Here is a 225,688-nt window from a genome sequence, read left to right on the forward strand (position 1 = left end):
GCGTCACCAGGGGCGTCAAGGTGGAGGAACTCTACAGGGAGATCAGGGCGCTGCGCATCTACGAGGGTGCGAGCGAGGTCCAGAAGGTCGTGATCGCGCGCGACCTCTTGAAAGCACATGCCGCAAAGGCAGGGGAACGCCATGACAGCAACCGGGTTCGCGAGATCGGGACATGAGGACAGCTTCGCGCGGGACAACCTGCCGCCGCGCGAAAGCTGGCCCGATCTGAGACTGGAAGAGGCAGGGCTCGCCTATCCCGAGCGGTTGAACTGCGTCGCGGAGCTGCTCGACCGGCACATTGCCGAAGATCGCGGCGGGCGCACCGCCGTGATCGCCAATGATCTGCACTGGAGCTATGCCGACCTCGCCGACAAGGTGAACCGCATCGCCAATGTGCTGACGCGCGATCTGGGCATGGTGAGCGGCAACCGGGTTCTGCTGCGCGCCGGCAACACGCCGATGATGGTCGCCGCCTATCTCGCCGTCATCAAGGCCGGTGGCGTCGCGGTCGCAACCATGCCGATGCTGCGAGCGGGCGAGCTTGCGTATCCCCTGCGAAAGGCCCGGATCGCCCTCGCGTTCTGCGACCACCGTCTCACCGTGGAGCTGGAAAACGCCAGGGCGCAAGTGCCCGAGCTTGCCCGCATCGTCGCGTTCGGCAGCGCCGACAGCGAGCTGGAGACCCTGATGGCGCAACCGGGCTACGCGCGGTTCGAGGCCGCCGACACCGCCCGCGACGATGTCTGCCTGATCGCCTTCACCTCCGGCACCACCGGCGAGCCCAAAGGCACCATGCATTTCCACCAGGATATGCTGGCGATCTGCGACTGCTACGGCGCGCGCGTGCTGAAGGCCTCGCCGGATGATCGCTTCACCGGCTCGCCGCCGCTCGCCTTCACCTTCGGGCTCGGCGGCCTCGTGCTGTTCCCGATGCGGATCGGCGCGGCGATGGTGCTGCCCGAGAAGGCCGGCCCGGCCGAGCTCATCGAAGCGGTCGAACGACACAAGGTCAGCGTCGTCTTCACCGCGCCGACGGCCTATCGCGCCATGCTCGACAAGCTCGACGGCCGGGATATCGCCTCGCTCCGCATCTGCGTCTCGGCCGGAGAAGCCTTGCCCAAGGCGACCTTCGACGCCTGGCAGGCGCGGACCGGCATGGCACTGCTCGACGGCATCGGTGCGACCGAGATGCTGCATATCTTCATCGGCGCACCGCGCGAGGCGATCCGGCCGGGCGCGACCGGAATTCCGGTGCCGGGCTACGAGGCGAAGATCGTCGACGCAGACGGCAAGGTCGTACCGGACGGCACGCCCGGGCGGCTCGCCGTGCGCGGCCCGACCGGCTGCCGCTATCTCGCCGACGAGCGGCAGACGCGCTATGTGCTGAACGGCTGGAACATCACCGGCGACACCTATCTGCGCGATGCAGACGGCTACTTCTGGTATCAGGCCCGTTCCGACGACATGATCGTCTCGGCCGGCTACAATATCGCCGGCCCCGAGGTCGAAGCCTGCCTGCTGACCCATGAGGCGGTGGCGGAATGCGGCGTGGTCGGCGCGCCCTGCCCCGAGCGCGGGCAGATCGTGAAGGCCTATGTCGTGCTGCGCGCGGGGCTCACCGGCGATGCGGCGCTGGCCAAGGTGCTGCAGGAGCATGTGAAGGCCGGCATCGCGCCCTATAAGTATCCGCGCGCCATCGCATTCGTCGAAGCCCTGCCGAAAACGGCGACCGGCAAGCTGCAACGCTTCGCCCTGCGCCAAATGGCGCAGGGCGAGACCTGACCTTTCTTCCAACAGAGCCTGAACGGCTGAATCGAGGCGATACGCCATGTCCGACCACCCGCAATCCCGCGCCATTCTACCCGAAGGCTGGCCGCAGCCGCGCGGTTATGCCAACGGCATGGTGGCGGAAGGCCGCGTGCTGGTCACTGGCGGGCTCGTCGGCTGGGACGCGCAGGGCGTCTTCGCCAAGGACTTCATCGGACAGTTGCGCCAGACCTTCCTCAACATCAGGGCGGTGGTCGAGGCTGGCGGCGGGCGTGTCGAGGATATCGTGCGCCTGACCTGGTACGTCACGGATATCGCGACCTATCGCGCCAGCCTCAAGGATATGGGGCCGGCCTATCGCGAGGCCTTCGGCCGGCATTTCCCGGCCATGGCGGTTGTCGCGGTCACCGCGCTGGTCGAGCCGGAAGCCCTGCTGGAGATCGAGGCGACGGCGGTGGTCGGGACTTAGTCCTCCACCGTCAGATCCCCGCGCCGTGCTGCAAAAACCCGGCCGGAGCCTTGCGCCAGAGGCGCATATGCAGCGCCCGCAAGCCCGGCCGCAGCAGGATGTCGCCGAAGGCCAGCGCCAAAGATGCTGCCGCATTGGCTGTCAGCGCGAAAGCTGCCGCGAACAGCCCAGCCGTGCTCAGGACGCGCCAGCTCACGCCGGCCAACCAGGCCCTGCGATCCGGCGTACCCGAGCGGCCGACGATACGGATGACGCCGCGCTGCGCACGCGCCAGCGCCCCGCCTTCGCCCACCGCCTGCTGGACAGCCCCCTCGCCCGACTCGACGAAGCCGAAGGCCACCGTCTCGTTGCTGATGCGATCGATCAGGATAAAGCCGCCGAGCTCGTGGCTGCGGGCGTAAGGCAGCGAGACCAGCGGGCGATCGAGGCGCAGAGTCACGAGGCCTATGCCGTTCATGCCCAGGCTCTGCGCCGGCAGCGGCTGGAAGCCCTCGATATCGATGCTGTGATGCAGCATCTCGACCGTGGCATTTGCGCTCTGCGTCGCGAGCTTCAACAGGAACTGGCCGCCTTCGAGCATGGCGCGCTCGCCGGTCCAGAGCAGGCGTGCCCTGAGGCCACGGCTGACCGGGAGCGCCGTCCCGGCCGCGGCAATGACATCGCCGCGCGAGATGTCGGTATCGTCTTCCAGCGTCACCGTCGCAGCCTGGCCGGCAGTGAGTTGGCTGACATCGCCCGCCGCACCGATCAGGCGCGCGATCCGACTGGTGCGGCCCGAAGGCAACGCCACGACGGGATCGCCGACGCGGGCGCGGCCCGTGACGGGGGTTCCGGCATAGCCGCGGAAGTTGAGATCAGGCCGATTGACCCATTGCACCGGCAGGACGAAGCCCTCCTCGGCCGGCGCAGCGCGCGCGATCGCGACGCTTTCGAGATAAGGCAGTAGCGCCGGACCGTCATACCAAGGCATCAGCGCTGACGGGCGCATAACGTTCTCGCCGTCGCGGGCCGAAACCGGGATGAAGCGGATCGAGGCGAAGCCGAGGTTCCGCACCGCCGCGCGATAGTCCTCCGCGATCCGCTCGAAGACGGCCGCGTCATAGCCGACGAGGTCCATCTTGTTGATGGCGACCACGACACGGCGGACGCCGACCAGCGAGACGATGAAGGAGTGGCGCCGCGTCTGCGGCAGCAGGCCCTTGCGGGCATCGACCAGGATGATCGCGAGATCGGCGGTCGAGGCGCCGGTCGCCATGTTGCGGGTGTACTGCTCGTGGCCGGGCGTGTCGGCGACGATGAAGCTGCGGTTCTGCGTCGCGAAATAGCGATAGGCGACATCGATGGTGATGCCCTGCTCGCGCTCGGCCGAGAGGCCGTCGACCAGCAGCGCGAAATCGGGCTCCGCTCCTTGAGTACCGAACTTGCGGGAATCGCTGTCGAGGGCGCTGAGCTGGTCGTCGAAGACCGCGCCCGCCTCGTAGAGCATGCGGCCGATCAAGGTCGACTTGCCGTCATCGACCGAGCCGCAGGTGATGAAACGCAAGAGCGAGTGCTGGCCGGTTTCGCTGATGCCGGGCGCATCATTGGCCGGAAGCGGGGCCTGCGCCAGCCTCAGTGCCTTCTTCTTGGCGAGCGCGAAGCCCATCAGAAATAGCCTTCCTGCTTCTTCTGCTCCATCGAACCGGAGCCGTCATGGTCGATGACGCGGCCCTGCCGTTCGGAGGAGCGGGAGGAGCGCATCTCGGCGATGATATCGGTGAGGTTTGCCGCTTCGCTCTCGACCGCGCCGGTCAGCGGATAGCAGCCCAGCGTGCGGAAGCGGACCATGCGGGTCTCGACGGTCTCGCCGGGGCGCAGGTCCATGCGCTCGTCATCGCGCATGATCCAGGCGCCGTCGCGCCGAACGACCGGACGCGGAGCGGCGAAATAGAGCGGCACGACCGGGATATTCTCTAGGGCGATGTAGTCCCAGACGTCGCGCTCGGTCCAATTGGACAGCGGAAACACGCGAAAACTCTCGCCGCGATGCTTGCGGGTGTTGAAGAGCTGCCAGGGCTCGGGGCGCTGGTTCTTCGGGTCCCAACGATGCTCCGGCGAGCGCAGTGAAAAGACGCGCTCCTTGGCCCGGCTCTTCTCCTCGTCGCGGCGGGCGCCACCGAAGGCGGCATCGAATTTGTGGAGATCGAGCGCCTGCTTCAACCCTTGCGTCTTCATCACATCGGTATGGACGCGCGAGCCGGAGGCGAAGGGGTTGATCCCGGCCTCGACGCCCTCGCGATTGATATGGACGATCAGGTCGAGCCCGAGCCGCTGTGCCGTCTCGTCGCGGAAGGCGACCATCTCGCGGAACTTCCAGGTCGTATCGACATGGAGCAGCGGGAAAGGCGGCCTGGCCGGATAGAAGGCTCTCATCACGAGATGCAGCAGGACGGCCGAGTCCTTGCCGATCGAATAGAGCAGCACCGGCTTGTCACAGGTCGCCACGACCTCGCGAATAATGAAGATCGCCTCGGCCTCGAGCTTCTGCAGATGGCTGAGCTGGATCACTGGCGCAGCTCCACAGCCGAGAGCGTGGCGCGCGCCAGCTTTCCGTCCTGTCCCACATGCAGGCCGCACTCCTTGGCCGCATCATCCTCCCACCACCAGCGCCCGGCCCGCTCGGGCTCGCCGGGGCGGATGGCGCGGGTGCAGGGCTGGCAGCCGATCGAGACAAAGCCCTGCGCGTGCAGCGGGTTGATCGGCACGCCGTTCTCCTGCGCGAAGGCGAGCGCGCGCTCGCGCGTCCAGTCGATCAGCGGGCTCGCCTTGACGAGGCCGCGCGTTGCATCGGCCTCCGCCAGCTTGACGCCGCCGCGCGCTGCCGACTGATCAGCGCGCAGGCCGGTCAGCCAGATGGAAGCGCCGGCCAGCGCCCGGCCGAGCGGCTCGACCTTGCGGATGTCGCAGCAGGATTTGCGTGCCTCGCGCGAGCCATAGAAGCCGTTGATGCCATTCTGGCGGACATGAAGCTCAAGCATGTCATGGCGCGGATAGTACGGGCGGATCACGATGCCGTAGCGCTCCTCGGTCCCCTGCCAGAGCGCGTAGACCTCCGGGAAGAGCCGGCCGGTATCGAGCGTTGCGAAGGTCACCGGCAGCTTCGCCGCTGCAATGAAATGGGTGAGGACCTGATCCTCAAGGCCGAAGGAGGTGGTAAAGACCACCCGCCCCTGCGCTTCTCCGACGATGCCGGCGAGACGCCCGGCAACGTCCTCATTGCCGAACGCCGTATCGAGCGCGGCCGCACGATGCGCCAGCAATGCCTCTGCCGGCGTGGTCGCGGTGGGTTCGTCCGAGCCGAAGCCGTTCGCCATGATCGCTGCCGCCTGTTCGATAAATCGAACAAACACTTATATCCATGGCGGCAAAGGTTCAATTTACGGCAGATAGCGCGTTTTTTCTTATTTAACTCCCATTATAGAAGTTTGTTTTGGCGGACGGATCGCACCTTCCCACGCATCGCCTCCCTCAATGGAAATCCCGCGATTTCGGGAGGATACGAACATTGCGCGGGTGGCGATGGCGCGGCAGCGGCGGGTTCTTCAGTTCGTCCACGGGCATCGGAACCTCGGCGCGATGCGTATCCGAGAGCGACAGCAGGTCGATCGAGCGATCGGCGATGCGCTGCGCCATGAGGTGGGTGACGCCCTCGACGCTCTTCTGGACCCGGCCCTCGACCAGCATCAACCGTGCCCCCATGACCTCGCGGCGGAAGCGTTCGAACAATCTCGCCCAGATCACGACATTGGTGATGCCGGTCTCATCTTCCAGCGTGATGAAAATGGCGTTGCCCTTGCCCGGCCGCTGCCGCACCAGCACGATTCCAGCCGTACGGACAAAGGCGGCATCGGGCTTCGCCTCCGTCTCGGCACAGCTCAGCACCCCCTCACGGCGGAAGCGCGGGCGCAAGAGCTGCATCGGGTGGCCCTTCAGCGAGAGGCGCACCGTCTGGTAATCGGCGACGATATGCTCGGCGAGCGGCATGACCGGGAGTGCCACGCTCCGCTCCGAGCCCAGTTCGCGCGCCTGCGCGGCCTGGAAGAGCGGCAGAACGGGATCGTCCGGCAGGCGGCGCACGGCCCAGAGTGCCTCTCGGCGGTCGAGCCCCATCGAGCGGAAGGCATCGGCATCGGCGAGCAGGCGCATGGCGCGGGCGGGAAGGTCGGCGCGGCGCATCAGTTCCTCGACATCGCGGTAGGGGCCACCCGCTTCACGCTCCTGTGCAATGGCCTTGCCCCAGTCCTCCTTGAAGCCGTCGATCTGGCGGAAGCCAAGACGCAAGGCGAAGGGATCCCTTTTGCTCTCCTGACCCGGCCGATCGCGGTAAGAACTTGATTCCGAAACGGCCTCCAAGCTGTTGTCCAAAAAGCTGGAATTGACATCGGCCGGGCGCGGCTCGACGCCGCCGTTCTCCTCCGCCTCCCGCACGATCTGGGCCGGCGCGTAGAAACCCATCGGCTGGGAATTCAGCAATGCGGCAGCGAAGGCGGCCGGATACCATCGCTTCAGATAAGAGGAGATGTAGACCAGCTTGGCGAAGGAGGCGGCGTGGCTCTCCGGGAAACCGTAGCTGCCGAAGCCCTTGATCTGCTCGAAACAGCGCTGGGCGAAATCGCGTTCATAACCACGTTCCACCATGCGCTCGACCATCATCGTCTCGTAATTGCCGATGGTGCCGGCATTACGGAAGGTCGCCATCGCCTTGCGCAGGCCATTGGCTTCGATGTCCGAGAATTTGGCGGCGACCATGGCGAGCCGCATGGCCTGCTCCTGAAAGAGCGGGACGCCTTCGGTCTTGTTCAAGACCTCGAAGAGCTCGTCCGGCTGCCCATGCTCCGGTGAAGGAGCTGGATAGGTCACTTCCTCAATCTTCGCCCGCCGCTTCAGATAGGGATGGACCATGTTGCCCTGAATCGGGCCGGGGCGGACGATCGCAACCTGGATGACGAGATCGTAGAACTTCCGCGGCTTCAGCCGCGGCAGCATGTTCATCTGGGCGCGGCTCTCGACCTGGAAGACGCCGAGCGACTTGCCCTCACAGAGCATGTCGTAGGTCGCTTTGTCGCCATCCTTGAGGTCGGCGAGCGCGTAATCCTGTCCTCCATTCTCCCTGATCAGATCGAACGCCTTGCGGATGCAGGTCAGCATGCCCAGCGCCAGCACATCGACCTTCATCAGTCCGAGTTCGTCGATGTCGTCGCGGTCCCATTCGATGAAGGTGCGGTCCTCCATCGCGGCATTGCCGATCGGTACGGTCTCGTCGAGGCGTCCGCGCGACAGGACGAAGCCGCCGACATGCTGCGAGAGGTGGCGGGGATAGCCGAGCAGCCGGGTGGCGAAGTCGACGGCGCGGCGGATCGTCGGATTGGTCGGATCGAGCCCGGCCTGGCGGACGCGCGCATCGCCGATCTCGCTGCCCCAGCTCCCCCAATTCGTATCGGCGATGCGGGCGGTGACGTCCTCGGTCAGGCCCAGCACCTTGCCGGCCTCGCGGATAGCGCTGCGCGGCCGATAATGGATCACGGTGGCGGCGATGCCGGCGCGCTCACGGCCATAGAATTCATAGATCCACTGGATCACCTCCTCGCGCCGCTCATGCTCGAAATCGACGTCGATATCGGGCGGTTCCTTGCGCTCGGTCGAGATGAAGCGCTCGAACAGCACGTCGTTCTCGTCCGGGTCGACAGCGGTGATGCCGAGCACGTAGCAGACGGCGGAATTGGCGGCCGAGCCACGGCCCTGGCAGAGGATACCCCGGCTCTCGGCGAACTCGACGATCTGGCGGATCGTCAGGAAGTAACGGGCGTATTCGAGCTTCTCAATGAGGGCGAGCTCCTTCGCCAGCAAGCCTTGAACCTTGTCCGAAACGCCGTCGGGATAGCGGATCAGGCAGCAGCGCCGGACCAGCTCCACCAGCCAGTCCTGATCCTTCCAGCCGGGCGGGATCGGCTCATCGGGGTATTCGTATTTGAGCTGGCCGAGATCGAATTCGATGCGGGAGAACAGGGCTTGCGTCTCGGCGATGGCCTCGGGCGCATCGCGGAAGAGGCGAGCCATCTCCTGCGGCAGCTTGAGATGGCGCTCGGCATTGGATTCGAGCAGACGCCCGGCCCGCTCGATGGTGGTGCCCTCACGGATGCAGGTCAGCACGTCCTGCAGGTCGCGCTGCGCGATGGAATCGTAGAGCGCGTCATTAGTCGCGATCAGCGGCGTGCGGGTCGCTGCGGCGATGGCCTTGAGCCGCGCGAGGCGACGGCGATCGTCGCCGCGCCGGTGCATGCTGGCGGCAAGCCAGACCGCGCCGGGGGCGGCATCGTCGAGCCGGGCCAGCAAATCGGGCAGGCCATCGAGGCTGCGCGCGGGCATCAGGATCAGCAGCAGGTCGCGGGCATCGTTCAGGAGATCGTCGAGGACGAGCCGGCATTCGCCCTTCTTCACCCCCTCCTTCAGGTTACCATGGCTGAGCAGGCGGCAAAGCCGGCCCCAGCCGGCGCGATTGGCGGGGTAGGCGACAATGTCGGGCGTGCCGTCGGCGAAGACGAGGCGCGTGCCGGTCGCGAGCTTGAAGCACTCCGCCTTTGCCTTCATCTCTGCGGGAGTGAAAGGCAGGGCGGCGCATTCGGGGTTCTCGGCCCAGTAATATTCGCCGGGGCTGCCGCCTTCCCTGACCTTGTCGGGCGCCGGCAGGCCGTCCTCGCGCAACTGCTTCAGCGCCGCCCAGGCGCGCACGACGCCCGCCACCGTGTTGCGGTCGGCGATGCCGATGCCGGAATAGCCGAGCAGCAGCGCCGTCAGCACCATATGTGGCCCCGGCGAAGCGCCACGCAGGAAGGAAAAATGCGAGGCGGCAACGGGTTCAGCGAAGGGGCTCCCAATCTGATTCATGCGAAGAGCCCGTGCAGGAACCAGCGCGGCGGAGCGCTGTCAGCCTCGTAGAAGCCAATGCGGTAGAGCCAGAAGCGGCGCCCTTGCACATCCTCGACGCGGTAATAGTCGCGCATCGGCTCGTCCGAACCGTCGCGCCACCATTCGGGAGCGATGCGCTCCGGCCCCTCGGCGCGGGCGACGTCATGGATAAGATGCCGCCAGCGGAAGCGGATCGGCGGACCGTCCGGCACCTCCGCGATCGCTTCGATCGGTTGAGGCGGCTCGAAAAGCTGGAGCGGGCGGGCCGGCGGCTCCTGCGGCTCGGGCGCGGGCCAGGCTGCTTCGGGCAATGGCGCAGCGGCGGAGAGCACCTTGGCGGCACGGACGGGATGATGCGTCTCCTGTGCCACGAAACGCAGCACCCGGTCGCGGCCGAAGCGGGTGACGAGCCGGTCGACCAGATCGGCCACCGCCTCCTCCTCGACCGCCCGGCCATCGAGGCTTTGCTGGGGCGTGTCGAGCGGCTCGCAAAGGGGCACGGCAAGCTTGATCGCATCGAAACCGAAGCCGGGGTCGAGCGGGTCGGCCAGCGTCTCGACGCGCTCGCGATAGAGCCGGAGCAGCGCCTTGGCGTCGCGCGACGGGCGGCCGGTCTCGATGGCGAGGCGGCGGAGAGTGCCGTCACTGCGGAAGAAACCGAGTTCGAAGATGCGCCCGCCCTCGCCGCGGGCTTCCAGCACCCGCGCCGCCTCCCCGATCAGCCTGACGACCACGGCTTCGAGGTTCGCCGCATCGGTGAAAGGCTCGGCGAAATGACGCTCGACCACGCAATCTGGCGGCGGTCGAAGCGGCGTGATGCGGCGGTCTTCATGACCGAGGATGCGCCGGAGCTTGACCGCCAAGGCCTCGCCGAAACGAGCGGAGAGCGTCTCCGAGGGGCGCTCCGCGAGATGGGCGAGCGTCTTGAGGCCGGCGCGGGAGAGCGCGATCACGGTTTCCACGTCGGTATCCAGCGCCGCGGTCGGCAGCGAGCGCAGCAGCGCCTCCTCCTGGCCCGGCAGGACGAGGCCCCCATGGCCATGGCGGGCGCAGGCGCGGGCGGCGTCGGGCGTGCCGGCGATGGCGGCCTTCACCTTGAGGCCCCCGCGCTGCATGGAGCGCCCGGCCAAATTGCCGAGCCCGGCTTCGCCGCCGAAGAGATGGGCGCAGCCGGTGATGTCGAGCATGAGGCCGTGCGGTTCGTCCAACGCGACCAGCGGGGTGAAACGGTCGCAGAAACCGGCGAGCGCTTCGAGGAACTCGCGATCGACCTGCGGCTGCGTCTCCAGCGCGACGAGGTCGGGTATGCGGGCGCGGGCATCAGCCAGCGTCATATCCCGCGTCAGGCCGAGATCGACGGCGCGTTTATCACAATCGACGATGCGCAGGGCATTGCCCTGCATCTCGGTCAACACATGCGGCTTCTCAGCCGGCGCGCCGGAATTCGGAATCGCGCCCGTCCGCCGCAACCTGTCCGTCGCCAGATAGGGGAACCAGAGGGCGAGATAGCGGCGCGACATGGTCTGTCCGGGCAGAGCGATCGAAAAGGTTGCGTTCCGCAAAGCAATGTCGGTCACGGTCCCACTCCACACGCCACTCACGTTCGGCCGCGCCGCCGCGCTGGCGCTGCAATCTCAGGGCGAAGGCCGGGGTGCCCGGCGCATTCGCCTCCAGCGCCCGCGAGGCGAGCGCCCTCACCTGCCAGCGCGTGCGCGCCGCGCTCGGCACCTCGGCGGCAGCGACGCGCAGCAGCAGCACCGGCACGCCCGAGGCTTCCGCCGCCAAAGCGAGACGCCGGCTCGCCGTCAGGTCGAAAGGGCGCGGCTCGCCCCAGGGCTCGATCAGCACGGCGCCCAGTGCCGGACAGCGCGCCGCCTCGGCTCCGGCCCGCAATACGCCCTCACCGTCCCGCGCCCGCACCAGCAGCAGACGCGCCGGATCGAGGCCGAATTCGTTCAGTCCCGGCGCATGCAGGCGCCCAGACTCGGCATCGACGAAATCCTGCCGCGCCCAGAAGATGGTGCGATCGCCGGTCTTCTCCTCGACCTGCCCTGCCCGCAACGCGAGGCCGAGCGCGAAACCGGTCGCAGCAGCGAGATCCGCGACCTCGGCGGCATAGACCTCGTGCAGCGCCGCCCGCACGAGCCCGCCGTTCAGGATTTCGTCCAGACCGGGCACGCCCAGGCCGATCCGGTCGGCCGCAGCCGTGCCACTCCGCCGGGCGGCTTCGGCAAGGCTACGACGCAGATCGGACAAGGTCGGTGCGGTTTCCGGCATGGGAGCACGATAATTGTTCTCTATTTGTTCCTATACAAGGGTGCCCGCCGGAAGGCGAGTCGAGTCTTCCGGCCGTCCCCATGCCCCTGCCAGAGCTTGACGCGGACCGGGTCTCGCCGCTGCCGGCATCCCACTCGACCAGATCGGCTATCTCTCGGGTCTCTCGTCGACGGCGGCGGAGCTCGCGGGCCCGGCCATCCGCCCTGGTCGCGACGATCGAGATGCCCTCACAGGCGAAGATCGTGCAGCCCTCAGGTGCGGGAGCGGCCAAAGCCGGTTGAGCATGACGGATCGCGCCGCCACAGACGGGACTGGGTTCGTGATTCAAAAATCGCGTGCGCAATCCCGCTTTTTTCTCCGATCGCATTTTCTTCACGCGAACCGGTGCCCACTTCGCTCGAAAATGCTCTAGCCTCGGTCCCATGTGGGGGATTCTCCAAGACTACTGGCCGCATATCCTCGCCGTCATCACCATCATGACGTCGACCGTCGCAGGCGCGCATGCGGTGATGACGAAAGACGAGGTGCGCGCCGCCATCGGCTGGGTCGGCGTCATCATCCTCTCGCCGATCGTCGGGCCGCTGCTCTACGCCATCGCCGGGGTCAACCGCATCCGGCGCGCCTCGATCATGGCCCAACGGCCGGGCCATGGCATGGCGGCGGCCGATTTTCATGTCGAGGACGAGGCGGTCGCCACGAATTTCGGCCGGCGCTTTCTTGCGCTCAAGACGCTCGGCGACCGCGTCGCCCGCCATCCGCTGACGACCGGAAACCGCATCGAAACGCTGGAAACCGGCGACGAGGCCTATGGCGCGATGCTCGCTGCGATCGCGGCTGCCGAACGCAGCATCATCCTGGAAAGCTACATCTTCGACCGCGACCCGATCGGCCTGCGCATCGCCGATGCGCTGATCGACGCACATCGGCGCGGCGTCACGGTCCGGGTGCTGATCGATGCGGTCGGCGCGCGCTATTCGGTGCCGAGCATCGCCGGGCATCTGCAGGAGGGCGGCGTCGCGGTCGACGTCTTCAACGGCAACATCATCATGGGGCTGAGGCTGCCCTATGCCAATCTCCGGACGCACAGGAAGATCATCGTCGTCGACGGGGTCGTCGGCTTCATGGGCGGCATGAACATCCGCGAGGGCTTCACCCGCGAATTCGCCGGCGATGCCTTCGCCCATGACACGCATTTCCGCATCGAAGGGCCGGTGGTCGCCGACCTCTTCGCGGTGGCGGCCGAGGACTGGTGCTTCGCCACCGGCGAAGCGCTCACCGCTTCCGCCTGGGAGATTCCCGCGCTGGAACGAGGCGGCATGCCCGTGCTGGCGCGCGCGGTGCCGTCCGGACCGGACGCCTATCTGGAGACCAATCACAAGCTGTTGATCGGCGCGCTGTCGGTGGCGCGCCATTCGGTCAAGATCATGTCTCCCTATTTCCTGCCGGACCAGGAGCTGATCAGCGCGCTCGTCACCGCGGCGCGACGCGGGGTGGACATCGATATCGTCGTGCCGTCGGTCAACAATCTCGTGCTGGTCGACCGCGCCATGACCGCGCAATTCGATCAAATCCTGAAGAATTACTGCCGGATCTGGCGCTCGACCGGTGCCTTCGACCATTCCAAGCTCCTCGCCATCGACGGAAGCTGGGCCTATATCGGCTCCTCCAATCTCGATCCCCGCTCGCTGCGTCTGAATTTCGAGATCGATCTCGAAGTCCTCGACCACGGCTTCACTCGCGCGATCGAGCGCCGGATCGAGACGGTGATGGCGAGCGCGACACCGGTCACGCTTGCCGGCCTGCGCGCCCGGCCCTATGTCATGCGTCTGATCGACAGGCTGATCTGGCTCGGCTCACCCTATCTCTGAACCGGCCCGGTCATCTCCCTGACGCCATGAATGCCTAAGCCTTCACCCGTTCGACCAGGCGGGTCCGGAGCACGAGCCGGCGGAGCGATGCAGAAGAAGAACCAGAGCCTCCCCGCCAGCATCATCGCCTCGCTGCGCCAGCGCAAGAACCGTCCCGGCACCGTGGCGGCGGACGGTAATGGTCGCACAGGCGGCACGTTGGTCGCGTCCTACAACGTCCATAAATGCGTCGGCGTCGACGGCCGCTTCGATCCCGGCCGGATCGGGCAGGTGATCCGCGAGATCGCCCCGGACGTGATCGCCCTGCAGGAGGCCGACAAGCGCTTCGGCGCCCGCCACGGCCTGCTCGACCTCGCCCGGCTGAAGGAAGAGACGGGGCTCGTCCCGGTTCCGGTGGAAAGTGCCAATGCCGCGGCCCATGGCTGGCACGGTAATGTCGTGCTGTTCCGGCAGGGGCTGGTGCGCGATGTCCATCAGGTCTCGCTGCCGGGCCTCGAGCCGCGCGGGGCCTTGGTCGTCGATATCGACCTGGAGAGCGGCGCGGCGCTTCGGATCGTCGCCGCGCATCTCGGGCTGCTCAGGCGTTCGCGCTCGCAACAGGCGCATATGATCATCGACCTGATGCGCAGCCGGGACGAGCGCCCAACCCTGCTGCTCGGCGACCTCAACGAATGGCGGCTCGGCGGCCGCTCGGCGCTCAGTGCGCTCGATGCCGCCTTCGGCGCGATGCCCGTGCCGGTGCCGAGCTTCCCGGCAGGGCTGCCCCTGCTGGCGCTGGACCGGATCATCGCCAACCGCCCGGAGATCCTGTCCGAGGTCGCGGTCCACGACACGCCATTGGCGCGCATCGCCTCCGACCACCTGCCGATCAAGGCCTTCATCGACCCGGCCATGGCGGCGCCGCCGGTCAGCGCACCCGAACTCATGCTCGTGGCGGCGGAGGCGGCGCCCGCTGCAAGGATGACGGCACAGCACAGGGAGGCGCCCTTGCCGTTCCCGGCGTTATCGTCCGGCAAAGGGCATCGCGGCAGCAACCGGGAGCTCGTGCGCAAGGCCGGCGACCAGTTGAAGCGCGCCGTCAAGCGCACCCTACGCCGGCCGGGCGCTCCAACCCGCTGAGGCTTCCTCCGCCTCATCAGGCCCGCAGAGCCCGGCCTCATGCCGGCAATGCAGTTCGACGCTGGCCAATTCCGACGAAGCCTGCTTTCTGGATTCGTCAGCCGTCTCAGGACGCAGAATCAGATGCCGGATGCCTTGGCCGAGCGCCCGAACGCGCTGCAACTCTTCCTGATCTTCGCACGGATCGGGCTGACCAGCTTCGGCGGCGGACTGAGCGGCTGGATGCTCAGGGAATTCGTGCAGCGTCGCCGCCTGATGAGCGAGGAGGATTTCCTCAACGGACTTTCGGTCGCGCAGGCCCTGCCCGGCGTCAATGTCACCAACATGGCGATCTGGATCGGCTACAAGCTCGGCGGGCGCAACGGCGCCATCGCCTCCTGGCTCGGCATCGTCGTGCCGGCCGCCTTCGTCATCGTTCTGATCGGCAGCGCCTTCGCCTGGCTCGCGGGCTATGAGCTCAGCCATGTCGCACTCAGCGGCGCGGCGTCGGCAGCAATCGGCCTGTCACTGGCGATGGGGCTGACAGCCGCGCGCCGGGTACCGCGCCGCGTGTTTCCGCTCGCGATCATGGCCGCGACCTTCGTCGCCGTCGCGATCCTGAAATGGCCGCTGCTCTGGACAGTGCTGGGCTTCGGCTCGATCAGCGTTGCCGTGGCCTACAGGAACGGCTGAGCTTCATCCGATGCCGTCCCTCCCCTTCAGCATCCTTCTTGTCTTCCTGCCGCTGTCCCTGGTGACGATCGGCGGCGGCCAGAGCGCCATTGCCGACATGCATCGGCAGATCGTCGAGGTGCACCACTGGATGACCGCCTCACAATTCGTCGACGCCTTCGCGATCGCACGGCTGGCACCGGGACCTGGCTCGCTGCTGGCAACACTGATCGGCTGGCAGATCGCCGGGTTCTGGGGGGCAGTCGCAGCGACCGCCGGCATCTTCGGACCGACCGCCTTCCTGATCTACGGCGTCGCCCATATCTGGTCGCGCTACGAAGGCGCTCGCCTGCTGCGCGCGCTTGAAAAGGGCTTACGGCCGGTCGCGGCCGGGATGATCCTGGCGGCGAGCTATGTGCTGATCCTGTCCCTCGACACCGGCTGGCTCGGCCGGGCCATCGCGCTCGTCTCGACAGCCCTGCTGATGCTGACGCCGGTCAACCCGCTGCTGCTGATCGCAGGCGGTGCGGGCTGTTTCGCCGGACTGCATCTGCTGGCGCTGATCTAGCTGGCCAGAGCTCCCGCCTCGGTCAGGCTAGACAGGTCCTAGCGCCCGCGGATCAGGTCGGCGGCCTGATAGCTCCAGTAGGTCAACTGGACCGCGGCGGTGCCGAACGGGCCGCCGTTCCAGACCAGGCCGAAGGGCGCGAACAGCTTGTAGCGGTCGCTGGCACCCTGGATCGCCTCGGCGATGACAGTGCCGCCGATCGCGGTGGTGTTCATGCCATGGCCGCCGAAGGCCGTGCAGTACCAGACGCCTGGCCGGTACTGGCCGATCTGCGGCATGAGATGGCGCGCATAGGACATCAGGCCGGACCAGGCGGCCTCGATCTTGAGCCCGGCAAGTTGCGGATAGGTCGTGACCATCTCGTGGCGCAGGATCGCGGCGACGTCGCTGGGCTCGGTCGTGCGGGTGGTGATCCGCCCGCCCCAGAGGATGCGAGAGCCGCCCTCGACCGTGCGGTAATAGTCGCCCGCGCGCCGGTCGTCGCCGACGCCGGCACCGATGCGGATCGCCTGCCGGATCAGGTCCGGTGCGGCCTCGGTCAGCAGCACATAGGTCGCGATCGGGATGTAGGCGCGCCGCAAGGCCGGCAGGACGCTTCCAGTATAGCCGCCGGTCGTGAACAGCACCTGCTCGGCCGCGATCGTGGCCTTGGCCGTCTTCAACCGCTTCACGGCGCCGTCGAGCTCGCAGGAGATAACCGGCGAGCCTTCGTGGATCTTGCCACCGAGCCGGACGATCTCGCGGGCGAGCGCACGGGCATAGTTCAGCGGATGGAAATGGAAGGAATCGTCGGCCGTCAGCGAGGCGTGATATTTCGGCGAATTCAAAAGCGCGCGGGTCTCGTCGCGGCCGAGATAGCGGAGCTTCCGTCCGAAGCGCTTCTCCTGCGTATCGCGCGCCGCCTGAAGCCCGGCACCGCCATCATAGCGCACGACCTTCATGATGCCGGGCGACGGCGCGGCTTCCGTGATCGCGAGGCTCTCGATATTGCCGCGGACGATTTCGACGCCCTCCATCGTCAGGCGATAGAGTTCGTCGGCCTGCTCGCGCCCGGTCTGGCGCTCGATCGCGGCAAGCGAAGTCGCATAGCCCGGGCTGACAAAGCCGCCATTGCGGCCCGATGCGCCCCAGGCGACGCGCTCAGCCTCCAGCAGCAGGACGGAGCGACCGGCGCGGGCAAGTTCCAGCGCCGCCGTCAGGCCGGCAAGGCCGCCACCAACGATGCAGATTTCCGTCTTCAGCGCGCCTTCGGCCGGCGGATAGCTTTCCTCGGTCGCGAGCGTGCGGCGGTAATAGGTGTCGATATAGGAGGAAGACATGCGGTCTCGCGGAGAGCAGGCAGCGGGCTGTTTTCGTCGTCAGCTATGGCGCGATCCGTCGTCGGTTTCCAGAGCGGCGGATCGTGGATTCTCAGGCTTATTCAGCAGCCTCGGCCGCGCGCGAGCCCGGCGGATCGAAGGCCTGGATCGGCGGCAGGTTGCCGTCGAAACGCGCGACCTGAACCGTGGTGAGCTGGCCGGTGCAGCCCTGCGCCAGCGCCGAGGTGCCGATGTCGCGGGTCAGCACGTTCGGATTGCCGTGGACGCAGAGCGGCTTGTCCTCGGTGGGGTCGGCGGGGTCGTACCACGCGCCGGTCGGCAGTTGGATCACGCCCTTGCGGATCCCGTCGGTGACATGGACGGCAGCAAGGCAGGCACCGCGCTCGTTCGAGAGCCGGATGATGTCGCCATCGGCGATGCCGCGCAGCGCCGCGTCGTCCGGATGCATATGCGCGACCTCGCGGCCGCGATGCTTGGCGTCGCTGCTATGGCCACCGAAATCGAACTGGCTGTGCAGCCGGGTCCGGGGCTGGTTGGCGACGAGCACATAAGGATTGGCCTCGTCCGGCACATTGGTCGCGCCGAGCCAGGCCGGATGGCCGGGGCAATCGGCCTCGCCGAAACCGGCGATCGTCTCCGAGAAGATTTCGAACTTGCCTGATGGCGTCGGCAGCGGCGCGGCATCGGGATCGTTGCGAAAGGCGCGAAGATTGCCGCCATCGTCGGGCTGCTGCGGCAGATCGAAGCCCTCCCCCGCCCAGAACTCGGCGAAGCTCGGCGCCGGCAGGCCCTTCGTCGCTAGCGCCGTGCGGGTCGGCTCGTAGAGATGCTCGAGCCATTGCCGGGCGGTGCGGCCCTCGGTGAAGGCCTCCCCCGTGCCGAGGCGCTCGGCCAGATCGGCGAAGATCGCGTAATCGTCACGCGCCTCGCCATAAGGTGCGATCACCGGATGCATCGGCACCAGCAGCGGGTCGTTGGGATTGCCGCCGATATCCTCGCGCTCCAGCGTCATCGTGCAGGGCAGCACGATATCGGCGTGGCGGGCGGTCGCGGTCCAGGCGAGCTCGTGCACGACCAGCGTGTCGATGCGGGCGAAGGCCTGACGCAGGCGGTTCAGGTCCTGATGATGGTGGAACGGGTTGCCACCGGCCCAGTAGACCAGCTTGATCTCGGGATAGGTCCGGGTCTGACCGTTATAGCGATAGGTCGCGCCAGGATTGAGCAGCATGTCGGAGATGCGCGCGACCGGGATGTAATCGCTGATGGGGTTCTTGCCTTGCGAGAAAGTCGGCATCGGCACGGCATTGTAGCGCCGGCCATAATACGCGATGGCGCCAAGCCCGTAGCCATAGCCGCCGCCAGGCAAACCGATCTGGCCGAGGGCGGCCGCGAGCACCATGCCCATCCAGACAGGCTGCTCGCCATGGGCGGCGCGCTGCAGGGCATGGGCCACAACGATGAGCGCGCGCTTGCCGTGGAGACGCCTGGCCAGCGCGACGATCTCGTCGGCCGGCAGGCCGGCGATCGGCGCGGCCCAGGCCGCGTCCTTCGGCTGACCGTCGGTCTCGCCGACCAGATAGCGTTCGAAGACCGGCCAGCCGACCGTGTAGCGGTCGAGGAAGGCGCGGTCATGCAGGCCATTGACGACCAGCGTGTGGACCAGCGCCAGCATCAGCGCCGTGTCGCTGCCTGGCCTGTTCGCGATCCAGTCGGCATGGGCTCCGGCCGGCAGGTCGCTGCGCAGCGGGCTGACCAGCACGAACTCGCAGCCGCGCTCCTGCGCCCGCTCCATCGCGCCGCGCTCGACATGGCGGCTGGTGCCGCCGCCAGCGACCATGCTGTTCTTCAGCGCCATGCCGCCGAAGGCGAGCACGATCTCGCTGTGATCGGCGATCTGCTCCCAGGAGACGTTGCGCTTCACCAGATCCTCGTAGTCGCCGATGATATGCGGCACGAGGACGGACGAGGCACCTGAGGAATAGCTGTTGACCGACTTCACATAGCCGCCGGTCGAAGTATTCAGAAAGCGGTGGATCTGGCTCTGCGCATGGTGGAAACGGCCGGCGCTGGCCCAGCCATAGGAGCCGCCGAAGATCGCGCCGGGGCCATGATCGTCGCGCACGCGGCGCAGCTCGGCGGCGAGCCTGTCGAGCACGGCCGGCCACGACATCGGCACATACTCGTCACGACCGCGGCGATCATCGGGGCCGGGACCGTTCTCCAGCCAGCCGCGGCGAACCATCGGCTGGGCGATGCGGGCACGGTGACGCAAGGCCGCGGGGAAGTTCTGGATGATCTCGTTGGGGTCGGGATCGACCGGATGCGGACGGACTTCCAGTTCCCCGCCCTGCATCCGGGCCGAGAACACGCCCCAATGCGAGGTATGCGGGCGGAAGGCCTCGCTTTCGGCCACAGCTTCGTTTGCCGGAACGATCGGAGCCGCCATTGCCTTCACCCTCCTCTTTCGGGCTGGAACAGCCACTCCCTCATTCCGCCTCCCCGCTGCGGATCGCAAGGGGTTTTGGCGGATTGCCGACAGACGTAACGCGCGGGACGGAACGCAGAAGGGCCCGGCTGCGTCTCGCTGCCGGGCCCTTCCTCATGTCAGTCGACGGATCGCGCCGCGCTTAGCGGATCGGCGCGGCGTATTGCAGGCCGCCATTGGTCCACAGCGCGTTCTGACCGCGCGCGATCTTGAGCAGCGACTTCTCGCCGAGATTGCGCTCGAACATCTCGCCGTAATTGCCCGTGGCCTTGATGGCGTTATAGGCCCAGTCGTTCTTGAGGCCGAGCGCCTCGCCGAAGGTGCCTTCCTTGCCCAGCAGACGCTTGATCTCCGGATTGTCCGACTTCTCGCGCATCTCGTCGACATTCGCCTGGGTCACGCCGAGTTCCTCGGCCGTGATCTGGGCGAAATGAACCCAGGTGACGATGTCGAACCACTGGTCGTCGCCGTGGCGGGTGACATAGCCCAGGGGCTCCTTCGAGATCGTCTCGGGCAGCACGATGTGGTCGGCCGGCGCCTTGAAGCGCATACGCTCGGAATAGAGACCCGACGCGTCCGTGGTGAAGGCGTCACAGCGGCCGCTTTCATAGGCCGCGGTCGCCTCGTTGTTGGTGGCGAAGGTCACCGGCTCGAACTTCATGTTGTTCTTGCGGAAATAGTCCGCCGTGTTGAGCTCGGTCGTGGTGCCCTGCTGGATGCAGATCGAGGCGCCGCTGAGCTCCTTCGCCGATTTGATGCCGAGCGACTTCTTCACCATGAAGCCCTGACCATCATAATAATAGGTCGCGCGGAAGTTCTGGCCGAGCGTGGTGTCGCGGCTCATGGTCCAGGTCGTGGTGGCGGCGATGAGGTCGGTCTCGCCCGACTGAAGCGCCGTGATCCGATCCTTCGAGAGAAGCTGGATGAACTTCACTTTGGTCTGATCGCCGAAGATGGCCGCGGACAGTGCCCGGCAATAATCGGCATTGATGCCGGTCAGGACGCCATTCGCATCCGGAACCGCGAAGCCGGCGAGATTCGCGCCGGTGCCGCAATGCAGGATCCCGCGCGACTGAATGGTCTTCAGGGTCTGCGCTTCCGCAGACACCGAAACGGCGCAAACGACGGCGGCGGCGAGCGCCAGGGTAAGCTTCATCATTCCATCCCCAGATAAGAGTAGTATCTACGATGTTCCACGCGACCCGGCTCCCGTCAATCGGCCGCGCGGCTTTGTCCCGTTCGGGACCTGCCCCCGCTATTGCAGATCTGCGAAGGCGAGCTTCAGGCGCTCTACCGCTTCCGCCACCACGTCACGCGGGGTCGCGAGGTTGAAGCGCAGGAAGCTCTCGCCGCCCTTGCCGAAGCTCGGTCCGTGATTGACGGCGATCCTGGCCTGTTTTTCGATACGGGCGGTGAATTCGGCCGGCGCCATACCCGTCCCCGAGAAATCCGCCCAGGCAAGATAGGTCGATTCAAGCGGCATCGAGCGCACGCCCGGAATCGCATCGATACCGGCATCGAACAGACGGCGGTTGCCATCGAGATAGAGATTCAGCGCATCGACCCAGGCCGCGCCTTCCGGGCTGTAGGCTGCCGTGGCCATCGCCATGCCGAAGGAATTCGGAGAGATGCCGAGCGCCTCCATTCGCGCGCGGAACCGCGTCCGCAGCCGCTCGTCGGGAATGATGACATTGCCGATATGAGCGCCGGCGATGTTGAAGGTCTTGGTCGCCGCCGTCATCATGACCAGCCGGTCCATCACTTCGGGCGCCGCGACCGGCATCACCGTATGCTTCTGGCCGGGCATGACGAGGTCGTGGTGTATCTCGTCCGAGACCAGGATGAGGTCGTGGCGCTTGCAGAAATCGGCGATCGCGCGCAATTCGTCGCGCGTCCAGACCCTGCCGCCTGGATTATGCGGCGAGCAGAGGATGAACATGCGTTCGTTGCCGGTCATTGCGGCATCCCAGGCAGGAATGTCGAGGAGATAGCGCTCTTCCTCCAGCGTGAGCGGACATTCGACGACCTGCCGGCCCGACGCCGCGACGATGCGGGCGAAAGCGTGGTAGACCGGCGTCATCAGGACAACGCCATCGCCAGGCTTGGTATAGGCTTCGACGCAGAGCGCGGTGCCGTTGACCAGACCGTGCGTGGTGAAGATCGAGTCGGGCGAGACATCCCAGCCGTGCCGGTTCGACATCCACCAGCGGATCGCCGCGAGATAGGCCCGGTCGTCGCCGAAATAGCCGTAGATGCCATGTGCGGTCATGCCGTCGAGGGCGGCCTGCACGCAGGAAGGCGGACGGAAATCCATATCCGCGACCCACATCGCGATGCCGCCATCGGCCGGCACGCCATAGACGGCTTCCATCTTGTCCCATTTGGCAGAATGGGTGCCGCGGCGATCGATCCGCTCGTCGAAATTCGGAGAAAGCTGCATGAGGCCCTGCCGGCTAACACGGAGAATATTCTTCTCCTAGCAGGTCTCTCGGGAGAAGACAGCCGCTGCCGGACGCAATGCTGGAGCACGAACAATGCATTCGTCGCCAACCGCCGGGGGGCAGCACAACCCGCGTAACGTGTGCCTGATCGACTTATTCGGCGAAGTAGCGCATGCGCCTGCCGCCGCCGGCGGGCAGAAGCCGGCCGCCGAGCACGGTGGCTGCCGCGACGAGCAGCCGTTCCCCGGTGCGCTGCTTCCCATAGCTGTCGGTGAAGATGAAGCGGCCTTCGAGCTGCTCCAACACGCTGACATCGGCGCGCGCGCCCACCCTGAGCGTGCCAATCTCGCCTTCGAGGCCGAGCACGCGGGCGGGGCGGGTCGTCGACATCTCGACCACCCTTTCTATTGGAACACCGAGCATCAGGAACTTGCTCATCGTCGTCGGCATGTCGAATACCGGTCCGTGGAGATTATCCCTGTGAACGTCGGTGCTGATCGTCGTCGGCTCCAGCCCGTCTGCAAGCGCGGCGTCGGCGATCTCCCAGTTGAAGCTTCCCTGCCCATGGCCGACATCGAAGACGACGCCGCGCTCGCTTGCCGCGCGCACCCCTTCGAAAATGCGGTTGCGGTCGTCGGTGATCCGCGTCGAGCCACCCTTCAGGCAATGGGTCAGCACATCGCCGGGGGCCAGTTCCGCGACGATCTCGGGAATCGACATCGGGCATTCACCGATATGGACCATCAGCCAGGTGTTCGACGCGCGCGCGGCCGCGATGGCGTCGCGAAGATTGGCCCAACCATCCGCGCCCTTGCCGATGATATGCGCCCCGGCGCGGATCTTCACGCCCACCGCCACGCCGGGGTGGCGCGCGATCGTGCGGACCACGCCTTCGGGATCGGCATAGCGCCTGTCCATCAATTCGCCGAGCTCGGCGGCAACCAAGCCCGCGCGCGACAGGTTGACCAACGCGAGCACGCGGCATTGCGCCCTGTCGATGCAGTCCCGCCGGAAGGCGTCGAAATTGTTCGATCCGGCCGAGCCGGTGTCCAGCATCGTGGTCACGCCGCCGCCGAGGCAAAGCTGGTCGGCATCCAGCCCGAGCGGAACATGCGTGTAGACATGCACATGCAGGTCGATCAGCCCGGGCGTGACGAGGCTGCCACGCGCATCGATCGTTATGGCACCGCCCGCCCCTGCTCCGGGCTCCAGCAGCGCCGCGATCCGGCCGTTCCCGATCGCCACGTCGAGAGGTCTCGCGATTCCCTGCGACGGGTCGATGACCTGGCCGCCCCGGATCAGGATGTCGTACATACCCCACCATGATTTGACAGGTTGTCTTACAAAGATAACATGCCTCCCCGCTCGGGCCAAGGGAGGCGTGCCGGCTCATGACGCAGATCGTCGCCACGGTGGATTTTGCGAAGGAAGGCAAACAGGTCGGCTGGCTCAGGGTGCCCCACTCTGTCACCCGCAGCGCCTATGGCATCGTGCCGGTGCCGATCGCCGTGCTGCGCAACGGCCCCGGGCCGGCGATCCTGCTGACGGCCGGCACCCATGGCGACGAGTATGAAGGACAGGTGGTTCTGACCCGGCTGATCCAGCAGCTTCAGCCTGAGGAGATGCGCGGCCTCCTGATCGTCATGCCAGCGCTCAATGCGCCGGCCGCGATCGCCGGCAGTCGCGTCAGCCCGCTCGACGAAGGCAATCTCAACCGCGCCTTTCCGGGCGACCCGGATGGCGGACCGACCTGGAAGATCGCGGATTATGTTGGCAACCATCTGGTGCCGATGGTCGATGTCGTCGGCGACTTCCACGGCGGCGGCGCGAGCCTTGCCTATCGCCCGCATGCCAGCACGCATTTTTCACCGGATAGCGGCACGGAACTGCGCGAGCGCAGCCTGGCCGCGGTCAAAGCGCTCGGCATCCCGCATGTGATGATCTTCGAGAGCCGGAGCGCCGCCGGCGGCATGTCGGCCGCAACCCGCAAGCATGGCAAGATCTATCTCAACGGCGAATATGGCGGCACGGCTTCCGTTTCGCGCGAAAGCGTGGCGCTGGTCGACCAGGCGGTCCGGCGGCTGCTGGCTTTCTTCGGCACGAGGAACGACCGTTTCGAGCCGCTGCCGGAGCCAGAGGTGCTCTCAGTTTTCGGCACCGAAGCCTATGTGTATGCGAGCGATCCGGGCGTATTCGTCCCGGCCGTCCGCCTTGGCGACACCGTCAGGAAGGGCGATCTCTGCGGTCATCTCTATTTCCCTGAGACGCCCGAGCGAGCGGCGGTCGAGATGGTCTTCGAGGGCTCGGGCGACGTGGTCTGCCAGCGCCATCCGGCACGCGTCGAGCGCGGCGATTGCCTTGCGCATCTGGCACGGCCCGTAATGTCGCCGGCGCGGTGAAGCTCCGACGAGAAGCCGGGGTCCGCGAAGGACCCCGGCTCAGAATTGCCTATTGCCGGCGATTTCGCGTCAGGTCGGCTGGCCGACGCGCTTGAAGATATCGACCATGGTCTTGTGGGCGTCGGCGACGGCCTTCTCGGCCTCCTTGCCCTTGATCAGCATGTTCTGCACTTCTTCCACGATGATGCTGCGCGTGACCACCTCGCTCAGCGCCGGGGTGAGAAGGCCCGGAAAGAAGGGCGATACGCCGGTCTTGGCCGCCGCCAAGAGGCCGGTGAAGGCCGGCTTGCTGCTCCAGAACGGATCGTTGAGCAGTTCCGGGTAGACGGGCAGATAGCGGCCGCCGGCCTCGGCGATGAAGCGGTTATAGTTCTCAGGCTTCATGAAATGGGCGATCAGGCCCATCGCCAGTTCCTTGTCAGGCGCTTTGTCGAAGGCACAATAATGGTCGATCTCGACCGTGCTGAAGCGCCCGGCGGGCCCGCCGGGCGGAATGTCGAGCACCGTATTGTCCAGGAACGGGCTCTTGTCGGTGATGAGGCTGGAATAGATGCTGGTCGGATTCAGCACATAGGCCACCTGGCCGGACTGGAAAGCCTTGTTGTTGCCGGAATTGTCCCAGCTCACCGCGCCGCGCGGAATGATCTTGTCCTCGTTGTACATCCGGTTGATGAGCTTGAAGCCCGCGACGGCGGCGTCGCTCTGGAAGGCCGGCCTATTCTGCTTGTCGATCAACGTGCCGCCATAGGCGTTTACGACCGACATCACGTCGAGCAAACTGTCATAAGGGGCAAGGCCGAGCGCCATTCCAAAAGAATAGAACGGCGGCTTCGTGATTTTCCTGGAGGCCTCGATGAAACCTTCCCAAGTATTTGGAAGAGAATTATAGCCAGCCTCCTTGAACTTGTCGATTCTCACATGGGCTGCATTGGCCACGATGCCCATCGGCGCACCACGGATTCCGCCATTAATCGTAGCGAGCGGCATCGAATTCTCGTTGATTCCGCCCTTCTGAGCCTTCATGCCGTCTATGACCGGTTTGAGATCGAGCAGGTGCCCGTCCGTTCCCCATTTGACGATGTTGGATTCGTTGCCGCGCGTAACGTCAGGCGGCGCACCGACCTCGAGCGCCGCCGCGATGCGCTTGGCGACCTCGCCGCCCGGCACCTTCTCGATGCGCACGTCGCTGTCCTTCAGCCCTTTGGAGCGGGCATACTCCATGGTCTGCTCGACGAGCAGATCATCGGCGGTCTTGTTGAAGTTGGGCTGCAACCAGAAGACCAGCTTCGCCTCCCGGGCGCTGGCCCGGCGCGTCGTCATGAAACTCGCCGAAAGGCCGGCCACGGCTGCAGCACCAAACTTCGTGACCTGGCGACGCGAATATTTCTTCTCAGTCATCCCCTTGTCCTTTCCGTCGTGGTTATGGTGATAGACCGTCATCCCTTCACCGCCCCGAGCGTCAGGCCGGTGATCAGGAATCGTTGGAACAGGAAGTAGACGACGAGCGGCGGGATGGCGCTGATCAGCGTCGACGCCATCATCGGCCCCCAGAAGAAGACATCCTCCACGATGAAGTTCGGAATGCCCGTCGGGATCGTGCGCACGTCCACGTCTGCGACCAACACCGAGGCGTAGATGAACTCGTTCCACGAGAGCGTGAAGGAGAAGAAGGCCACCGCCGCGAGCGCCGGCAAGGTCAGCGGCAGAACGATGCGGAACAGGACGCCGAGGCGGCTGCAGCCATCGATCATCGCACTTTCCTCGAGCTCGATCGGGATCGACATGAAATAGCCCATCAAGAGCCAGGTGCAGAAGGGAACCGAAAAGCCGAGATAGGAGAAAACCAGCCCTTCCAGCGTGTTTTCCAGCCCGATGGAGCGGATGATCACCAGGAGCGGAATGAACAGCAGCGAGCTCGGCATCAGGTAGGTGTAGACGAGGCCCTGCGCGAACAGCTTGCGCCCCGGAAACTTGAGCCGCGTCAGGGCATAAGCGCCGAGCGAGGCGATGACCAGCGACAGAAGCGTGGTCGCGGTCGCAACGATCAGGCTGTTGCGGAAATAGGTCGGGAAGTTGGTTTCCCTGAGCAGGACGACGTAGTTCTCCAGCGTCGGCTGCACAGGCAGCAGCCCCGCCTTGGGTCCGAAGATCTCGGACTGGTGCTTCAGCGAGGTCGAGACCATCCAGAACAACGGCGCCAGCGTCCACAGGATCAGAACGACGAGCAGCCCGCCTCCGATCGCTCGCGACAACCGTCTTGAAGCTTCCTGCGAGAGCTGCATCGCGTCAGCCTCCGTCCTTGCGCAGCAACCTGCGGGTCAGGATGACGATGAAGACCACCAGGAACGGGAAAAGCACCATGTTGACGGCCGATCCCAGCCCCATCCGGCTGGCCTGGATCGCCACGTTGAAGCTCTCGTTCGGGATGATCTGCGTCAGATTGGCCGGCGCGCCGTTGGTCATGATGTTCACGACGACGATGCTGGTCGAGGTAAAGACGGTCGACAGCATCACGGTGATCGTAAAGACCGTGCTCATCGAGGGCACGGTGATGTGCCAGAACTTGCGGATCTGGCCAGCGCCGTCGATCTCGGCGGCCTCGTAGAGTTCCTTCGGTATCGCCTGCAACCCGGCAAGGAAATGCATGGTGTAGAAGGGAGTGCCATTCCACACCACCACGGCGATCACCGCCCACATCGCGTATTTCGGCTCCGCCAGCCAGGCGACGCCATGGTCCAGCAGGCCGAGCCGGATCAGCAGGATGTTCAGCAGGCCGTTGAACTCGTCATAGACCCACAGCCAGACCAGCGAGGCAATAACTGTCGGCACCGCCCAGGGGATGAAGAGGATGGTGCGGTAGATATTGTTGAAACGGCGCGGCTGGTTGAGCACCAGCGCCGAGGCCAGCCCGATGATGAATTTGATCAGGACGCCGAAGCCCGTGTAGTAAACGGTATTGTACAGGATCTGCAGGAAATCGGCGCTGGAAAACAGCTCGATGTAATTGTTGAGCCCGATGAAGCGGGCCGGAATGCCCGGTCTTTTGTCCTGGAAGCTCAGCACCAGCGCATAGATGAACGGATAAAGCACCACGCTGACCAGCACGACGATGGTCGGCAGCAGGAACAGCACGGCCAGCGTCCGCACATCATTCGAGATGTATTCCCACCGACTCGGCGGGCGAGGCGGAATGTGGAAATCGTCACTGGCGGCGGCCTCTGTCACCTCTGCTCCTCCATCCCGCTGTCGGGCCAGCGAGCCAGCGCGCTGCCGCGCTCGGCCTTCCATTCCTGGACGGTGGTTCGCGGGCCGTTTGCGGCGCGCGCTGCCGCCGCCCTGAGGCAATCGCCGACAATCGGCAGCTCGCCGTCGCGCATCGAACGGATGTCGATCACGAAGCTGCCATGCTCGATCTGATGAGTCCGCACCCTGACGGGCGGCGTGCCGTTTTCGAGTGCCCGCACCATGTCGACCGCCTGGAAGCCGGCCTCAGGTCCGACGCTGAGGCGCAGCCGGTCGAACGGGTTCCCCGTCGGGTCAGGGTCGATCTCCGCCACGATCCCGCGCATTCCCGCAAGCTGGTCGCGCAGTCGCAGCAGCGTTGCGCGCAAGCCCGCCTGCACCGTCTTCCGGTCCTCGGCCATATAGAGACTGAGAGCAGCCAGCGCTGCGGCGATGCCTTCCTTGCCGACCTTCATCGGCCGCGCGATGCCCTGGCTCTGGAGGAAGGCTGCGCGCACCAGCGCCTTGCGCCCCGCCACGATGCCGGCCGTTGCCCCGCCGAGAAATTTGTGGGCGCTGTGGATGGTGATGTCCGCGCCGGCGGCGAGATAGCCATGGATGTCGTATTCGGCCGCGAGATCGACGATCACCGGCACGTCACGCGCATGGCAGATGCGCACGAAATCCGCGAACGGGAGCTGCCCGTCCGGCGCGCAATGATGGCTGACGACGTAGAGGGCGGCTGCAGTATCCGGGCCGATCGCCGCGGCAAGCTGCCCCGCCGAGACCTGATTGACCGCGCCGACCGTGACCGCCCTGGCGCCGGTGAGCCGGATATCCTGCTCGACGGGGTGTCCGTAGTCGACGAGATGGCCGGTCTGGATGACGACCTCGTTTTTCAACCCTTGCGTGTCGGGCAGGCGGCCAATGACGGCAGGCTGGTCGCCGGTCATCGCGCCGGCGATCGCCATGCAGATACCGGCGGCGCTGCAGGCCGAGACGAAGCCGGCTTCCGCACCCGTTGCCGCGGCGATCGCCCGGCTGGCGGCCGCCTGCAACTCGACCATGTCGACGCCGAAGCCGAGGATTTCGGCAGCAGCCACGATCGCCTCCGGCCGCGCATTGATGCCGCCGAGGGTGGTGAGCGTGCCGGTGAGGTTGATCACCGGCTCGACGCCCAGCCTTTCGCGGATGTCGCCGCCCTGTTGTTCCGGGGCGCGTGCCATCGCCGTCATGCCGTTCTCCTTGCCAATGCGCCCTTCTCCCCTCGGCCCGCGAGGTCCGCGCCATGGGTGAAGATCGCCGGCCCGCCACCGGTGTTGACATAGACGACGGTGGCGCCGCGCTGGATCGCCCCGCTCGCAGCCTGATCGCAGATCGCCAGCGCCACGTTGGCGTTGTAGACCGGGTCGACCGTCATCCCGTGCAGCCGGGCGAAGTGCCGCACGGCTTCGGCGCCGCGCGGCGTGAGCTGGCCGTAGCCGGCCGCGATGTAGTCATCCACGATCGTCAGATCGTCCCGGGCGAGCCGTGTCGACAGGCCGAGCCGCTTCGCCGCGCGCTCCGCCTGCCACTCGATCGCCATGAGCAGCGGGGCCGCAGCAGAGGCGGAGCTGACGCCGACCACGCGCCCTGGCACTCCCAGATGCTTGAGGCCGAGCGCGAGCCCCGCGACTGTCATGCCCGCGCCAGCGGCAATGAACACCGCATCGGGCGTCTCGCCGATCGCACGCAACTGGCTGTCGAGCTCCTCGGCCGCCTCGACATAGGCGATCGTCGCGTCGACGCCGTAGTCGAGATGCCGGTCCAGGATGGCAGCGCGGCGGCCGGCCCGCTCCAGCTCGCCGCGCACCTCTTCCTGCACGGCGAGGATCGCCTCGGCGGTGAGGCCCGGCTCGATCTCGCGCACATCGGCTCCCAGAATGTCGAAAAGCAGGCGATTGCCTTGCGGCACGGCCTCAGGGTCCTGTTGTGCCGGGATCATGAGCACCGCTTCCATGCCGCAACGCGCGGCGGCTGCGGCGATGTCGCGCAACTTGTTCGACTGTGCGGCCGCATGGGCGATCAGCGTATCCACACCCTTGTCGCGCAGCGAGCCCAGCGCGAATTCGAGCAATCTCGTCTTGTTGCCGCCCACGCAAAGGCCGCTGAAATCCTCGCGCTTGACGAGAAGGTTGATACCGAGGGCTTCCGACAACAGCGGCGCCTTTTCGAGCGGCGTCGGCAGATGGGCGAAATGAACGCGCGGTTGCCCCTGGCAAATCATGCGGCCGCCCCTTTCCAACGGGCGAAGACCTCCACCCGGGGCTCGAACCGCACGTCGGGATCGAGCGGGAACATCGGTCGGGGGCAGATCGTGTGACCGAGCCTTTTCAGGTTCGCCGAGGTCGCACCGGGAATGTCGGGCACGTAGTTCTTGCGGGTGAAGGTGAAGTAACGCCACACCGCACCGGGCGATTTCACCACCGTGATATGGGCCTCCTTCGGATCGAGGCCGTGGGCGAGGAACACCGCGCGATCCATCAGGAAGACCGCGCGCGAAAGAACGACGATACGGATGTTCCGATGCCGCAGCACGGCCGTCGGCCCGGCATGAGCCGGCATGCCGGAGACCTCATAGATGAACTCGCCGTCGCCCAGCCGCTCGACCTCCACCTCGATCGTGATGGGCGGGAAGCGCGCGGGGTCGATGGTGCCGCCAATGGCGAGGGTGAGCCGGGCGCCGGGACCCGCCTGATGCGCCTGCCCGGCGGCCGGCGCATCGACGATCGGGATCAGCGCCTCGCCCGCGTAGCCGGCCGCGACCAACTTGGCGAGAATGGAATTGCTGTCGCCCGAGGCGCCGCTGCTCGGCGCGTCGGCAGCATCGGTAAAGGTCAGCGGGCCGGGCCGCGCCATGGCGTCGGCAATCGCGGCGTCCGGCTCGTCGAGCTCGGCCACCATCGCCTCATGATGTCGCCAGAACATCGCGGCGAGTTCGTCGGCCAGCTTTCGCGCCCCCTCCTCGTCACCGTCGGTGACGACCAGCGCCTGCGAGCCGAGCTCGGGCGCATCGGTGAACGGGTTGCCGATCAGCACCGCCGCGGACAGCGCCTCGCCGCTCTCTTCCATGGCCTTGGCCCGGTCGATGATCCGGCCGTAGAGACCAGTGGCGGTGAAGAGTTCCGGCCCGCGCACCAGCGCCGGCATGAAGATCCTGGCCATCACCGGGCGCGCGCCGTCGTCGAGGATGCGGGCGAGCAGCCGTGCCGCCCTGCGGCCGGTGCCGGTGAAGTCGTTATGCGGATATGTATGGAAGACGGCGGCCGCGTCGCAATTGCGCAGCATGCGCGCTGTAACGACCCCATGCAGATCCAGCGAGATCACGATAGGGACATCAGGCCCGACGATGCCGCGCACGCCCTCCAGCAGCGCCCCTTCCGGATCGGCTTCGTTCAGCGCACCCATGGCGCCATGGAGCGAGACATAGACTGCCGACAGATCCTGGGCATTCTCCCTGACGGCTTCGAGCAGCTCGTGCCGGATACGATCGAATCCGTCTGCCGAGAGCGGTCCGGCGCTGCACGCCGAAGCGGCATAGGCCGGCACCAGCTCCAGATCGGGCCTGCGCCCGAGCACGTCGAGAAAGCCATGGATGCAACTGTCGGCCCCGGCATGGGCCTTGAAGACGTCCGGGCCGCGCAGGATCGTGAAATCCGCATACTGGCTCGCAAGCGGATTGAACGAGGAAATCTCCTGTTCACACCCCGTGACGAGCACCCTGCGCATCGCCCGCTTCCTCCCGTCAGACATATTGTTTGACAACTTTACATAAAACCACGTCAAGCCCTCGTCAATAGCTTCGGGCGGGCTGCCCGAAGGACAGGCCTCCGGCAGAGATCAACCTTCCGCATCACGGACGACCCAGTAGAGCACGTCCCCCGCCGCGACGCCGCTGCGGGCCGCCCGGCCCGCAATCAGGCCCGAAGCGGGAAAATGCAGCGTCCGGGGCGCCTCGAAAGGCTGGTCGCGCGGAATGATCTGCCCAGCGGGCTCTCCTTCCTCCACCTCGTCCCAGAGCCCGCGGAAAGGGATGAAGATGCCGTCGCTGTCGGACAACATCTCGGCCTGGTGCCCCCATTTGCGCGTGAAGCGAGTGGCGTGACGAGGCCGCCCCGGCGCCGGCGGGGCTGGCAACATCTCGAGATGCGCGAGCGTGTTGCGGATGCCGAAATAGCAGTTGGCCAGCGAGGCCGGGGAAACCGGATGTCCGCCGCCCGACTCGCTACCGATCACGAGCAGCCCACGCTCATGGGCGCAGCCGGCAGCGGTGGCGCGGTTCGCCCCCAGCCGAAGCTCGACGCAAAGCGGCGCGTTGAAGGAAAGGTGCGCCGCCGTGATGCGCGCGCGCTCGGCCGCGTCGTCGGTGTGGTGGGACATCGACATCGGGATCAGTTCCAGCGCGTCACCTCCCGTATGGCAGTCCATCAGCACGTCGCTGGCCGGGAGCACAGAGTCGGCAAGCCAGGCCACGATGCGCTCGGTGATGGTGCCTTGCCGATCACCCGGCCAGACCCGGTTCATGTTCTTGCCGTCGATAGGGCTCGTCCGCGAGCGGTTCTGAAGGGCTGGCGGGTTGATGGCCGGCAGGATGAGCAACCGCCCTTCGACCGCCGCAGGATCGAGCTCGCGCGCGAGTTGCCCCATCACGGTCGGACCTTCGTATTCATCGCCGTGGTTGCCGCCCCACAAACTAACGGCGGGGCCCTTTCCATTCGCGATCACGCAGACCGGCAGCGCGATCTCGCTGCGGCCTTGAAATGGCTCATCGAGCGGGAAGACGACGCGACCGACCTGCTTACCTGCCCCGGCAAGGTCGATTTCCACCCTTGGCTCGTACCCCATATTCCCCTCCGCCGGTCATGCGGCCCCTCATGGCGCGAAGTAGCGCTGGCGCCTGAAGCGGCTCTGGACATAGACGTGCTCGTCCCAACTGCCCGGCTCATAAGCGCCGTCATCTGGGTGCCCCGGCACGGAGACATTGCCGAGGCTGGGGTGCCGCGCGACGATGGCCTCGTCGATCTCGACGCCGAGCCCCGGCCGGTCCGGAACCTCGATATGCCCGTCCACGACCTTCGGCACCGGCCAAATCACCTGATCGCGCACGGCGACATCGTCCTCGATCCGCTCGAGGATGAGCGCGTTCGGGATAGCTGCCAGAAGGTGCAGCGCCGCATACTCGCCCACGGGGCCGAGCGAACCCGAATGAGGCGCCATCGAGATGAAATGCGCTTCGGCCATGGCTGCGATCTTGCGCATCTGGGTGATGCCGCCGGCACGGCCCGTATCGGGCTGGATGACGTCCACCAGCTCCTGCTCGATCAACTCGCGTTCGCCCCAGATCGTGGCGAGCCTCTCGCCGGCCGCGATCGGGATCGCCACCGCGTCCTGGACCCGCTTCAACCCATTGCGATTCTCGGGCGCCACCGGGTCCTCGAAGAAGAGCAGCTTGAAGGGCTCGAGCGCCCGGCCAAGCAGGATCGCGTCCTTCGTCGTGAGCCAGGGCGGCCCATGCATGTCGACCATCAGGTCGACGTCGTCGCCAACGGCCTCGCGGATCGCCGCCACCCGCTCCACCGGATTGGAAAGCCCGCCGGTCTTGATGGCGGTGAAGCCGCGCCCCACCAGTTCCCGCGCGCGCTCCGGCGTTCCGGCATGGCCATAGACCCGGATGCGCTCCCGCACCTTGCCGCCGAGCAGGTTCCAGACCGGCGTGCCCAGCGCCTTGCCCTTGATGTCCCACAGCGCCATGTCGATGCCGGTCATGGCGCCCGCGCCCACGGTGCCGAGCATGCCATGGCCCATCATCGCGCCCATCATGCGCCCCCACAGGCGCTCGATATGGGTCGGGTCCTGCCCGACCAGCAGCGGCGCGAGATCCCGGACCGCCGTCTCCACGATGCGCGGCCAGCCGCTGCATTCGCCGATTCCGACGATGCCGGCATCGGTATGGACTTTCACGAACAGCCAGTTGCGCGCGGCCCACACGCTCCCGCTCTGGGCAGTCGGGTTGGTGGCGATGCTGGTGGTAGGCGGTCCGCCCGCATGCATCAGCAGCGTTTCAATCGCAGTGATCTTCATGGCGCCGGTCCCTGCACGCCTGCCGCTCGGCCCCAACGCTCAGACAATGTCGTCGGTCCGCGGGTCGATCAGGTGCATGTTCGACATGTCTGCGGTGAACGCCATCCTGTCGCCGGGCGGACGGACGGATTGCGGCGCCGCGCGAGCCGAAATCTCCGCGCCGCCGATCTCTAGATAGACCATGGTGTCGATGCCCATCGGTTCCAGCACCTGCACCGTCTCATCGAAATCGATCTGCTCGCCGTGCACATGCGCGCGCCTCTCGGTGATGTGCTCGGGCCTGATTCCGAACAGCATCGGCCTGTCGGCGAACTCCGCATAGCGCTTCGTCCGGCTGACCGGGATGTCGAGAACGAGCGTGTCCGACAACCGAACACCGAGATGGCCGCCGCGCCTCTCGATGGTGCAGGGCACGATGTTCATCGCTGGCGAGCCGATGAAGCCGGCGACGAACCTCGTCTTCGGCCGGTCGTACATCTCCTGCGGCGTGCCCACCTGCTCGATCCTGCCAGCATTCATGACCACGATACGGTCGGCCAACGTCATCGCCTCGACCTGATCGTGCGTGACGTAGATCACGGTGGTCTTGATGCGCTGATGCAGCCGCTTGATCTGGGTGCGCATCTGCACGCGCAGCTTGGCATCGAGGTTGGAAAGCGGCTCGTCGAAGAGAAAAGCCTGCGGGTTGCGCACGATCGAGCGCCCCATGGCGACGCGCTGGCGCTGCCCGCCCGACAACTGCTTGGGCCGCCGCTGCAGCAGCTCGGTGATGTTGAGGATTTCCGCCGCCTGCGTGACGCGCTCGTGAATGACCTCCTTCGGCAGCCGCTTGAGGCGCAGGCCGAAGGACATGTTCTGATAGACGGTCATATGCGGGTAGAGCGCATAGTTCTGGAAGACCATGGCGATGTCGCGGTCTTTCGGCTGGTCCTTGTTGACCAGCCTGTCGCCGATCACGACCTCGCCCGAAGTGATGTCCTCGAGCCCGGCGATCATGCGCAAGGTTGTGCTTTTGCCGCATCCCGAGGGCCCGACGAGCGCGACGAACTCGTTATGGGCGATCTCCAGATTGATGCCGCAGACGACCTCGTTGTCGTCGAAGATCTTCCTGAGATCCTTCAGCAATATCCTCGCCATGCGGCCGCCCCTCTGCCTGTTCGCCCCTCTGCCCACCCGCAAGTGGCACCGGCCGCGCTAGGGCCGAGAGTCGGCAAATAGATGTTGTAAGTCAAGATGACGTATTCTAACTTGGCGGCCGAGTACCTACCTGTCAATGGGCTGGAAGGCGCCTGCTGGAAAGCCCGCTCGCCGGCTCCCTCCGCTGCGCATGAAGACGCGCACGCGCAGCGGCGGATTTTGAGGAGGATGGAATGCGAGAGACGCTTAGCGGGCCGGCCGACTGGCAGAAATCCGTCATTGCCGTGCCGCCCATGGCGCGCACGCCGGATCTGGATTTCGCGCCCGAAGCGAACCGGAACCTGATCCGCCACCTCGAGCAGGCGGGCATCTCGATCATAATGTGCGGCGGCAACGCCAATTTTTACAACATTGCCATTTCCGAGTATGAAGGCATCCTCGATTTCCTGGCCGAGACCGTCGCCGCCGACACTTGGGTGATTCCCGCGATCGGTCCTGCCTTCGGAGCGATCCGCGACCAGGTGACGATCCTTGGGCGCAAGCGGTTCCCAACCGCCATGGTGCTTCCGGCCACAGCGAACATGTCTTCCGTGGGGATCGAGCGTTCGATCCGCTATGCGGCGGACAAGCTGGGTCAGCCGCTGGTCGTCTACGCCAAGGCCGAGAACTATCTCAGTGTCGAACAAATCGCGGCGCTGTACCGCGACGGCTGCATCCTCTTCGTCAAATATGCCATCGTCAGGAACGATCCCGAGACCGACGATTTCCTGACACGGCTGATCGGGGCGATCGGCGCGGAGCGGATCGTGAGCGGCATCGGCGAACGGCCGGCACTGGCGCATTTCCGCAAATTCGGACTCAAGGCGTTCACGACGGGATCGGGATCGGTCGCACCCGCATCCTCGATGCGCCTTCTGCGCAAGCTCAAGGCGAAGGACTACGCGGCGGCCGAGGAAATCCGGCAGGGCTTCCTCCCTCTCGAGAACCTGCGTGACGGATATGGGCCGGCCGAGATCCTCCATGCAGCGGTGACCCTTGCGGGCGTGGCCGACATGGGACCCGTCATGCCGCTGGTGAGCGAGATTCCGGCCATGCTGGTGCCAGAGGTCTCGGCGGCGGCCAGGAAGCTGCTCACAGGAGAAGCGAATGCGGCCCATGCCTGATGCCGGCGCCGCGGCCTTGGGTCACAGCCCCGTTGCTCCGACCCGCCAGCGGTTCCACCCGGCTCACGAAATATGCCATTGAATGACCGCAGGACACCACAGATCGCCAAGAGGCAGCAAAAGGGAGGTGAGGTCTGGCGATGAGCAAGCCGATGGAGCCACCCGCGCAAGGCGGCCGCCCGGTGATGCGGCAGCAGGCGAAGCTGAGCGATCAGGTCTACGAGGTCGTCCTGACCGATATCGTCAAGGGGCGCTATCCGGAAGGCTCGAAGCTCCCTACCGAGACGATGCTAGCCAATGAATTCTCCGTCTCCCGGCCGGTAGTGCGCGAGGCGCTGGCGCGGCTGCGCGACGATGGGCTGATCCAGCCCCGCCAGGGCGCCGGAAGCTTCGTCATCAAGCGGCCCGGCAGCGCCTTGCTCCGTTTCGCGCCGATCGGCAGCATCGCCGACATTCAGCGCTGCTTCGAATTCCGCATCGCGCTCGAGCCGATGGCTGCGAGCCTGGCCGCCACGCGCCGCGACAAGGCAATGCTGCACGTGATCCGCGACATCGTGAAGGTGCAGGATGAGGCTGCCGCCGGCGGCGTGGTCGACGTCGATTCTGATTTCCTGTTCCACAAGGCCGTGGCCGACGCCTCCGGCAACAGCTATTTTTCGACGACGCTTCAGTCGCTGGAAGAATCGATGAAGACGGCCATGCTGCTCAACCGCCAGCTCTCGCTGCAAAGTCCCAGGCAGAAGCTCCATCTCCGCCAGGCCGAGCACAAGATGATCCTCGAGGCGATCGCGGCGAGCGATGCCGATGCGGCCTATGAGGCCATGCGCAATCACATCGACGTCGCCCGACGGCGCGTCTTTGACGGGGAAGTGGCGATCTGACACGCCGCAATTGGTCGCGCCGCAGCTGGCCCGGAAACGCGACGCGCCATTCAAGGTAAAATTGCGACCACTCGTTGAAGTGCGCCGCCTGAGGCGGACCTGGTGATGGCGGGCAATTGACCGGGGAGCCGAGCTTTCGAAGGTTGAAAGCCCGAGTTCGACATCGTTGCCGCCGCACCGAGTGCAAGCGCCAGGTACCGCAGGATTCACGCTTCATCGGCCAAGTCTGCAAAACTGGCCGACTACGCTTCGCGATCGGCCAGCAGCCCGGCAAATCGAAGGGCCTCCTGGCGACGATCGCCGGGGCCCAACCTTAGGTTATCGTTCGATTTTCAAACGCTTGGCTCACCCTGGAAAAGGTGGCGCGGTCTACGAGAATCGAACCCGTCTTCCCAGCGTGAAAGGCTGGTGTCCTAACCGATAGACGAAGACCGCTTTGCCGCGAACCGCTGAGGTTCGTGCCGAAGCGGGGCGAGGTATAGTGGCAGGCCCGCCGCTCCGCAAGCTCCTGTTCACAAGAAAATAGCCGGCAGCGCCTCAGGCCGGCCGGGCGAGGTCGAGGATGCGCAATTCCACCGTTTCCCGGCCGCCCCAGCGATTAAGCGAGAGCGTCGCGGCGAGGTGCACCATCTCCCCGCGCGCGGCGAACAAGGCCTGGCCGAGCGGCTCCTGCGCTGCCCGGAAAGCGATTCCCCCGATGCTGGCCCCGTCGCCCGAACGAAGCTTGATGCGGACATGACCACCCGTGCCGATCTCGACGGCGTCGGTCAGGCGATGCGCCGGAAAGACGAAGACCGGTTCCGGGCTGCCCGAACCGAATGGGCCGGCCTTCTCGATCTCGGCGAGGAGGCGGGGGCTGGCACCGCCGGCGCTCAGCGCGGCATCGACCAGTAGTGCTTCGGCCTCGCCGACGGCGGCGACCTCGCGCAGCAGATAGTCGTTGAGGAAGCCGTGGAAGCCGCTGGCCTGGCCGGCCGCCAGCGTCACGCCCGCCGCCATGGCGTGACCGCCGCCCTTGACCGCATGGCCGGCCTCGACGGCGGCGCGCACGGCGCGGCCGAGATCGACGCTCGCAACCGAACGGCCAGAGCCCGTCGCTCCGCCCTCCCCGTTCAGCGCCAGCGCAAAGGCGGGACGGCGAAAGCGCTCCTTGAGCCGGGCCGCGACCAAGCCGACGATGCCAGGATGCCAATCGGGGCTGCCGGCGAGCAGAACCGGCATCTCGGCCATGCCGGCAAGCTCGTGTTCTGCCTGCGAGACCGCCTCCAGCACGGCAAGGCGTTCGATCTCCTGGCGCTCCTGATTGAAGCGATTGAGCTCTGTCGCGACGGTCCGGGCCTCGACCTCGTCCTCGGTCAGGAGCAGGCGCGCACCCAGCGCGGCATCGCCGATGCGCCCGCCGGCATTGATGCGCGGCCCCAGCAGGAAGCCGAGATGCCAGGGCTGGATCGGCCCATCGAGGCCGGAAACATCCATCAGCGCGGCCAGGCCCGGTCGCGTGCGGCTGCGCATCATCGCCAGCCCCTGCCGCACGAAGGCGCGGTTGAGCCCCTGCAAGGGCACGACATCGGCAACGGTTGCCAGCGCGACGAGGTCGAGCGCCGCCAGCAGATCGGGCTCGCCGTCGCGCGCTGCCCAATGCCCCCCCCGACGCAGCGCCCGGCTGGTCGCAACCAGCGCCAGGAAGACGACACCGGCTGCACAGAGATGGCCGAGGCCGGAGAGGTCGTCCTGCCGGTTCGGATTGACCAGCGCCTCGACGGCCGGCAGCCGCTCCGGTGCCTGATGGTGGTCGAGCACGACGACATCGAGGCCGAGCCGGCGCGCTTCGGCGAGCGGTTCCTCACTGGTCGTCCCGCAATCGACCGTGACGAGCAAGGTCGCTCCCTCGCCCGCCAGCATGCGGATGGCTTCGCTATTGGGGCCATAGCCCTCGATCAGGCGGTCGGGAATATGGATGCGCGGGCGAGCACCAGCCTGAGTCAGGAAGCCCGCCAGCAGAGCCGAGGAGCAGGCGCCGTCGACGTCATAATCGCCGAAGATCGCGACGCGCTCGCCCCTTGCACCCGCCTGTGCCAGCCGCGCGGCGGCGGCTTCCATGTCGGTAAGGACGTCGGGATCAGGCAGGACGTCCCGCAATTTCGGTTCGAGGAAGCGGGTCGCGTCCGCGGGCTCGACGCCGCGCGCAGCGAGCAGGCGAGCGAGGATGTCGGGCAGACCCTGCTGCTGGCTCAGCGCCTCGGCCCGCCCGAGGCCGGCGATGTCGAGCCGGTCGCGCCAGGGGCGGCCGAGCGCCGAACGGGTCACGCCGAGAAAGGCACGGGGCAGGATCAGACTCATGATGCAACCGACGTCGCGCAAGCGGCCGGCGAGGTCAACCGATGCCGAGTGCGCAAGGTCGAGACCGATCGCCATAGGCGCCGCTGTGCAGCGCCGTCGTACCCGACCTGCCCCGGGCCTCTCTCCGCGCAGCAGGCTCCCGAACCTGGCCCGCTGTTCCCCGGGCGGTCCCGAGAATGACACCTGTAGGCGCATCCGGGCGCAGGCTTCCCCGCGCCCGCAATGCTGTCCAGCTCAGTCGAGCTGGAACTTCGAGAACTCGCGATGCTCGCCATAGATGCGGCGGACCGTGCCGGTGATCGAGCGATAGACCAGCGTCTCGGTCTCGATCACGTCCCTGCCGAAGCGCACGCCCGAAAGCATGCCGCCATCGGTGACGCCGGTGGCGCAGACGATGACGTCGCCCGAGGCCATTTCCGACATGTCGTATTTCTTGTTCGGGTCCTTGACGCCCATGCCGGCCGCACGCACGCGCTTCTCCTCGGTGTCGAGGATGAGGCGGCCCTGCATCTGACCGCCAACGCAGCGCAAAGCCGCGGCAGCGAGCACGCCTTCCGGCGCACCGCCGATGCCGAGATAGAGGTCGATGCCGGTCTTCTCGGGCTGGGTGCAGAAGATTACGCCGGCGACGTCGCCGTCGGTGATCAGACGAATCGAGCAGCCGGTCTTGCGGACTTCCTCGATCAGCTTGGCGTGGCGAGGGCGGTCCATGATCAGCGTCGAGATCTCGCTCGGCTTCACGCCCTTGGCCTTGGCCAGCGCGTTGATGTTGTCGGCCGGCGAGGCATCGAGATCGATGACGCCCTGCGGATAGCCGGGGCCGATCGCGATCTTGTCCATGTAGACGTCGGGGGCGTAGAGCAGGCTGCCGGCGCCGGCCATCGCCATCACGGCGATAGAGCCAGGCATATCCTTGGCGCAGAGCGTGGTGCCCTCGAGCGGATCGACCGCGATATGCACCTTCGGGCCCTGCTTGTTGCCGACCTTCTCGCCGATGAAGAGCATCGGCGCCTCGTCGCGCTCGCCCTCGCCGATGACGATCTCGCCATCGATCGGCAGGCGGTTCAGCTCGCGGCGCATCGCATCGACCGCGGCCTGGTCGGCCGCCTTCTCGTTGCCGTGGCCACGCAGGCGGGCCGCTGCGACGGCGGCGCGCTCGGTGACGCGCACGAGCTCCATCGAAAGATAGCGCTCGATGATCTGGTCGGGGGAGATGCGGAGATCGACGGACATGAAATTTTAGTCCCCTTGCAATGAGATTGGCAGGTATGGCCGCCAGAGCCGGATGGTGTCAGAGCGGGATTGGCGCAAAAAACCGGTTCCCACTTTTTCGCATCCTGCCCTATGCCTGTTCCCGCTCTATGCGGATAACTTGCGGCGGTTCCGCGACATGACCGTCGGCGGTGACCTTTTCCAGCGCCGCGCGGATCGCGGTCTCGCTGGTGGCATAGGTGATGAGCACGACCGGAACCGGAGCGCCGGAGCGCCCTTCGGGGTCACGCGTCACGGCCTCGGGCGAGCGACGCTGGACAATGCTTTCCAGGGAGATTTCGGCTTCGGCCATGCGGGTGGCGATGGCGGCGGCGGCGCCGGGGCGGTCGGCGACGGCTAGGCGGACATAATAGCCGCCTTCATGACGCTGCATCGGCGCACGCTTCGGCTCTTCAAGGCGTCCGACCGGCACACCGAAGGGCAAGCCGGCGGTGCCGCGCGCGACGTCGGCGATATCGGCGACGACAGCAGAGGCGGTGGGATCGCCGCCGGCCCCGGGACCGACGAGCGTGATCTCGCGCACTGCGTCGGCATCGACCGAGACCGCATTGAGCACGCCCATCACCTGCGCGATGGCCGAGGATTTCGGCACCATCGTCGGATGCACGCGCTGCTCGATCCCGGTCTTGGTGCGCTCGGCGACGCCGAGCAGCTTGATGCGGTAGCCGAGATCGTCGGCCATCTTGAGGTCGAGCGGCGTGATCGCGGAAATGCCTTCGACATGAATCGCTTCGGCGTCGATCTTCGTACCGAAGGCGAGACTCGTCAGGATCGCGAGCTTATGGGCGGTGTCGAAGCCCTCGACGTCGAAGGTCGGGTCTGCTTCCGCATAGCCGAGACGCTGGGCGTCCTTCAGGCAGGCCTCGAAGGTCAACCCCTCCTTCTCCATCCGGGAAAGGATATAATTGCAGGTGCCGTTGAGGATGCCGGAGATGCGAGTGACATTGTTGCCGGCCAACGCCTCGCGCAGCGTCTTCACGACCGGGATGCCGCCGGCCGAGGAGGCCTCGAAGGCCAGGGCCACGCCCTTGGTCTCGGCAAGGTCGGCAAGCGCAACGCCATGTGCCGCGAGCAACGCCTTGTTCGCGGTGACGACATGCTTGCCGGCGGACAGAGCCGCCTCGACCGCCGCCTTGGCCGAACCGTTGGAACCACCGATCAATTCGACGAAGCAGTCGATCTCATCCGATTTCGCCAGCGCGACCGGATCGTCGAACCAGGCAAGCCCGCCGAGATCGATGCCGCGGTCGCGGTTGCGGTCGCGTGCCGAGACCGCTGTGACCCTGATCGCGCGGCCGCAGCGTGCCGCCAACGCATTCTCCTGCCGACGCAGGATGCGCAGCGTGGAAGCGCCGACCGTGCCGAGGCCGGCAAGTCCGATGCGCAGGGGCTGGGAGGCAGGCGAAAGAGGCATGCTGGTCATGCGCGCGGCGTCGCATGAGGCGAGTTTCGTGTCAACGGAGAGCCACGCTCCGGCACTCCCGAAATCGCCTCAAGCCCCAGTCTTGCGGGCCGAAACCACGAAGGCGGAAAGAGCTCCGTCGAGCACGCCTGAACCGAAACGCTGCTCCAGCGCTTTCGTCACCGCCTCGGTGACGGCGCCGAGTTCCGGCGTGCCACGCGCTTCGATCTCGCCGCGCATCGGCGTGCCCTGACAGAGACCGATCGCGACATCGGCCGCAGAATCAGCGCGGGAACGCTTCTCGACCCGCTCTATCTCCGGCCGCGGAAAGCCGGCCGCCATGATGTCGAGCTCGATCGTGCCGGCGTCGTGATAGCCATGCGGCGTGCGTGCGAGGAAGCGGGGCGGATCGGCGGGAAAAAGTCTGGTCAACGCATCCAGCATCACCGCGGTGAAGTCGTTGCTCTCGACCGTGTCCCAGACATTGAACAGAAAGAGGCCGCCCGGCTTCAGAACGCGGCGCGCCTCGGCATAGCCCTTCGGCTTGTCCGGGAAGAACATCGCCCCGAACTGGCAGGCGACGACGTCGAAGCTCTCGGCCGCGAAGGGCAGGTCAAGCGCATCCGCCTGCCGGAAGACGAGCCTGTCGTCACCCGAGAAGCGCGCGGCGGCGATATCCAGCATCGCCGGGTTGAGATCGGTCGCGACGATGCTTTCGCCGTCGAGCCGCGCCACCATTTCCCGCGTCAGAGCTCCCGTTCCCGCCGCGATCTCGAGAATGCGCCTGGGCCTCCCGGCCATGACGCGAACAGCCAGGTCTTCGGCATAGGGTTTGAAGATCAGGGGTACGAGCAGCCGATCGTAGATCTGCGGAACGGCACCGGCGAAGACCTTGTCCGTCGCTTCCATGGCAGCACCTGTCGTTGCAGCCCCGTTCAGGATAGCCCAGCGGCTGACCCAACGAAACGACTTGTGCGAACCGGCGACGCCTCAGCCGAAATGGCAGACGACCTCGGCTGCGACGCGCTTCACCTTGCCGTCCTCGAAACCGAGATAGATGCGCAGCAGATTGGTGCCGAACGCGGTCGCCTTGATGGTGTGCAGCGCCTCGATCGTCGCGCCCTCGGAAACGGTGCTGTTTTCGACAGCGGGCGTCCAGAACCAGGGCTTTGGCGGGTCAATCGTGATTTCGGAGAGAGCCCGCTCGGCCTCCGCCCGGCCGGTACCGACCGGAATATAGCGGGTAACGATATCCGTCGCGTCGCGTGCACATTCGCGGCCATTGGTGACAGCCAGCACGTCCGAAACCAGGGCCGAGCGTGTCTGCGGGATACGGCCACGGGAATAGTCATAGGTCGCGACGAGGCTGATCAGCGCGAAGACGGCGAAAAAGACGCCGAGCAGACGGCCTTTGCGTGACATGGAAGCGAGCCTCGGGCGCAATGCGGAGCAATCCGTCCGCGTTGCATCGGTTCCCATGTTTTCGACGCGGGGTCCAGAGCCAGCGATGTCGCTGCCCGTGACGACCTCGAGCCGCTATCCCTGACAAGCGGCGAGACCGCGTCAATCCGGGTTCCATGCCAGAGCGCTTCCAACCAGGGTTCAGGAATGAACCCCGGGTCCGCGCTGTGCTCAGCCCGGGATGACCACCGTTCTGTCCCTGGAAGCGAGCGGGGCCCTACCCCGCCTTCGGCATCTGGATGACGTTGTGCAGCGTCGTGTCGGCGCCCTTGAGGAAGCGGCCGATATTGCGCGCGGCCTGACGGATGCGCTGCTCGTTCTCGACGATGGCGATGCGGACGAAGTCGTCGCCATGCTCGCCGAAGCCGATGCCCGGCGCGACCGCGACCTCGGCCTTCTCGATCAGCAGCTTCGAGAATTCCAGCGAGCCGAGATGGCGGAATTTTTCGGGGATCGCGACCCAGGCGAACATCGAGGCCTCCGGCGCCGGAAACTCCCAGCCGGCCTTGCCGAAGCTCTCGACCAGCGCGTCGCGGCGCTTGCGATAGGTCTCGCGCATCTCGCGGATGCAGTCGTCAGGGCCATTCAGCGCAGCCGCTGCCGCGACCTGGATCGGCGTATAGGCGCCGTAGTCGAGATAGGATTTCACCCGCGCCAGCGCCGCGAGCAGGCGCTCGTTGCCGACAGCGAAACCCATGCGCCAGCCAGCCATGGAGAAGGTCTTCGACATCGAGGTGAACTCGACCGCGACATCGATGGCGCCCGGCACCTGCAGCATCGAGGGCGGCGGATTGTTCTCGTCGAAATAGACCTCGGCATAGGCGAGGTCGGAAAGCAGGATCAGTTCGTGCTTCTTCGCGAAGGCGACGAGGTCGCGGTAGAAATCGAGCGAGGCGACATAGGCCGTCGGGTTGGCCGGGTAGCAGGTGACGAGCGCGATCGGCTTGGGCACCGAATGCATCATCGCCCGCTCCAGCGCCGGGAACATCGCCGGCGTCGGCTCGGCCGGAACGGAGCGAATCACGCCGCCCGCCATCAGGAAGCCGAAGGCGTGGATCGGGTAGCTCGGATTCGGCACCAGCACGACGTCGCCCGGCCCGGTGATGGCCTGCGCCATGTTGGCGAAGCCTTCCTTGGAGCCCAGGGTCGCGACGACCTGCGTCTCGGGATTGAGCTTCACGCCGAAGCGGCGCTCGTAGTAGTTCGCCTGGGCGCGGCGCAGGCCGCCGATGCCCTTCGAGGCGGAATAGCGATCGGTGCGCGGCTTGCCGGCGGTCTCGACCAGTTTCTCGATAACGTGCTTCGGCGCCGGCAGATCGGGATTGCCCATGCCGAGATCGATGATGTCGACGCCCTTGGCGCGCTCGGCTGCCTTGATCTTGTTGACCTGTTCGAAAACGTAGGGCGGCAGGCGCTTGATACGGTGGAAATCGGTCATATCGAACAGGTCCTCGGCCGCCCAGGGGCGGTGTCATGATTTCGCAGGGACTACATCCTTGCGCCGAGGGTGCTTAGCATCGCATCTTTCGCCACGACAGGCCTCATCACGCAATATTTTGCGATTTATGGGGCGAGCCGATCAGATCGCAGCCATCCTTGGGTTGACTGAAGGGCCTCGCGCTCAGTTCTGAGGAATCTTCGCGGGCTGCGGCGCCGGCGTGGCGCCGAGCGCCTTGGCGGTATTGCCGGCGGCCTCATTGGCCTTCTGCTTGGCCTCGAGCGCAGCCTCGATCTTCTTGTAGTCCTCGACCGGCTTGCGCGGGGCGGTCCGGGTCACCTTCGACCCGATGGGGACGTATTCGAGATCGGCCGGGCGGGTTTCCCTGACGAAAGCCTTCGATTCCTGCGGGGTCGTCGCGAGACCGGCCGCCTCGGCGACTCCCTTGAAGCCCTCGTCGCTGCCACAGCCGGCCAGCGCCGCGCCGACCACGACCAAGGCCGCCGGAATCAGAAGCAGCTTTTTGGCGAAGATTTCAGTCGGCATCGGGACATCCAGCGGTTGGCGATTTTGCTTGGTAAAGCACAGCGGCTGCGTCCTTAATAGGACCAAAATGGAGCGTCATGCGCTATCCTGCGACGACGGGGGGAAAGGGCGAGACATGAGCGGAAAAAGCGACAGGGCGAAGGACACCACCGGCCCGGCCGAGGCCACCGCTCCGGACTTCGACCAGTTCGCGCAGAATATGGGCCGGCTCGTCGAGGAATACGGCAAGATTACCGCCGCCTATCTGAAACCGCTCGAGCGTGGCGAGGCCAAGACCGGCCAGGCCGACGAAGCCAGCGACATGGTCAAGACGCTCGGACGCGTCGCCGAGCGCTGGGTCAACGACCCCTCCAAGATCATCGAGGCGCAGGCTTCACTGACCGGCGATTTCATGAACCTGTGGAGCACGGCGCTGAAGCGCGCCGGCGGCGAGGAAGTCGCCCCCGTGGCCGAGCCGGACAAGCGGGACGGCCGCTTCAAGGATCCCGACTGGACCAACCATCCGACCTTCGACTTCATCAAGCAGGCCTATCTGATCGGCTCGCGCTGGGCCGAGACGATGGTCGACAAGGCCGACGACCTCGACCCGCATACGCGCGAGAAGGCCCGCTTCTACATCAAGCAAATCGCCGGGGCCCTCTCGCCCACCAATTTCGTCGCCACCAACCCCGAATTGCTGCGCGAGACGCTGCAGCAGAACGGCGAGAATCTCGTGCGCGGCATGAAGATGTATGCCGAGGACGTCGAGGCCGGCGGCGGGGAGCTCAAGATCCGCCAGTCCGACGCGGGTTCCTTCGAGGTCGGCGTCAATATCGCGACGACGCCAGGCAAGGTCGTCTTCCGCAACGAGATCATCGAACTGATCCAGTACGCGCCTTCGACGCCGCAGGTGCTGAAGCGGCCGCTGCTGATCGTGCCGCCCTGGATCAACAAGTTCTACATCCTCGACCTCAACCCGGAGAAAAGCTTCATCCGGTGGTGCGTGGAACAGGGGCTGACGGTCTTCTGCATTTCCTGGGTCAATCCGGATGCGCGCCATGCCGCCAAGGATTTCGAGAGCTATATGCGCGAAGGCATCTTCGCCGCGCTCGACACGATCGAGGAAGCGACGGGAGAGAAGAAGGTCTCGGCGATCGGCTATTGCGTCGGCGGCACGCTGCTCGGCGTGACGCTCGCCTATATGGCGGCGATGCGCGACAAGCGCATCGAAAGCGCGACGTTCTTCACCACCCAGGTTGATTTTTCCGAGGCCGGCGAGCTCTCGGTCTTCGTCGACGAGGAGCAGATCCGCGCCATCGAGGAGCAGATGGCCCGGACCGGCTATCTCGATGGCGCTCGCATGGCGGGTGCCTTCAACATGCTCCGGCCGAACGATCTGATCTGGTCCTACGCGGTCAACAATTACCTGAAGGGCAAGGCGCCGACGCCCTTCGACCTGCTCTACTGGAATTCGGATTCGACGCGGATGCCGGCGGCGAACCACTCCTTCTATCTGCGCAACTGCTATCTCGACAACAAGCTTTCCAAAGGCGAGATGCGGATCGGCGGCAAGACGCTCGACCTCAAGCAGGTGACGATCCCGATCTACAACCTCGCGGCCCGCGAAGACCATATCGCGCCCGCGCAATCGGTCTTCAACGGCTCGCAATGCTTCGGCGGGCCGGTCGAGCATGTCGTCGCCGGATCGGGCCATATCGCCGGCGTCGTCAACCCGCCGGCCAAGCTGAAGTACCAGTATTGGACCGGTGCTCCGGCCAAGGGCCGCTACGGCGACTGGCTGGCGAAAGCCGAAGAGCATCCGGGCTCATGGTGGCCGCACTGGTTCGGCTGGCTGGAGGCCCAGGCGCCGAAGAAGGTCCCTGCCCGCGAACCGGGCGGCGGCAAACTCAAGGCGCTGGCCGACGCACCCGGGACCTATGTGAAGATGAAGGCCTGAGCCTTCGGCTTCCCGTTTCTCGCCCAGGCCGCCGCCGACGCGGTGCGGAGGCCTGCCCTGCAGGAACGCCACCGAGATACCAGCAATAAAAAAGCCGGCCCCGCTGGGCCGGCTTCCATCGTGCGGGCGATACGGCTCAGTTCTTGCGAACGACCGGTCGGACCGGGACCGTCTCGGCCGGATTGTCCCAGCGATAGGTGAGGCCGGCCGAAACGATGTGAATATAAGGCTTGGCCTCGGCGCTGAAGATGACTGGCCCCTGCTGCGGATGAGCGCCGCCGTAGTTCACCGACGCCTTGTTCACATGAATGTAGGTGTACCCGAGGTCGAGCTTCAGCTTGTCCGTAACCTGATAGCTCGCGCCGGCCGACAGCCAGAGACGATCGTTGTCGGAAATGAAAACCGTCCGGTTCGTATCGTTGACTGCCGAGAGTTCGTAAGCCACGCCGGCTCGCAGGGTCAGATCCCGATTGTACTTGTACTCGACGGCCCCGCTGAAGAACCAGCTATCGTCATACACGAAATTCAGGCCCGAAACCGGGCGGCCGGAGATCTGGCTGACGATCGGAATCCGGCGGAAGCGGCTCCAGTTCGTCCACTCCACGCCCAGATGAGCCTGCCACTGCTCGTTGATGACCTGAGAGACGCCGAAGACGACCGAATCGGGCAGATTCAGGTTGGCCTTGATCGGAATGGTTCCGGCCGGCGTGCCCAGATCGCCCTCCAGAGTCTGCCGGATCGACGAGCGGTAAGCGATGCCGATCGTGGTGCCCTGGAACGGGGTCAATGTCGCACCGACCCGGAAACCGTAATCAACCGTGTCGCCGTCCAGGATCTGGTTGGGTGCCTGCGGACCGATGGCCTGATTGAGCGTCGCACCGGTTGCAGTCTTCAGATTGGCCTTCAGGTACTGGATCTGGAAAGCGGCGCCGACCGAAAGCCAGTCATTGACCTGGTAGCCGATGGTCGGCGAGACGTTGATCGAGCGGACCTTGGCAGACCGGCCATAGACCTGCCCCGCATAAACCTGATCATCCGCCTTGGAGCGCAGGCCGTAGGGCGCGCCGGTGGTCAGGCCGATCCAGAACCGATCCGTCAACTGCCAGGCCGAATAGGACGCGGGGATGAAGGCACCGTCCCCCCCGATATTGCCAGAACCGTTCTGAATCGGGCTGGCGGGGCCAAGCGGCGAGCCGAGACGCGTCACCGAATTCGGCTGGTAGTCGCCATTCGCATAGAGATAGGTGAAGTTCCACTGGCTGTTGCGACCTGGGAACATGGTGATGGTCGCCGGGTTCCAGGCCATCGAGCCCAGACCGATGCCGCCGGCGGCAGCGCCCGCATAGGCCATGCCGAGGCCTTCGGCGCTCTGGCCGCTGCGGATGGCGAAGGAACTCGCAGAAGCCGCACCAGCCGCAACGAGAGCGGCGAGCGAGACGGTGGCGGCAGCGGTTGTACGAACAAGGCCCTTCATCGAATCCATCCCGGTTTAGGTTCTTCGAGGCGAGATATCCCGCTTGATTCGAAGCATGCCGTGAGCCGTTTCGCGCCGCAATCCTGCCTCAGGCGCCCCGAAATCGCCATGCAGCCTCCCCATTCGAGACCTGCATCGCCAAAAACCGATCAAAACCGATGATTTTCGACGGAGCACCAGCGGGATTGTTCAGAAAGATATAGTTTACATAGAAACTATTGCCCGTTTCGAGCATTTCGAGGCCGCCCCCTCTACACCGCTCGCCTGAGAGCAAACGTCGCTTTGGGAAGCCCCGTTGCATTAGCGCAACAATCCAGCAGCCTGCTGATCGCGGATGCCCCATGCGCGATGACGGGCTTGTGTTTCCGGCCGGCATCCGATCAGAATCGGCCACCCATTTAGATCGTTTGAAAAACGGGGGAAACACCTTGAAACTGCTCCGCTATGGTGCACCGGGCCAGGAAAAGCCGGCCCTTCTCGATGCCAAGGGCGGGTTGCGCGACCTGTCCGGCGTCATTCCCGACCTCGCCGGCAAGGCGCTGACCTCGGCCTCGCTCGCCAAGATCAAGGCACTCTCGCCGGAATCGCTGCCGCTGGTGGCCGGCTCGCCGCGCATCGGCGCCTGCGTCGCGGATGTGCGCAACTTCATCGCGGTCGGCCTCAACTTCGCCGATCACGCGGCCGAGACCGGCGCCGAGATCCCGAAGGAGCCGATCCTGTTCAACAAGGCCCCGAACTGCATCGTCGGCCCCAATGACGACGTGATCATCCCGAAGGGCTCGCAGAAGACCGACTGGGAGGTCGAGCTCGCCATCGTGATCGGCGACGGCGGCTCCTATATCGAAGAAAAGGACGCGATGGCAGCCATCGCCGGCTTCTGCGTCTGCAACGACGTCTCCGAGCGCGCCTTCCAGCAGGAGCGCGGCGGCCAGTGGGCCAAGGGTAAGGGCTGCCCGACCTTCGGGCCACTCGGCCCCTGGCTCGTCACCACCGACGAGATCAAGGATATCCAGAATCTCGGCATGTGGCTGGAGGTCGATGGCGAGCGCGTCCAGAACGGCTCGACCAAGACGATGATCTTCGGCGCCGCCTATCTGGTCCACTATATCAGCCAGTTCATGCGCCTCGATCCGGGCGACGTCATCACGACCGGCACGCCACCCGGCGTCGGCCTGGGCTTCAAGCCTCCGCGCTTCCTGAAGGGTGGCGAGGTCGTCACGCTCGGCATCGAGGGGCTCGGCGAGCAGAAGCAGAACTTCGTCCCCTACAAGGGCTGATTCGGAAGGGGCGCTCCGGCGCCCCTTTTCATGTTGCGGGATGATTCCGGCTGCGCCCCGAGCCTCGCCCGGTCGCGGGACAGGGGGCCGGGTTCACGACATCTCGACGCGAAAAGGCACTGCCGAAGCTGCTTGACCCAGCTTCGGCAGTGCAAGCGGATACTCACCTGTAGCCTCGCGGCCCTCTCGATGACCGCACGATGCCCTCGCCGGAACAATCTGCCATCCCCCAAATGGGAGTTTCCGGGCAATCAATCCCGGCTGCCGACGCAAGGAAAAGCCGGCCCCAACCAAATCCTCGATGCTGCACGATGCGAACGGACTGCCCGATCCGTCAGTCCCAGTCTCAACGTGGCCCGGCGGCGGTCTTCAGCAGGCCGACCAGATCGGCCTGCCGGCGCGTGCCGGTCTTGGCGAGGATGCGTTTCAGGGTCGTTCGCGCCGTGGCCTCGGTGACGCCGAGACGCAGCGCTGCGTCGCGAGGCGGATGCCCACCGGCGATGACCGCGGCCAGGCGTGCCTCGGCCGGGGTGAGGTCGAACAGGCCAGCGATCAGCCCGGCATCCGGCCCCGCCCCCGCAACGACCGGCGTGGCGACGATGATGGCGCCGGCGAAGGAAAAGATATCACGCGCCCGGCCGCGCACCGGCGCGAGGTGCACGACCATCGGATTCGCCCCGCGCCAGGCCGGAATCGGCACGGACCGGACAGGCTGGGGCAGATCCGTCCGCGAGAAACCTGCGATCACATTGGCCAGCATGTCGTCTGCTGGAGCATAGGCGAGAGCGAGGCGCGCCGCACGATCGAGAAAGACGCCCGGAATCAGGTCCTGAAACAGGGCATTGGCGTCGAGCACATGGCCGCGCAGACCGAGAACCGCCGCGGGCAGACCCATCATTTCGAGGGCTTGCGACGCCGCGCGCGCGCGCTCCATCGCCAGGCGCCGTCCCAGCAGCCCGGCCCGCGCGAAATGCGGCCGCAACCGATCGAGCGCGGCGATGGCCTGCGCATCGACGGTTCCCTCAGCAAACGGGCGTTCGCAATGGACGATCGTGGTGTCGCCGGTCGGCGCCGTGACCACCGTCGCGACCCCGGAACCATACCCCGCCGGAATCAGAATATCCTGATAGACCGGCTCATGCGCGATCTCCTCACGGCTGAAGACATCGTCGTCGGTGATGAAGCCGAGCCGGCCATGCACAAGCAAGCGCTGCGCCCGTTCATTCACGGCGAACGGAATGCGGCGGAGGACCTCCTCGTAGCCCTCGGCGAATTCCGGCGAAGACGCCAGCAGGCGCGCCTCGTCGTGCAGAACGGTCCCGAGCAATGCCTCCCGACAACTGGCGATCCGGGCCGTATCGCGAAGCACTGCCGGCCAGCTCTCGGGTACAATCGCGGCCTCGTAGATGCCGTCGATCAACGCATTCTCGAACTCGCTGCCCGTCACGTTTTTCCCTCTTGAGAGGGTATCAATCTACTCGGTTCGGCGCGAAAAAGCCTCCCCCAATCGGGGGAGGCCCGAACGCAATTCCCAGGCACGCCCAACCGGCGGTTGCAGGCTCAACCCTCCGGTAATCCCAGCATCAGGCGAATGTTCTGCACGGCGGCACCGGACGCTCCCTTGCCGAGATTGTCGAGCCGCGCGACCAGCACCGCCTGGCCCAGATCGTCCTGCCCGAACACCGTCAGCTCAAGCTTGTTGGTGTCGTTCAGCGCCTCCGGCTCGATCTTGCCGTTCCTGCCATCCTGCGGGAGGACGCTGACATAGGTCGAGCCGGCATAACGCTCGGCCAGCGCATGGTGGAGATCGGCGATGCCCGGCCGCCCCGGCAACGTGTCGAGATGCAGCGGCACCGAGACCAGCATGCCCTGCCGATAATTACCGACGGAGGGCACGAAGATCGGCCGCCGGGTCAACCGGGCATAGGCCTGCAGCTCCGGCAGGTGCTTGTGACGCAGGCCTAGGCCGTAAAGCTCGAAGGCCGGCGCGACGCCGGTCTCGAAATCCTCGATCATCGACTTGCCGCCGCCGGAGTAGCCGGAGACGGCGTTGACGGTGACCGGATGGTCCTGCGCCATCAGCCCGGCATCAACGAGCGGGCGCAGCAGCGCGATGGCGCCGGTCGGGTAGCAGCCGGGATTGGCGACGCGGTCCGCCTTGGCGATCTTTTCGGCATGGCCCGGCTCCAGTTCGGCGAAGCCGTAGACCCAGCCCGGCGCCACGCGATGGGCGGTCGCGGCATCGACGATCTTGGGCGCGTGGGCGCCGAGACCGTCGGCAAGCGCCACCGATTCCTTCGCGGCATCATCCGGCAGGCAGAGCACGACGAGATCGACGCTCGCCATCATATCCTTGCGGGCTGCGGGGTCCTTGCGCTTGTCTGGATCGATGCTCTTGACCGCAACTTCGGGCACCACAGCGAGGCGCTCGCGGATACCGAGGCCGGTCGTGCCGGCCTCGCCGTCGATGAAGATGGTTTTCAGGTTCTGGCTCATCGGGACCCCCGGTGGCTGGGCAGGCACGGCAATGGATGGGCTTCAGGCATAAAAAAACCGCGCTTCGGGCGCGGTCGCGGGCGTTCGGACGTCAGCCGAGCGTCATCGCGGGCGCGCCGGGGCGGCCTGGTCAGGGCGACGTCGGATGAAGCTCGTCATCATAGCCTCGTATATGTTCGCGCTTGGACCGGGTGTCAATCAAAGCTTTGGAGCAGGCGTCATTCCCGGACAGAGCGAAGCGCAGATCCGAGCATCTCCTGCAGAAGGAGCGGCCCGCACCTCCCTGTCATGAGATACTCGGCCCTAGCCCGGGCATGACAGTGTGCGAAGACAAAATCGCGAGTCGCCGGAATCGCTTCGCTGCCTTTCTTCGTAAACCGATTCAGTCGTCCCGCTTCAGCGCCAGCGCCTGAATGTGATGCTGGACGATGGTCGAGGCCAGGATCGCGGTGATATCGGCATGGTCATAGGGCGGCGAGACCTCGACCACATCCATGCCGCGGATGTCGAGGTCGCGGAGCGCCCAGAGGATACGCAGCGCCTGATCTCCGGTGAAGCCTCCTGAGACCGGCGTACCCGTGCCCGGCGCGAAGGCGGGATCGAGCGCATCGATATCGAAGGTGAGATAGGCAGCGCCCTCCCCGATCCGCTCGCGGATACGCCGCACCGTTCCGGCCACGCCAAGCTCCTGCGCCTCATAGGCGTCGAGGATGGCGATGCCGCAATCACGCGGCGCGACGGTGCGGATGCCGACCTGGATCGAGCGCCCCACATCGATCAGCCCCTCGCGCACCGCCTCCAGCACGAAGCTGCCATGCCCAATGCCACCCGGCCCGTCGTCCCACGTATCCTGATGGGCGTCGAACTGGAGCAGCGCCAGCCTGCCATGGCGGGCGACATGGGCCCGCAGCAGCGGCAGCGTGACGAAATGGTCGCCTCCGAGCGTGACGAGATGGGCGCCCGTGGCGAGGATCCCCGCGGCCTCTGCCTCGATCGCGCGAGCGCAGCCCTGAAGATCGCCGCGCGGCAGGGCGCAGTCGCCGTAATCGACGGCTGAAAGCCGAGCGAAGGGATCGATCCCCGACGGGTATTGCGGGTCACCGTCGAAGATCGCGCTGGCGCGACGGATCGCCTGCGGACCGAAGCGGGCCCCCGGCCGGTTGGTCACGGAGAGATCGAACGGTACGCCCCAGATCGCGAGGTCGCAGCCCGCGACATCCTTGTCATAGCGCCGGCGCATGAAGGAGAGCGCGCCGGCATAGGTCGGGTCGGCAGCGCCGCCGCGCCGGTCGCTGGTGAAAGCGTGGTCGATCGGCGGCTTGTCGAAGGCTTCGGTCATGAGCGTCTCAGGCCATCAGCGGCGCGCGGTGAACCAGACATAAAGGCACCAGGGCAGAATCAGGGCGAGTGCGGTCAGGATGAGCCGCAGCATCGTCCAGGCATTCGGGTTGTTGAGCGCGCGCCCGTCAAGCTCGGGCACGCCATGGATCAGGCCAAGCGCCACGGCCGGCGCCAGGAACACGACCAGCGTCCGGCCGATACGCCGTCCGCGCGGGAGTTCTTCGCGCGCCAGCATCAGCAAAGCCGGCACCGCGATCATGCCGAAGGCAATCAGGACGAGAAGGACGCGCATGGGTTTCCGGGCGGGTTTCGACTGGGATGACTATATGTCCTGTCCTGTTCGCGCCGTCATCCCGGGCGCCCCGGGAGCCATCTTGGAGCGGCCGAAATCTCCGATGATTTCCGGACCGGTATGGCTGCGCCGCCTGACCGGAGCGACGGCGGCTGGAAATCGCATGGCCGATACGAAAAAAGGGCGGCTCCTGCGAGCCGCCCTTCCGCATACCGGGAATCCCGGAAACGATCAGCGCTTCGAGAACTGGAAGCTGCGGCGAGCCTTGGCCCGGCCGAACTTCTTACGCTCGACGACACGCGAGTCGCGGGTCAGGAAGCCTTCCTTCTTGAGCGGGCCGCGCAGCTCGGGCTCATAATGCGTGAGAGCCTTGGAGATGCCGTGGCGCACCGCGCCGGCCTGGCCGGAGAGACCGCCGCCCTTGACCGAGACGACGACGTCGTACTGGGTCAGGCGATCGACGAGCTGCAGCGGCTGCTTGAGCACGAGGCGCAGCACCGGGCGGGCAAAGTAGACCTCCTGGTCGCGACCGTTGACGGTGACCTTGCCGGAACCCGGCTTGATCCAGACGCGGGCGATCGCGTTCTTGCGCTTGCCGGTGGCATAGGCGCGGCCCTGCGCATCGACCTTCTTGACGTGGACCGGAGCTTCCGGCTGAGCGGGCTTGGCGACGTCGCCAAGCTGGGAGAGAGACTGCAGAACTTCAGCCACGGTCAGACCCTCTTGTTCTTGCTGTTGAGCGCGGCGACGTCGAGCGCCTCCGGCGACTGGGCAGCGTGCGGATGCTCCGCGCCCTTGTAGACGCGCAGGTTGCCGAGGATCTGGCGGAAGAGCGGGCCGCGCGGCAGCATGCGCTCGACGGCCTTCTCGACGACGCGCTCAGGGAAGCGGCCTTCCAGGATGAACTTGGCCGAACGCTCCTTGATGCCACCCGGGAAACCCGTGTGGTGGTAGTAGTTCTTCTGCTCGCGCTTGCGGCCGGTGAAGGAAACCTTCTCGGCGTTGATCACGATGACATTGTCGCCGCAGTCGACATGCGGGGTGTAGGCGGCCTTGTGCTTGCCGCGCAGACGCATCGCCACAACAGAGGCGAGACGGCCGACGACGAGCCCGGAGGCATCGATCACAACCCACTTCTTTTCGACATCGGCGGGCTTGAGCGAGACGGTGGTCTTCATCGCGGTACCCTCTGTTGCGTAAAAAAGGACAAGCCGCCGGAGAGCCCGGCGGCGGTGTAGCGTCGGGATAGGGGCAAGAAAGCCAGCTGTCAAGCGCTACAATCGGCACTCAAAAGCAGAAAGCGTCGATTTTTCAAGCGACTGAGAAAAACGGTATCAGAATACCGCATGTTTTTTCGCACCGCGTTCCTGGGCGCGGCTCACCGCTCCACCGGAATCGAATAGGTCCCCGTCGCGTGGCAGACCATCTCTGCCTCCCCTTGCGAATAGAGGCAGACTTCGCCGACCGCGAGCCGCTTGCCAAGCTTGAGCAGCTTTGCCTCGCCGATCAGCGCGGCCGGGCCGGGCTTGCGCAGGAAATTGAAATTGAGGCTCGTCGTCACCGCGAGGCCCACCGGCCCGATCTGCGCCAGGATCGCCGCATAGAGCGCGAGATCGGCCAGCGCCATCATGGTCGGCCCCGAGATCGTGCCGCCCGGGCGCAGATGCTTCTCATGGTAGTCGCAGCGCATGCGGGCCGTCATGAGCCCGACTTCCTCGATGAAATAAGTACGCCCGCCATGATGGAGCTGCGGGAAGACCTCATCGAGATAGGCATCGATCTCGGAGGCGCTCATGCGGGTCGTCATGCGGAAAACCACAGGCTGGAACGGGGCTTATCCCCTTGCAGCATGGCCGACCGGCTCCGACAATAGGCCGAAATGCGGAAGGGAAGCGCGATGAACGCCCATCAGACACCGGAAGCCGCGCCCATCCTGCTGCGTCAGGATAACGGCGGCATCGCGACGCTGACGCTGAACCGCCCGCAGGCGCGCAATCCGCTGAGCGAGGCGATGCTGGCGGCGTTGAGCGAGACCTTCAGCGCCATTGCAGTGGACCGCTCGGTCAAGGTCGTCATCCTGACTGCGGCCGGGCCGGTGTTCAGTGCCGGGCACGACCTCAAGGAAATGACCGCCCATCGCGCCGATGCCGATCGGGGCCGGGGCTATTTCACGGATATTCTCGGGCGCTGCTCGACCATGATGCAGCAGATCACCGCCCTGCCCCAGCCAGTGATCGCAGCCGTCGAAGGCACGGCGACGGCGGCCGGTTGCCAGCTCGTGGCGAGCTGCGACCTTGCGGTCGCGGGCGAGGCCGCACGCTTCTGCACGCCAGGCGTCCATATCGGGCTGTTCTGCTCGACGCCGATGGTCGCGCTTTCACGCAATCTCTCCGCCAAGCACGCGCTGGAAATGTTACTTCTCGGCGAGATGGTGCCGGCAGACGAAGCAGCCCGGATGGGCCTCGTCAACCGCGTCGTGCCGACCGGCGACGCGCTGGCGGAGGCGCAGCGGCTCGCGGCGGTCATCGCTTCGAAATCACCCTCGACGGTCAAGATCGGCAAGCGCGCCTTCTACGAACAACGCGAGATGGGGCTGAAGACAGCCTATGACCACGCCTCGGCCGTCATGGTCGAGAACATGCTCGCGCACGATGCAGAGGAAGGTATCGGCGCCTTCGTGGAAAAGCGCGCGCCGGTATGGGATGGGCAATGACAACCTCCATGTCATCCCGGGCGACCGAAGCGGAGATCCGGGTGACGGCGCAGTTCGCGCATCCTATATCCGTCCTGTGCCTTCCCTGCCGCTGAGCCTCAGCTTCATGAACCACGACGCCTATCCCGACAGCCTGATCCGCGACATCCTGAAATCCGTGAAGCGGATCGCGCTGGTCGGCGCCTCCGCCAACGAGGCGCGGCCGAGCTGGATCGTGACCAAGTACCTCATCGACCGCGGCTATGACGTCATTCCCGTCAATCCCGGCCTCGCGGGCCAGACGATTCTCGGCAGGGCGGTCTATGCCACGCTCAAGGATATCCCCGGCCCGATCGACATGGTCGAGATCTTCCGCAATTCGGAAGCGGCCGGCCCGATTACCGACGAGGCGCTGGCGCTCGATCCGCTGCCCAAGGTGATCTGGATGCAGCTTTCCGTCCGCAATGACGAAGCCGCGGCCCGGGCCGAGGCAAAAGGCGTCATCGTGATCATGAACCGCTGCCCGAAGATCGAATATGGCCGCCTCTCCGGCGAGATCGGCTGGCAGGGCATCAATTCGCGCATCCTCTCGGCCAAGAAGCCGGTGCTCGCCGGCAAGGGCTTCCAGAAGCTGACGATCAACCGACCGGGAACCTGAGTTTGCCGGCCCTGAATTGACGCTTCGCGAACCGTTCGTTAAATCGAACGATCCGTTTTCGACGTCATACCATCAGGGAGCAGCCATGACCGACCGCGCACCGGGTTTTCATACTCTTGCCATTCATGCCGGAGCCGCCCCTGACGCGGCTACGGGCGCGCGCGCCACGCCTATCTACCAGACGACCTCCTTCGTCTTCGACGATGTCGACCACGCCGCCTCACTGTTCGGGCTGCAGGCGTTCGGCAACATCTATTCCCGCCTGGGCAATCCGACGAACGCGGTGCTGGAAGAGCGTATCGCGGCGCTCGAGGGCGGCACCGCGGCGCTCGCCGTCGCCTCGGGCCACGCCGCGGAGTTCCTGTGCTTCCATGCGCTGCTTCAGCCCGGCGACGAGTTCGTCGCCTCGCGCAAACTCTATGGCGGCTCGATCAACCAGTTCAACCATTCCTACAAGAATTTCGGCTGGAACGTGATCTGGGCCGACCCGGACGATCTCGACGGTTTCGCCAGGGCGGTGACGCCGAAGACCAAGGCGATCTTCATCGAGTCCGTCGCCAATCCGGGCGGCGTCATCGTCGATATCGCCGCAATCAGCGCCATCGCCAAGCAGCACAACATCCCGCTCATCGTCGACAACACGATGGCTACACCCTATCTGCTGCGCCCCTTCGAGCATGGTGCCGACATCGTCGTGCATTCGGCCACAAAGTTCCTCGGCGGCCACGGCAACTCGATCGGCGGCCTGCTGGTCGACGGCGGCTCGTTCAACTGGGTGGGTGACGACCGCTACCCGATGCTCTCCAAGCCCCGGCCGGAATATAACGGCATGGTGCTGGGCGAGACCTTCGGCAATTTCGCCTTCGCCATCGCGACGCGTGTGCTCGGCCTGCGCGACCTCGGCCCTGCGCTGTCGCCCTTCAACGCCTTCATGCTGCTGACCGGTATCGAGACTTTGCCGCTGCGCATGCAGCGCCATTGCGAGAGCACGCAGAAGGTCGCCGAACACCTCGCCAGGCATCCGGCCGTCGAGTGGGTCAGCTATCCCGGCCTGCCCGGCGACAAGTACCACGCACTCGCCAAGCGCTATGCGCCGAAGGGCGCCGGCGCAGTGTTCACCTTCGGGCTCAAGGGCGGCTACGATGCCGGCGTCAAGCTGGTCTCGAACCTCAAGCTGTTCTCTCATCTCGCCAATATCGGCGACACGCGCTCGCTGGTGATCCACCCGGCCTCGACCACCCATCGCCAGCTCACCGACGAGCAGAAGATCGCATCTGGCGCCGGGCCACAGGTCGTGCGCCTCTCGATCGGGCTCGAGGATGTCGAGGATCTGATCGCGGATCTGGATCAGGCGCTGGCCTGATCGGGATCGGCATTCCCCGGAAATAGCAAAGGCGCCGGAAGCGGCGCCTTTTTATTTGATGGCAATCGGATCAAGCCCGAGCATGACGCTCCGCTATCCTCGCGCCGCCTGCTCCGTGCGGGTGACATGGACCACGCCCATCGCCAGCACGGCGAAGCCGAGCGCCTGATGGGACAGACCGGCCCAGAGCGGCACCACCAGCAGCAGCGTCACGATGCCGAGCACCGATTGCGCCAGCACCAGCCCGGCGATGGCGGTCGAACGCTTGGCGCCGCCCGATCCTAGCGCCACACGGCGCATTCCCAGCACATTCCAGAGCGCGACGGCGAAAAGGATGTAGGCGCCGATGCGATGGTTGAACTGCACCAGCGCGACATTATCGACGAAGTTCTCCCAGAACGGCGTCTGGGCGAAGAGCTGCGAGCCCGGCGGCACCAGCACGCCGTCCATCAGCGGCCAGGTGTTGAAGGTGAAGCCCGCCTTGGAGCCAGCGACGAGCCCGCCGAGCGCGACCTGCACGAAGAGCAGCAGCAGGAGCAGCCAAGCGGTCGCCCTGCCCCGCGCCGGCTCGACCCGGCGCAGCGGCGTCAGCGCGGTCGCGAAAGCCACGACCGAGGCGAAGAACAGGCCGGCGAAAGTCAGATGCAGCGTCAGCTTCACCGGCGCGACCGCGATCATGCCGGGCTGCAAGCCTGACGCGACCATGATCCAGCCGATCGCGCCCTGCAGGCCGAGCAGCAGGCCCATGCCGAAAAGCGTCGCGGTCTGTCGAATGGGCAGCAGGCGACGCAAGGCGACGATGAGGAAGCCGGCGAGGTAGATCAGACCGATGAAACGGCCGAGCTGGCGATGGCCCCATTCCCACCAGTAGATGAACTGGAACTGGCCCAGGCTCATGCCTTCGTTGAGAAGCTGGTATTGCGGGCTAGCGCGGTATTTGCCGAACTCCTCGGCCCAGGCTTCGGCGGAGAGCGGCGGCATCGCCCCGGTAATCGGCTTCCATTCGGTGATCGAGAGACCCGAGCCGGTGAGCCGGGTCGCGCCGCCAACCACGATCATCAGGAAGACGAGGCCCGCAACCGTCCAGAGCCAGCGGCGGATGCCGGCACGATCGGCCTTGGGGTCGGCGCGTGTCTGGTCGAGGGCGAGGGTCACGGGCGGGCTTTCGGTCGCAGGCGGGGATCTTTCGGCGCGCATCGCTTCACAAGCGCGCTCGCCGGTGACATAGACCCGTCGCTCCGGCGCGACAACGCCCGCATTGCCGCAGCAGCCGAGCCCGCGCGGTGGAGAGCCCGATGAAACAACGCAACCGCAAGCTGATCGGGACCGTGCTGATCCTCGTCTTCGTCTGCGTCTACGCGCTCGTCGCCATGGCTCTGGCGCAGGGGCGGATCACCGAGGCGCCGAAGCTGGTGCAGACTATCGCCTATATCGCGCTCGGTCTCGCCTGGGTGCTGCCGCTGCTGCCGCTGATCAAGTGGATGGAACGCAAGGACGACGCCTGAAAGCGTCGCTAGCCGACGTCCAGTCTGCGCGCCCGGCTCCGCAGCCAGAACGGCAGTCCCGACAGCAGCGCCCGGAGCGCAGCCTCGTTCTGATGAAGACCGTTGAGCGAGACGCGCGGCAGAGCGTGGAGATGACCGGCGTGCTCGGGGAAGAGATGGCCTGCTCTCGTGGTGACCGCGCTTTCGAAACCCGCCTGGGCCGCCAAGGCGAAATCGCGCGGCCCGGCCGAGCCGGGATCGCCGACCGGATAGGCGAAATGGCGGATCGGGATACCCAGTTCGTCTTCCAGACGCTGCCTGCTCTCAGCAATTTCACGGCGGGCGACATCGGCGTCGTGCTTTGCCAGCATCGGATGCGTCAGGGTATGGGCACCTATCGTCACACCCGGCGCGCCGGACAAGGCTCGCAGCGTCTCCCAGGGCAAGCATTCGCGCTCGACGAGGGTGGCGGAGTCGACGCCGGCCTCGGCCGCCAGCGCGGAAATCGCTGAGAGCAGAGTCGCTTCCGGCCCGCGGCGCAGACGCCAGTAGAGCCTGGCGAAGACGCGCGTCTTCTCGTCCTCCGTTCCAGTCCGTGCGGTGAAGCGGCCGTCGGGCAGGACGAGATCGAGCCGTGGCAGCGCCCGGATCGCCTCCTCCAGCTCCAACCACCAGAGCCGCGCCGTACGATCGGCAAAGCCCGGCGTCACATACAACGTCCAGGGCGCCTCATGCTTCGCCAGCACCGGCCACGCTTCCTCGACATTGTCGCGATACCCATCGTCAAAGGTCAATGCGACGAAGAAGCGGCCGGGCTGGGGATTGCGCAGGCGCGCCAGCGCCTCCTGCAAAGAGACGATGTCATAACCTTCGCTTCGGATGAGGCGAAGCGCGTGATCGAGAAAGCCTGGCGTGACGTCGAGCAGGGCGTTCGGCGCGAAACCGCGCGGCCCGGCCCCCCGGACATGGTGCAGCGTCAGGATCACGCCTGCACCTTGCGCGAAGCCGCGGCTCCAGCGGTCGGCGCCCATCGCCGCCATCATCCGGAAAGCGGCCGCGATGGCCATGTGACGTCCGTTCATCGCCGCCAAATGCAACCGTCCCCTTGCAACCGCCGTCCTCGATTTGCCGCATCGTCCTCACGCGCAGCGGTATCCACTCCGCTCGACAATGCTTTAACGCTATCGCGCGATCACGCGGCCGGGCCGGACGATTGTGGCCGATCCGTTCACAATGACGGGTTAAGGAAACGCCATCTGTCCTGCTCGCCTGGGCGAGGAAACATGTCCGCCATCGCCGCCTCGACGCCGGCCGTATCCGACGCGCCCCTTGCCGGGCGCGTCGCGTCGCGCCCCTGGGTCTCGATCGCGATCGAGACCGACATCGCGGCACTCGCCGAGAGATGGCGTCTTTTCGAGGCGACAGCGCTGGTGACGCCCTACCAGAGCTACGACTGGGTCAGGCCCTTCATAGAGACGATCGGAGCCACCCATGGCATGGCCCTGCGCTACGCCCTGGTGCATGGCGCCGACGGCAAACTTGGCGCGCTGCTGCCACTCGTCATCACCCGCCGCAGCGGCTTCCGCTTCGCCGAGTTCATCGGCGGCAAGCACGCGAATTATCATATGGGCATCTATGCCCCGGCCTTCGCAGCCCAACTCGACGCACGCCTCACAGAGCAATTACTGACCGAGATCGGCACCGCGATCGGCGGACTTGACGCACTCGCCTTCGTCAACCAGCCAGTGATATGGCAGGGCGTCGCCAATCCCGCGGCACGGCTTGCCGCCGGTCCAAGCCCGAGCCGCGCCTACAAGCTCGCGCTGATCGCCGGCGACGGCGACGCGACGCTCAAGCGCTCGATGAGCAGCCACGCTCGCAAGAAACTCAAGAACAAGCATCGTCGCTTCCAGGATTTCGGCCCGTCAGTGCTGACGCGGGCGACGACACCCGGCGAGGCGGCCCGCATCATCGACGCCTTGCTGACACAAAAGGCACAGCGGTTCCGCGCCATGGGCCTGCCCGACCCCTTCGCCGAGCCGGCGATGCGTGCTTTTCTGGAGCGGGCGACCATGGATGACGGCTCAGGTCGCTCCGCGATCGAGCTCTATGCCCTCGATCTCGACGGCCGAGCGGTGGCGACCTATGTCGGCGCGAGGCAGGGCGAACGCTTCTCTGGCATGGCGACCTCGTTCGACATGGCGAGCGAAACCGTCAAGACCAGTCCGGGCGAGCTGCTGCTGGCCGAGCTGATCCGCCTGAAAGCCCGCGAGGGCGTCGCGGTCTTCGATCTCGGCGTCGGCGAGGCCCGTTACAAAACGACCTTCTGCGACGACCAGGACGATCTCGTCGACAGCTTCCTGCCATTGACCTTCAAGGGCCGCGTCTTCGCGCGCATCGCCCGGACGAAACGCGACCTGAAACGGCGGATCAAGCGCTCCCCTGCCGCCCTGAAGCTCGCTTACCGGGTCTCGGGCTGGCTGCGGGGCAAGCGCCCCGAAGATGACTAGGACGCCCTCGCCTCACCGCATCAGGCGCCGACGGTCATCTCCGGCCGCGAAACCGGAGGCGTCGGCCCGCCACCCTCGGCATCGAGGATCAGCGTGACCGGAGCCTCGGTCAGCTCGCTCAGACGATAGGCGGTCTCAAGAGCATGGCCGTTGCCGACCCGGCCGCTCATAACAAGTCCGGCCTGCGCCCGGCGCGCGATCGGCGCCAGCACCATGCCGTCGTCGTTCGAGGCTGCCGCGACCAGCACCCAGTCATAGGTCTCACACAGCGCGTCGAGCGCGACATCGACGAGATCGGGCGCGGCGAGCACCGCGTCGCGGCCGGCGCGGCCGGCGCCGATGCGATGCAGACGCGAACCCGGCGCCCGCATGATGATGTCAGAGAACAGCGCCTCACCGGCGAGCAGTTCCGAGAATCCGGCCTCCCCGCCAGCATGGTCGGAGGAGAGATCGACGAGCACGCAGCGGCAGCGCTGAGCCAGCAGCTCGGCGAGGTCGCGCGGCCTTGCAGCCTCGTCACCGGCACCATCCAGCACCAGCGCCAGCGGCGCCATGCCACGCACCGGCTCGCGAGTCCGTTCGGCGATCTCGGCCAATGTCAGCTCGGGACGATCGAGGTCGAGCCGGGTCTGACCGAGCTTCCCGGCATGGGTCAGCAAGCCGGCGACGCACGCATGACGCGGCGCGTCGGGCACCGGATCCGGCGCCTCCGTCTCGTCCTCGGTCGCGCCGGCGGAAACCCAGCGCGGCCCGCGCGGAGCGCCCGGCAGCGAGCGGCTCTGACCGTTGAGCAATTCGCGTGTCACGATGGTTGCCAGCGCGATCAGGAAGGTCGCGAGCGTCGAGACCAGCACAACAGGCAACTTCTTCGGAAAGGAGGCCTCCGTCGGCTCGACGGCGCGCGAGATGATACGGGCATCGGCCGGCGCGGCATTCATCGTGTCGCGCGCCACCGCTTCGCGATAGCGCTGCATATACTGCTCCAGTTGCTCGCGCAGCGTGCGGGCTTCGCGCTCCAGCGCGCGCAACTGGACTTCGCTGTCATTGGCGCTGGAGACGTTCTTCTTCTGCCCGTCGAGCGCGGCCTGGAAGCTCTCGACGCGCTGGCCGGCGATCTTGGCCTCGTTCTCGAGCGTGCGGACCGTGCGTTCGGCGGCGGCGCGGAGCTGGCCTTCCAGGTCGAAAAGCTGGGCGTTGAGCTCCTTGATCCGCGGATGCTCCGGCAGGAGGCTACGTGATTCCGCCGCGATCTGGGCGCGCAGGTTGACGCGCTGCTCGATCAGACGGCGGACGAGGTCGTTGTTGGCGACGTCCGGGATCTCGAACGTACGGCCCTGCTTGATGGCGTCGCGGATCAACCCGGCCTTGGCCTGCGCTTCGGCCTGCTGGCTGCGGGCGCCGGAGAGCTGCGTCGAGAGATCGGTGAGCTGCTGCGAAGTGATGGTGGTGTTGTTGGGACCGGCGAACAGGCCGTTCCTCGAGCGGAAATCCTCGACCCTGGCCTCCGCTTCGGCCACGCGCTTGCGCAGGGGCTCGATCGTGGTCGAAAGCCAGTTCGAGGCACTGCGGGCGTTTTCCTGCTTCGCCGCCTCCTGGAACTCCAGATAGGTTTCGGCAATCGTGTTGGCCGCCTTGGCAGCGAGCGCCGCGTCCCGCGAGGTGAATTCGATGGAGACGATGCGCGACCGCGCAACGGGGAAGACAAGCAGCCGGTCGTAGTATTTCTCGAGAACGCGCTCCTCGGGGGAGCGGTCGGCCGGATGCCCTCCGAGCCCGATCATGACCGCGAGCTTGCGCACCGCGCTCACTGCACCGACGCCGGAATCGAACTCGGCATTGCCGACGAGTCCGATCCGCTTCACCGCCTCGCGCGCCAGGTCGCGGGACATGATGATCTGGACCTGGCTCTGTACCGCTTCGGAATCGAACTGGCCGCTATCCCCCGAGGCCTGCCCCGGCAGCGTATAGAAGCCACCGCGGCTTTCGAGCAGCAGCTTGGCTTCGCCTGTGTAGCGCGGCGTCACGATATTCACTGCGACGAAGGACAGGCCGAGAGCAGCGACCGTCGGCGCGATGATCCAGAACTTGCGGCGCTTGATCGCCGCCCAGAGGGCGGAGAGATCGAGCATGTCGCTCCGGGCTTCGCCGGCGCCGCGCGCATCAATCCCAGCTTGAGCGGTCATGGGCCCACCTATCGACGCAAAACTCTCGCCCCCGGAAGGGACGCGGGCGATATTGAACACTCGGTAAGCCTAATGAACCCCTAACAATCTCATCATCTTAGTTAACATCACCAGCGGCATAGATACCCACTGCAGCGCCGCTTCTCGCCACTATCCGCCATACAAAGGGTGATGGGTTCAGAGCGCCTCGAAGTCGTGGTAGACAGCCCCCGCAAGAATTGCCTACGACCTTTGGACGACCCTTCCGAGCCTAAAGTTACAAAAATTGAACGACACCGAAGCTAAATCGCCCCGCAAACCTGACCGCCGAAAACACGCCTTAAGAACAGTCGCCAAATTCGCAGGCGCAGCGGCTGCAATGACAGCGCTTCTTGTCGCCGCAGCACAGCTCTCAGAAGACGGCGACGGCAATTCGCTCAACCTAGATCGGATCGCAATCGGGCTTGCAGGCTCATTGCTTATACTCGCCGCGCTCTGGGCGTTCGATTATTTCTTTCCCGAGCGTTCGGGCTCCGCGGAGGACTAGGAGCCAGCAGCGATCCATCTGGATTGCTTTAGCCGAGCACGGCTAACGTTTTCATGATGGACGGTGAGGCACTCCCGTTTTCGCAGGCCCGGCCGGTCGAGGACGCCGCATTTCCCGCCCCGAATGCCGGGCCATTCGTAAACGATGAACAACCGGACTGCGCGAGATGAGCCTGCTCGACGACGCGAAAGCAGCGATATAGATGAGAGCCCCCCGACGCGCGGTAAGGAAGATTAACGACCTGTTACCGCCATTCCGAACACCGACTTCATCCGCCCTTCAGCGAGAGCCGCGAGTTTTGAGTCGCTCGACCAAACGTGTCGCCGTGATCGAGCCGCTGCCGACTGCAGCTACCCCCACAGCCTAGCAGTCGGCAGCGTTTTCGCGCGCCTTCTCCATCGAAAACGCCCCTAAACGAGACCTGCGTCCGCCGCCCGGTGCTCGCGGGAAGTGTTTGTTAACCATGCCGAGCCTAAAGATCGGCCAGTTCTGCATGGGTAAGCCAGTGATGGGTCGACGCTTCGCCTCTCTCGCCTTGGCCGCCGCCATGACCGCGGGAGCCTGCGCACCCCGCTATCCGGCGGCGGACTATGCGCTCACCGAGCCGGCAGGCCCTTACAGGCTCGCCAGCGGCGACCGGCTGCGCGTCATCGTCTTCGGACAGGACAATCTTTCCAATATCTACGCCGTCGACGGCGCCGGGCGCATCGCCATGCCGCTGATCGGCTCGGTCGAAGCGCAGGGACGCACGACACAGCAACTCGCCCAGGCGATCGAAGCCAGGCTGCGCGGCGGCTATCTGCGCGAACCCAAGGTCTCGGTCGAGGTCGACACCTACCGGCCCTTCTTCGTCCTCGGTGAGGTCACCCAATCCGGCCAGTTCCCGTATGTGAACGGCATGACGGTGCAGACCGCGGTCGCCATCGCCGGTGGTTTCACGCCGCGCGGCCAGCGCAACTCCGCCGAGGTAACGCGCCAGATCGAGGGCCAGCCCGTGACTGCGACCGTGCCGATCACCTATCCGGTGCAGCCCGGCGACACCATCGTCATCAAGGAACGCTGGTTCTGAGCTCGCAGCGCGCGCCATGACGGAGAGCATCGCCGCCCGCCCCCTGAAGATCCTGCATGTCTTCCGTGCACCGATCGGCGGGCTGTTCAGACATGTCCTCGACGTGGCGCGCGGCCAGGCCGAGCGCGGGCACGATGTCGGCATCTTCTGTGATTCCAGCACCGGCGGGGCGCGGGCCGACGAAGTCTTTCGCGAACTCGCCGGCCGGTTGGCGCTTGGCGTGACGCGGGTGCCGATGTCGCGTTACCCGAGCGGCACCGATCTCAGGGCGCAGCTCTCGGAGATATCGCTACGCCGGCGCCTCGCCCCGGACGTGGTGCATTGCCACGGCTCCAAAGGCGGAGTCTATGGCCGCATCCCCGCACTGTTTTCGCCCCGTCGAGGCTATGTCACCGCCTATACGCCGCATGGCGGCAGCTTCAATTACAAGCCCGGCAGCGCGGAGCATAAAGTCTACATGAGCGTCGAACGCCTGCTCGAAGGCGCGACCGACATGTTCCTGTTCGAGAGCGGTTTCATCGCCGGCCGCTTCGAGGCCCATATCGGCCACATGCCGCGCACGGACCATCGGATCGTGCTCAACGGCGTCTCCGATGCCGAGTTCGAGCCCGTCGACCATGGGGCCTCGGAGTTCGATCTGCTCTATCTGGGGGAACTGCGCTCGGCCAAGGGCGTGGACACCCTGATCGATGCGCTGGCGCTGCTGCGCCGCCGGAACGGCCTGACGCCGCGGATTCTCGTCATCGGCTCGGGGCCGGACGAAGACGAATTGAAACAGTTGACGCACGAGCGCGGCATTGCCGGCCAATGCGTCTTCGAGCCGCCGGCGCCGATCCGCAAGGCGTTGGCGCGCGCACGCGCGATGGTCATCCCGTCACGCGCCGAATCCCTGCCCTATGTCATCCTGGAAGCGGCGGCAGCCGCGCAGCCCTTGATCTCGACCGATGTCGGCGGCATCGGCGAAATCTACGGCCCCAACCACCGCGATCGCCTGATCCCCGCGAACGATCCGACGATTCTGGCCGGGGCGATCCAGGCCATGCTGGAGATGTCTCAGGCCGAGCGCCTCGCTCAGGCAGCGGATCTCGCCGGTCACGTCCGGCAGAATTTCCGCCTGGGCGACATGATCGACGGCGTCATCGCCGGCTATCGCGTCGCGTTGACGGCGCGCGGCATTTCCTGAAGCCCGTGGCTCAAACCATCTTCAGCGCGACAACGCCGACAACCACGAGCAGGATGCCGAGCCAGCCCGCCGGCCTGATCCGCTGACCGAAGACCAGCGCGCCGATGATCGCCGTGATCACCAGTCCCGCTCCGCCCCAGACCGCATAGGCAACCGAAAGGTCCATGCCCTCGATCGCCTGGGCAAGCGCCGCGAAGGCGCCCATGACGAGGGCAATACCGCCACCACCCATCACCCGGTGGGTCATGCCGTCAGAGAGCTTGAGCAGATAGGTGCCGCCGATTTCGAGCGTGACGGCAAGCAGGAGCCAGAGAAACGGTGCAGCCTGCACGAAGGAGGCATTCACGCGAGCCTCCCGTGATCCTCGCTGCGTTCATGCACCACCCCATTCTCGATGAGGAGGATACCGGCCAGAATCGCGGCCAGGCCAGCCGCACGGGCAGCCGTCAGATGCTCGCCGAAGAGCATATGCCCGATCAGCGCGATGCCGATGATGCCGAGACCTTCCCAGACGGCATAAGCGACCGCCATCGGGATGACGCGCAGCGCGATGCTGAGCAGGATGAAAGAGAAGCCGATCAGGACCAGCGGCAATGTGCCGACGAGCCATGAGGTGGAGACGGCCGACTTCAGCGCCGCCGTCGCGACGATCTCGACGGCGATGGCCGCGAGCAGAACCAACCAATGAAAAGACATGTTGCACACGGGCGAAGCCGGCGCTGAACGTCACAGGTGCGACGCAGGGACAGCCAAGCAATCGTTAGAGTTTTAAATCGACAGATCCGAAAAGAAGACTGAGCCGGAGCTTTGCTCCAGCAACCGACGCCACAGGAAAAATACCTGTCGAGGCGCGGCGCCCTTCTTGAGCGTTATATGCTTCTCAGACACTCATCGAAAGCCAATATGCCCGGACCAGCCCAATCTGTCAACTCGCGATCACTTGCAATAACAACCACTTGCGGGAAATCGAAGCTTTTCAGGCCAAGGCGGACCTGTGCCAAATCACTGGCCGACCAAGATAAAATCAACTTTTTCGCTATCGCGTTTTCGCGGAGCATAACGGGGGTCGGCAGGAGCCGCCGCCATGCCTTGAAGGCTTGCGAATCCACCGAAACAGCGAGGGGTCCGATTAAGCGTTCCGTGAGCAATTTCGGATAGAGCCGAACCGGGAGCGCCGCCCCCCGGCGCGGCGCTCCGAGTTGAGGGTGGAGGGCCATGGGGACTTTCGACGTCCGCGATATGATGAAGGCGGACGCGGCCGCCTCGGCAACGCCAGCCATGTTCGGCGGGACCGAGAAGGAGCAGACACGGCGCTTCCACCCGCTGGCCGAGCGGATCGCGGCCATCCCCGTCAAGCCGACACTCTCCCCGGTGATGATCGAAGGCGTGGCCCGGCTGCTCGACCTGATCGCCGTGCTCGGCACGGGTGGACTGATCTACTGGCTCTATGCCGCCGGCAAGGTCGAATACACGCTGCCCTATCAGGTTACGGTCGGCGCGCTGGCTCTCGGCTCGCTGACGCTCTTCCAGACGTTGCAGCTCTATCCGATCGGCGCGCTGCGCCATTTCATCGGGAGTGCCGTCAGGCTGGTCGCCGGCTGGACCATGCTTTTCCTGGTGGCGCTTGCGACCTTCTTCTTCCTGAAGATCGGCGACCAGGTTTCACGCGTCTGGCTGGTGGGGTTCTACTTCTCCGGTGCCGGCGCCCTGCTCGCCGGCCGCCTGATCATGACGACGGGCGTGCGCCATCTCACCCGCACCGGCCGGCTGGAGCGGCGCACGGCGATCGTCGGCGGCGGCGAAGCGGGCGAGGCCCTGATCCGCGCCCTGGAAAGCCAGAAGGATACGGGCCTGCGCATCTGCGGCGTGTTCGACGACCGCAACGACGAGCGCTCGCCCGATCTCGTCGCCGGCTACCCCAAACTCGGCACGATCGACGATCTTGTCGAATTCGCGCGCCGCACCAAGCTCGACCTCGTCATCTTCACCTTGCCGATCTCGGCCGAGGCGCGGCTTCTGACCATGCTGCGCAAGCTCTGGGTGCTGCCGATCGACATCCGCCTATCCGCCCATATGTCGAAACTGCGCCTGCGGCCGCGCTCCTATTCCTACTTCGGCGCCGTCCCGGTCCTCGATGTCTTCGACCGTCCGATCGCCGACTGGGACATCGTCGTCAAATGGGTGTTCGACAAGGTCGCCGGAACGCTCGCGCTGATCGCCCTCTCGCCGGTGATGCTGGCGACGGCGATCGCGATCAAGCTCGATTCCAGCGGGCCGGTCTTTTTCCGCCAGAAACGCTACGGCTTCAACAACGAGACCGTCGGCGTTCTGAAGTTCCGCTCGCTGCGCAACGACATGGCCGACCATGCCGCGGCCAAGCAGGTCACCAAGGACGATCCGCGCGTGACCCGCGTCGGCCGCTTCATCCGCAAGACCTCGATCGACGAGCTGCCGCAACTCCTGAACGTGGTTTTCAAGGGCGACCTCTCTCTGGTCGGCCCACGTCCGCATGCCATCCATGCCAAGACGTCTAACCGCGCCTACGAGCAGGTGGTGGACGGCTATTTCGCGCGCCACAAGGTCAAGCCTGGCATCACCGGCTGGGCCCAGATCAACGGTTGGCGCGGCGAGACCGATACCGACGAGAAGATCCAGCGGCGCGTCGAGCACGACCTCTACTATATCGAGAACTGGTCCGTGCTACTGGACCTCTACATCCTGCTGAAGACGCCATTCTCGCTGCTGACCAAGAACGAGAACGCCTATTGAGCACGCTGGCGCACGATACGCCGCAGGAAAGGCCGGCACAGCGCCTGGCTGTTTCCTATGCCGCGATCAAACGCGGCGCGCTCTGGCTGCTGGCCGCCTCGAGCGGGATCGCGCTGATCGAGCCCTCGCCCTATGAGGTCGTCTTCCTGCTGGTGGTGTTCGTTTTTGCGCTCACCGGCATCCGCTTCTCACAAAAGCTCCTGCCGCTCGCTCTGCTGCTGCTCGGCTACAATATCGGCGGTATCGTCTCGCTCATTCCCTGGATGGACGAAAGCGCCTCGGTGCGCTTCACCGCCGTCTCGGTCTATCTGATGATCACAGCGATCTTCGTCGCCGGCATCATGTCGCAGGACGCCGGCGGACGGCTCGAAACTTTGCGCCAGGGCTATCTGTTCGCCGCATGGATCGCGGGCTTCGCGGGTCTGCTCGGCTATTTCGACATCGCCGGGCTCGGCGAAATCTTCACGCTTTACGGCCGCGCCGCGGGCACGTTCAAGGATCCGAACGTGCTCGGCCCCTACCTGGCCCTGCCGATCGTCTATGTGCTCCAACGCATTCTGACCGGGCAGATCGGCATCATCCGGGGACTGCTCACGCTCAGCATCCCGCTTGTCGCGCTGTTCTTCACCTTCTCCCGCGGCGCCTGGGGCGTTCTCGTCGCCTCTACCGCCGTGATGATCGCCCTCACTTTCCTGACGGCGCCCAACACGGCCGCGCGGGCGCGGATCGTCGCGATGTCGGCGGCCGCACTCGCCGCCGTGATCGCGGCGCTGCTGGTTGCACTGTCCTTCGAGGAGGTCCGTGCCGTCTTCGAAATGCGCGCCAGCCTGGTGCAGGACTACGACGAGGGCGTCACTGGCCGCTTCGGTAACCAGTGGCGTGCCATTCCGATGCTGCTGGAGGCGCCGAACGGCTTCGGGCCGCTGCGCTTTCGCTGGCATTTCAACCAGGCCGACCCGCACAACGTCTACATCAATGCCTTCGCCTCCTATGGCTGGCTCGGCGGGGTATCCTGGCTCTGCCTGATGGTCGCGACCTGCTATGTCGGCTGGCGGCTGGTCTTCCGGCGGGAACCGACCCAACTGCACGCCATCGCGATCTGGTCCGTTCTCTTCGTCACCATCCTGCAGGGCCTCCAGATCGACAGCGATCATTGGCGCCATCTCTATCTGATGATGGGCCTTGTCTGGGGGCTCGCGGCTCTTGGACCGGAGAGCAAGGCGGCAGGCGCATCGCTTCAGCCCCTGCCCTTGCGCACCACGACATAGGCGTGGGTCGTCACGAAATTCCAGCCGATCCGCGCCGCCAAAGCGTTGAAGAGGTGATCCATCTGCTTCAGGCCGGGCATCCGATCGAAATAGCCATGTCCCCAGAAACGCTGCACATGCGTCTCGGCGAAGCCTGCCCGCTTCAACATCGGCTCCAGCACGGCCGGATCGCCCCGACACCAGTCATACAGAGCGGGAAATTTCGGATCGCCGCCACCATCGCGCCGCGCCGGGAACAACGCGTGCACGATGGCATGCGAAACCCTCTCCGGCAGGACATGATTCAGTGCGAAGACGGGGGCCCATAGCGTCGGGAAAAAGGCCAGCGCCACGCCGCCGGGCGCCAGCAACTCATGGGTGTTGCGCCAGGCCCGCTCGACTCCGTCGACATGTTCGAAGACCATGCGCGACACCATCATGTCGTAGCCGCCGCGCCGGACATCGGGCTCAGAAAGGTCGCCCGCGATATCGAAGCGCGCGGTCTCGAGCCCGCGCGCGGCCAGAGCCAGTTCGCCGGCATCGATGTCGTTGACGATGAGATCGATGCCGTTACGGACAGCCTGCTCCGGGGTGAACAGCGGATCGCGTCCGCCGCCGATCTCGCAGACGCAGCGCAGGCCGAACCGATGCGCCAGCCCGAGGATGGTCGCCTCGTAGTGGTCCCAGGCCCATTGCGAATGCCAGTCGGGCTTGATCTCCCCAAAGAAGCCGGCGAGCGATCCGGCCGGCTGCGCCATTGCCCGGCGCTCCGGCTCCGCCCCCCCGATCGCGAGACCCGGCATTGCCATGATCGCCTCCACCGCTGCGCCCAGCACGCCCCGCCGACAGTGGCTGCGGGAGCGCAGGGCCGCAACGGCAAGGTTTAACGACAGTTAATCACGCTCTCCCACCGGAACGTCGACAAGGCAGGCTCGGCAGCGCCGCCGGAAACCCGGCGGCGAATCTATCCTCAACCTTTCCAGCTTCGCGGAACGGCGCCGAGCACGTTCCAGCCCATCATCGTTGATGGCGGGCGGGTTTCCCAAGCATTTGATTTTTTAGGATTTATGGTCGGAGCGAGAGGATTCGAACCTCCGACCCCTTGTCCCCCAGACAAGTGCGCTAACCGGGCTGCGCTACGCTCCGACGGCTCGGCTTATAGTGGCGGGGCGGCGCAGATGCAATGCGCTTCAAGATGGTCATGAACAATCTCCTCGCATGGCAACGGCTATCCGGTTCGCGCCGGAAGCGCTGAGCCAGCCCTTGTTCCGGTGATGGGGAGCCGTCCGCACGGTTTCTCCGAGTTTCACCCAAATGGGGGATGCGCCAACGCCTGAACTGCGCTCTCGTCCGAAGATCGGGTGAGGGGCTCATGCTCGATCAGGACGAACATTCCGCGACCGTGATCGGCACCACCGTGCCGCATTGGCTGCTGTCCGCAATCAACGGGGCAGCGGTACTGATCCTCCTGCTCGCGATCTGATCCGGGCGACCGGTCGGCCTTTGGACGCAGATACCCCAAATGGGGGCTGCACGAACACTTGCCTCGATACGATGATGAAAGTGCGGCTCCGGATAACTCCATCATGAAACACAAGCATCAGATGTCGCTCATTGCGCGGCGGGCCCAGATTCGTCGTGCCGCAGCCAGCCAGAAGAATATTGCTTCAGTGCGGCCGGACGGCCGCCCCGCCTTACGCTTGGTCTCGATCAATCACGAGGCCGAGAGAGCCGCAGGGACCGACCGCCGCGACCTGGTCCCGGCCGTCGAGTAGCCATTTTTCCGGATTCTGCCGCCCATATTCAGCTTGTGGTCATCTGCGATGCCCCTTCATGGCCGCGCGGCACGGAAGTTGCCGCAGCGTCAACCATGAGCACGGACGGTATCGCGTTGAAGCAGGACTGGTTCCATTGCGAGGATTGCGGCTCGCCGGGCGTCTCGATTCCGCACACGCTCAGCGATGCCAGCATCGTCGCCTGCGCCAATTGCGGATTGAGCCTGGGCTCCTGGGCCGAATATCGCCACAGGGTCGACGAGGCCCTGATGGCCGAGCAGGCCAGCAAGGCGCGCCGCGTCATCGTGGCGGACCCGGTCGGGAGCGTCCTGACCAAGGCTTAGCGGAAAGAGGCCGCTGCTCTCGTCGACCCCGTTCGTGCGCACGGATCGGAAACAACAGAAGTTGTCCACTGCCCGGCATCTCGGCCCGGCTTGCCAGACGTTACGTCAGCCTTCACGATCCCCTGACGTAGCGTCGAGCGGGAGGTCGAGGATGCGTGCCGTGTCGCGGTCGGTGGACATGCCGGTTCCGAGCCAGCGGGCGATTCTGCTGCGCGTGCTCATGCTTCTGGCCGTGACGATGGCCGTGCTGATGCCTCTCATCGACCAGTAGCGCAAGCGGCACCGCGGCGTTTTTCTCCGCGATGCCACTGCGGTCAGTGGCGGGCCAGCCAATCGCCGAGCAGGCCGATATCCGCCTGTCCCAGCCCATGCCCCGCCGGCAGCACACGGTGTTCCACGACAGCCCCGTTCTCGCCGAGTTGCCACGCCAGCCTCTCGGCACTGGCTTTCGGCACGATCGGATCGAACGCACCCGACAGGATCAGCACGGGCTTGCCGGCGAGATCGGCGCGGGGTGGCTCGGCAAAGGGCACCATCGCGCGCAAGAGTGCGGCGCCGGCAAGGATGTCGGGGCGCTGCAGCAGCAGGGCTGCCGCGATGTTCGCGCCGTTGGAGAAGCCGAGCGCGATCGGCGCCGGCAGGCCATAGCGCTCCTGCGCCCACAGCACGAACTCCGCCAGCTCGTCCGTGCGCCGCTTGAGATCAGCCTCGTCGAAGACGCCTTCGGCGAGGCGACGGAAGAAGCGTGACGCCGAGCCTTCCAGAATCTTGCCGCGCGGCGAGAGCAGGCTCGCCCCGGGCGCGACGGTATGGCCGAGCGAGAGGAGATCGCGCTCGTCGCCGCCGGTCCCGTGCAGCAGCAGCAACGGACGGCGAGCCGGCTCACTGCCAGGCTCGAAGACATGGATGAAGTCGGCAGCGACGGTCGTGGCGGTCATAATCATCTCCCTTCATCAAGCAGAACCGCCCCGCCCCTTTCGACAAGCAGGCAAGGCGTTGCGGTGTCACCCCTGCCGCTCGCCTGGACGGCGGGCGGCAGGGTTCATCAGCCGAGATCGGGCAGTACCGCCTCGATCTCCTTGCGATGCGCCTCGTACTGCGGCGGCAGCTTCAGAGCGCGGCCGAGTTCGGCGGCGGGTTCGTCGATCGCGAAGCCGGGGATGTCGGTCGCGATTTCGAACAGGACATGGCCGGGCTCACGGAAATAGACCGAACGGAAATAGTTCCGGTCACGCTGTTCCGTGGTGCGAAGGCCATGGTTCTCGACGAGACGGCGCACCATTTCCTCCTGCGCAGCGTCGTTCGCTGCCCGGAAAGCGATATGGTGGACCGAGCCCGCGCCCTGCCGGGGCGGCAGGAAACCGCCGGCGACGCGCAGGTCGATCACCCCGCCGATCGCCGTGCCCTTCGCGGCATAGCGGATCAGCGTGCCCTCACGCCCGATCTCCGTGAAACCGAAGACGTCGCTCAGGATCGCCCCCGTCGGCGCGGCCTCGGCCAGCAGCAGGCTGACGCTGTGGAAGCCACGCAGCCCGTGCTCGGCCGGAATGCCGCCCTCGGTCCAGGCCGGCTCCTTCTCGACGCCGGGCAGGCCGACGAGCGCGAGCCTCATGCCGTCCGGATCTCGGAAGCTCAGCACGGTCTCGCCGAAGCGCTTGACCGGGACCTCGTGCGGCACGCCCTGCTCGACGAAACGATGCGCCCAGAAGCCAATCGAACCTTCCGGAACCCGGAAGACCGTCTCCTGCGTCTCGCCGACGCCGAGGCGGCCGGGAGCGGCATGCTCCCACGGAAAGAAGGTCAGGATCGAGCCGGGCGCGGCAGCCGCATCACCGAAATAGAGGTGATAGGTGCCGGGATCGTCAAAATTGACGGTCTTCTTGACGAGACGCAGGCCGAGCACCCGGCTGTAGAAGTCGAGATTGCGGCGCGCCGGGCCGGAGATGGCGGTGACGTGGTGAAGGCCGTTGATCTGCATGGCTGGGTCCTCCGTGACCTGATCGTGATGGGCACTCATTCGCCCCGTTGGCCGGAAGATCGGCATGAAGGCCGCCGAGCGCCAGAGGCATTTCATTGCATTGATGCAATGTATCGAACGCCAATTGACAATTTGATTTGCGGAACAATCTCCCCGACCTTCTGGGCCGAGGCCAACCGGTCCCGTTTCAGGAGACATCGCCATGATCGACAATCGCTTCGCGCCTTACGGCGCTCTCGGCCTGCGCATCGCGCTCGGCCTGATGTTCATCGCCCATGCCTATCTCAAGCTCGTGATCTTCACGCCGGCCGGCTTCACCGGCTTCCTCGGACAGGTCGGGCTGCCCGGCTTCCTCGCCTGGCCGATCATGCTGGCCGAACTCATCGGCGGCATCGCCATCCTCGTGGGCTTCCACGGCCGCCTGGTCTCGCTGGCGCTGATCCCGATCCTGCTCGGTGCGCTCTCCGTCCACGCCGGCAACGGCTGGGTGTTCAATGCGCCGAACGGCGGCTGGGAATATCCGGCCTTCCTCGCTTTGACCGCCTTCGCGCATGTCCTGATCGGCGACGGCGCGCTTGCCGTCATCGGCTCGCGCTCCCCGGCCGCCACCAAGCCGGCCCTGGCGTGACGCGAACCCGCCTTGAAGGGGCACGCGCCTTGGCCGAGAGTGAGCGGATGAATCAAGCCGCGAAGCCATTGGCCTGGGACGATTTCCGCCTGATCAAGGCGATCGCCGACAAACGAGCGCTGCCGGCGGCAGCGGCGGCGCTCGGCGTCAATCACTCCACGGTTTTCCGGCGCCTCGGCCAGATCGAGGAGACGCTCGGCACCCGCCTGTTCGAGCGCCATCGCAGCGGCTATGTCGCGACGCCGGCCGGCGAGGAGATGATCCAGCTCGCCGCCCGCGTCGACGACGACATCACTGCCTTCGCCCGCAAGCTCGCCGGACAGGAGATCAAGCCAGCCGGTGAGTTGCGGGTGGCCACAAACGACTCCCTGCTGGTCGACCTGCTGACGCCGCTCTTCGCCCGCTTCCTCGGGCAATGTCCCGATATCCGGCTCGATGTCCTGATCGGCAACCAGGCCGCCAACCTTTCAAAGCGCGATGCCGATGTCGCGATCCGGGCCACCGACAATCCGCCGGAGACGCTGGTCGGCCGCAAGGCCGCCCGGATCGCCTGGGCGCTCTACGGGCGCGCCGACGATTTTCCGGAAGCGGAGCTGCCTTCGCACGAGAGCCTGTGGGAGCATCGCTGGGTCTCGCTCGGCGACCAATTCACCATGCTGAGCGCGGTGCGTTATCTCGCGCGCCATGTCGCCCCGGAGCGTGTCATCTACCGGCTCAACACCGTTCTCGGCCTCGCCGAAGCCGTCGAGGCCGGGATCGGCGTCGGTTTCCTGCCCTGCTTCATCGGAGACACGCGGCCGGCCCTGCGACGTCTGGCCGAGCCGAACCCCGACCTTGCCGCCGATCTCTGGCTGCTGACCCATCCGGACATGCGCCATACGCCGCGGGTCCGGCTTTTCCTCGATTTCCTGGCGGTCGAGCTCGGGCGGTTGAAGCCGCTGGTCGAAGGTGATCGACCGCTCGGCGGCGATTTGAGGCCGCGGGGCCCATCGTCGGAAACGCTCCGGCCGTGACTCCCGACGGGCCGCCATCTCCGGAGAGCCTCGCGAGCCCGGCCGGCGATTGCAGCGCAACCCGAGTGCAGGCTAGGTTCGCGTCATGGAGATCGTCATCCCCCTGATCATCGGCCTCAGCCTGATCTGGCTCATCGGCCGCGGCGTACCCTGGAACGCCAAACTCAGGACCATACTGGTCACGCTCGCCGTCGTCGTGCTGATCGTGCTGCTGGAGCGCGGTGGCTATTGGCCCGAATCCTGGCGGCGCAGCTAAAGTCGAACCGTCAGGCTGAGGCCAGTTCGAGCCCGACGATGCCGACGACGAACAGATAGAGCCAAGCCATGCCGGCGCCCCGGAATGCGACGTGGCAGTACGCGCCGGAAACAGGACGTGTTGCCCTGGTCTGTAAAGCCAGGGCTGGGGCGCGCGAGCAACCGACGCCGCGCCTGCACGGGAGCAAGCCGGGGTCAGGCGGCGTCAGGAGTCGGCTGCAAAGCCTGTTCGAGGATGCGCCGGCATTCACCGAGCTCCTTCATCACCGCCGTCAGGATCGAGATGTCGTCGAGGCCTTCGGGAACGGGCTGCCGGGAAGGCTGCGGCCGCCCGGCCGCGCCTTCGGCGAAATCGTCCGATACCGCCGCGGGGATGCCCGGCCCAGCCGCCGGAGCGGCAGCACCGCTCATGGCGCCGATCGGCGCGCCGCGGCCGATCGCCTGGACATGGCGCGGCCCCTGCTCTTTCAGGATGCGCTGGAGACCCTTGATCGTATAGCCTTCGCCGTAGAGCAGGCGCCGGATGCCCTTGAGCAGGGCGACGTCGTCAGGCCGGTAGTAGCGGCGTCCGCCACCGCGCTTCAGCGGCTTGATCTGGTTGAAGCGGGTTTCCCAGAAGCGCAGCACGTGCTGGGGTATGTCGAGGTCTTCGGCGACCTCGCTGATGGTCCGGAAGGCATCTGGGCTCTTGGTGTCCAATTCGGCCTCGCTATCGCCGGCGTGGAACTCCAGATTCACTCAGTCTCACCCTCATCCGTCTGCCCGTTGATGCGGGCCTTCATCACGTTCGAAGGCTTGAACACCATCACGCGACGCGGCTCGATGGGCACCTCAACGCCAGTTTTCGGATTACGCCCGATTCGCTCGCCCTTGTCTCGCACGACGAATGAGCCGAACGAGGAGAGCTTCACATTCTCGCCGCGTGCGACCGCATCGCAGATCTCGTCGAGCACTGCTTCGACGAGCTTCGACGACTCCGTCCGCGACAAGCCGATTTTCTGGTAGACAGCCTCGCACAGGTCCGCACGAGTGACCGTTTGCCCCGCCATTCATATCCTCCAAGGCGTATTGCGGGCAGCGGCGGCAACCGCCGGCCCTTCGCCATTACGGACGGCGGACGCTAGGCGCCCCCGTCGCGCGGGTCAATCCTCAAGCACCGCGATTGTGCCGGCTTAAGCCAGATTCGACCCGAAATGGCGATGATTCATGACAATTTTCGCGAATTACCTGCCGCGACGTCACCAGCGGATCAAGGCCGAACCCCAGGTGAAGCCGCCGCCCATCGCCTCGACCAGGACGAGCTGCCCGGGCTTGATACGACCATCGGCATGAGCCTCGGCCAGGGCGAGCGGGATGGAAGCCGCGGAAGTGTTGCCGTGACGATCGACCGTGACGACGACGCGATCATGGCTGATGCCGAGCTTATCGGCGGTGGCGTCGATGATGCGCCGATTGGCCTGATGCGGCACGAACCAGTCGATATCGGAGCCGGACAGGCCGGTCTGCTCGAAGGTGTGGCGCACCGTATCGGCAAGGTTGGTGACGGCATGGCGGAAGACCTCCTTGCCCTCCATGCGCAGGAACCCGACCGTCTTGGTCGAGCCGGCGCCGCCATCGACATAGAGCTTGTCCTTGTAGCGGCCATCCGAGCGGATATGCGTGGTGAGGATGCCGCGATCGGCCAGCGTCCCCTCGCCCGGCACGGCCTTCAGCACCACGGCGCCGGCGCCGTCGCCGAACAGCACGCAGGTGGCGCGGTCCTCCCAATCGAGAATGCGCGAGAAAGTTTCGGCGCCGATCACCAGGGCGGCACGGGCGCTTCCGGTGGTCAGGAACTTGTCGGCCGTCGCCAGCGCGAAGACGAAGCCGGAGCAGACCGCCTGCACGTCGAAGGCCGCGCCGCCAGTGATGCCGAGCGCCGCCTGGATCTGCGTCGCGGTCGCTGGAAAGGTGTGATCCGGCGTCGCCGTCGCGACGATGATCAGATCGATCTCCGATGGGTCGATGCCGGCATCCGTGATCGCCGCCTGCGCCGCCTTGAGCCCGACGATGGATGTCGGTTCGTCATCGGCCGCGACATGGCGCTGGCGGATGCCCGTGCGCTGGACGATCCACTCGTCACTGGTATCCACGCGCGCCGCCAGCTCGGCATTGGTGACGATGCGCGCGGGCAGATAGGAGCCGCAGCCGACGACTTGAGAGCGCAGGATGGACAAGGAGCTTGTTCCTTACTCGGTCTCGGCGGGCTGCGCGGCCGTCAGCTCCGGGCGCGTGCTCGCGGCGACCATCTCGCGGACCTTCGCCATCAGGTCCTCGCGTGCCATTTCATAGCCGAGTTCGGCGGCGCTGGCGAAGCCGATCGCATCCGTGCCGCCATGGCTCTTGACGACGATGCCCTCCAGACCGAGGAACACGCCGCCATTCGACTTGCGCGGATCGAGCTTGTCCTTCAGCGCCGCGAAGGCACCGCGGGCAAAGAGATAGCCGATTTTCGACATCAGCGAACGGCCCATCGCGGCGCGCAGATATTCGGCGATCTGCTTGGCGGTGCCTTCGGCGGTTTTGAGCGCGATATTGCCGGTGAAGCCCTCGGTCACCACGACGTCGACCGTGCCCTTGCCGAGATCATCGCCCTCGACGAAGCCGTGATAGGCCAGATGCGGCAGGTTGCTCTCGCGCAGAATGCGGCCGGCTTCCTTGACTGCCTCGACGCCCTTGATCTCCTCGACGCCGACATTGAGCAGGCCGACCGTCGGCCGGTCGAGATCGAGCACGACGCGGGCCATGGCGGCGCCCATCACCGCGAGATCGACGAGATGGCGCGCATCCGCGCCGATGGTGGCACCGAGATCGAGCACGATGCTCTCGCCGCGGGCCGTCGGCCACAGGCCGGCGAGCGCCGGCCGGTCGACCTGCGGCATCGATTTCAGGCAGAATTTCGACATCGCCATCAGCGCGCCGGTATTGCCGGCCGAGACGGTGACATCCGCTTCCCCGGTCTTGGTCGCGTCGATGGCGCGCCACATCGAGGATTTGTAGCGGCCGTAGCGCAAGGCTTGGCTCGGCTTGTCGTCCATCTTCACCGAGACTTCGGTGTGGTGAAAGGTGGTGACGGCCTTGAGCTTCGGGTGCTGGTCGATCAGCGGCAGCACCTGCTTCTCGTCGCCGAAGATCACGAAGCGGGCGTCCGGGCGACGCTCGAGCATCAGGGCTGCGCCGGGAATGACGACGGAAGGGCCGTGGTCCCCGCCCATCGCATCGAGCGCGATTGTAACCGGTCTTGTCATGGAGTTCTGGCGTATCCCGGAAATGGCCGACCTTCGATCCGGGACGGCTTGGTGCCGGCCGGACAATAGCGGTTTGAGCCTTCGCCGCAAGCTGCGCAAGGGCCGGAATGCGGTTCAGTCACCGCGTTTCAATTTTGCTAGGGCCGCGAAGGGCGATTCCATGCCGGTGTCACCCGCCGACGACTCGAAACTGGCGCCGGGCTTGCGCGGATAGGGATCGAGCGCCAAAGCCAGGAACTCCAGTGTGACGCCGCCGAGATCGATCACCCCGTCGATGACGGGCTCGGGCGGGTCGTCCTCGTTCAGCCGCACCTCGATATCGATCTCGACATCGTCCCGGTCGTTGCGCCGCGCGAAGGCAGCGACCTCATCCTCGGGGGCGAAGTCGAGCTGGACGGGTACGTCGAGCCGCACCGGGAACGGATCGAGCGTCACGATGCAGGCCTGGTGAAGCCGCGCTGCGATTCTGCCGTCGAGCTTCACGCGCTCGCCATTGCGCGTCAGCGTGTAACGCGCTTCCAGCGCTTCGATGGAGACGAGGCCGAGCAGCGCGGCGATGGCGGGCAACTGCTCCGTGCCGGCCACGACCACGACCTCGGTGCCGCGCGGGCGGATCGCCTCGACGCGGATCGGGTGCCTCAGCGGCGGAGCCGGCAGGTGATCATGCGTCATGAGCGGCCTCCGGGACCGAGAGGGCCGGGAAGAGGCCTTCCCGGTTCAAGATGCCGTCGAGATCGGCAGAGGCGAGTCGCTCCTGCGCAGCTCGCATATAGGCAGCGAGCGACGGCGCGGCCGCAGGCGCGCAGGCATTGCGCCCCAGAGCCTCGGCGAGAGCCTCCAGGCCGGGAGCCGCCAATGCGGCTTCATAGGCCTGCACGCGGCCGTAGAACATCTGGCCGATCTTCTTCATCTTCTTGGGTACGGCGATATCGCTGACACCACCGTTGCGGAAACCGAGTTCGAGATAGGCGAAACAGGCATCGATGAATTCCTGCGCCAGTTCGGCCGCGGGCGACGGCAAGTCGCGCAAGCGCCGCAGCACCAGGAAAACATGCAATGTCAGCGATTCGAAGCGGCCCTCGAAGCTGTCGGGAATGCCGCCCTCGATGTAGAGCGCTGGCAGGCGCGAGGCTTCGGCGACCCGCGCGAACAGCGTGTCCACAGGGGAGCGCTGATTGGCGCGCTTGCCGAACAACCCGAAAATCACCTGTCTGCTCCCGCCCGCTGTCGCCCCGGGGCGTCCTCGCCTTGCCAAAGCCATCCTCGGGCGTTACGCCAACCCTTACCCTTTTGACAAGCGGCTTGGGATCGTCCCGACCGTGCTCGCCTTTCGGATCGTGCCCGCATGACCCAGATCACCCGCCGCACGGCTCTGCTCGGAGCCCTTGCGACCACCTCCCTTGCGCTGGCCGGCTGCGGCCCCGATGCAGGGGGCTTCGTCCTGCCGACCTCCACCGGCATCAACGAGGAATTCAAGCGCGGCTTCGTGATGGACGACGCGCTGATCGCGCAGGTCAGGGTCGGCATGGACGTACAGGCGGTGCTGACGACACTCGGCACGCCCTCGACAACCTCGACGGTCGGCAACCGCACCTTCTACTATATCAGCCAGACGATGCGCCGCCGGTTCCAGTTCCAGGATCCAACGATCATCGACCAGCAGGTGCTGGTGATTTATTTCAACAAGAGCTTCAAGGTCGAGCGCATCGCCCATTACGGCCTGCAGGACGGCGTGATCTTCGACTTCATCAGCCGCACGACCCCGACGGGCGGCGAAGAACAGAGCTTCCTGCGCAACCTGTTCAAGGGCGTCACCAAGTTCAACCCGCTTGGCTCCTGAGCGGAACGCCTTTCAAACGATCGCTGAAAGGCCCGCGGCACCCGCCGCGGGCTTTTTTCTGTTCGACACTGTCGCTTATGGTCGGGCCGTCGCTCCCCGCGCGCGCAGCGGCAATGTCATGGCCATGACCCCGGCGAGCACGAGGCCCAGCCCGGCCCACGCGGTCGGCGCCAGCGCCTCCCCCAGAAAGGTCATACCGATCAGCACGCCTGTCGGAACACGCAGATACGCGACCGAGGTCGTCGCGACCGGGCCCAGCCGCGCGATCAGCCGGAAATAGATCACAAAGGCCAGCGCGGTCGAGACAAGCGACAAGGCGATCAGCGCCTGGATCGACTGGACCGAGGGTGACAGGGCCCACGGCCGGTCCAGCAACAGGCTGAGCGGCAGCAGGACGAACGCCCCGCAGAGCAGCGAACCCACTGCCGGCATGATCGGATCGAACCCTTTGAAGCTGCGCCCGAACAGCGCCGCCCCGCCATAGCAGACGCTGGCCGCGACCAGCGCAAGCTGCGCCCAGAGCTGCTCGCCGAAGCCCGCCATCGCCTGCGTTCCAACGATCAGGATGGTCCCGGCAATGCCTGCCGCGATGCCGGCGAGGCGCAGGCCCGGCAGGCGCTCGACGGAAGCCGAAAGGCAGGACAGCAGGACGACGAAGATCGGGCTGGTCGAGCTCAGGATCGTCGCCAGCCCGGCATCGACGCTGCGCTCGGCCCAGGCGATCAGGGTGAAGGGCACGACGCTGTTGAGGCAGGCCTGGATCAGGAACTGCCGCCATGTCGCGAGATCGCGTGGCAGGCGCAGGCCGCGCCAGCGGATAACGACGAGCAGGACAAGGCCGGCGATCAGCGTTCGCGCGGCGATCAGGGTCAGCGGCGGGATCGTCTCCACGCCGATTTTGATGAAGGTGTAGGAGCCGCCCCAGAGCCCAGCCAGTACCAGCAGGAGCGTGAGTTCCACGGCGCGGTTGGGCGTGGCGGTGGATTGATCGAACGTTCGGGTGGACATGATTCCTCCAGAGATTGGCGGGACCATGCCAGCGCGGCATCACCGGCGCATGCGGGAACGCTACGGACCCGGCCGTAGCTTCCCAGTTTGATTCAACGACTTGCCTGATCGATTCAAGCGAGGCTCGGAAGCCTTTGTCACCAAGGCCCTTTCACCCGGCTCCCTCCCATTGAAAAGACCCGCGGCTTTCGCCGCGGGTCCGGAATACACTGTCGATATCTGCGATCAGGAATGCGCCAGGATCGCCAGGAGCAACAGGGCGATGATGTTGGTGATCTTGATCGCGGGGTTCACGGCGGGACCCGCCGTGTCCTTGTAGGGGTCGCCGACGGTATCGCCGGTCACCGAGGCCTTGTGCGCCTCGGAGCCCTTGAGGTGACGCACGCCGTCCTTGTCGACGAAGCCGTCCTCGAAGCTCTTCTTGGCGTTGTCCCAGGCGCCGCCGCCCGAGGTCATCGAGATCGCGACGAAGATGCCCGTGACGATCACACCCATCAGCATGGCGCCGACGGCCGCGAAGGCGTTGTTCTTGCCGGCGATCCAGTAGATCACGAAATAGGTCACGATCGGCGCCAGCACCGGCAGGAGCGAAGGCACGACCATTTCCTTGATCGCGGCACGAGTCAGCATGTCGACGGCACGGCCGTAATCGGGCCGGTCCTTGCCTTCCATGATGCCGGGCTTCTCGCGGAACTGCCGGCGCACTTCCTCGACGACGGAGCCCGCCGCGCGCCCGACCGCCGTCATGCCCATGCCGCCGAAGAGGAAGGGGATGAGGCCGCCGAGCAGCAGGCCGACGACGACATAGGGGTTGGACAGCGAGAAATCGACCGTCACGCCCTTGAAGTACTGGAAAGCCGTCGAACCGGCTTTGTTGGCTTCGGAGATGAAGAAGTTCAGGTCCGAAGTATAGGCAGCGAAGAGCACCAGCGCGCCGAGACCGGCCGAGCCGATCGCGTAGCCCTTGGTCACCGCCTTGGTGGTGTTGCCGACGGCGTCGAGCGCATCGGTGGAGTGGCGGACTTCCTTGGGCAGGCCCGCCATTTCGGCGATGCCGCCGGCATTGTCAGTGACCGGACCGAAGGCATCGAGCGCCACGACGACGCCGGCCAGCGCCAGCATGGCCGTGGTGGCAATGGCGATGCCGAAGAGGCCGGCGAGGCTGTAGGTGACGATGATGCCGGCAATGATGACGATGGTCGGCAGCGCCGTCGATTCCAGCGATACCGCGAGGCCCTGGATGACGTTGGTGCCGTGGCCGGTCACCGAGGCCTGGGCGATCGAGACCACCGGGCGCTTGCCCGTGCCAGTGTAGTACTCGGTGATGATGACGATGCAGAGCGTGACGGCAAGGCCGACCAGCGCGCAGCCGAAGAGCGCGCCCGAGGTGAAGCTGACGCCCTGTGCCGTCTTGAAGGCGGCCGAGAAGCCGCCGAACATCACGTAGTTCACGGCGGCGATCGCGCCGACCGAGAGAACGCCGGCCGCGATGAAGCCCTTGTAGAGCGCGCCCATGATCGACTGGTTGGCGCCGAGCTTCACGAAGAAGGTGCCGATGATCGAGGTCACGATACAGGCCGCGCCGATCGCCATCGGGTAGAGCATCATCGTCCCGAGCACCGGCTGGCCGGCGAAGAAGATCGCCGCGAGCACCATGGTCGCGACCAGCGTCACCGCATAGGTCTCGAACAGGTCGGCGGCCATGCCGGCGCAGTCGCCCACGTTGTCGCCCACGTTGTCGGCGATGGTCGCCGGGTTGCGCGGATCGTCCTCGGGAATGCCGGCCTCGACCTTGCCGACGAGGTCAGCGCCGACATCGGCGCCCTTGGTGAAGATGCCGCCGCCGAGACGGGCGAAAATCGAGATCAGCGAAGCGCCGAAGCCGAGCGCCACCAGCGAATCGATCACCGTGCGGCTGGAAGCCTCGAAGCCGAGGAAGGAGGTCAGGACGCCGTAATAAACGGCGACGCCGAGCAGCGCGAGGCCGGCGACGAGCATGCCGGTGACGGCGCCCGCCTTGAAGGCGACGTCGAGCCCCTCGCCCAGCGACTGCATCGCGGCCTGGGCGGTGCGAACATTGGCGCGCACAGAGACGTTCATGCCGATGAAGCCGGCGACGCCCGAGAGCACCGCGCCAATCAGGAAGCCGATCGCCACCCATTTGCCGAGCAGCCAGGCGAGCGCGACGAAAAGCACGACGCCGACCATCGAAATGGTCATGTACTGGCGCTTGAGATAGGCCTGCGCGCCTTCGGCGACCGCACCGGAAATCTCCTGCATGCGCTGGTTGCCGGCATCGCGCTTCATCACATCGCCATAGGCCCAGACGCCGTAGGCTATGGAAAGCGCACTCAATATGATGATGAGAAGCAGAGCTGACATTCGATTTCCTGACCCTAGAGCTTGCAGTCGGCGGGAGCGCTGTCGCTCCTCATTTTTGCAGCATTGGACGTCAGGCAGCGAAAAAACGGGCCCTAAGACTAAAAGGCCCGCCTCGCGTCGCCAGTGTCAGGCGAATTTGTGGCAAGTTTCCGCGAGGAGCGCAAACGCCCCGGCTTACAAATTTCGTCGAATGTCAGGCGGATCGGCGAAAGCTCACAGAGCAAGGTCGCGATTGACGTTCTTGTAGAGCAGGTAACAGGCGTCGCCGTAGCCCGTCGGATAGAACTGCTGCGGGCAAAAACCGCCCATCCAGATGAAATCCCGCTCCCAGATCTCGTGCCAGTCGGCACCGAGCAGATAGAGCCCCTGCCCTTCCAGCATGTAGAGGCCGTGCTCCATCACATGAGTCTCGACCGCCGGGAAGCAGACGCCCGGCTTGAACCACATCAGGTTCATCTCGAAATCGAAGCGCATGTCGCCATAGGGCAGCAGGAACTGGAAGCCCCGTCCTTCCATGCCCGTGTGATTCGTGATCGGCACCGCGTCCTGATGGGAGACGATCGGCTCCGGCATGGCGAGCCCCGGTGCGGCCTCGTAGCGCTTGCGCAAGGCGAGCACGCGAATGCCCTCCACCGATTCGTTGTGCAAGGTGAAGGCGGTCGCCGGCGGCAGATAGGCGAAGCCGCCGGGCGTGAGCGTTTGCGCCGCGCCGCCCGCGACCGCGATCCGCGCCTCCCCAGAGAGGACGTAGAAGAAATGCTGGATGCCGTCCTCGCTGAAGGCGGCTGGCGTGCCGCCGCCGGGGGCGATCTCGAGGATATATTGGGCGAAGGCCGCGCCCATGACCGGCCCGGTGAGGACGCGCACGATCGTATCGCGGTATTGCGGCAGGCGGCTGACCAGCACGCCCTCCGGTGGCATGAAGGCATAGTTGGATTTGATGACACCGCGGTTATGCCCGATGGCGCCGGGCGGAACATGGCCGGTCGCGGGCGGGAAGGCGCGGTTGTTCATGCGTTTGCTCCAATCAGGGGGCGACCAATGGATCAGACGGTAGCCGGGCGCTGGTAGCGCTGCCATGCCACGAGCATGAGGGCAACGGCGACCGGCGGGAAGACCAGCCAGTTCACGGCATCCCAGCCACCATGGCTGAGCAGGCCACCGGACGAGAAGGAGGCGATGGCGACCGAGCCGAAGACGAGGAAATCGTTGGCAGCCTGAACCTTCACGCGCTCTTCCGGCCGGTAGCAATCCGTCACGAGAGCGGTCGCGCCGATGAAGCCGAAATTCCAGCCGACCCCGAGCAGGATCAGAGCCAGCCAGAAATGGCCGACGCTCAGGCCAGTGAGGCCCACGACGGCGGCCAACGCGGTCAGGCCGAGCCCGGCGGCGGTCACCGTGCCCTTGCCGAAGCGGGCGATCAGGCGGCCTGTGAAGAAGCTCGGCCCGAACATCGCGAGCACATGCCACTGGATGCCGAGCGTCGCGTCACCGACCGAATGGCCGCAGGCAACCATCGCCATCGGCGCGGCGGTCATCACGAAGCTCATCAGGCCGTAGGCGACGAGCGAGGCCGTAACCGACGCAATGAATTTGGGCTGGCGCATGATCTGGCCGAGCGGGCGCCCACCGCCCGGTCGGACAGCCGCGACCGGCGGCGCCCGCAGGCGTGACACGATCAGGATCGCGATCAGTGCGAGCATACCCTGGGCGATGAAGCTCGCCGCGAAGGGCGCCGACGGCGTCAGGTCGCGCGTCCAGTAGACCGATTGCGGGCCGATGACGCCGGCGGCGAGGCCACCGATCATCACCCAGGAAATCGCGCGCGGCCTGAAGGCGTCGGTTGCGGTATCAGCCGCGGCGAAGCGATAGCTCTGAACGAAGGAACCGTAGAGTCCACAGACGAAGGTACCCAGGCAGAACAGCCAGAACAGGCGCAGCGAAACGCCGCCGGCCGCAATGCTAGCGCCGGCCGCGCCGACAAGCGCGCCGATCAGGTAGCCGCTGCGCCGCCCCAGCCGGCGCATGACCATGGCGGCCGGAATGACACCTGCTGCGATGCCGAGCTGGAGCAGGCTGACCGGCACGGTCGCGAAAGCCTGGTCCGAGACGAGCTGGGCGCCGACAATTCCTCCGAGCGAGACGACGATCGCCGGATTGGCACCGCCGAGCGCCTGCGCGCCGGCAAGGACCAGCGCATTGCGCTTGGCGAGCCTGTCGCCGTCGAGAGCCGAGAAATGCTGGTTCATCACAACGCGCCTCGCGGCTGCCATGATGCGCCGCTGTCAGAAATGAGAGAAGGAGCCCTGCGCAAAGCTGCGCGCCTCACCCTTCCCGCGATAGGTCACCATGCCGGCCTCGTCCGAGATCCGCCCGATCGGCGTCAGAAGGAGCATTGTTCCCTCTGCCGCCGCAATCAGAGCAGGACATTCCCTTTCCGGGGCCGTGCAGAGAATTTCGTAGTCGTCTCCACCGGTCCAGGCCAGTTCCGTCAGTGCGGGAGCAGCCATGATCGCGGCGCGTGCCGCACCCGAAAGCGGGATGGCGTCGAGATCGATCTCCGCCCCGACGCCCGAGGCCTTCAGCAGCTTGGCGAGGTCGCCGACAAGCCCGTCGGAGACGTCCATGGCCGCCGAGGCGTGACGCTGCAACGCTTCGGCAAGCGCATGGCGCGGCCGGGGATGCAGATAACGGTCGGTGAGGAAGGCGCAATCCCCGGCGTTGAGTGCGGCGACCCAGTCCGGCTTGTCGGGTCCGTGGACCTTCAGGCCCAGCGCGCCGTCGCCTATGCTGCCGGAGACGAGCACGACATCGCCCGGCTTTGCGCCGGAACGGCGGACCATCCGTCCCGCCGGAACCGTGCCGAAGGCCGTAATCGAGAGCGTGAGCGGCCCCGAGGTCGAGACGGTGTCGCCGCCAATCAGCGGGCAACCGGCCGCCTCGGCTATGCGGGCGAGGCCGTTTGCGAAGCTGGCGAGCCAGCCCTCGGTCCAGCCGCGCGGCAAAGCGAGCGTCAGGACGAAGCCCTCGGGCTTCGCGCCCTTGGCGGCGAGGTCGGAGAGATTGACGGCCAGCGCCTTCCAGCCGATCGCGTCGGGCGGATCGTCGGGGAAGAAATGCACCCCGGCGACGAGCGCGTCGGCCGTGACCACGACCTCATAGCCACGGCCCGGCCGCAGCAGGCCGGCGTCGTCGAGAAGGCCGAGCCCGCCCGACCCGGCGATCGGCGCGAAATAGCGGGCGATCAGCTCGAATTCGCCGGGGCGGGACGGTTCGGTCATCAGGCGCCGGCTGGACCAAACTCGTCAGCGCGGAAGTCGCGAGCCATGCGGTCGAGCACGGCATTGACCATGCCGATCTCGTCGCCCTCGTAGAAGGCGCGCGCGACTGCGACATATTCGGAGATCACGGCGCGGGCCGGCACGTCCTTGCGAAAGGCGAGCTCATAGGCGCCGGCCCGCAGGATTGCGCGGACGACGGCCTCGACCCGCTTCAGCGGCCAGTCCTTGGCGAGAAGCTCGTCGACGGTGCGGTCGACGAGACGCTGCTCGCGGACGACACCGCCGAGAATGTCGCGGAAGAAGGCGATCTCCGCCTCCGGCAATTCGATCTCCTCGACTTCCTTGCCGATCCAGAAATGCTCGAACTCGGCCATCGCCTCGACGACGCCACGGCCGCCGATTTCCATCTCGTAGAGCGCCTGCACGACCGAGAGCCGCGCCCCGCGCCGCTTCTCGGCGCGGCTCATTGGGACGGCTCCGCCAGGGAGCGCTTGTAGCGCAGCACCGCGAGCGCGGCTTCGGCTGCGCCGCCACCCTTGTTCATGTCCTCGCGATTGGCGCGGGCCCAGGCCTGCGCCTCGTTCTCGACGGTCAGGATGCCGTTGCCGAGCGGCAGCGCAAAGGCGACCGAGAGATCCATCAGCGCGCGCGAGCTCTCGCCGGCGACGATGTCGTAATGGCCGGTCTCGCCGCGGATGACAGTGCCAAGCGCGACGACCGCCTCATAGGGGTCGACGGCCTCGTCGGCGGCGCGCAGGCCGATGACGATCGCCGAGGGGATTTCAAGCGCGCCGGGAACGGTGACGACATCGACGCGGCAGCCGGCTTCTTCCAGCGCGGCAAGCGCACCCGCCAGCAGTTCGTCGGCGTACTTGTCGTAGAAGCGTGCCTCGACCACGAGGACGCGGGCGCCGTCGATCTCGACGGCAGGAGTTGCGGCCTTGTCGGCCGAGGTCTGCCGGGGTCCGGCCATTTCTTCTATCCTTCTTGGAATGTGATCGGGCTCGTTACCCTTGCGGGCGCGCCTCCGCAAGCCGCGCGGCATACCGTGCCATCAGATCGACCTCGACATGAACGGAGTCCCCCTCCTTGCGCTCCCCCCAGGTGGTGACCGTCAGGGAGTGCGGAATCAGCAGCACGGTGAAGACATCGTCCTCGACCGTATTGATGGTGAGCGAGGTGCCGTCGAGGCAGATCGAGCCCTTGGTCGCAATGAAACGCTCCAGCCCCTGCGGCGCGCGAATGTGGAAGCGCGCGGTCGCACCCCATGGCTCGTCCGGATCAGGCTCGATCGCATCGATCTTCAGGATGCGACCGGGGCCGTCGACATGGCCGACAACGAGATGGCCGCCGAGTTCGTCGCCAACCTTGAGCGAGCGCTCCAGATTGACCCGCGTGCCGGGCTGCCAATCACCGACCAGCGTCTTCGCCAGCGTCTCGGCGGCAGCCTCAACCTGGAAGATGCAGCCGGGCGCGCCATCCGTGCGTGGACGCAGCGCCGTCACGGTGAGGCAAACGCCGGCGCAGGCGATCGAGGCGCCGATGGCGATGCCATCGGCCTCATAGGGGCAAGCGATGGCGAGGCGCTTGAGGCTCGGCCCCTTGCGCTCGGCCTCCACGACCTCGCCGATGGCGGTGACGATGCCGGTGAACATCAGCCTCTCCTCGTGAAATGCTCGAAACGGTCCTGGCCGATCTGACCGGCCTCGACAAGGGCGTATAGATCGGGGTCCGTCAGTTGCGCGGCAAGCCCCGGGCGCACGGCAACGATGCCGGGCTGCCCCAGCGTTTTCGGGGAGGTCGAGACGATGACCTCGTCGGCGAGGCCAGCGAGCGCGAGCTTCTCGCCGATACGCGGCCCACCTTCCGAGAAGACGCGGTTGATACCGCGCGTGCCGAGCAAAGTCAGCGCCTCGCGAAGGTCGAGATGACCGTCCGGTCCCAGCGAGACCCGCATGACCTCGACGCCGGCAGCGACCAGCGCCTGCTCCGGCTCGATCGGCGCGGTCTCGGCGGCAATCACCCAGACGGGGACCTCGTGGGCCGTGCGGACGAGCTTAGAGGTCAGGGGCAGGCGCAGATGCGTGTCGAGGATGACGCGGATCGGCGAGCGATCCGCCAGTCCGGGCAGGCGCACGGTGAGCTGCGGATCGTCCGCAAGCACCGAGCCGATGCCGAGCATGATCACGTCGTGATGCGCGCGCTGGAGATGGACCCAGCCACCGGCGACGGGGCTCGAAACGGCGAGCGGGACGCCCCCTGCCCCGCCGGCATAACCATCGGCGGTGCGGGCGATCTTGAAGGTCACCATCGGGCGACCTTGCGTGATGCGCGTGAGATAGCCGCGATGGGCCCGGCGCGCCTCGTCCTCGAGCACGCCGATCGTGACCTCGATGCCGGCGGTGCGCAGCAGAGCATGGCCGAGCCCGGCGATGAAGGGGTTGGGGTCGGACATCGCCGAAACCACGCGCTTGACGCCCGAGAGAATGGTGTACTCGACGCAAGGGATGCCACCGCGCACCGAGCGATGCGAGCACGGTTCGAGCGTGACATAGAGCGTGCCGCCCATCGAGGCCGCGCCGGCCTGCGAGAAGGCATGGGCCTCGCCATGCGGCCGGCCGCCGGGCTGAGTATGGCCACGCGCGACGACCACGGGACCGTCCGGCGTGTCACGGGTTACGATGGCGCCGACTGAGGGATTGGTCGCGGTCGTACCGAGGCCGCGCGCGCCAAAACTGAGTGCCTGGCGCATGAAGATGCGGTCGATATCCCGCTTTCGGCCGGACGCGCTTTCGTCGCCCGAAAGCGCCCTGGGATCAGTCATCGGCGCGACGCGGCGGGGCGGAGACGCCCTCCTCCTCGATCGTACCGAGCTGGCCGAGCAGTTCCTCGAAATCCTTGGCCTCGCGGAAATTCTTGTAGACCGAGGCGAAGCGGACATAGGCGACATCGTCGAGACCTTTGAGCCCCTCCATCACCAGTTCGCCGATGGCCGAGCTCTGGATTTCCGCCTCGCCCGAGCTTTCGAGCTGGCGCACGATGCCATTGACCATGCGCTCGGTCCGCTCCGGCGCGACCGGGCGCTTACGCAGGGCATGAGCTATCGAGGTCTCCAGCTTGTCGCGATCGAAGGGCGCACGCCGACCCGAGCGCTTGACGACGGTCAATTCCCGCAACTGCACGCGCTCGAAGGTGGTGAAACGGCCGCCGCAATCCGGGCAGACCCGGCGGCGCCTGATCGAGGCATGATCGTCGGTGGGACGGGAATCCTTCACCTGCGTATCGAGGGAGCTGCAATAAGGGCAGCGCATGCACGAATCCTTCGGAATGCCCAGTGGGCGAGACGGCCGACGCTTCTTTGCTCCGGCGCCGGTTCCCGCGCCAGACGTCAAGGCGCCGCTGCTGCTATGATGCGGCCGCGATGAACCTCGGAGCATGCCGGGACGACCAAACTTCGATCCTCACAGCACACGCGGCGGAGCTTCTAACATGGCAGGAAACGATGGCAACATGAGCGAAGCGTTCGGCGGCCTGGTGCTGCTGGCCTTCGACCTTCTCGATTCCGAGATCGCCCGGTCTCCGGAACGCCTCATCCAGACCTTCAAGAATCCCGCCCTGCTCAAAGCGGCCGAGAATGCCGTCCTGAGCTTCGCAAAATCCCGCAGCCCGAACACCAGCTCCCAGTTGACCCCCGAGGAGATCGGCAAGCTGCAATCCTCCGTCATGGACGGCGTGCGCACTGCCGCGACCGAGGCCTATCTCAAGCAGATCAAGGAATCGTCGAAGTTCAAGGCTCTGGAAAAGCAGCTCAAGAATTTCGAGGACGCGGCGAAATCATCGGCGCTCGGCGTCTGGGTCGATCACAACAAGGGTGTTCTCTATGTCGTCGGCGCGGTGCTCGCGGTCGGCGCCGGCGTCGCGCTCTATGTCACCAAGCCCTCCGGCTCGGTCTACGGCATGGGCATCCGGGAGCTGGAAAAGCTCAAGTTCGAGGTGCTGAAGGTCGGCGCGCTGAAGCTCGGCGTCAGCGGCCTGATCTTCGATCCGACGGCCGAACGCTATGGCGGGAAAGTGACCGGCAAGCTGGCATGGGAGCAGCTCAAGGTCGATCTGTCGCTGCAGATCGTCACCGCCAACGCGAAGGCGCCCGAGATCACCAGCGAAGTCGGCCTCAAATACGGCGTGATCAGCCTGACCGCGGCCAACAAGCTGGACCTGACGAAGCCGAAGGTCGATCTGACCTTGCGGCTCAGCGCCAACAAGGATCGCTTCGGCCTGTCGGTTGCCGCTCATCTCAAGGACGACAACGTCACCGGCAGCGCCGAGGCCTCCTACAAGGTGGCCGAGAGCCTGAAGCTGGGCGTGGATCTCAGCCGCAGGAACCGCCCAGACATGGGAAACCAGACCGAGAACCTGATCATGTTCGAGCTCAAGGGCACGTTCCCCTGAGCTCGAATCCGGATGGTTGTCTGCCCCGGCCTCAGTAGATCGGGAAGCGCGCCGTCAGTGCCTTGACCTTGGCGGTGACGGCCTGCTCGATCGCGGTGTTACCCTCTTCGCCATGGGCCGCGAGCCCGTCCAGCACCTCGGCGATCAACTCGCCGACCTGCTTGAACTCGGCGATGCCGAAGCCGCGCGAGGTCGCCGCCGGGGTGCCGAGGCGGATGCCCGAGGTCGTCATGGGCTTCTCGGGGTCGAAGGGAATGCCGTTCTTGTTGCAAGTGATGTGGGCGCGGCCGAGCGCGGCTTCCGCCGCCTTGCCGGTCAGCTTCTTCGAGCGCAGGTCGACCAGCATCAGGTGGTTGTCGGTGCCGCCGGTGACGAGGTCGAAGCCCTTCGACTTCAAGGTCTCTGCCAGCGCCTTTGCATTGGCGACGACGGCGTGGGCGTAGGTCTTGAACTCCGGCTGCAGCGCCTCGTGGAACGAGACCGCCTTGGCGGCGATGACATGCATCAGCGGGCCGCCCTGGATGCCCGGGAAGATCGCCGAATTGACCTTCTTCGCGATCGCCTCGTCATTGGTCAGGATCATGCCGCCGCGCGGGCCGCGCAGCGTCTTGTGCGTCGTGGTGGTGACGACATGGGCATGCGGGAACGGCGAGGGATGCGCGCCACCGGCGACGAGACCGGCGAAATGGGCGATGTCGACCATGAAATAGGCGCCGACCTTGTCGGCGATCTCGCGGAAGCGGGCGAAGTCCCAGTGGCGGGCATAGGCCGAGCCGCCGGCGACGATGACCTTCGGCTTGTGCTCGACGGCGAGGCGCTCCATCGCGTCATAGTCGATCATCTGATCGACGACGCAGACACCATAGGAGACGACGTTGAACCATTTGCCGGACTGGTTGACCGGCGCGCCATGGGTCAGGTGACCGCCGGCAGCGAGGTCGAGGCCCATGAAGGTGTCGCCGGGCTGCATCAGGGCCATGAAGACGCCCTGGTTGGCCTGCGAGCCGGAGTTCGGCTGAACGTTGGCATAGGTGCAGCCGAAGAGGCGCGTGGCGCGCTCGATCGCGAGTTTTTCGGCGATGTCGACGAACTGGCAACCGCCATAGTAGCGCCGGCCCGGATAACCCTCGGCATATTTGTTGGTCATCACCGAACCCTGCGCTTCGAGCACGGCGCGGGAGACGATGTTTTCGGAGGCGATCAGTTCGATCTCGTCGCGCTGGCGACCAAGCTCCAGGTCGATCGCGCGGGCGATCTCGGGATCGGCATCGTGCAGCGAAGCCCCGAAGAAGGAGTTCGAGAGGTGCTTGTCCAGCGCGGCGTCGGTCATGTCCGGCTCCTGAAGTTCAACGGCCGGTGGGCGCCCGGCTTCGTCGCGGCTCCCCTATCATGGGGCGGGGGGCTGTCCAAGCGATAGATGCCGCGGCGGAAAAGCTGCATCGCCGCAGCCGCCAATTCTCCGGCTCCCGGGGTTTCGAACGCCGGTTTTCCAGGACCTCCGACGAGGGCAACCGAGGACGAACGGCCGGCGCAAAGCCCCCTCGGCAATACCCGGAAGCTCTGGCATCCAGATGAGTCGCGTAGCGACACCAAGTTCCTGCCCCACGTTGCGCGAAGCCGAAAGCGAGCAGCTGCGGCAGCGGACATCAAGCGCCCATCTTTATGGTTAACGAATTATGGCTTGCGGTTTGCTGCGGGTGACCCAGCGCAACACTGGATGCCTCTCGATGACACAGAACGCCCCAAAACAGAACGCGAGCCGCGTTCCGGATTCGGCTGTGCCGATCTCAACGCAGCTCAAGAAGGTCCTTCTCGGGGGCGCGAGTGCCTTCGTCCTGTCGATACCGTTGATGGGCCAGGAAGCGGCAGCCGAAACCTGGACGGTAACCAGGCAATATTATCCTGGCGGCTCCACGAGCGTCTATCGCTGGTCTGCAGACGGCTACAGCAACGTCTCTCGCCTCAACAACCCCGCACCGGGAAACAACTGCCCCGTTTCGGCCTTCGAAGTCATGAACCCAGGCCCCGGGGAAGCGCGCTGCGTCGGCTATGTCGCGCCGTCCTGGCTGACACGCTGACGCCGGCAATCCATGAAAAAGCCCGCCGCAAGGCGGCGGGCTTTTCCTGAGCGCGCGAGACTGGAACGTCAGATATCCTGATCGCCCTGCAACGCCGCGACGGGGGCCGGGCCGAGGCCATCCTTGTTGTAGATGTCGTCGCGGAACTGCACGCCGCCATCGGGCGTGGCCCAGGCCGTGACATAGACCCAGTAGCAGGCTACCGGATCGGCGATGCGGGCGTTGACGCGCTGGCCGGACTGGATGGTTTCGTCGATCTTGGCGCGATCCCAACCGGGCGTGTTCTTCAGAAGCCAGGCGACATAGTCGCGCACATTCTGGACGCGCATGCAGCCCGAGGAGACGAAGCGATAATCGTCGCCGAAGATGCCCTTCGACGGCGTGTCGTGCATGTAGACGCCATGCGGGCTCGGGATGTTGATGCGCACGAAGCCGAGCGAGTTGAACTCGCCGCCCGGGTCCTGGCGGAAGGTGTAGCGCGTCGCCTCGTCGGAATTCCAGTTGACGCTGGCGGGCGAGATCTCGCCACCGCTGGGCGAGATAATGCGGATCTTGTTCTCCGTCAGGTAGTTCGGCTGCTTGCGCATGGTCGGGATCAGATCCTTGCGGATGATCGAGGCCGGAACCGTCCAGGTCGGGTTGAAATTGACTTCGGGAATCCGGGTCTGGAGCAAGGGCGACTGACGGTCGATCTTGCCGACGCCGGCGGCGTGGCGGGTCGCGACATGGCCGTTCTCGACGGTCTCGACCATCGCGGCCGGGATATTGGCGACGACATAGCGTCCGCCGAGATTGCCGGACCAGCTCCGCAGCCGGACGACATTGGTCTCAAGCTGCCGGATGCGGCGGTCGATCGGGACGTTGAGGGCGGCAATGGTGGCGCGATTGATCGAGCCGGTCGTCGAGAGACCCATCCGGGACTGGAAGCGGCGCACGCCCGCCTCGACATAGGAATCATAGACGTTGCTGTCGCCTGCGGCTTCGTCGAGATCGCCGGTGACGATCAGGCGGCGGCGCAGAGCCACCACGCCCTGCCCCTTGGCGCCCACGCTCATGCGCTCAGGCAACTGAACCTGTGGCCAGCCACCGCGCGCAGCGAGGTCGCGATAGGCCACGATCGCCTGCTCGGTAGCCTGCAGCGCCTCGGGCGACAGCATCGGCGTCGAGGAGCGCGCCACCGCGTTGCGCGCGCCGGCATCGTAGCTCTGGCGCCACTCTGCCTGCTGGGCGAACGCCGGAACCGCGGCCGCCGTGGCAGCGCCCGACAGCAGGGCCAGCACGGTTTCGCGGCGGGTCAGGCTCAATTGCGACATCTCTTCCCTCTTCAAGACTTTACGCAAGCACGCTCGCCACAAGAAAACGTCGCCGGAACGGGCGACGCTGGCGAGGCGATGGCGCGACGGACAAGCTTTCAACCGTCGACCGTGTCCTAGCACAGTTAACGAGGCGTGATGACAGAGGCGAATTTAGGGCATGGCCCTCTTTTGCCGCATGCATGGCGGCAAAACCACAGCGGGACCCCGACCCAAACCGAAAAGCGCGCCGGCACGGCCGGGACGTCGTCCCAGCCGTGCTCCGGCAGGCGGGCATACGGCAATCGCCGGAAAGCAGCCGATATCTCAGAGCTTGTAGCGGATTTGGTCGGTCCAGAAGCGCTCCAGGCGCAGCAGGGCGTTATTCATCCGCTCGAAGTCATCGGCCGCGATGCCGCCGATCTGCTCGACCGTGCGGACATGCTTGTCGTAGACGCCCTTCACGATATCGTGCACCGCAGCGCCCTTGTCCGTCAGGCTGATGCGGACCGAACGGCGGTCGATGCGCGACCGGGCATGGTGGAGATAACCGAGCTCGACCAGCTTCTTGACGTTGTACGAGACGTTCGAGCCGAGATAGTAGCCGCGGGTACGAAGCTCGCTAGCGGAGAGTTCGGCATCGCCGATATTGTAGAGCAGCAGGGCCTGCACGCTGTTGACGTCGTCACGGCCGCGGCGCTCGAACTCATCCTTGATGACATCGAGCAGACGGCGATGCAGGCGCTCCACCAGCGTGAGGGACTCAAGATAAAGAGGCTTCACGTTGAGATCTGCATCGCCAGTCTTGGCAACCTCGGAAGTCTTGACGCTCGCTTTCATGGTATATCCCGCCTGTTGTGTGTCGGCCAGGATTTGCCTCCCGGTCCGCTTCTGAAAAACACCATAAGCTGGAGCGGATGAAAACGAGTTTAAATATCAGGATGAATCAGGGATTTACCCCTTTGGGTGAATCCTAAGTGAAGCCAGAAACGCTTAAGCTAAAGCGATTCTTACCATGACTCGGGGCAATCGAGAGGTCGAACGAGCGAAGCGGCCGCCACGGAAACCTGCTATTCGGCCTCGTTCTCGGCCGCCCACGTTGCCAGAAAATAGACGGCGATCAGCCCGATATAGAGGCCGACCAGCCAGGCCGTCATCGGCACGAAGCGCGGGAAGAAGAATCCGAGCAGCATCTGGCTGATCGCGGCCAGCAGCCAGAGCACGCCACCCCAGGTCGAGGTCAGCCAGAGGCCGACGGCGGCGACGAGATCGATCACCGCGAAATAGACGATGATCGCCTGATAGCTCAGCAGGCGGTTTTCGAAGGGTGGCTGCGGATTGCCGGGCAGTCCGAAGATCACCATCCAGGCCGTCAGTCCCTTGGCGAGCCAGAAAGCCGAGAGCAGGCGCAGGAACCAGACGAGCACAACGCGCCAGCGGTTCGCCCGCTTGCCTTCGGCTTCACCCATCCCGGCACCGCGCAGGGCCTCGCCGTCTCCGCCCAGACCCAAGCTCAGCCCTCCAGGTTCAGTTCGTCGGCGCCGAGCGGCGCAAAATAGGCATCGATATCCGCCTGCCTGATCTCATCGAGTGTCGCCGGCAGCCAGCGCGGCGCCTGGTCCTTGTCGATCACCACCGCACGCACCCCCTCGTAGAAATCATGGCCGCGGGCGATGCGCGAGACGATGCGGTATTCGGTGCGCATCGCCTCGGCGAAATCGAGCCCGGCGCCGCGCCGCATCTGCTCGAAGGCGATGGCGACGCTGGTCGGCGACTTCACCGCGATGGTCTGCAGCAGCTTGCCGGCTAAGGCGCTGCCCTTGTCGGCAGCCTGATGCAGGCGCGCGATCACCTCCGGCAGGCTGCCGGCGGTGAAGGCCAAGGCCATCATCGCCTTCTCTGCATTCAGGGGGCCGGGTCCGCGCTGCAGCGTGAAGCCGGCGAGAATGTCGTCGACAGAGCCCGGCCGGGTCAGCGCGTCAGCGAGTTCCGCCATGCGCTCGCTCGGGACGCCATGGGTCGCAAGCCCGGCCGCCAGCGCATCGGCCGCGCCGACCCGCTCGCCGGTGAGCGCAAGGAAGCTGCCGAAACCGCCTTCAAGACGCGGCAAGGCATAGGTCGCGCCGACATCGGGGAAGAAGCCGATGCCGACTTCCGGCATGGCGAAGAGATAGCGGTCGCCGGCAATGCGGTAGCTGCCATGCAGGGAGATGCCGACGCCGCCGCCCATGACGATGCCGTCAATCAACGCGACATAGGGCTTGGAATAGGTCTTGATGCGGTGATTCAGGATGTATTCCTCGCCCCAGAAGGCGAGCATCTCGTCATGGCGGCCGGCCTTGCCGCAATCATGCAGCCAGCGGATGTCGCCGCCGGCCGAAAAGGCCTTCTCGCTCGCGCTGACGACGACGACGCGCGTGACCTGCGGATTGTTCTCCCAGGCGTCGAGGGCGCGGGCGAGTTCGCGGACCATGCCGAGACTCAATGCGTTCAGCGCCTTCGGGCGGTTGAGCACCACGACGCCGGCGGCGCCGCGAATCTCGCAGATGATCTCGCGATCTTCAGTCATGGTCCGATCCCGCTTCCGTGGGCAGCGGTTCTGGAAGGCGGGGCATGGCTTGTCAACGCGAGCGGGCCAGAGGCGAGGGACCAGGTCAGATTTCCCAGAACGGCATGCAAGCCCCCTGGGCCAACCGCCCTCCAGCCACAGGCTTCCATCCTTCATCCGCTACGTCACACCGCCGTGACGGTTGCGAAAACTCGAGATCTGCGCTCATCTTCCCCAGACTTGGGAGACGATGACGTGCTAAGGTATACTCGCCTGCTCCTCACCGCCACGCTGCTCTTTTGTACCGCCTTCAGCGGATTCGCACAGACAGCAGGCATGACTCCTCAAGCGGGCGCCAAGCTTCAAGATATCGAAGCCATCGTGACCGAGTTCATTGATAACTTGTCCGCCCAGAAATTTGAGAAAGCAGTTCGCTCCTTAAGCATTCTTGGAAACCCATATGATGGCGATCAATTCAAAAGAACGATACTCGGCCTGGATGTTATCGGAAAAGCTTATTATTATGATAAAATCGTCGATAGATTTTATGGAAAGACAGGAAAAGACATAATTTATAAAATTACCACCGAGAACAACATCTATTTCATACGTTTTATCGTCCACAGAAGAACAGAAGACATCTGGATTATCACAAATCTCGCCATCCAAACCGAGACACAAGCTCCCCTTCCGAAAATTTGGGGACCTATCACCCCTTGAGCGAAGTCAAGAATTCCGCTTCCCGGCAAAGGACCTGAAATCCAGGACATTTTGCAGTAACGACCTGCACCCAGACCAGACTGTCAAAGCGCAGGGCTTCAGGAAGGCACTCCGCGAACTTGCGACCATGCGCCCTGTTTTGGAATCGTTCCGATGTGTTATGGAAAGCGATGGCCGGTTTCGCCCGCATGACGAAAGCCGCGCCCGTACAGTTCACCGCTTGAGGCAATCGCCATGGAATCCCCGGTCGTGCGGCCTTTCCCGACCCCGAAATCCCGCCATGACGACGTGCCGTCGCTCGGCCTGACGCGCCGCATGCGGCGCAACCGCAAGGCGGACTGGTCGCGCCGGCTGGTGCGTGAATCGGCGCTGACGACCGACGACCTGATCTGGCCGATCTTCCTGATGGATTCCAGCGAGGCCAGTTCGCCCGTGGAATGGATGCCCGGCGTCGACCGCCTCAATATCGACGAAGCCGTGCGCCGGGCCGCCGAGGCCGCTGCGCTCGGCATCCCCGCGATCGCGCCCTTCCCCTATGTGGACAAGGCTCTGCGCGACCCAACCGGGTCGGAGGCACTCAATACCGGCAACCTGATGTGCCGCGCCGTGCGGGCGATCAAGCGCGAGGTGCCGGAGATCGGCATCATCTGCGACGCCGCGCTCGACCCCTATACCTCGCACGGCCATGACGGCGTGATGGAAGGCGAGCGCGTCCTCAACGACGCCAGCGTCCAGATCCTCGTCGGGCAGGCGCTCGCGCTGGCCGATGCTGGAGCCGACGTCATCGCCCCCTCCGACATGATGGACGGGCGCATCGGCGCGATCCGGACGGCGCTCGACGGCGAGGGCCATGAGGACGTGCAGATCATGGCGTACGCGGCCAAATACGCATCGGCCTTCTACGGCCCGTTCCGCGACGCGATCGGCACCAACGCGACGCTCGTCGGCGACAAGCGCACCTACCAGATGGACCCGGCCAATTCCGACGAGGCGATCGCGGAGGTGATGCTCGACCTCGAAGAGGGTGCCGACATGGTGATGATCAAGCCCGGCCTGCCCTATCTCGACGTGGTGGCGCGAGTGAAGGACCATTTCCGCGTGCCGACCCTCGCCTATCAGGTGTCGGGCGAATACGCGATGATCATGGCCGCCGCGAATAATGGCTGGCTCGACGGCGACAAGGCGATGCTGGAGAGCCTGCTCGCCTTCAAGCGCGCCGGTGCCGACGGCGTGCTGACCTATTTCGCGCCGCGCGTTGCGAAGAAGCTGAAGGCCGGCGCGTAAGCAGAAGAGCGCAGCAGCGGAGGATATCATCCCGCACACACTGCGGCATGCAATGCCGCTGTGCAGATGCCGGATCGTGCCCCCGAAAGGGCGCCTTCTCGTCACATGGTCCCCTGTCTCCGGCGCATCGCTGCGCGCTGCACCGCGCACGGGATGACACCATGGCCCGGCAGGCGCTACCGTCGCGCCTGCATGCGCCCCCTCCTCCTGCCGATTCTGGCCTTCGCCACGCTCGCCCTCGCGGGCTGTGGCGTCGATTTCGATACCGATCAGATGCGGCTCTGCCGGCAGGCGATCCCGCCGCTCAACCCGCCGAATGCCCGGATCGAGATCGAACGGACCGGCAAAGGGCCCGCGCCGCGGACCCTCCGCCTGCTCTATCGGGTCCAGCTCGGAGACGGCTTGTCGCGCCACCGCAGCATCGATTGCCTGTTTGCAAGCGAAGGAACCGGGCCGAGCCGCGGCGCCATGATCGGCATCGCCTCGGACGGACGGCCCATGGCCGATGCGAGCTTCTACCTGCTGCGCCGCTTCTATCTGGAGGACCGGGCCTCGCCGCCGCCAGACCCGGCAGAACCGGAGGCAGACAGTCTGCCGGCCATCCCCGCCGGACTCGCCTATGGCTTGCAGCAGGGCCTGAGCTCCCTGCCTTCTGCGGCGATCTACGGCATGCTCGCGGCAGCCTATGCGCTCGTCTACGGGCTGACCGGGCGGATCATCCTGAGCTTTGGCGAATTCGCGGCGCTGGGGGCGCTCGCTTCCGTCGTGGGTGTCGCTCTGCTGCTCTCGCTTTCGATCTCGACACCACTTTCGGGATTGGCGGTAGCCTTCACCGTCGCGATCGCCGTCTGTGCCCTGCACGGCTTCGCCATGGGCCGCTTCGTGCTGCGCCATCTCGAACGCGCCACCGGCCAGCAGATGCTGATCGCCACGATCGGACTTGCCATCGCGATGTCGGAATATCTCCGGCTGGCACAGGGGCCGGAACTGCGCTGGCTGCCACCCGTCTTCAACACACCGATCGCGCTGGCCCATGCCGGTGATTTCATCGTTACGCTGAATCCGCTCGCGTTGGCACTCGCCGCGATCGGGCTTGCTGCCACGCTCGGCGTCGTCCTACTGATCCGGCGCACAGCCTTTGGGCGAGCCTGGCGGGCCGTCTCGGACGATGCGAAGACCGCCGCGCTGTTCGGCGTCGATGCGCGCGCGGTCCATGACGTCGCGGTGATCATCGCCTGTGCCTGCTGCGGCATCGCCGGCGTCATCGTCACCGCGATCTATGGCGGAATGGGTTTCGCCGGCGGCTTCTCGCTCGGCCTGAAGGCGCTCGTCGCGGCGATCCTCGGCGGCATCGGCTCGGTCAGCGGGGCGGCGCTCGGCGGGCTCTGCATCGCTGCCTTCGAGGCGATCTGGTCGGCGACGCTGCCAATCGAACAGCGCGACCTCGCCGTCTACTCGCTCTTGGCGATCGTGCTGATCTGGCGCCCCGGCGGCTTTTTCGGCGATGGCGAATTGACGCCGCGACGGGTGTGAGGCCCTGTTCTCCGTCAGCGTCGACCGGAATCGAGACCCGAGCATGAGCGAAAACTTCGCGATCACCCCCGAGGACATCGACGCCGCGGCCGGGCGGATCACGGGGCATGTGCTGCGCACGCCGCTGGTGCCGGCACCGCGCCTGTCGGAGCTCACCGGCGCGACCGTGCTGGTGAAACACGAGAACATGCAGGCGACCGCCTCCTTCAAGGAGCGCGGGGCGGTCAACAAGCTGCTTTCGCTGAGCGAGGCCGAGCGGGCGCGCGGCGTCATCGCGATGTCGGCCGGCAACCATGCGCAGGCGGTCGCCTATCACGCCAAGCGCTTCGGCATCCCGGCGACGATCGTGATGCCCGAGACGACGCCGCTGGTGAAGGTCGAGAACACGCGTGCCCATGGCGCGCGCGTCGTGCTGCATGGCGAGACGCTCTACGAATGCGCCTACAAGGCGCATGAACTGGCAGGCAGCGAACAGCTCACTTTCGTCCATCCCTATGACGACGCCGCCGTGATGGCGGGGCAAGGCACGATCGCCCGCGAGATGCTCGCAGACGCACCCGATCTCGACGTGCTGGTCATCCCGCTCGGCGGCGGAGGCCTGATGGCCGGCAACGCCGTCGCAGCCAAGGCGATCAAGCCCGGCATCGAGCTGATCGGCGTCGAAGCCACGCTCTACCCCTCCTTCTTCAATGCCGTGCAGGCACAGGACCAGCCGATCGGTGGCCCGACACTTGCCGAAGGCATCGCGGTCAAGACCGTCGGTCAATTGACGCTTCCGGTGATCTCGGCGCTCGTCAGCGACATCGTCCTCGTCGGCGAGGATCTGATCGAGCGCGCGGTCAACGCCTATGCCAGCCTTCAGCACAGCCTCGCGGAAGGAGCCGGCGCAGCCGGCCTCGCCGCGATGCTGAAGGAGCCGGAGCGCTATGCCGGCCGCAAGATCGGACTCGTGCTCACCGGCGGCAATATCGACACGCGCCTGCTCGCCGCGATCATGGTGCGCGAACTGGAGCGCGACGACCGCATCGTCGCCTTCCGCCTGACAACCAGCGACCGGCCCGGCCTGCTCGGCAAGATCGCGAGCCTGCTCGGCGAGGAAGGGGCCAATATCCTCGAGGTCAGCCATGGCCGGCTCTTCCTCGACGTACCCGCCAAGGGCGTCACGCTCGACGTTACCGTGGAGACGCGCGGGGCTGCGCATTCGCGCGCGATCGAGGATGCCTTGGCCAAGAACGGCTTCGCGCCGCGGCGGATTCTGCCGCGTGGTCTTGCAGAACCGGCCCGCTAAACAAACATTATCTCCCGGGCACGCATTCCGCGCGCCGATGGAGGGTCGAAGTCCCGATGAGCGATACCCGTTATGGCCAGCCGCCGGTCACGGCGCTGGAGCCGCGTCCCTACCAGAACGTCAGCGGCGTTCTCGGCTCGCGACTGTTCGCCTGGCTCGTCGACATCGTCGTGCTGTTCTTCCTCGGCTGGCTGGTCTTCCTCCTGCTGTTCGTGCTCGGCGTAGTCACCTTCGGCGCGACCTGGCTGCTGATCCCGATTGCGACGGTCGCGACCGCACTCGGCTATGCCGCACTGACGATCGGCGGCCGCAAGCAGTCGACCTGGGGCATGCGCATAGCGGGCCTCAGGGTCGAGACCGCTACCGGCGGCCGTCCCGACGGGTTGGCGGCGGCCGTGCATGCGCTGCTGTTCTATGTCGCCGCCGGCACCTTTCTGCTCTGGCTCGTCGATGTCGCCTGCGGCTTCGCCCGCGAGGACCGGCGCATGGGCCATGACCTGCTGACCGGACTCGTCATCGTCCGCGCCTGACCGTTTGAGCCAGGTCAAAAGACCGCGAAACCACTCCTGATCGGCCGCGCCGCGCTTGTTGCCGGTGCGGCCGATGTTACATTGAGAGTCGGAAGCTTCCGGGGAGCCAGCCGACGTGACGCGCCCATTGCGGGATGCCCCGCAATTCTACCTGACCTCGCCGACCGCGTGTCCCTATCTGCCGGGGCGCGAGGAGCGGAAGGTGTTCACGCATCTCGTGGGATCGCGGGCGCGCGAGCTCAACGACGTGCTCTCGCAGGGCGGCTTCCGGCGCTCGCAGAGCATCGCCTATCGCCCGGCCTGCGAGATTTGTCGCTCCTGCGTCTCAGTCAGGGTCTGCGTCGACGATTTCCGGATATCGCGCAGCTTCCGGCGGGTGCTCGCCCGCAACAGCGACCTGATCGGCGAGGCGTTGCCGCCGCGGCCGCGCTCCGAGCATTATTCCCTGTTCCGCTCCTATCTCGACGAGCGCCACCCCGACGGCGGCATGGCGACGATGTCGGCGCTCGATTTCGCGATGATGGTCGAGGACACCCATGTCGAGACCAGCCTGATCGAGTATCGCCGCCGCGGCCCCGATTCCGGATTCACCGGGCGAGGCGAAGGCGATCTCTTCGCGATGGCTCTGACCGATACACTGCGCGACGGACTCTCGATGGTCTATTCGGTCTACGATCCCGGTCTGGAATTGCGCTCTCTGGGCACCTTCATGGTGCTCGACCATATCGCCCGGGCGCGCCGCCTGGGCCTGCCTTACGTCTATCTCGGCTACTGGGTGGAGGGTTCCCCGAAGATGGCCTACAAGGCGCGCTTCCTGCCGCAGGAGCGCCTGATGCCGCAGGGCTGGGAACGGGTGAACCGCGGCGATTCAACCGATTGAAACGCATCAGCGACGCGCGGAAAACGCGCTTGCCGTGTCTGCTTCCTCCCGACACTCTAGCGGCAACGGCCCGGCGGCAGATCCGCATGACAGTGGCCTGACCGGAGGAACGATGAGCCAGGAACTGACCGACAGGCTGGAGCGCTGCTATACCGGCATCATCCACGACACGATGCGGGCGATGGGCCTGACGGATTTTGTCCTGCCCCCGGAACTGCGCCCGCTTCTGCCCGGCCAGAAGCTGGCGGGGCCGGCCTTCACGGTCGAAGGCAAGTTCGGCGAATTCGACGCGCATGAGACGCTGCTTAGCTGGACCGGCCTGCTTTCCGCCGCCAAGCCCGGCCATGTCTGGGTCTGCCAGCCGAACACCGAAGAAGTCGCTCTGATGGGCGAGCTCTCGGCCGAGACGCTGAAGAACAAGGGCGTGCGTGGCTGCGTCATCGACGGGCTCTCGCGCGACACCGAATTCATGGTCGAGATGGGCTTCCAGGCCTATTTCAAGGCCTATACGCCGCGCGATATCGTCGGCGCCTGGCTGCCCAAGGCGGTCGACGAGCCGATCAAGATCGGCGAGGTCTGGATTCGGCCGGGCGATTACATCCTCGCCGATCGCGACGGCGTCGTCCGCATCCCCACCGAGATCATCGAGGAAGTCCTGGACAAGTCGGAGGCCGCGATCTCGGCCGAAAACAAGGTCCGCACCGCGATCCTCGCCGGCACCGATCCGCAGAAGGCCTATCTCCAGTACGGCAAGTTCTGACGCGTTCCCTCCTTTCGAAGGGCGGCTCACCATGACCCACGATCCGCGCCTCATCCTGCTCGATCCGCGCGACAATGTCCTCGTCGCGCGGGTTCGCCTCAAGGCCGGCGAGACGATCGAGACCGACTCCGGCCCGGCCGCGCTCGATCGCGACATTGCGCTCGCCCACAAGGTCGCCCGTCGTGCGATTGCAGCCGGCGAGAAGATCCTGAAATACGGTGCGCCGATCGGCGTCGCGACCGAGACGATCGCGCCGGCCGCGCATGTCCATGTCCACAACATGCGCAGCGACTATACGCCGACCTATCATCTAGAAGACGAACGCAAGGCGGGAGCCTCGGCATGAGCACGATGCGCGGCTATCTGCGTTCCGACGGACGCAAAGGCATCCGCAACACGATCGCCGTCGCCTATCTCGTCGAATGCGCTCACCATGTCGCACGCGAGATCGCTCTGCCCTGGCGCGAGGAAGGCGTCCACGCCATCGGCTTCCCCGGCTGCTACCCGAACCCCTATGCCGAGCGGATGATGGAGCAACTCTGCACCCATCCCAATGTCGGCGCGGTGCTGCTGGTCTCGCTCGGCTGCGAGAGTTTCAACAAATACGCCCTGGAGCGAGCGGTGCGCGCCAGCGGCCGGCCGGTGAAGACGATCATCATCCAGGGCACGGGCGGCACCCGCGCCTCGATCCGCGAGGGCCGGGCCTGGGTCGAAGAACAGCGTGCCCAGCTCGACGCGCAGGAGACGGTGCCGATGGCGGTCTCCGAGCTCGTGATCGGCACGGTCTGCGGCGGCTCGGACGGGACCTCCGGGATTACCGGCAATCCGGCGGCGGGCCGCGCCTTCGACCAGCTCATCGCGGAAGGCGCGGCCTGCATCTTCGAGGAAACCGGCGAACTGATCGGCTGCGAGCACATCATGGCGGCGCGCGCGATCACGCACGAGCTCGGCCTGGAGCTGGAGAAATCCGTGGCCAAGGCCGCCCGCTACTATGCCACGCTGGGCTACGGATCCTTCGCGGCCGGCAATGCCGAAGGCGGGCTCTCGACCATCGAGGAGAAGTCGATGGGCGCCTATGCCAAATCCGGCGCCTCGCCGATCTCCGGCCTGATCAAGCCCGGCGACGTGCCGCCGCATGGCGGACTCTACCTGCTCGACGTCGTGCCGGATGGCGAGGTTCGCTTCGGTTTCCCCAATATCAACGACAATGCCGAGATCGCCGAATTGATCGCCTGCGGCGCGCATTGCGTGCTGTTCGTGACGGGCAGAGGCTCGGTCGTCGGCTCGGCGATCTCGCCGGTGGTGAAGATCTGCGCCAACCCCGAGACCTATCGCCGGATGGCGGAGGATATGGATGTCGATGCGGGGCGCATCCTCGAAGGCCGTGCGGGGCTCGACGAGGTCGGCACCGAGATCCGCAACCTCGTGGTCTCGCTCGGCCAGGGCGGCCGGACAAAATCGGAAGAGCTCGGCCACCAGGAATTCGTCCTGACCTACAAGAGTTTCGAGCCGCTCGGTCCGGCCTGCCTGCCTGCGTGAACAGGCGCGTCACGACGCCCGCTTCCGCTGGCCGTGCAGATTGGCTAAGCCTGACTTCATGACGAAAGCTGCGGGACGGATGAGCTGGCGAAGGAGCGCGATCGCGCTCGTCGCCGTCTATGTCCTCGTCCTGCAGACGACGCTGGTCGCGCTCGCGGCCGGATTGTCGGCGCAGCCTTCGCCCGATCTCGTCCATCCACTTTGTGCGCCCGGCCAGACGGCTCCGGCCGATCCTGCGCCGGATAGAGACAGCGCGAGACTGCCCGATTGCTGCGCGACGCTGTGCCTGTCCGCGGCGATCGCGTTGCCTCCGGTCGCACCCGCATCGGTCTTCGTCGCACGCGAGCCTGCCCGCTCATTTGCCCGCAAACTGCCGGCCGAACAGGTCTCGTCTCCGTCCGTGCCGGGCTATCCGCTCGGCGCCCGCGCTCCGCCTGCCCTGGTCTGAAGCTCCTCCTCACTTCAGCTCAGACCAGGATTTGTCCATGTTAACCGTCACAACGGCAGCGGCCGCGCCCGAACGCGCGGGCCGGCCCACCGCATCCCTCTATCGCGCCGTCTGGCGCTGGCATTTCTATGCCGGACTGATCACCCTGCCCTTCCTCATCCTGCTGGCCGTGACCGGCGGTCTCTACCTTTTCCGGGCCGAAATCGACGGTCTGATCCATCGCGACGTCAAACGGGTCGAGGCCCGCACGGCCAGCGAGCGGCCTCCCCTCGAGATCGTCGCGCAGGCGCTGAAAGCCTTCCCCGGCCAGGCGGTGAAATACATCCCTCCAGAAACGGCAACCGCTTCCGCCGAGGTCACGATCCGCGATCCGAGCGGGACGCGGATGGTGGTCTATGTCGACCCATACGATGCTCGCGTGCTCGGTCAGATTCCGGACAAGGGCACGGTGATGTGGGTGGTCCGGCAGATCCACAGCCTCGCCTATTTCGGGCCGATCGCGAATGGCGTGATCGAGATTGCCGGCGGCTGGGCGATCCTGCTGGTGCTGACCGGGGTTTATCTGTGGTGGCCGCGCAAGCAGAGCGGCGGCGTGATCACGGTCAGGGGCAAGCCGCGCCAGCGCATCTTCTGGCGCGATCTCCATGCCGTGACCGGTCTCGTCGCCGGCGGCTTCATCCTGTTCCTGGCGATCACCGGCATGCCCTGGTCGGTGCTATGGGGCGCCAAGGTCAATCAATGGGCCAACGGCCATAATTTCGGCTATCCCGCCGGGGTTCGCGTCGCCCTGCCGATGTCGGACGAACATCTCGCCCATGTCGCGCCGACGACATGGTCCCTCGAACAGGCAAAGCTGCCGGTATCCCAGGCGGCGGGCGGCGAGCCGATCGGCCTCGACGCCGCCGTCGCGGCCTTCGATCGACTGGGCCTGACGCGCGGCTATGCCGTCAACCTTCCCGGTGGACCGAGCGGGGTCTATAGCGGCTCGGTCTATCCGAAGGACATGGCGCTGCAGCGCGTCATCCATCTTGATCAGTATAGCGGCAAGCCACTGATCGACATGAGCTATGCCGATTACGGCCCGCTCGGCAAAGCGCTCGAATGGGGCATCAACGTTCATATGGGGCAGGAATTCGGGCTGGCGAACCAGTTCGTGATGCTTGCCGCCTGCCTGGCCATCGTCCTGCTCTGCGTCTCGGCTCTGGCGATGTGGTGGAAACGGCGCCCGCAGGGCTCGCTCGGCGTGCCACCGCTGCCGAATGAGAAAGCGACGCTGCGGGTGGTGATCGCCCTGCTCGCCATCGGGGGGCTCGTCTTTCCGCTGGTCGGGCTGTCGCTCATCGCCATGGTGGTGGTCGACAGTGTTCTGGCAAGGCGAGCACAACCCGCTTGCGCATAGCCCGAGCTGGCTGTCTCTTCCGGGCAGCAGGGCTGATCAGTGACGAGACAACGGGGCGTCACCGCCCCGTTGTCCGGAAAAGAGCGTGATCGCCTTAAGAGTAAATCAAGCCGGATCTGCGCAGAGTGACGCCACTACTTTGTCGCGGGGGCCCTCATGCTGCGTAACCTGACCCGAATGCCGGCGGATATGTCGTCGGATTCGCGCCGGCAGCTTCTCCACGCCGTCACCGACCTCTTCCTGCTCGACCACGACCCGAACGAGACCGTGAAGGAGCATTACGGCGAGATCGCAGCCGGCTCGCTCAGCCATCTCGGCGACGAGGACCGCAAGGGCTATGCCGATCGCGTCGCCGCCATACCGACCCTGCCGCATAATGTCGCGGTCACGCTCGGCGGCGACGGCAATGCCGAGGTCGCGCGGCTGGTACTGTCGCTTTCTCCCGTTCTGACCGATACCGACCTCGCCGCCATCGCTGTCAGCCAGTCGCAGCAGCATCTCGTCGCCATCGCCGAGCGCGCGCGCCTGTCGGAGGGCGTCACCGACATCCTCGTCGAACGTGGCGATCAGAAGGTGCTCCACACCGTCAGCGCCAATGAAGGCGCGACATTCTCGGACCGCGGCTTCGACCGGCTGCTGGAGCGCGGCGAAGGCGATGCCGCCATCACCGGCGCGCTCGCCCGTCGCTCCGACCTCGCACCGAACCGCGCCCAGCGCGTGCTGCGGATCGTCGAACAGTTTTCCGACGGCGGCAGTGCCGCGCCCGTCACGGAAGGAGGCGTCTCGCTCGCCCGCCAGGCACGTCAACAACGCCTCGAGGTCAAGCTGCTGCTTTCCGACCTTGCCGCCAAAGTGCGCGAAGTCGACGACGTGCTCGTCATGCTGGCCGACGAGGATCGCGCCTATCACCTCTCACAGGTGCTGTCCGAGATCGCCGGCATCTCGATCGAACAGGCGCTGCGCGTGCTGATGCAACGCGATTCCAGCGGCATTGCCGTCGCCTGTCGCTCGCTCGGCATCGGCGCCACCGCCTTCCGCGCCATCCTGCAATTGCGCGCACGACGGCTCTATTTCTCCTCGCGCGACGTCGACGACGATGTCGATGCCTATGACAAGCTCGATCTCGCGACGGCGGAACGGACCCTGCGCTTCCTCAAGCTCAGGACCAAGATCGCCTGAGGCCCCGCCGCCAGGCCACAAAACCGCGACATTCGCCTCGCTCCATGCTAGCGTTCGGACGGGGTACGCTGTCGCGAGGATGCTTTCGACGTGAGATTTCCGCTTCTTTCCGCCGCGACGCTCGCCGCTCTGGTCGGTGCGGGCGCATCGGCGCAGGCGCAGGCCTTCCTGCCCCTCTCCGGCTTTGCGCCGCTGCCCTCCTTCGCCTGGGATCAGCCCAGCCTGTCGCCGAAATGGGAGGGGTCCTATGCCCTTATCTCCTCGGGCTTCCAGGTCACCAGCAGCAAGCATATGAGGACCAGCGCCGGCCCGACAATCGGGATCGAGGCCGGAACGATGCGGCGCGAAGGCGATTTCGTCTACGGTGTCGCTGGCACGATCGACTACATGCCGGCCATCGGCGGCTACGGCTATCCGAGCTTCGGCAATGTCGCCTATACGCGCGACCTCGCCGGCGCCTTCAAGGTGAAGGCCGGCGTGCTGGTGACGCCGGACGTGCTGCTCTACACGACGGTGGGATTGAGCGCGGCCAACGAGACCTGGCGCTTCGGTGCGACCGACTTCTCCTCGCCCTTCAGCCGCAGCAGCATCGCGGTGCGCCCCGAAGCCCGGGCCGGCGTCCAGTGGGCCGTCACCGACAAGATCACGATCGGCCTCGAAGCCGGCGTCATCGGGCGAGAAATTCGCTGAAGATCTGCTTCAGGCGGTTGCGAAGTTGATTCCGTTTTCTACGGCAAGCCGTTGATCGGACGCGATTCTCGGGCTTGACCCGAGAAGCTCACGCCGAGAGGGCGCAGGTCACGAGATGCTCGGGTCAAGCCCGAGCGTGACGCCAGCCCTTGCCTCACCCTCCGAACGTGTTGCTCTTCGGGAAGCCCTTGGGCGGCAGACGGCCGGCCTCGGCGCGGTGGCCGAGCCACTCCAGCAGATCGGCCTGCGTGACCGTCCAGGTCCGGCCTGAGGTGTCGAGCCAGGTCAGACCGTCGGCGAGGTTGAAGGTCTTGGCGTCGGAGAGGCCACCATCCTTGTAGCGCTGCAAGCGCACGCCCTTGCCGCGCCCCATCTCCGCCACTTCCGAGATCGGGAAGCAGAGTAGTTTGCGGTTCTGGCCGATGATCGCGACATGGTCGCCATCGGCCGGCGCCGCCAGCATCGCGACATGGGAGCCGTCGACATTGAGCACCTGGCGGCCCTTGCGGGTGTTGGCAACGACATCGTCGGTCGGGGCAACGAAACCCCTGCCCTCGCTCGTCACCATCAGGAGCTTGGAGCCCGGCTTGTAGGGGAAGGCGGAGACGATCTCCGCCGTCTCCTCCAGCTCGATCATCAGCCGGATCGGATCGCCGAAGCCGCGGCCGCCCGGCAGCTTCGAAGCATCCAGCGTGAAGACCTTGCCGTTCGAGGCGAGCACCAGCACCTTCGCCGTGGTCTCGGTGAAGAAGGCCGTCTGGAGCGCATCGTCGCCCTTGAAGGAAAAGCTCGACTTGTCCTGGACATGGCCCTTCAGCGCCCTGATCCAGCCCTTCTTGGAGATGACGACCGTGATCGGCTCGCGCTCGACCATCGCCTGGGTCAGGTCGATATCGGCGGTCTCCGGCATATCCGCGAAATCGGTGCGGCGCTTGCCGATCGCGGTTTCCGGTCCGAAGGTCTTCTTCACCTGCCGGATGTCCCAAGCAATCGTCTTCCACTGCGTCGCCTCGGAGCCGAGCAGCGTCTCGATCTGCTCTTTCTCCTTGGTCAATTCGTCGAGCTCGGTCTTGAGCTGCATCTCCTCGAGCTTGCGCAAGGCGCGCAAGCGCGTGTCGAGGATCGCGTTGGCCTGGACCTCGGTGAGGTCGAAGACCTTCATCAGCTCGATCTTCGGCTCGTCCTCCTCCCGGATGATTTTGATCACCCGGTCGAGATCGAGATAAACGATGAGCAGGCCGCGCAGGATTTCGAGGCGCTTGTCGATCTGGCCGAGCCGGAAGCGCGAACGCCGCTGCAAAACCTCGCGGCGATGGTCGAGCCAGGCGCGGAGCGCCTCGGCCAACCCGAGCACGCGCGGCACCAGCCCGCCGGTCAGCACGTTCATGTTCATGGAGATGCGCGCTTCGAGCTCGGAGAGCCGGAAGAGCGATTCCATCATCAGGTTGGGATCGACATTGCGGGCGCGCGGCTCGATGACGATGCGGATGTCCTCGGCCGACTCGTCGCGCAGGTCGGCGACCAGCGGCAATTTCTTGTCGTTGAGGAGTTCGGCGATCTTCTCGATCAGCCGGCCCTTGGAGACCATATAGGGGATCTCGGTGACGACCGCGAACCAGGTGCCGCGGCCCTGATCCTCGGCATGCCAGCGCGCACGGGTGCGGAAGGCGCCGCGCCCGGTGCGGTAGGTCTCAGCCATCGAGGCACGACTCTCGACGATGATGCCGCCGGTCGGGAAGTCCGGGCCGGGCACGAAGGTCATGAGCTGCTCGGAGGTCGTCTCCGGGTGCTGGATCAGGTAGAGCGCGGCGTCGCAGAGCTCGGCGGCGTTGTGCGGCGGGATCGACGTCGCCATGCCGACCGCGATGCCCTGCGAGCCGTTGGCCAGCAGGTTCGGGAAGGCGGCCGGGAGCACCACCGGCTCCTCGTCCTCGCCGTTATAGGTCTCGCGAAAATCGACCGCGTCCTCGTCGATTCCGTCGAGGAGCAGGCGCGCGACCTCGGTCATGCGCGCTTCGGTATAACGGTAGGCGGCGGCGTTATCGCCGTCGATATTGCCAAAATTGCCCTGACCGTCGACGAGCGGGTAGCGCTGGGCGAAATCCTGCGCGAGGCGCACCAGCGCGTCATAGACCGACTGGTCGCCATGCGGATGGAACTTACCGATGACGTCGCCGACGATGCGGGCGCATTTCTTGTGGACCTGGCCGGGATCGAGCCGCAGCAGCCGCATGGCGTGCAGGATGCGGCGGTGGACCGGCTTCAGGCCGTCTCGCGCGTCCGGCAGGGCGCGGTGCATGATGGTGGAGAGCGCATAGGCGAGATAGCGCTCTTCGAGCGCCGATTTCAGATCGATGCGCTCGGACTCGTCTTCCGGCGGCGGATCGACCGGTTTGCCCATGCTGCGTCAGCCCTCGTCTTGTCCAAAATTCGCGCGGCTTCTATGGCACAGCGCGAATCAGCCCGCCAGAACAATGCAGGTACGAAGCCCCCGGCGCAAACGTGGGGACCGCCATTTCATGCTTAGCCGGTGGATGATTCGGCGGGCGGCGCATTCGCCGCAGCGCGCGTCGCCATTTCGACCAATCGCGCCCGCTCCGGCGGCTCGCGCAGGCCGCGCGGATCGAGGATATGGCGGCGCAGGAAGAAGCCCGTCAGGGCGAAACCCGACAGGATATCGGCCGGGGATGGCCTGCGCCCACCCTGCCCTTCGACGAGGAAGGATGGCAGCTTCAGCAGGCGGTCGAGATAGGGTTCAGCGACCCGCCGGCTGACCGCCTTGCCGGATTTCGGCGAGACATGGCTGAGATCGTCGGGCGAGCCCGTGACGGCGCAGCGCGCCAGATCGAGCCCGAAGCCCAGCTCCGTGAGCATGGCGAGCTCGAAGCGGATGATCAGCGCCGGCGCCATCTCGGCCTCGTCGAGATGGGTGACGAGGACGGAGAGCCCCTCATAGAGCCCCGGATGCGGATCGCGCTCCGGCAGGAGGCGCAGCAGGCAGGCAACGGTCCCGAGCCCGTAGAGCGCCACCGGGGCCGCGATAAGACGGGCAGCGTGGGAGGTGAGCAGTTCGACCTTGTACTCGCCGAGATGCTCGTCCAGCCGGGCGCGCCAGGTCAGCGAGACATGGTTGCCTGGCTGGAGCGAGGCCTGCGCCTTGGCCGAACGCCCGCCCCTGACGAGACCGAGATGGCGGCCGTGCTCATGCGTCATCGCCTCGAGGATCACGGCGCTTTCGCCATGAGCCTTGAGACCGATGATCGTGCCTTCGTCGGTCCATTCCATGAGGAGAGGGTTTAGGGCGAGAGCAGCGCCGCCGCAATTTCATGCGCGCGTTGATCGCGGTCGAAGTCTAGCGAAGAGCCCGGAGCAGACCTGCCTGGTAGATGGACAGGAACAGTCGGACGCCTTCATTTTCGCGGACATCGTTTCGACAGCCGGGCTCAGGCCTGGTTCGGCGCATGATCGGTATCGCCAGAAGGACACCAACTCATGCGACGAACGAGCGAGCACGAGCGTTAGACAACAGCGTCCCCTACCCCACCACGCGTTCGACCCGGCTGATCACCCGCTTCTCGCGCAATTCGCTGATGATAGCCGAGAGGTGCTTGAGGTCCCAGACGGTGAGGTCGATGGTGACGTCGGTGAAATCCTGGTTCGGCCGGTTCATCGCGACGGAATCGATATTGCCGTCATGCTCCGCGATCGTCGTGGTGATCTGGGCAAGCGAGCCGGGCTCGTTGATCGATTTCAGGGCGATGCGCGCCGGAAAGCGCTGTGGCGCCTTGTCGTCGAGGTCCCAGCGGACATCGAGCCAGCGATCAGGCTCGTTGTCGAAGGCGGCGAGCGCCGGCGACTGGATCGGGTAGATCGTCACCCCCTCGCCCGGCGTCAGGATGCCGACGATGCGATCGCCTGGCACGGCGCCGCCATGCGGCGCGAAGCGCACCGGCAAATCACCGCCGAGGCCACGGATCGGAATGGCGTTGTCCGGCGCCTCGCCCGGCAGCTTGAACTTGAGATTCTCGCCCTGGCGCAGTTCAAACCAGCCCTTGCCGCTGACGGCCGCGCCCGGTTTTCCGTCGGCCGAACCGCGCTTCTCCGGTTCGAGATCCGGATAAACCGCCTTGACCACGTCGCCGGAATACATCTCGCCGCGCCCGACCGCCGCGAGCACGTCGTCCACGGTGTTGCGGGCGAGGCGTTTCAGCGCCGCCTTGAGCTTCTCGTCGGAGAAGGCGCGCTCGGCCCGCGAGAAAGCTCGCTCGAGAATCTGGCGGCCGAGGCCGGCATATTGGCGGCGCACCGCGACGCGGGTGGCGCGGCGGATCGCGGCGCGGGCCTTGCCGGTGACGACCAGCGATTCCCAGGCGGCGGGCGGGGCCTGCCCGTCGGCACGGGTGATCTCGACCTCGTCGCCGTTCTGCAATTCGGTCAGGAGCGGAGCGATCCGCCCGTTGATCTTGGCGCCGACAGCGCTGTTGCCGACATCGGTATGGACCGCATAGGCGAAGTCGATCGGCGTCGCGCCGCGCGGCAGGGCGATGAGCCGGCCCTTCGGCGTGAAGCAGAAGACCTGATCGTGGAACAGCTCGAGCTTGGTATGCTCGAGGAATTCCTCGGGACTGTCGCCCTCGGCCAGCAGGTCGACGGTGCGGCGCAGCCATTGATAGGCGCGGCTCTCGTCAGCCAAGCTGATCGGTTCGCCGGCCCTGCCGTCCTTGTAATGGGCGTGGGCGGCGATGCCGTATTCGGCGATACGATCCATGTTGTCGGTGCGGATCTGCAGTTCGACGCGGCTATGACCCGGACCGACGACAGTCGTGTGGATCGAGCGGTAATCGTTCTGCTTCGGCGTCGAGATGTAGTCCTTGTAGCGGCCCGGCACCATCGGCCAGGTCATGTGGACGATGCCGAGCACGCGGTAGCAATCTTCGGGCTTCTCGACGATGACGCGGAAGCCGAAAATGTCGGAGAGCTGCTCGAAGGAAACGGATTTCCGCTCCATCTTCTTCCAGATCGAATAGGGACGCTTGCGCCGTCCGAAAACCTCGGCCTGGATACCGCTGGCGGCAAGCTTGTCCTTCAGATCGTCCTCGATCTCGCCGATGACCTTGCCCTCGCGCTCGGTCACCTCTTCCAGCCGCTTGGTCACGGTGGCATGGGCCTCGGGCTTGATATGGCGGAAGGAGAGCTCCTCCAGCTCCTCGCGCAATTCCTGCATGCCCATGCGGCCGGCGAGCGGCGCGTAGATCTCGATCGTCTCCTCGGCGATGCGCAGGCGCTTCTCGGGGGGGACGAAATGCAGGGTGCGCATGTTGTGCAGCCGGTCGGCGAGCTTGACCAGCAGCACGCGGATATCGTCGACGATGGCGAGCAGCAGCTTGCGGAAATTCTCGCCCTGCGCCGCCTTTTTCGAGACGAGGTCGAGCTTCTTGATCTTGGTGAGGCCATCGACGAGCCGGCGGATGTCCGGTCCGAACATGGTCTCGATCTCTTCCAGCGTCGCGGCCGTGTCCTCGACCGTATCGTGCAGGACGGCGGCGACGATGGTCGCATCGTCGAGCTTGAGATCGGTCAGGATCGCCGCGACTTCGAGCGGGTGCGCGAAGAAGGGATCGCCGGAGGCGCGCTTCTGCGTGCCGTGTGCACGCATGGCATAGACATAGGCCCGGTTGAGCAGGTCCTCGTCGGTATTCGGATTATAGCTCCTGACCCGGTCAACGAGCTCGTATTGCCGCATCATGCCCATGCGGGCCCCAACCTCATCCTGGGATCATTGCAACATATTATTATTTGCACAGGCATTGGCGGCAGCAAGGCGTTTTCCGGAGGAGGGCCATGAAAAAAGCCCGGCACAGCCGGGCTTTAGTGGGAAACGATGAACAATCGATTCACAGGACGAAAATCAGTCCTCGTCGTCGGCGCTCTCGGTCGGCGGCACGAGGCCGTCGAGGCCACGCAGCAGGTCTTCTTCGCTCATCCGGTCGAACTGGACTTCACTGTCCGGCGTCGCGGCGCTGGTCGGGCTGGCGAGCAGCGGAACGGTCTCCTGCTCCGGCTCGTCGACCTCGACATGCTTCTGCAGCGAGTGGATCAGGTCTTCCTTGAGATCCTCGGGCTTGAGCTTCTCGTCGGCGATCTCGCGGAGCGCAACGACGGGGTTCTTGTCGTTGTCGCGGGGAACGAGAATCGACGAGCCCGACTGGATCATCCGCGCGCGGTGGCTGGCGAGCAGCACCAGCTCGAAGCGGTTCTCGACCTTGTCGATGCAGTCTTCAACGGTAACGCGAGCCATGGCCGGCTTCTTCCGATCTCAGCGATGCAGGGAAATGGATTGAGCACGGCCTTACAGGCAAAGCCGCCGCGATGCAAGAAATTCGCACGTCCGGCGTGGCCTCAGGCCCCCATGCGACGCACCATGTCATCCAGCGTCGGCTCGTGCCGGCCCAGCACCTCGCCGCCGCGTGCGCCCATCGCCGGCAACTCGTGCGGTTTGAGCTCGGCGAAGCGCATCCGCATCGTGGTGGCGACGCCCTCGCCGAAAGCGATCGCCTCCCGATTGCCGATCGAGGACAGGAAATTGATCGTGCTGGCAGAGGCGTCGGAGATCGCCGAGCGGATGATCTGCTGGTCGCGCTCGTTAGCCAGCCGCATCGCGAAAATCGTCGAGCATTGCGACAGGATGGTCGGGTCCAGCTCGCCGGGGCGTTGCGTCACGATGCCGAGATAGGCACCGTATTTGCGACCTTCCTTGGCGATCCGGGCCAGGGCCTGCCGGGTCGGCGCAAAGCCGAGCGCGGGATCGGAAGGGACATAACGATGGGCCTCCTCGCAGAGCACCAGAATCTCGCAGGCGCCCTGGCTCGCGCTGGCAATGTCGAAGGCCAGACGCGACAGAACCGAAGCTACTGCGTTCACGACCTCGGACGGCAAGCCGCCGAGCTGGAAGGCCGTGATCGGCCGGCCATGCATCGGGATGCGGAAAACCTGGGAGAGGATCGGCGCCACGGTTTCGTACATGTTGGCCCGGCCGAACATGAAGCGATAACGCGGATCGGCATGGAGCGATTCCAGCCGCACCTTGAGCGAGCGAAGGGCAACACGTGGCCAGCGCTGCTCGTGCAGACCAATCAGCTCGTCGATGACCGCGAAGACGTCCTTGATGCGATAAGGCGTGGCGGCATCGCCCCCTCCGGCATGCTGTGCATCGGAAGGCTGGCGCGAGACGCCGAGGTCGAGCGGGCGCTTCAACAGGCTCGAACCGAGGTCACGCGCCAGATCCTGCCCGCTGGGCATGCGATAACGCGCCCGCGCCGTGGAGACGACCTCACGCAGGATGTCCGGTTCGTCGTCCAGAGCGGCACGCCCCCGGAACACGACATCGGCCAGTTCGTCCTGCTTGAACATCCAAAAGGGCAGATCGAGGCTCTCACCGTCGATGGTCAGGGCGAGATCGGGAAAGGCACTGGAATATTCGTTGTGCGGATCGAGAATGAGCACGCGCAGGCGCGGCCGAACACAGACGGCGCGGCGCAGCAGCAACGTGACCGCGCTCGACTTGCCGACACCGGTCGTCCCGACCAGGGCGAAATGGCGCGAAAGCATATCCTGGACGCTGACCGTCGCGGGAATACTGGCATCCTGCGTGATATGGCCGACCTCGACGCCGGAACGATCGCCGAGATCATGGACGAGCGCCAGATCCCCGGAGCGGATGCGGTGGGCGATCGCGCCGATCGGCGGAAAAGTGCTGATGCCGCTCTGGAAACGCAACCGGCCTTCGGCACTTTCCAGCACTTCGCCGAGGAATTCGACTTCAACCCGGATCGGGTTCTCCTCGGATTCGCTCCAGGCGGCGGCGACGGCGTGCAGCTTGTAGACCAGCGCGACGATACGGCTCGAACCCAGATTGATCGATACCATCCGGCCAATGGCCCAGGCATCGCTCGCCAGCCAGTTTCCGGTCGAGACCGCGCTCAGGATCGTTGCGCGTGACCCGTCGCAGGCGATGACGCGGCCGAGCGCCCGCTCGGGAGGCTGGTGGCTGTCACGCCTGTCCGGCTGGACGTCGGTGTGGAAAGCCGCGTTCTTCAGTGGGAGTTGCATCGGCCCGCGTGAATTCTGCTATGTCAAATGTCGATACTACCGGGTTTCGGTTACGATTACCTTCACGCGGAGCGGTTATTTCGCTTCATCGAATGGTAGTGATTTGGCGCGCCCGTACCGATCACATTTCGTGAGCCGGGCATCACAATCCCTGCATTGAGCCGATACGCCGCTTTCGTCTAAGCAGGACACGACAACAAAGGGGGATGCATGATGGCCGAAGGCTTGCGTCTGGGCGTCAATATCGACCACGTCGCCACTGTGCGAAACGCACGCGGCGGAACCCTGCCCGATCCGGTCCGTGCCGCGCATCTCGCCATCGCAGCCGGTGCCGACGGCATCACCGCCCATCTGCGAGAGGATCGGCGCCATATCCGCGACGCCGATATGGAGCGCCTCGCCACCGAACTGACCAAACCACTCAATTTCGAGATGGGCGCGACCGAGGAGATGATCACACTGGCCGAGCGGCTGAAGCCGCACGCGGCCTGCCTTGTGCCGGAAAAGCGCGAGGAGCGCACGACGGAGGGCGGGCTCGACGTCGTCGGGCAGGAATCTCATCTGACACCCGCGATCGCCCGCCTGAAGGCGGCCGGCTGCCGTGTCTCGTTGTTCATCGAGCCGGACGAGGCACCGATCGCGATGGCCGCCAAGCTCGGGGCGCCGGTCATCGAACTGCATACCGGAAGCTGGTGCCATGCCGTCCTCGACGGCGAGGCGGCCAAGGCGGAAGCCGAATTCCAGCGGCTCGCGAATGGCGCGACGCTCGGAGCGAAGCTTGGCCTCGAGGTCCATGCCGGACACGGGCTCGACTACGACACGGCCCGCACGCTTGCCCGCGTACCGGCCTTCATCGAGTTCAATATCGGCCATTTCCTGATCGGCGAGGCCATCTTCATCGGGCTCGAAGAGGCGATCCGCCGGATGCGGCAGGCGATGGACGAAGGCCGCGCGCGGCGCTGAGCGGCCCTGAATTCCCCGCGGCCCTCATCCTTCGAGACGCTGCTCAAGCGGCTCCCTTCGATGAGGGTTGAATTTTTCAACCGCTCCCTCCTCGCCCGGAGGCAGTTCCTGTCGGGCGCAAAGCGCGCTACATCGCGGGCATGATCCTCGGCATCGGCTCCGACCTCTGCGACATCCGCCGCATCGAGCGCTCGCTCGAACGCTTCGGCGAGCGTTTCACCGAGCGCATCTTCACCGAGGGCGAGCGGGCGAAATCGGATCGCCGCGCGACCCGGGCCGCCTCCTACGCCCGCCGCTTCGCCGCCAAGGAGGCCTGCTCGAAAGCGCTGGGCACCGGTATGCGTGCCGGCGTGTTCTGGCGCGACATGGAAGTGGTCAATCTGCCGGGCGGGCGCCCGACCATGCGCCTTACCGGCGGCGCGGCCGAACAGTTGAAAGCCATGACCCCAGCCGGCCATGAGGCCTTCGTCCATGTCTCGCTGACGGACGATCCGCCTTTGGCGCAAGCCTTCGTGGTGATCGAGGCCCGGCCTGTCGCCTGAATCGGCTTTCCGTCAAGCGAAAGCCGCCGTCATTCCGGTGCTATCGCCTGGCGGCGCACCGGAATGACGGCGATCTTTGAGACGCTGACGTCCTGTCCGGCCAATCAGCGGCCGGTGACTTCGCCCGCCGGCTCGTCGCTCAGCCAGCGATAGATCACGCCGCCGAGCACCCCGCCGATCAGCGGCGCCAGCCAGAACAGCCAGAGCTGCTGGAGCGCCCAGCCACCGACGAAGAGCGCCGGGCCGGTGCTGCGAGCCGGGTTCACCGAGGTATTGGTGACCGGGATGCTGACGAGGTGGATCAGGCAGAGACCAAGGCCGATCGCGAGCGGTGCGAAACCGGCCGGCGCCTTGCCATGGGTCGACCCCATGATGATGAAGAGGAACATCATGGTCATCACGACTTCCATGAGGAAAGCCGAGACGAGATTGTACTTGCCGGGCGAATGCTCGGCATAGCCGTTGGACGCGAATCCGCCGGCGAGATCGAAGCCCGGCGCGCCTTTGGCAATCTGATAGAGAACGGCCGCCGCCACGACGGCGCCGATCACCTGCGCAATGATATAAGGAACGACCTGCCCCGCCGGAAAGCGGCCGCCCGCAGCAAGGCCGACCGTCACGGCCGGATTGAGATGGCAGCCGGAAATGTGGCCGATGGCATAGGCCATCGTCACGACCGTCAGGCCGAATGCCAGCGAAACGCCGAGTAACCCGATACCGACATTCGGAAATCCCGCGGCGATGACCGCGCTGCCGCAACCTGCAAAGGTCAACCAGAACGTGCCGATGGCCTCGGCGACAAGCTTCTTCGTGCTCATGAGTGATTCCCCCAAGTGTCGCGCGACCGTGATGCTGTTTGGGAAAATGGGGGCAGTCAATCTGCTCCCGGTGCGAAGATCGCCATCCTGTCGCCATTTTCGCGGCCGGAACTCATGCGCGACCCTTCTTCACTATTTCTTGGCGCCCCTTCCCTTCGCCGCTCTTGCGCGTTGTCGCAGGCGCGATAGTCGGCTAGACCGCGCGCTGGATCGCAGTCTCAGGAGCGCCCGCGTGGCCAACGACGTCGACAGCAAAAGCAAGGCGGCCAAGGATGAAGGCGGCATCCTCGAGACGATCAAGGTCGTCGTGCAGGCGCTGCTCATCGCGCTCGTCATCCGCACCCTGCTATTCCAGCCCTTCAACATCCCCTCGGGCTCGCTGATCCCGACGCTGCTGATCGGCGATTACCTGTTCGTGTCGAAATATACCTACGGCTACTCCAAGCACTCGGTCCCGTTCAGCCCGCCGCTGTTCTCTGGGAGGGTCTGGGCGGCCGAACCGAAGCGCGGCGACATCGCCGTCTTCAAGCTGCCGAGCGACAATTCGACCGACTACATCAAGCGCGTCATCGGCCTGCCGGGCGACCGCATCCAGATGATCGACGGCATCCTGCACATCAACAACCAGCCGGTGAAGCGCGAGCGCATCGCCGATTACGTCACGACGGACAACTGGGGCCGCAGCACGCCGGTGATCCAGTATCGCGAGACATTGCCCAACGGCGTCAGCCATCAGATCATCGAGCGCGAAGGCGATACCGGCACCTTCGACAACACGCAGGTCTTCATCGTACCGCCCGGCCATTTCTTCATGATGGGCGACAACCGCGACAATTCGCTCGACTCGCGCGACCGCAGCGTCGGACCCGTGCCGTTCGAGAATTTCGTAGGCCGCGCCGAGATCATCTTCTTCTCGATCGAGGACGGCGCCTCGGCCTGGAAGATCTGGGAATGGCCCTATACGGTTCGCTGGAACCGTCTGTTCAGCACCATCAAGTGAGCAAGGCTAACGACGGCGGGCGCAAGGCCCCGGATACGGCGCGGCTCGAAGCCGCGCTCGGACATCGCTTCGCGGACCCGAGCCTGCTCGCCACGGCACTGACCCATATGAGCGCCGAGGAATCGCGCCTCGCCAGCTATCAGCGCCTCGAATTCCTCGGGGACCGCGTGCTCGGCCTCTCGGTCGCCGACCTGCTGTTCCGGCAGTTCCCGCAGTCGGAGGAAGGCAATCTCTCGCGCCGGCTCGCCGATCTCGTCCGCAAGGAGACCTGCGCCGAAGTCGCCCAGAGCTGGAATCTCGGCCAGTTCATGCGCCTTGGCGAAGGCGAGATCCTGGGCGGGGCCCGCAAGAACAAGGCGATCCTGGCCGATGCCTGCGAGGCGATCATCGGCGCGGTCTTCATCGATGGCGGCTACGAGGCCGCCCGCGCGCTGGTCGAGCGCGCCTTCGGCGAGCGTATGCTGAAGCCCGCCCGCCCCTTACGCGACGCCAAGACCGCATTGCAGGAATGGGCGCAGGGCAAGGGCTACCCGACGCCGACCTATAGCGAACGCGGGCGCTCCGGCCCCGATCATGCGCCGGTCTTCGTCGTTGCGGCCAAGATCACAGGGCTCGCCGACGCCGAGGCGCGCGGCCCCTCCAAGCGGCTGGCCGAGCAGGCCGCAGCCGAAGCCTTTCTCAGGCGAGAGGGCCTGTGGAACGACAACCCGGAAAGTGAGAATGTCTGAATCCGATCAAGCCACGCGCTGCGGCTTCGTCGCGCTGATCGGCGCGCCGAATGCCGGCAAGTCGACGCTGCTCAACCAGCTCGTCGGCGCCAAGATCTCGATCGTCTCGCGCAAAGTGCAGACGACGCGCACGCAGGTGCGCGGTATCGCGCTCTCCGGCACGGCGCAGATCATCTTCGTCGACACGCCCGGCATCTTCGCGCCCAAGCGCCGGCTCGACCGCGCGATGGTGACGAGCGCCTGGGGCGGCGCCACCGATGCCGACCTGATCGGCGTGCTGGTCGATGTCGCGCGCTTCGACCATGAGGAGAACACGGCGCTGTTCGAGAAGCTCGCCGAGCTGAAGCAGCCGAAGTTCCTGATCCTCAACAAGATCGATACGGTGCCGAAGGAGAAGCTCCTCGCCATCACCGCGGCGGTGAACGAGCGCGGCAGCTTCGAAGCGACCTTCATGGTCGCGGCGCTGACCGGCTACGGCGTCAAGGATATCCTGACCTGGCTGGAGAAGCGCCTGCCGCTCGGTCCCTGGCTCTATCCGGAGGACCAGATCTCGGATGCGCCCTTGCGCTTCCTCGCCGCCGAGATCACCCGCGAGAAGATGTTCGAGCGGCTGCATGACGAGCTGCCCTATCGCTCGACGGTCGAGACCGAGAGCTGGCAGCAGAAGCCGGACGGCTCCGTCCGTATCGAGCAGACGATCTATGTCGAGCGCGAGGGCCAGCGGAAGATCGTGCTCGGCGAAGGCGGCCAGACGATCAAGGCGATCGGCCAGAAGGCACGCGTCGAGATCGCGGAAGCCGCCGAAGCCAAGGTCCACCTCTTCCTGTTCGTGAAGGTGCGCGAGAACTGGAGCGACGACCCGGAGCGCTATCGCGAGATGGGGCTGGAATTCCCCAAGGGCAAAGCCTGAGCGACACGGCCCCCGCGATGCGCAGCGAAAAGGACAAGATGCTGGCCGGCGAGTTCTATCGCGCCGACAGCCCCGAGCTCATCGCCGACAACCGCCGCATCAGCGCCTGGATGGAGCGTTTCAACGCGACCGGCGCGGCAGCCGAAGCGCACATGCCGCTCATGCGGGAAGCCTTCGGCCATGTCGGGCGCAGCGTCGTCATCCGTCCGCCCTTCCATTGCGATTACGGCTACAACATCAGTCTGGGCGACCGCGTCTTCCTCAATTTCAACTGCATCATCCTCGATGTCGTCGCGGTCACGATCGGCGACGGCACGCAGATCGGCCCCGGCGTGCAGATCCTGACCGCCGACCATCCGCGCGACCCAGAACAGCGCCGGCAGATGCTGGAGTTCGGACGCCCGGTCTCGATCGGCCGCAATGTCTGGATCGGCGGCGGCGCGATCATTCTGCCGGGCGTCACGATCGGTGACGATGCCATCATCGGCGCGGGCAGCGTGGTCACGCGCGACGTGCCGACCGGCGCCACGGCCGTCGGCAATCCGGCACGCCTACGGCCCTGACGTAACGTGGAATTGAGCTGCGTCAGTGTGCCACGGCCGCCCTTGCAACTTGTCAAAGTTCAGTCATGAAACGACATTGTTAGAACGCGTTTTGCGTCCATTTTTTGCCCAAAGATATTTCAGCAGGAGTAATTGCCATGAGCGCCGCACCGCGCATCGCGCTGTTCATCGATGGCGCCAATCTCTACGCCACATCGAAGCAGCTCGGCTTCGACATGGACTACCGGCGCCTGCTGCGGGAGTTTCAGGGCCGCGGTAACCTGATCCGCGCCTTCTATTTCACCACATTGGTGGAAAGCGAAGAGTACTCCTCGATCAGACCGCTGGTCGACTGGCTCGACTATAACGGCTACCGGGTCATCACCAAGGCGGCCAAAGAATTCACCGATGCCACCGGCCGGCGCCGGATCAAAGGCAACATGGATATCGAGCTGGCGATCGAGATGCTGGAACTCGCACCGCATCTCGACCAGATCTACCTGTTCTCCGGCGACGGCGATTTCCGCCCGCTGGTCGAGGCGGTGCAGCGCAAGGGCGTCAAGGTTTCGGTGGTCTCGACGATCTCGACCAATCCGCCGATGGTCTCGGACGAGTTGCGCCGGCAATGCGACGAATTCGTCGATCTCGCCCAGCTCATGCAGAAGATCGGGCGCGACCCGGGCGAACGTGCGGGCCGCAGCGCCGGCCCGGCGGGCGGAGCGCCGGTCACGCCTGGTAACCCGTCACTGGAGCGCCGCTACGGTATTCGCCAGGGCGACGAGCCGGCCGAGGGGTAGCCGTCAGCCCTACCCGCCCGTCTTCAAGAGCCGCTGCTTGTCGCGGTTCCAGTCACGGGTCTTCTCGGTCTCGCGCTTGTCGTGGAGCTTCTTGCCGCGACCGAGGCCGAGTTCGATCTTCGCCCGGCCCTTCTCGTTGAAATAGACCTTCAGCGGGATCACGGTGTAGCCCTCGCGCTGGATCGCGCCCATCAGCTTGTGAATCTGGCGGCGGTGCAGCAGCAGCTTCCGCGGCCGGCGGACCTCGTGGTTGAAGCGGTTCGCCTCGAGATATTCGGGAATGTAGGAGTTGAAGAGCCAGAGTTCGTCCCCCATCGGGCCGGCATAGCTCTCGCCGATCGTCGCGCGGCCACCGCGCAAAGACTTGACCTCCGTGCCCTGCAGGGCAAGGCCGGCCTCGATCGTCTCCTTGATCTCGTAATTGAAGCGCGCCTTGCGGTTATCCGCCGCCAGACGATAGCGCTCCGGATCGGGTTTCTTCATGCCGTTCCGCTGAATCCATCTTGTCTGACCGGCACTGCCAGCACCTGAGAATCCGATTCGGGATCGGCCCCCAAGCCTCTGAAAAGGCCGGTCTTGTCATTCTCCCGCTCGCCACGATCGGCCAAGCGAATGACCGCGCCTGCCGGCGCGGCCACCTACCCTATCTAGGCATTCAACAGCCCGGCGAAAACCATCGCCTCCCGGATCACCTTGCCCGTCGCCGGGGTTACCGGCATGAGCGGCAGGCGAACCTCCTCCTCGATGCGGCCGAGCAACGCAAGGCCGTGCTTGGCGCCGGCGAGGCCGGGTTCCTTGAAGATCGCATCATGAAGCGGCACCAGCCGGTCCTGCACCTTGAGCGCGCCGGCATAGTCGCCCTTCTGGACAGCCTCCATCAGGTCGGCGCAAAGGCGCGGCGCGACATTGGCGACGACCGAGATGCAGCCATGGCCGCCGGCCGCCATATAGGAGAGCGCGGTCATGTCCTCGCCGGAGAGCTGGATGAAATCCGGCCCCATGGCGTGGCGCTGCTGCGAGACCCGCGCAAGGTTGGCGGTGGCGTCCTTGACGCCGGCGATGTTCTTCAGCTCATAGAGCCGCGTCATCGTCTCGACCGACATGTCCACGACCGAGCGCGGCGGGATGTTGTAGATGATGATCGGAATGCCGATCGCATCGTTCACCGCCTTGAAGTGCTGGTACATGCCCTCCTGGGTCGGCTTGTTGTAATAGGGAGTGACCACGAGCACGGCGTCGGCGCCAGCCTTCTCGGCATGGACGGCGAGGTCGATCGCCTCGATCGTGCTGTTCGAGCCGGCACCGGCGATGACCGGGACGCGGCCGTTGTTCTGGTCGATGACGATCTCGACGACGCGCTTGTGCTCGTCATGCGACAGGGTCGGGCTCTCGCCGGTGGTGCCGACGGGCACGAGCCCGGTCGAGCCATTCTCGATCTGCCATTCGATCAGCGCGCGTAGTGCCTCCTCGTCGACCTCGCCGGATTTGAACGGCGTGACCAGAGCGGGCATCGAGCCGGTAAAGGCAATGTGCTTGGTCATGAGCGGCGATCCTGAAGGCGAAAACGCAGGTTGCAAGGCCGCCACACATAAACCGTCGTTCCGCCAAGGCAAAGCCGGCAAGCCATGAAAATCCGTGGCCGCATAGTTAAGCGTTCATAAACCGCCTTACCCGACCATCGACAGACATCCGCACCAGCCCGGAGCCGTGCCATGGCCTCGCCTGCCGCCGCGAGGAGACTGATCTGCCTGCTGCTGCCCGCCCTGCTCTCGACGTCCTCGACGCGAGCGGGCGATGACGGCATGCTCGCGACCCAACGCAAGCTCGCGATGCTTGGCGATATCGAAGCCACCGGCGCATTGCCCTATCCGGCCCAGGGGTTGCGGGGCGACGACGCCGTCAATGTCGAGGCAGTGAAGACTGCCGTCGCCGCCTATCGTCGCGGCGCGCTCGCCGAAGGCGACGATCTCGCGGCGCGGATCGACGATCGTTCGACACGCTCGCTGCTCGAATGGGTGGCTATCCATGCCAATGCCGGCGCGGTGCCGTTCCTGCGGATCGACGCCTTCCTGCGCGAGCATCCGAACTATCCGGCCACAACCCGCTTTCGACGCCGTGCCGAGGAAATGCTGATCGCCGAAAAGAAGAACCCGGCCATCGTGCGCGCCTTCTTTCATGGTCAGCAGCCGCTCTCGGCGGCCGGGCGGATCGCGCTGGCCATCGCGCTGAAGGATGAAGGCAAGGCCGAAGAGGCCGATGCCCTCATCCGCCGGAGCTGGCGCAAGGACGCTTTCGGGCAGGCGCTGGAAAAGATCGCCCTCAAGACGTTCGAGACAACGCTCACCAAGGATGATCATCGCCTGCGCACCGAGCGCCTCCTGTTCCGCGCGAATGGCGAGGCGGCCCTGCGTAACGCGGCCCGCGTCTCTGCGGATTACGTCGCGCTGGCCAAGGCGCGGCTCGCAAGCGCCAAAGCGCGCCGGCCGATCTCCGAAAAGCTGATTGCCGCGGTGCCGGCTTCTCTGCGTGGCGATATCTCCTTCGCCTTCCTGCAGGCTCAGCAGGCGCGCCGCGGCGACAAGCTCGACGATGCCGTGAAGGCGCTGACGGCGATCCCGCGCGATCCGGCTCTGCTCGGCGACGGCGACGGCTGGTGGGAGGAGCGGCGCATCATCGCGCGCAAGCTGCTCGACGCCGGCCAGCCGCAGAAAGCCTATGAGGTCTCGTCCGGCCATGGCGCAGAGGATGCGGCCGAGCGGATCGAAGCAGAGTGGCATGCCGGCTTCCTCGCGCTGCGCTTCCTCAAGAAGCCGGATGTGGCGCTCAAGCATTTCGATGCGGCCGCCGGCATCGCCGAGACGCCGATCTCGGTGGCGCGCGCGGCCTACTGGCAGGGCCGTGCCTATGAGGAACTCGGCAAGGCCGAAGAAGCCAAAGCCGCCTTCGGCAAGGCATCGGAACAGCCGATCGCCTATTATGGGCAACTGGCGCGGGCCAGACTCGGCCTCCCCGATCTGCCGCTGCGGCGCACGGTGGCGGCGGGACTCGAGACCTTGCCGGGTCACCAGGCCGTGCGCCTGCTCTACCGCATCGGCCAGCGCGATCTCGCGACACTGATGCTGAACGACCTGGCGCAGCGCCTGCACACCACTGAGGCGCTGGAGGCAATCGCGGCCATCGCCCGGCGCGAGACCGATGCGCGCGCGCAGGTCGGCATCGGCAAGGCGGCGCTGCAACGCGGCTTCCCGCTCGACATGGCGGCCTATCCGGTCAACGGCATTCCGGAATTCGACGTGCTCGGCGACCCGATGGAGCGGGCCATCGTCCACGCCATCGCCCGGCAGGAGAGCGCCTTCGACCCGACCGCGATGTCCCATGCCGGCGCGCGTGGCCTGATGCAGATGATGCCGGCGACGGCCCGCGAGACGGCAAGGCGCGCGAGCCTGCCCTTCGACTGGGAGAAGCTCGGAAAAGACCCGCTCTATGCGGCTCGGATGGGCGCGGCGCATCTCAACGACCTGCTCAAGGAATGGCGCGGCTCCTATATCCTGACCTTCGCCGCCTATAATGCCGGCTCGCCCAATGTGAAAAAATGGACCGTCGCCTATGGCGATCCGCGCGATCCCGAAGTCGATGCGATCGACTGGGTCGAGCGCATCCCCTTCTCCGAAACGCGCAACTACGTCCAGCGTGTGATGGAGAACCTGCAGGTCTATCGCGAGCGCCTGAACCAGCGCACCGCCTATCTGATCGACTACGACCTGAAGCGCGGCGGCAAGCGGGACTGAAAAGCCGCCGGCTGGGCACCGTTCGACAGCGCCGGCTTCCGCACGCACCGTCGCCATGGTTAGGTTCGCTCCCGCCGTTTCCGCCTTTCCCGAGTCCGCCATGACGTCCGAAACCGGTTTCACTTCCCGCTTCATCAGCGCCAGCGACGGACTCAAGCTGCACGTTCGCGATTACGGACCACCAGCCGCAACCACGCTGCCGGTCATCTGTCTGCCCGGTTTCGCCCGCACCGCCGCCGATTTCCACGAACTGGCACTCGCCCTCGCCGAGGACGAGGCCAGGCCGCGCCGCGTGCTGGCACTGGACTATCGCGGGCGCGGACTCTCCGAATACGACAAGAACTGGAAGAACTACGACATCCGCATCGAGCTCGACGACCTCGTCCAGGTGCTGATCGCCGGCGGCATCGAGCAGGCCGTGTTCGTCGGCACCTCGCGTGGCGGGCTGTTGACGATGGCGCTGGCGGCGGCACGGCCCGCCACGATCCGGGGCGTCATCTTCAACGATGTCGGTCCGGTGATCGATGCGCGCGGCCTGCTGCGCATTCGCGGCTATGTCGGCAAGCTGCCGGCCCCGCGCAGCTTTCAGGAAGGAGCGGAAATCCTGAAGCGGCTTTCCGACCAGCAATTCCCGCTTCTCCGCGAAGAAGAATGGGAGATGATGGCGCGCCGCACCTGGACGGATCGCGACGGCACCCTGAAGCCCGACTACGACGTCCGGCTGATGAAGGTGCTGGAGGAGCTTGACCTGGAAGCGCCACTGCCGGTGCTCTGGGCCTATTTCGACGCGCTCAAAACCGTGCCGATGCTGGCGATCCGCGGGGCCAATTCCGACCTTCTGGCGGAGAAGACCCTGGAGGATATGGCCGAGCGCCATCCCGACTGCGAAATTTACACCGCCCCGGGCCAGGGCCATGCCCCGCTGCTCGGCAGCAAGGACATGATCCGGCGAATCGCCAAGCTGGTCACCCGGGCCGAGCGCCGCACCGGCTGATCCGGTTCAGGGCTTCGGGTTCTTGGCCTCGGCGATCTCGGCGACATTACCCTGTCCAGCCGTGCCGTCGTCACGCGAGCTTTCAACCTCCCCCGCCTTGGCCCGTTTGGCGAACTCCGTCTCGGTTCCCGCCGCCAGCAGCCTGGCTTGGCCGACCCAGTCCTCGCGCTCGATGCGGCCGGGAAAGGCGAGATAGCCGCCGATCCACTCGACATTCTCTGGCATCCAGCTCGCGATCTGCTCGAAATGCCAGATGCCGAGACCATGCAGGCGGCCCTCGTTCTGGCGGCCGATCCCCTTGATCAGCTTGAGATCGTCGGGTGTGCCGCCACGGGCAGAGGCGAGTCCAGCGGGACGCTGGCCGGGCAGCTCCGCTTCATTTTCGACGGGCTGCAATCGGGGCGGCTGTCCCGCGATCGGTGCTGTCGGCACAGGGCTAGCCGCAGCAACCGGTTGCGGAGCTGTGGCGGGTACGACACGCGGCTGCGCCGCAGCCGGCTTCCGGACTAGGCCGGCACAGACGCACCCCACCCAATAGGCGGCTGTGAACAGCAATGCAGTCTCGACCCAGGTTGCCGGCATGCCGTTCAGCAGCTGGAGCCAGGATGCGGCGGCGCCGGCAATCCACAGCACGGCCAGAATGCTCCAGGCACCGCTCCAGAAGCGGGCCTTGCCGCCGTCATGGCTGATCCAGCCCATGGCAAAGCCAAGGCCGAAGGCGGCGAGCAGGAACCAGACGAACTGGCTGGCGAGATAGAGCATGACAGCCTCCTACTTCGCCACGGTGAACTGCACGCGGCGGTTCATCGCACGTGCTTCCGGGGCCTCGTGCGGCACGAGCGGACGGGTGCTGCCATAGCCTTTCACCGCGAGCTGCCCCGCTTCGATGCCGCGCCGCGCCAACTCCTCCCGTACGCGCAAGGCCCGGCGCAGCGACAGGTCCATGTTGTCGAAACCACGCCGCTCGCCATCGCGATTGGCATGGCCTTCGATCACGACCGGGGAGCCCGGGCATTTCTTCAGGATGGCGGCAGCCTCGCTGATGACACGCTCGGTCGTGGCATCGAGTTCGACGACCGAAGTTCCCTGGCCGAACAGGACGGTATTGCGCTTGGTCAACCCATCGAGATCATTCTGGCAGCTCACGGGCGGATCCACCACACAGCCGGTCTGCCGCAGGCTGATCGCCGCATCCGCCTTGAAGCCCGGAGGCAGACCAGTCGCGGCACTGGTCTCGATCTCGCTCTTGATCAGGTCGCGGCAGGTCAGCCCGCGCAGCGTCACCCGATCGTCGACCACCGACGCCGAACCGAGATCGAGCCGCAGCAGATCGGCGAGCACGGCACGAGCTGCCTCGGCGAAGCCGGCGGGGCTGCCGGGCACCACGATCGTCTCGTCCTCGAACCGGTCCTTCAGCGGGGAATCGCCAGCCAGCGCCCGCAACGCCAGTTGGGTCGCCTGATCGGGCAGGTAACCGGTGAGCCGCAGGCCCGTCCGGTCCGCCGAAAGCGCCAGCCCGTAGGGCCGCACGACGATGCCATCCGCAAGGGTGGCCACAGCCAGGCCGGCAGGAGCGTTGCGCGCGAGGAGATCGCGCAACGCGGCCAGGCTCGCAGCGTCCGCAACTTCGCCCGCAATCGCGAAAACCTTGCCGCGGATCGTCACGGAGCCGGATTTCAGCTTGGACAGCGCCTCCAGCGCGAAGGCGGTCGAAGCGCTCAGGTCGAGCTCAGATGTGAGTGCCGGTTCGATCGCGGTCTGATCATCGACGGCCATCGTATCGAAAAAGCCGCGGACAGCGCCGAGAACGCTCGCGCGAGCCGCCTCGTCCGGCAGCTTTCCGTTGAGGCGAAGGCCGCTTTCGCTGCGAACGGCGCCCCAGTCCAGCGGCACAGACACCACACGGCGGGGCGCGGCCATCGGCGCGTCTGCCGCCGGTGCGGGGACCGCGTTTTGCGGCGGCTGGGGCACCGGCGCAGGCTCCGGAGACATTGTGCTGCCTTCCGGCTTCGGAATAGCAGGCAGAACATCGTGCAGTATCAACCCCGGCACCTCGGGAAGCGGCACGACGACCGGCACCGGCGGAGGAGCGGGCGGACATTCGATCGCTGCCTGGGCCACCGAATCCGGACCATCCATCTGGGCAATCTGTAGACGCAAGGCCTGGCAGGCCTCGTAGGTCTCCGGTCCCTTCCCGGTCAGGCTGTAGGCGTCGCCGTTGATCTCGACCTTACCTTGCCGCAGGCGCGCCAGATCCCCGACCGCCCGCACAACCTTCGCAAGAAAGGCCGATGGAGCACCGAGCGCCGGCTTCAGCTCGTCGCGAAGATCAGTGCCAGGGCCGAACGCCTGCCGCGCCGCGGCAAGCATCTGCCGGTACATCTCCTGGTCAGGATAGAAGCCGCGCAACGCAATACCGCCACCGGCCTCATGCTCTGCGCTCCAGCGATAGGGTGTCACCGCGGGCGGATCGAGATCACATTTGACAGCGCGGAAACCCGGTCGCTCGGCCTGCGCCATCGCCGCTTCGAGGGCTAGGAATGAATCCGAACTGAACGCCTTGCCCTCGATGCAGAAGCGGCCGTCGTCGAGGGTGACACGTCCCGAGGCGAGTTTCGGCAGTTCGGCAAGCATCGCGACCGCCATCGCAGCGAAGCCCTCCGGTGCGCCGAATGCGACGGCCTGGCGGTCGTCGATCCGTAAACCGGGCAAGGCCGCCGATGCCACAGCCACATTGGCGGCTGCGGTGTCCAGATCCGGCACGAAGCCACCGAGGGTTACGCTGTCCGCCTGACGGGCAGCGAACCAGGAATAGGGCTTCTGTGCAACGACCTGCGACAATCCGCCGAGCGTCCGGCGCACGCCGAATTCGCCATGCAGCCGGGCCATCGCCTTGCTTGCGCCATCGGAAGACAGAACCTCGCCGCCGATGGTGACATCGCGACCATCGACCTGGGCAACGACCGGGCGGGCACCCGGCGTCGTACCGGCCACGGCCGCCACGGCCTGCTCGGCGCGCAGGCCGACATCGCGCTCGATCGCGGAATCGAGGGCGAGATTTCCGGCTCCCCACAACAAGCCCAGTGGGATCAGCCCCCAGAGCCAACGCGCCGGTTGAGACATGCACCGCCCCCTGCCCCGCACCGATATCGGTCCGGTACCCCTTTCGCGATCGCTCTCGTTTTCTCAAGGACTTGTCGAGCGATCCGCAGATATCGATTCAACGAGCGTTCGAAGCCGTCACCCCTCGGGATGGCGGCCGGAGCGCCCATGCCAGATCAGGCCGGGTGAGTGGGCTCCGTCAACAGCGAAGCCGGGCAACCCACATAAAAAAGAAGCCCCGGGTTTCCCCGGGGCTTCCAGACCAAAGATCGGAAACCGATCAGAAGTCGCGCTGGACGCGGAGACGGCCGCTCCAGGAATCGTCCGACTTGATGTAGCGAGGCGTCATGCCAGCAACGGTCTTCGGGTCGATGACACGACCACCGAACTCGGTGCGGGCGTACAGGACCTCGACACCGATGTCGAGGCCGGAGACCGGCGACCACACCAGGTTGGCGCTGGCAACCAGCTCCTTCGGGTCAAACGTCGTGACCGACTGCACACCGTTGATGTTCGGGGTCAGGTTGGCAGTCTTGAGCGCCGAGTACGAGACCAGGAAGTCCGAACGGACCGACGGGGTCCAGTAGTGACGCATGGCGGCGAGCAGGGTGTAGCCGGTGGTCGACTTCACGCGGCCGAAGCCGTCGGTGGTGAAGTTGCCAACTGCATAGGCCGGAACGCGGCCGTGACCGGCGTTGGAGCCCCAACCGATGTACTCGAGAGCGCCGTCGGCGTAAGCAGCCTGCACGAACAGAGCGTCGCCAGCGGCGAGCATCGGCAGGTTGATCTTCACGCCACCCTGGATGGCCCAGCCCATCTCGTCCTTCTTGGCACCGGTGCCGAAGTTAGGAGCAAGCGCCGTACCGTAGTTGACATACGGCGAGCTGTAGGTGCTGCGGTCACCGAAGGCACCCGACAGCGAGGCCGAGCCCCAGCCCTGATCGACGCGGATCTGAGCGACGACGTCAGGATAGGTCATGCCAGCGTAGCCGCCGGTCGGACGCACGACGCCGTTGAGATCGGTATAGTTGGCAGACGTGCCGAGACGGCCGGTCGTACGCGGATCTTCCAGCGAGACCGTGGCGGTGAAGCCACCACCGAAGGACGCGGTGTAAGCCAGCAGGTTGACCTGACGGTCAGAGGTGCGGGCGCCGTGGAAGGTATAGTCGTTGGCGTAGAACTGGAACATCGAAGCCGTACGACCAGCGGTCAACGGACCGAGCTGGACGACCGCGTCGGTCAGGCCCATCGAGTCGTCCTGGTTGACGCCGTTGATCGACGAGAACCGGTTGGCAGCCGAGTTGGAGCCGCTGTAACGATACACGCCCGTGGTGGTCGTGACGTCATAACGGATGAACGTGCGCAGCGTGCCGTAGGCGGTCTGGTTGCGAGCGTCCAAGAAGACACGGCCGCGAGCGCGGGTGCCGAACGCATCCTGGCCAGAGCTCCAACGCTCGCCGAACGAATACTCAGCGCGGACACGACCACCGATGCGGAGGCAGGTGTCGGTGCCGGGCAGATAGAAGAAGTTCGCACCGAAGGCGGAGCAAACGCGAACGTATTCGACCGGAGCGGCCTTCCGCGAGGGAAGGTCGGCGGCCTGAGCCCCGGCGACCGCGGCGATGCCGGCGGCGGAACCGAGGAGGAGGCTCTTGACGAGCTTCATTTGGTAACCTCCAAAAGAGTTTCGAGACCCTCGGGCTTCAGCCTGCCCCCCGCCCCAAGCTTTCAGCCTGATCGCAGAACCTGCCTATTCCCGGTCTTTCGCCTGCGTCACCGACCTATTTCGGAGGCGAAGGCGAAAAACAGCGACCGGGAACGTCCCGACGCATGTCCACCATACGAAAGCCGCCTCGCCGATCAACCTCGATCCGCCTCGCGAGCCTGTGAACGGGGTGCTTTGGAAACTGGTGTTGCAGGCGAGCCACGCTTTGACCACCGAAATTCACGAAGCATTAACTACAACGGCACCGCACAAGAGTTTTTCGGCTCGCGGCAGCCGTGAATCGTTCCGTCGAAACCGGAATCGGGGCGAATCTCCTCGCGTTGCGTCTCGCAGGACGCCGAAGCCGATTCAGTACTCCCACTCGGCCCCGATTCCGACAGCGGCGCTGCCATCCGCGCCGGTCTCCGCCTGGAGCTTCAGGCGCTTGGTCACGTCGATGCCGACCGAGACGCCGCTATCCTCCGGCTTGGAGCCGACCTTCACGCCCACCGAGATATTGTCGCTGATATAGCGCGAGGCCCCGACGGTCGGCCCGCCCGCTCCCATCTGGATGTCGAGATTGTCGACGCCCAGCGATTTGCGCAGCCGTTCGAAGGTGTCGTCTCCACCGCCGCCGGCGAACTGCGCCGCCGCCTGAGCGAGTTGCAGGGCCTGGAATGGCGAGAGCGAGCCTGAGGCGCGGGCGAAGAGCAGTCGCGACAGCACCTCATCCGGCGGCAATTCGGGTTGCGAGGTGAAGGCGAAGACCGGCTGGTCGGCCGGGCCGCTGATGATGATCCGTGCGGTGACGTCGCCGGCGCTGGTCTGGGCGATGAAATCCAGATCAGGAATCAGCCCGCCCGCGAAAGTGAGCCGGCCGCGGCTGAAATCGAGCCGCTGGGTCAGGACGCTGAGCCGGCCGCGGCGCAATTCGAAGCCGCCGTCGAGCGCGGGCGCCGACGAGGTGCCGCCGACGCGAATCTCGCCGCCGAGTTCGGCATCGATGCCGCGGCCGCGGATGAAGACCTTGCTGGGGGCGGAAACCGTCAACGCGAGCGTCGCATCGAAGGCCGGTGCCGGGCGGCCGCCGCGTCCCTTCGCCTTCTGTGCCTTACGGGCGGCAGCGAGCCGTGCGGCTGCCGCGCCCTTCGCATTCAGATGCTTGATGCCATCGACCGGTCGCAGCGTGGCGGGCAGGCGATCCGGCACGGAAACCTCGAGGGATGCGATATCGATCCGGCCGCCGAGGCGCGGACGCTGCGCCAGCGGGCCTGCGATTTCGAGGTCGAGCCCGGCGACGGCCGTGACCAGCCCACTGGAGACGATCTGCGCGCGATCGCCGCGAATGCGGATATTGCCGGGGAAGCCCGCGCCCGGGTCGACCCTGATCTCACCGCTCGCGGAAATCGTCCCGCCGTTCGGCGCACGGGCGGAGGCCCGCTCGATCGTCAGGTTTTCGCCATTTGCGGCGATCCGCGCCTCGATACCGTTGAAGCGGATGCCTTGCACGGCATCGGTGAAGCTCCCACCCGTCAGGGTCGCGTTACCGCTGAGGCGCGGGGCAGAAGCGGTTCCTCCGGCACGCATGTCGAGCGCGACCGCGCCGGTGACGCGCTGGCCGCTCGCGCCCAGCATGGTATTGGCGAGCGCTGCGTCGACCCTGCCCTGCGCGGTCAGGTCGAGCGGGCCGGTGGCGTTGAGCGGCGCGGTGCCGCGCAGGGTCAGGCTCGCGCCCTTCCCGGCATTGACGGTCGCGGAAATGCCGGCGGCATCGCCCTTGAGGGCGCCCTCGCCCTGGATCTCGACCGGCGGCAGGCCGGCCTGGCGGGTTTCAGGGGTGACAAGCTGCGCGATCCGGAGCTTCCACGGCCCCGAGAGGTCACCGGGCTTGCCCTTGACCTGCGCCTCGGCATTCAGCGTACCGCCGAGCTTCAGGCTGGGGACCGCGATGTTCGCGGCGGAAAGCGGCACGTCGCGGGCCGCGAAGCGCAGATCGAGCGTCTCGCCGGCGCGGCCGTCCAGCGTCACCCGCCCCTTGTCGATCAGCAAGGCGAGATTGGCGATCTCGACGCCGGAGGCCGGGAAGCTGAACGCGGCGGGATTGGCGAGCGTGATCGCGCGGCCATCGCGGCGCGCGTCGAAGGAGGCGAGCTCCAGCTTCAAGGGCTCACCCGGAACGAGGCGGCCGGCGCCCTTCAATGCGAAGCCGCGGGCACTGGCGCTCAACGTGAAAGCGCTGGCATCGGGCGCGCCCTTCGAATCGAAGCGGATGCCGCTGATCGCCTCGCCGGCCGCGACGGCGCGGTCGATGGCGATCGCTGCATCGAGCATCGGCCGGCCGTAGATGTCGCGGGCACGGGCATGGGCATCGAGCTTGTCGATCGTCAGCGAGGGGCCGGCAAGCCGCGAGCCGCGGGCGGTCAGATCGATATCCTGCCGGCCTGCCGGTGCCGCGAACACGATATCGGCATCGAGCTGGCCGCCGAGCTTGGTCAACGCCAAGGCCGAGAGATCGTCGAGATTGCGCGCGGCCAGCGTCAGGCGGCCGGCGGCCCTACTCGCGGTGTCGAGGGTGAGGCCGCCATTCAGGCGGACGGAGCCGAGCGCGAAGTCGAGCGTCGAGAGGTTCCAGCTGTCGTCCGGCTGGCGAGCGAGGCGCAGCGAACCGGTTGCCGGCTTGGAATCGACGTCGCCGGCGAGCGTGACGCTGGCGTCGAGGGCACCCTGTAGATCCTTGGCCACGGCATCGATCGTCAGGCGCGGAATCGGCCGGGCGAGCGCGGTTGCGTTGGCGACGGCGATACGGGCCGTGGCGTCGAGCTTGTTCTGCGGGCCGGTGATCCGGGCGGTTATGTCACCGCGGCCGGACAAGCGCGGATCGGCCCGCTTGAGATCGGGCAGGTTCAGCGCGAGCTTCAGATCGGATTGCTGCTGACCGATCGAGCCGTCCGCCGTGAAGGCGGCGTGCTGGCCGGCGACGCGCAGGCCGGTCATCGTGTAGTCGCCGGCGAGAGCATTGACGCGGCCGGCAAGAGTCAGGTTGCCAGCGAGCAGGCGATCGAGCGCGGCTTCGCCCGTGGCAAGACGCTCGGCCTTGCCCGAGAGCACCGCCGTATAATTGTTGAGGCGCGGGGTCGCGTCGAGATCGGCGGTGATATCCGCCCTGCCCCCGAGCGGGCGGCCCGCCAGACCGCTCAAACGGGCGAGATCGGGCAGTACGGCCTTGAGCTGACCGAGCATGCGTGCCTGGCCGAGCTTGCCCTTGTAATCGAGCTCGACGCCGGAGAGCGCGAGCTTCAGCGCCTCGAAATCGGCGGTGGCGTCGTCATTGCCGGTGCCGCGCAAGGTGAAGGTGACCTTGTCGCCGACCGCGCGCATCAGCGCCTTGTCTGCCAGGACGATTCCGCTGGCCTCGCCATCGGAGGTCAGCGCGATGCGGGTGCCGGGTTCGCCGATGGCTCCGGTCGGCGTCGCGTTGAAGGTGAGCGCGACCTTGCCGAACTGGCCGGCTGGCAATTTGGCGTCGTTGGCGTCCAGCTTCGCGACGACGGTCGGTCCGGCCACCGGCCCGCGGATCGTCGCATCGAAGGCGAGCTTGCCGATCTCGGTGCCGGAGGCGACCGTGCGCCCGCCCTCGTTGGGGCGTGAGGCCGCGGTGACGCGCAGATCGAGCGTCTTGTCGGCATTGTAGCGGCCGAGCACGTCGAGACGGGCCAGCGCCGAAACAAGCGCGAGATTGCGGATATCGACGCCGCTATCGTCCCGGAAGCCGATCGAGCCATCGAGCCGGGTCGAGCCGGCGAAAACCGGCGCGACCGGGGCCGGCATCAGGCCTTCGATGCGGGCATCGAGGGCGAGCGCGAGCGCGCGCTCGGTTCCGGCGCGGGTCAACGTGGCCGAGCCTTCGGCGCCAATCGTGGGGCCTGCAGTGAAAACGAGGCTGGAACGGAAGGAATCGAGCGGACCATCTCCGTTGAGATCGAGCTTCACCGGCGGCTCGCCCGGCAGGCCGGCGACCTTCGAGATCAGGCCTCCGGCCGGCTCCTCGAGCTTGGCCGCGAACTGCAGGCGCGTGCTTTCCGGCACGAAGGACAGGGTGACGCCGAAGAGGCCGCCCATGTCGAGCCGCTTCGCCTCGAGCTTGAGGTCGAGCCCTTCATTGGGCGGCCCCAGCCGCGCGGCACCGCTGGCGCTCAACCGGGCAGCGACGCCGAGCACGGGCTCGCCCAGCACCAGTTCGTTGAGCTGAAGTGCACGGATAATGACCTTGAGCGGCAACTCGGGCAGGATCGGCTCGTTGCCCGGCGGCGCCGTACCGGCCGGCTGCGGCGCGGGCTTGCGCAGGATTTCGAGCCTGCCGATCTCCAGCCGGTCGACATCGAGCCTTCGCAGCAGCAAGGCACTGCGCGTCCAGATCAGGCGAACGCGGTCGAGCCTGAGCCAGGCGCCATCGCGATCCGACAGTACGATGTCGCGAATCTCGACATCGGAGGAAAGCGCACCGTTGACCTCACCGATCGAGACCTGGCTGGTATCGCTCGACAGAGCCTTGGAGATCAGGTCGGCGACGACGCCGCGATCGGTCTGGGCGTTCTGGGCGAAACCGCCGAAATGGGCCGAGAACAGGAAGCCCGCCGTCAGCAGCAGCGCGAACAGGGCGAGGCGCGGAAGGGTGAGGAGCCGCCGCATCAGAAGGCCTGCCCGATGCTGACATAGAGCGCGACGGGCTTGTCACCCTTGCGCGGATTGAGCGGCGCGGCGACGTCGACCCGGATCGGCCCGATACCGGTGTAGTAACGGAAGCCGAGGCCAGCGGCCATCTGCAGCTTCTGCTTGCTGTCCGGCAGGCTCGATTCGAAGGCGGTGCCAGCGTCGAAAAAGGGCACGATGCCGATGGTGTCCGTGATCTTGATCCGGGCTTCGACCGAGGCTTCGAGCAAGCTGCGGCCCCCGATGATGCGGTTGTAGGGCCCGAGCGGCGACAGGCTGCGATAGGCATAGCCTCGCACGGAGCCGCCGCCGCCGGCATAGAAACGCCGGGTCGCCGGGATGTCCTCGAGGCTGGCGCCGGAGATCGAGCCGAATCCGATGCGCCCTGCAAGGATGTAACGGGCGTCCTCGTCCAGCGCGTAATAGGCGGAGACGGCCGCCTTGGTCTGGTAGATTCCGACCGTAGAGCCAAGGAAGGTCGGATAGGGCGTGAAGGACGCCGTCGCGCGGTAGCCACGCGTCGGGTCGAGCAGGCTGTCGGTGGAATCGTATTTTACCGAGAGGGGAATGCCGACCAGCGTGTAGTCGACCTGCCCCAGCACGTCGCTGGTCTGGCCGCGCTCGACCTCGATGCCGCCCTGGATCGAGAAGGTATCGCTGAAGCGATGGCGGATCGCGGTGGTGACGTTGCCGTAGCGGGCGGTGTAGCCGCCATAGCGGTTGAGGCCGACGCGCTCGCGCGTCGCGACGCCGTCGAGCAGCCAGTCGTTGCGGCTGCCGCCGAGGGCCGGCTTCATGAAGCTGAAGGCGAAGCGGCCGCCGAGATCGGATTCCTTGAAGTCACCGAAGCGCTGGAGCTTGGTGCCGTCAATGCGTGGGGCGAAGAAGACGCTGGCTTCCAGCCGCAGGCGCTCGGCGCCGCCGAACAGATTGCGGTGCTCCCAATAGGTCTTCACCGCCGGGCCATCGATCGTCGAATAGCGCGCCGAGAAGCCGAGCAGGCGCTTGGGCCGCTCGGTCACCTCGACGAAGATCGGCAGGTTGCCCGCGCCGTCCAGCTTGTCGCTCTCGCGGATGCGGACGGAACCCACGGCGGGGATCGTCGCGATCGAGCGGCGCGTGTCGGCCAGCGCCTTCGGCGAATAGGGATTACCGGGCTCCAGATAAATGAAGGAGCGAACCACCTCCGGCGGGATCTCGTCGGTCTGGCCAACCGTGATGTCACCGAAACCGGCGAGCGGGCCGGGCGCGAGGACATAGGTCACGTCCATGATGCCGGTGGCATGGTCGACGACGGGACGCAGTTCGACGACTTTGGCGAGCGGACGCGACTGCGCCCGCATATGGTCGACCAGCGCTGCCTGCGCCGCCCGCAGGGCCGCCGCCGTGGCGGGATCGCCGGCCTTCAGCCTGGAAACCTTCAGGGGATCGGCGATCGCCGGCGAGCCGGCTTCGTCGCGCTCGACAATATCGATCCTGCGCAGGCCGAATACCTTGCCGGGCCTTGCCCTGACCGTGATCGGCACAGCATCGCGGTTGCGGTGGGCTTCCAGCGCCCGCACCAGCGTCGCATCGGGCTCCGCCCCGACCTTGAGTGGAACGCCATCGACGATCAGCGTGACATCGGCGTTGAAATAGCCCTGCGACCAGAGCGCATCGAGCATCGGATTGAGATCGGTCGCCATCCGGCGCGACAGGCTCTCGCCGTCAGGCGGTGCATCCTGGCGCAGACGATAGAGAAGCGAAGCGTCCTGCAGCGAGCGCGTCAGGGCCTTGGCATCGTCGGCCTCGCCGAGATCGAATTCGAGCTTGTAGGGCAAGGCAGACGGGCTCGGCGCCGGCGGCTCATCCTTCTTGGTGAAGAGGCCGAACACGTCGAGCGACGAAAGATCAAAAGCCCGGGCAGGTTCAGCCTGCAGGCTCAGCAGTGTGGCAAACGCACAGCCGCCGCTCAGCGCGACCGCATGCCTTGCCCTACGCCAGAACCGCATCCACCCTCCAAGCAACCCCCCGCCACACGCAAAATCATGCCCATGCCCGCCGCCATCATAGGGAGCCGACGGGCATGCGCAATGCTCAAGGACTCGAACGTTCCTGCTAACGAAGGGTTAAGGTCACAGTGCCGAGCGGCGAAAGCCGCGTCACGACCTCGCCCTTTCCGGGCGAGAGCACGCCGCCGCAGAGACTGCCCGTGGTCACGATCTGCCCCGCCTTCAAGCCGCCGAGATCGTCGCTCCTCCGGTTGGCCCATGCGACGAACGGCACCATCGGATCGCCGTTTCCATGCACGGCCGGCTGATCATAGATCGTCACGCCATTGAGCGAGATGAAGCAGCCGAGACCGGCGAGATTGTCGAGCGTGGCGATGTCGAGTTCAGGACCGATCACATAGCCGCCATGGCCCATCGCATCGGCGAGCCAGAGCGGGAAGGCGACATTGCCCGACCAGTTGGCGAGGCGGCTCTCAACGATCTCGATGCCGAGATAGGCCTTGTCGCAGCAGGCGAGCAATTCGGAGCGCGACCAGGGCTGGCCCGGACGGAACGGCACGTCGCGGGCGAGCCGGAGCGCGATCTCGATCTCGATGCGCAGTTCGGCGCCGATCGCACCGTCATACACATCACCAGGTGCCAGAAACGGTCCGGGCATCAGGCCGGCGACAGCCGTGCCGTCTTCGGCGACGCCGACCTTCCAGCCGGCGTCGGCCAGACCAAGCGCCTCGCCGACCGCAGCCTGCGCCTGAAGTCCGTCGGACACAGTTGCCGGGACCGGCAGGCCGGCAATCGTGGCCAGCGAACGCTCGCGGCGGGCCTTCACCAGCGCATCGCGCACGGTCTCGACGGTGGTCGGCATGGGATTTCCTCTGCATCCGGACGGCAAGAACGCCCTGACCCAGCTATCGCAGCCAACCGGGTGCGACAAGGCGAGGCGGCGCGCCGGTGCCCGGCATCGGGCACATGGAACCTCCCGGTGGCTTGCCGGTTCCCCGACCATGACCCTGATATTTCATCGCACCCGGCGGACGCTCCTGCATGGGATCGTCGGCATCACCCTGCTGGGTTCTGCCGCTATGGCGCAATCACCCGTGCCAGCCGCCGAATTCGTGCGCCAGATCGCCATCGCCCAGATGTTCGGCATGGAATCCGCGACCTTGGCGCTGCACAAGAGCGGCTCGCCCGCCATCAAGGATTTTGCGCATGAACTCGCCAGCGAACAGGGTGCCGTGACCGGCGGCCTACGCCGCATCGTCGCGAAGCGCTCGGACATCGCCCTGCCGGATCGGCCGGATAGGCGCCATCTGGACCTCCTGCGCGACCTTACTGACAAACAGGGCGCCGCTTTCGACAAGGCCTATATCGAAGCCCAGCGCAGCACTCATCATGAGGCCGCCCTGTTGCTGGAGCGCTATGCCGGCGAGGGCGACGATGCCGAACTGAAGAGCTTCGCCGCGCAGACACTGCCGGTATTCCGCGAGCTTGATCGGAAATCGCGGGAATTGGTGGTCGGACCGTGAGGTCGATGCTGGCATCTCGCCCGTCATTCCGGGGCAGACCATAGTCCTGAGCCCGGACTTCAGAAACGATGCCTTCTTCGTTTTACGACCACCCCCATCACGCTCCTTTGGAGGAGCGTATCGGTTCCGGGTTCCGGGCTCTGCGCTGGCGCGAAGCCCCCGGAATGGCGGCAGTGGTTCCCGCGGTCATCGTCAGCCCTTCGCCTGCCCTTCCGCCTCACGCTCGTAGACGGCGAGGAAAGCCTTGCCCATCAGCGAGGATTCGCCGTCGATCAGCTTGCGAAGCGTCGCAGCGCGGATCGCCTGAAGCTGCGGATCGTGAGGCATGGCGGCGGCCGCGAGCTCGGCCAGCGCCACGGCTAGACGCCCCTGGCCCTGGCTCGCCAGAGCCTCCGCGCGCTCCGCCAGTTTGCGGGCGCCGCCGGCAAGCGCGGCGAGTTCAGCGGCCAGTTCGGCAGTTCGCGCGGGCTTCAGATGGGCCGGATTGCCGTCGAACCAGCCGGCATAGAAATGATAGGTGCTGCGGACGAGGAATTCCGGATCGTCGTATTTCGGCAGCAGATAGGGCTTGGCGAGATAGCTCGCCGGCACCCTGACCTTGTTCAGGACGTCTTCGAGCGTCGCCCCCGCGTTCATCAGCGCGAGCGTGTCGCGGACGAGGTGCTCCAGCGCCTCTGCGCCGTCGCGCAGCATCCGGGACACCCGCTCCGTCCCGAAGACGACAGGGCCGTGGCCAGGGATCAGGATATCCGGACTGAACCCCTCCATCCGCCGGAGCGCCAGCGCCCATTCCGCCGCGTAGCGCTGAACCTTGCGGGGATTGCCGGCATTGGGGAATACCCAGATCACGAAATCGCCGCTCGCCAGCACGCGCCGCTCCGGCAACCAGATGAAGGTCGCATCATCCGTCTCGCCGCGGCCATGGAAGAGCTCGAACCGCTCCCCGCCGACCGCGAGCGACAGGGTATCGTCGTAAACCTCGTCGGGGTGGCGTTGGCCGACCGGATAGACATAGCCGGGCATGTTGAACTGCTGGCTTTGGACGAGGCTGTTGAAACCCTGCGAGTCGACATAGCGCTGCATGCGTCGCGCAACATTGCGATGGGCGACGATCCGCGGACGCGGAATGCCTCGGCTGTCGGCCTCATCGTCGATCACCTTGATGCCGCTGGTATGGTCGATATGGCCATGCGTGAAGATCACCGTATGGATCGGGCCATCGTCCCAGGAGCGGATGACGTCGAGCGTCTGCCGGGCCGTGTCGGGCTTTGCGGTGTCGATCAGGACGAGGCCTTCCGCCGTGCGAATCGCCGTGACGCTGCCGCAGAAATAGGTGGTGTGGACGGTGATGATATTGTCGTGCACCTGGGTGATCGCGCCATGCGAGACCGAAGCGGTCCATTCCTCCATCGCGGCGGAACCGTCCCAGAGACGCTCGAACAACGGGTCCTGTTTCATGCGGGTTCCTCCGGCAAAGCCCATGCCTGTTTAGCATCATCGATCGGCAGCGACAGATCGATCCGTCCCCATGCTGACATCCGGCGTCAGCGCCGGATTTCGCCGCTCCGCTTTGACAGCAGCGCCCTCTGCTGTCGGGATGGAAATCTGATTGTATGACCGGAGCATGCGTCCATGAAGATTCGCGCCGCAGTCCTGAACGCAAGCCCGGTCGCCGCCCCCTATGCGCGGAGCCGTCCGCTGCGGATCGAGAGACTCGACCTTGCCCCGCCCGGCCGCGACGAGGTGCTGGTGCGCATCCGCGCGGCGGGCCTGTGCCATTCCGATCTCTCGGTGATCGACGGCAACCGTCCGCGGCCAGTGCCGATGGTGCTCGGCCATGAAGCCGCCGGCGAGGTCGTCGAGACCGGCGAAGGCGTCGACGATCTCAGGCCCGGCGACCGGGTGGTGATGGTGTTCGTGCCGTCGTGCGGGCATTGCGCGCCCTGCGCCGAGGGGCGCCCTGCCCTGTGCGAACCCGGCAACGCCGCCAATGGGCGCGGCGAGATGCTGGGCGGCGGGCGCAGGCTCTCCGTCGAGGGTCAGCCGGTGCATCACCATATCGGCGTCTCCGCCTTTGCCGAGCATGCGGTGATCTCGCGCCGCTCGCTGGTCAGGATCGAGGCGGATATTCCGCACGAGATCGCGGCCCTGTTCGGCTGCGCGGTGCTCACCGGCGTCGGCGCGGCCGTGAACACCGCGCGAATCAAGGCCGGCGAGACGGTCGCGGTCGTCGGCCTCGGCGGCGTCGGGCTTTCGGCGCTGCTCGGCGCCCTCGCCTGCGGCGCCTCGCGGATCATTGCCGTCGATCTCGCGCAGGACAAGCTCGATCTGGCGCTGGCGCTCGGAGCGACCGACGCCTTCAAGGCCGATACACCGGATGCGGTCGAAGCGATCAGGCAGGCGACCAAGGGCGGTGTCGATCACGGGCTGGAAATGGCCGGCTCGGTCAAGGCGCTCGACCTCGCCTACCAGATCACAAGACGCGGCGGCACGACGACGACCGCCGGTCTTGCCAACCCCGCCCATACGCTGTCGCTCTCGCCAGTGCGGCTTGTCGCGGAAGAGCGGACGCTCAAGGGGTCCTACGTGGGCTCCTGCGTGCCCTCCCGTGACATCCCGCGCTTCGTCGAACTCTACCAGCGCGGCCGGCTGGCCGTCGACAAGCTCTGGACCAGCTCCGGCAGCCTCGACGAGATCAACGAGGGCTTCGACGCCCTCAACGAGGGCCGCACGATCCGGCACATCGTCAGAATGTGAGTCCAGGCCGACGATGGTTTCACCCATCCGGCCAATTACATCGCGACGATCGATGACATCCTGAATCAGGCTGTTCGCATATCCCGGGCGCGATATCCCGTCCCGTCCCGAGGCGATCTGGAGTTGCCCGGCGAGCCGGCATGCGTGCATTGCCGGGGCTGGATTTGACCAGGCCGAGGCGGGCCGCTCTTGCTCGCCCGACTGCTGTGGAGAATACCGATGTCGAAAGCGCTGGAGGGTACCGTCGAGGGCGCGCTGGAGCAGGCGGTGGCCGCGCTCGATCGTCAGGCGAGCGCCTACGGCACGACCTCGACCGTCGGCGCCCTGACGGACCATCCGGCGGCGACCGCTCTGCCAGTCTCCACCCCGAGCGGTCCGGTCGAGGTACTGGCCCCCGCGTCGTCGGCGATGGACAATGCGTCGCGACGCGGCCCGTGCCGGCGCCCGGCCAGCACGAGGCGGCGCTCCGTGCTGAATTTACCCGCCAGACCGAGGAAAACCCCTCATGAGCATCGACATCGCCCGGCTCACACGCTGGACCGGCAGGACCGAAGAAGCACAAGATGTGATCACCCCGCGGCTCATGCATAGTTTCGCCGCCACGTTCGGCCGCCATCTGGCGCCTCACGGGGCAGACGAAGCGCCCTTGGCACTGCATTGGTGCCTGGCACCGCCGATCTCGAATATCGACGCCTGCGGACCCGATGGCCATGCCGCCAAGGGCGAGTTCCTGCCGCCAGTGCCGCTGCCGCGGCGGATGTGGGCCGGCGGGCGAATCGAGACGCTGGCGCCGCTACGCGAGGGCGACCTTGTCACGCGGCGCTCGCGGATCGGGGACATCGCCTATAAGGAGGGACGCAGCGGCCCGCTCTGCTTCGTCGCCGTCCACCACGACTATCTGACCGAGCGCGGGGTGGCGCTGCGCGAGCGGCACGACATCGTCTATCGCGAGGCGGCGCAACCGGGAACGGCTGCGGCGGGAGCGCCCGTTACGGCAACCGATGGCGAGCCCGCCGATCTCACCTGGGAGATGGAAGGCAGCCCGCTGCTGCTGTTCCGCTACTCGGCTCTGACCTTCAACGGGCACCGCATCCATTACGACTTCCCCTATGCGACGGGGACGGAAGGCTATGCCGGGCTCGTCGTGCACGGTCCGATCCAGGCGACGCTGATCGCCAACATCATCGCGACATTGACGGAGGGCGCGCCGATCCGGCTGGACTATCGGGGCCTGAGCCCACTCATCGCCGGCGACATCTTCCGCGTGAAGGCGAAGCGGCTGGCCGATGGCGGCGTGCGTGGCTGGACCGAGGGCGTGGACGGACAGGTGCGTATGGAAGGGTTTCACCGTCCGGCGTAACGACGTTCAGGCAGGCGCGACAAAGGGCTGGGATATCTCGCTGAAGACGGGAAGTGCTTCCAACCCCGCTGCATGGCTGGCTAGCGCCGGGATTGCGGCAAGGTCGACCAACCCCGGATGCGCCTCGGTGATGAAGCGCAGCGCCACGGCCAGGGCAATATCGGCATGGCCCGGCCTCTCCCCGAACCAATAGGGTCCGGCGCGGCCGGCGCGATCGCGGTCGAGCGCAGCGAGCGCCGAGAATATCTGGCCGTGGCAGCGCTCTGCCCAGACCGCCGAGACCTGCTCGTGCAGCCGCAGCTCATAGAACAGACTCACCGCCTTCTCGGCCGCCCCCATGGCAAGCGCTACGGCGGAAAGCGCCCGCCGCCGCAACGGGCCGTTGCGTGGGCAGAGCGCGCGCTCCGGCCCGACAAGATCGTCGAGCGCGTCGATCATGCAGGCGCTGTCGAACAGCACCTCGCCATCGTCGAACACCAGGGTCGGCACCCGCATCAGTGGATTGAAGGCGCGCACCTTCTCGCCATCGGCGAAGACGGACCAGGGACGGTGCTCGAATGGCAAGTCATAAAGCGCAAGCGTGATGCCGACGCGGCAGACGAAGGGCGAATCGTACTGGCCGATCAGGATCACCGCACTCTCCCCGTTCACCGCCTTCCGAATGGGCGGCCAGCCAGGCATCTTCCCGATGTCACGGCCGCGCCGGAATGCTAACGTCCTGCCCCGGCAAGGATAGTGGGAGCCGGGCATGGCACAGGATCGTCGTCTCAATCGCCGCGAGACGCTCAAGGCCGGAGCCGCGATCGCCGCCTGCGCCGCGCTGCCGCGGACAGCCGCCGCGCAAGCTCCCGCGAGGCTCAGGCTGCGCGTGCTGGAGACCACCGATCTCCACGTCAATGTCGTGCCCTACGACTATTTCCGAGACGCTCCCGACGACACGGTCGGCCTCGCCAAGACGGCGAACCTGATCAAGGCGGCACAGGCCGACGTGAAGAACAGCCTGCTCTTCGACAATGGTGATTTCCTGCAGGGCTCCTCGCTCGGCGACTACATCGCCTACAAGAAGGGGCTGAAGGCCGGCGAAACCCACCCGATGTTCGCGGCGATGAACGCCCTGCCCTATCTCTGCGGTACGCTCGGCAACCACGAGTTCAACTACGGGCTGGACTTCCTCGATCATGGCCTCGCCAAGGCGGAATTCCCGATGGTCTGCGCCAATGTCGAGCGCGTCGGCGGAGGTTCCCTCGTCGATGCCTGGCGGCTGTTCGAGCAGAGCTTCGAGGACGAGGCCGGCAACCGGCATGTGCTGCAGATCGGCGTGATCGGCTTCGTGCCGCCGCAGATCATGCAGTGGGACAAGGGCAATCTCGACGGCAAGATCGTCGCGACCGACATCGTCGATGCGGCCGAGAAACACATGCCGGAGCTGCGCGATGCCCAACCCGATCTCGTCATCGCGCTCTGCCATTCCGGCATCGCCGGGGGCACGCGGCGCGGCATGGAGGAGAACGCGGCGCTGCATCTCTCGAAGATCGAGGGCATCGACGTCATCCTGACCGGGCATCAGCATCTGGTCTTTCCCGGCGGAAAATCCTTCGACGGCATAGATGGCGTCGACAACGTCAAGGGCTCGCTCAACGGCAAGCCGGCCTGCCAGCCCGGCTTCTGGGGCTCGCATCTCGGCATCGTCGACCTCGAGCTGGAAAAGCGCGGCGAGCGCTGGGCGATTGCCGATTTCAAGGTCGAGGCGAAGCCGATCTACGAGCGCACGCCCGATCGCAAGATCGTGCCCAAGGCCACGGCCGAGCCGGCGATCCTGGCCGCGGTCAAGGCCGACCACGAGGCGACGCTGGCCTATATGCGCGAGCCGGTGGGCAACACGGCCGCGCCGATCAATTCCTATTTCGCGCTGGTGGCGGACGATCCTTCCATCCAGATCGTCGCCGAGGCGCAGATCGCCTATGCCAAACCCCTGATGGCGCAGACCCGCTGGAAGAACCTGCCGATCCTCTCGGCAGCGGCACCGTTCAAGTCGGGCGGGCGCTCCGGACCGTCCTTCTACACCGAGATCCCCGCCGGGCCGCTGGCCCTGAAGAACATCGCCGACATCTATCTCTACCCGAATACAGTCCAGATCGTAAAAATCAGCGGATCTGACGTAAGGGAATGGCTGGAGCGCGCGGCCGGCATCTTCAACCGCATCGACCCCGCCAAGAGCGGCGAGCAGCCGTTGATCAACCCCGCTTTCCCCGCCTTCAATTTCGACATTATCGACGGCGTAACCTACCGGATCGACGTCACGCAGGCCTCGCGCTACGACAGTGACGGCAAGCTCGTCGCAGCCGAAGCGCACCGTATCCTCGACCTCGCCTTCGCCGGAGCGCCGATCGACGAGAAGGCTGAATTCCTTATCGTCACCAACAACTACCGTGCTGGCGGCGGCGGCAATTTTCCCGGTACGAAGACGACCGTTGTGCTGGAAGCGCCCGATCTGAACCGCGACGTCGTCGTACGTTATATCCTGAACAGGAAGACCATCGACCCGAAGGCCGACGGCAACTGGTCGCTCACCCCGCTGCCGGCCACCGTCAATGCCACATTTCTGACCTCGCCCGCGGCGGCGGGCAAAGTGCCGGCGGGGCTGAAGGCAGAGCCTGTCGGAGACGGACCGGAAGGTTTCGTCAAGTACCGATTGCGGAGCTGACCACACGACATAAGCTGCGATTTATAATTTGTCGGCGAAACCTCCGAAGCGACATACAGTTCTTTAATAGATTTTTAGCGAGAATAGCGGCTACGCCGGACAGAAAGCAGATATAGCGACGGGACGCCTGATGATCGTCGACGTTCACGAGAGCGACATCGCGATGAAGTCGGAGCTGGTGGCAGCGCTCTATGCCACGCCCGGAACGATCTTCATCGGCACCGTCACCGTCGCGGCGGTGATGGCGGCGAGCGCGCTGCTGACGGGCGGCGACATCGCCTTCCACGCCATGGCGGCGATCATGGTCGCGATCGGCGTCTTTCGCTATCTGTCGCACCGCTACTACAAGGGTATCCAGCTCGCCACAGCCACGGAAGGCCAGATCGCCAGGCTGGAGAACCTCGCGATGGCCGGCGCCTGGTCGACCGCCGCGCTGATCTCGAGCTTCGGCACCTATTCAATCCTGCGCTATACTCACGAACCTGTCGCTGTGCTGGCGATCGCCCAGACGATCGGCTATCTCGCCGGCATTTCAGGGCGCAACAGCTCGCGGCCGGTAATCACCCGCGTTCAGGTTCTGGCTGCGGCAATGCCGTTTACGTTCGCGCTGCTCTGGACGGGCGACCTCGCCTATCTGGTGATCGGCCTTTCGGTCCTGCTCACCACCATTCTCACCTTCTCCAGTGCCCAGGTCATCCACCAGATCTTCCTCGCCCGGCTGCGCACGATGCGGGAACTCGAGCATCTTGCCGTCAACGACACGATCACCAGCCTCTACAATCGACGCGGCTTCATGCGCGAGATCCGGCAGATGGCGGCCTCCGGCCGTCCGGTCACCCTGATCTCGATCGACATCGACCGCTTCAAGAGCATCAATGACAGCCTCGGCCACGATATCGGCGATGCACTACTGCAAGGCTTCAGCGAGACGCTGATCGCGGAACTCGGCGTTGGGGACATTGCCGCGCGCACCGGCGGCGACGAATTCATGGTCGCGACATCGCGCAATGCCGAGGCCGCGAACGCGCTTGCAGCCCGTCTGGTGATGATGCTCGCCAGCCAGCGCGTCATCGGCGGACGCCATATCACCGCGACCGCCAGCATGGGCATCGCACCGGCCGGCTGCGCCAGCTCGATCGACGAAGCCCTGAAATGCGTCGACATCGCGCTCTATCGGGCCAAACTCGATGGACGGAACCGCGTCGTGATGTACACCGACGCTATCCGAAACGAGCATGAAGACGGGCTTGCGCTCGAGACCGAGCTGCGTGACGCCATTCGTCGCGGCGAATTCGAGCTGCATTTCCAGCCCATCTACAACCCGCGCTCCGGCACCGCGACCATGGCGGAGGCGCTGCTGCGCTGGCGGCACCCGCGCCGCGGCATGATTAGCCCCGAGATTTTCATCCCGCTCGCCGAACGGACCGGGCTCATCACCGTGCTCGGCTCATGGGTGCTCGGCGAGGCCATCCGAACGGCGCTGTCCTGGCCGCGCAGCGTCGGCGTCAGCGTCAACGTCTCCGCCCGGCAGTTCGACCATGGCCATGACATCGTCGGCGTCGTCGAGGCGCTGCTCAGGATGAGCGGCATCGAGCCCCAGCGCCTGACGATCGAGATCACCGAGAGCTCGCTGATCGACGACCCCGATCATGTCGTCTCCCGTCTCGTGGCCCTGCGCGCGCTCGGGGTGCGGATCGCGCTCGACGATTTCGGCACCGGCTATTCCTCGCTTAGCTATCTCGCGCATCTGCCGATCGACACGATCAAGATCGATCAGGCCTTCACCCAGGAGATCGGCACTTCACGCAAGGCGGGTTCGCTGATGAACGCGATCGCCCAGCTCGCCCATGATCTCAAGCTGCGTCTGATCATCGAAGGCGTGGAGACGCAGGAGCAGCTCACCGTCATCGAAAAGCACGCCGTCCACGGCATTCAAGGCTATATTTTCGCCCGCCCGATGACAGCGGCCGAATTGCTGCCCATGATCGGCAACCGCGTTCCCACCGAGCGGACGGGGTCGGCGCGGTCGCGCTCCTCCGGCTCGCGCAAGCCGGGACGCTTCAGTCAGGTTGCCTGACACGCTCCTGATGCAGACGAGCGCACCAGCCGGAGGCCCAGAGGCTGCGAAGAACCGTGGGGGGCGATGTGATGAGGTCAAAACCGCAGGGATGGGATGCGCATCGCGCCGCCGATACCCCTGTATCGGCAAGCGGCACGACGCTGCAGCTCCAGCGCTTTCGCCTCTACCGCAAGGCGCGGCGCTTTTGCAGGGCTGCCGTCTCGTTCTTCGCAGCGGGGCGGAAGGCCTGCGTCCGCGAGTTCCTCGCGGTCGCGCAAAATCGCCGGCGTCGAATCCCGTCCACGGTTCTTCACAGCCTCTAGGATGCAGCGCCCGAACTATCCGAGCGGGAAGGATCTGCTGAGCGCCGATGCGGTCTCGCGTTTCGACCTCGATGACATCATCGAGCGCGCCGAGCGGCATCTGCGCGAGGAGGAGCTGGAAAAGGCGGGCCTGCCCCTGCCCGAGCAGCCGCCGGCTCCGCGCCGCCGGCCGAAGGTGGTCGCCACCCTGTTCGACCAGCGCAGCACGCGGACCCGCCTGGGCTTCCAGACTGCTGCCGCGCGGCTCGGTCATCAGTCGATCGATGCCTATGACACCGACCGCAGTCGCATGGGCACCGCGACGGGCGAGTCGATCGAGGACCATATCCATACGGTTGAACTCTACAGCGACCTGCTCATCGTACGCTCGCATATGGAGGATATGCCCTATCGCGTTGGCCGCCTGAGCTACCTGCCGGTGATCAATGCCGGCAACGGCGCGGACGAGCATCCGACCCAGGCCCTCGTCGACATCTTCGCGATCCGGCAGATGCGCGGCGCGATCGAGAATCTCAGCATCGCGCTGTCGAGCGATTCGCGGGCGCGCTTCGCGATCTCCTTCGTGAAGATGCTGCGCCTCTCCCCGCCGAAACGCTTCACGCTGTGCTGCCTGCCGGATACGCCGATCAACCCGGCGATGCGCGAGGCGATGACCGTGCTCGCCGATCTCGGCACCCAGGTCGGCCTCGTCCACGACATCCGCCACACGCTCGATCACGACGTGCTCAGCATCCAGATGCAGGACATGAGCAAATTCGCCCATGCCTCCCTCGGCAACGAGGCCGTGGACAAGGAAAAAGAGAGCGAACCCTTCACCCTGACTGCCCGCAAGGTCCTCGACGCCCGTTCAGACACGTTGATCCTCAACCCTCTTCCGCGCTTCTCGGAGCTCGACACCTCATGCGACAGCCTCCCGAACGCAGGCTATTTCCGCCAGGTCCAGCTGTCCGTGCCGATGCGGATGGCCATCCTGGAGCGCATGTTGCTGGGAATCCCCTGGACGGGGCAGGTCGAGGGTTTCCGGTCTTCCTCGGGTGGATGAGCGCCTATCTCGCCTCCTATCTCGCGATCGCCCTCTCCATTCGCCTTCTGGCCGGCTATCTCACGGTCATCGAGATCGGGCTTCTGCGCTCGGTCGGCAGCTTCGCCATCGCCGGCGCCGCCGTCTGGGCGGGCGAGGCCGAACAGCGCCGCAACGTCCTGCCACCGAAGCTGGGCGAGGATGTCGCCCGCAGCGTCCTGCATCTCGGCGGCTCGCTCGCCCTGATCTGGAGCGTGGCGCATCTGCCGCTCGTACTCGTCACCACCATCGAATTCACCGGCCCGCTCTTTGCGGCCGTGCTGCTCTTCCTGGCCCTGCGTCGCCGGCCGGGCATCGGTGCGATGGTCGGCCTCGCAGTGCTCGCGACCGGCATCGGGCTGCTGGGTTTCAGACTGGACGCCGTCCCCAATCGTGATCTCGCGATTGCCATCGGCGCCGTCGCTATCCTGACCACCACCAATCTCATGCTGGCGCGGCTCGCGGCTCAGCGCAGCACGTTGTCCATCGTACTGCTGATGCATGCAATCCAGTTGCCGCTCTATCTGCTGCTCTGGTTTTTCGTACCGGAGCAGTGGTCGCCTCCGCCGCAACCCTACCGGCTGGCTTTCACGCTACCCGAATTTGCCGTCATCGGTGGCGCCGTGCTTGCACTGATCGTCGGCGGCTTCGTCTCGCAGGCTGCGCTCGCCAATGCCTCGCGCCACGGCACCGCCCTGCAGCTCTGCAGCGCCGATACGCTGCGCGTGCCGCTGATCACACTCGCGGCCTATCTGCTGCTGGCGGAAGTGCCGCCGGCAGAGCTTCTGCTGCCGGGGTTCTGGGTGCTGTGCGGCGTCATCATCACCAGCCTGCCGGTTTCGGCGGCTGCCAAGCTGCGCCCGGAGCAGGCCGGGCGCGCTTGAATTCGGCCCTCAGCGTGCGATCTCGAAGATCACATTGACCTGCGTCCGGTAGGTGTTCTCGCCAGCGGCCAGGGGCACGGCAGCGTCGCTGGCAGCCATGCGCAGGCCCCCGCCATAGGGCACCGGCCGCGGCATGATCGACTGCTCCTCGATCGAGAGGATCTTGCCGAGCTTGACCTCGGCTGCCTCGGCCAGGGTTCTGGCGCGCGCCATCGCATCGGCGACCGCGCGCTTGCGAGCTTCGGTCAGCGTCGGCTTCATGTCGTCCTTGATGAAGGCGATGCCGCCGCCCTGATTGACGCCGAGCCCGACCGCCTTGTCGAGAATGCCGCCGGCGTCGGCGAGGTTGCGGACCCGGACGGTCAGCGCATTGCTCACGCTGTAGCCGGCGATCTTCGGCTCGCCGCTGCGGTCCTTGCCCGGCTGGGCGTAACGAGGCTGGATGCTGAGGCCGGAGGTCTGGAGATCGCGCTCGGCGACGCCGGCTTCCTTCAGCGCGGCCAGCACCTGCTTCATCGCATCATTATTGGCGCTGAGCGCCGCGCGCGCCGTCTCGGCCTCGCGCAGCACGGTGAGGTTGAGGATCGCCATGTCCGGAGCGACGTTCACCTCGCCCTCCCCGACCACGCTGATGCGCGGCGTGGGTTGCCGGGCGGCATCCTCCTGGGCCGTGGCGGAGGCGATCGGCAGCATCGCGGCGGCGATCAGAGCGGCTCCGGCCAGGGCGGGGGCGAAACGGTGGGACATCATGACTCCTGCAGATTCGGCGGCAAACGGCCGCCACGATGCCAAAGCGCCTGATGATGTCGAAATTGTCACGACCGCGCAGCGACAGAGCGGCGTATGGCTTGCTCCTCGCATGCCGGCAGACCATCATCGCTGCCAAGAGGGGGCCATGTCGAAGATCGCATCTGCCGTCGCGGCGCTTCTTATCGGACTGGCCGGGCCGGCATCTGCACTGGCGGCAGGGTCCGAATTGCTCGGCTGCCACGGCCCTTTCGCGAAGGACGCCAGCGAGGCGACGCTCATCGCGGCCTTCGGGGCTGCCAATATCGCGAACGAGGCCCTCGATGTCGGCGAAGGTTTCACCGAGCCGGGCACGGTGATCTTCAAGAACGACGACAAGAGGCGCATCGAGGTGTTCTGGTACGATGGCGAGAAGCGTCGCCGGCCGAGCAGCATCATCGTGCGCGCGCCCTCGCGCTGGCGGATTGCCGTACCCGGCGACAGCGCCGCGACACTGGGGAACGGCACGGAGTTGGCGACCGCCGAGGCCGTCAACCGCAAGCCTTTCACGCTCAACGGCTTCGGCTGGGACGGGGCCGGCTATGTCGGCGAGTGGAACGGCGGCCGGCTCGCAAAGCTGGCGGGCGGGTGCAGCCTCTCGCTGCGCTTCGGCCCCTCCCCGCAAGCGAAGCCCGCCGCCGTGTCGAAGGTCTCAGGCGACAAGCCCTTCGCTTCGAACGCCGCCGGGATGCGGGCGGTGAAGCCGCGCATCGAGCAAATATCGCTCGGTTGGCCGCAATAGCGGCGCGCTATTCCTCGACCAGCCGCCGCGCGATGACCTGCGCCTGAATCTCGGCCGCACCTTCGAAGATGTTGAGGATGCGGGCGTCGCAGAGCACGCGGCTCACCGGATATTCCAGCGCGAAGCCGTTGCCGCCGTGGACCTGCAGGGCGTTGTCGGCCGCAGCCCAGGCGACGCGGGCGCCGAGCAGCTTGGCCATGCCGGCCTCGAGGTCGCAGCGCCGGTCGGCATCCTTCTCGCGGGCAGCGAAATAGGTGAGCTGGCGGGCGATCAGGATTTCGGCCGCCATCATCGCGAGCTTGTCGGCGACGCGCGGGAAGGCAATCAGCGGCTTGCCGAACTGGATGCGCTCCTGCGCATAGCGCAGCCCGAGATCGAAGGCCGATTGCGCCACGCCGATGGCGCGGGCCGCCGTCTGGATACGCGCCGCCTCGAAAGTCTGCATGAGCTGCTTGAAGCCCTGACCGGGCACACCGCCGAGCAGGTTCTCAGCTTTAACCTCGAAACCGTCGAAGGCGAGCTCGTATTCCTTCATGCCGCGATAGCCGAGCACCTCGATCTCGCCGCCGGTCAGGCCCTCGACCGGGAATGGATCGGCATCGCTGCCGCGCGGCTTCTCAGCGATCAGCATCGAGAGGCCCTTGTAGCCGGGCTCCGTGGGATCGGTACGCACCAGCAGCGTCATGATGTCGGCGCGGACGGGGTGAGTGATCCAGGTCTTGTTGCCGCTGACCTTCCAGACTGCTTCAGCCCCCTCGCCTTCCTTCACCGCCTTGGTGCGCAGCGAGGCGAGGTCGGAGCCGATATTGGGCTCGGTGAAGACCGCCGTCGGCAGAACCTCGCCGGAAGCGATCTTCGGCAGCCACTTCTCCTTCTGCTCGGCCGTGCCGCCGCAAAGAATGAGCTCGGCCGCGATCTCGGAACGGGTGCCGAGCGAACCGACGCCGATATAGCCGCGCGACAGCTCCTCCGAGACGACGCACATCGAGACCTTCGACAAACCCATGCCGCCGAATTCCTCGGGAATGGTCAGACCGAAGACGCCGAGCTCGGCCATCTTCTCGACGACCGGCATCGGGATGTATTCGTTCTCCAGATGCCATTCATGGGCGTGCGGCGTCACCTCGGCGGCGCAGAAGCGGCGCATCTCCGAGCGGATCGCTTCAAGTGTCTCATCGAGGCCGGTATCGCCGATGCTGGCCGCCCCCTGGTCCTGGCTGAAGAGCGCGACGAAGCGGGCGCGGTTCTGCGGGGTATTGCCGTCGGCGATCAGGGCATCAACAGCATCCGAGCAGGCGGCCGCAACCGCCTTCTGCGACAAGCCGAGCGCAGGAAGGCGAAGAATCTCGCCTTGGCTCATCGGGATGCCACCGAATATCTGGGCGGCATATTCGCCGGCGCCGATGCGCAGCGCGTAGTCCTCGATGGCACCGTAGCGGCCTTCGGCCTCGAGGCGCTCGCCATAGGCCTTCAGCTCGCGCAGGGCCGTGACATAGGTCGCAAGCCAGGACAGGCCATGGGCGGCATGCTGCTCGGCCTCCAGCCGGGCAGACGAGATACGACCGTCGACCAGAACCTTCTGCCGCACTGCGGCAACAGCCTGCTTGAACAGCGTCTCGAAGCCCGGCAGCGCCGCCGCGATCAATTCGATCGCATTGGCGCGTTTCTCAGCCTTCGCGGCCGTATTGGCGTTCATGGTCTTCGATCCTCCCTTTGTTGCGACGCAGCATAAGGGGAGATCGCGCGAAACCGAAACCCTCCTTTTTGGGGAGAGACCTACTTCCGGCTGGCGAGGACGACGCCGAGGATCGTCACGACCATGCCGCCGATCTGGAGCGGCGCCAGCGTCTCGCCGAAGAGTAGCCAGGCCTCGACCGCAACGAGGGCCGGCACGAGATAGAGGAAGGCGGCGATGCGCGAGACCTCGCCCCGCCGGAGCATGAACAGATAAAGCCAGATGCTGCCGATCGAGAGCACGATCACCGACCAGGCCAGCACCAGCAGCATGGTCAGGTTCCACTCGATCCGCATCGGCTCGAAAGCCACGGCGAAAGGCAGCACAACGAGTCCGGCGGCGACATACTGGATCGCGGTGATCGTGCGCAGGTCGCCGGAGACGACGCGGGCCTTCTGGTAGAAGGAGCCTGCAGTCACCGCGAACATGCCGCCGATATTGATCAGCATCGGCACGGCGATGCCCCAGAGTGCCGCCGGTTCGACGCCGGCCAGTTGCGGCTCCAGCACCAGCGCGATGCCGAGGAAACCGCAGATGATGCCGAGCCAGCGCCGGCCCGAAATCCGCTCGCCGACCAGGGCCGGCGCGAGGAGCGCGGTCAGGATCGGTTGCAGCCCTGCAATCAGCCCCGAAATGCCGGCGGGCAGGCCATGGCGCACCGCCCACCAGACACCAGCGAGATAGATGCCGTGCAACAGGATGCCGGTGATGGCCACGTCGGCAATGGCCCGGCGGCTACGCGGCCAGGGTGCACCCGTCGCGAGCGCGATCAGCGTCAGCAGTGCGGCGGCGATCGAAAAGCGCACGACGAGGAAGGTGAGCGCATCGGCATGGCGGGCGGAGTAGCCGGCAACCACCCAGCCCGTGGACCAGAGAAAGGTGAAGAGCAGCGGGATCGCGCGCAGAACGAAAGACGAGGACATTGGCACCTGAAACCGCCGGAACTCTCCGTGTCTAGCGCCGATCGGCAGCGCCTGACAGAGCGCCGACGCCCCTACCCCATGCTGTCATGGAGGCCGTGCGGGTCAATCGCGATCTGGCGCCCCCGGCGGGAAGAGCTTGCGGAAGGGCCTCGCCTCCTGGACGGCACGCGCGAAAGACGGCCGCGCCAGCAGGCGAGCGCGATAGGCGCGGAGATTACCCAGCGCAGCGTCGATCTCATGAACCCAGTCGGCATAGAAAAGCGACGGTGCCGCTGCGCAATCGGCCAGACTGAAGTCATCGCCACTGGACCAATGCCGCCCGGCGAGTGCGCCATCCAGCCAGCGATAGGCGTCCTCCAGCTTGTCACGCGCCCTGGCGACGCCAGAGGGGTCGCGGTCATCGGCCGGTCGCAGGTGGTCGAAGACGATCGCCTGCATCGGCGTCATCACGTAGTTGTCGAAGAAGCGATCCATCATGCGCACGCCGAGCGCCTGCTGCGCATCGGCAGGCAGAAACCGGACCGTACCAGGATGAAACAGGCCGAGATGCTCGATGATGACGCTCGACTCGAAGACGGGCGTCTCGCCATCGACGAGCACCGGCATTTTCCTCATCGGCCATAGCCTGGCCCACTCGGCACCGGCCTCCGGGTCTTCCGGTCCGAGCTTGCGATAGGCGAACGGCGTCTCGTTCTCATAGAGCGCCACCAGCACCTTCTGGCAATACGACGAGAACGGATGAGCGTAAAGCGTGAGCGACACGGGCTGCATCCTGCAGGAGCCTGGACTGCTCGCCGGCATAAGATAACCGATTGCGATTTGCAATCAGATATCGAGCCAACTGGCTGACCGTGGACAGACGACCGCGTGACGTGCCGCCACAATCCCTAACGAAAAATGACGCGCGCCTTTCCGCATCGTCAACCAATCCTCAACGCACGGCGCGCAATGTCAGGTTCGATCGAAAACCAGCCCGATGCCGCATCCTCCTCATCCTTCCTCCGCCCCGAACGAAGAGCTGGTGAACAGCGAGCACGAAGGCTTCGTCACCTTCGCACGCAACGCACTGGCCTCAGCGATCCTGAACTTCGCCGCCGTGGTCGCCGTGGCGGCCATGCTGTGGCAGCCAGATCGCATGGCCGCGCTTGTCGGCTGGGTTGCGGCCACGCTGGCCTATTCGCTCTCGATGGGGCTCGATATCGCCGCCTGGCGCAGCCGCCTCCACGAGCGTTCTCCCTGGCCGATGCGCATCGTGCACCTGCGCGCGCCGGTGCTCGGACTGATCTGGGGGGCGCTGCCCTGGGTCGCGGGCGCGACCGTCGACCCACGTGAGAACATCGCGATCGGCTTCGTCATCGCGGGCATGATCGCGAGCGGCATGACGCGCTTCGTCGTGGTGCCGCGCGCTGCGCTGATCTACGGCGTCACGCTGGGCGCGACCGCGGTCCTGGCCTTTGCTCAGTTTTCCACCGGCACGGCCATCACTGTGGCGATGCTGCTCGCGCTCTATCTCGTATTCATGACCCGCCATGTCACGTCGTACGGCGCGACGCTGGCGGAAGCCGTGCGCGGTCGCAATGCCGCCATCGAAAGCAGCCGCGAGCGTGCCCAGCTCCAGCACAGCGCCCTCGCCGAGCGCGACGAGACGAGCCGCCGACATCGCGAATTGATGGAGGTCGTCGCGGCTTTTCGTCAGTCGATGGCCGGCTTCCAGAATGTCGTCCGGCGCGAGACTTGCGGCATCGCCGCCAGCGCGGCATCGCTCTCCGGCACAGCGGAAACGACCGCCAATCAGGCCGGGGCCGCACGCAGTGCCGCAGCAAGCGCCACCGGTGAGATCGATGCCATCGCCGCCAGCACCGGCCATCTCAACGATGCGATCGCCCGGATCGGGGAGCGAACCTACCGCGCTGGTGCGGTGATCAGCGACACCGTCTCGGTCAGCGCGACGGCGATGAACGACATCGCCCATCTGTCCACGCTGATGCAGGGCATCACCGGCATCGTCGAGATGATCCAGGCGATCGCCGGACGGACCAACCTGCTTGCCCTGAACGCCACCATCGAGGCTGCCCGTGCCGGCGAGGCCGGGCGCGGCTTCTCCGTGGTCGCCGCCGAGGTCAAGGGCCTGGCGGCGCAGACGACCGAGGCCGGCAACGAGATCATCACCAGGATCGGCGCGATCGGCGCCTCGGCCGCCCATGTGACGCGCTCGATCGAAGCTATTCGCCAGGCCGTACTCGACGTTCACGACGTCACGCATGCCATCGTCTCCGCCGTCGAGGAGCAGCGGGCAGCGACCGCCGCCATGTCGAGCAATATCGATTCCGCCGCGGACCACAGCCGACAGGCGACCGAGCGCGTCGAACAGGCCTATAGCGCCGTCGGAGAGACGAAGGCCGAGATCGAGAAAGCGCGGCAGGCAGCCGAGGTCATGGCCGAGGTTGCGGGCTCCCTGACCACCTCGGTCGAGGCCTTCCTGCACCGTATGGAAGCCGTGAACGCCAGCGACCAGGCTGCCTGAAGCGCCTCAGTCGGTCAGGGCCTCAGCCACGTCCTCATAGGTCCGCAGGCCGGTTCGCGGCGCATAGACGAGCACGGACATGTTGCCCGGCGCATGCTCGTTCTTCCACATCTTGTGATGGGCGAGCGGAATCTTGTCCCAGGGGAAGACCTCGGACATGCAGGGGTCGATGCGCCGGTCGATCACGAACTGGTTGGCTGCGCTCGCCTGCTTGAGATGGGCGAAATGCGAGCCCTGCACGCGCTTCTGCCGCATCCAGACATAGCGCGCGTCGAAGGTGATGTTGAAGCCGGAGGTGCCGGCGCAGAACACCACCATGCCGCCGCGCTTGGCGACGAGGCAGGAGACCGGGAAGGTCGCCTCGCCCGGATGCTCGAAGACGATGTCGACATCCTTCTTGCCGGTAATGTCCCAGATCGCCTTGCCGAACTTGCGGGCCTCCCTTGTCCACTCGGTATATTCGGGCGAGTTGACCTTGGGCATCTGGCCCCAGCAGTTGAAATCCTTGCGGTTGATCACGCCCTTGGCGCCGAGGCCGAGCACGTAGTCGCGCTTGGTCTCGTCCGAGATCACGCCGATCGCGTTGGCGCCGGACGCCGCGCAGAGCTGGACGCCGAAGACGCCGAGGCCGCCGGAAGCACCCCAGACTAGGACATTGTCGCCGGGCTTGATGGTGTGCGGGGCATGGCCGAAAAGCATGCGGTAGGCAGTGGCCAGCGTCAGCGTGTAGCAGGCGGCCTCCTCCCAGGCGAGGTGCTTCGGCTTGTGCATGAGCTGGCGCGACTGGACGCGGCAGAACTGAGCGAAGGAGCCGTCCGGCGTCTCGTAGCCCCAGATGCGCTGGGTCGACGAGAACATCGGATCGCCGCCATTGCACTCCTCGTCGTCGCCGTCGTCCTGGTTGCAATGGACGATGACCTCGTCACCGACCTTCCAGCGCTTCACCTTGGAGCCGACGGCCCAGACGATACCTGCGCAATCGGAGCCGGCGACATGGAACGGGGCCTTGTGGACGTCGAAGGGCGAGATCGGCTGGCCGAGGCCGGCCCAGATGCCGTTGTAGTTGACGCCCCCGGCCATCACGAGGAGCAGGACCTCTTCCTCGCCGATCGACCAGGTCGGCACGACCTCGATCTGGAACGAATCCTGCGGCGCCCCATGGCGCTCGCGCCGGATCGCCCAGGCGTACATCTTCTCGGGGACATGGCCGAGCGGGGGCAGTTCATCGAGCTCGTAGAGATCCTTGAGCGGCTTCACGGCGGCCTGCGACTTCGACATGCTCGTCTCCCTGCTCTCTTCCGTCGTTGCCCAGCCCGGAGCGTGTCGGCGGTATGGGATGCCGATCATGCATCATATGCTGCGCTGCGCCATTACTCTAAGGAATCACATTGCAGCGCAAAACCCTTTCTTTCGGGCGCTTGCGCTTTCTTCATCGTTTGCGACGATGCTGACGGCCTGCGCGGCACAGGCGCATCGGACCGAATGCCGTATCCGGTCCGAGGCGCCAGGCTTCTGATCTTGCATCGGCTTTTTCCGAGAACCGCTCCCCGGTTTTCGGGCCGATGCTCTAGGGAGACACGATGCGCGGTCTGCTGATGATGGTCGGCCTGCCCGACCTGCCGTTGCTGTCCTTGATCCTCGTCGTCACGATGATCGTGCTCGGCGCCATGCTCCTCGGCTGGTTCGCCGACCTGCTGCTCGACAACAGCGCGTTCGGCGTAATGATCAATACCGGCATCATGCTGGTCGGCGCCTTTGCCGGTGCCTGGCTATGGCACCGGTATGGCGTTCCGACGCGCTTCCCGGCCGAGGCCCTGCGTGCCGCAATCGCGACGGGGTCCGGGTTGCTGCTGCTGATAACCTTGGCGGTATTCCGGCCGTGAGCGTCAGCCTCAGAGCTTTGCTGCGAAACTGTTCAGGTATTTCATCCCGGTATCGCACATCAGCGTGACGATGGTCGCGCCGGCGCCGAGCCGCTCCGCGAGGCGCATGGCGGCCGCGACATTGCCGCCGGTCGAGGTCCCCGCGAAAAGCCCCTCCTCGCGCGCAAGCCGCAAGGCCGTCGCCGTCGCCTCGGCCGTCGAGACGGGCTCGATCGCATCGACGAGATCGGCCCGCCAGAGAGGCACGATATAGCCTGCGCCGACCCCATCGATCTTGTGCGCGCCGGTTGGACCACCCGACAGCACGGCGGATTCAGCCGGCTCGACCGCGATCAGCGCGATCCTCGGATCGCGCCGTAGCAGCGCCTCGCCGGTTCCGCGCAGGGAGGCGGCCGTACCGACGCTCTGGACAAAGGCGTCGATGCGCCCGCCGGTCTGCTCCCAGATCTCGTCCGCGAGCCGATCATAGGCCGCGAGCTGGTCGGTGTTGCGCATCTGATCGGTCCAGAACGCACCCGTCTCGGCCGCGATGACGCGGGCGGCCTCGATCATGTCCTTCGTCAATTTCTCGGTCATGCGGCCCGATTCGCTGGGAATCACCGTCAATTCGGCCCCGAGCAAGCGCATATGGGTGAGCTTCTCGCGCGCGAAGGCATCGGACGTGACGATATGCAGGCGGTAGCCCTTCACTGCGCAGACCTGCGCGAGCGAAACGCCAGTGCTGCCGCCGGTGTATTCGACGACGCTGCCGCCCTGCTTCAGCCGCCCGTCCCGCTCAGCCGCCTCGATCATCGCCAGCGCCATCCGGTCCTTCATGCTGCCGGTCGGATTCTCGCTCTCGATCTTGAGGAGGATGCGCGTACCGTTGGCCGGCACGATCCGGCGCAGCGGCAGAAGCGAGGTGCCGCCGACGCGGCTCAGGATGTCGATGGGCATGACGGATCCTCGGCGGAAATTTAGATGTATATGCAATTATTGCATCTACATGTAAACTCGGATTCGCCATGATGAAAACAAGCGGATTGCGGGACGACGTGCGCAGGCTCGCAACCAGTTGCGTGGGCTTGACCGTCCGGCAAGCGGCGCGACGGGTGACGCAGATCTATGACGAGGCGTTGCAGGAGAGCAGGCTGAGTGTCGCGCAACTCGGCCTTCTGGCGGTGATCGCGACGAACGAGGACGACCGCATGGCCGCGATTGCCGGGCGGGCCGGACTAGACCCCTCGACGCTTTCCCGGAATTTGCGGGCGCTCGAACGCGACGGGCTGATCGAGATCGCCACCGTCGAGAAGGACCTGCGCCGTCGCACCGTCTGGCTCACCGAGAGCGGGATCAGACGGTTGCAGGCGGCTCTGCCTGCCTGGCAGGAGGCGCAAAACAGGGTGGCGAAGGTATTGCCCGCCGACCTTCTGCAACAACTTCTTGCGGCGAGTTCATCGCTGAACGCGCAGAAAAGCGGGAGCTAGGACCGGCCACCCCGGCTGGCGGCGAGCATGTAATTCACGTCCATGTCGCGCGATGCGCTCCAGCGGCCTGTCAGCGGGTTGAAGACCACGCCCGTCTGCGTCCCTATCGTAAATCCATTGCCTTCGATCGCACCGCGCAGTTCGTCCGGCGTCACGAATTTCTCCCAGTCATGCGTGCCCTTGGGCAGCCAGCGCAGGACATATTCGGCGCCGACAACGGCAAGAGCGTAGGATTTCAGCGTGCGGTTGAGCGTCGCCATCACCAGCAGGCCGTCCGGCTTCACCGCCGCGCAGCAGGCCGCGACGAAGGCCTCGACATCGGCGACATGCTCGACCACTTCCATCGCGAGCACGATGTCGAAGCGCTTGCCGGCTTCTACCACCGCCTCGATCGTCTCCTCGCGATAGTCGATCGAAAGCCCGTTCTTTTCGGCGTGGGCGCGCGCGACGGCAATGTTGGTCGGTGCCGGATCAAGGCCTGCGACCTGCGCACCCAGCCTTGCGAGCGGCTCCGAGAGCACGCCGCCGCCACAGCCGATATCGACCAGACTGAGGCCATCCAGCGCCCTCATCCGCTTCGGATCGCGGGCGAAATGGGCGCAAGCCTCGTCGCGGACGAAGGCGAGCCTGACCGGATTGAACTTGTGCAGGACCGCCATGGGGCCCTTGGGGTCCCACCAGTCACGAGCGATCGCATCGAAGCGGGCGACCTCGGCCGGGTCGATCGTCGAGCCTGTGCGCTGGGTCGCAGCCGCCATGAACCGGTCCTTCCTGGATGCGATGCCGCATTGACACGGCGCCTGACGCCCGTCATCTACACCCGCCTCGCTGCAAGTGCGAGGGCGACCTTTCGACCCGGCCTTGGCTGGGTCACCTTTCGAAAAGACCGTCATGGCCCGTCTGGTGATGAAATTCGGCGGCACCTCAGTCGCCACTGTCGAGCGCATCAAGAACGCAGCGCGGCACGTCAAACGCGAGTTCGACGCCGGCAACGAAGTCGCGATCGTGGTTTCGGCGATGTCCGGCAAGACCAACGAACTCGTCGGCTGGTGCAAGGAAGCGGCGTCGGCCTTCGACCAGGCCGAGTACGACACCGTCGTCGCCTCGGGCGAGCAGGTCACCTCCGGGCTGATGGCGATCGTCCTGCAGGAAATGGGCCTGCCCGCACGCTCCTGGCAGGGCTGGCAAATTCCGCTCTACGGCTCGGACCAACATGGCGCGGCCCGGATCGAAAGCGTGGACGGCGCCGGGATTCTCGCGGGCTTCGACCGCAACCGCGAGATCGCGGTCTGCTCCGGCTTCCAGGGCGTGAACCCGCGCACGCACCGCATCGTCACGCTCGGCCGCGGCGGCTCCGACACCAGCGCGGTCGCGCTCGCCGCCGGCCTCAAGGCCGATCGCTGCGACATCTATACCGATGTCGATGGCGTCTACACCACCGACCCGCGCGTGGTGCCGAAGGCCCGGCGCATGGACAAGGTCTCCTTCGAGGAAATGCTCGAGATGGCCTCACTCGGCTCCAAGGTGCTGCAGGTACGCTCGGTCGAGATCGCCATGACGCAGCGCGTGCCGACCTATGTGCGCTCCTCCTTCGACGACCCCGAAAACCCCAATCCTGGCACCCTCATCTGCGACGAGGACGACATCGTGGAACAGCAGATCGTCACCGGCATCGCCTTCTCCCGGGACGAAGCCCAGATCACCCTTCGCCGCGTGGCCGACAAGCCCGGCGTCGCTGCGGCGATCTTCGGCCCGCTCGCCGACGCCAACATCAATGTCGACATGATCATCCAGGTCGTCTCCGACGATCAGGCGACGACAGACATCACCTTCACCGTGCCGACCGCCGATTACGAGCGCGCCAAGAAGCTGCTCGAGAGCAAGCATGACGCGATCTCCTATCAGGAGATCCAGGGTGCAACGGACGTGGTGAAGATCTCGGCGATCGGCGTCGGCATGCGCTCGCATGCAGGCGTCGCGGCGCGCGCCTTCCGGGCGCTGGCCGAGAAGGGCATCAACATCCGTGCGATCACGACCTCCGAGATCAAGTTCTCGGTGCTGATCGACGCCGCCTATACCGAGCTCGCGGTGCGCACGCTGCACTCGCTCTACGGACTCGACGCGGCCTGAGGCGCGAGCCTCGGCGTCATCCAGAAGCGTCAATGCTCGCCCTGGTGGCGAGACTCCACGTCTCAAACACGCATTTGCATCGATGAGGACCGTCATGGTCGGGCCTGTCCCGACTATGACGGTTTCCTGGCGCGCTCGCGGCCGCTCACTCCGCCGGATGCGTGACAGCCGGAGGCGCATGCTTCGTGCCGCGCACGTAGCCGCCGAACTTCACGAGCCCTTCCGAAAGCCTGTCCATGTAGAGGAACAGGACGGGCGTGATGAACAGCGTCAGCACCTGAGAAATCATCAGGCCGCCAACCACTGCGATGCCGAGGGGCTGACGCAGCTCGGCGCTCGCACCGGCACCAAGGGCGATCGGCAAGGTGCCCATCAGCGCCGCCAGCGTCGTCATCAGGATCGGCCGGAACCGCATGAGGCAGGCCTGGTGGATCGCCTCCTGTGCGCTCCGGCCTTCGCGCCTGAGCACCAGCGCCACGTCGATCATCATGATCGCGTTCTTCTTGACGATGCCGATCAGCATCAGAAGCCCGATGATGGCGATGACCGAGAGCTCGAGGTCGAAAAGCCTGAGCGCACCCAGCGCACCGACCGCCGCCGACGGCAGGCCGGTCAGGATGGTCAGCGGATGGATGAAGCTCTCGTAGAGGATGCCGAGCACGATATAGATCGTCAGGATCGCACCGGCGATCAGCAGGCCCTGATTGGCGAGCGAATCCTGGAAGGTCTTGGCCGTTCCGGCGAGCGTGGTCGAAATCGACTTCGGCAGGCCCAACTGCTCCTTGATCGCCTCGATGCGGTTGACGCTGTCCCCGAGCGCGACGCCGGACGGCAGATTATAGGAGATCGTCACCGCCGGAAGCTGGCCGAGCTGGTTGACCGTGAGCTGGCCGGCCGTGCGTTCGATCCGCGCGATGGCGCCAAGCGGCACCAGCGTGCCGGACTTGGTGCGCACGCGGATCGCGTTCAGCCGCTCGGGCGTCCAATGCTCATTCGGATTGAACTCGACGACGACATTGTAGCTGTCACCAGCCGTATAGATCGTCGAGACCTGGCGGACGCCGAAGCCGGAATAGAGCGTGGAGCGCAGGATGTCCGAGCCGACGCCCAGCGCATTCGCCTTGTCGCGATCGACCACGACCGTCGCCTGCAGGGCGTTGTTCTGGAGATCGGTCGTGACGTCGGCAAAGACGGCGCGGTCCCGGCTCATCGCATCGGCCAGACGCAGCGACCAGTCGTTCATCGACGCCTGGTCAAGCCCCTGTACGACGAGCTGGTACTGGCTCTTCGAGGAACGCGCGCCGATATTCAGGTTCTGGACGGGAACCATATAGGTGTTGATGCCCGCCACCTGGCCGAGGTCGCGACGCAGCGAACCGAGGACCTGCTGCAGCTTGGGGCGCTCGTCCAGCGGCTTCAGCTCGACGAAGAGGCGCCCCGAATTGAGCGCGCTGCCGCCTCCGCCATTGCCGCCAACCGACGAGGCGACATGTGCGACATAGGGAGACTTCCGGAAGATGCCGGCGACCTCGGCCTGCAGCTTCTGCATTGCCTCGAAGGAGATATCCTGCCGCGCCTCCGTCGAGACCTGAAGCTGGCCGATATCCTCCTGCGGGAAAAAGCCCTTCGGTGTCGTCTGCAGCAGCCATACGGTGCCGGCCATGGTGAGGAAGAAGGCGAGCAGCATCAGGGGCTGGAAGCGCAGGCAGAACTTCAGGCCGGCATCGTAGCCCGCGAGCAGCGTGTCGAAGCCCTTCTCCAGCCAGCGGCCGAGCGCGTTCTCCTGATGATACTCGGAATAACCCGAGAGCAGCCGCGAGCAGAGCATCGGCGTCAGTGTCAGCGAGACGAAGGCGGAAGCCAGGATCGAAACCGTGACCACCACCGCGAACTCGTTGAAGATGCGGCCGATGACACCGCCCATCAGCAGCACCGGGATGAAAACCGCGACCAGCGAAAGCGAGATCGAGATGATGGTAAAGCCAATCTCGCCAGCACCCTTCAGCGAGGCCTCGTAGGCGGAGAGGCCGTCCTCCTCCATGTGGCGGACGATGTTCTCGAGCATGACGATGGCGTCGTCGACGACGAGGCCGACCGAGAGCGTGAGTCCCAGCAGCGAGATGTTGTCGATGGAGAAATTGAGCAGATACATCGCGGCGAGAGTGGCGATGATCGAAATCGGTACCGCGACGGCCGGTATGAAGGTCGCCGCGATGCGACGCAGGAACACGAAGATCACCATGACGACCAGCACGATGGTGAGCAGCAGCGTGAACTGCACATCGTCCACCGCGTGGCGGATCGAGGTCGAGCGGTCGTTGAGCAGCGACAGGGAGGCCGCAGCCGGCAACTGGGCCTCGAAGGCGGGAATCATCGCCTTGACGCGATCGACGACCTCGACGGTGTTGGCATCCGGCTGGCGCTGCACCGCGAGCACGATCGCCGGAGTGCCGTCATAGGTGCTGCGGGTCTGGGTGTTCTCGACGGAATCGATCACTTTGGCGACATCGCCCAGTCTCACCGGCTTTCCCGAGCGCGTGGTGATGATGACATTGGCGAACTGCGCGGCGTCGGCGAGCTGTGTCTTCGCCTGGATGGTGAGTTGTTGGGCGGTGTTCTGGAGGGTACCGACCGGCGTGTTGGCATTGGTCGCGGTGATCGCCGCCTGCAACTCGTCGAGGCCGATGCCGCGCGCGGCGAGCGCCGTCGGGTCGATCTGAATGCGCACCGCATATTTCTGGCTGCCCCAGATCAACACCTGCGCGACGCCGTCGACGGTGGAAAGGGCCGGCGAAATCACCTGCTGGGCGAAGGCGTCGAGCTGCGAGAGCGGCACCACATCGCTCTTCAGCGCCATCAGGATGATCGGCGCATCGGCCGGGTTCACCTTGCGATAGCTCGGCGGGGTCGTCATCTCGATCGGCAATTGCCGCTGGGTGCGGGTGATCGCGGCCTGAACGTCGGCGGCGGCCGCATCGATATTGCGGTTGAGGACGAACTGGATCGCAATCGAGGTCGAGCCCTGCGAATTCGTGGTCGAGATCGAATCGATCCCGGCGATGGTGCCGAACTGCTTGATCAGCGGCGTCGCGACCGACGTCGCCATCGTGTCAGGCGAGGCGCCGGGTAATTGCGCGGAGACGTTGACCACCGGGAACTCCGCGCGTGGCAGGGCCGCAACCGGCAGGAAGCGCCAGGCGAAAAGCCCCGCCAGAACCAGCGAGACCGACATCAGGATGGTCGCAACCGGGTGTCGAATGCAGAAAGAGGAGACGTTCATGAGCGTGCCCCCTCAGCAACCGGCGTGGCCTGCGGCGGCTTCTCGCCCGTCGCCGCACGCTCGCGCACCTGCGCGCCTTGCTTGAGGCGCATCTGGCCGTCGATGACGACGCGCTCACCGGGCATGATGCCCTCCGTCACTGCCGTACGGTCGCCTTCGCTGAGCGCCACCTTGATCTGTCGGATATCGACGGTCGAATCAGGCTTGATGACGAAGGCATAGGGCCCCTTCTGGCCCGTCTGCACAGCAACGGTCGGGATCACCGTGACGCCCGTGAGCGTCTCGGGGATGATCTCGACATCGACATACTGCCCGGGCCACAGGCTCAGATCGTCATTGGCGAAGGCGGCCTTGGCCGTGATCGTGCCAGAGGTGATGTCAACGGTGGAATCGACGAAATTGAGCTTGCCTTCGGTCCCCGGACGACCGGAATTCGGCACGCGGGCGGTGACGGGCACCGGTTTCGCCGCGGCGAGCGCGCCCTGCAAGGTCGGCAGTTCGCTCTCCGGCATGGCGAAGGAGACGCGCAGCGGCTTCATCTGGGTGATGGTCAGGAGGCCGGTGCCGCTGCTGTTGCCGCTGGCATTGACGAGATTGCCCGGCGTGACCTGAACCGTGCCGATGCGCCCGTCGATCGGCGCGGTGATGCGGGTATAGCTCAGCTTGAGCCGGTCTGCGTCGAGCGTCGCGTGGTCGGCCTGGATGCTGGCGGCGGAACTCTTCTCGTCGGCCGTCGCCTGGTCGACCTGGGCCTGCGTGCCGGCATTTCGGGCAAAGAGTTGCTTGTAGCGATCGAGATCGGCGAGGTTGCGGGTATGGGTGGCCTCGTCGCGCGCCAGCATCGCCTCGTCCTTGGCGATCTGGGCCCTGATGTCGCGATCGTCGAGGGTGAAGAGCAGGTCGCCGGCCTTGACGAACTGTCCGTCCGTGACGTGCTGGGCCATGATCTGGCTGTCGATGCGGGAGCGAACGAGCACGCTCGCCGGCGTCTCGACGAAGCCGATGGCGTGCTTGCGCACCGGGAAATCGGCCTGAATCGCGGCGGCGGACACCACGGCAACCGGAGCGCCCTCGCCCCGCCCGCCGCGGGCCGTGCGCGCCGCCTCGGTTGAGCGCGAATGCAGATACCAGGCTCCGCCGGCCGCAAGGCCGACAGCGACGACACCGATGATCAATCCCGAACGCTTCATATTCTGTCACTCGCTCAGGCTGCGTTGCCGGCAGAAGCCGACGCCTTGTCTTCGGATCGGTTGCGGGTCTGCTCGCGGATTGCCGACAGGGTTTCGAGCGCCGAAAAGATCGCAGCCTCATCGACTCCACCGAGCACCTCGTGGGCGATCTCGGTTCGTACCGCGTCGAGATCGTCGACCAGCTCCCGTCCCTCCGGAGTGAGGAAGAGACGATAGGCGCGCCGGTCGGCAGGATCCTCGCGGCGCTCGATCAGGTCCTGGCTCTGCAAGCGATCGAGCAGGCGGGCGAGCGAGATCGGCTGCAAATCCATCTGCTCGGCGAGAGCGGCCTGGTTCAACCCCTCCTGTCGCCGCAAACGCGACATCACTCCCCATTGCGCCCGGGTCGTACCGTGTTGGCGGGCGCGCTGCTCGACATAGGTCCTGAGCAAGCGCGAGGTTTCGACGAGCTGGAACATCAGTTCCCGCCGCAGGGGTCGTTTCATCCACAGGCCTCCCAACCATAAGCCTGCTTATCATATGTGAGATTACGGCATTTTCAGGTGCGATTTCCGGCAAGCTTCGGCTGAGCAGCCCCGTTCGCCCTCATCCGACGTCACAGTCCCGTGAAGACAGCCGGGCGCTTCTCCAGGAATGCCGTCACCCCCTCGCGGAAATCGGCGGAGACGGTCGTCGCACGGAAGGCGTCCCGCTCCGCATCGAGATGCGTCGCGAGATCGGCGTCCGGAGCTTGCGCCAGCAAGGTGCGGATGCGGCCAAAGGCGCCGGTCGGCCCCGCCGCGAGCTTGCGGGCGGTTGCCAAAGCTGCGTCGCGCGCCTCAGCGACCGGCACGACGCGATTGACGAGGCCGAGGTTCAGCGCCTCCCCGGCTCCGAAGGTCTCCGCCAGCAACGCAATCTCGCGCGCTCTGCGCTGGCCGCCGAGCCGGGCGAGGCGGTAGGTGCCGCCGAGATCGGGCGTCGCGCCGATCCGGGCATAGGCCATGGTGAAGCGGGCATCGTCGGCCGCGATGGCGAGATCGCAAGCGAGCGCGAGGCTGAAGCCGCCACCCGCAACGGCCCCTTGCAGGCACGCGACCGAGGGCTGCGGCAGGGCATCGAGCAGACGCAGCGCCGCGTGCAGCGGCGCCATGATCGCCTCGATGCCGGCCGCGATGTCGCTGCCGGAAAGGAATTGCGAGACGTCGCCGCCGGCGCAGAAGGCCCGGCCATTGCCTTGCAGCAAGATGGCGCGCACGTCTCTGCTGGCCGCGATCGCCTTGATCTGCGCGAGGAAGCGTTCGGCCATCGGCGCGTCGATGGCGTTCAGCACCGCCGGCCGGTTGAGCGTCAGGATGGCGACGCCGCCGTCACGGGTAAGCTGAACGGAATCGGAAGCATCGGACATGGCAGTCTCCGAGGGCGCGGATGGTCGCAGCAAGGCTAGCACCGGGATCGCCAGCCTCGCGAGACGCATCTGCACGCATCGGGCATCGCGTTTGCGCGAGAGCCTCTGGCCTTGATTGCAGGGCGGCTTCTAGACTGCCGGGGAAACCTACCCCTTTCGAGATACCGCATCGCCATGAGCCAGCTCTTCAGCCCCTATCAGCTCGGCAGCCTAATGCTCGCCAACCGCATCGTCATCGCCCCGATGTGCCAGTACTCGGCGGATTCAGGCTGCGCCACGGACTGGCACACCATCCATCTCGGGCATCTCGCGTTATCCGGCGCCGGCCTCCTCATCATCGAGGCGACGGCGGTCGAGCCGGACGGGCGCATCAGCCCGTTCGATCTCGGCCTCTGGTCCGACGAAACCGAAGCGGCGCTAGGCAAGGCGCTCGATTCGGCCCGGCGCTGGTCTGACATGCCGATCGCGATCCAGCTCGCCCATGCCGGCCGCAAGGCTTCGGTCGCGCAGCCCTGGAAGGGCGGCGGCCAGCTCGGCCTCGACCAGGGCGGCTGGACGGTCGAGGGCCCGTCGGAGCTCGGCTTCGAGACCTATCCGCGGCCACCTCGCGCCCTCACCCGCGACGATATCGGCCGCTTGATCGAGGCCTTCGCGGAATCGGCGCGCCGGGCCGTGCGGCTCGGCTTCGCCGCGATCGAGCTCCATGGCGCGCATGGCTATCTCATGCACCAGTTCCTCTCGCCGTTTTCGAACAGGCGCGAGGACGAATATGGCGGCTCGCTGGAAAACCGCATGCGCTTCCCGCTGGCAGTTCTCGATGCAGTGCGGGCGGTGGTGCCCGCGGGCTATCCGGTCGGCTTCCGCATTTCGGGCACGGATTGGGTCGAGGGCGGCTGGGATATCGCGCAGAGCATCGCCTTCTCCGCCGCCGCCAAGGCACGCGGCGCCGATTTCATCGACATGTCCGGCGGCGGCCTGTCGGCGACGCAGAAGATCCCGCTCGGCCCGAGCTATCAGGTGCCATTGGCCCGCGCCGTCAAGCAGGCGACCGGCATCACCACCATGGCGGTCGGCCTGATCACCGAGGCCGAGCAGGCCGAAGCGATCATCGGCACGGGCGAAGCCGATCTCGTCGCATTGGCGCGCGGCATCCTCTACAACCCGCGCTGGCCCTGGCACGCGGCGGCGCAGCTCGGTGCCACCGTCAAGGCACCCAACCAGTATCTTCGCTCGCAGCCGAGGCAGTATTCCAAGCTGTTCGCCTGAACCGCACCACCATCGCCGTTCCGGCTGGCGCTGCTGACGCAGCTTGTCCGGAGCGGCGAAAACACTTCAATTGCGCCGCCACTCCCACATCAGAGAGCTGCATGACCGCTTATTCAGACCTCTCCACCCATTTCGGCCGCATCGCCGCGCTGTCGAACGCCGTCGGCATCCTGCAATGGGACAACGACGTGATGATGCCGAAGGGCGCGGCTGAGACGCGGGCCGAAAGCATGGCGCTGCTCCATGTCATGCGCCACGGGCTCTCGACCGATGCCCGTATCGGCGACTGGCTCGCCGAAGCCGAGAACGACGGCAACCTGGGCGCGTGGGAGAAGGCGAACCTGCGCGAGATCCGGCGCGTCTGGACCGTCGATACCGCCCTGCCCTCCGAATTGGTGGAAGCGTCGAGCAAGGCGATCTCGGCCTGCGAGATGCGCTGGCGGCAGGCGCGAGCCGATGCCGATTTCGCCGGGCTCCTGCCTTATCTCACCGAGGTTCTGAACCTGCAGCGCCAGATCGGCCGGGCCAAGGGCGAGAAGCTCGGCCTCTCGCCCTATGACGCCCTGCTCAACGATTACGAGCCGGGCGGCCGTTCGGCCAAAATCGACGCGCTGTTCGACGACCTCGCCGCCTTCCTGCCCGATTTCACGCGGGAAGCGATGGCGGTGCAGGCGCGCCGGCCGGCGCAGCCCGCGCTGGAAGGCCCCTTCGCGACCGAAACGCAGCGCGCACTGGGACTCAAGTTCATGGCGGCGCTCGGCTATGATTTCGAGCGCGGCCGGCTCGACATCTCGACCCATCCGTTCTGCGGTGGCGCCGACAACGATGTCCGCATCACCACACGCTATGACGAGGCCGATTTCACCAAGGCGCTGATGGGCGTGCTGCACGAGACCGGCCATGCGCTCTATGAGCAGGGCCGGCCGCAAGCGCATCTCAACCAGCCGGTCGGCGCCGCGCGCGGCATGAGCCTGCACGAGAGCCAGTCGCTTCTGATGGAGATGCAGGCCTGCCGCTCGCGCCAGTTCCTGACCTATGCCGCGCCGCTGATGCGCGAGAGCTTCGGCGGGACCGGCCCGGCCTGGGAGAGCGAGGCGCTATGGCATCGCTATACCCGTGTCGAGCCCGGCTTCATCCGCGTCGATGCCGACGAGGTCACCTATCCCGCCCACGTCATCCTGCGCTACCGGTTAGAGAAGGCTCTGATCGCCGACGAGATGCCGCTCGCGGAACTGCCCGCAGCCTGGAACGCCGGGATGAAGTCCCTGCTCGGCGTCACCGTCCCGAACGACCGGCTCGGCTGCCTGCAGGACATCCACTGGCCGTCCGGTGGCTGGGGCTATTTCCCGACCTATACGCTGGGCGCGATGACAGCGGCCCAGATCTTCGATGCGGCCTGCAAGGCGGAAGCCGCGATCCTGCCCGGTATCGGTAAGGGCGATTTCAGCCCGCTGGTCGGCTGGCTGCGCGCCAATATCCACGGCAAGGGCTCGCTGCTGCCGACCGACGAGTTGCTCACCGAAGCGACCGGCGGGCCGCTCGACGCCGCCGTGTTCAAGGCGCACCTACGCCGCCGCTATATCGACGAGGCTTGAACGATCTTCATTTTATTTAGTTAAAACAAAAACTTAGTTCACATCCAATTGCCGGTCGGCCATGCAGCTATCGAGCTTGCATCGGAGCTCGCGAAGCAGGATGTCGGAGACGACCTCCTGCTTCGGTGACCGACCATGACCCAGACCAAGTCCGCCCCCCGCATCGCGATCACCTATTGCTCGATGTGCAACTGGATGCTGCGCTCGGCCTGGCTCGGACAGGAACTGCTCTCGACTTTCGGGCAGGACCTCGGCGAGATCGCGCTGATCCCGCGCACCGGCGGCATCTTCCAGATCCATTACGACGGCGAGCTGATCTGGGACCGCAAGGCCGATGGCGGCTTCCCGGATTCGAAGGTGCTGAAGCAGCGCGTGCGCGACCGGCTCGACCCCGAGCGCAGCCTCGGCCATGTCGACGGTCACACGATGTCGGCCGACGCGGAGAGCTGAGGCTTTCCTTCCTCATCGAAACTATCCGCGGTCATCCCGGACAAGCGGCGTCAGCCGCGCCGATCCGGGTTCCATGCCTGAACCTCAATCGGAAGCGCTACGGAATGGATCCCGGGTCTGCGCTTTGCTACGCTTGGGATGACAGCCTTCAGGAAGTGGGCGCGAGATGCTTCCGCGTCGCCGCGACCCAGGCCTTGAGCCGACCCTCGGGATCGGCGTTCAGCGTGATGTCGGTGACCGCCGCGACGATGTCGGCCCCGGCTTCGAAAACGCCCGGCGCCCGCTCCAGCGAGATGCCGCCGATGCCGACCAGCGGCAGGTCACCGATGCGGCGCTTCCATTCGCCCAGCCGCTCCAGACCCTGCGGGCCGAAACGCATCTGCTTCAGGACCGTCGGGTAGACCGGGCCGAGCGCGACATAGTCGGGCTTGGCCGCCAGCGCACGCTCCAGCTCGGGCTCGTCATGGCTGCTGATGCCGAGCTTCAGACCCGCCTTGCGGATCGCGCCGAGATCGGCGTCGTCGAGATCCTCCTGGCCGAGATGGATGAAATCGCAGCCCTCGGCGATGGCGAGCTTCCAGTAGTCGTTGACGACAAGCACGCAGCCTGCCGCGGCGCAGAGCGTCTTCGCCCGCGCGATCTCACGCGCCACCTCGATCTCGGGGCTGTCCTTGACGCGCAACTGCACCAGCTTGACGCCAAGCGGCAGCATCCGCTCCAGCCAGTCGGCGCTGTCGAAGATGGGGTAGAACGGGTCGAGCTTCATGCGGGAGCAATCTTTCAGGCGAGGAAGGCTTTGCCCATGACGGGCGTGGAAGGAGCGGCCATGTCGCGCGCATTGATAGGCTGTGCGGCGAAGGCCTGGCGGCCGGCACGGATAGCGAGCGCGAAGGCTTCCGCCATCGCAGCGGGATCTCCGGCCTTGGCGACGGCGGTGTTGAGCAGGATGCCGTCATAGCCCATCTCCATCGCCTGGGCGGCATGGGAGGGCAGGCCGATGCCGGCATCGACCACGAGTGGCACATCCGGGAAATGCTGGCGTAGGCTGCGCAGCCCATAGGGGTTGTTGAGCCCCCTGCCCGATCCGATCGGCGCGCCCCAGGGCATCAGGACCTCGCAGCCGGCATCGAGCAGGCGCCCGCCGACGACGAGGTCCTCGGTTGTGTAGGGAAAGACCTTGAAGCCGTCATCGGCGAGGATGCGGGCGGCCTCGACCAGCGCGATCACGTCCGGCTGGAGCGTGTCGTCCTCGCCGATCACCTCGAGCTTGATCCAGTCGGTCCCGAAGACCTCGCGCGCCATCTGCGCGGTGGTCACCGCCTCCTTGACGGTATGGCAGCCCGCCGTGTTCGGGAGCACCTTGACACCGAGCTCGCGGATCAGCGCCCAGAAGGCCTGGCCGGCGCCTCCCGACGATTCCCGGCGCAGCGAGACGGTGACGACCTCGGTGCCGGAGCGCTTCACTGCCTCGGCCAGGATCGCGGGCGACGGGTATTGCGCCGTGCCCAGGAAGAGCGGGTTCTGCGGTTCGAAGCCATAGAAGGATGCCATCTCAGCCTCCCTGCATCGGCGCGACGATCTCGATGCGATCGCCTTCGCTCAGGTGTGTCTCGGCGCGCTTGCGGGCGGGCACGAAATCGCCGTTCACCGCGGTCGCGACGATGCGGCCGGCAAAGCCCAGCTCGGCCAGCGCCTCGGCCAGCGTCTTCGCGGCGACCGTCTGAGGCGCGCCGTTAAGCAGCAAGGTCATGCAGCATCTCCGGTGTTACTTGCGGGTTCAGCACGGCCTCAGTCGCCAACCGCGCCATGGCGGGGCTGAGCAGGAAGCCGTGGCGATAGAGCCCGTTGACATGGATCACCCGGCCGCGACGTGTCAGCCGCGGCAGGTTGTCGGGAAAGGCCGGGCGGGCATCGGTGCCGATCTCGACGACCTCCGCCTCGGCGAAAGCGGGATGCAGCGCATAAGCCGCGCCGAGCAGTTCCAGCATGGCGCGGGCGGAGATGCGGCGGCGCTCGCCGCTCTCGATCATGGTCGCGCCGACCATGAAGAGCCCATCCGCGCGCGGCACGATGTAGAGTGGGATGCGTGGATGCAGCAGCCGGACCGGGCGCGACAGACTGATATCGTCGCTCCGCAGCAGCAGCATCTCGCCCTTGACGCCGCGCAGGTCCGGCATGACGTCGCGTGCCGCCAGCCCCCGGCAGTCGAGAACGATATCGGCATCGAGATCAGCCGGCTCAACGGCACTGTCGAAATGCAGCACGGCACCGCTCGCGACGAGGCGTTCGGCCAGAGCGGCAATCGCCTGGCGCGGATCGAGATGCGCCTCTCCCGCGAAAAACAGGCCCCGTGAAAAGCGTCCGGCGAGATCGGGCTCCAGCCCCGCGATGGCCTCGCCGTCGAGTTCCTCGAAATGGCTGGTGCGCTGGCCGAAGCGACGCAATTCCGAGCGATCCCGGCTGGGCGCGACGACGAGCGTGCCCTGGCGGGTAACCCCACCGGCTCGACGCTCCCACCAATCGGCAGCCTGCTGCCCCAGCCGGACCACCGGTTCCTCGGCGCTCTCGCCCTCGCACCAGGGCGCCAGCATGCCGCCGGCATACCAGGAACAGGCCTCGGCGCCGACGCGCGGACCGCGTTCATGGATGGTCACCTGCGCGCCCTGTGCGACCAGTTCGGTCGCGCAGGCCAAACCGACGACGCCAGCGCCGACCACCGCGACGTTCAGGCCTGGCTGGAAGCGTTTCGCCGCCATGTTCTTCCCTCCTACCGGAAAGGCAGCGGCCTGGGGCACGAGCAAGATGTCTGCCGAAGACCGTTCCCTTCGCCGGCATTACCCGGATCAGGTACGATGGGTTGGCGCGAACCTGCGCCTCTCAGCCTTTCGGCACCCCAACGGACAGATCTAATCTAATCGCTGTCAGGTAGAGGGGCAAGACGAGCCGACACCGAGCTCGGCTGAGCAAGACGCCGGCATGGCGTGAGCTTGCGACCGATGCTCCCTCCCTTTGCACGGGAGTGCGCGATGGCTTGCTCGGAGCCATGCACAGACGAAGCAAAGGAAGTTGCGGACAAGGCTTGTCAAACGGCTCCGCAATCGGGCATAGAGCCTCTCGCCGGAGACGTGGCCGAGAGGCTGAAGGCACTCGTTTGCTAAATGAGCATACCCCACAAGGGTATCGAGGGTTCGAATCCCTCCGTCTCCGCCACTTCCTTCTAAGCCCTTGATCGACCAGAAAAAGCGTTGTTCCCCAACGGCTTTTCACATACCTCTGCTACAAATCTTGCTACAAAATCGCTTTGGCAGAGGGCACGATGGCTGGCAAAATCAGGAACCTGCTCCCCCGCAAAGGCCGCTACTATGCGCGGCTCACGGTGCCTGCTCCGCTTCGTCCGATTGTGGGTAAGCGGGAACTGACTGAGCCCTTGGGAGCCGACCGGACGGTTGCGATTCGGCTGCTGTCGTCGGCGATCCATCGCATGCAGATGGAATTGGATCAGGCCCGCGACCGCGTTACTGCTCTGAACCCTGCCACACCCTCGCGGCGCCGCCCGATGAGCGCCCGGCAAATGGCCCTTGCCCATTTCGACCGTGAGCTTCAGCGGGATGACGCCGCCCGCAGCCTGCCGACCGGCTATGATCCGGCGCAAGCGGCGATGTTCCGCCCGACCTACTTCTACGCGTTGAAGAGGGCTGCGAGCGGTGGCGCTGAAGATGACGAGCTCGCCGCCCTAATCCAATGGGCCGTTGACGAGTTCGCGAATGAAGGCGGCCCCGTTCCGGTCAAGGGCACCGAGGAATGGCGAACGCTCGCGCGGATGCTCGCCGGCGTGAAAGCCGAGACGATCGAAAACCAAAACCGACGCGACCGTGGCGAACCGGACGCCCCGCCGAAGCACCCCATGCTCATCCCGGCGACGGAACTGCCCTCGACCACCGCCGACCCTCTGCGCGTCCGCATCATCGGCCCGGATAGCGCGAAGGCCCTCTCCGTCATCCTGTCGGCAATGATGACCGAGAAACAGGGCAAGCCCGGCACGGTCTACGAGTATGAAGTTGCCGTGCGGATGTTCGAGGAATTCATTGGCGAGGCGAAGCCAGCCTATCGGATCACCCGGCAGGACGTGCTCGCATACAAGAACGCTCTGCTCGAAACCCCTGCGAACTACACGAAGCGCTTCCCCGATAAGACGCTTCCGGAAGCCATTCGGCTCAACAAGGCCCGCAAGGAGCCCTTCCCCACGCTCAACGCCACGACCATCAATGACAAGTGGCTGTCGCGGCTCAGTGCCATGCTGACATGGTGCGTCAACAACAGCGTCATTCCCGACAACCCGGCGAAGGGCGTCCGCGTCGACCAAAGCAACCGCGACCCTGACGAGGACCGTGACTATTTCCGCGAGGCCGACCTTCAGAAGATATTCGCTGCGCCCTTGTTCGACCCATCGCCGAAGCTGACGGAGAAGCGGTGGGCGCTGCTGATTGCGCTCTACACCGGCATGCGAGCATCGGAGATCGCACAGATTCGCCTTGATAGCATCGCCGAGGTGCGGGGCGTGCTGGCGTTCGCCGTGGAGGAGAAGACCAAGAACAAGCAGTCGCGCCGGCTGGTGCCGGTGCACCGCGCGCTGGTCGCGCTCGGCTTGCAGGAGCGGATTGCGCATCTGCGGAAGCACGGAGCCGAGCGCCTGTTTCCCGATTGGTTCCGGGATGGGCAGGCGATGATGCAGAGCGCGGAAGGGAAACAGCGCGCCGTCAACCAGCCGTATAGCCAGTTCATCCCGCGCTGGTTCAATCGCACCTATCTGCCCAAGGTCGGAATCCATGACCAGAACAAGGTGTTCCACTCATTCCGGCACACCGTGAAGACAGCGCTGAAGGTGGCGGGAGTGCCCAAATCGGTTCGCGATGAGATCGCCGGGCAGGATGATCGCTCGGCCGGCGCCGGCTACGAGCATGAAACCTCCCTCGACGTTCTGAAGGAGGCAATCGACCGCCTAGCCTACGACCTGCCGGCCCTGAAGTAAGTTGGCGCTTACTTCAGCGAATTTTCTTGAAGCAGTCGAGTTCAACCGCGTTCTGAAAATCCTGCTTCGCTTTCTGCTGCATTTGAACGGTGCTGTAACGCGGCTCTTCGTATGCCGCGATGACAAGCTGACGCGATCCACCGGGAGCGTTGCCCATCGTTTGCAGGACTGAGCTGACTGGATGGCCATTCTGGCGGGCCTGCATGACGACTGCTGCCCATGTTCCCGCTAGCTCGCAAAGCTGTTCTGGCGTTGGCTTCTTCGTTTGTGCATGGGCCGTGACAGGCAACAGGGCGAGCAAAGCAACAGCGAGCAAGGGCTTCATCAGGCGGTATCCATAGGCATATTCGAGCGCGCATAGCAGCAGGTTGCACAACCTCTGTCCAGAGGTCGATAAAGGTATTTGGTCCTATTTAGGATCAAATGCCATTTTCCGCTTGCCCGGCGATTCCGCGTGTGGGAGAATCTTCACCGTTGCGTAAGGTGAAGGTTGAGTTGTGTTCCGCGAATTAGTCGGCAGCGTAAGGAAGTCACTCGGATTTCATCTCGATCAAAAGGCGATCCCCCTTTCTGATCCCGCTATCTCTGAGTTGTTCGGCGCGCTGCCGACTGCCTCCGGTATTCCCGTTACTGCGCACACCGCGCTTCGCGTTCCCGCCGTTCTTCAGGCCGTGCGCCTGATTGCCGAAACGGTCGGCTCCCTTCCTTGCAAGCTCTATCGCGACGCTGACGGCAGCAAGGAAGCTGCGAAGGATCACGCCGGCAACCGGCTGGCCCATAACCGCGTCAACGGCTGGACCAGCGCCGGCCATCTCCGCACGCTGCTCACGACCGACGCCCTGCTTCATGGCGCCGGTTATGCCCATGTCGTCCGCACCAGCGACGGACGCCCCTACGAGATCAACCGCCTTCAGCCCGGCACGGTCCAGCGCCGTTTCCGTGACGATGGCGAGCCGTTCTATGTCGTCACCTTCGCCAACAATGTCCGGCGCGAGCTGTCCTTCCGTGACTTGCTCTATGTGCCGGCGTTCGGCGACACGTCCCCGGTGCAGCTCGGCAAGGAAGCCATCGGCGTTTCCATGCTCTTGGAGCGCCACGCCGCCCAGTTCTTCGGCTCTGGCGCCCGCCCGGCTGCCGTTCTCTCGAATGAGAAGCCACAGGGTGGTGAACAGGGCGCCACGACCATCAGCAATATCCGCAAGTCGTTCCGCAACTGGCTGGCCGCGAGCAGCAGCGATCCCCTGATTTTGGATGCCGGGTGGAAGTATGAGCAGCCGGCCATGACCTCGACCGATGCCCAGTTCCTTGAGCATCGTCTTGAGCAGGTCCGTGAGATCGCCCGCATCTTCGGCGTGCCGCCTTCCATGCTGTTCGAACTGAGCCGGGCGACGTGGAGCAATGCGGAGCAGATGGCTGCGAGCTTCCTTCAGCTCTGCCTCCGGCCTTGGCTGGACCGCTGGCAGGACGCCTATGCGACCGTGCTGCTCACCGAGGACGAGCAGGACAGCCTCTATTTCGAGTTCGTCATTGACGACCTTCAGCGCGCCGACGCGGCGGGCCGGGCGGAAATCTTCGGCAAGCTGGTCGCGATGCGCGCCATGACCCCGAACGAGGTTCGCGGCGCCATGAACCTGCCGAAGATCGAAGGCGGCGACGAGCTTGCCAATCCCTACACGACGACCGGCCCCACGTCCGGCGCGAACGACAACCCCAGCACCGACAAGGAAGCCGCGTGAAGCACGTCGCCTATTTCGGGGACGGCGAAAAGACTTTCGCCCTCACCATGCCCATGATTGCCGAGCTTGAGCGCAAGACCGGCGTCGGCATCGGCGCGCTCTATCAGCGTGTCGCGCTCACCCTCCAGTTCCATGTCGGCGACGTGGTGGAAATCATCCGGCTCGGCCTGATCGGCGGTGGCACGACCCCGGCCGAGGCCCAGAGCCTTATCGACGCTTACACCCCGGAGCAGCCGCTTATCCCGCTGGCCATGCTCGCGGTGGACATCCTCAACGCCCGTTGGAACGAGCCCGTCACCGAGGGCCAGGACGATGAGCCGGCCGCAACCGGCGACCTCGCCGCCGCGATCAAGGCCGCCTATGCGGACGTGCCCGATGTCTGAGCGGCTTGAGATCAAGGCCCAGATCACGGTCGATGACGCCGGCACCATCACCGGCACGGCTTGGCCTTTCGGCACCCCGGATCGTGTCGGCGACGTGATCGAAAAGGGCGCCTTCGGCGCGCCGGCCAAGCTTCCCATGCTGTTCGCGCACGATCAGGCGCAGGCCATCGGCGTTTGGGATTCCATCAGCGAAACCGACGCCGGCCTCACCGTGAAGGGCCGGCTCCTGATCGATGATGTTGCCCGCGCCCGCGAGGTTCGCGCGCTGGTGCAGGCCGGTGCTGTGTCGGGCCTCTCCATTGGCTTCGTCAGTCAAAAGGCAGTCGCCCGCTCTCGCGGCGGCCGGACCATCAGCAAGCTCGACCTGCACGAAATCAGCATCGTCTCCGTTCCCTGCCATCCGGGAGCGCAAATCCAGTCAATCAAGGCCGTGTCGGATGGCTCGGCACCCCATCAGGAAAGTGAAATGAGCACCGCAGAGAATATCGAAACCAAGGATGCCCCGAACTTCGATCAGAAGGCGTTCGACGCCTTTCAGGCCCGCCTCGACAAGCTGGAAGCCAAGGCCAATCGCCTCCCGGCTTCGAACGACAATCAGGCGAACGACAACATCATCCTGAAGGCTTTCGAGAGCCTGCTTCGCTTCGGCGAGCGCCGCATGCAGGCCGACGAGCAGAAGGCCCTCACCGTCGCGAATGACGGCAGCGCCGGTTATCTCGCCCCGACCGACTACGGCAGCGAGATTCTGAAGAAGCTGGTGGAGTGGTCCCCGGTTCGCCAGTATGCCCGCGTCGTCACGGTCGGCGGCAAGGAGATCAAGTATCCGCGCAAGGTGTCCGGCGCGCAGGCCGTTTGGGTCGGCGAGACCGAGGACCGCACCGCCTCGACGATGGTCTTCGAGCAGGTCACGATTACCCCGCACGAGCTGGCGACCTTCACCGACATTTCCAACGCCCTGTTGGAAGACAACAGTTACGACCTGCGCGGCGAGCTGATCGCCGACTATTCCGAGGCGTTCGGCAAGGCCGAGGCCAGCGCTTTCGTGTCCGGCGATGGCGTCGGCAAGCCGAAGGGCATCATGGCCGCGTCCGGCCTCGCCGAGCTGAAGACTGGCGCCGCTGCCAATCTCGGCACCGACCCGGCCGCGACGCTGATCGCCATGTTCCACCAGCTTCCGCAGGTTCATGCGCAGAACGGCGTATGGATGATGAACCGCAAGACGCTGGCGGCTTTCCGCAGCCTCAAGGACGCCGATGGCCGGTTCATTCTGGTCGACCCGATCACGGCCGGCGCCGCGACCACGCTGCTCGGCCGCCCGATCGTGGAAGCAATCGACATGGACGATATCGGCGCCAACAAGTTCCCGGTGCTGTTCGGCGACCTTCAGGGCTACCGGATCATCAACCGGCTGGACCTGAACATCCTGCCCGATCCCTACACCCTCGCTTCGAAGGGCCAGGTTCGTTTCAACGCCCGCGCCCGCGTCGGTGCTGACGTGACGCATCCCGACCGCTTCGTGAAGCTGAAGGTCGCGGCGTAAGCCATGACCTTGCGGCCCGCCTATGACGAGATCGTTCTGGATCACGGCAGCCATGCCGTGATCCTCCGTCCGTCTTTGCGGGCCGCGAGCACCCTTGAGCGCAATATCGGCTTCGACCGCCTCTTTCAGCGCATCGGCGAGTTTCACACCGGCACGGTGCGAGAGATCATCCTGACGGCCGCGACAGACCGCAAGGACGCCACCCGTTTCCTGCGCTCCCTCGAAAGTAAGTCGCTGCTTACTTTCCAGCGGATCGCCCAGATTCCAGCCGCCCAGCTTGTCGTCGGCTTCATGCCCCAGAGCGAGGGCAACTCCGCATCGCACAGCAAGGCCGTGCCGTGGCGCGAGGCCTATCGCAACCTGTTCCGCGCAGCGACCGGCATTCTCGGCTGGTCCCCGGAAGAGGCTTGGAATGCCACTCCGACCGAAATCAATGAAGCTTTCATCGGCCGTGTAGGCGAGCCTGACCAGCAAGCCCAGCACGACCCCGCACAGGCCGCTCGTAACGAATCCGCTGGCCTCGACCCCGAATTTGACCGCGCCGGCCTTCAGGCCCTCAAGGCCAAGTATGGACGGAAGTCCCGATGAGCCGCCGTCCGCCCCGCCTTTGCTCTTGTGGCAGCATCGTCGCCCATGGCGCCCGTTGCCAGTGCCAGCGCGAGCAGGATCGCGTTCGCGGCGCCCGCCATGATCGTGCCCGTCCTAACGCCCGCCAGCGCGGCTATGATCGGCAGTGGGAAGAGACGGCCCGCGCTTATCTGCGCCAGCCCGGCAATCAGCGCTGCGAATGCGGCGCACCCGCCACCCTTGTCCGGCACCGCATCAGCATCCGCCAGCATCCCGAGCTTCGCATGTCGCCCGCCAACTGGCGCCCCGGCTGTCGTCGCTGCAACGCCCTCGACTACATCCACGAACGCCAGAGAGAACCCCGATGAGCCTTGTAAAGAAGATCACCCTTCAGCCCGGAGAATGGACGCCGCTTGAGATCACCATGACTTGGCAGGTCATTGGCCAGAAGGCAGTGCGTTACACCTTTGGATGGTTCCCGCCTGAAGGAAATAAGACCATTGATAACCTTGTCGCACCTGATGCGGCCACTCCGTATTTCGTCACACAGGACTTCGACCGCAGCACATCGAAGCATCCTTATTACCTGTGGTCGCCGAACGCCTACTTCATGCCGGACGGCAATGAGCCGGTTGACGTGGTGTATCTCTGATGCCGCGTCCTGCCCTGCATTCCTATCGTGGCCAGCAGTTCACGCTTGCCCAGCTTGCCAGCCTCACAGGCATCGCGGCTGACACGCTGCGCCATCGTCTGGCGCTCGGCTGGACCATTGAGCAGGCCGTGACCGTGCCGACCCCTGCCCAGCGGCGCCGGGGGGTGGTCGTCAATTTTCCGGGCGTTTTGGGGACCGACCCGGGGAGCACCGTGCAAGAGACGCCCGAAATAACTTTTTCCGAAGAGGCCAATTCCTGATGAGTTGCGTAACGCTTTCCCTCGCGAAGGCGCAGGTAAATGTCGAGCATTCGGCCGACGATGAGCTGATTCAGCTCTATATTGATGCCGCTGAAGCTTGGTTTGAGAACCACACCGGCCGAAAGCTCGCCAATCTTTCGCCGGTGCCCGCCGACATTCGACGCGCAATCCTGCTCCTTACCGGCTTCTATTACATGCACCGCGAGGCCGTTTCTTACGGCGATGCAGTGCGTATGGCGCCGTTCGGGGTGCAGGCAGTGGCCAATTTCTACCGGGAACGGTGGTTCGGCGAGCCGGCGCCCGAGGATGACGACGATGAGTTCTGACCTCGACCGGCTCAATCGTCGGTTTGACGCGGTGCTTAGGAATGTCCGTGAGGTGGTTCAGCCCGCTCTTTTGAAGGGCGCGAACGAGATCGCAGACATGCAGCGCATGCTCGCGCCTGAAGATACGGGCGACTTGAAGGATTCGATCACGGTGACGCCGCCCGGTGGCACAACCCCGCCCTATTCGCAGCCGGGTGGCAGCCGGACAGTCGGCGAAAATCAGGCAGTTGTGACAGTGGGCAACACCGATGTTCGCTATCCCCACTTTGTTGAATTCGGCACCAGCGTCACGCCCGCGCAGCCGTTCTTTTGGCCCGGCTATCGCCTCCGGCGAAAGCGCGCGCTCGACCGTATCAAGCGTTCGATCCGTAAGGCCGTCCGCACCGGATGGGACTCGCCGTGATTGAACCCACCATTGCCTTCCGCGAGGCCCTTGGCTTCCATCTCGCCAGCGACCCGGCCGTCATCGCGCTTGTAGACCCCGAGAACATCCGGGCCGGTGACTTCGCGCCGGACGAGCTTCCCGCCATCCTTTTCGGCGCCGGTAATGTCATGATGCACGGCCGCGCGTCCGGTCCCCAGTTCGTCGCAACCGTGCTGCTCGACCTGCATATCTGGGCCGTGGAAGACGGCCTCGACCGTGCCCAGACCATCGGCGCGGCCTGCGCTCGCCGTCTTATGGACTGGCCTGCCTGCGACGGCTTCAGCCTCGACCAGTTCAAGCACACCCGCACCGTTTGGCCGCGCGATCCAAACCCCGAATTCGGGCATGGCGTCTTGTCGGTGGAAGCCGTCATCCGGTGGAGCATCTGATGCTTGCGGCCGGCACTCTTTTCCACACCATCACCATAGAGCGTGAAGCGAAGGCGCGCACGCCCAGCCGTGGCACCGCTTCTGCCTGGACGGAAATCGCCACGACGCGCGCCGAGGTGGTGAAGTCGTCTTCTGCCGACTTCCTCACCGGCTTCGGCACGGCCCAGCAGGGCACCGTTATCTTCCGCATCCGCTGGCGCGACGGCCTGACGGGCGCGGAGCGCATCGTCTTCAATGGCCGGCCGTATCAGATCAAGGAAATCGCCGACATCGGGCGCCGCGTTGGCCTCGAAATCAGGGCGGTTGCGTCGGCGTCGTGACCCATCTTCGCGGCGTGAAGCCGGCCTTATCCCCTGATCGCGAGCCCCTGACGAAGACCCCGCCCGCCCCGAAGTGGCTGAGCGAGGACGCGCGCGGCGAGTGGAAGCGGATCATGCCGCGCCTGATCGCCGACCGCATCGTCACACGGGCCGATCTCACCGGCATTGAGAACTATTGCGTTGCGGTCGGGCACGTTCGCGCGATCGAACGCACCTTCGCGGCGACCGGAACGCTCGATAAGACGCTTTTCGGGATGCAGAACCGCGCCATGCAGACCGCGCGCCAGCTTGCGGCCGAATACGGCCTGTCGCCCGTTTCCCGCGCCCGCGTTGGTAGCAATGCGGCGAATGACGATGACGACGACAACCCGCTCACCATTGGCAGGAACCGCCGATGAGCAAGAGCGCTTTCCCGCATTGGATTTATGACGGCAGCCCGATTCCCGACCCGCTCGGCTATGGGCAGGAGGCCGTGGACTTCCTTCGGGCGCTGAAGCACCCGCTGAGCACGGCGCCGCGCAGTGCTTTCCAGCTCTATGAGTGGCAGGAGCGCATTATTCGCCGCATCTATGGCCCGCGCGATGAGGATGGGGACCGCCTCATTCGCGAGGTTTTCCTCTATCTGCCGCGCGGCAACCGTAAGACGGCTCTGTCCGCTGCTCTGGCGACCTTGCATCTGTTAGGCCCCGAGGCCGTTCCGGCTGGCCAGATCATCTTTGCCGCGTCCGACCGCGAACAGGCCAGCGTCGGCTTCCGCGAGGCCGCCGGCATCGTCGGTATGGACACGCGCCTTACCGCCGCGACCAAGATTTACGACTCGCAGACCGGCAATCTCATCATCAAGAGCAAGCTGGACGGCTCGACCCTGAAGGCCGTTTCGTCGGACGGCAAGGCGCAGCACGGCACGACGCCGACCTTCGTCCTCGCCGACGAGATCCACATTTGGAAGAACCGCGACCTTTGGGAGGCGCTACAGTCCGGCATGGCGAAGCGCCGGGGCGGCTTGACTGTCGTCGCGACTACGGCGGGCCGTGGCAATGAAGGGCTGGCTGCCGAACGCTACCAGTATGCGCGCAAGGTCGCGCTCGGCTTGGAACATGCGCCGTCCTTCCTGCCGATCATGTTCGAAATCCAGCCGGACGAGGATTGGCAGGACGAAGACGTATGGCACCGCGTCAATCCCGGCCTCGCGCTTGGCTTCCACGATATCAAGAAGCTGCGCGCCGACGCGAGCGAAGCCCGCGCTAATCCGTCCAAGGCTTACGAGTTCCAGCAATTCCATCTGAATAGGTGGTTCGGAAACAGCCGCGACCCGCTTTTTGATATGGCGACCTATGACGCCGGCACGTTCCCGCTGGACCTTGTCGAGCTTGAAGCGCTGCCGTGCTTCCTTGGCGTGGATATGGCAATCAACGGCGACCTCGCGGCCATCGTCGCGGCGTGGCGACACGATGACGGCCGGATGACCATCGCACCTTGGTTCTTCGTTCCCGGCGACGACCTGATGGGCCGTGCCCAGCGTGACGGCGTGCCTTACGAGCGCTGGCGCGACGAAGGCCATATGATCGCGACAGACGGCCCGATCATCGATCCGGCGACGGTAGAAAACCACATCCGCGAGCTTTGCGCTCAGTTCGACGTGCGCGAGATCGCCTTCGACCCGCATCTTGCCCGCACGATGATGCAGCGTCTCTTTGACGATGGCCTCCCGACTGTCGAGATGCGCCAGAACATCACGACGATGGGGCCGGCGATCGGCACTCTTGAGCGCTTCGTGAACGGCCGGCTGCTCCGTCATGGAGGGCACCCGGTTCTGCGTCATCACTTCGATAGCGTCGTCGCCAGTCGGAACGACACAGGTCTTGTCCGCATGCACACGGCACGACGCACCGACCGGAAGGACGGCGCGGTCGCCGCCGCAATGGCCGTTGGCCGCGCAGCCGCGAACGACAACCGTCGCAGCATTCACGACATGGACCCCACAGAGGAGGCCGAGTTCTGGACCAAGGTCCACGACCTCGCCGCGTAAGGAAACGATATGGCCGAAGCCGCCGAACAGCTTGTTGTCGCCCTTGAAGCCCGCATGCGCGAGTTCGAGAAGAACTTTCAGCGCGCGAACCGCGTGGCGAACGACAACTGGAAGTCCATCGAGAAGCGCAGCCGATCCGGCGCCCGCAACATCGAACAGAGCATGGCCGCGAGCGCCAACGCCATGACCCGGAGCTTGGAAGGCTTCGGCCGGGCAGCCGCTGGCAAGGTCGGCGCTGCCTTTGCTGCGATCACGGCCGGCATCGGCTTGAACGAGCTTCGGAAGACGGCCGACGAATACACCAAGATCATGAACACGCTGAAGGTGGCCGGCGTGAAGGATGCGGACCTGTCCGGCACCTTCGACAAGCTGTTCACCAGCGCCCAGCGCAACTATGCGCCGCTCGACGCCCTCGCCACGCTCTACGGCCGCGTTTCGGCCGCCCAGACGACGCTGAAGGCATCCTCGCAGGAGGTTATGCAGGTCACGGATATCGTGGCGCAGTCGCTTCGCGTCGGTGGAACGTCAGCTTCGCAGGCGTCCGGCGCGCTGCTTCAGTTGGGCCAGGCCCTCGCAGGCGGAAAGATTCAGGCCGAGGAATACAACTCGCTGCTCGACGGCATGCGCCCGCTCTTGGAAGCCGCTGCCGCTGGCTTGGTCGAAGCGGGCGGCGACGTGGCGAAGCTCACCGCGCTTGTGAAGGATGGCAAGGTCTCGAGCGAGGCGTTCTTCCGGGCGATTCAGGCCGGCGCCCCGCTGCTCGAGGAAAAGCTGGCCGGTGCCGCCGTCACGACCGAGCAGGCGATGCAGCGCCTTCAGAACGAGTTCGTGAAGGCCGTTGGCGAGTTCGACAAGGCGACCGGCGCCAGTGCGACCCTTGCCGGCGCGATCGATAGCCTTGCCGGGAGCATCGGCGGCATTGGCACCGCTGCCACCAACGCAGTGGTCGGCGTGCAGAACCTTATCGCCAAGGTCGGCGAGCTTGCGAAGGCTCATGCCGGCGCCCAGCGCGCTGCCGCGCTGACTTATCAGGACGAGCGCGCTACCCGCGTGGCACAGGCCCGCGAAATGGGGCTGGCGAACGCGGGTGGCCGCGAAAAGCTGGCTTCCGAACGCGCTGCCGTGGACGCCGCTGCACAGTCTGCCGCACGACAGGCCGTCGCCGGCTTCCGCCAGTCCGAAATCGACTATTCGAACCGCCTCACCACGACGACGCTGCCGCCGGCCCGCCCGAAGGGTGCCGGTAGCGATATCAAGCCTGTTTCCCTGAAGAACTACGCCGTTCCCGGCGAGGAAGGTAAGGGCGGCGGAGGCGGTGGTGGTTCTGGCGCTGAGAAGCAGAGCCGCTTTGATCGCGATATCGAGGCAATTGGGCGCCGGACCCGCGCCCTTGAGCTTGAGGCACAGATGGTTGGGAAGGGCCGCGAGGAAGTCGAGCGGTCGAAGATTGCGCTCCAGCTTGAGGAAGCCGCGAAGCGCGATGGCCTCACCGTCACCGACGAAATGCGGGTTAAGATCGATCAGGCCGCGCAGGGCTATGCCAACGCGAAGCTGAAGGTCGAAGACCTGAAGACCTCGCTGGACGGCGTTCGGGATGCTCAGAAGTTCTTTGCGACCGAGATCACGGACGGCTTCGTGGATATGATCGTGGAGGGAAAGAGCGCAACCGAAGTCATTCAGGGTTTGGCGAAGGCGTTACTCAAGGCTGCGCTTCAGGCCGCCTTTATGGGCAGTGGTCCGCTTGCCGGGCTGTTCGGCCTTGGCGGAAAGGACGGCGCGATGGGCGGCATCTTCGGAATGCTCGCCAAGGGCATCTTCGGCTTCGCTGATGGTGGCTATACCGGCAACGGTGGGAAGTATCAGCCGGCCGGCATCGTGCACCGTGGCGAGTTCGTCATGTCGAAGGCGGCGACCAGCCGCATCGGCGTGCAGAACCTTGAGGCCATGCACCGGGGCGCCCTTCGCGGCTTCGCGGACGGTGGCTATGTCGGCAGTGCGCCGGCCATCCGCCAGCCGGAACTTGCATCGGCGAATGTGCCGCCGCCGATGCAGGCGATCAGCATTTCGGCGCCGATCACGGTCAATGGCTCGTCCGGCACCCCTGAGCAGAACGACGATTTGGCGAAGCGTATGCAGCGCCAGCTTGAGGTGACGATGCGGTCGGTCGTGGCCGATGAGATGCGCAAGCAGACGAAGCCGGGCAATTTCGGCAACACCCGCTCGCGATAGCGCCGCGCTGACTCAGAGAAGGCCGTGGAGTCGCCTTCGTGCCCGAGCAGGTGGCAGAGGGCGGCCGGAAACTGGCGCCCGCTGGTGACTCTCTAAACGCTTCGGGCCGGAACGGTCCCGTTCGCACATGAGATAGGAGACGGCCGGGCGCGGAGCGGCCGAGCCGGAGCCCTCTCTATCCGAGGACGGGACATCTGTTGCCGGCACCCTACGCCTTCGGCTACCGGAGGAGTTCCTGCGGATAGGAGAGGATGAACCTTCCCGGACGCGCCAGCGGCCGGGCAAGGCCGGAGGCCGCGCAGGCGAGCGCCGTAGGCGCGAGTAGTCGCATTAGGGGCGAGAAATGTCCTCCCCCATTTTTCGTTGGTTTATCTGTTTTCAAATACAGACATACATATACATAAGGGAAAAAGGGGGAGGACACTTCACAAGCTGTCCGCCGTGGAAAACAGGGGAGGACATAGGAACGCAGTCCTTGACAATAAACGTATACGCGTATACGATTAATCAACGTCACAGGAGTTCCCATGTCACCCGCTTCCGTTATGCTGCGCCTTCCGCCTCGCCGGCTCGACCAGTTGAAGACCCTCTCGGCTGTGCTCAATCTGAGCCTCGCCGACACCATCGGCCACATGCTCCGCAAGGAGATCGCCGCAGGCGTTATCCCCGGCACCATTCCCGGTATTGTGGTTGAGCGCGCAGGGGACACCGTTTCTATAACGTTCGATGACCATCCGGCGCTCGTGTTCAGCCTCGACATTGCGCGACTGTTCGCCAGCACAATCCGGGACGTGGTGGCCGGCGTCAGTGGCCCCTACACCATTCAGGCGGGTGCGTGGTTCAGCATCCAGCGCATTGGCAACGGCTTCAAGATCAATCTTCGGATGGGCGGCCCGGACGTAGTGCTCTCTGGCGATCTTGCACGCGATCTCGCGGACCTGATTGAAAAGGCCGCGACCTAAAAAAGAAACGGCAGAGACGCTGCAACGTCTCTGCCGTCAAAATCACTTCTATTCGCGAGAAGATTCTATGAATCCCGACGACGAAAGTCAATCGAACGATGCACCCGCGCGGCCACTTACTTCGCTAGAGTTGGAGGCACTGGCCGCGCTCGACGCATTAGACCTCACTGTTCCGACCCCGGAGGACACAACGCCAGCAGTGCCCAGCCCGGCCCCGGCAGCGCCTGTTCTGGGCCGGTTCCGCAAGGCGATAGATGAGGCGAAGGCCAAGCTCGCGAACGACCGCGATTTGAAGCTGGAGGTTAAGCGCAAGGCTGACAGGGACGCCTATGCCGCGCTCATCATGGAGACAGAGAAGCGCCCCGTTCGCAGCCATCAACCGCTAACCCCGGAACGGCAGCAGGAGAAGGAGCGGGCGAAGTATTACGCCAAGCCGACGAGTGTGCAGAGCCTGAAGCGGAAGGAGCGACGGCGGCGCGCCAAGGAGCGCAATGAGGACGCTTCGCTCCCCGAGGGCTTCGGAAAGTTTTGATAAGCACCAGCGATCGCTCCGGCGAATGCGCTATAACGTAATCGCTAGCCTCTAAGCGGCGGCTGGCGTTCCGCCAAGACAGATTGCCGGCCCTCACCGGCAATGGCGGGTTGAACCCCTCGCGAAGGCCAAGCTCGCGAGGGGTTTTTCGTGGCAGGAAATGCAAGTAAGCACTTACTTAAGCCGTTGAATTTATTCGCTAATTTGCCCAATTGGCTATTGCGGCCGGATTCCGGCCGTGCGAGTCTTCGGCTGCCAAATCACTGGCGCCAGAGACCAGCCTATGAGCCCGATCAATCACGCTTCCTACCTTTCCGACCAGACCCACCGCACGCTGGTCGACCGCCTTTCCATGGCGCACGTCGAGCCCGGTTACGACCTCCGCAGCACCATCATCGAGATTCTGGGCGACGCCGATATCTGGCCGATCATGTGCCTTGAGGACCGGCTGGAGGAGCGCCAGCGGCGCCGAGCGCGAGGGCTGGAAGTGTAGAAGCGGACCTATGCAAAAGGCGCAGGCCGGCTACCCGCTCCTTGTATGACATTCGCACTGACCCCCTGACTATAACTCCGTTCGTAAGCAATGAACTGAAGTTGAAGCAGGAGTTTTGATGGTAACTGATCGCGCCGGATATAGCCCGGTTAGCAGGTGCATTGAGTTTATGCGCTCAATGATTGCCGATCATGAGATCGCTATACAGAGGCATCTTCGCGAAATCGAAGAGCTGGAGAGTAACGACGCGGCTGAGTTTGCCGACCGCACCGCGCCGTTCTCTGCATTCCGCACCCCCAATGTGACCAATGGAGACACGAGCATGAACGAGAATACCACGCCTCTGGCGAATGCGTCGAGCGAATGGGTTCAGCAGAACTTTGACCTTTCCCCGCGCGAGAACGTGCTGGACTACATCGGGCATCGCATCTGCGAGGCGCGTGACCACAGCGGGACGGGGATCTTCGATGTTCCGCAGGTCGCGATGGAGATCCTTGAATTCATCGAAGCGCGCGCGAAGGCCATTCACCCGGACGGCTGGCTTGCTTTCGTGAACCCGGACTTCCCCGTCCAGATGTTGGAGTCGTGAGGGTGGCGCTCAATCCTGCCCTTCGCGAGATTGTCGCGCGTGCTGCCGATAGGGATAGGCGCGTGATGCGCCAGCGAGAGATGGCCCGCGAGGCTTTGGTCGGGGCCGTTGCGGATGAAATTTACTCCGCCACGCCCGACGATACGGACCTCGATACCTTGGCGCTTGCCGACATGATCGTGGAGCGCTTGGAGAATATGGGCATCGATCTTCCCAAGCCCCGCATCAGCATCCGGGCGGCGACCCAGCACGCTGCCTGAGCCCAGGGCGATTTTCGACATAAGGCCCGCCGGTGCAGATCGGCGGGCCTCGTGACTCGCGCTAAGGGTTGTGCAGCCGCGCTAACCCCGAAAGCGATCAAGGGCGCGTTAGAACACCAATAGTGCACCGCCCACTGGAAATTCGAGATTGCATCTTTTAATCCCGCGATTCTCGGATACGGTCGTGAAAGTTGGGGAACAGATGCGACATGACGAACGCGCTCTACTACGGCGACAACCTGCAAGTTCTGCGTGAACATATCAAAGACGAAAGCGTCGATTTAGTTTATCTTGATCCGCCGTTTAACAGCCAGGCAAACTACAATCTGCTATTCAAGGCGCCTTCGGGCGAAAAAAGTGAAGCGCAGATTGAGGCGTTTGAGGACACTTGGCATTGGAATGATTCGGCAGAGCGAGCGTTCGAAGAAATCAAGACGAGTGGAAACACTAACGTTTCAGAGATGATTATCGCCATGAGGTCGTTTCTCAGAGAGAACGATCTAATGGCTTACCTTACGATGATGACGGTGCGTCTGATTGAGCTACACCGAGCTCTCAAGTCCGATGGCAGCCTTTATCTCCACTGTGATCCGACAGCGTCTCATTACCTCAAAATACTTCTCGATTCGATCTTTGGGCCGGACAAGTTCCGGAACGAGATTATTTGGCGGCGGACCGGATCGCATAATTCATCGAAGCGCTACGGACCGATCCATGATGTTATTTTGTTCTATACGAAGGGAGATCGCTACGTTTGGAATAAGATGAAGCGTCCGTTCATGAAGGGCCATGTCGAAAAGGCCTTCGTGCGTGAAGGCGAACGATTCTATACTAACTACACTGGCAACATTCTGACCGGCTCGGGGACCCGTAATGGCATCTCTGGAAACCCTTGGAAGGGGATCGACCCGACGGCCAAGGGTAGGCATTGGGCCTTACCTAGCGCGCTGTTGGAGGGTTTGGAGGACGAGGTCGAGGGGTTCGATCAGACGCAGAAGATGGACTACCTGTTTGACCGGGGCTTCATCAACCTGAAGGCTGGCGACGAGTGGCCAACCTACAAGCGCGAGATCACCCTTACCGATGGCCAGCCGCTCTCCGACATTTGGGCCTATCAGCCCTATACCGAGGGCACTGTCTTCGGGACGCCTCACGGGATCGATGAAGATGTGCGGTGGATGGGATCGAAGGACCCGGACAGGCTCGGCTACCCAACACAGAAACCGATCGCCCTACTGGAACGCATCATCCTCTCATCAACGCGGCCCGACAGCGTTGTTCTTGATCCATTCTGCGGCTGTGGCACGACCATCCATGCTGCACAGAAGCTAGGGCGCCCATGGATCGGAATCGACATTACTCATCTGGCGATCAGCCTCATCGAAAAGCGCGTGAAAGATGCCTTTCCCGACATCCGTTTTACGGTGCATGGAACGCCAAAGGACCTTGGCGGTGCTTACGCGCTGGCCGCAGCGGACAAGTATCAGTTTCAGTGGTGGGCGGTCAGCCTCGTCGACGCGGTGCCTTTTGGCGGGAAGAAGAAGGGCGCAGACGGCGGGATTGATGGACTGATCTATTTCAAGACGCAGGCCAAGGGCACAGATAAGGCTATCGTATCGGTCAAGGGCGGTTCAAATATAAGCGTGCCGATGATCCGTGACCTAGGCCATGTCATCGACCGTGAGAAGGCTAAGATCGGCATTCTGATCACGCTAGTCGAGCCGACGCGCCCGATGATCACCGAAGCTGTCAAGGCGGGATTTTACCAGCCGCCCGGGTTCAAGCGCGGCTATCCCAAGATTCAAATTCTAACTGTCCAACAACTACTGGACGGCCAAAAGCCGGATATCCCGTTTGTCGAGAACATCTTCCGGCGTGCGGAGCGCGAAGCTGACTCGGAGCAGATCGACCTATTTTAATTAAGCCACGGAAGTCGCATCTGCTACAAATCCACAGCCACAAATTTGCTACAAAATTCCAGTGGGACGCCAAGGTAAGATATTGAATAAGCTGCGTTATTTTTCCTGACGGAGTTTCCCTCCGTCTCCGCCACTATTAAGCCATTGATTCCATTGGCAGATACGCCGTCCGCTCGGGAAACCTACCCACTCGTGTACCCGGACGGGCGCAATGCACCTTACCTCTCGCCGGAGTGGCTGGCGATTCCAGATCAGAATTTCCCGCGACCTTGAGGGCGTCTTCGACCTTTCGCCGCTGCGCCTGAACCCTGGCCCGCGCGGCAAGCGAAACGCCGCCCGCACCGCGCGTTTACTGGCGGGTCACGCCGAGTCGGTATTCCTCGCCTGCCGCAAGGGAGCGCGAATGACAAAAGACGAACTCATTGCAGAACTACAGGCAATGTTGATCGGCGCGATGGACGTGGCCGAGCGTGCGCAGGAAGCGGCCGACCATCGCCGGGAACTGGAAGTGAAAGCCGTTGCCCTCAAGTTTGCGCCGGAACGGCTGGCGGAGCAGGAGGAAATGGACGCTCGCCTTCTCGCCGTCGGGAATGGCATTGACGGGCTGCGTGATCGGATTTCCATACTACCCAAGGACCAGCGCGACGCCATGGGCGCGCAACTGGCTGAGCTATCTGCGCTCGTGAAGCAGTCACTGGACAGCGGGCCGGAGCGTCCACTGCTTTTGGATGAACTGGACAGATGGATAGAGTTGCGCGCAGGGCACGCTGCCGAAAAGAAGAGCCGGACCGATAGGAGCCGGATTCTGGACTTCGTGTCCTTCGCAGGAAACAGGTTGGTCAACCGCTACCGCTATTCAGATTTCCAGGCTTTCGCGAACCTCTTGGCGCGCGTTCCGGCAAACTACTCGAAGGAGGCGCGGTTGCGCGAAATGACGCGGCAGGAAGCAGCGGACTACAACGACGGCCTGCCGCTCGCCCGCCAATTCCCGCTGCAAGCGCACCAACGACGGTCGACGCGATTCGTTTGGGACCAGGACAGGTTGCGACGACCAGGCCATGGACGACGCCGCCGGAAGCCTCGGAGATCACATCGGCGAGCCTCAACCCCCATTTGGGTGATGTCACAACGGCAGAAACCCGCCTCTGACTATCCTAGCCGGGGCGCGCATGAAATGCAGATCAGCAAATCCCATCCCGGATGAATGAGGTCAGTTTCATGTCGCTTCCAAGCATGACGCAGGGAAAAGCTATCGCTGGCATTTATAGCAGTGATCCGTCGGGTGGATGGGGGATCGGAGCATCATCTTATCAACCCGTTGGGACCGGACCGATCGGGAATTTTGATTACACAACTCACAGATCATCGTATTTTGGATGGCTTCAGAATGTTGTCGTGAATGCAACGCTCGTAGCTTCCCAATTCCCCGGAGCGTTCGCAGTTTCGGAATCTGATGCAAGACATTTTTTGTTAAATTCAAATGAAATTAATAGTGCAATTGGAGATATTTTTGACGCAGTCAACAATTCATATCTGCCATCAGATAGATCAAATCTCGATAGAATCAACGGTATTAGAGATACCTTTAACTCATATGTTAATTGTGCGAATTCATTTATCAAATTAACAACCGATACTGAAATAGATATATTAAAAGGATTAAATTTTACTCTAGCCGATACTATATATCGCCCAACTGGAATAATCTACGGCTACCAAACCGTTCCGGCCGGTCACCTTAAGAGGCTGGACTCAAACGACGATTACTATCGCTCTCCTGGGAGCGACATTATTTACATTGGCAGCACGCTTTCTAAGCCCATTAAGGCAAATGGTGGAGATAAATTTCTCTTCCAAAATGAAGGAATGACTATTATCGACGGAAGTGGTGATAATAGTTACATTTTTTCGGGTATTGGAAAATACAATACATTAGAGTTTTACAACTATTCGTCTGAGTACTTGATATTCGTTAATGTATCAAATGATATTTCTATAATAGGAAAAGATGGCGAGTATAATGTCGCTCGAAATGTCGATTTGCTTAAATTTTACGACAAGGTAGTTCAGGTTACCGAAGGTTCGATCCCTAATAAATTAGGGACCGCCGACAAGGACATTCTAATAGGCGATCGCGCCGACAATATTTTGTCCGGACTGGCTGGCGACGATTTTTTGGACGGCGGTTCCGGCAACGACGTCCTGCGTGGCGGCACGGGTGCGGATATCCTGACGGGCGGCCTTGGCAACGACCTGTTCTATTTCACGGCCGGCGAACTGACCGGCGGCGTCGTGGATACCGTGATGGATGGCGGGATTTCGACGAACGATCTCATCCGCATCGACGGGGCCCAGTACTACCAGCTTGCCGTGACGTCGATCTCGGACGGGGCGCGCATTGTTTTTGACGGCGGCAACGGCTTCATCGACGTGAAGGGCGTCGGCACGAGCCCGATCGTCGTAGCGACGTCGACGAGTGTTGCTGGTGACTTCTCGCAGTTGAGCACGGCTTCGAAGGCGGATCTGCAGATCAGCTATTTCGACTTCGCCAACAGCCAGGCCTGGAGCAAATATACCGAGCTCAACAACGGGTCGGGCCAGTTGACGCGCCAGTTCGGCAGCTATGACGGGTCGGGCGGAAGCTGGGATTTCCTTTACGATGTCGCGAATACAGAGACGACCTACGCGACACGCTTCGATTATTTCAATGCGTTGGGTCAGAAGACGCAGGAGGTGGGAACCTACGACAGCCCGGTCTCCGGCAATACGAAATACATCGTCACCTACGACCCCGGCAATACCCAGCCGTTTACGACGTCGACGACCTATTACGACGCGCTGGACAGGCCGACGCAGGTTCAGGCCTTCTATGACGCTGGCGGTTCAGGCATCACGACCTTCGATCCCGACAACACCCAGCCCTATGCCTACTACACGACCTATTACGATGCGCTGGGGCGGGCGGATCAGATGAACGGCGTCTATGACGGCACCAACGGCTCCTACTATGTCGACTTCGACCAGGACAATGTCCAGCCCTGGCAAAGCCTGACCGTGCTCTACGATCACGCTGGAACAGTCACCCAGCAATGGTACACGATGGATAACGGCGCAATCGTCTATATCTGAGCGAATAGCATCGTGGGCTTGCGGTCGCGAGTCGGCAGCGGGATGGATAACGAAAAAGCCCCACCAGCCAGAGCTGACGGGGCCAAGAGCCGGGAGGCAACGCCCGGAGGCGTCTGGTTGCGGCAAGGCGGTCTCAGGGTTCAGCCGCCTGATTCTACGAAGTTGATTTGAAGCCTCGTCGCGGCGGCGGGTGGGGCCGCGCCTCGATGACCTGATCGGGCCGCTCGTTGATGCTGCCGGCGTCGCTTTGAACATCGCGAACGAGGTCGATGACCAGCCCGACCTGATCACGCAGCCCGGACTTGCTGACATACGTTTCCGCGACGTGGAGCCGCTCAATAACAATCAGCTAAAATCCATCGTCGAGCGCGTCGAGCGCCTCGAAGAGGAAAAAAGACGATCGCGGACGATATCAAGGAGGTCTACGCCGAGGCCAAGGGCAACGGCTTCAACGTCAAGATCCTCCGCCAAGTTGTTCGCGTCCGAAAGATCGATATCGACGAGCGTCGCGAGAGCGAGGCCATCCTCGATCTCTACATGCAGGCCGTGGGGGAAACCTCCATGACGGCGCGATCCAATCAGCCTGGCGTCCGCAACCCGCTATTGTTGCTGCCGGCAGCATCCGCGCTCGCGGCCTTGCCGACGCCCGCTCGCGAGGCCTTGCGCGGCGTGCTGGAGGGCATCCGCGATGATGCAGCCCAGCGCGCACAGAAGTCTTGGCGCACGCATAAGGCACCGATGGCCCTCTACTAGAAGGCCGTCTCCGTCTATGTCCGCCACATCGCCCGCGCCATTCAGCGAGGTGAAACATCAAGCTCACCGGCACGCCCCGCCGCTTCGTCTTCCTGCCCGCCGCCCGGCGCCTGCACTGACGGGTCAATTCATCGGCCTCGATTCCCGTGGCGGGCTTTACGTGCTCCGCTGGGAGCCTCGCGAGCGCTGCTGGATCGCCCTCGGCTTCGAGACCGGCGCCAACACCCGCGAGCTGAACTGGCCGCACATCGTCTTTCTCCGGGGGAAGGACGCGCAGCACATCGTCAGCCACGCCGGCGGCTCTGAGATCACCCAAGGTAACGCCCTCGCCAGCGAAGGAAAAGAACATGGCTGATGCCGTGGATCGTATCGCGCCCTCGAAGGCGCCGCCGAAGCTCGAAGAGCATCATAGCCCGAATACCGTCGCGCGCGGCCATATCAACGTCCTGCGCCGCGCCATCAACGACGACCCGCCGAGAAAGACGATATCGCGTGGCGCTGAACGGGCTGCTGGAGCATTTCAAGATGCCCAGCCTGCCCGATCTCAGCGACGAAGATAAAAACGTCGCAAGCGACGAGTCTGAGCTTGAAGAGGCGCTTGCACGAGCTCGGCTCGGTGAGTTCCACGACTGCGTGATCCACTTTGGCCGCAGCCTGCCGCGCCGGTTCATAGGCATCGCTGACGCTCTGGAACGGCATCTGGAGCGCAGCCGGTGAAACTCGTCATCGAACACACCGATCTGCTCAAGGCCGTCGATCCGGCTGCGAAGGTGATTCAACGCCGCAACATCATCCCGATCCTGAACAACATCAGGATCGCGGCCGAGGGCTCGCAGATCGCGGTCACCGCGACAGATCTCGAAATCGAGATCCGCACCATGGCCCCGGCCGATGTCGAGGTGACCGGCACGATCACCGTGCCGGCCGATCATCTGCTCGATCTCATCCGCCGCATGCCGGACGGCAGCCAGATCTCATTCGAGCTTGAGCCCGATACGCGGCTCAGCATGCGCCGCGGTCGCTCGCATACCCGCCTGCCGACCCTGCCGGTGGGCGACTATCCCGATATCGCCCCGGGCGACATGACGCATCGCTTCGACATGCCGGCCGATGTGATCACCAGTATCTTGCGCGATACGGTATTCGCCGCATCGAACGAGCCGACGCTACATCGCATCTGCGGCGTGCATTGGCATCAGGTCGAGACGGAGAACGGCTCCCGGCTGGCCGCCGTCGCAACCGATGGCAGCCGCATGCTCGCGCGCCGGGTCACGCCGCTGCCGGAGGGCAACGGTAGCGAGGTCGCGGTTCACGATTTGAAAACATATCCCGATAGCCTGGCGCTGCTGCAGCAAATCCCCAAGGATCGCCGGATCGGGCCTGTCGTTTTCGATGAGGGTTCCCGGCAGCCGTATCGAAATCGGCAGTTCAAGGTCAAATTCCGGGAGATCGCGAACAAGAGCGGCTGGCCGGCTGATGTCTGTAACATGGATAGCCGCGCCGACGCGGTGTCTGAAGCCTTCGAAGCGGGCGCCTAGGCAGAGGATGTGATGAAGGCCGCGACCCATACGCAGATGAGCACTACGATGGGCTACAATCGAGGGACCGTCGTCCAATCGAGCCGAGTAGCCAAGCTCAGAATCGCGTGGCGGAACGCTGCCAGAACAAGCGCCGGTAGCGCGACCGGCAGCAAGAAGCCTTAATCAGGCGCCGGATCAATGGGCTAAGTCGCGGATAAGGTTGATGGTGCCCAGGGACGGAGTCGAACCGCCGACACTGCGATTTTCAGTCGCATGCTCTACCAACTGAGCTACCTGGGCGAACCGGGAGCGGTGCGAGACCGTCCGTGTTGGTGGGGGCGATATAGATGCAGGCGCGCAGCCTGTCCAGTCACTTCAGCCGGCTTTCTTCGATCTGGCGTCAACCAGCGCCGAGCCTGTGGATTGCGCCCCCGCAAAAGGCTTTACGCGACGGCTGACGATAGCGCTCAGGGAGAACCCGCCGTCTCCCGGCATTCGCAGCGCCCGAGCACCGCCGCGAGACGATCGATGGCGATCAGCGCGGCGCGCCGGGCACGCTCCGATTCGGCGATGCTGGCATGGCCATAGAGCAGTTTGGCGAAGCCTATGGTGTCGTTCACCACCTGAAATGAAACTTCATGCAATTCCCGGGTTTCGCGCAGCGTGTCATGGAGATGCGCAACATGAGTTTCCGCGCTTTCCTGCAAGGCCTTGGCATTGAGAATGCCGGCCTTCAGCACGTCGGCACGCAACGCTTCGATGTCGCGCACCAGCAGAGCCTTCATCCGATCAGCCATAGCTCCTCCATCGACGGGGATTACACCAGCAGGCCAAGCGAAGGTCAGACTATCACCGAATCCGGACCGACGGCAGCGCCAAACCTGCCGTTTGGTTAGCCTCTTCTTTCCAAAAGGGGGGAGCCGGAGAGAATGCCGGAGCCGTCGCCTCCAGCGACCGTCAGTCCTCCGAATCCCGGGCGATCGGAGCTTCAGCCGGACGGAAATGCTTGCCGTTGATAACGCGGACCAGTGTCCGAACGAGAGCGCCCACGATGATGACGAGCGGCAACGCGATCACGGCGTTGCCGTCCAGCGCTAGCCAGATCGCCAAGCCACAGCTCATGACGATCCCGAGGACAAGCAGGAGCTTCATCCGGCTCAAGATGGCCTCACGACGCCGGGCCGGCAAGCCCTACCGGCGAACGCGGTTCACCTTTGGTTTCGCTCGCGGCATCCGACAGGCGCCAGGGCGCCAGCCCATGGCCGCAGCCAAGCTGGGATATCACCATGTCTCGGGACTGTTTGGGGAATTATGCTGCCGGCAAGACACGCTGCGGTAGCCGCTGACCTAGATTCATAACCGGCTCAGCGCGACGACGAGCCGGTTGACCGGCCGATCATCGCGACCTCGACCGGCGAGATGGCGCGCGGCTTCACGCCACCACATCCGGCTCGGATGATGACGATTCGGGTTCCGGCGCCGGATCGCTCCAGCGCAGGCGGATCGGCGCTGCGCAGCCCGGGCAAGCGGGCAACCAGCGCAGCCTGTTTCCTATTCCTCGCGCTCACGCTGCTGCGGCGCGCCCTCCTCCGCCGCGTCGATGGGCTCGCCGGGAATCACATAGCTGCCCTTCAGCCAGCGGCCGAGGTCGATATCGGCACAGCGCGCTGAACAGAACGGCTTGAAGCGCGAGACCGCCGGTTTGCCGCAGATCGGACAGGGTTTTGCGGCCGGCGGAGCGTTGTCAGTTTCAGTCATATTTCAGCGTGATGCCTCCATCGACGACGAGTTCGATGCCGGTGACGTAGCGCGACTCGTCGCTGGCGAGGAAGAGCGCGGCATTGGCAACGTCCCAGGCCTCGCCCATATGCCCCATCGGGACCTGGGCCGCGCGGGCGGCCCACATCGCATCGACATCGCCCTTGCCGTAGACGGCGGCCAGGCCGGCGGAATGCTCGACCATCGGCGTCTTCATCAAACCGGGCAGGATCGCGTTCACGCGGACCCGCTGCGGCGCATACTGTACCGCCGTCGTGCGGGTAAGCTGGTTCAACGCCGCCTTGGTCGCGGAATAGCTGGCATAGGGGACGCCAGTGTGGCGGATCGAGGCGATCGACGAGATGTTGATAATCGATCCGCCCTCGCCTGTCTCCTCGAACTGGCGCTGCATCACCGGGATGACATGCTTCATCGCCAGAAAGGCTCCGGTGAGGTTGACCCTGAAGACGCGCTCCCAGACCTCCTCCGCGAGATCGACGACGCTGCCCACCTCGGCGATGCCGACATTGTTGTCGAGGATGTCGATGCGGCCGTAGCGGCCGAGCGCGTGAGCGACGAGCTCGGCAACCTGATCGGCCTTCGTGACATCCGCCTGCATCGCGAATGCCTCGCCGCCCTCGTTGCGGATGATGCCGGCGGTCTCCTCTGCGGCGTCACGATTGATATCGACGCAGACGACTTTCGCGCCCTCGCGAGCGAAGATCGTCGCCGTCGCCTTGCCGTTGCCCCAGCCAGGGCCGATCGATCCCGCGCCTGCCACGATCGCGACCTTGCCGCTCAGACGTCCCGTCATATCCGCTTCCCCCTTTGTCGGCGCGTTCCCGGCGGGAGGATCAGCCGAGGATCACGATCAGGCAACCCGCATGGACGCCGGGTCAGGCTGCGTTCATCCAGCCGAAGCGGATGGGAAAGCCCTCGCCGCCGAGAAGATTGACCGTCTCGTAGAGCGGCAGGCCGACGACGCCGGTATAGGAGCCGACGAGCTTGATGACGAAGGAGCCGGCGATGCCCTGCACGGCGTAGCCGCCAGCCTTGCCGCGCCATTCTCCGGAAGCGAGATAGGTTTCGATATCCTCGGTGGAGAGGCGCTTGAAGCGCAGGCGGGTCTCGACGATGCGGTCGCGGATCGCACCCGACGGCGTCACCAGCGCGACGCCGGTATAGACGCGATGCGCCCGGCCCGAGAGCAGACGCAGGCAGGCCGCGGCTTCATCGACGATCTCCGCCTTGGGCAGGATGCGCCGGCCGACGGCGACGACCGTGTCGGCGGCGAGGATATAGCAGCCTTGGAGATCGGCACGCGCCTTCGCACCCTCGCGCGCAGCCTGCGCCTTTTCTCGGGCCAGACGGCGGGCAAGGTCGCGCGGGCGCTCGCCCTTCAGCGGTGTCTCGTCGAGATCGGCCGGCAGCAATGCGTCCGGCTTCAGCCCGGCCTGCTCCAGCAGGGCGAGGCGGCGCGGCGAGGCCGATGCGAGGACGAGCATCGGCCGCCAGCCGGGATGTTTGGGAGAGGAGAAAAGGCTCAACAGGCTGCTCGACAGGATTGAGGCGCAGGGATCGACACCGGATCAGCCTTTAGAGCATTTCCTCAGAACGATAAATCCATGCCTGAAGGCAGAACTTCCGGGATGCCGCGCATTTGGGCACTCCGCCGAGCTGCCTCAAATCCGTGCGGAGCACTGGTATACCAGGCATTGCCAAGCCGGGCTGTTGACGGCAGACTTGCCTCCCCCTCGGCGCTCCGCTCTTTGGCGCCGCCGATCTATTGGAGTTCTCCCATGGCCCGAGCGCGCAAATCGACGGGCTCCGCCCTTGCGACCGGGGCGGAGGCGCAGGTTCTCGCGGCCCGCCTGATGTCCATGCATGCGGAAGCCGGCCTGACCATCGCCATGCGGATGCCGCTCCTGATGAAGGGCGCCTTCGGCGACAGCCGCGGCCAGCGCGAGGCGACCAAGGCCGTCACGGAAAAGGTATCCGCCGTGCTCGAGAGCAGCTATGCGGCAACGCTGGCGACGACGACCTTCTGGTGGGGCCTCGCCCTCAACCCGTTTGGCCAACTCGACCTCGCCAAGGCGGCGGTCAAGGCCGCCGACAGCACGCTGGAGCCCTTCGCCCGGCGCACTCGCGCCAATGCGGCGCGCCTCAGCGGCTCTCGCCGCTAAACGCCACCTCCAATAATCAGACCTGATCGCCGGAGGCAGGCTCCGCCGCGGGAGCCGGCGCCTGGAGCGCGTGCGCGCGTTCCAGCTTGCGGTAGCGCGCGACGCTGACTGGGATCAGCGCGAGATAGGCGATGACGACGACCGTCAGCACCTCGAACGTGTAGGCGAAGAGCAGGCCGGCGACGATCACCACCGCGACGAAGATCGGCAGCACCTGGGTGCGCGGAATGCGGGTGCCGAGCGTCTTGCCGGCATAGCAGGGGATGCGCGAGATCGTCAGAAAGGCGATGAACAGGATGTAGATGCCGACGGGGAGCGCGCCGTATTCCTGCACGGGCACGCCGACGATGTGGAGATAGACCGGCAGCATGGCGGTGATCGCACCGGCGGGGGCAGGCATGCCGACGAAGAAATTCTTCTGCCATTCCGGACGATCGGGATCGTCGATCATCACGTTGAAGCGCGCGAGCCGGAGCGCCATGGCGCAGGCCAGCGTCAGCACGATGATCCAGCCGAAGGATTTCAGGTCGTGCAGGACGAAAATCCAGAGCACGTAGCCGGTGGCGACGCCGAAATTGACGAAATCGGAGAGCGAATCGAGTTCCGCACCGAAGCGCGAGGTGCCCTTGAGCAGGCGGGCCAGACGGCCGTCGACACCATCCAGCGCAGCCGCGATTAGGATGCAGATCGTTGCCGTCTCGAGCTTGCCCTCGACGATCAGGCGCATGGCAGTCAGGCCAAGGCAGAGCGCCAGCAGCGTAATGACGTTGGGCGCCAGCAATCGAAAGGGAATCGGCTTGAAGCGGGCGCGCTTGGACTCGACGCGCTCGGGCTCGAAGGGAGGAAACAGGTCGCTCATGTCAGCCGGAATACGCGGTTTTGGGGGCGCAGGCTAGGCTCAGGCAGCCGTCATCCCGCACGCGCTGCGGCGCGAAGTGCCGCTGCGCAGATGCGGGACCGTTGGCCGGAGAGGCGTGCTTTCCAACAGCGACGAGGACGGGCGCCTCTTTCGGCGAGCGGCCCCGTGCCTGCGCAGCAGCACCCACTTGCCGCAACGCGCACGGGAAGACACGCCCTCTTCAGACGCCGTCCTTGAGCGCTGCCGCTCAGATGTCGCGGAAGCTGCGCGCGACCGGCTCGTTGCCGGTCAGGTCTGCGAGCACGGTCTCGCCGGCGATCGCCGTCTGCCCTTCGCCGACCAGCGGCACGACATGGCTCGGCAGATAGACGTCGACGCGCGAGCCGAAGCGGATCAGGCCGAAACGCTCGCCGGTGCCCAGCACATCGCCTTCCTTGACGAAGGGCACGATGCGCCGCGCGATCAGGCCTGCGATCTGGACGACGCCGACGATGCCGGAAGCGGTCTCGATCGCCAGCGCGTTGCGCTCGTTGTCGTCGCTCGCCTTGTCCAGCTCGGCATTGAGGAAGAGGCCGGGCGTATAGGCGATCTTGGCGATGCGGCCGGGCACGGGCGCGCGGTTCACATGGCAGTCGAAGACGTTCATGAAGATCGAGATACGGGTCATCGGCTCGGCCGGCAGTTCCAGTTCCGGCGGCGGCAGCGACTGCGCGATCTGGCTGATGCGGCCATCGGCCGGCGAGATCACCAGCCCTTCCCGTTGCGGCGTGACGCGGACCGGATCGCGGAAGAAATAGCAGATCCAGATCGTGATGATCGCGCCGATCCAGCCGAAGGGCGACCAGAGATTGGCGAGGATGATCGTCGCCACCAGGCCGATCGCGATGAAGACGTAACCCTCCTTGTGGATGGGCACGATTACCTTGCGGACGGAATCGACGAGGGACATGGGGTGGGTTCCGTTTGGCTGCCGGCGCCGGGCGCACGGGGAATGGCATGGTCGCAGCCGGATGCCGACCGCGAGCGTTGCGCTGATTTAGGAGGTTCCGGCGCGGAGGGAAAGCCCCGCCGCGCGCCGTTGCACGGCGCGCGATGTCGCGGCCGCCCCGGTCAGGCTGCCCGGTGCGGAAACTGGACGAAACGGACGGCTGCCTTCCAAGTCAGCAGGGCGAAGACGACGAGGACAATTCCCTGAACGATGGCGAAGGGCGGCTCGGACTGGGTCGGTGCCAGGGCACGCAGGGCGGGGACCTTTCCGAACAGCTGCGCGACGAGCACGAAGATCAGTAGGTAGAAGGAGAGCACCGCCATGATCGCGTAGATGCGGCGCCAGCCGTCCGCCAACCTGCGTCCATAGAGCGCGTAAGCCGCGATCACGACCAACACGATATGGATCGCGCCGACGATATGGGACGGCAGCACCTCGCTGAACGGGAAGCCGAAGCCTGTCGCGCTCGTGGCGAAGGCCGTAGAGAGGAACACGCCGGTCCAGCCTGGGCGCGTATGTCCGTGGAGCAGCCTCATCGTCACGGGAAACCCAGCGACGATGGCCACGAGGCTCAGCCAGGTGTGAAAACCTACGAATGTGGTTGGATCGAACATGGCAGCCCCCCAGCCTCACCCTGCCGGGGCAGCATGCAGGAAGCAGCATGCAGGAAACAGACCGCAGTTGCGAGGGATTTCAAACCGGCCACGCACGTCATTCTCGGGCGAAGCGCAGCGCAGACCCGAGAATTTCAGGCAGGACGAGGCGCCCTCTCGTCCTGAGATGCCCGGCTCAAGCCCGGGCATGACGGCCTTTGACCCGCCGGCTTACGTCAACGTCACCCGGACACTCTCGCCCTCGGCCTCGGTGGCGCGCTGGAGCGTGGCCTTGGCCTCGTCGACCTCGCGCTGACGGTTCCACATCGCAGCGTAGACGCCGTTCGCTGCCAGCAGATCACGATGATGGCCGCGCTCGACGATCTGGCCCTTGTCGAGCACGATGATCTCGTCTGCATTGACCACGGTCGAGAGCCGGTGCGCGATGACCAGCGTGGTGCGGCCTTCGCTGACCCGGTCGAGCGCGTCCTGGATCTCCTTCTCGGTGAAGGAATCGAGCGCCGAGGTCGCCTCGTCGAGTACGAGCACCGGCGGCCCCTTCAGAATGGTACGGGCGATGGCGACGCGCTGCTTCTCGCCGCCGGAGAGCTTCAGGCCGCGTTCGCCGACGGAGGTCGCGTAGCCCTCCGGCAGCAGGCGGATGAAGCGGTCGATCTGGGCAAGGCGCGCGGCCTCCTCGACCTCGGCCATCGTCGCCTCAGGGCGGCCGTAGAGGATGTTGTATTCGATCGTGTCGTTGAACAGCACCGTATCCTGCGGGACCATGCCGATGGCGGCGCGCAGGGAGACCTGCTGGACATCGGCGATCGGCTGGCCGTCGATGAGGATACGCCCCGCCTGCGGCTCGTAGAAGCGGAAGAGAAGGCGCGAGATCGTCGACTTGCCGGCGCCGGACGGGCCGACGATGGCGACGGTCTGGCCCGGCAGGACCTTGAACGAGACGCCGCGCAGAATCGGCCGCTCCGGCACATAGGCGAAATGCACATCCTCGAATGCGACCTCGCCGGCCGGGACTGCGAGCAGCGGGGCACCCGGCTTGTCCTGGATTTCGGGATCGCGACCGATCAGCGAGAACATCTGGGCGATATCGAGCGTCGCCTGCTTGATCTCGCGATAGACCGTGCCCATGAAATTCAGCGGCAGGTAGAGCTGGATCAGCATCGCGTTGATCAGGACGAGATCGCCGACCGTGTTCGTGCCGGCCTGGAAGCCGCGCACCGCCATCACCATCGAGAGCGTCAGCCCCACCGCGAAGATCGCGGCCTGGCCGAAATTGAGCCAGGCGAGCGAGGTGTAGGACTTGATCGAGTTGCGCTCGTAGCGCGCCATCGACTGATCGTAGCGCGCGGTCTCGCGGGCCTCGGCACCGAAATACTTCACCGTCTCGTAGTTGAGCAGCGAGTCGATCGCCTTGGCATTGGCGTCGGTATCCGACTCGTTCATCGCCGAGCGGATGGCGATGCGCCACTCCGTCGCCTTGATGGTGTAGGTCATATAGGCCGTGACCATCGTGACGAGCACGACGACATAGCGCCAGTCGAACAGGTACAGCAGCACCGCAATGATCAGCGTGACCTCGATGATCACCGGCACGAGCTGGTTGAGGCCGAGGCGGACCATCTCCTCGATGCCGTTGCGGCCGCGTTCCAGCACGCGGGTAAGACCGCCGGTCTTGCGCTCCAGATGGAAGCGCAGCGAGAGGTGATGGAGATGGCCGAAGGTCTGCAAAGCAAGCGTGCGCACCGCATGCATGAAGACCGGCGCGAAGATGGCATCGCGCATCTGGACGAAAGCCGCGGCACCGACGCGGGCGAGGCCATAGAGCACCGTCAGCGCCAGCGGCGCGCCGACGAGCCAGGGCAACCATTTTTCGAGGTTCGAATAGGTGCCCGCGAGCGCATCCGTCACCCATTTGAAGGTGAAGGGCACGCCCATCAATACCAGCCGCCCGCAAACCATCAGAGCGAAAGCCGCGACGACGCGCGTGCGCAGATCCGCACGCTCCGTCGGCCAGAGATAGGGCCAGAGCGCGCGGAAGGTGGCGAAGAAGCCGGACCCGGGCTGGATGACGGCAGAGCGTTGGAAACTCGACGCCGGGGACGGCGCTGACGGCACGGGCATTTTCAAACGATTCCAGTTGGCGCGTTCATATAGACCCAATCGCGCGCCGTTGCATGGGGATGTCGTTGCGCGGGGAACATGGCTCGGGCTGCCCGAAAGCTGCCTTGCCAACGCCCCATCCCCGGTATCTGATCCCCATCAGAGCGCGCGACGCTCATGATCGGGGAAGGAAACATCATGAAGGCTCAACAGCTTGTCGCCTCCGGGGTCGGCATTGCCGCTGCCATTCTTCTTGCTCTACCCGCCGCGGCCCAAGGCTCCCGGCCGCATCCGCAGATCACGATCACCAACCAGCGCACCGTACCCCTGAGCAATTTCGCGATCGCGACGCCGGGCGACCAGCCGCGCCTTGTCGCCAAGCTCGCCAAGCCGCTGGCGCCGGGCAAAAGCGTCGCGCTCAAGCTCAACAAGCCGCAGGGCTGCGCCTATACGGTGCAGGCGCGGTTCGACGACGAAGCCGAGAGCGACGCCGATATGGACCTGTGCAAGGACCGGGTTATCCGTCTGACGGAGTGAGCGTTTAACCACCTCCCACGCCGTCCCCGGACAAGCCGCGATAGCGGCGCCGATCCGGGATCCATGCCGGAGCCCTCCCGGCAAAGGTTCAGGCATAGATCCCGGGTCTGCGCTTCGCTTCGCCCGGGATAACCAACGTTCTTGGCGAGGCGCGCTTCAAGCCGTCGCGCCGGCCTTGACCAGCTTGTAGGTGATAGAGTCGACCAACGCCTGGAAAGACGCGTCGATGATGTTGGCGCTGACACCGACCGTGGTCCAGCGCTCGCCGGTCTCGTCGCCGGACTCGATCAGCACGCGTGTCACGGCATCGGTGCCGCCCTGGAAGATGCGGACCTTGTAGTCCACCAGTCGCAAGCCGCCGATCAGCGATTGGTAGCGGCCGAGATCCTTGCGGAGCGCGATGTCGAGCGCGTTGACCGGGCCGGCGTCGCCTTCAGCAGCGGAGATCAGCAGGTCGTCGCCGATCTTCAGCTTCACAATCGCCTCGGAGAAGGTGACGAGTTCGCCGAGCGCATTGTAGCGGCGCTCGACATTCACGGCGAAGCGCTCGACCGCGAAATACTCCGGCACCTCCCCGAGGATGCGCTTCACCAGCAGGAAGAACGAGGCGTCGGCGCCCTCAAAGGCATAGCCCTGCGCTTCCTTGTCCTTGACCTCCTGCAGCACGCGATTGAGACGCGGGTCGTCGCGGCCGAGCGTGACGCCGATGCGCTCCAGCTCGGCGACGAGGTTCGACTTGCCGCCCTGGTCCGAGATCAGGACCTTGCGGGTATTGCCGGTCGCTTCCGGTGCGACATGCTCGTAGGTGCGTGGGTCCTTCAGCACGGCCGAAGCATGGATGCCGGCCTTGGTGGCAAAGGCCGAGGCGCCGACGAAGGGCGCGTGGCGGTTCGGCGCGCGGTTCAGCATCTCGTCGAGCGCACGGGAAACATGGGTCAATTCGCCGAGCTGGTCATCGCTGACACCAAGCTCGAAGCGGCCGCGATAGCGCTCCTTGAGCTTGAGCGCGCCGATGAGCGTGACGAGGTTGGCATTACCGCAGCGCTCGCCGAGGCCGTTGAGCGTGCCCTGTATCTGACGCGCTCCGGCCTCGACGGCGGCCAGCGAATTGGCGACCGCACAGCCGCAATCGTCATGGGCGTGGATGCCGAGATTATCGCCCGGGACGGTCTTGGCGACCTCGCGCACGATCGCGCCGACCTCGTCCGGCAGCGTGCCGCCGTTGGTGTCGCAGAGCACGACCCAGCGGGCACCGGCCTCATAGGCCGTGCGTGCGCAGGCGAGCGCGTAATCGGGATTGGCCTTGTAACCATCGAAGAAATGCTCGCAGTCGAGCATCACCTCGCGGCCGGCGGCCTTGGCTGCCTCGACGCTTTCGCGGATGCCCGCGAGGTTCTCCTCCAGCGAGATCTCGAGCGCGACATGGACATGGTAGTCCCAGGCCTTGGCGACGAAGACGATGGCGTCGGCCTTCGCCCCCAGGAGCGCGGCGATGCCGGGGTCGTTGGCGGCCGAGCGCCCTGCCCGCTTGGTCATGCCGAAGGCGGCGAATTTCGCCTGCTTCGTCGCCTTCTGCTCGAAGAAGGCGGTGTCGAGCGGGTTGGCGCCGGGGTAGCCGCCTTCGACATAGTCGACACCGAGCCGGTCGAGCAGCGCCGCGACGGCGCGCTTGTCGTCGAGCGAGAAGTCGACGCCCGTGGTCTGGGCGCCGTCGCGCAATGTCGTGTCGAAGAGATGGACGCGTGCGGCGCTCATCGCCCCCGCCTCAATTTGAAGCGGACGACGCGCGGCACGACCATCGCCAGCATGACCAGCTTGATGGCGAAGGAGAGCGAGCCCGCCGGGCGGATCTTCGGGCTCATCGCTTCACCTCCCAGCTGGTCGTCGGCTCGCCGGTAGCGGGATCCTTGCCGTCCTTGAGCGCGATACCCATCGCCGCGAGCTCGTCGCGGAGGCGATCGGACTCTGCGAAGTTCTTCGCGCGGCGGGCGTCGAGGCGCGCGGCGATCAGGCGTTCCACCTCGGGCGCGACGACGGCAGGCGCTGCCACCTCCGGCAGACCTATGCCGAGCAGATCGAGGCCGGCCAGCAGCGCCGGCAGGTCGCCCGTCTTACGAAGGGCATGCAGTTCGGCGAGCACGCGTGCAGTGTTGAGATCGTCCGCGAGCGCGTCGAGCAGTTCGGCCGAGGGCTTGGACGCCACCGCGCCCTGTGCGGTTTCCGCCCAGTCCTGCAATGTCTTCTCCGCCTCCTCCAGCGCCTTCACCGTCCAGTCGATCGGCTGGCGGTAATGCGTCTTGAGCATCGCGAGGCGCAGCACTTCGCCCGGCCATTTGCGGCCGCCGAACGCTTCCGTTTCCAGCAGTTCGTTGATGGTGACGAAGTTGCCGAGCGATTTCGACATCTTCTCGCCTTCGACCTGCAGGAAGCCGTTATGCATCCAGATATTGGCCATGAGGGGCTGCCCTTCCGCCGCGCCAAAGGCGCAGCAGGACTGGGCGATCTCGTTCTCGTGGTGCGGGAAGACGAGATCGATGCCACCGCCATGGATGTCGAACACGTTCTTCATGGGATCGTCGCAGGTGAGTCCACCGCCGAAGGGGGTCAGCAGCTTTGCCATCGACATGGCCGAGCACTCGATATGCCAGCCGGGGCGGCCGGGCGTGGCGATGCCCGCCGGCGACGGCCAGCCGGGATCGATGCCGTCACGACTCGGCTTCCACAGCACGAAATCCATCGCGTCGCGCTTATAGGGCGCGACATCGACGCGGGCGCCGGCCAGCATCTCGTCGAGCGAGCGGCGGGCGAGCGTGCCGTATTTCGGCGCCTTCACGAGATGGGCGACGGCCGGGACATGGAAGAGCACATGCTCCTCGGCGACATAGGCGACGCCGCGGGCGATCAGGCGCTCGATGATCGCCTTCATCTCCTCGATATGCTCGGTGGCGCGCGGCTCCGTCGTCGGCCTGAGTGTGCCGAGTGCGTCGATATCGGCATGGAACTGCGCAGTCGTCGTCTCGGTGACCTTGGCGATCGCCTCGTTCAGCGGCAGGCCGGGATAGTCGCGCGCCGCGCGGGCATTGATCTTGTCGTCGACGTCCGTGAGGTTGCGGGCATAGGTGACGTGATCCGCGCCGTAGATATGGCGCAGCAGCCGGTAGAGCACGTCGAAGACGATGACCGGGCGGGCATTGCCGATATGGGCGTAGTCGTAGACCGTCGGGCCACAGACATACATGCGGACATTCGACGGATCGATCGGCGCGAAGTCCTGCTTCGTCCGCGTCAGCGTGTTGTAGAGCCTCAGGGTCGGCGACATCGGGGCTAAATCCTGGAACGAAACGGTCGACGAAATACGAAAGGGCGAACCTGGCCGCTGGCCGGGGGCGCTTTTGTCGGTTCGTTTTTCAGGACGAGGACGTGAGCAGCCGGCCAGCGAAAGCTAGCGGCAAATAATGCAAGTGCTGTTGATGGCGGCTCGCGTCATGGGAGGACCTGATTGCCTTTCTGCGGGCTTTCCGTCAAGAGGGCGCCCGAATGCTGCATTGCAGCATTGCTCGAAGGTTGCTGCGGTTCATTCAAATTTAACCGACCGGAACCATCCTCCCGATTCGCGGGTTCAGCGCCCGCAACCCATCAGGAACCCAAATTCATGCGCCGCGCCGTGGCCTTCGTCGGATTGCTCGGGATCGTTGCCGGCGGCATCTCGCTGTCGATCATGCCGACCAGCCAGACCGTCGCCGCCGCGAACGAACCGCGCACCTTCCTGATCCCGGCCAGCGACGGCTACGGCGTCGCCGACTGCATCTCGTCCAAGGCCGAATGCGGCCAGATCGTCGCCAATGCCTGGTGCGAATCGCAGGGCTTCGGCAAGGCCGTCGCCTTCGGCGTCGCCACCCGCGAGGACTTCACCGGCTCGATCACCAGGCAGAGCCCGCCGCAAGCGACAGAGCAGCCGCTCAGCATCACCTGCGGCGAGTGACCGTCTTCAGCCTCACCGAATCCATTCCGAGCATTTCGGCGGCTCGCCCGAATTGCCCCAGGGCATGACCGGCACGGTCGAGGTCGAGTTCTGCGGCGAGCCATCGATCAGCTTGTCGGTATAGACGAGATAGACCAGCACGTTGCGCTTGGCGTCGCAGCCGCGGACGATCTGCATCTTCTTCCAGATCAACGAGCGGCGCTCCCGGAAGACCACGTCGCCCTGTCCAGCCTTCTCCTTGAACTTGATCGGGCCGATCTGGCGGCAGGCCAGCGAGACCTCCGAAACCTCCTCGGCAACGCCGAACATGCCGGATACGCCGCCCTTCTCGGGCACGGTGTAATGGCAGGCGACGCCCTCGACGATGGGATCGTCGACGCCGTAGACGGCGAGCTTGTCGTTCGGCGTCAGCATCTTCCAGACGGTCGATTTCCTGAAGATCAGGTCTTCCTGCGCCGAGGCCGGCGACAGCATCATTCCCGACAGGGCGAGGGCCAGAGCGGCCAGAACCCAACGACGAAGCAGCATTCCAATTCTCCCGGCGCGTTTCAGCTCGGCACCCGGCAGGATATGGGAAGCCGGATGGCGGCGCACCAGAGTTCTGCACCGCACAATGTCGATCGACACAGAAACATCGGAGCAACGTGGCCATGCTGCCGGAACTGCAAAGCGAAAGGCTGCTGCTGCGTCCGCGGTCGCTCGAGGATATCGACGCCGTCGCGGCGATGAACGCCGATCCGCTCGTGATGAAACATATCGCCGCCGTCGACGATCCCGCGATGAGCCGCGACGCCGTTGCGGCACGCAGCTTCAGCCATGTCGACCGGGGGCTGGGCTACTGGTCGGTATTTGCGAAAGCGGAGCCCAAAGCGTGCCTTGGCTATGTCGGGCTTATTCCGGACGGCGCCGCGACCGAGGATGTCCAGCTGAGCTATCGCTTCATCGTTGCGAGTTGGGGCCGGGGCTATGCGCGTGAAGCCGGAGCGAGCCTGTTGCGGCATGGTTTCGATACGCTCGCGCTGGCGAGCATTGCCGTCACCACGCATCCGCTCAATCTGGCCTCCCTGCGACTGGCGGAGCGGCTCGGCTTCACGCCCGGGCCGATCGACCCGACGATCCTGATCGGCCATCCCGTCGTGGTCGCCACGCGTTTCCGGCTCACGGGCGCGGCTTGGCGCCGCCTCAACCCGCCAGCGGCTTGAAGACGATATAGGCAGCGGCGAGCGCGCCAATGACGCCGAGGGCGAAGAGGACCAGTTTCACGCGCGTCATGGCGCTGGCGAAGGCGACATTGCCACCATCGACCTGCGGATAGCGATCGAGCAACCGCGCCACAGCGAAGTTCTCGGCCACATCGCAGAGCCCGCCGAGCAGCCAGCCGCCTCCGCAGAGCGCAGCCACCCACCAGGGCTGCCCCCGCATCGCGAGGCCAGCGACGATCAGGGCGCCGACGATGGCATAGGTGAAGGCGCAGGCGACATCGGCCGGCAGCACGCGGTTGCGATAGCGGGCGCGCTTGTCCTCGCCATAGAGCGTGAACAGCTTCTCGACATCCGCGACGCTGTAACCGTCCCAGTCGCTCTCCAGCATGCGCGGCACGCCCTGCCGGTTCGACCAGACACCGACCGCCCAGAACAGCAGCACCACCAGGACCGGCCCCCATATGAAGAAGGCCAGCGGGATGGCGGTCGAATAGAACGGCACGGTCTCGGTCATGGCGTCTCGGCTCTCGCGTCTGGCATCGGCGCTTCAGGGCATGAGGTTACCCGGCCCACCGGCTGCCGCCAAGCCGCGACCGCCGGAGAACGATCAGCCGTGGGGCAGTATTTCCTGCTCGATCGCGCCGAAGATCGAATGCCCGGAGGCATCCTTCATCTCGATGCGGACGGTATCACCAAAGCGCAGGAAAGGCGTCCTGGGCTCACCGCCCCGGATCGTCTCGACCATGCGCTGCTCGGCGATGCAGGCATAGCCGAGGCCACCTTCCGCCACCGGCCGCCCGGGGCCGCCATCGGCATCGCGGTTCGAGACCGTGCCGGCGCCGACGATCGTTCCGGCCGAGAGGCGGCGCGTCGCGGCGGCATGAGCGATCAGCGCGCCGAAATCGAAGGTCATGTTGGTGCCGGCATCCGGCTTGCCGAACAAAGTTCCGTTGACCAGCGCCAGCAGCGGCAAATGCAGACGCCCGTCGCGCCAGGCATCGCCCAGTTCATCCGGAGTGACCGCGACCGGCGAATAGGCAGAGGACGGTTTCGACTGAACGAATCCAAAGCCTTTCGCCAATTCGCCGGGAATCCGATTGCGCAGGCTCACGTCGTTGACGAGCATGACCAGACGGATCGCCCCGAGTGCCTCCTCGCGGGTCACGCCCATCGGCACATCGCCGGTGACGACCGCGATCTCGGCCTCGAAATCGATGCCGTCCTCCTCGCTGCGGGCCTGCACGGCCTGGCGCGGGCCGAGCGAGGCGTCGCTGCCGCCCTGGTACATCAGCGGATCGGTCCAGAAGCTGTCCGGCATGGTCGCCCCCCGCGCCTTCCGGACGAGGTCGACGTGGTTCACATAGGCCGAACCGTCGAGCCACTGATAGGCGCGCGGCATCGGCGCGGCGCAGTCATGCTCGTGGAAGCGGAAGGACGGGACCGAGCCGTGCTCCAGCCCCTCGGCGAGATCGGCCAGGCGTGGCGCGTTCCGCTCCCAGTCGTCGAGAGCGGCTTGCAGCGTCGGAACGACCGGAAAGGCGTCGGTAGCGCGGGTCAGGTCCCGCGAGACGACGACGAGGCGGCCGTCACGGCCATGCGCGAGCGAGGCGAGCTTCATGTCTTTTCATTCCTTCCCGGACGCGCCAATAAGGGCATAACAAGCCCTCGGGAGGAAACCATATGGAACGTCGCAGCTTTTTGAAATCGGGGGCACTGGCCGCCGCCGCGACGACGGTCGCGATGCCGGCGGTCGCGCAGTCGCAACCCGAGGTGAAATGGCGGCTGACCTCGAGCTTCCCGAAGTCGCTCGACACCATCTTCGGCACGGCCCAGCAGTTCTCGAAGCTCGTCTCCGAGGCGACCGACGGCAAGTTCGAAATCCAGGTCTTCGCCCCCGGCGAGATCGTGCCCGGCCTGCAGGCGCTCGACGCCGTCTCGTCCGGCACGGTCGAATGCGCGCATTCGCCGACCTATTTCTACATCGGCAAGGACCCGACGCTGGGTCTGGGCACCGGCATCCCGTTCGGGCTCAACGCCCGCCAGCAGCATAGCTGGTGGTATTTCGGCGGCGGCGAGCAGATCGTGAACGGCGTGCTCGACCGGTTCAACGCCTACTCCATCCCCTGCGGCAATTCCGGCTGCCAGATGGGCGGCTTCTTCCGCAACGAATTGAAGAGCATCGACGACCTCAAGGGCCTGAAGTTCCGTATCGGCGGCATGGGTGGGGCGGTGCTTGCCAAGCTCGGCGTGGTGCCGACGCAGATCGCGCCCGGCGACGTCTATCCGGCGCTGGAGCGCGGCGCGATCGACGCGGCCGAGTTCGTCGGCCCCTATGACGACGAGAAGCTCGGCTTCATCCGCGTCGCCAAGTACTACTACTATCCCGGCTGGTGGGAGGGCGGCGCGATGCTGCACCTGATCATCGGCAAGGAAGCGTGGGCCAAGCTGCCGAAGCACTATCAGGCGATCGTGCAGAATGCCTGCGAGGCGGCCAATAACTGGATGCTGGCGAAGTACGACTTCGTGAACCCCGGCGGCCTGCGCCGGCTGGTGGCGCAGGGCGCGCAATTGCGTGGCTTCCCGCTGCCGGTGATGGAAGCCGCGCTGAAGGCGGCCGAGGAATACTATGCCGAGACCAGCGCCAAGAGTCCGGATTTCAAGAAGGGCTACGATTCGATGGTCGCGTTCCGCGGCGAGAACCTGCTCTGGTGGCAGATCGCGGAACTCTCCTACGATACGTTCATGAACCGGCTGAAGGCGCGCTGAAACCCATGACCGCTCCCCTCGCCGACTGCGGGGAGCGGATCACGCAAAGCTGACCCGCCGCGGCGGATGGCGCGCCAGCGCCATGGCGAGGTCGGCGTGCTCGCGCCTGGGACGGCGAGCCAGAAGGCGGTCGGCCAGCTTCGCCGCCCTGCGGCGCTTTCTGGCCTCCTTGCGCTCGATCTCATGCGCGAGCCGCTTGCCACCGCTCGTCAACGCCTCCTCGGCGAGATGGGTCCGGACCATGTCCAGGTCGATCACTTTACCAACCCCGGAGCGCAGGCGCTCCGCCATACCGGCCTGCCGTCGAAGCCGCGCAGGACAAGCCCAGGCAAAGAAGCTGAGTTGATAGCTCAGATCGACGACCGTGGTTCTCCAGTCATGCAGATGCTCGACGCTCATACACCGCGGATTCTCGCGCGCCTGACGGCGAGCCCGCCGATAGCTTCGCCTGAAAGCCTGCGCCAGAAACTCGCCCGTCTCATCCGCCAAGGACCAGCCCGCCATCGCGGCTGACGATCTCTGGAGCTCGGTCCGGACCGCATCGCCTTGATCGCGCATCAGCACTGCCGCGGCCGCCATTGCGGCCTCCGCGTCGCCCTTCGGAGCCCGATCCGGGCATAGCTTGCCCAGAACCTTGGCGATGACGGCCGAATCGCGCGCCCCGCCAAAACCGCGCCGCAAACGCCCGGCGCAGGCCCGGATCGCCTTCCCCTCCTCGGCCAATCCGATGGGCGCAAGTTTCAGCAGCGCCCGCCAAGCCTTCATCAGGCGGCGGAACTCGTGGATCTGCCGCCCCGGGTCGTCGTCATGGCGATCGAGCACGGCCAAAGCACGGCCCGGCATCTCGCGGCAGGAGCGCAGCCAGTGCCGCGACCATCGCCGCATCATCGCCGCCTTCGCCTCCGGACCGGAGCTCGACCTCGTCGCCATGTGGTATTCCACCCCGTTGCGCGCCAATCCGGACCGACAGTTTACCCCAACGGCCGATCAGGATTCCACTGTTCGTCCGAAGTAGCCCGAACGCGATGCGGGACGCGCGACAGCATCGCCTTTTCAGCTCTATGCTTGCGGCTCTCGGATGCGGATGATAGCCGCGAACCCGCCAGGCTCTCCGGAACCGTTACAGACCAGCCCATGTCAACGAAAACGCCGCCCGCCCTCGAGGATCAGCTTCTCCATCTGGAGCGCTTCCTGCCCTATCGCCTGAACGTCGTCGGCACGCTCGGCGGCCGGGCGCTGGGGCGCATCTATGGCGAGCGCTTCGGCATCGGCATCCCGGAATGGCGGGTGGTGGCGCAGCTCGGCGAGTTCGGCAAGCTGACCTCGCGCGATATCGGCGAGCTCGCCCAGATGCACAAGACCAAGGTCTCGCGCGCCGTGGGCGAACTCGAGAAGCGCGGCCTCGTCTCGCGCGCCGAGAACAGGCAGGACCGGCGCGAATCCTTCGTCACGCTGACCCCGGCGGGCAAGCGCATCTACGACCAGATCGTGCCGCTCGCGCTCGGCTTCGAGGCGCGCTGGATCGAGGGCATCGCTCCCGACGAACTCAAGGTGTTCGAGCGCGTGCTTTCGACGTTGACCGAGCGCGGCCGACACCTCGCAGGGAACTACCGCGAGGAAGACGGGGCCTGAGCGCCCCGCCTCTCAGAAATACCGCGCCAGATTGCGCCGGATGCGCTGCGCCGGATCCTCGCCCTTCGGCGGGTAGGCGAAAGCGGTGCCCGTGATCGCCTCATAGGCACGGACATAAACTGCCGATGTCTGGTTGATCAGTTCCTGCGGGATCGGCGGCAGATCCTGCGTGTAGGGATCGCAGCGGGCGACAACCCAGTTGCGCACGAAATCCTTGTCGAAGGATTCCGGCTTGCCGCCGGCAGCGAAGCGCTCCGGATAGCTTTCCGCGAACCAGTAACGGCTCGAATCCGGCGTATGGATCTCGTCGGCCAGCACGATGCGGCCCTCGGCATCGGTGCCGAACTCGTATTTCGTGTCTGCGAGGACCAGGCCGCGCTCGCTGGCAAGCTTCTGGCCACGGGCGAAGAGCGCCAGCGAATAGGCCGAGACCTCGTCCCATTGCTTCTGTGTCAGCAGCCCCTCCCCGACGATCTGCGCGGCCGAGAGCGGTTCGTCATGGCCGCCGTCGAAGGCCTTGCTGGTCGGGGTGATGATCGCCTGCGGCAGCGCCTCGTTGTCGCGCAGACCGTCCGGCAGGGTCATGCCGTACATCTCGCGGCGGCCCTGCTTGTACATCGTCAGGATCGAAGTCCCGGTCGTGCCGGCGAGATAGCCGCGCACGACCATCTCGACGGGCAGGATCTCGAGTCGCCTGCCGACGACGACGTTCGGATCGGGATACTCCAGGACATGGTTGGGGCAGATATCGGCGGTCTGCTCGAACCAGTAGCGCGCGGTCTGGGTCAGCACCTGGCCCTTCAGCGGGATCGACGCGATCGCCCGGTCGAAAGCGGACAAGCGGTCGGTCGAGATCAGGATGCGGCGATTGTCGGGCAGGTCGTAGTTCTCGCGCACCTTGCCGCGATAATAGTTCGGCAGCTCGGGAATGACGGCTTCGTGAAGAGGCAGATAGTCGGACATGGGGAGCTTGCCTCATTGGCGCTGCACGGAGGACCGGCGCGGCCGGGCCGCTGCCACAGGTCTTCTAACCAGAACCGAAGTTTTCCACCATCGGGGCGGTCGCGGCTTCCCCGGATTGCTGCGCCTGCCCGAATGTGGCATGCGAGGCCCTCGCGATGGAGCGTCCCCGCGGCCTATCAGGCGAGGCTCCGCTCCATAGTTCCGTCGTGTTTGGCGGGTGTTCTAGACCACAGTTCCCGAACAGGGCCGGCCTGCCGGCTCGACTATGGATGACGTGACCCGACCTGCGATGATGCTGCGACTGTCCAGACGCTTCGGCATGGCCCTTCTGATGCTGGCGGCCCTTGGCGGCGGCGCCATGGCGCAGTCGGCGTCCTGCAATGCCTGGCGCGCCGAACTGGAGAGTCTGCAGGGCCGCAGCGGCGGCGATCCGCGCGCGGCACAGGCCGCGCAGCGCGTCGGCGCCCAGCTCGCTCAATTGGGCAACCAGTATCGCTCCATGGGTTGCGACCGAGGTTTCAGCTTCTTCGACTCGCCGCCACCGCAATGCAACTTCATCCGCCAGCAGATCGGCCAGTTGCAGAACCAGTACGGCGCTCTGCAGCGCCAGGCCGAAGGTGGCGGCATCGAGCAGCGCCGCGCCCAACTCGCGGCAGCCATCAACAACAACTGCCGCGCGCAGCCGCGCGGCTTCTTCGACACGATCTTCGGGCGCGATCCCGGCCCCGGCGAGATCGATTCGACCTTGCCGGAGCTCGATCCCGAGCAGCCGACCGAACCGGCGAAGCCGCGGCTCGGCGGCCCCCAGACGGTCTGCGTCCGGACCTGCGACGGTTATTTCTTCCCGCTCTCGAACAATACCGGCAATGGCGACGAGATGTGCCAGGCGCTGTGCCCGGGCACCGAGACGCTGGCTTATGGCATGAGCACCGGCGGCGACATCCAGAACGCCGCCTCGCGCGCAACCGGCCAACCCTACTCATCGCTGGCCAATGCCGGCAAATACATCCGCAGCTTCGACGCCGCCTGTACATGTCGCGGTCAGGGGCAGAGCTGGTCGGCAGCTCTCAGGGACGCCGAATACCTGCTCGACAAGCGCAAGGGCGACGTCATCCTGACCGAGCAGCGCGCGGCCGAACTGTCGCGCCCGAAAGCCGATCCGAAGCGCAAGGGCACGGCCGCGGCCCAACCCGTGACGCCCGCGCCCGTTCCAGTCGTCCCCGACGAGAAGCCGATGCCGTCGGAAGATTCGCCGACGGCCGGCACCGAGTCGGCCGGCGTCGGCCCTGACATCGTCGGCGAGAAGGTGCTCGACAAGAAGGACGGGTTGAAGAGCGAATCGCAAAGCATCACCGGCGAGCGCCGGGCGGTGCGGATCGTCGCGCCCAACCTAGCGCCCAACCTCAACCCGCAGGCCGCGCGGCCCTGAGCAGAAAAAGTTCCATGCGATTTCCGTATGCAAGATCGACAGAGAACGCTGCGATCACTTCTGGACGCATGACGGGAACGGCAGCATAAGAAGAGCATCCAAGCCGCCTCCGGGAGGCCGCCAGACCCGTCCCACGGCTCCATCGCGCCGCGCGCCCGCTTCTGACGCTCCCCAGCTCAGAAGGCCGCCATGTCAGAGACAACCGTGACGACGCCCGCCCATCCCATCCAGTTGGACGACGCCAAACGCCGCCTCAAGGCGATCTTCATCGGCTCGGTCGGCAATCTCGTCGAATGGTACGATTTCTACGCCTACACCGCCTTCGCGCTCTATTTCGCGCCGGCCTTCTTCCCCTCGCATGATCCGGTGGTCCAGCAGCTCAACGCCGCGACCCTGTTCGCCGCCGGCTTCATCGTGCGGCCGATCGGCGGCTGGCTGTTCGGACACCTCGCCGATCGCTATGGCCGGCGGCTCTCGCTGATGGTGTCGGTGCTGATGATGTGTTTCGGCTCGCTGATCATCGCTTTCACGCCGACCTACGAGACGATCGGCTTCGCCGCTCCGGCGCTCCTGGCGCTGGCGCGCATCATCGAAGGCCTGAGCCTCGGCGGCGAATACGGGGCCAGCGCGACCTACCTCACGGAAATCGCCGACCCAGAGCATCGCGGCTTCTATTCGAGCTTCCAGTACGTGACGCTGATCGGCGGGCAGCTCACCGCCATCCTGGTGCTCCTGCTGCTGCAGAACGTCTTCCTGACGCATGAGCAACTCGTCGCCTGGGGCTGGCGCATTCCCTTCGTCATCGGAGCGATGCTCGCCGTCACCGCGATGCTGATGCGCCGGCACATGCACGAGACCGAGTCCTTCGAAGCCGCCAGGGCGACGATGAAGAAGGAAAGCTCACTGAAGGGCCTGTTGAAATATCCGCGCGAGGTCGCGATCGTGGTCGGCCTCACAGCAGGCGGCACCGCAGCCTTCTATACCTTCACCACCTATATGCAGACCTTCGTCAAGCAAACGGTCGGCCTCTCCGATATCACGACGACCTACGTGATCGCGGGCTCGCTGATCTTCGCGGCGATCCTGCAGCCGATCTATGGCGCTATCTCGGACCGGATCGGCCGCAAGCCGCTGCTGATCTTCTTTGGGCTGGCCGGCTCGCTGCTGACGGTGCCGATCCTGACCACGCTCTCCGGGACCAAATCGGCGTTCGTCGCTTTCCTGCTGCTTTGCGGCGCCTGGGTATTCACCGCCGGCTACACCTCGATCAACGCGGTGGTGAAGGCGGAACTGTTCCCGACCGCGATCCGCGCCACCGGCGTCGCCGTGCCCTATGCCGTCACGGTCTCGATTTTCGGCGGCACAGCGCCGGCCATCGCCCTGTTCTTCAAGCAACAGGGCCACGAGCAATGGTTCTACTACTACCTCGCCGGCATCATCTTCCTGTCGTTCCTGGTCTATTCGACCATGCGCGACACCAAGCACGCATCGGCGATGCACCGGCACGAGTGATCCGAGCGAGGTCTTCTGCCCATGCTCCGCATGCGTGGGACGGCAGCCGCGCGAAGCGCCGACGGCTGGGAATGCGCCTAATCTTACGGCTGAGTGCGCACAAGCCCCGCGCCGCGAGACCCTTCGTCCTAATTCTCTCCTGCGGAGAAGAAGGAATAGGTCAGGCCTTTTCGCCGCCTAGCCGCTTCAGAGCCTTCT

Annotated in this window: 213 protein-coding genes, 4 tRNA genes, 2 pseudogenes and 1 riboswitch (1 of these 220 cut by a window edge); of the genes and pseudogenes, 103 read left to right on the forward strand and 116 right to left on the reverse strand. The window is 65.4% G+C overall.

All coding sequences use genetic code 11. The annotated features are described in order from the left end of the window. From J0I42_RS00010 to J0I42_RS00020, 3 genes are all read left to right on the forward strand, one after another. Window positions 1–176 (forward strand): acyl-CoA dehydrogenase family protein (locus J0I42_RS00010; RefSeq protein WP_291652630.1); only part of this gene is annotated, 176 nt, incomplete at its 5' end. Next, window positions 142–1,782 carry a benzoate-CoA ligase family protein gene (locus tag J0I42_RS00015; protein WP_291651531.1) on the forward strand — a complete coding sequence of 547 codons (1,641 nt, stop codon included), beginning with the start codon at window positions 142–144 and terminating at the stop codon, window positions 1,780–1,782. The genes J0I42_RS00010 and J0I42_RS00015, both read left to right, overlap by 35 nt. A 46-nt stretch (window positions 1,783–1,828) precedes the next feature. Continuing rightward, on the forward strand, window positions 1,829–2,236 hold the full coding sequence (locus J0I42_RS00020; protein WP_291651533.1) for a RidA family protein: 408 nt from the start codon (window positions 1,829–1,831) through the stop codon (window positions 2,234–2,236). A gap of 10 nt (window positions 2,237–2,246) precedes the next feature. On the opposite strand, the gene J0I42_RS00025 is transcribed toward J0I42_RS00020, so the two are convergent. From J0I42_RS00025 to J0I42_RS00050, 6 genes are all read right to left on the reverse strand, one after another. Next, window positions 2,247–3,881, reverse strand: coding sequence for a sulfate adenylyltransferase subunit 1 (locus tag J0I42_RS00025; RefSeq protein WP_291651535.1), 1,635 nt, complete (start codon window positions 3,879–3,881; stop codon window positions 2,247–2,249). Continuing rightward, a complete protein-coding gene (gene cysD / locus J0I42_RS00030) occupies window positions 3,881–4,783 on the reverse strand; it encodes a sulfate adenylyltransferase subunit CysD (RefSeq protein WP_291651537.1) in 903 nt (300 codons plus the stop codon). Before cysD ends, J0I42_RS00025 begins: the two co-directional genes overlap by 1 nt. Beyond that, window positions 4,780–5,589 (reverse strand): phosphoadenylyl-sulfate reductase, encoded by an 810-nt coding sequence (locus tag J0I42_RS00035; protein ID WP_291651539.1) that lies wholly within the window; start codon window positions 5,587–5,589, stop codon window positions 4,780–4,782. Before J0I42_RS00035 ends, cysD begins: the two co-directional genes overlap by 4 nt. Window positions 5,590–5,743: 154 nt before the next feature. Then, window positions 5,744–9,160, reverse strand: a complete 3,417-nt coding sequence (locus J0I42_RS00040) for an error-prone DNA polymerase (protein WP_291651541.1) — start codon at window positions 9,158–9,160, stop codon at window positions 5,744–5,746. Further along, on the reverse strand, window positions 9,157–10,701 hold the full coding sequence (locus J0I42_RS00045; RefSeq protein WP_291651543.1) for a Y-family DNA polymerase: 1,545 nt from the start codon (window positions 10,699–10,701) through the stop codon (window positions 9,157–9,159). The genes J0I42_RS00040 and J0I42_RS00045 overlap by 4 nt, the downstream gene beginning before the upstream one ends. Further along, complete coding sequence (locus J0I42_RS00050) at window positions 10,607–11,437, reverse strand: ImuA family protein (RefSeq protein WP_291651545.1); 831 nt, start codon at window positions 11,435–11,437, stop codon at window positions 10,607–10,609. Before J0I42_RS00050 ends, J0I42_RS00045 begins: the two co-directional genes overlap by 95 nt. Window positions 11,438–11,880: 443 nt before the next feature. Between J0I42_RS00050 and J0I42_RS00055 the strand changes: the two genes are divergently transcribed. The 4 genes and pseudogenes from J0I42_RS00055 to J0I42_RS00070 all read left to right on the forward strand — a co-directional run bounded on the left by J0I42_RS00055 (window position 11,881) and on the right by J0I42_RS00070 (window position 15,664). Next, entirely contained in the window at window positions 11,881–13,326 is a 1,446-nt protein-coding gene (locus J0I42_RS00055; RefSeq protein ID WP_291651547.1) for a phospholipase D-like domain-containing protein, read from the forward strand. A gap of 87 nt (window positions 13,327–13,413) precedes the next feature. After that, window positions 13,414–14,211, forward strand: a pseudogene (locus tag J0I42_RS00060) (endonuclease/exonuclease/phosphatase family protein); the annotation flags it as partial. A 357-nt stretch (window positions 14,212–14,568) separates the two neighbouring features. Beyond that, window positions 14,569–15,117, forward strand: a complete 549-nt coding sequence (locus tag J0I42_RS00065) for a chromate transporter (RefSeq protein WP_291651549.1) — start codon at window positions 14,569–14,571, stop codon at window positions 15,115–15,117. Between the two features lie 10 nt (window positions 15,118–15,127). After that, complete coding sequence (locus tag J0I42_RS00070; protein WP_291651551.1) at window positions 15,128–15,664, forward strand: chromate transporter; 537 nt, start codon at window positions 15,128–15,130, stop codon at window positions 15,662–15,664. A gap of 38 nt (window positions 15,665–15,702) precedes the next feature. Here J0I42_RS00070 and J0I42_RS00075 read toward each other — a convergent pair whose 3' ends face one another. From J0I42_RS00075 to J0I42_RS00095, 5 genes are all read right to left on the reverse strand, one after another. Further along, window positions 15,703–16,983, reverse strand: coding sequence for an NAD(P)/FAD-dependent oxidoreductase (locus J0I42_RS00075; protein ID WP_291651552.1), 1,281 nt, complete (start codon window positions 16,981–16,983; stop codon window positions 15,703–15,705). A 97-nt stretch (window positions 16,984–17,080) separates the two neighbouring features. Further along, window positions 17,081–19,429 carry a molybdopterin guanine dinucleotide-containing S/N-oxide reductase gene (locus J0I42_RS00080; protein WP_291651554.1) on the reverse strand — a complete coding sequence of 783 codons (2,349 nt, stop codon included), beginning with the start codon at window positions 19,427–19,429 and terminating at the stop codon, window positions 17,081–17,083. A gap of 181 nt (window positions 19,430–19,610) precedes the next feature. Next, window positions 19,611–20,627 carry an amino acid ABC transporter substrate-binding protein gene (locus J0I42_RS00085; RefSeq protein WP_291651556.1) on the reverse strand — a complete coding sequence of 339 codons (1,017 nt, stop codon included), beginning with the start codon at window positions 20,625–20,627 and terminating at the stop codon, window positions 19,611–19,613. Between the two features lie 96 nt (window positions 20,628–20,723). Beyond that, window positions 20,724–21,908: a MalY/PatB family protein gene (locus tag J0I42_RS00090; protein WP_291651558.1), complete on the reverse strand. Its 1,185-nt coding sequence runs from the start codon at window positions 21,906–21,908 to the stop codon at window positions 20,724–20,726. A gap of 154 nt (window positions 21,909–22,062) precedes the next feature. Further along, the gene (locus J0I42_RS00095) at window positions 22,063–23,223 is read right to left on the reverse strand and encodes an amidohydrolase/deacetylase family metallohydrolase (RefSeq protein ID WP_291651560.1); all 1,161 of its coding nucleotides are present in this window, start codon (window positions 23,221–23,223) and stop codon (window positions 22,063–22,065) included. 77 nt (window positions 23,224–23,300) lie between these two features. On the opposite strand from J0I42_RS00095, the gene J0I42_RS00100 reads away from it, so the two are divergent. Next, window positions 23,301–24,308: a succinylglutamate desuccinylase/aspartoacylase family protein gene (locus J0I42_RS00100; RefSeq protein WP_291651562.1), complete on the forward strand. Its 1,008-nt coding sequence runs from the start codon at window positions 23,301–23,303 to the stop codon at window positions 24,306–24,308. 69 nt (window positions 24,309–24,377) lie between these two features. On the opposite strand, the gene J0I42_RS00105 is transcribed toward J0I42_RS00100, so the two are convergent. From J0I42_RS00105 to J0I42_RS00145, 9 genes are all read right to left on the reverse strand, one after another. Continuing rightward, entirely contained in the window at window positions 24,378–25,748 is a 1,371-nt protein-coding gene (locus tag J0I42_RS00105) for an ABC transporter substrate-binding protein (protein WP_366509788.1), read from the reverse strand. Then, entirely contained in the window at window positions 25,745–26,590 is an 846-nt protein-coding gene (locus tag J0I42_RS00110; RefSeq protein ID WP_291651565.1) for a carbohydrate ABC transporter permease, read from the reverse strand. The genes J0I42_RS00105 and J0I42_RS00110 overlap by 4 nt, the downstream gene beginning before the upstream one ends. A 4-nt stretch (window positions 26,591–26,594) precedes the next feature. Continuing rightward, window positions 26,595–27,533, reverse strand: coding sequence for a carbohydrate ABC transporter permease (locus tag J0I42_RS00115; protein ID WP_291651567.1), 939 nt, complete (start codon window positions 27,531–27,533; stop codon window positions 26,595–26,597). Then, window positions 27,530–28,765 (reverse strand): aminotransferase class V-fold PLP-dependent enzyme, encoded by a 1,236-nt coding sequence (locus J0I42_RS00120; RefSeq protein ID WP_291651569.1) that lies wholly within the window; start codon window positions 28,763–28,765, stop codon window positions 27,530–27,532. Before J0I42_RS00120 ends, J0I42_RS00115 begins: the two co-directional genes overlap by 4 nt. Beyond that, window positions 28,762–29,796, reverse strand: coding sequence for a 1-aminocyclopropane-1-carboxylate deaminase/D-cysteine desulfhydrase (locus tag J0I42_RS00125; protein WP_291651571.1), 1,035 nt, complete (start codon window positions 29,794–29,796; stop codon window positions 28,762–28,764). Before J0I42_RS00125 ends, J0I42_RS00120 begins: the two co-directional genes overlap by 4 nt. After that, complete coding sequence (locus J0I42_RS00130; protein ID WP_291651574.1) at window positions 29,793–31,298, reverse strand: M81 family metallopeptidase; 1,506 nt, start codon at window positions 31,296–31,298, stop codon at window positions 29,793–29,795. The genes J0I42_RS00125 and J0I42_RS00130 overlap by 4 nt, the downstream gene beginning before the upstream one ends. A 111-nt stretch (window positions 31,299–31,409) precedes the next feature. Continuing rightward, window positions 31,410–32,396 carry a M14 family metallopeptidase gene (locus J0I42_RS00135; RefSeq protein WP_291651576.1) on the reverse strand — a complete coding sequence of 329 codons (987 nt, stop codon included), beginning with the start codon at window positions 32,394–32,396 and terminating at the stop codon, window positions 31,410–31,412. 45 nt (window positions 32,397–32,441) lie between these two features. Beyond that, the gene (locus J0I42_RS00140) at window positions 32,442–33,650 is read right to left on the reverse strand and encodes a mandelate racemase/muconate lactonizing enzyme family protein (protein ID WP_291651578.1); all 1,209 of its coding nucleotides are present in this window, start codon (window positions 33,648–33,650) and stop codon (window positions 32,442–32,444) included. Between the two features lie 39 nt (window positions 33,651–33,689). Beyond that, window positions 33,690–34,787: an ABC transporter ATP-binding protein gene (locus J0I42_RS00145; protein ID WP_291651580.1), complete on the reverse strand. Its 1,098-nt coding sequence runs from the start codon at window positions 34,785–34,787 to the stop codon at window positions 33,690–33,692. A 233-nt stretch (window positions 34,788–35,020) separates the two neighbouring features. Here J0I42_RS00145 and J0I42_RS00150 point away from each other — a divergent pair, with 233 nt between their 5' ends. After that, window positions 35,021–35,950, forward strand: a complete 930-nt coding sequence (locus J0I42_RS00150; protein ID WP_291651582.1) for a dihydrodipicolinate synthase family protein — start codon at window positions 35,021–35,023, stop codon at window positions 35,948–35,950. A 140-nt stretch (window positions 35,951–36,090) separates the two neighbouring features. Next, window positions 36,091–36,831, forward strand: coding sequence for a FadR/GntR family transcriptional regulator (locus tag J0I42_RS00155; protein WP_291651584.1), 741 nt, complete (start codon window positions 36,091–36,093; stop codon window positions 36,829–36,831). Window positions 36,832–37,191: 360 nt separating this feature from the next. Here J0I42_RS00155 and J0I42_RS00160 read toward each other — a convergent pair. The 8 genes from J0I42_RS00160 to J0I42_RS00195 form a co-directional block, all read right to left on the reverse strand. Beyond that, window positions 37,192–37,266: transfer RNA gene (locus J0I42_RS00160), tRNA-Glu, on the reverse strand. Between the two features lie 102 nt (window positions 37,267–37,368). Then, entirely contained in the window at window positions 37,369–39,171 is a 1,803-nt protein-coding gene (gene recJ / locus J0I42_RS00165; RefSeq protein ID WP_291651586.1) for a single-stranded-DNA-specific exonuclease RecJ, read from the reverse strand. A gap of 234 nt (window positions 39,172–39,405) precedes the next feature. After that, window positions 39,406–40,404, reverse strand: a complete 999-nt coding sequence (gene glpX, locus J0I42_RS00170) for a class II fructose-bisphosphatase (protein WP_291651589.1) — start codon at window positions 40,402–40,404, stop codon at window positions 39,406–39,408. Window positions 40,405–40,513: 109 nt separating this feature from the next. After that, a complete protein-coding gene (locus J0I42_RS00175) occupies window positions 40,514–41,857 on the reverse strand; it encodes a homoserine dehydrogenase (protein ID WP_291652635.1) in 1,344 nt (447 codons plus the stop codon). Between the two features lie 78 nt (window positions 41,858–41,935). Next, window positions 41,936–42,754, reverse strand: coding sequence for a class I SAM-dependent methyltransferase (locus J0I42_RS00180; RefSeq protein WP_291651591.1), 819 nt, complete (start codon window positions 42,752–42,754; stop codon window positions 41,936–41,938). Between the two features lie 81 nt (window positions 42,755–42,835). Next, window positions 42,836–43,267: a hypothetical protein gene (locus J0I42_RS00185; protein ID WP_291651593.1), complete on the reverse strand. Its 432-nt coding sequence runs from the start codon at window positions 43,265–43,267 to the stop codon at window positions 42,836–42,838. 256 nt (window positions 43,268–43,523) lie between these two features. After that, window positions 43,524–44,744: an LL-diaminopimelate aminotransferase gene (locus J0I42_RS00190; protein WP_291651595.1), complete on the reverse strand. Its 1,221-nt coding sequence runs from the start codon at window positions 44,742–44,744 to the stop codon at window positions 43,524–43,526. 183 nt (window positions 44,745–44,927) lie between these two features. Continuing rightward, complete coding sequence (locus tag J0I42_RS00195) at window positions 44,928–45,290, reverse strand: hypothetical protein (protein WP_291651597.1); 363 nt, start codon at window positions 45,288–45,290, stop codon at window positions 44,928–44,930. A 115-nt stretch (window positions 45,291–45,405) separates the two neighbouring features. On the opposite strand from J0I42_RS00195, the gene phaC reads away from it, so the two are divergent. Continuing rightward, window positions 45,406–47,226, forward strand: coding sequence for a class I poly(R)-hydroxyalkanoic acid synthase (phaC, locus tag J0I42_RS00200; protein ID WP_291651599.1), 1,821 nt, complete (start codon window positions 45,406–45,408; stop codon window positions 47,224–47,226). 136 nt (window positions 47,227–47,362) lie between these two features. Here phaC and J0I42_RS00205 read toward each other — a convergent pair whose 3' ends face one another. Next, window positions 47,363–48,700 (reverse strand): OmpP1/FadL family transporter, encoded by a 1,338-nt coding sequence (locus tag J0I42_RS00205; protein WP_291651601.1) that lies wholly within the window; start codon window positions 48,698–48,700, stop codon window positions 47,363–47,365. Window positions 48,701–49,128: 428 nt separating this feature from the next. Here J0I42_RS00205 and J0I42_RS00210 point away from each other — a divergent pair, with 428 nt between their 5' ends. Next, window positions 49,129–49,977, forward strand: a complete 849-nt coding sequence (locus J0I42_RS00210; RefSeq protein ID WP_291651603.1) for a fumarylacetoacetate hydrolase family protein — start codon at window positions 49,129–49,131, stop codon at window positions 49,975–49,977. A gap of 346 nt (window positions 49,978–50,323) precedes the next feature. Here the strand turns inward: J0I42_RS00210 and J0I42_RS00215 are convergent, their stop codons facing one another. The 7 genes from J0I42_RS00215 to J0I42_RS00245 all read right to left on the reverse strand — a co-directional run bounded on the left by J0I42_RS00215 (window position 50,324) and on the right by J0I42_RS00245 (window position 55,901). After that, complete coding sequence (locus tag J0I42_RS00215; RefSeq protein WP_291651605.1) at window positions 50,324–51,424, reverse strand: helix-turn-helix transcriptional regulator; 1,101 nt, start codon at window positions 51,422–51,424, stop codon at window positions 50,324–50,326. Window positions 51,425–51,537: 113 nt separating this feature from the next. Beyond that, window positions 51,538–52,473 carry an N-acetyl-gamma-glutamyl-phosphate reductase gene (gene argC / locus J0I42_RS00220; RefSeq protein ID WP_291651607.1) on the reverse strand — a complete coding sequence of 312 codons (936 nt, stop codon included), beginning with the start codon at window positions 52,471–52,473 and terminating at the stop codon, window positions 51,538–51,540. A gap of 382 nt (window positions 52,474–52,855) precedes the next feature. Then, the gene (gene speB, locus J0I42_RS00225; protein WP_291651610.1) at window positions 52,856–53,812 is read right to left on the reverse strand and encodes an agmatinase; all 957 of its coding nucleotides are present in this window, start codon (window positions 53,810–53,812) and stop codon (window positions 52,856–52,858) included. A 15-nt stretch (window positions 53,813–53,827) separates the two neighbouring features. After that, the gene (locus tag J0I42_RS00230) at window positions 53,828–54,106 is read right to left on the reverse strand and encodes a hypothetical protein (protein ID WP_291651612.1); all 279 of its coding nucleotides are present in this window, start codon (window positions 54,104–54,106) and stop codon (window positions 53,828–53,830) included. A 231-nt stretch (window positions 54,107–54,337) separates the two neighbouring features. Then, window positions 54,338–54,817 (reverse strand): 30S ribosomal protein S9, encoded by a 480-nt coding sequence (gene rpsI, locus J0I42_RS00235; protein ID WP_291651614.1) that lies wholly within the window; start codon window positions 54,815–54,817, stop codon window positions 54,338–54,340. Window positions 54,818–54,819: 2 nt separating this feature from the next. Continuing rightward, window positions 54,820–55,284: a 50S ribosomal protein L13 gene (gene rplM, locus J0I42_RS00240; protein ID WP_291651615.1), complete on the reverse strand. Its 465-nt coding sequence runs from the start codon at window positions 55,282–55,284 to the stop codon at window positions 54,820–54,822. Between the two features lie 200 nt (window positions 55,285–55,484). After that, window positions 55,485–55,901: a PaaI family thioesterase gene (locus tag J0I42_RS00245; protein ID WP_291651617.1), complete on the reverse strand. Its 417-nt coding sequence runs from the start codon at window positions 55,899–55,901 to the stop codon at window positions 55,485–55,487. Between the two features lie 102 nt (window positions 55,902–56,003). On the opposite strand from J0I42_RS00245, the gene J0I42_RS00250 reads away from it, so the two are divergent. The 3 genes from J0I42_RS00250 to J0I42_RS00260 all read left to right on the forward strand — a co-directional run bounded on the left by J0I42_RS00250 (window position 56,004) and on the right by J0I42_RS00260 (window position 58,819). Beyond that, window positions 56,004–56,819 carry an enoyl-CoA hydratase gene (locus J0I42_RS00250; protein WP_291651618.1) on the forward strand — a complete coding sequence of 272 codons (816 nt, stop codon included), beginning with the start codon at window positions 56,004–56,006 and terminating at the stop codon, window positions 56,817–56,819. A gap of 106 nt (window positions 56,820–56,925) precedes the next feature. Continuing rightward, a complete protein-coding gene (locus J0I42_RS00255; protein ID WP_291651619.1) occupies window positions 56,926–57,456 on the forward strand; it encodes a CoA-binding protein in 531 nt (176 codons plus the stop codon). A gap of 85 nt (window positions 57,457–57,541) precedes the next feature. Beyond that, window positions 57,542–58,819: an O-acetylhomoserine aminocarboxypropyltransferase gene (locus J0I42_RS00260; protein WP_291651621.1), complete on the forward strand. Its 1,278-nt coding sequence runs from the start codon at window positions 57,542–57,544 to the stop codon at window positions 58,817–58,819. Window positions 58,820–58,912: 93 nt separating this feature from the next. On the opposite strand, the gene J0I42_RS00265 is transcribed toward J0I42_RS00260, so the two are convergent. After that, window positions 58,913–60,016 (reverse strand): COX15/CtaA family protein, encoded by a 1,104-nt coding sequence (locus J0I42_RS00265; protein WP_465247621.1) that lies wholly within the window; start codon window positions 60,014–60,016, stop codon window positions 58,913–58,915. A gap of 98 nt (window positions 60,017–60,114) precedes the next feature. On the opposite strand from J0I42_RS00265, the gene J0I42_RS00270 reads away from it, so the two are divergent. Next, entirely contained in the window at window positions 60,115–60,324 is a 210-nt protein-coding gene (locus tag J0I42_RS00270) for a DUF2842 domain-containing protein (protein WP_291651624.1), read from the forward strand. Between the two features lie 8 nt (window positions 60,325–60,332). Here J0I42_RS00270 and J0I42_RS00275 read toward each other — a convergent pair whose 3' ends face one another. Beyond that, window positions 60,333–61,394 (reverse strand): polysaccharide deacetylase family protein, encoded by a 1,062-nt coding sequence (locus J0I42_RS00275; protein WP_465247622.1) that lies wholly within the window; start codon window positions 61,392–61,394, stop codon window positions 60,333–60,335. A 192-nt stretch (window positions 61,395–61,586) separates the two neighbouring features. Here J0I42_RS00275 and J0I42_RS00280 point away from each other — a divergent pair, with 192 nt between their 5' ends. Further along, window positions 61,587–62,813, forward strand: a complete 1,227-nt coding sequence (locus tag J0I42_RS00280) for a GNAT family N-acetyltransferase (protein ID WP_291651628.1) — start codon at window positions 61,587–61,589, stop codon at window positions 62,811–62,813. A 20-nt stretch (window positions 62,814–62,833) separates the two neighbouring features. Here J0I42_RS00280 and J0I42_RS00285 read toward each other — a convergent pair whose 3' ends face one another. Then, window positions 62,834–64,996, reverse strand: a complete 2,163-nt coding sequence (locus J0I42_RS00285; protein ID WP_291651630.1) for a GumC family protein — start codon at window positions 64,994–64,996, stop codon at window positions 62,834–62,836. 265 nt (window positions 64,997–65,261) lie between these two features. On the opposite strand from J0I42_RS00285, the gene J0I42_RS00290 reads away from it, so the two are divergent. From J0I42_RS00290 to J0I42_RS00300, 3 genes are all read left to right on the forward strand, one after another. Continuing rightward, window positions 65,262–65,522 carry a hypothetical protein gene (locus tag J0I42_RS00290; protein WP_291651632.1) on the forward strand — a complete coding sequence of 87 codons (261 nt, stop codon included), beginning with the start codon at window positions 65,262–65,264 and terminating at the stop codon, window positions 65,520–65,522. A 508-nt stretch (window positions 65,523–66,030) separates the two neighbouring features. Beyond that, window positions 66,031–66,591 (forward strand): polysaccharide biosynthesis/export family protein, encoded by a 561-nt coding sequence (locus J0I42_RS00295; protein WP_465247630.1) that lies wholly within the window; start codon window positions 66,031–66,033, stop codon window positions 66,589–66,591. A 16-nt stretch (window positions 66,592–66,607) separates the two neighbouring features. Beyond that, entirely contained in the window at window positions 66,608–67,774 is a 1,167-nt protein-coding gene (locus J0I42_RS00300; RefSeq protein ID WP_291651636.1) for a glycosyltransferase family 4 protein, read from the forward strand. Window positions 67,775–67,784: 10 nt separating this feature from the next. On the opposite strand, the gene J0I42_RS00305 is transcribed toward J0I42_RS00300, so the two are convergent. Both J0I42_RS00305 and J0I42_RS00310 read right to left on the reverse strand, forming a co-directional pair. After that, on the reverse strand, window positions 67,785–68,120 hold the full coding sequence (locus J0I42_RS00305) for an SMR family transporter (protein WP_291651638.1): 336 nt from the start codon (window positions 68,118–68,120) through the stop codon (window positions 67,785–67,787). Then, window positions 68,117–68,470 carry a DMT family transporter gene (locus J0I42_RS00310; RefSeq protein ID WP_291651639.1) on the reverse strand — a complete coding sequence of 118 codons (354 nt, stop codon included), beginning with the start codon at window positions 68,468–68,470 and terminating at the stop codon, window positions 68,117–68,119. The genes J0I42_RS00305 and J0I42_RS00310 overlap by 4 nt, the downstream gene beginning before the upstream one ends. Window positions 68,471–68,989: 519 nt before the next feature. Between J0I42_RS00310 and J0I42_RS00315 the strand changes: the two genes are divergently transcribed. Next, on the forward strand, window positions 68,990–70,543 hold the full coding sequence (locus J0I42_RS00315; protein WP_291651640.1) for an undecaprenyl-phosphate glucose phosphotransferase: 1,554 nt from the start codon (window positions 68,990–68,992) through the stop codon (window positions 70,541–70,543). Then, window positions 70,540–71,811, forward strand: a complete 1,272-nt coding sequence (locus tag J0I42_RS00320; RefSeq protein WP_291651642.1) for an O-antigen ligase family protein — start codon at window positions 70,540–70,542, stop codon at window positions 71,809–71,811. Before J0I42_RS00315 ends, J0I42_RS00320 begins: the two co-directional genes overlap by 4 nt. Here J0I42_RS00320 and J0I42_RS00325 read toward each other — a convergent pair. Together J0I42_RS00325 and J0I42_RS00330 are read right to left on the reverse strand one after the other, a co-directional pair. Beyond that, window positions 71,781–72,599, reverse strand: a complete 819-nt coding sequence (locus J0I42_RS00325; RefSeq protein WP_291651645.1) for a class I SAM-dependent methyltransferase — start codon at window positions 72,597–72,599, stop codon at window positions 71,781–71,783. The two genes, J0I42_RS00320 and J0I42_RS00325, sit on opposite strands and share 31 nt — an antisense overlap. Window positions 72,600–72,858: 259 nt before the next feature. Beyond that, window positions 72,859–72,936: transfer RNA gene (locus tag J0I42_RS00330), tRNA-Pro, on the reverse strand. Window positions 72,937–73,660: 724 nt separating this feature from the next. On the opposite strand from J0I42_RS00330, the gene J0I42_RS00335 reads away from it, so the two are divergent. Next, on the forward strand, window positions 73,661–73,909 hold the full coding sequence (locus tag J0I42_RS00335; protein WP_291651647.1) for a hypothetical protein: 249 nt from the start codon (window positions 73,661–73,663) through the stop codon (window positions 73,907–73,909). Window positions 73,910–74,223: 314 nt separating this feature from the next. Here the strand turns inward: J0I42_RS00335 and J0I42_RS00340 are convergent, their stop codons facing one another. Together J0I42_RS00340 and J0I42_RS00345 are read right to left on the reverse strand one after the other, a co-directional pair. Then, window positions 74,224–74,847, reverse strand: a complete 624-nt coding sequence (locus J0I42_RS00340; protein WP_291651649.1) for an alpha/beta hydrolase — start codon at window positions 74,845–74,847, stop codon at window positions 74,224–74,226. Between the two features lie 107 nt (window positions 74,848–74,954). After that, entirely contained in the window at window positions 74,955–75,887 is a 933-nt protein-coding gene (locus tag J0I42_RS00345) for a ring-cleaving dioxygenase (protein ID WP_291651651.1), read from the reverse strand. 202 nt (window positions 75,888–76,089) lie between these two features. Here J0I42_RS00345 and J0I42_RS00350 point away from each other — a divergent pair, with 202 nt between their 5' ends. From J0I42_RS00350 to J0I42_RS00360, 3 genes are all read left to right on the forward strand, one after another. Continuing rightward, a complete protein-coding gene (locus J0I42_RS00350) occupies window positions 76,090–76,515 on the forward strand; it encodes a DoxX family protein (protein WP_291651653.1) in 426 nt (141 codons plus the stop codon). A gap of 47 nt (window positions 76,516–76,562) precedes the next feature. Further along, a complete protein-coding gene (locus J0I42_RS00355) occupies window positions 76,563–77,528 on the forward strand; it encodes a LysR family transcriptional regulator (protein WP_291651655.1) in 966 nt (321 codons plus the stop codon). An 85-nt stretch (window positions 77,529–77,613) separates the two neighbouring features. Further along, window positions 77,614–77,784, forward strand: coding sequence for a hypothetical protein (locus tag J0I42_RS00360; protein WP_291651657.1), 171 nt, complete (start codon window positions 77,614–77,616; stop codon window positions 77,782–77,784). A gap of 194 nt (window positions 77,785–77,978) precedes the next feature. Here the strand turns inward: J0I42_RS00360 and J0I42_RS00365 are convergent, their stop codons facing one another. The 6 genes from J0I42_RS00365 to J0I42_RS00390 all read right to left on the reverse strand — a co-directional run bounded on the left by J0I42_RS00365 (window position 77,979) and on the right by J0I42_RS00390 (window position 82,277). Further along, entirely contained in the window at window positions 77,979–78,521 is a 543-nt protein-coding gene (locus tag J0I42_RS00365) for a MerR family transcriptional regulator (RefSeq protein ID WP_291651660.1), read from the reverse strand. Continuing rightward, window positions 78,518–78,832 carry an integration host factor subunit alpha gene (locus J0I42_RS00370; protein ID WP_291651662.1) on the reverse strand — a complete coding sequence of 105 codons (315 nt, stop codon included), beginning with the start codon at window positions 78,830–78,832 and terminating at the stop codon, window positions 78,518–78,520. Before J0I42_RS00370 ends, J0I42_RS00365 begins: the two co-directional genes overlap by 4 nt. Window positions 78,833–79,021: 189 nt before the next feature. After that, complete coding sequence (locus J0I42_RS00375; protein ID WP_291651664.1) at window positions 79,022–79,999, reverse strand: beta-ketoacyl-ACP synthase III; 978 nt, start codon at window positions 79,997–79,999, stop codon at window positions 79,022–79,024. Window positions 80,000–80,011: 12 nt separating this feature from the next. Beyond that, on the reverse strand, window positions 80,012–81,070 hold the full coding sequence (gene plsX, locus J0I42_RS00380) for a phosphate acyltransferase PlsX (protein WP_291651666.1): 1,059 nt from the start codon (window positions 81,068–81,070) through the stop codon (window positions 80,012–80,014). 114 nt (window positions 81,071–81,184) lie between these two features. Then, the gene (locus tag J0I42_RS00385) at window positions 81,185–81,742 is read right to left on the reverse strand and encodes a YceD family protein (RefSeq protein ID WP_291651668.1); all 558 of its coding nucleotides are present in this window, start codon (window positions 81,740–81,742) and stop codon (window positions 81,185–81,187) included. Next, window positions 81,732–82,277: a ubiquinol-cytochrome C chaperone family protein gene (locus J0I42_RS00390; RefSeq protein WP_291651670.1), complete on the reverse strand. Its 546-nt coding sequence runs from the start codon at window positions 82,275–82,277 to the stop codon at window positions 81,732–81,734. Before J0I42_RS00390 ends, J0I42_RS00385 begins: the two co-directional genes overlap by 11 nt. Before the next feature lie 138 nt (window positions 82,278–82,415). On the opposite strand from J0I42_RS00390, the gene J0I42_RS00395 reads away from it, so the two are divergent. Next, a complete protein-coding gene (locus J0I42_RS00395; protein WP_291651672.1) occupies window positions 82,416–82,910 on the forward strand; it encodes an outer membrane protein assembly factor BamE in 495 nt (164 codons plus the stop codon). A gap of 75 nt (window positions 82,911–82,985) precedes the next feature. Here the strand turns inward: J0I42_RS00395 and J0I42_RS00400 are convergent, their stop codons facing one another. The 10 genes from J0I42_RS00400 to nrdR form a co-directional block, all read right to left on the reverse strand. Beyond that, complete coding sequence (locus J0I42_RS00400; protein WP_291651674.1) at window positions 82,986–83,918, reverse strand: DMT family transporter; 933 nt, start codon at window positions 83,916–83,918, stop codon at window positions 82,986–82,988. A gap of 225 nt (window positions 83,919–84,143) precedes the next feature. Beyond that, window positions 84,144–86,300, reverse strand: a complete 2,157-nt coding sequence (locus tag J0I42_RS00405) for a sodium-translocating pyrophosphatase (protein WP_291651676.1) — start codon at window positions 86,298–86,300, stop codon at window positions 84,144–84,146. Between the two features lie 213 nt (window positions 86,301–86,513). Then, entirely contained in the window at window positions 86,514–87,314 is an 801-nt protein-coding gene (allE, locus tag J0I42_RS00410) for a (S)-ureidoglycine aminohydrolase (protein ID WP_291651677.1), read from the reverse strand. Between the two features lie 32 nt (window positions 87,315–87,346). After that, window positions 87,347–88,549 carry an MFS transporter gene (locus J0I42_RS00415; protein ID WP_291651678.1) on the reverse strand — a complete coding sequence of 401 codons (1,203 nt, stop codon included), beginning with the start codon at window positions 88,547–88,549 and terminating at the stop codon, window positions 87,347–87,349. A gap of 36 nt (window positions 88,550–88,585) precedes the next feature. Next, window positions 88,586–89,581, reverse strand: coding sequence for a thiamine-phosphate kinase (gene thiL / locus J0I42_RS00420; RefSeq protein ID WP_291651680.1), 996 nt, complete (start codon window positions 89,579–89,581; stop codon window positions 88,586–88,588). Continuing rightward, window positions 89,581–90,048 (reverse strand): transcription antitermination factor NusB, encoded by a 468-nt coding sequence (gene nusB / locus J0I42_RS00425; protein WP_291651682.1) that lies wholly within the window; start codon window positions 90,046–90,048, stop codon window positions 89,581–89,583. The genes thiL and nusB overlap by 1 nt, the downstream gene beginning before the upstream one ends. After that, window positions 90,045–90,554 (reverse strand): 6,7-dimethyl-8-ribityllumazine synthase, encoded by a 510-nt coding sequence (gene ribH, locus J0I42_RS00430; protein ID WP_291651684.1) that lies wholly within the window; start codon window positions 90,552–90,554, stop codon window positions 90,045–90,047. Before ribH ends, nusB begins: the two co-directional genes overlap by 4 nt. Window positions 90,555–90,588: 34 nt before the next feature. Beyond that, window positions 90,589–91,236, reverse strand: a complete 648-nt coding sequence (locus tag J0I42_RS00435) for a riboflavin synthase (RefSeq protein ID WP_291651686.1) — start codon at window positions 91,234–91,236, stop codon at window positions 90,589–90,591. After that, window positions 91,236–92,405 (reverse strand): bifunctional diaminohydroxyphosphoribosylaminopyrimidine deaminase/5-amino-6-(5-phosphoribosylamino)uracil reductase RibD, encoded by a 1,170-nt coding sequence (gene ribD, locus J0I42_RS00440; RefSeq protein ID WP_291651688.1) that lies wholly within the window; start codon window positions 92,403–92,405, stop codon window positions 91,236–91,238. The genes J0I42_RS00435 and ribD overlap by 1 nt, the downstream gene beginning before the upstream one ends. Beyond that, window positions 92,398–92,892, reverse strand: coding sequence for a transcriptional regulator NrdR (gene nrdR, locus J0I42_RS00445; protein ID WP_291651690.1), 495 nt, complete (start codon window positions 92,890–92,892; stop codon window positions 92,398–92,400). Before nrdR ends, ribD begins: the two co-directional genes overlap by 8 nt. Window positions 92,893–93,091: 199 nt before the next feature. On the opposite strand from nrdR, the gene J0I42_RS00450 reads away from it, so the two are divergent. Beyond that, window positions 93,092–94,030, forward strand: coding sequence for a hypothetical protein (locus tag J0I42_RS00450; RefSeq protein WP_291651693.1), 939 nt, complete (start codon window positions 93,092–93,094; stop codon window positions 94,028–94,030). A gap of 31 nt (window positions 94,031–94,061) precedes the next feature. Here J0I42_RS00450 and glyA read toward each other — a convergent pair whose 3' ends face one another. Then, window positions 94,062–95,360, reverse strand: coding sequence for a serine hydroxymethyltransferase (gene glyA, locus J0I42_RS00455; protein WP_291651695.1), 1,299 nt, complete (start codon window positions 95,358–95,360; stop codon window positions 94,062–94,064). 397 nt (window positions 95,361–95,757) lie between these two features. Here glyA and J0I42_RS00460 point away from each other — a divergent pair, with 397 nt between their 5' ends. Continuing rightward, window positions 95,758–96,108 (forward strand): hypothetical protein, encoded by a 351-nt coding sequence (locus J0I42_RS00460; RefSeq protein WP_291651697.1) that lies wholly within the window; start codon window positions 95,758–95,760, stop codon window positions 96,106–96,108. Window positions 96,109–96,176: 68 nt separating this feature from the next. Here the strand turns inward: J0I42_RS00460 and J0I42_RS00465 are convergent, their stop codons facing one another. From J0I42_RS00465 to J0I42_RS00480, 4 genes are all read right to left on the reverse strand, one after another. Next, complete coding sequence (locus tag J0I42_RS00465) at window positions 96,177–97,421, reverse strand: L,D-transpeptidase family protein (RefSeq protein WP_291651699.1); 1,245 nt, start codon at window positions 97,419–97,421, stop codon at window positions 96,177–96,179. A 306-nt stretch (window positions 97,422–97,727) separates the two neighbouring features. Further along, window positions 97,728–98,240, reverse strand: coding sequence for a transcriptional regulator LdtR (gene ldtR / locus J0I42_RS00470; RefSeq protein WP_291651701.1), 513 nt, complete (start codon window positions 98,238–98,240; stop codon window positions 97,728–97,730). A gap of 230 nt (window positions 98,241–98,470) precedes the next feature. Further along, window positions 98,471–98,911 carry a DUF6163 family protein gene (locus tag J0I42_RS00475; RefSeq protein WP_291651703.1) on the reverse strand — a complete coding sequence of 147 codons (441 nt, stop codon included), beginning with the start codon at window positions 98,909–98,911 and terminating at the stop codon, window positions 98,471–98,473. 2 nt (window positions 98,912–98,913) lie between these two features. Continuing rightward, window positions 98,914–99,969 carry an enoyl-CoA hydratase/isomerase family protein gene (locus tag J0I42_RS00480; RefSeq protein ID WP_291651705.1) on the reverse strand — a complete coding sequence of 352 codons (1,056 nt, stop codon included), beginning with the start codon at window positions 99,967–99,969 and terminating at the stop codon, window positions 98,914–98,916. A gap of 234 nt (window positions 99,970–100,203) precedes the next feature. On the opposite strand from J0I42_RS00480, the gene J0I42_RS00485 reads away from it, so the two are divergent. From J0I42_RS00485 to J0I42_RS00545, 13 genes are all read left to right on the forward strand, one after another. After that, the gene (locus J0I42_RS00485) at window positions 100,204–100,668 is read left to right on the forward strand and encodes a hypothetical protein (protein ID WP_291651707.1); all 465 of its coding nucleotides are present in this window, start codon (window positions 100,204–100,206) and stop codon (window positions 100,666–100,668) included. A 234-nt stretch (window positions 100,669–100,902) separates the two neighbouring features. Continuing rightward, the gene (hemB, locus tag J0I42_RS00490; RefSeq protein WP_291651709.1) at window positions 100,903–101,952 is read left to right on the forward strand and encodes a porphobilinogen synthase; all 1,050 of its coding nucleotides are present in this window, start codon (window positions 100,903–100,905) and stop codon (window positions 101,950–101,952) included. 192 nt (window positions 101,953–102,144) lie between these two features. Continuing rightward, window positions 102,145–103,485, forward strand: coding sequence for a branched-chain amino acid ABC transporter permease (locus tag J0I42_RS00495; RefSeq protein WP_291651711.1), 1,341 nt, complete (start codon window positions 102,145–102,147; stop codon window positions 103,483–103,485). A gap of 43 nt (window positions 103,486–103,528) precedes the next feature. Beyond that, window positions 103,529–104,773 carry a threonine ammonia-lyase gene (locus J0I42_RS00500; protein ID WP_291651714.1) on the forward strand — a complete coding sequence of 415 codons (1,245 nt, stop codon included), beginning with the start codon at window positions 103,529–103,531 and terminating at the stop codon, window positions 104,771–104,773. 56 nt (window positions 104,774–104,829) lie between these two features. Next, window positions 104,830–105,303 carry an RDD family protein gene (locus tag J0I42_RS00505; RefSeq protein ID WP_291651715.1) on the forward strand — a complete coding sequence of 158 codons (474 nt, stop codon included), beginning with the start codon at window positions 104,830–104,832 and terminating at the stop codon, window positions 105,301–105,303. A gap of 115 nt (window positions 105,304–105,418) precedes the next feature. Next, entirely contained in the window at window positions 105,419–106,183 is a 765-nt protein-coding gene (locus J0I42_RS00510) for an arginyltransferase (RefSeq protein WP_291651717.1), read from the forward strand. Window positions 106,184–106,295: 112 nt separating this feature from the next. Beyond that, window positions 106,296–106,943, forward strand: coding sequence for an RraA family protein (locus J0I42_RS00515; protein WP_291651718.1), 648 nt, complete (start codon window positions 106,296–106,298; stop codon window positions 106,941–106,943). 31 nt (window positions 106,944–106,974) lie between these two features. Then, the gene (locus J0I42_RS00520) at window positions 106,975–107,289 is read left to right on the forward strand and encodes a UxaA family hydrolase (protein ID WP_291651720.1); all 315 of its coding nucleotides are present in this window, start codon (window positions 106,975–106,977) and stop codon (window positions 107,287–107,289) included. Continuing rightward, entirely contained in the window at window positions 107,286–108,482 is a 1,197-nt protein-coding gene (locus J0I42_RS00525; RefSeq protein WP_291651723.1) for a UxaA family hydrolase, read from the forward strand. The genes J0I42_RS00520 and J0I42_RS00525 overlap by 4 nt, the downstream gene beginning before the upstream one ends. Window positions 108,483–108,540: 58 nt before the next feature. Further along, a complete protein-coding gene (locus J0I42_RS00530) occupies window positions 108,541–108,930 on the forward strand; it encodes a hypothetical protein (RefSeq protein WP_291651725.1) in 390 nt (129 codons plus the stop codon). Between the two features lie 37 nt (window positions 108,931–108,967). Further along, window positions 108,968–110,329, forward strand: a complete 1,362-nt coding sequence (locus tag J0I42_RS00535; protein ID WP_291651727.1) for a PepSY-associated TM helix domain-containing protein — start codon at window positions 108,968–108,970, stop codon at window positions 110,327–110,329. A 156-nt stretch (window positions 110,330–110,485) separates the two neighbouring features. Then, window positions 110,486–111,508: a DUF2336 domain-containing protein gene (locus J0I42_RS00540; RefSeq protein WP_291651729.1), complete on the forward strand. Its 1,023-nt coding sequence runs from the start codon at window positions 110,486–110,488 to the stop codon at window positions 111,506–111,508. A gap of 90 nt (window positions 111,509–111,598) precedes the next feature. After that, window positions 111,599–112,198 (forward strand): outer membrane protein, encoded by a 600-nt coding sequence (locus J0I42_RS00545; protein ID WP_291651732.1) that lies wholly within the window; start codon window positions 111,599–111,601, stop codon window positions 112,196–112,198. A 154-nt stretch (window positions 112,199–112,352) separates the two neighbouring features. Here the strand turns inward: J0I42_RS00545 and parC are convergent, their stop codons facing one another. The 5 genes from parC to J0I42_RS00570 form a co-directional block, all read right to left on the reverse strand. After that, on the reverse strand, window positions 112,353–114,599 hold the full coding sequence (gene parC, locus J0I42_RS00550) for a DNA topoisomerase IV subunit A (protein WP_291651734.1): 2,247 nt from the start codon (window positions 114,597–114,599) through the stop codon (window positions 112,353–112,355). Between the two features lie 122 nt (window positions 114,600–114,721). Then, on the reverse strand, window positions 114,722–115,483 hold the full coding sequence (recO, locus tag J0I42_RS00555) for a DNA repair protein RecO (RefSeq protein ID WP_291651736.1): 762 nt from the start codon (window positions 115,481–115,483) through the stop codon (window positions 114,722–114,724). Window positions 115,484–115,733: 250 nt separating this feature from the next. Then, window positions 115,734–117,944, reverse strand: a complete 2,211-nt coding sequence (locus tag J0I42_RS00560) for a RelA/SpoT family protein (protein WP_291652636.1) — start codon at window positions 117,942–117,944, stop codon at window positions 115,734–115,736. A gap of 162 nt (window positions 117,945–118,106) precedes the next feature. Beyond that, window positions 118,107–118,496, reverse strand: a complete 390-nt coding sequence (gene rpoZ, locus J0I42_RS00565) for a DNA-directed RNA polymerase subunit omega (RefSeq protein WP_291651738.1) — start codon at window positions 118,494–118,496, stop codon at window positions 118,107–118,109. 101 nt (window positions 118,497–118,597) lie between these two features. Then, window positions 118,598–120,307, reverse strand: coding sequence for an ATP-binding protein (locus J0I42_RS00570; protein ID WP_291651740.1), 1,710 nt, complete (start codon window positions 120,305–120,307; stop codon window positions 118,598–118,600). Window positions 120,308–120,517: 210 nt separating this feature from the next. Here J0I42_RS00570 and J0I42_RS00575 point away from each other — a divergent pair, with 210 nt between their 5' ends. Beyond that, window positions 120,518–121,270 carry a pyridoxine 5'-phosphate synthase gene (locus J0I42_RS00575; protein WP_291651743.1) on the forward strand — a complete coding sequence of 251 codons (753 nt, stop codon included), beginning with the start codon at window positions 120,518–120,520 and terminating at the stop codon, window positions 121,268–121,270. 140 nt (window positions 121,271–121,410) lie between these two features. After that, window positions 121,411–121,812 (forward strand): holo-ACP synthase, encoded by a 402-nt coding sequence (gene acpS, locus J0I42_RS00580; RefSeq protein ID WP_291651745.1) that lies wholly within the window; start codon window positions 121,411–121,413, stop codon window positions 121,810–121,812. 104 nt (window positions 121,813–121,916) lie between these two features. Here the strand turns inward: acpS and aqpZ are convergent, their stop codons facing one another. Continuing rightward, window positions 121,917–122,630: an aquaporin Z gene (gene aqpZ / locus J0I42_RS00585; RefSeq protein ID WP_291651748.1), complete on the reverse strand. Its 714-nt coding sequence runs from the start codon at window positions 122,628–122,630 to the stop codon at window positions 121,917–121,919. Window positions 122,631–122,862: 232 nt separating this feature from the next. Between aqpZ and lepB the strand changes: the two genes are divergently transcribed. The 5 genes from lepB to J0I42_RS00610 all read left to right on the forward strand — a co-directional run bounded on the left by lepB (window position 122,863) and on the right by J0I42_RS00610 (window position 126,607). After that, window positions 122,863–123,630 (forward strand): signal peptidase I, encoded by a 768-nt coding sequence (lepB, locus tag J0I42_RS00590; RefSeq protein ID WP_291651750.1) that lies wholly within the window; start codon window positions 122,863–122,865, stop codon window positions 123,628–123,630. Then, entirely contained in the window at window positions 123,627–124,358 is a 732-nt protein-coding gene (rnc, locus tag J0I42_RS00595) for a ribonuclease III (protein ID WP_291651752.1), read from the forward strand. The genes lepB and rnc overlap by 4 nt, the downstream gene beginning before the upstream one ends. Further along, window positions 124,351–125,268: a GTPase Era gene (gene era, locus J0I42_RS00600; protein ID WP_291651754.1), complete on the forward strand. Its 918-nt coding sequence runs from the start codon at window positions 124,351–124,353 to the stop codon at window positions 125,266–125,268. The genes rnc and era overlap by 8 nt, the downstream gene beginning before the upstream one ends. A gap of 17 nt (window positions 125,269–125,285) precedes the next feature. Further along, window positions 125,286–125,831, forward strand: coding sequence for a sugar O-acetyltransferase (locus J0I42_RS00605; protein ID WP_291651756.1), 546 nt, complete (start codon window positions 125,286–125,288; stop codon window positions 125,829–125,831). A 137-nt stretch (window positions 125,832–125,968) separates the two neighbouring features. Beyond that, complete coding sequence (locus tag J0I42_RS00610; RefSeq protein WP_291651758.1) at window positions 125,969–126,607, forward strand: LabA-like NYN domain-containing protein; 639 nt, start codon at window positions 125,969–125,971, stop codon at window positions 126,605–126,607. Window positions 126,608–126,616: 9 nt separating this feature from the next. Here the strand turns inward: J0I42_RS00610 and smpB are convergent, their stop codons facing one another. Then, window positions 126,617–127,090, reverse strand: a complete 474-nt coding sequence (gene smpB, locus J0I42_RS00615) for an SsrA-binding protein SmpB (protein WP_047580144.1) — start codon at window positions 127,088–127,090, stop codon at window positions 126,617–126,619. A 164-nt stretch (window positions 127,091–127,254) separates the two neighbouring features. Next, a complete protein-coding gene (gene dapA / locus J0I42_RS00620; protein ID WP_291651761.1) occupies window positions 127,255–128,148 on the reverse strand; it encodes a 4-hydroxy-tetrahydrodipicolinate synthase in 894 nt (297 codons plus the stop codon). Window positions 128,149–128,319: 171 nt separating this feature from the next. Here dapA and J0I42_RS00625 point away from each other — a divergent pair, with 171 nt between their 5' ends. Both J0I42_RS00625 and J0I42_RS00630 read left to right on the forward strand, forming a co-directional pair. Next, on the forward strand, window positions 128,320–130,395 hold the full coding sequence (locus J0I42_RS00625; protein ID WP_291651763.1) for a lytic transglycosylase domain-containing protein: 2,076 nt from the start codon (window positions 128,320–128,322) through the stop codon (window positions 130,393–130,395). 100 nt (window positions 130,396–130,495) lie between these two features. Further along, entirely contained in the window at window positions 130,496–131,389 is an 894-nt protein-coding gene (locus J0I42_RS00630; RefSeq protein WP_291651765.1) for an alpha/beta fold hydrolase, read from the forward strand. Between the two features lie 6 nt (window positions 131,390–131,395). On the opposite strand, the gene J0I42_RS00635 is transcribed toward J0I42_RS00630, so the two are convergent. From J0I42_RS00635 to J0I42_RS00660, 6 genes are all read right to left on the reverse strand, one after another. Then, window positions 131,396–132,151 (reverse strand): hypothetical protein, encoded by a 756-nt coding sequence (locus tag J0I42_RS00635; RefSeq protein WP_291651767.1) that lies wholly within the window; start codon window positions 132,149–132,151, stop codon window positions 131,396–131,398. Window positions 132,152–132,160: 9 nt separating this feature from the next. Further along, window positions 132,161–134,512, reverse strand: coding sequence for an OmpA family protein (locus J0I42_RS00640; protein ID WP_291651769.1), 2,352 nt, complete (start codon window positions 134,510–134,512; stop codon window positions 132,161–132,163). 259 nt (window positions 134,513–134,771) lie between these two features. Next, complete coding sequence (locus tag J0I42_RS00645) at window positions 134,772–136,157, reverse strand: porin (protein WP_291651771.1); 1,386 nt, start codon at window positions 136,155–136,157, stop codon at window positions 134,772–134,774. 408 nt (window positions 136,158–136,565) lie between these two features. Next, on the reverse strand, window positions 136,566–140,885 hold the full coding sequence (locus J0I42_RS00650; protein ID WP_291651773.1) for a translocation/assembly module TamB domain-containing protein: 4,320 nt from the start codon (window positions 140,883–140,885) through the stop codon (window positions 136,566–136,568). Then, entirely contained in the window at window positions 140,885–142,897 is a 2,013-nt protein-coding gene (locus J0I42_RS00655; RefSeq protein WP_291651775.1) for an autotransporter assembly complex protein TamA, read from the reverse strand. Before J0I42_RS00655 ends, J0I42_RS00650 begins: the two co-directional genes overlap by 1 nt. A 106-nt stretch (window positions 142,898–143,003) precedes the next feature. Then, the gene (locus tag J0I42_RS00660; protein ID WP_291651777.1) at window positions 143,004–143,759 is read right to left on the reverse strand and encodes a hypothetical protein; all 756 of its coding nucleotides are present in this window, start codon (window positions 143,757–143,759) and stop codon (window positions 143,004–143,006) included. A gap of 139 nt (window positions 143,760–143,898) precedes the next feature. On the opposite strand from J0I42_RS00660, the gene J0I42_RS00665 reads away from it, so the two are divergent. Next, window positions 143,899–144,420, forward strand: coding sequence for a DUF4142 domain-containing protein (locus J0I42_RS00665; protein ID WP_291651779.1), 522 nt, complete (start codon window positions 143,899–143,901; stop codon window positions 144,418–144,420). Between the two features lie 192 nt (window positions 144,421–144,612). Here J0I42_RS00665 and J0I42_RS00670 read toward each other — a convergent pair whose 3' ends face one another. Continuing rightward, window positions 144,613–145,878, reverse strand: coding sequence for an alkyl sulfatase dimerization domain-containing protein (locus tag J0I42_RS00670; RefSeq protein WP_291651781.1), 1,266 nt, complete (start codon window positions 145,876–145,878; stop codon window positions 144,613–144,615). A 174-nt stretch (window positions 145,879–146,052) separates the two neighbouring features. On the opposite strand from J0I42_RS00670, the gene J0I42_RS00675 reads away from it, so the two are divergent. Continuing rightward, window positions 146,053–147,177: a zinc-dependent alcohol dehydrogenase family protein gene (locus J0I42_RS00675; RefSeq protein ID WP_291651783.1), complete on the forward strand. Its 1,125-nt coding sequence runs from the start codon at window positions 146,053–146,055 to the stop codon at window positions 147,175–147,177. 505 nt (window positions 147,178–147,682) lie between these two features. Continuing rightward, entirely contained in the window at window positions 147,683–148,537 is an 855-nt protein-coding gene (locus J0I42_RS00680) for an HTD2 family dehydratase (protein ID WP_291651785.1), read from the forward strand. A gap of 6 nt (window positions 148,538–148,543) precedes the next feature. On the opposite strand, the gene J0I42_RS00685 is transcribed toward J0I42_RS00680, so the two are convergent. Then, a complete protein-coding gene (locus J0I42_RS00685) occupies window positions 148,544–149,170 on the reverse strand; it encodes a glutathione S-transferase family protein (RefSeq protein WP_291652638.1) in 627 nt (208 codons plus the stop codon). A gap of 115 nt (window positions 149,171–149,285) precedes the next feature. Here J0I42_RS00685 and J0I42_RS00690 point away from each other — a divergent pair, with 115 nt between their 5' ends. The 4 genes from J0I42_RS00690 to J0I42_RS00705 all read left to right on the forward strand — a co-directional run bounded on the left by J0I42_RS00690 (window position 149,286) and on the right by J0I42_RS00705 (window position 155,567). Continuing rightward, window positions 149,286–151,241 (forward strand): bifunctional 2',3'-cyclic-nucleotide 2'-phosphodiesterase/3'-nucleotidase, encoded by a 1,956-nt coding sequence (locus tag J0I42_RS00690; RefSeq protein ID WP_291651787.1) that lies wholly within the window; start codon window positions 149,286–149,288, stop codon window positions 151,239–151,241. Window positions 151,242–151,371: 130 nt separating this feature from the next. After that, window positions 151,372–153,318, forward strand: a complete 1,947-nt coding sequence (locus J0I42_RS00695) for a putative bifunctional diguanylate cyclase/phosphodiesterase (RefSeq protein ID WP_291651789.1) — start codon at window positions 151,372–151,374, stop codon at window positions 153,316–153,318. 306 nt (window positions 153,319–153,624) lie between these two features. Then, on the forward strand, window positions 153,625–154,665 hold the full coding sequence (locus J0I42_RS00700; protein WP_291651791.1) for an aspartate carbamoyltransferase: 1,041 nt from the start codon (window positions 153,625–153,627) through the stop codon (window positions 154,663–154,665). Then, the gene (locus tag J0I42_RS00705) at window positions 154,662–155,567 is read left to right on the forward strand and encodes a hypothetical protein (protein WP_291651793.1); all 906 of its coding nucleotides are present in this window, start codon (window positions 154,662–154,664) and stop codon (window positions 155,565–155,567) included. Before J0I42_RS00700 ends, J0I42_RS00705 begins: the two co-directional genes overlap by 4 nt. A gap of 9 nt (window positions 155,568–155,576) precedes the next feature. Here J0I42_RS00705 and J0I42_RS00710 read toward each other — a convergent pair whose 3' ends face one another. Continuing rightward, window positions 155,577–156,314 carry an SIMPL domain-containing protein gene (locus tag J0I42_RS00710; protein ID WP_291651795.1) on the reverse strand — a complete coding sequence of 246 codons (738 nt, stop codon included), beginning with the start codon at window positions 156,312–156,314 and terminating at the stop codon, window positions 155,577–155,579. A 148-nt stretch (window positions 156,315–156,462) separates the two neighbouring features. Between J0I42_RS00710 and J0I42_RS00715 the strand changes: the two genes are divergently transcribed. Then, window positions 156,463–157,095 (forward strand): hypothetical protein, encoded by a 633-nt coding sequence (locus tag J0I42_RS00715; protein WP_291651797.1) that lies wholly within the window; start codon window positions 156,463–156,465, stop codon window positions 157,093–157,095. 7 nt (window positions 157,096–157,102) lie between these two features. Here J0I42_RS00715 and J0I42_RS00720 read toward each other — a convergent pair whose 3' ends face one another. The 3 genes from J0I42_RS00720 to J0I42_RS00730 all read right to left on the reverse strand — a co-directional run bounded on the left by J0I42_RS00720 (window position 157,103) and on the right by J0I42_RS00730 (window position 160,515). Then, window positions 157,103–158,791: an acyl-CoA dehydrogenase family protein gene (locus J0I42_RS00720; RefSeq protein WP_291651799.1), complete on the reverse strand. Its 1,689-nt coding sequence runs from the start codon at window positions 158,789–158,791 to the stop codon at window positions 157,103–157,105. A gap of 80 nt (window positions 158,792–158,871) precedes the next feature. Then, the gene (locus J0I42_RS00725) at window positions 158,872–159,753 is read right to left on the reverse strand and encodes a DMT family transporter (protein ID WP_291651801.1); all 882 of its coding nucleotides are present in this window, start codon (window positions 159,751–159,753) and stop codon (window positions 158,872–158,874) included. A 102-nt stretch (window positions 159,754–159,855) separates the two neighbouring features. Continuing rightward, the gene (locus J0I42_RS00730) at window positions 159,856–160,515 is read right to left on the reverse strand and encodes a glutathione S-transferase family protein (RefSeq protein ID WP_291651803.1); all 660 of its coding nucleotides are present in this window, start codon (window positions 160,513–160,515) and stop codon (window positions 159,856–159,858) included. 259 nt (window positions 160,516–160,774) lie between these two features. Here J0I42_RS00730 and J0I42_RS00735 point away from each other — a divergent pair, with 259 nt between their 5' ends. Further along, window positions 160,775–162,277, forward strand: coding sequence for a methyl-accepting chemotaxis protein (locus J0I42_RS00735; protein ID WP_291651806.1), 1,503 nt, complete (start codon window positions 160,775–160,777; stop codon window positions 162,275–162,277). A 6-nt stretch (window positions 162,278–162,283) separates the two neighbouring features. Here the strand turns inward: J0I42_RS00735 and ccrA are convergent, their stop codons facing one another. Continuing rightward, window positions 162,284–163,555: a crotonyl-CoA carboxylase/reductase gene (ccrA, locus tag J0I42_RS00740; RefSeq protein WP_291651808.1), complete on the reverse strand. Its 1,272-nt coding sequence runs from the start codon at window positions 163,553–163,555 to the stop codon at window positions 162,284–162,286. A 317-nt stretch (window positions 163,556–163,872) separates the two neighbouring features. Here ccrA and J0I42_RS00745 point away from each other — a divergent pair, with 317 nt between their 5' ends. Next, window positions 163,873–164,160, forward strand: a complete 288-nt coding sequence (locus tag J0I42_RS00745) for a hypothetical protein (RefSeq protein WP_291651810.1) — start codon at window positions 163,873–163,875, stop codon at window positions 164,158–164,160. Between the two features lie 9 nt (window positions 164,161–164,169). On the opposite strand, the gene J0I42_RS00750 is transcribed toward J0I42_RS00745, so the two are convergent. Further along, window positions 164,170–165,096 (reverse strand): PLP-dependent cysteine synthase family protein, encoded by a 927-nt coding sequence (locus J0I42_RS00750; protein ID WP_291651812.1) that lies wholly within the window; start codon window positions 165,094–165,096, stop codon window positions 164,170–164,172. Between the two features lie 155 nt (window positions 165,097–165,251). Here J0I42_RS00750 and J0I42_RS00755 point away from each other — a divergent pair, with 155 nt between their 5' ends. After that, entirely contained in the window at window positions 165,252–165,626 is a 375-nt protein-coding gene (locus J0I42_RS00755; RefSeq protein ID WP_291651815.1) for a MarR family winged helix-turn-helix transcriptional regulator, read from the forward strand. On the opposite strand, the gene ubiG is transcribed toward J0I42_RS00755, so the two are convergent. After that, window positions 165,623–166,384 (reverse strand): bifunctional 2-polyprenyl-6-hydroxyphenol methylase/3-demethylubiquinol 3-O-methyltransferase UbiG, encoded by a 762-nt coding sequence (ubiG, locus tag J0I42_RS00760; RefSeq protein WP_291651817.1) that lies wholly within the window; start codon window positions 166,382–166,384, stop codon window positions 165,623–165,625. The two genes, J0I42_RS00755 and ubiG, sit on opposite strands and share 4 nt — an antisense overlap. Before the next feature lie 133 nt (window positions 166,385–166,517). Here ubiG and J0I42_RS00765 point away from each other — a divergent pair, with 133 nt between their 5' ends. Then, window positions 166,518–167,756 carry an aspartate kinase gene (locus tag J0I42_RS00765; protein WP_291651819.1) on the forward strand — a complete coding sequence of 413 codons (1,239 nt, stop codon included), beginning with the start codon at window positions 166,518–166,520 and terminating at the stop codon, window positions 167,754–167,756. 145 nt (window positions 167,757–167,901) lie between these two features. Here J0I42_RS00765 and J0I42_RS00770 read toward each other — a convergent pair whose 3' ends face one another. From J0I42_RS00770 to J0I42_RS00785, 4 genes are all read right to left on the reverse strand, one after another. Continuing rightward, the gene (locus J0I42_RS00770; RefSeq protein ID WP_291651820.1) at window positions 167,902–171,036 is read right to left on the reverse strand and encodes an efflux RND transporter permease subunit; all 3,135 of its coding nucleotides are present in this window, start codon (window positions 171,034–171,036) and stop codon (window positions 167,902–167,904) included. After that, the gene (locus J0I42_RS00775) at window positions 171,033–172,226 is read right to left on the reverse strand and encodes an efflux RND transporter periplasmic adaptor subunit (RefSeq protein ID WP_291651822.1); all 1,194 of its coding nucleotides are present in this window, start codon (window positions 172,224–172,226) and stop codon (window positions 171,033–171,035) included. Before J0I42_RS00775 ends, J0I42_RS00770 begins: the two co-directional genes overlap by 4 nt. Before the next feature lie 14 nt (window positions 172,227–172,240). Further along, window positions 172,241–172,711 (reverse strand): MarR family winged helix-turn-helix transcriptional regulator, encoded by a 471-nt coding sequence (locus J0I42_RS00780; RefSeq protein WP_291651824.1) that lies wholly within the window; start codon window positions 172,709–172,711, stop codon window positions 172,241–172,243. Between the two features lie 110 nt (window positions 172,712–172,821). Continuing rightward, window positions 172,822–173,613, reverse strand: coding sequence for an enoyl-CoA hydratase/isomerase family protein (locus J0I42_RS00785; protein WP_291651826.1), 792 nt, complete (start codon window positions 173,611–173,613; stop codon window positions 172,822–172,824). 168 nt (window positions 173,614–173,781) lie between these two features. Between J0I42_RS00785 and J0I42_RS00790 the strand changes: the two genes are divergently transcribed. The 3 genes from J0I42_RS00790 to J0I42_RS00800 all read left to right on the forward strand — a co-directional run bounded on the left by J0I42_RS00790 (window position 173,782) and on the right by J0I42_RS00800 (window position 176,924). Then, entirely contained in the window at window positions 173,782–174,879 is a 1,098-nt protein-coding gene (locus J0I42_RS00790; protein ID WP_291652640.1) for an NADH:flavin oxidoreductase/NADH oxidase, read from the forward strand. A gap of 101 nt (window positions 174,880–174,980) precedes the next feature. Then, complete coding sequence (locus tag J0I42_RS00795; protein ID WP_291651828.1) at window positions 174,981–176,474, forward strand: carboxypeptidase M32; 1,494 nt, start codon at window positions 174,981–174,983, stop codon at window positions 176,472–176,474. Between the two features lie 135 nt (window positions 176,475–176,609). After that, window positions 176,610–176,924, forward strand: a complete 315-nt coding sequence (locus tag J0I42_RS00800; RefSeq protein WP_291651830.1) for an Rdx family protein — start codon at window positions 176,610–176,612, stop codon at window positions 176,922–176,924. A gap of 148 nt (window positions 176,925–177,072) precedes the next feature. Here the strand turns inward: J0I42_RS00800 and J0I42_RS00805 are convergent, their stop codons facing one another. From J0I42_RS00805 to thiO, 4 genes are read right to left on the reverse strand one after another with little or no spacing between them, the layout of a single operon-like run. Next, window positions 177,073–177,690: a thiamine phosphate synthase gene (locus tag J0I42_RS00805; RefSeq protein ID WP_291651832.1), complete on the reverse strand. Its 618-nt coding sequence runs from the start codon at window positions 177,688–177,690 to the stop codon at window positions 177,073–177,075. 14 nt (window positions 177,691–177,704) lie between these two features. After that, entirely contained in the window at window positions 177,705–178,475 is a 771-nt protein-coding gene (locus J0I42_RS00810; protein ID WP_291651834.1) for a thiazole synthase, read from the reverse strand. Window position 178,476: 1 nt separating this feature from the next. Then, window positions 178,477–178,674, reverse strand: coding sequence for a sulfur carrier protein ThiS (thiS, locus tag J0I42_RS00815; protein WP_291651836.1), 198 nt, complete (start codon window positions 178,672–178,674; stop codon window positions 178,477–178,479). Beyond that, window positions 178,658–179,653: a glycine oxidase ThiO gene (thiO, locus tag J0I42_RS00820; RefSeq protein ID WP_291652641.1), complete on the reverse strand. Its 996-nt coding sequence runs from the start codon at window positions 179,651–179,653 to the stop codon at window positions 178,658–178,660. The genes thiS and thiO overlap by 17 nt, the downstream gene beginning before the upstream one ends. Before the next feature lie 74 nt (window positions 179,654–179,727). Next, a riboswitch (TPP riboswitch) is annotated at window positions 179,728–179,830 on the reverse strand. A 213-nt stretch (window positions 179,831–180,043) separates the two neighbouring features. Here thiO and J0I42_RS00825 point away from each other — a divergent pair. Both J0I42_RS00825 and J0I42_RS00830 read left to right on the forward strand, forming a co-directional pair. Then, window positions 180,044–180,134 (forward strand) — tRNA-Ser (locus J0I42_RS00825). Window positions 180,135–180,240: 106 nt separating this feature from the next. After that, on the forward strand, window positions 180,241–181,953 hold the full coding sequence (locus tag J0I42_RS00830) for a site-specific integrase (RefSeq protein ID WP_291651838.1): 1,713 nt from the start codon (window positions 180,241–180,243) through the stop codon (window positions 181,951–181,953). A 13-nt stretch (window positions 181,954–181,966) separates the two neighbouring features. Here J0I42_RS00830 and J0I42_RS00835 read toward each other — a convergent pair whose 3' ends face one another. Further along, window positions 181,967–182,278: a hypothetical protein gene (locus J0I42_RS00835; protein ID WP_291651840.1), complete on the reverse strand. Its 312-nt coding sequence runs from the start codon at window positions 182,276–182,278 to the stop codon at window positions 181,967–181,969. Between the two features lie 172 nt (window positions 182,279–182,450). Between J0I42_RS00835 and J0I42_RS00840 the strand changes: the two genes are divergently transcribed. From J0I42_RS00840 to J0I42_RS00970, 27 genes and pseudogenes are all read left to right on the forward strand, one after another. Next, complete coding sequence (locus tag J0I42_RS00840; protein WP_291651842.1) at window positions 182,451–183,689, forward strand: phage portal protein; 1,239 nt, start codon at window positions 182,451–182,453, stop codon at window positions 183,687–183,689. Then, complete coding sequence (locus J0I42_RS00845; protein ID WP_291651844.1) at window positions 183,686–184,072, forward strand: gene transfer agent family protein; 387 nt, start codon at window positions 183,686–183,688, stop codon at window positions 184,070–184,072. Before J0I42_RS00840 ends, J0I42_RS00845 begins: the two co-directional genes overlap by 4 nt. After that, on the forward strand, window positions 184,065–185,612 hold the full coding sequence (locus J0I42_RS00850) for a phage major capsid protein (protein WP_291651846.1): 1,548 nt from the start codon (window positions 184,065–184,067) through the stop codon (window positions 185,610–185,612). Before J0I42_RS00845 ends, J0I42_RS00850 begins: the two co-directional genes overlap by 8 nt. Before the next feature lie 3 nt (window positions 185,613–185,615). Further along, window positions 185,616–186,200: a hypothetical protein gene (locus J0I42_RS00855; RefSeq protein WP_291651868.1), complete on the forward strand. Its 585-nt coding sequence runs from the start codon at window positions 185,616–185,618 to the stop codon at window positions 186,198–186,200. After that, window positions 186,197–186,547: an endonuclease gene (locus tag J0I42_RS00860; protein ID WP_291651869.1), complete on the forward strand. Its 351-nt coding sequence runs from the start codon at window positions 186,197–186,199 to the stop codon at window positions 186,545–186,547. Before J0I42_RS00855 ends, J0I42_RS00860 begins: the two co-directional genes overlap by 4 nt. Further along, the gene (locus tag J0I42_RS00865; RefSeq protein WP_291651871.1) at window positions 186,544–186,831 is read left to right on the forward strand and encodes a hypothetical protein; all 288 of its coding nucleotides are present in this window, start codon (window positions 186,544–186,546) and stop codon (window positions 186,829–186,831) included. Before J0I42_RS00860 ends, J0I42_RS00865 begins: the two co-directional genes overlap by 4 nt. Then, window positions 186,831–187,091, forward strand: a complete 261-nt coding sequence (locus J0I42_RS00870; RefSeq protein ID WP_291651873.1) for a hypothetical protein — start codon at window positions 186,831–186,833, stop codon at window positions 187,089–187,091. The genes J0I42_RS00865 and J0I42_RS00870 overlap by 1 nt, the downstream gene beginning before the upstream one ends. Next, the gene (locus J0I42_RS00875) at window positions 187,091–187,417 is read left to right on the forward strand and encodes a head-tail connector protein (protein WP_291651875.1); all 327 of its coding nucleotides are present in this window, start codon (window positions 187,091–187,093) and stop codon (window positions 187,415–187,417) included. Before J0I42_RS00870 ends, J0I42_RS00875 begins: the two co-directional genes overlap by 1 nt. Beyond that, window positions 187,407–187,820 (forward strand): HK97-gp10 family putative phage morphogenesis protein, encoded by a 414-nt coding sequence (locus J0I42_RS00880; RefSeq protein WP_291651877.1) that lies wholly within the window; start codon window positions 187,407–187,409, stop codon window positions 187,818–187,820. Before J0I42_RS00875 ends, J0I42_RS00880 begins: the two co-directional genes overlap by 11 nt. Further along, window positions 187,805–188,230, forward strand: coding sequence for a DUF3168 domain-containing protein (locus J0I42_RS00885; RefSeq protein WP_291651879.1), 426 nt, complete (start codon window positions 187,805–187,807; stop codon window positions 188,228–188,230). The genes J0I42_RS00880 and J0I42_RS00885 overlap by 16 nt, the downstream gene beginning before the upstream one ends. Further along, a complete protein-coding gene (locus J0I42_RS00890) occupies window positions 188,230–188,550 on the forward strand; it encodes a phage head closure protein (RefSeq protein WP_291651881.1) in 321 nt (106 codons plus the stop codon). The genes J0I42_RS00885 and J0I42_RS00890 overlap by 1 nt, the downstream gene beginning before the upstream one ends. 14 nt (window positions 188,551–188,564) lie before the next feature. Continuing rightward, a complete protein-coding gene (locus J0I42_RS00895) occupies window positions 188,565–188,948 on the forward strand; it encodes a phage terminase small subunit P27 family (RefSeq protein ID WP_291652643.1) in 384 nt (127 codons plus the stop codon). Beyond that, window positions 188,945–190,579, forward strand: a complete 1,635-nt coding sequence (locus tag J0I42_RS00900) for a terminase large subunit (protein WP_291651883.1) — start codon at window positions 188,945–188,947, stop codon at window positions 190,577–190,579. Before J0I42_RS00895 ends, J0I42_RS00900 begins: the two co-directional genes overlap by 4 nt. 9 nt (window positions 190,580–190,588) lie before the next feature. Then, window positions 190,589–192,808 carry a tape measure protein gene (locus J0I42_RS00905; protein WP_291651885.1) on the forward strand — a complete coding sequence of 740 codons (2,220 nt, stop codon included), beginning with the start codon at window positions 190,589–190,591 and terminating at the stop codon, window positions 192,806–192,808. A 527-nt stretch (window positions 192,809–193,335) separates the two neighbouring features. Then, window positions 193,336–193,770, forward strand: a complete 435-nt coding sequence (locus J0I42_RS00910) for a hypothetical protein (RefSeq protein WP_291651887.1) — start codon at window positions 193,336–193,338, stop codon at window positions 193,768–193,770. Between the two features lie 67 nt (window positions 193,771–193,837). Continuing rightward, complete coding sequence (locus J0I42_RS00915; protein ID WP_291651889.1) at window positions 193,838–194,302, forward strand: hypothetical protein; 465 nt, start codon at window positions 193,838–193,840, stop codon at window positions 194,300–194,302. A 283-nt stretch (window positions 194,303–194,585) separates the two neighbouring features. Beyond that, the gene (locus J0I42_RS00920) at window positions 194,586–194,795 is read left to right on the forward strand and encodes a hypothetical protein (RefSeq protein WP_291651892.1); all 210 of its coding nucleotides are present in this window, start codon (window positions 194,586–194,588) and stop codon (window positions 194,793–194,795) included. A gap of 178 nt (window positions 194,796–194,973) precedes the next feature. Beyond that, entirely contained in the window at window positions 194,974–195,384 is a 411-nt protein-coding gene (locus J0I42_RS00925) for a hypothetical protein (RefSeq protein WP_291651894.1), read from the forward strand. A gap of 65 nt (window positions 195,385–195,449) precedes the next feature. Further along, window positions 195,450–195,644, forward strand: coding sequence for a hypothetical protein (locus J0I42_RS00930; protein WP_291651896.1), 195 nt, complete (start codon window positions 195,450–195,452; stop codon window positions 195,642–195,644). A gap of 209 nt (window positions 195,645–195,853) precedes the next feature. Beyond that, on the forward strand, window positions 195,854–197,563 hold the full coding sequence (locus tag J0I42_RS00935; protein ID WP_291651898.1) for a site-specific DNA-methyltransferase: 1,710 nt from the start codon (window positions 195,854–195,856) through the stop codon (window positions 197,561–197,563). 211 nt (window positions 197,564–197,774) lie between these two features. Then, window positions 197,775–198,767 (forward strand): hypothetical protein, encoded by a 993-nt coding sequence (locus J0I42_RS00940; protein ID WP_291651900.1) that lies wholly within the window; start codon window positions 197,775–197,777, stop codon window positions 198,765–198,767. A 662-nt stretch (window positions 198,768–199,429) separates the two neighbouring features. Continuing rightward, entirely contained in the window at window positions 199,430–200,692 is a 1,263-nt protein-coding gene (locus tag J0I42_RS00945) for a calcium-binding protein (RefSeq protein WP_291651902.1), read from the forward strand. 310 nt (window positions 200,693–201,002) lie between these two features. Then, window positions 201,003–201,244: pseudogene (locus J0I42_RS00950) on the forward strand (DUF2312 domain-containing protein); the annotation flags it as partial. Between the two features lie 9 nt (window positions 201,245–201,253). Then, window positions 201,254–201,445 carry a hypothetical protein gene (locus tag J0I42_RS00955; protein WP_291652688.1) on the forward strand — a complete coding sequence of 64 codons (192 nt, stop codon included), beginning with the start codon at window positions 201,254–201,256 and terminating at the stop codon, window positions 201,443–201,445. A 16-nt stretch (window positions 201,446–201,461) separates the two neighbouring features. Beyond that, the gene (locus tag J0I42_RS00960; protein ID WP_291651904.1) at window positions 201,462–201,800 is read left to right on the forward strand and encodes a hypothetical protein; all 339 of its coding nucleotides are present in this window, start codon (window positions 201,462–201,464) and stop codon (window positions 201,798–201,800) included. A 137-nt stretch (window positions 201,801–201,937) separates the two neighbouring features. Next, on the forward strand, window positions 201,938–202,162 hold the full coding sequence (locus tag J0I42_RS00965) for a hypothetical protein (RefSeq protein ID WP_291651905.1): 225 nt from the start codon (window positions 201,938–201,940) through the stop codon (window positions 202,160–202,162). Beyond that, on the forward strand, window positions 202,159–202,983 hold the full coding sequence (locus J0I42_RS00970) for a DNA polymerase III subunit beta (protein ID WP_291651907.1): 825 nt from the start codon (window positions 202,159–202,161) through the stop codon (window positions 202,981–202,983). The genes J0I42_RS00965 and J0I42_RS00970 overlap by 4 nt, the downstream gene beginning before the upstream one ends. Window positions 202,984–203,189: 206 nt before the next feature. Here the strand turns inward: J0I42_RS00970 and J0I42_RS00975 are convergent. The 6 genes from J0I42_RS00975 to J0I42_RS01000 form a co-directional block, all read right to left on the reverse strand. After that, window positions 203,190–203,265 (reverse strand) — tRNA-Phe (locus tag J0I42_RS00975). A 167-nt stretch (window positions 203,266–203,432) separates the two neighbouring features. After that, window positions 203,433–203,762 carry a hypothetical protein gene (locus J0I42_RS00980; RefSeq protein ID WP_291651909.1) on the reverse strand — a complete coding sequence of 110 codons (330 nt, stop codon included), beginning with the start codon at window positions 203,760–203,762 and terminating at the stop codon, window positions 203,433–203,435. A gap of 160 nt (window positions 203,763–203,922) precedes the next feature. Further along, the gene (locus J0I42_RS00985) at window positions 203,923–204,126 is read right to left on the reverse strand and encodes a hypothetical protein (protein ID WP_291651911.1); all 204 of its coding nucleotides are present in this window, start codon (window positions 204,124–204,126) and stop codon (window positions 203,923–203,925) included. A 390-nt stretch (window positions 204,127–204,516) separates the two neighbouring features. Then, window positions 204,517–204,723 carry a DNA gyrase inhibitor YacG gene (gene yacG / locus J0I42_RS00990; RefSeq protein WP_291651913.1) on the reverse strand — a complete coding sequence of 69 codons (207 nt, stop codon included), beginning with the start codon at window positions 204,721–204,723 and terminating at the stop codon, window positions 204,517–204,519. Further along, a complete protein-coding gene (locus tag J0I42_RS00995) occupies window positions 204,716–205,537 on the reverse strand; it encodes an SDR family NAD(P)-dependent oxidoreductase (RefSeq protein ID WP_291651915.1) in 822 nt (273 codons plus the stop codon). The genes yacG and J0I42_RS00995 overlap by 8 nt, the downstream gene beginning before the upstream one ends. An 82-nt stretch (window positions 205,538–205,619) precedes the next feature. Next, complete coding sequence (locus tag J0I42_RS01000; RefSeq protein WP_291651917.1) at window positions 205,620–206,228, reverse strand: Maf-like protein; 609 nt, start codon at window positions 206,226–206,228, stop codon at window positions 205,620–205,622. Between the two features lie 294 nt (window positions 206,229–206,522). Here J0I42_RS01000 and J0I42_RS01005 point away from each other — a divergent pair, with 294 nt between their 5' ends. Next, the gene (locus J0I42_RS01005; RefSeq protein WP_291651919.1) at window positions 206,523–206,906 is read left to right on the forward strand and encodes a hypothetical protein; all 384 of its coding nucleotides are present in this window, start codon (window positions 206,523–206,525) and stop codon (window positions 206,904–206,906) included. A 16-nt stretch (window positions 206,907–206,922) separates the two neighbouring features. Here J0I42_RS01005 and J0I42_RS01010 read toward each other — a convergent pair whose 3' ends face one another. The 4 genes from J0I42_RS01010 to J0I42_RS01025 form a co-directional block, all read right to left on the reverse strand. Further along, window positions 206,923–207,765 carry a CDP-alcohol phosphatidyltransferase family protein gene (locus J0I42_RS01010; RefSeq protein WP_291651920.1) on the reverse strand — a complete coding sequence of 281 codons (843 nt, stop codon included), beginning with the start codon at window positions 207,763–207,765 and terminating at the stop codon, window positions 206,923–206,925. 247 nt (window positions 207,766–208,012) lie between these two features. After that, window positions 208,013–208,771 carry a phosphatidylserine decarboxylase gene (locus tag J0I42_RS01015; RefSeq protein WP_291652645.1) on the reverse strand — a complete coding sequence of 253 codons (759 nt, stop codon included), beginning with the start codon at window positions 208,769–208,771 and terminating at the stop codon, window positions 208,013–208,015. A gap of 104 nt (window positions 208,772–208,875) precedes the next feature. Continuing rightward, the gene (locus J0I42_RS01020; protein ID WP_291651922.1) at window positions 208,876–209,367 is read right to left on the reverse strand and encodes a hypothetical protein; all 492 of its coding nucleotides are present in this window, start codon (window positions 209,365–209,367) and stop codon (window positions 208,876–208,878) included. A gap of 210 nt (window positions 209,368–209,577) precedes the next feature. After that, window positions 209,578–211,488, reverse strand: a complete 1,911-nt coding sequence (locus J0I42_RS01025) for an ABCB family ABC transporter ATP-binding protein/permease (protein ID WP_291651925.1) — start codon at window positions 211,486–211,488, stop codon at window positions 209,578–209,580. 177 nt (window positions 211,489–211,665) lie between these two features. Here J0I42_RS01025 and J0I42_RS01030 point away from each other — a divergent pair, with 177 nt between their 5' ends. Continuing rightward, window positions 211,666–212,004: a hypothetical protein gene (locus J0I42_RS01030; protein WP_291651927.1), complete on the forward strand. Its 339-nt coding sequence runs from the start codon at window positions 211,666–211,668 to the stop codon at window positions 212,002–212,004. A gap of 156 nt (window positions 212,005–212,160) precedes the next feature. On the opposite strand, the gene cimA is transcribed toward J0I42_RS01030, so the two are convergent. Together cimA and cysS are read right to left on the reverse strand one after the other, a co-directional pair. Continuing rightward, on the reverse strand, window positions 212,161–213,759 hold the full coding sequence (cimA, locus tag J0I42_RS01035; protein WP_291651929.1) for a citramalate synthase: 1,599 nt from the start codon (window positions 213,757–213,759) through the stop codon (window positions 212,161–212,163). 103 nt (window positions 213,760–213,862) lie between these two features. Beyond that, entirely contained in the window at window positions 213,863–215,323 is a 1,461-nt protein-coding gene (cysS, locus tag J0I42_RS01040; RefSeq protein WP_291651931.1) for a cysteine--tRNA ligase, read from the reverse strand. Window positions 215,324–215,656: 333 nt separating this feature from the next. On the opposite strand from cysS, the gene J0I42_RS01045 reads away from it, so the two are divergent. Then, window positions 215,657–215,986 carry a hypothetical protein gene (locus J0I42_RS01045; RefSeq protein WP_291651933.1) on the forward strand — a complete coding sequence of 110 codons (330 nt, stop codon included), beginning with the start codon at window positions 215,657–215,659 and terminating at the stop codon, window positions 215,984–215,986. Window positions 215,987–215,998: 12 nt separating this feature from the next. Here J0I42_RS01045 and J0I42_RS01050 read toward each other — a convergent pair whose 3' ends face one another. Beyond that, the gene (locus J0I42_RS01050) at window positions 215,999–216,514 is read right to left on the reverse strand and encodes a CreA family protein (RefSeq protein ID WP_291651935.1); all 516 of its coding nucleotides are present in this window, start codon (window positions 216,512–216,514) and stop codon (window positions 215,999–216,001) included. Between the two features lie 122 nt (window positions 216,515–216,636). Between J0I42_RS01050 and J0I42_RS01055 the strand changes: the two genes are divergently transcribed. After that, window positions 216,637–217,188 carry a GNAT family N-acetyltransferase gene (locus tag J0I42_RS01055; RefSeq protein ID WP_291651937.1) on the forward strand — a complete coding sequence of 184 codons (552 nt, stop codon included), beginning with the start codon at window positions 216,637–216,639 and terminating at the stop codon, window positions 217,186–217,188. On the opposite strand, the gene J0I42_RS01060 is transcribed toward J0I42_RS01055, so the two are convergent. Both J0I42_RS01060 and J0I42_RS01065 read right to left on the reverse strand, forming a co-directional pair. Continuing rightward, window positions 217,169–217,702: a hypothetical protein gene (locus tag J0I42_RS01060; protein WP_291651938.1), complete on the reverse strand. Its 534-nt coding sequence runs from the start codon at window positions 217,700–217,702 to the stop codon at window positions 217,169–217,171. The two genes, J0I42_RS01055 and J0I42_RS01060, sit on opposite strands and share 20 nt — an antisense overlap. A 93-nt stretch (window positions 217,703–217,795) precedes the next feature. Next, entirely contained in the window at window positions 217,796–218,806 is a 1,011-nt protein-coding gene (locus J0I42_RS01065; protein ID WP_291651939.1) for a fumarylacetoacetate hydrolase family protein, read from the reverse strand. A 62-nt stretch (window positions 218,807–218,868) separates the two neighbouring features. Here J0I42_RS01065 and J0I42_RS01070 point away from each other — a divergent pair, with 62 nt between their 5' ends. Beyond that, entirely contained in the window at window positions 218,869–219,954 is a 1,086-nt protein-coding gene (locus J0I42_RS01070) for a TRAP transporter substrate-binding protein (RefSeq protein WP_291651940.1), read from the forward strand. Between the two features lie 39 nt (window positions 219,955–219,993). Here the strand turns inward: J0I42_RS01070 and J0I42_RS01075 are convergent, their stop codons facing one another. Continuing rightward, window positions 219,994–220,776, reverse strand: a complete 783-nt coding sequence (locus J0I42_RS01075) for a CHAD domain-containing protein (protein WP_291652647.1) — start codon at window positions 220,774–220,776, stop codon at window positions 219,994–219,996. 312 nt (window positions 220,777–221,088) lie between these two features. Between J0I42_RS01075 and J0I42_RS01080 the strand changes: the two genes are divergently transcribed. Further along, window positions 221,089–221,586 (forward strand): MarR family winged helix-turn-helix transcriptional regulator, encoded by a 498-nt coding sequence (locus J0I42_RS01080; RefSeq protein WP_291651943.1) that lies wholly within the window; start codon window positions 221,089–221,091, stop codon window positions 221,584–221,586. A 12-nt stretch (window positions 221,587–221,598) separates the two neighbouring features. On the opposite strand, the gene J0I42_RS01085 is transcribed toward J0I42_RS01080, so the two are convergent. Then, window positions 221,599–222,549, reverse strand: coding sequence for a phosphoribosylaminoimidazolesuccinocarboxamide synthase (locus tag J0I42_RS01085; protein ID WP_291651945.1), 951 nt, complete (start codon window positions 222,547–222,549; stop codon window positions 221,599–221,601). Between the two features lie 319 nt (window positions 222,550–222,868). Between J0I42_RS01085 and J0I42_RS01090 the strand changes: the two genes are divergently transcribed. Continuing rightward, window positions 222,869–223,978, forward strand: coding sequence for a DUF2865 domain-containing protein (locus tag J0I42_RS01090; RefSeq protein WP_291651946.1), 1,110 nt, complete (start codon window positions 222,869–222,871; stop codon window positions 223,976–223,978). A 189-nt stretch (window positions 223,979–224,167) separates the two neighbouring features. Then, entirely contained in the window at window positions 224,168–225,490 is a 1,323-nt protein-coding gene (locus J0I42_RS01095; RefSeq protein WP_291651948.1) for an MFS transporter, read from the forward strand. Between the two features lie 160 nt (window positions 225,491–225,650). Here the strand turns inward: J0I42_RS01095 and gltX are convergent, their stop codons facing one another. After that, window positions 225,651–225,688: the end of a glutamate--tRNA ligase gene (gene gltX / locus J0I42_RS01100; RefSeq protein WP_291651950.1), read on the reverse strand. Its footprint extends 1,318 nt past the window's final position; only the last 38 of its 1,356 coding nucleotides appear in the window; its start codon lies off the right edge, out of view; it ends in the stop codon at window positions 225,651–225,653.

It is taken from the genome of Allobosea sp., assembly GCF_017308015.1.
Taxonomy (GTDB): domain Bacteria; phylum Pseudomonadota; class Alphaproteobacteria; order Rhizobiales; family Beijerinckiaceae; genus Allobosea.

Excerpts from the sequence above, each read along its gene's own strand:
- J0I42_RS00610 (WP_291651758.1), top strand. The coding sequence starts at position 125,969 with ATGAGCGCCGCACCGCGCATCGCGCTGTTCATCGATGGCGCCAATCTC.
- J0I42_RS00770 (WP_291651820.1), bottom strand. The coding sequence starts at position 171,036 with ATGAACGTCTCCTCTTTCTGCATTCGACACCCGGTTGCGACCATCCTG.
- allE (WP_291651677.1), bottom strand. The coding sequence starts at position 87,314 with ATGAACAACCGCGCCTTCCCGCCCGCGACCGGCCATGTTCCGCCCGGC.
- J0I42_RS00190 (WP_291651595.1), bottom strand. The coding sequence starts at position 44,744 with ATGACCGATTTCCACCGTATCAAGCGCCTGCCGCCCTACGTTTTCGAA.
- J0I42_RS01055 (WP_291651937.1), top strand. The coding sequence starts at position 216,637 with ATGCTGCCGGAACTGCAAAGCGAAAGGCTGCTGCTGCGTCCGCGGTCG.
- J0I42_RS01065 (WP_291651939.1), bottom strand. The coding sequence starts at position 218,806 with ATGAAGCTCGCCTCGCTCGCGCATGGCCGTGACGGCCGCCTCGTCGTC.
- J0I42_RS00780 (WP_291651824.1), bottom strand. The coding sequence starts at position 172,711 with ATGAAACGACCCCTGCGGCGGGAACTGATGTTCCAGCTCGTCGAAACC.
- dapA (WP_291651761.1), bottom strand. The coding sequence starts at position 128,148 with ATGACCAAGCACATTGCCTTTACCGGCTCGATGCCCGCTCTGGTCACG.
- J0I42_RS00720 (WP_291651799.1), bottom strand. The coding sequence starts at position 158,791 with ATGAACGCCAATACGGCCGCGAAGGCTGAGAAACGCGCCAATGCGATC.
- J0I42_RS00355 (WP_291651655.1), top strand. The coding sequence starts at position 76,563 with ATGAATCAAGCCGCGAAGCCATTGGCCTGGGACGATTTCCGCCTGATC.
- recO (WP_291651736.1), bottom strand. The coding sequence starts at position 115,483 with ATGGAATGGACCGACGAAGGCACGATCATCGGTCTCAAGGCTCATGGC.
- J0I42_RS00570 (WP_291651740.1), bottom strand. The coding sequence starts at position 120,307 with ATGCAACTCCCACTGAAGAACGCGGCTTTCCACACCGACGTCCAGCCG.
- acpS (WP_291651745.1), top strand. The coding sequence starts at position 121,411 with ATGATCCTCGGCATCGGCTCCGACCTCTGCGACATCCGCCGCATCGAG.
- J0I42_RS00385 (WP_291651668.1), bottom strand. The coding sequence starts at position 81,742 with ATGACGCATGATCACCTGCCGGCTCCGCCGCTGAGGCACCCGATCCGC.
- J0I42_RS00750 (WP_291651812.1), bottom strand. The coding sequence starts at position 165,096 with ATGCCCATCGACATCCTGAGCCGCGTCGGCGGCACCTCGCTTCTGCCG.
- J0I42_RS00035 (WP_291651539.1), bottom strand. The coding sequence starts at position 5,589 with ATGGCGAACGGCTTCGGCTCGGACGAACCCACCGCGACCACGCCGGCA.
- J0I42_RS00395 (WP_291651672.1), top strand. The coding sequence starts at position 82,416 with ATGACCCAGATCACCCGCCGCACGGCTCTGCTCGGAGCCCTTGCGACC.
- J0I42_RS00830 (WP_291651838.1), top strand. The coding sequence starts at position 180,241 with ATGGCTGGCAAAATCAGGAACCTGCTCCCCCGCAAAGGCCGCTACTAT.
- J0I42_RS00070 (WP_291651551.1), top strand. The coding sequence starts at position 15,128 with ATGCCGTCCCTCCCCTTCAGCATCCTTCTTGTCTTCCTGCCGCTGTCC.
- cysS (WP_291651931.1), bottom strand. The coding sequence starts at position 215,323 with ATGTCGCCGACCCTGAGGCTCTACAACACGCTGACGCGGACGAAGCAG.
- J0I42_RS00245 (WP_291651617.1), bottom strand. The coding sequence starts at position 55,901 with ATGAGCGCCTCCGAGATCGATGCCTATCTCGATGAGGTCTTCCCGCAG.
- phaC (WP_291651599.1), top strand. The coding sequence starts at position 45,406 with ATGAGCGGAAAAAGCGACAGGGCGAAGGACACCACCGGCCCGGCCGAG.
- J0I42_RS00155 (WP_291651584.1), top strand. The coding sequence starts at position 36,091 with ATGAGCAAGCCGATGGAGCCACCCGCGCAAGGCGGCCGCCCGGTGATG.
- J0I42_RS01025 (WP_291651925.1), bottom strand. The coding sequence starts at position 211,488 with ATGCCCGTGCCGTCAGCGCCGTCCCCGGCGTCGAGTTTCCAACGCTCT.
- ccrA (WP_291651808.1), bottom strand. The coding sequence starts at position 163,555 with ATGTCGAAGTCGCAGGCCGCCGTGAAGCCGCTCAAGGATCTCTACGAG.
- J0I42_RS00085 (WP_291651556.1), bottom strand. The coding sequence starts at position 20,627 with ATGATGAAGCTTACCCTGGCGCTCGCCGCCGCCGTCGTTTGCGCCGTT.
- J0I42_RS00670 (WP_291651781.1), bottom strand. The coding sequence starts at position 145,878 with ATGAAACAGGACCCGTTGTTCGAGCGTCTCTGGGACGGTTCCGCCGCG.
- J0I42_RS00370 (WP_291651662.1), bottom strand. The coding sequence starts at position 78,832 with ATGGCGGGGCAAACGGTCACTCGTGCGGACCTGTGCGAGGCTGTCTAC.
- J0I42_RS00955 (WP_291652688.1), top strand. The coding sequence starts at position 201,254 with ATGACGGCGCGATCCAATCAGCCTGGCGTCCGCAACCCGCTATTGTTG.
- J0I42_RS00230 (WP_291651612.1), bottom strand. The coding sequence starts at position 54,106 with ATGCGCGTCCTTCTCGTCCTGATTGCCTTCGGCATGATCGCGGTGCCG.
- J0I42_RS00450 (WP_291651693.1), top strand. The coding sequence starts at position 93,092 with ATGAGCGAAGCGTTCGGCGGCCTGGTGCTGCTGGCCTTCGACCTTCTC.
- J0I42_RS00945 (WP_291651902.1), top strand. The coding sequence starts at position 199,430 with ATGACTATTATCGACGGAAGTGGTGATAATAGTTACATTTTTTCGGGT.
- J0I42_RS00280 (WP_291651628.1), top strand. The coding sequence starts at position 61,587 with ATGTCCGCCATCGCCGCCTCGACGCCGGCCGTATCCGACGCGCCCCTT.
- J0I42_RS00055 (WP_291651547.1), top strand. The coding sequence starts at position 11,881 with ATGTGGGGGATTCTCCAAGACTACTGGCCGCATATCCTCGCCGTCATC.
- thiS (WP_291651836.1), bottom strand. The coding sequence starts at position 178,674 with ATGACCTTGCTGCTTAACGGCGCGCCTCAGACGGTCGCCGCGAAGACG.
- J0I42_RS00205 (WP_291651601.1), bottom strand. The coding sequence starts at position 48,700 with ATGAAGGGCCTTGTTCGTACAACCGCTGCCGCCACCGTCTCGCTCGCC.
- J0I42_RS00315 (WP_291651640.1), top strand. The coding sequence starts at position 68,990 with ATGGGGACTTTCGACGTCCGCGATATGATGAAGGCGGACGCGGCCGCC.
- J0I42_RS00020 (WP_291651533.1), top strand. The coding sequence starts at position 1,829 with ATGTCCGACCACCCGCAATCCCGCGCCATTCTACCCGAAGGCTGGCCG.
- J0I42_RS00025 (WP_291651535.1), bottom strand. The coding sequence starts at position 3,881 with ATGGGCTTCGCGCTCGCCAAGAAGAAGGCACTGAGGCTGGCGCAGGCC.
- J0I42_RS01090 (WP_291651946.1), top strand. The coding sequence starts at position 222,869 with ATGGCCCTTCTGATGCTGGCGGCCCTTGGCGGCGGCGCCATGGCGCAG.
- J0I42_RS00260 (WP_291651621.1), top strand. The coding sequence starts at position 57,542 with ATGACCGACCGCGCACCGGGTTTTCATACTCTTGCCATTCATGCCGGA.
- J0I42_RS00930 (WP_291651896.1), top strand. The coding sequence starts at position 195,450 with ATGCGCCAGCGAGAGATGGCCCGCGAGGCTTTGGTCGGGGCCGTTGCG.
- J0I42_RS00130 (WP_291651574.1), bottom strand. The coding sequence starts at position 31,298 with ATGCGCAGGGTGCTCGTCACGGGGTGTGAACAGGAGATTTCCTCGTTC.
- J0I42_RS00095 (WP_291651560.1), bottom strand. The coding sequence starts at position 23,223 with ATGTACGACATCCTGATCCGGGGCGGCCAGGTCATCGACCCGTCGCAG.
- J0I42_RS00140 (WP_291651578.1), bottom strand. The coding sequence starts at position 33,650 with ATGAAGATCACTGCGATTGAAACGCTGCTGATGCATGCGGGCGGACCG.
- era (WP_291651754.1), top strand. The coding sequence starts at position 124,351 with ATGTCTGAATCCGATCAAGCCACGCGCTGCGGCTTCGTCGCGCTGATC.
- J0I42_RS00080 (WP_291651554.1), bottom strand. The coding sequence starts at position 19,429 with ATGGCGGCTCCGATCGTTCCGGCAAACGAAGCTGTGGCCGAAAGCGAG.
- J0I42_RS00920 (WP_291651892.1), top strand. The coding sequence starts at position 194,586 with ATGAGCCCGATCAATCACGCTTCCTACCTTTCCGACCAGACCCACCGC.
- J0I42_RS01020 (WP_291651922.1), bottom strand. The coding sequence starts at position 209,367 with ATGTTCGATCCAACCACATTCGTAGGTTTTCACACCTGGCTGAGCCTC.
- J0I42_RS00635 (WP_291651767.1), bottom strand. The coding sequence starts at position 132,151 with ATGCTCTATCTCGCCAGCCAGTTCGTCTGGTTCCTGCTCGCCGCCTTC.
- J0I42_RS00480 (WP_291651705.1), bottom strand. The coding sequence starts at position 99,969 with ATGACTGAAGATCGCGAGATCATCTGCGAGATTCGCGGCGCCGCCGGC.
- J0I42_RS00345 (WP_291651651.1), bottom strand. The coding sequence starts at position 75,887 with ATGCAGATCAACGGCCTTCACCACGTCACCGCCATCTCCGGCCCGGCG.
- J0I42_RS00100 (WP_291651562.1), top strand. The coding sequence starts at position 23,301 with ATGACGCAGATCGTCGCCACGGTGGATTTTGCGAAGGAAGGCAAACAG.
- J0I42_RS00250 (WP_291651618.1), top strand. The coding sequence starts at position 56,004 with ATGAACGCCCATCAGACACCGGAAGCCGCGCCCATCCTGCTGCGTCAG.
- J0I42_RS00940 (WP_291651900.1), top strand. The coding sequence starts at position 197,775 with ATGCACCTTACCTCTCGCCGGAGTGGCTGGCGATTCCAGATCAGAATT.
- J0I42_RS00150 (WP_291651582.1), top strand. The coding sequence starts at position 35,021 with ATGCGAGAGACGCTTAGCGGGCCGGCCGACTGGCAGAAATCCGTCATT.
- J0I42_RS01045 (WP_291651933.1), top strand. The coding sequence starts at position 215,657 with ATGCGCCGCGCCGTGGCCTTCGTCGGATTGCTCGGGATCGTTGCCGGC.
- J0I42_RS00175 (WP_291652635.1), bottom strand. The coding sequence starts at position 41,857 with ATGCCTCTTTCGCCTGCCTCCCAGCCCCTGCGCATCGGACTTGCCGGC.
- J0I42_RS00880 (WP_291651877.1), top strand. The coding sequence starts at position 187,407 with ATGAGTTCTGACCTCGACCGGCTCAATCGTCGGTTTGACGCGGTGCTT.
- J0I42_RS00875 (WP_291651875.1), top strand. The coding sequence starts at position 187,091 with ATGAGTTGCGTAACGCTTTCCCTCGCGAAGGCGCAGGTAAATGTCGAG.
- J0I42_RS00835 (WP_291651840.1), bottom strand. The coding sequence starts at position 182,278 with ATGAAGCCCTTGCTCGCTGTTGCTTTGCTCGCCCTGTTGCCTGTCACG.
- J0I42_RS00810 (WP_291651834.1), bottom strand. The coding sequence starts at position 178,475 with ATGGCATCCTTCTATGGCTTCGAACCGCAGAACCCGCTCTTCCTGGGC.
- J0I42_RS00520 (WP_291651720.1), top strand. The coding sequence starts at position 106,975 with ATGACCCACGATCCGCGCCTCATCCTGCTCGATCCGCGCGACAATGTC.
- J0I42_RS00400 (WP_291651674.1), bottom strand. The coding sequence starts at position 83,918 with ATGTCCACCCGAACGTTCGATCAATCCACCGCCACGCCCAACCGCGCC.
- J0I42_RS00300 (WP_291651636.1), top strand. The coding sequence starts at position 66,608 with ATGACGGAGAGCATCGCCGCCCGCCCCCTGAAGATCCTGCATGTCTTC.
- thiL (WP_291651680.1), bottom strand. The coding sequence starts at position 89,581 with ATGACCGAACCGTCCCGCCCCGGCGAATTCGAGCTGATCGCCCGCTAT.
- J0I42_RS00680 (WP_291651785.1), top strand. The coding sequence starts at position 147,683 with ATGAGCATCGACATCGCCCGGCTCACACGCTGGACCGGCAGGACCGAA.
- J0I42_RS00700 (WP_291651791.1), top strand. The coding sequence starts at position 153,625 with ATGCAGCGCCCGAACTATCCGAGCGGGAAGGATCTGCTGAGCGCCGAT.
- J0I42_RS00415 (WP_291651678.1), bottom strand. The coding sequence starts at position 88,549 with ATGAACCAGCATTTCTCGGCTCTCGACGGCGACAGGCTCGCCAAGCGC.
- J0I42_RS00705 (WP_291651793.1), top strand. The coding sequence starts at position 154,662 with ATGAGCGCCTATCTCGCCTCCTATCTCGCGATCGCCCTCTCCATTCGC.
- J0I42_RS00860 (WP_291651869.1), top strand. The coding sequence starts at position 186,197 with ATGAGCCGCCGTCCGCCCCGCCTTTGCTCTTGTGGCAGCATCGTCGCC.
- J0I42_RS00405 (WP_291651676.1), bottom strand. The coding sequence starts at position 86,300 with ATGTCAGCTCTGCTTCTCATCATCATATTGAGTGCGCTTTCCATAGCC.
- J0I42_RS00935 (WP_291651898.1), top strand. The coding sequence starts at position 195,854 with ATGACGAACGCGCTCTACTACGGCGACAACCTGCAAGTTCTGCGTGAA.
- recJ (WP_291651586.1), bottom strand. The coding sequence starts at position 39,171 with ATGAGTCTGATCCTGCCCCGTGCCTTTCTCGGCGTGACCCGTTCGGCG.
- J0I42_RS00865 (WP_291651871.1), top strand. The coding sequence starts at position 186,544 with ATGAGCCTTGTAAAGAAGATCACCCTTCAGCCCGGAGAATGGACGCCG.
- J0I42_RS00775 (WP_291651822.1), bottom strand. The coding sequence starts at position 172,226 with ATGAAGCGTTCGGGATTGATCATCGGTGTCGTCGCTGTCGGCCTTGCG.
- J0I42_RS00695 (WP_291651789.1), top strand. The coding sequence starts at position 151,372 with ATGATCGTCGACGTTCACGAGAGCGACATCGCGATGAAGTCGGAGCTG.
- J0I42_RS00185 (WP_291651593.1), bottom strand. The coding sequence starts at position 43,267 with ATGTCACGCAAAGGCCGTCTGCTCGGCGTCTTTTTCGCCGTCTTCGCG.
- parC (WP_291651734.1), bottom strand. The coding sequence starts at position 114,599 with ATGGGCAAACCGGTCGATCCGCCGCCGGAAGACGAGTCCGAGCGCATC.
- J0I42_RS00125 (WP_291651571.1), bottom strand. The coding sequence starts at position 29,796 with ATGATTTGCCAGGGGCAACCGCGCGTTCATTTCGCCCATCTGCCGACG.
- J0I42_RS00690 (WP_291651787.1), top strand. The coding sequence starts at position 149,286 with ATGGCACAGGATCGTCGTCTCAATCGCCGCGAGACGCTCAAGGCCGGA.
- J0I42_RS00465 (WP_291651699.1), bottom strand. The coding sequence starts at position 97,421 with ATGTCGCAATTGAGCCTGACCCGCCGCGAAACCGTGCTGGCCCTGCTG.
- J0I42_RS00065 (WP_291651549.1), top strand. The coding sequence starts at position 14,569 with ATGCCGGATGCCTTGGCCGAGCGCCCGAACGCGCTGCAACTCTTCCTG.
- J0I42_RS00870 (WP_291651873.1), top strand. The coding sequence starts at position 186,831 with ATGCCGCGTCCTGCCCTGCATTCCTATCGTGGCCAGCAGTTCACGCTT.
- J0I42_RS00325 (WP_291651645.1), bottom strand. The coding sequence starts at position 72,599 with ATGGCAATGCCGGGTCTCGCGATCGGGGGGGCGGAGCCGGAGCGCCGG.
- J0I42_RS00460 (WP_291651697.1), top strand. The coding sequence starts at position 95,758 with ATGACACAGAACGCCCCAAAACAGAACGCGAGCCGCGTTCCGGATTCG.
- J0I42_RS00340 (WP_291651649.1), bottom strand. The coding sequence starts at position 74,847 with ATGACCGCCACGACCGTCGCTGCCGACTTCATCCATGTCTTCGAGCCT.
- J0I42_RS00715 (WP_291651797.1), top strand. The coding sequence starts at position 156,463 with ATGTCGAAGATCGCATCTGCCGTCGCGGCGCTTCTTATCGGACTGGCC.
- rpoZ (WP_291651738.1), bottom strand. The coding sequence starts at position 118,496 with ATGGCTCGCGTTACCGTTGAAGACTGCATCGACAAGGTCGAGAACCGC.
- smpB (WP_047580144.1), bottom strand. The coding sequence starts at position 127,090 with ATGAAGAAACCCGATCCGGAGCGCTATCGTCTGGCGGCGGATAACCGC.
- glpX (WP_291651589.1), bottom strand. The coding sequence starts at position 40,404 with ATGTCCGTCGATCTCCGCATCTCCCCCGACCAGATCATCGAGCGCTAT.
- J0I42_RS00535 (WP_291651727.1), top strand. The coding sequence starts at position 108,968 with ATGTTAACCGTCACAACGGCAGCGGCCGCGCCCGAACGCGCGGGCCGG.
- J0I42_RS01060 (WP_291651938.1), bottom strand. The coding sequence starts at position 217,702 with ATGACCGAGACCGTGCCGTTCTATTCGACCGCCATCCCGCTGGCCTTC.
- J0I42_RS00655 (WP_291651775.1), bottom strand. The coding sequence starts at position 142,897 with ATGCGGTTCTGGCGTAGGGCAAGGCATGCGGTCGCGCTGAGCGGCGGC.
- J0I42_RS00890 (WP_291651881.1), top strand. The coding sequence starts at position 188,230 with ATGCTTGCGGCCGGCACTCTTTTCCACACCATCACCATAGAGCGTGAA.
- J0I42_RS00435 (WP_291651686.1), bottom strand. The coding sequence starts at position 91,236 with ATGTTCACCGGCATCGTCACCGCCATCGGCGAGGTCGTGGAGGCCGAG.
- argC (WP_291651607.1), bottom strand. The coding sequence starts at position 52,473 with ATGAGCCAGAACCTGAAAACCATCTTCATCGACGGCGAGGCCGGCACG.
- yacG (WP_291651913.1), bottom strand. The coding sequence starts at position 204,723 with ATGACTGAAACTGACAACGCTCCGCCGGCCGCAAAACCCTGTCCGATC.
- speB (WP_291651610.1), bottom strand. The coding sequence starts at position 53,812 with ATGACCGAAGCCTTCGACAAGCCGCCGATCGACCACGCTTTCACCAGC.
- J0I42_RS00045 (WP_291651543.1), bottom strand. The coding sequence starts at position 10,701 with ATGTCGCGCCGCTATCTCGCCCTCTGGTTCCCCTATCTGGCGACGGAC.
- J0I42_RS00110 (WP_291651565.1), bottom strand. The coding sequence starts at position 26,590 with ATGCAGCTCTCGCAGGAAGCTTCAAGACGGTTGTCGCGAGCGATCGGA.
- aqpZ (WP_291651748.1), bottom strand. The coding sequence starts at position 122,630 with ATGAGCACGAAGAAGCTTGTCGCCGAGGCCATCGGCACGTTCTGGTTG.
- J0I42_RS00640 (WP_291651769.1), bottom strand. The coding sequence starts at position 134,512 with ATGTCTCAACCGGCGCGTTGGCTCTGGGGGCTGATCCCACTGGGCTTG.
- J0I42_RS00530 (WP_291651725.1), top strand. The coding sequence starts at position 108,541 with ATGACGAAAGCTGCGGGACGGATGAGCTGGCGAAGGAGCGCGATCGCG.
- J0I42_RS00925 (WP_291651894.1), top strand. The coding sequence starts at position 194,974 with ATGATTGCCGATCATGAGATCGCTATACAGAGGCATCTTCGCGAAATC.
- J0I42_RS00495 (WP_291651711.1), top strand. The coding sequence starts at position 102,145 with ATGCGCCCCCTCCTCCTGCCGATTCTGGCCTTCGCCACGCTCGCCCTC.
- J0I42_RS00540 (WP_291651729.1), top strand. The coding sequence starts at position 110,486 with ATGCTGCGTAACCTGACCCGAATGCCGGCGGATATGTCGTCGGATTCG.
- J0I42_RS01080 (WP_291651943.1), top strand. The coding sequence starts at position 221,089 with ATGTCAACGAAAACGCCGCCCGCCCTCGAGGATCAGCTTCTCCATCTG.
- J0I42_RS00040 (WP_291651541.1), bottom strand. The coding sequence starts at position 9,160 with ATGAATCAGATTGGGAGCCCCTTCGCTGAACCCGTTGCCGCCTCGCAT.
- J0I42_RS01070 (WP_291651940.1), top strand. The coding sequence starts at position 218,869 with ATGGAACGTCGCAGCTTTTTGAAATCGGGGGCACTGGCCGCCGCCGCG.
- J0I42_RS01050 (WP_291651935.1), bottom strand. The coding sequence starts at position 216,514 with ATGCTGCTTCGTCGTTGGGTTCTGGCCGCTCTGGCCCTCGCCCTGTCG.
- J0I42_RS00745 (WP_291651810.1), top strand. The coding sequence starts at position 163,873 with ATGATGGTCGGCCTGCCCGACCTGCCGTTGCTGTCCTTGATCCTCGTC.
- J0I42_RS00995 (WP_291651915.1), bottom strand. The coding sequence starts at position 205,537 with ATGACGGGACGTCTGAGCGGCAAGGTCGCGATCGTGGCAGGCGCGGGA.
- J0I42_RS00255 (WP_291651619.1), top strand. The coding sequence starts at position 56,926 with ATGAACCACGACGCCTATCCCGACAGCCTGATCCGCGACATCCTGAAA.
- J0I42_RS00105 (WP_366509788.1), bottom strand. The coding sequence starts at position 25,748 with ATGACGGTCTATCACCATAACCACGACGGAAAGGACAAGGGGATGACT.
- J0I42_RS00765 (WP_291651819.1), top strand. The coding sequence starts at position 166,518 with ATGGCCCGTCTGGTGATGAAATTCGGCGGCACCTCAGTCGCCACTGTC.
- J0I42_RS00500 (WP_291651714.1), top strand. The coding sequence starts at position 103,529 with ATGAGCGAAAACTTCGCGATCACCCCCGAGGACATCGACGCCGCGGCC.
- J0I42_RS00560 (WP_291652636.1), bottom strand. The coding sequence starts at position 117,944 with ATGATGCGGCAATACGAGCTCGTTGACCGGGTCAGGAGCTATAATCCG.
- rplM (WP_291651615.1), bottom strand. The coding sequence starts at position 55,284 with ATGAAGACCACCGTCTCGCTCAAGCCCGCCGATGTCGAAAAGAAGTGG.
- J0I42_RS00645 (WP_291651771.1), bottom strand. The coding sequence starts at position 136,157 with ATGAAGCTCGTCAAGAGCCTCCTCCTCGGTTCCGCCGCCGGCATCGCC.
- J0I42_RS00505 (WP_291651715.1), top strand. The coding sequence starts at position 104,830 with ATGAGCGATACCCGTTATGGCCAGCCGCCGGTCACGGCGCTGGAGCCG.
- J0I42_RS01085 (WP_291651945.1), bottom strand. The coding sequence starts at position 222,549 with ATGTCCGACTATCTGCCTCTTCACGAAGCCGTCATTCCCGAGCTGCCG.
- J0I42_RS00805 (WP_291651832.1), bottom strand. The coding sequence starts at position 177,690 with ATGAAGCTCGACCCGTTCTACCCCATCTTCGACAGCGCCGACTGGCTG.
- J0I42_RS00660 (WP_291651777.1), bottom strand. The coding sequence starts at position 143,759 with ATGCCGACCACCGTCGAGACCGTGCGCGATGCGCTGGTGAAGGCCCGC.
- J0I42_RS00145 (WP_291651580.1), bottom strand. The coding sequence starts at position 34,787 with ATGGCGAGGATATTGCTGAAGGATCTCAGGAAGATCTTCGACGACAAC.
- J0I42_RS00265 (WP_465247621.1), bottom strand. The coding sequence starts at position 60,016 with ATGCGCGCCGAAAGATCCCCGCCTGCGACCGAAAGCCCGCCCGTGACC.
- glyA (WP_291651695.1), bottom strand. The coding sequence starts at position 95,360 with ATGACCGACGCCGCGCTGGACAAGCACCTCTCGAACTCCTTCTTCGGG.
- ribH (WP_291651684.1), bottom strand. The coding sequence starts at position 90,554 with ATGGCCGGACCCCGGCAGACCTCGGCCGACAAGGCCGCAACTCCTGCC.
- J0I42_RS00075 (WP_291651552.1), bottom strand. The coding sequence starts at position 16,983 with ATGTCTTCCTCCTATATCGACACCTATTACCGCCGCACGCTCGCGACC.
- J0I42_RS00725 (WP_291651801.1), bottom strand. The coding sequence starts at position 159,753 with ATGTCCTCGTCTTTCGTTCTGCGCGCGATCCCGCTGCTCTTCACCTTT.
- nusB (WP_291651682.1), bottom strand. The coding sequence starts at position 90,048 with ATGAGCCGCGCCGAGAAGCGGCGCGGGGCGCGGCTCTCGGTCGTGCAG.
- ribD (WP_291651688.1), bottom strand. The coding sequence starts at position 92,405 with ATGACTGATCCCAGGGCGCTTTCGGGCGACGAAAGCGCGTCCGGCCGA.
- J0I42_RS01010 (WP_291651920.1), bottom strand. The coding sequence starts at position 207,765 with ATGAGCGACCTGTTTCCTCCCTTCGAGCCCGAGCGCGTCGAGTCCAAG.
- cimA (WP_291651929.1), bottom strand. The coding sequence starts at position 213,759 with ATGAGCGCCGCACGCGTCCATCTCTTCGACACGACATTGCGCGACGGC.
- J0I42_RS00270 (WP_291651624.1), top strand. The coding sequence starts at position 60,115 with ATGAAACAACGCAACCGCAAGCTGATCGGGACCGTGCTGATCCTCGTC.
- J0I42_RS00785 (WP_291651826.1), bottom strand. The coding sequence starts at position 173,613 with ATGTCCGATGCTTCCGATTCCGTTCAGCTTACCCGTGACGGCGGCGTC.
- J0I42_RS00310 (WP_291651639.1), bottom strand. The coding sequence starts at position 68,470 with ATGTCTTTTCATTGGTTGGTTCTGCTCGCGGCCATCGCCGTCGAGATC.
- J0I42_RS00665 (WP_291651779.1), top strand. The coding sequence starts at position 143,899 with ATGACCCTGATATTTCATCGCACCCGGCGGACGCTCCTGCATGGGATC.
- J0I42_RS00350 (WP_291651653.1), top strand. The coding sequence starts at position 76,090 with ATGATCGACAATCGCTTCGCGCCTTACGGCGCTCTCGGCCTGCGCATC.
- J0I42_RS00960 (WP_291651904.1), top strand. The coding sequence starts at position 201,462 with ATGTCCGCCACATCGCCCGCGCCATTCAGCGAGGTGAAACATCAAGCT.
- J0I42_RS00855 (WP_291651868.1), top strand. The coding sequence starts at position 185,616 with ATGACCTTGCGGCCCGCCTATGACGAGATCGTTCTGGATCACGGCAGC.
- J0I42_RS00980 (WP_291651909.1), bottom strand. The coding sequence starts at position 203,762 with ATGGCTGATCGGATGAAGGCTCTGCTGGTGCGCGACATCGAAGCGTTG.
- nrdR (WP_291651690.1), bottom strand. The coding sequence starts at position 92,892 with ATGCGCTGCCCTTATTGCAGCTCCCTCGATACGCAGGTGAAGGATTCC.
- J0I42_RS00605 (WP_291651756.1), top strand. The coding sequence starts at position 125,286 with ATGCGCAGCGAAAAGGACAAGATGCTGGCCGGCGAGTTCTATCGCGCC.
- J0I42_RS00515 (WP_291651718.1), top strand. The coding sequence starts at position 106,296 with ATGAGCCAGGAACTGACCGACAGGCTGGAGCGCTGCTATACCGGCATC.
- J0I42_RS00575 (WP_291651743.1), top strand. The coding sequence starts at position 120,518 with ATGATGGCCGAAGGCTTGCGTCTGGGCGTCAATATCGACCACGTCGCC.
- plsX (WP_291651666.1), bottom strand. The coding sequence starts at position 81,070 with ATGACAAGACCGGTTACAATCGCGCTCGATGCGATGGGCGGGGACCAC.
- J0I42_RS00800 (WP_291651830.1), top strand. The coding sequence starts at position 176,610 with ATGACCCAGACCAAGTCCGCCCCCCGCATCGCGATCACCTATTGCTCG.
- J0I42_RS00195 (WP_291651597.1), bottom strand. The coding sequence starts at position 45,290 with ATGCCGACTGAAATCTTCGCCAAAAAGCTGCTTCTGATTCCGGCGGCC.
- J0I42_RS00630 (WP_291651765.1), top strand. The coding sequence starts at position 130,496 with ATGACGTCCGAAACCGGTTTCACTTCCCGCTTCATCAGCGCCAGCGAC.
- J0I42_RS00910 (WP_291651887.1), top strand. The coding sequence starts at position 193,336 with ATGTCACCCGCTTCCGTTATGCTGCGCCTTCCGCCTCGCCGGCTCGAC.
- J0I42_RS00285 (WP_291651630.1), bottom strand. The coding sequence starts at position 64,996 with ATGACCGCTCAAGCTGGGATTGATGCGCGCGGCGCCGGCGAAGCCCGG.
- J0I42_RS00675 (WP_291651783.1), top strand. The coding sequence starts at position 146,053 with ATGAAGATTCGCGCCGCAGTCCTGAACGCAAGCCCGGTCGCCGCCCCC.
- J0I42_RS00650 (WP_291651773.1), bottom strand. The coding sequence starts at position 140,885 with ATGCGGCGGCTCCTCACCCTTCCGCGCCTCGCCCTGTTCGCGCTGCTG.
- J0I42_RS00905 (WP_291651885.1), top strand. The coding sequence starts at position 190,589 with ATGGCCGAAGCCGCCGAACAGCTTGTTGTCGCCCTTGAAGCCCGCATG.
- J0I42_RS00120 (WP_291651569.1), bottom strand. The coding sequence starts at position 28,765 with ATGACGGCGATGGCACGCGCCCCGGAACAACAGGGCGGCGACATCCGC.
- J0I42_RS00915 (WP_291651889.1), top strand. The coding sequence starts at position 193,838 with ATGAATCCCGACGACGAAAGTCAATCGAACGATGCACCCGCGCGGCCA.
- J0I42_RS00015 (WP_291651531.1), top strand. The coding sequence starts at position 142 with ATGACAGCAACCGGGTTCGCGAGATCGGGACATGAGGACAGCTTCGCG.
- J0I42_RS00625 (WP_291651763.1), top strand. The coding sequence starts at position 128,320 with ATGGCCTCGCCTGCCGCCGCGAGGAGACTGATCTGCCTGCTGCTGCCC.
- J0I42_RS00525 (WP_291651723.1), top strand. The coding sequence starts at position 107,286 with ATGAGCACGATGCGCGGCTATCTGCGTTCCGACGGACGCAAAGGCATC.
- J0I42_RS00850 (WP_291651846.1), top strand. The coding sequence starts at position 184,065 with ATGTCTGAGCGGCTTGAGATCAAGGCCCAGATCACGGTCGATGACGCC.
- J0I42_RS00900 (WP_291651883.1), top strand. The coding sequence starts at position 188,945 with ATGAGCAAGAGCGCTTTCCCGCATTGGATTTATGACGGCAGCCCGATT.
- J0I42_RS00885 (WP_291651879.1), top strand. The coding sequence starts at position 187,805 with ATGGGACTCGCCGTGATTGAACCCACCATTGCCTTCCGCGAGGCCCTT.
- J0I42_RS00180 (WP_291651591.1), bottom strand. The coding sequence starts at position 42,754 with ATGGAAGCGACGGACAAGGTCTTCGCCGGTGCCGTTCCGCAGATCTAC.
- J0I42_RS00710 (WP_291651795.1), bottom strand. The coding sequence starts at position 156,314 with ATGTCCCACCGTTTCGCCCCCGCCCTGGCCGGAGCCGCTCTGATCGCC.
- J0I42_RS01005 (WP_291651919.1), top strand. The coding sequence starts at position 206,523 with ATGGCCCGAGCGCGCAAATCGACGGGCTCCGCCCTTGCGACCGGGGCG.
- J0I42_RS00090 (WP_291651558.1), bottom strand. The coding sequence starts at position 21,908 with ATGCAGCTTTCTCCGAATTTCGACGAGCGGATCGATCGCCGCGGCACC.
- hemB (WP_291651709.1), top strand. The coding sequence starts at position 100,903 with ATGGAATCCCCGGTCGTGCGGCCTTTCCCGACCCCGAAATCCCGCCAT.
- J0I42_RS00335 (WP_291651647.1), top strand. The coding sequence starts at position 73,661 with ATGAGCACGGACGGTATCGCGTTGAAGCAGGACTGGTTCCATTGCGAG.
- J0I42_RS01095 (WP_291651948.1), top strand. The coding sequence starts at position 224,168 with ATGTCAGAGACAACCGTGACGACGCCCGCCCATCCCATCCAGTTGGAC.
- J0I42_RS00795 (WP_291651828.1), top strand. The coding sequence starts at position 174,981 with ATGACCGCTTATTCAGACCTCTCCACCCATTTCGGCCGCATCGCCGCG.
- J0I42_RS00360 (WP_291651657.1), top strand. The coding sequence starts at position 77,614 with ATGGAGATCGTCATCCCCCTGATCATCGGCCTCAGCCTGATCTGGCTC.
- J0I42_RS01030 (WP_291651927.1), top strand. The coding sequence starts at position 211,666 with ATGAAGGCTCAACAGCTTGTCGCCTCCGGGGTCGGCATTGCCGCTGCC.
- J0I42_RS00295 (WP_465247630.1), top strand. The coding sequence starts at position 66,031 with ATGGGTCGACGCTTCGCCTCTCTCGCCTTGGCCGCCGCCATGACCGCG.
- J0I42_RS01000 (WP_291651917.1), bottom strand. The coding sequence starts at position 206,228 with ATGCTCGTCCTCGCATCGGCCTCGCCGCGCCGCCTCGCCCTGCTGGAG.
- ldtR (WP_291651701.1), bottom strand. The coding sequence starts at position 98,240 with ATGAAAGCGAGCGTCAAGACTTCCGAGGTTGCCAAGACTGGCGATGCA.
- ubiG (WP_291651817.1), bottom strand. The coding sequence starts at position 166,384 with ATGGCGGCTGCGACCCAGCGCACAGGCTCGACGATCGACCCGGCCGAG.